This window comes from Pseudarthrobacter sp. LT1 (assembly GCF_035621795.1).
GTDB lineage: Bacteria > Actinomycetota > Actinomycetes > Actinomycetales > Micrococcaceae > Arthrobacter.
Genome location: NZ_CP141830.1, coordinates 1411796 through 1642481 on the forward strand (window position 1 = coordinate 1411796; position 230686 = coordinate 1642481).

A 230686-nucleotide genomic window follows, 5' to 3' on the forward strand; every position below is an offset into this window, starting at 1 on the left:
GGAAGACCCTGCCGCAGTAGGCTTGGTGGGTGGACCCAAACCCCAGCCCCCTTCCCGAGCCCGCCCCTTCGACGGCGGGACGGATCGTCCTTGCCGCCACTCCCATCGGGAACACCGGCGATGCCTCCGCCCGGCTGGTGGAACTGCTGGGCACCGCGGACATCGTGGCGGCAGAAGACACCCGTCGGCTCCACCGCCTGGTCCAAAGCCTGGGTGTTGCCGTTGCGGGCCGCGTTATCAGCTACCACGAGCACAATGAGGCCACCCGGACGGCTGAGCTCCTGGACCAGGTCCGTGCAGGCAGCACGCTTCTGATGGTCACAGACGCCGGGATGCCTGCGGTGTCAGACCCCGGTTTCCGGCTGGTGGAGGGGGCCATCGCCGCGGGACTTCCGGTTACCGCTGTCCCCGGGCCGTCCGCGGTCCTCACGGCACTGGCACTGTCCGGCCTGCCCACCGACCGGTTCTGCTTTGAAGGATTCCTGCCCCGCAAGGCCGGTGAGAGGGCCTCGCGCCTCGCGGACCTTGCGGGGGAGCGGCGCACCATGGTGTTCTTCGAGGCACCGCACCGGCTTGAAGCCATGCTGCGGGCCCTGCGGGAGAGGTTCGGCCCGGACCGGCCCATCGCAGTGTGCCGCGAACTGACCAAGACGTATGAGGAAGTCATCCGCGGCACCGTGGGCGAACTCCTCCAGTGGGCTGAGGACAACGAGGTTCGCGGCGAGATTGCCGTAGTGCTTGGCGGCGCGCCCGAACAGACGGCCGGGACGCCCGAGGACCACGTTGCGGCCGTCAACGAACTGGTGGCCCAGGGCATCCGGCTGAAGGAGGCCGTAGCCGCCGTCGCCGAAGATGTCCGGGTCAGCAAGCGGGAGCTCTATTCAGCGGTCCTCGCCGCCCGCTAAGGCCCGTTAAGGCCCCGGCCGGTCCACTCCCGGGCCAGTGCTGCTGCTCTGTGCAGCTGCACAGCACGGCGGCGATTCCGCAGTGCGCAACGGCGTAGACCATGGGGTTGGCCCGCAGTAGTCTGGCTGTTAATCAGCCCCATGATCCCGGTCACTCCGGCCGCGGCGACGGGCTGCCACAACCCTACCGACGAGGGAGTCATCGTGACTGTCACTGCACAGCCGGCCGTTACCGCCGAGCGCGAAACCCGGCTTTTGGCCTCCGTTCCCACTGGGCTGCTCATCAACGGTGAGTGGCGCGACGCCGCGTCCGGCAAGACGTTCGACGTCGAGGATCCCGCCACCGGGAAGGTGCTGCTGAGCATTGCCGACGCCGGTCCCGAAGATGGTGCGGCGGCCCTGGACGCTGCCGCGGCGGCCCAGGAGTCCTGGGCGAAGGTACCGCCCCGCGAACGCGGGGAAATCCTCCGCCGGGCCTTCGACCTGGTGACGGAACGGGCCGAAGACTTCGCCCTCCTGATGACCCTGGAAATGGGCAAGCCACTGGCCGAAGCCCGCGGCGAAGTGACGTACGGGGCCGAGTTCCTGCGCTGGTTCTCGGAGGAAGCAGTACGTGCCTTTGGGCGCTACTCGGTGTCGCCGGACGGCAAATCCCGCCTCCTGGTGGCCAAGAAGCCCGTAGGCCCCTGCCTGCTGATCACCCCGTGGAACTTCCCGCTGGCCATGGCCACCCGCAAGATCGCGCCCGCCGTCGCTGCCGGCTGCACCATGGTGCTGAAGTCCGCAAACCTCACGCCGCTGACGTCCCAGCTGTTCGCCGCCGTCATGCAGGAGGCCGGCCTGCCCGCCGGTGTCCTCAACGTCATCCCCACCTCCACGGCTGGGGCCACCACGGGACCGCTGATCAAGGATTCCCGCCTCCGCAAGCTGTCCTTCACCGGCTCCACCGAGGTTGGCCGCCGCCTGTTGGCCGATGCCTCCGAAAACGTTCTGCGCACCTCCATGGAGCTGGGCGGCAATGCCCCGTTCCTGGTCTTCGAGGACGCCGACCTGGATGCTGCCGTCACCGGCGCCATGGCCGCAAAGCTCCGCAACATGGGCGAGGCCTGCACCGCTGCCAACCGGTTCATCGTCCATGAGTCGGTGGCGGCCGAATTCGCCGAGAAGTTCGCCGCGAAGATGAAGGAAATGACTACCGCCCGGGGCACCGAACCCGAATCCAAGGTGGGCCCGCTGATCGACGGCAAGAGCCGGGACAAGGTGCACGAGCTGGTCTCCGACGCCCTCGCCTCCGGTGCCAAGGCAGTCCTGGGCGGCGCTCCCGTGGAGGGCCCGGGCTACTTCTACCAGCCCACCATCCTCTCCGGCGTTTCCGAGGGGACCCGGATCCTGTCCGAGGAAATCTTCGGCCCGGTGGCCCCGATTATCACCTTCAGCAGCGAGGACGAGGCCGTCCGGCTGGCCAACAACACGGAATACGGGCTGGTGGCGTACGTCTTCACCAAGGACATCAACCGCGGTATCCGGATGGGCGAGCGGCTGGAAACCGGCATGCTCGGCCTGAACGCCGGGGTCATCTCCAACGCTGCAGCACCTTTCGGTGGCGTGAAGCAGTCGGGCCTGGGCCGCGAAGGCGGCCTGGAAGGCATCGAGGAGTACCTCTACACGCAGTACATCGGCATCGCCGACCCCTACGCCGGCTAGGCCCGGCAGTCCGCAAAACCACACGTGCCGGCCGGGACTTTCCCGGCCGGCACCTGTGTGTTCAGCCCCCGCCTGCCTTGCTGCCGCCGTCGTCCGGCGCTGATTTGAAGCGTGTCCGGGCGTGCGGCACCCGGCGGATGGCACGGCCGGCTGCGCTGAACGGCATCCTGAGCAGGCGGCCCAGCCGCAGGGTGACCGACGGCGGGAGCCACGAAGCAGCCCAACGCCTTGGCAGCGGGGCATTGGCGCGGAGTGACGCCTCCACGGCGGAAATCCCGGCTGCAAGGTCCTGGACTGCTGAGTCGGCGGAACTACCGGCGCCCGGACGTCCATACCTGTGGTGCTCAAAGGCTGAGGTGAGGGAGGCCACCGCTTCGTGGGCGTCCTGGTCCATACCGCCGGGCTCGCCCAGCAGTGTGCTGCGGAACCGGGCCGCGTAGGCCCGCGGTGTCTCGCTGTTTCCGGCGGGCAGCCCGTAGTCCGTGCCGAGGTCCCGGAGCTCGCTCCACGCCAGCGGGACGGCCAGGTCCGGGCGCTTCGTGTGTAGCCGCCGGGACCGGGCGGCGGCGCGGACCAGGTGCGGGGCGGCGGCCAGCAGTACCAGGCCCACCGCTCCGGCCGTTCCAAGGAGCCAGGGCATCAGGGGCACGCCATCGCCGGAGTTGCTTCCGCCTGCGCCCGGGAGGGCCTGTGCCGTTGCGCTGGGGGAAGGTGCGGGTACCGGGACGGTGTCGGGAATGAGTCCGTCGTTGTTGCCCAGCGATTCCGCCACTGATGGTGCTGAGGTCTCTGTGGCGTAGTCAGGGACCACCCCCCGCGAAGGGGTCGGTTCGAAGGGCACCCAGCCCAGGCCCTGGAAATACAGTTCCGGCCAGGCGTGGGCGTCGCGGGCATCGGCCTCGTACTCCGGGAGGGGCCCCTGGCCGGCCACCGTTATGGTGGCCCCAGTCAGCCTGCTGGGGGCGTAACCCACAGCGATCCTGCTCGGAATGCCTTCCAGCCTGGCCATCACTGCCATCGCTGAGGCGTAATGGATGCAGTAGCCGCTCTTCTGCTGCAGGAAGTCTGCCAGGACGGAGAGCCCGTTGCCGTCGTAGCCGCCCTGCACCGGTGACTGCAGCGAGTAGGTGAACTCGGACGAGCGCAGGTACTTCTGGATGGCCATGGCTTTCTGGTACGGCGTCCCGGCGGCTCCGGCCACAGTCTGTGCAGTGGTTTTGACGATGTCCGGCACATTGCCCGGAATCCTGGTGAAGACGTCGGGGATGCCGCGTGCCGGAGCCGAGGAGTGGGCCAGCAGGGCTGCGGAGAGCTTGGGCACGGCAGAAATCACCAGGTATTCCTGCCGCCGGGTGGTGGTGTCCGTGCCCTTGATGCTCAGCGTGGCCGGGTCCCAGGTCCACTGGCCGCCCAGGCCCCGGACGGTTTCAGGGGCATAGGGGACCGGCAGGTAGGGGCTGGTGAAGGAACCGGCGTCGACGGCGGTTACCAGGCGCACCTGTTCGTCGGTGAGGACTTGATAGCCGGGGTCGATCCGGCCGTCAAGAGGGACCCGGGATGCGTTGCGGTCGTCGGGGCCCCAGGAATCGCCGTCGAAATTGTCCACGGTCACCGAGCGCAGGTAGAGGGGCGTGGGTGAATTGGTGGCGTACGTGATCCTGCCGCTTCCGTCAGGGGTGCGCAGGCTGTTGCCCAGGGTGATCATCGGGTTGAGGCCGGTGGAGGCGCCCCACGGATTCAGCCTGGACCCCTGGGGGAAGGTGCCGCGGTCGAAGCCTGGAATGGCCAGTGGCAGCACCAGGGTGGCGGCCAGGGCCACGGCCCCGGTCAGCGCGGCGCGGCGCATCAGTCCGGGACTGCGTGCCGATCCGCCCTGCAGCCTGCCGTCCGGGGCAAACCACTGGCTGAAGGCAAGGATCAGCAGGTATCCCGCCGCGGTGGCAAGGAAACTCCCGACGCCCACGCTTTGGGGTTTGATCATGGCCGGGACCACCAGCAGGGCCAGCAGGCCGGTGCCGGAAGCTGCCGGCATCCCCAGGGGCACCGCCAGGGCATCGACCAGAATGACCGCCAGGCCGAGCACGGCACAGACCACCATGACAATTCCGGCGTTGGGCGCCACAGGCGCTGTCTCTGCGAGCACCGTTTCGCTGGCGCGCTGGATCAGCCGGTCCAGCTCAGGCAGTGTGGCACCGGTGGGGACCACCCAAAGGAAGCTGGAGCTGCGGAAGAAAGTCATGGTCAGGACGCCGCCCAGCACCACGAACCCTCCGGCGGTGACCAGCAGCGGCTGGGCGCGGATGGAACGGAGCACGGCAAGCGTGAAGGCCACCGCCAGCACGGTGGTCATGGCGGGCCAGTACCAGTTCCAACCGCGAAGGACACCGTTCAGGGACAGGGCCGCCCCGCAGACCGCCAAAGAGATTGCCGCCGCCATGGCCCAGGGGTAGGCACCCGCACCCATGCGCCCCGCAGGAATCCGCCGATTGTCCCGGGCCTGGTGTCCGTAGCCGGTCGTCCGGGCCGGTGCGATCGTCATTTCGCCACCCCCGCTCCCCGGCGGACCTCCGATGCGGGCGCCACGGGCAGGGCGGGGTCCTGGGCGAACTGGCCCCAGGCAGCAGCAAGCCGGGTCTTCGGCGCCGCGGCTACGGCCCGCCAGCCGCCCTGCCGCAGCACGTCGAGGACATCCTGGAACTCCGCGGGCCGTTCCACCGCAAGGAGTGCGAACGCATCGGTCCCGTACGCTGCAGCCGGTGCCAGGGCTGCTGCTTCCTCCTTGGTAATCCGGCCCAACACTGCGATCAGTGGCCCCCGCATGCGGTGCGCGGACAGCTTGTCCATCAAGCGGTCATCAAATGCCGGCGGCCCCTGGTCGCTGCCCGCATGCGTCCGCGCCCCGGCAGCAGCCCGCCGCTCTGTGTTCCTGCCGGGCAGGTCCGGGTGCGCTCCGTCCCGCCGCGGGTGGAGCGTGCCGGAGAGATGGATGGCAGCCAGGCTCTCGGCGATCGACTGCAGGCCGGATGCGCCGCTGTACTCTTCCGCCGCAGGCTCCGGAGAGGAGGGCGAGTGCAGGAATGCCGGGTCGCCCCCGGAATCCAGCAGCCGAAGGCTGTAATTGCGCTCAGCCAGGTGGGCACTGACGGACATGGCGGCAACAACGGACCACTCGAAGGTGTCGCTGGTGGCGGGCGCATGCCCATCGTGGCCGGGAAGCCCCGGCATGGATGTGCCAAGGCCGCCGGCAAACGCGCCGGAACGGTGGTCAAGGATGAGGGTCGCTTCCGGCGTGGTGACCGATTCCTCCTGCCGGACCATCAGGGCCCCGTGCCTGGCCGTGGCCGCCCAATGGACCCTCCGCATGGGGTCCCCGTGGCGGTACTCGCGGGTCATGACATCGTCGTCGCTGGGGTTCGCGCGCACGCGGGTGGCGGTGACGCCGTCGTTGCCCCGCGCTCCGCCCAGCCCGGTGGCAGGCAGTGCGACGGCGGCCGGCGTCACGGTGAGGACGTCGCCGTCGTCAATGGGCCGCCGGTGCAGCGAGAGGCCGAAGGGGTCCGTGAACTCTGCCGTTACCGGCCCAATCCTGAACTGCCCGCGATACCTGGAGGTGAGGTGGTATTCGTAACGGCTCGTGCCGCCGGTGGCGGAACGGGACGGGAACCGGAACGCAGGTGCCTGGCCAAACTGTGCCGGCAGCCGCTCCTCCATGACCACCCGCCCGCTGCCGGGGCCGGTCCTGGCCACCGCAAGATTCACAATGGCCGGTGCCGACGTTTCCACCGGGGAAGGGTTGAATTCCCGGTAGACCCGGAAGCGGGGTTTCACCAGGCGGACGCCGGCGAGGGAGACGAGCGGGAGCACCAGCAGCAGCAGTGCCAGCGTTAAAAGGTCACGGCGCCCCATGACCTGGGCTGCCGCCAACGTGAAGGCGCCGGCCGCCAGCATGCCCCATCCGCGCCTGGTGAACAGGTGCTTCGGGAGCGTATGCAGGAAGGCCATGGTTTGCCCCTACCGGTTCCTGCCGCCGGCGGCCGCCGCGGCCCGGTTGGGCTGCCCCGGGGCCGCCTGGGGCACGGGCAGCCGGGACAGGATGCCGCGCAGGACGCTGTGCGGGGTCTCGCCTGCGCCGGCAGCCTTCCGGTCAAGGATGATCCGGTGCGCCAGGACGGCTTCGGCCACATCACCGACGTCGTCCGGAAGCACAAAATCGCGGCCGTCCAAGGCAGCGGTGGCCTTGGCGGCGCGCAGCAGCTGCAGCATGGACCGGGGGCTCGCGCCCAGCCGCAGCAGCGGGCTTTCCCTCGTGGCCCGCCCTATCGAGACCGTGTATTCCTTCACTGGATCCGAGACGTAGACCTGCTGGACGGAGGCGATCATGGCGGCGACATCGGAAACGGTGACCACGGGGGAGACGGTGGCCAGCGGCGAGACCGCCTGGTGCGTCTCAAGCATCTCGATCTCTGCGTCTTTATCCGGGTAGCCCATGGAAATCCGGGCCATGAAGCGGTCCCGCTGCGCCTCCGGCAGCGGATATGTCCCTTCCATTTCGATGGGGTTCTGGGTGGCTACCACCATGAACGGCTCATCGAGTTTGTAGGACGTGCCGTCCACCGTGACCTGGTGCTCCTCCATGCATTCCAGGAGGGCCGACTGGGTCTTGGCGGACGCGCGGTTGATTTCGTCACCGATGACGATGTTGGCGAACACTGCGCCGGGCCGGAATTCGAAGAGCCTGGAAGCCTGGTTGTAGATGGACACCCCGGTCACGTCGGAGGGGAGGAGATCGGGGGTGAACTGGATGCGGTTGACGGTGCAGTCAATGGTCCGCGCCAGGGTTTTTGCCAGCAGGGTCTTTCCGACGCCGGGCACGTCCTCCACCAACAGGTGGCCCTGGGCGAGGAGGACGGTGAGCGCCAGCTTGGCGGCATCGGACTTGCCGTCGATGACGGTATTGACAGTGGTCAGGATGCGTTGTGCTGCTGCGTGGAAGGCACCGGAATCCATGGCTGCCTGCCGGTGGCCGTTCAGGTGGCTGACGGAATCGGCGACGCCGGCCAGGTTGAGGTTCGGTGCGCCTGCGTTGTTGGCAGTGCGTCGGTGGGGTTCCATCGGCAACCTTTCAGCCCGGCTTTCACCTGGACGTGACAGCAAGCCTGCCTTCGCCCCTCGGTGGGCGTGCGCGTGTCTTCGTTCCAGACTACTAACACAACTGCCGTGCCCGACAGAGAGTTCCGGCAAATATGGGGAGCCTTCGGCCGTTAGGCTGGTTGGATGTGCAATTCGTCGATTCCCGCCGCCTACCGCGTGCGCGCCGCAGACGCGGAACCGGAGGCCGACGCCGGGCGCCGGAAGGATTTCCCGCCTGCGCCGGAGCCCCTGCCGGTACCGGTCATGGACAACCACACCCACCTGGACTTCCCGGAAGGAAAGGGACCAGTGGGGATCAAGGCTGCACTGGATGCGGCAGAGGCCGTGGGTGTGCAGGGTGCCGTGCAGGTGGGCTGCGACCTGGAGTCCTCGCGGTTCACGGTGGAGGCGGTGGACCAGGACGAACGGCTCCTGGGAGCCGTGGCACTGCATCCCAACGATGCTCCGCACTACGCCTCCCGGGGCGGACTGGAAGCGGCGCTTGCCGAGATCGAACAGCTGGCCGCGCATCCCCGCATCCGGGCCATCGGCGAAACCGGGCTGGACTTCTACCGCACGGAAGGTGAGGGGCTGCGGCACCAGGAGTACTCCTTCAGGCGCCACATCGACATCGCCAAGCGCCTCGGCCTCACCCTGCAGATCCATGACCGGGACGCGCACAGCGACGTGGTCCGTGTGCTCCGGGAGGAAGGTGCACCGGAAAGGGTGGTGTTCCACTGCTTCTCCGGTGACGAGGACCTGGCACGGACGTGTAACGAACAGGGCTGGTGGATGTCTTTTGCCGGCACCCTGACCTTCAGGAATGCCGCCAACCTCCGTGCCGCGCTCGCGGTCGCGGACCGGGAGCTCATCATGGTGGAAACGGATGCTCCCTTCCTGACGCCGCACCCGCACAGGGGGCGTCCGAACGCGAGCTATATGGTCCCTTACACCGTGCGCGCCATGGCAGAATTGACAGGCTCCGACCTCGCCGCCCTGTGCACCTCCATCAGCGAAAATACGGTGCGGGCATACGGATCCTGGGCCTGATTCCACTCTTCTGTGGCACTCTCATTTGCATACCTGGTATGCAAAAATGTTGGCTGCTTTATAACGCTACGGTTACAGTGGAAAACTATTAGCCGGGGTCGGGGAAGGCCAACGGGTAATTTCACTCCATGTGCAGCCGGGCCGGCCTGTCCAATATCCGGCCTGCCGCTGCGCGGAGTGTGGCGGCGCACTGGTGCCCGGACTCTCCTTTTCGAGGTTGCTCCGGGCATTTTATTGCGCATTCCCCGTGCCCGGATGGACCGAGAGTTACGGGCAATCGTGATCAAGTTCTTCACATCGGACGGCAAGTTCAGCTTTATAAAGGTTGGCGCCCAGCTGCTGGTGCTTTGCGGCCTGGTCGCAGGCCTCGTAGCCTTCGTGGGCAATAACAAAACAATTACGCTCAACGTGGACGGCAAAGCGTCGTCTGTGCAGTCCTTTGGTGGAACAGTGGCACAGGTGGTCAAGAGCGCCAACCTGGACCTGAAGCCCAGCGACCGCGTTTCCCCCGCCCTTGACGCCTCCGTCCAGAACGGCACCGTCATCAACATCAACCAGGCCAAAGAAGTCAAGGTCAGCCTTGACGGTGCCGAGAAAACGGTCAACACCACGGCGCAGGACGTCGAGGACCTGGTGACTGAACTCGGCGTGGCCAGTGCCTCGACCGTTTCGGCGCCCAAGGATGCCACCCTTTCGCTCGCCGGTTCCTACGTCTCCATCTCCACGCCCAAGACCGTCAGCATCGTGGCCGACGGCAAGGTGAACACCGCCACCACCACCGCCCCCACGGTCGGCAAGGTCCTTGAAGACTCCGGCGTGACCCTCGGCGCCAATGACCGCACCTCCCAGCCGGCCAACGCCAACGTGGTGAACAACATGGTCATCAAGGTTTCCCGGGTTGACACCGGACAGACCGCCGTCACCAGCGAGGACGTTCCCTTCGAAACCGTCACCGCCGAAAGCGCGGACATGCTCAAGGGTGAGAAGGAAGTGACACAGGCCGGGGCCGCCGGAAAGATCGAGCGCACCTTCAAGCTGGTGCTCGTTGACGGCCGGGAGGCTTCCCGCACCCTGGTTTCGGAGAACGTAGCGGTCCAGCCCGTCACCGAGAAGGTCACCGTGGGCACCAAGGCCAAGCCTGCACCCCAGGCCGCCGCGGCCCCCGCTGCCCCCGCAGGCGCCAACACCGGCGCAGCAGCACCGGCCATGATGAATGAAGCCATGTGGGACAAGATTGCCCAGTGTGAGTCCACCGGAAACTGGAGCATCAACAGCGGCAACGGCTACTACGGCGGCCTCCAGTTCGACATCCAGACCTGGATTGGCGCCGGCGGCGGCGCCTACGCGCCCAACGCCAGCCTGGCCACCAAGGCGCAGCAGATCGACATCGCCAACCGCGTCTACGCACAGCGTGGCCTGTCACCGTGGGGCTGCGGCTGGGCCGCCAGCCGCTGATCAGCCAGCATCAACGCGCAGGAAACAGCTGTGGCCGGCCCCGGGTACTCCGGGGCCGGCCACAGCCGTTAACCGGGGAGGGCCAAAGTGCCGCGCGGGATAGGATACCTAGGTGACTGAACCGATCCCCGCCGTTCCCGCACCGTTGTTCGGTGCCTCCGACATACGCCGGATGGCAGAGGAAATTGGGGTCAGGCCCACCAAGACCCTGGGCCAAAACTTTGTCATTGACGGCAATACCATCCGCCGGATTGTGGCCGCAGCAGGCGTGGGGCCGGATGAAACAGTGCTCGAGGTCGGTCCGGGGCTGGGCTCCCTGACGCTGGGGCTGCTCGACGCGGCAGCGGCGGTCGTCGCCGTCGAAATCGACCCTGTCCTTGCCGCAAAGCTCCCCGAAACCGTGAAGGAATGGCGCCCGGCCGCCGCCAACGCGTTCCACCTGGTGCACGCCGATGCCATGAAGGTCACCGAACTGCCGGTGCAACCCACGGCGCTCGTAGCCAACCTGCCCTACAACGTGGCAGTTCCCGTGGTGCTGCACCTCCTGCAGCATTTCCCCAGCCTGCAGCACGGCCTGGTGATGGTGCAGGACGAGGTGGCAGACCGTTTGGCAGCCGGACCCGGGTCCAAGACCTACGGTGTTCCGTCCGTCAAGGCCGCCTGGTACAGCCAGATGCGCAAGGCCGGCGTGATCGGCATGAACGTCTTTTGGCCGGCCCCCAAAATCCATTCCGGGCTTGTGGCCTTCACCCGGCGCGAACCCCCCGCCACCACCGCCACCCGCGAACAAGTGTTTGCCGTAGTGGACGCGGCGTTTGCGCAGCGGCGCAAGACGCTCCGGGCTGCCCTGGCAGGCTGGGCCGGGGGAGCACCGGAAGCTGAGCGCTGCCTGCTGGCAGCCGGCGTCGACCCCACCGCACGCGGCGAGGTCATCGACATCGCCGCATTCGCCAGGATCGCCGAAGCCAGGGAAAACCGCCCGTGAACGCGGGACTTGAGAGGGCAGGCGGGGGGCGTTTCGCGGCCAGGACGGTGCGCGTCAAGGCACCCGGAAAAGTCAACGTGTCCCTGGCCGTTGGGCCGCTGCGGCCTGACGGCTACCACTCGGTGGCCAGCGTCTACCTCGCGGTGTCCCTCTATGAGGAAGTGGCAGCCACCAGCACCGCCGCCCCGGGAATCACCATCAGCCTCAGCCCCGAAAGCACCCTGGACCTCGACGCCGTCGACATCCCCCTGGACAGCAGCAACCTGGCCTACAAGGCGGCCGCCATCATGGCCGACGTCTCCGAACACGCCACCGGCGTGCACCTGGAGATCACCAAGCGGGTCCCGGTGGCCGGCGGCATGGGCGGCGGATCCGCCGACGCCGCTGCCACGCTCCTGGCCTGCGACGCCCTCTGGAACAGCGGGCTGTCCCGTGAGGAACTGGCACACCTTGCAGCGGAACTGGGTGCCGACGTCCCCTTCTCGCTCCTAGGTGGAACCGCCGTCGGGCTTGGCCTGGGCGACGAACTCTCTCCGGCCCTGGCCAAGGCGCAGACCCACTGGGTCCTGGTGGTGGCCGACTACGGCCTCTCCACTCCCGAGGTGTACCGGACCCTGGACCGGCTGCGCGACGCCGAGGGAATCGACGCGGGGGAACCCACCGGTGTTGACCCGAAGATCCTGGCGGCGCTGCGGGGTGGCGACGCGGAATCCCTGAGCCGTGTGCTGGTCAACGACCTGCAAAGGGCGTCCATTGAACTCTCGCCTGCGCTGCGCGATACGCTGGGAATCGGCGAGTCCCACGGCGCCATGGCAGGCATGGTCTCCGGATCCGGCCCCACCGTGGCTTTGCTGGCCGAGGATTCCGTGGCAGCTGCTGCCCTCGCAGAGGACCTGCAGCGCTACGGCCTGACAGCACTCGCGGTCCACGGCCCGGTCCCGGGCGCGCGCATCATCTCCGACACCCTCCTTTAATACTTCCAGTCCGGCAGCAGAAAGCAGTTCCCTTTGGCACACCTTCTTGGCGGCGAAAACCTCACGGTTTCCTACGCAACCCGCACCGTCCTGGACGGCGTCACCCTGGGACTGGAGGAGGGGGACCGGATCGGCATGGTGGGCCGCAACGGTGACGGCAAGTCCACGCTGATGCGCCTGCTGGCCCTGCGCTCCACCCCGGACTCCGGCCGTGTCACCAAGCGTGGCGACGTCAACGTGGGGTACCTGGACCAAAGCGACGTGCTCGACGGCGACCTGACGGTGGGTGCCGCGATCGTGGGTGACCAGGCGGACTACGAATGGGCCCGCAACCCCCGCATCCGGGAGATCATGGGCGGCCTGGTGTCCGACGTCGACTGGCACGCCAATGTCCACGCCCTCTCCGGCGGCCAGAAGCGGCGGGTGGCCCTGGCGAAGCTGCTCATCGAGGACCACGACGTCATCATGCTGGACGAACCCACCAACCATCTCGACGTCGAGGGCGTTGCCTGGCTGGCCCGGCACCTGAAGACGCGCTGGCGGCCAAACCAGGGCGCCTTCCTGGTGGTGACCCACGACCGCTGGTTCCTCGACGAAGTCTGCACCAAGACCTGGGAGGTCCACGACGGGATCGTGGACCCCTTCGAAGGTGGCTACGCAGCCTACGTCCTGGCCCGTGCGGAACGGGACCGGATGGCATCAGTGGTGGAGGGTAAGCGCCAGCAACTGGTCAAGAAAGAACTCGCCTGGCTGCGCCGGGGTGCCCCTGCCCGGACCGCCAAGCCGAAGTTCCGGATCGAGGCAGCCAACGCGCTCATCGCCGACGTACCGGCTCCGCGTGACTCCATGGCGCTGAGTAAGATGGCCACCGCCCGCCAGGGCAAGGACGTCCTTGACCTTGAGAATGTGTCCCTGAACTTCCAAGGCGGCGACGACGGCAGGAAGCTCTTCGACAACATCACCCTGCGCCTGGCCCCGGGGGAGCGCCTGGGCCTGGTGGGCGTCAACGGCGCCGGCAAGACCACCCTCCTCAAGCTGCTCAACGGCGAGATCACACCCGACGCCGGCCGGCTGAAGCGGGGAAAGACCGTGGTCACCGCGGTCCTCACCCAGGAAGTCAAGGAGCTCGACGACGTCGCTGACCTGCGCGTGATCGAGGTCATTGAGCGGGAAAAGCGTTCCTTCAACGTGGGCGGCAAGGAATTCACGGCTGGCCAGCTGGTGGAGCAGCTCGGGTTCACCAACCAGAAGCAGTGGACGCCGGTGAAGGACCTCTCCGGCGGTGAGCGGCGCCGCCTGCAGCTCCTCCGGCTGCTGGTGGGCGAACCCAACGTGTTGATGCTCGATGAGCCCACCAACGACCTCGACACCGATACCCTTGCCGCCGTCGAGGACGTCCTGGACGGCTGGCCGGGCACCCTGGTGGTGGTCAGCCACGACCGCTACCTGCTCGAACGGGTGACCGACCACCAGATGGCATTGCTCGGCGACGGCAAGCTGCGTGGCCTGCCCGGGGGCGTGGACCAGTACCTTGAGCTGCGCGAGTCAGCCTTGGCCGGCTCAACCGTGACCGGCGGCGGAAACCCGGTGACCAGCGCCGGGCAGGCGCAGGCTGCCGGGGGGACCGGCGCAGGCCCTTCCGAGGCCGAGAAGCGCGAGGCGCGCAAGACCCTCAACAGGATCGAGCGGCAGCTCAAGAAGCTGGATCAAGAGGAGAAGAAGCTTCACGACGACATGGTGAAGACCACCGAGGCCGGCAACTTTGACAAGCTCGCCGACCAAAACAAGCAGCTCAAGGAGCTCACGGACGAAAAGGACGCTCTCGAAATGGAGTGGCTGGAGTCCTCAGAACTCCTCGGCGACTGAACTCACCCTAGGTGCCGGAGCCAGCCCTTCGCCGCGGACGGAATCACGGCGAGGCTTACGGCTCGGACTGCAGCTCAGGGTCCTTCTTGAGGCCGGTCAGGCCGTTCCAGGCGAGGTTGACCAGGTGCGCGGCAACGGTCTGCTTGTCGGGCTGGCGGCTGTCCTGCCACCATTGCCCCGTCATCGCCACCATGCCCACGAGCATCTGGGCGTACATGGCGCCGTCTTCGCCGCTGAGGCCCCGGCGGGAGAATTCGTCGGAGAGGATGTGTTCGACGCGGGCGGTGACGTGGGACAGCAGGGTGGAGAAGGCGCCCTCGGGCTGTGAGGGCGGCGCGTCGCGCATCAGGATGCGGAAGCCCTCTGTGCGTTCCTCGATGTAGGTAAGCAGGGCCAGGGCGGCGCGTTCCACGAGGACGCGGGGCTTGGCTTCCTCGGTGAGGGCGGCGTTGACCGCGTCCAGCAGGATGTGGAATTCGCAGTCCACCACTTCCGTGTACAGGCCTTCCTTGGAACCGAAGTGTTCATAGATGACCGGTTTGGACACTCCCGCGCAGGCTGCAATCTCCTCGATGGTGGTCCCGTCCAGCCCGCGGACGGCGAAAAGGCCGCGGCCGACGTCGATCAGCTGGCTCCGGCGCTGCAGGCCAGTCATCCGCATCCGCGGAAGGTTGTTGCTCACCTTCCCATCATGCCCCACCACCGGCGGCGCTATTCAGCGGGGCGGGCGGGAGCGGAACGCCCCGTGTCGCGCGGGGCCCTGAACCCGTGGCAAAATAGGGACTTGTGCCCCGGGCCTTGAGTCCTCCGGCACGGTCCGCTCTGGTGTAACGGCAGCACCCCGGCCTTTGGAGCCGTGGAGTATAGGTTCGAATCCTATGGGCGGAACTGCTGCGCGGGGCGCGATCATGAGGATGGCACCCGGTGCCCGGCGGCCTGGGCCGCCGGACGCCGCCAAGCGCCAGCACAACCAAGCAAGGAGAGCCCGTACGTGATCCCCGAGAATGCCGGCCCGGCCGCTGTAATCGTTCTGGCAGCAGGCGCCGGTACCCGGATGAAGTCGCGTACCCCCAAGATCCTGCATGAAATCGGCGGCCTCTCCATGGTGGGCCACGCCCTCCGGGCGGCCCGCAGCATAGCCCCCCAAAGGCTTGCGATTGTGGTGCGCCACGAACGCGACCTGGTGGCCGGCCACGTATCGGCCCTCGACCCCCACGCCGTCATTGTGGACCAGGACGACGTGCCCGGCACCGGCCGTGCCGTGGAAGCCGCCCTGCATGCCCTGCACGCGGATGAGGACCTGGCTGGAACCGTGGTGGTCACCTACGGTGACGTGCCCCTGCTGTCCGGCGACCTGCTGAAGGAACTCGTTGCCACCCACGAACGCGAAGGCAACGCCGTGACGGTCCTCACGGCGGTCCTGGATGATGCCGCCGGCTATGGCCGTATCCTGCGCGGCGAGGACGGTTCCGTCACCGGCATCCGCGAACACAAGGACGCCTCCGAGGCCGAAAAACTGATCCGGGAAGTGAACTCCGGGATCTACGCCTTCGACGCCGCCGTGCTCCGCGAGGCGCTGGCCAAGGTGACCACCGACAATGCCCAGGGCGAGAAATACCTCACCGACGTGCTGGGACTCGCACGCGAGGCAGGCGGCCGCGTTGCCGCCGTCGTCACTGCTGACCGCTGGCAGGTGGAAGGCGCCAACGACCGCGTCCAGCTCGCAGCACTCGGCGCCGAGCTGAACCGCCGGACGGTGGAAGCCTGGATGCGTGCCGGCGTCACTGTCGTGGACCCCTCCACCACCTGGATCGATTCCTCCGTCACGCTGGACGAGGACGTCCGGCTCCTGCCGAACACCCAGCTGCACGGCACCACCACGGTGGCCAGGGACGCCGTCGTGGGCCCCGACACTACCCTGACCGACGTCGAAGTCGGCGAGGGCGCCACGGTGGTCCGCACCCATGGCTCCGGCTCGGTGATCGGCCCGCGCGCCGCCGTCGGCCCCTTCACCTACCTTCGCCCCGGCACCGTCCTGGGCGAAAAGGGAAAGATCGGCGCCTTTTACGAAACCAAGAACGTCACCATCGGCCGTGGCTCCAAGCTGTCCCACCTGGGGTATGCCGGGGACGCCGAAATCGGCGAGGACACCAACATCGGCTGTGGCAACATCACGGCGAATTACGACGGCGAGAAGAAGCACCGCACGGTGATCGGCTCGGGCGTCCGGACAGGCTCCAACACGGTCTTTGTTGCCCCGGTCACCGTGGGGGACGGCGCCTACAGCGGCGCCGGCGCGGTGATCCGCAAAGACGTACCGGCCGGTGCCCTTGCGTTGAGCATCGCTGCACAGCGCAACACCGAAGGCTGGGTTCCGGCGCACCGCCCCGGAACCCGCTCCGCCGAACTGGCCCAGGCGGCCACCAATGACTCCTCAAGTACCCCGGCATCTACAGAAGAGGGCAAGTAACAATGAGCGAAATTACGGCGCACGGCGAGAAGAAGCTGGTGCTTGCCTCCGGGCGGGCCCATCCGGAGCTGGCCCGGGAAATCGCCAAGGAGCTCGGCACCGAACTCCTCCCGCTGGATGCCTACGACTTCGCGAACGGCGAGATCTACGTCCGTGCCGGTGAAAGTGTCCGCGGCACTGACGCCTTCGTGATCCAGGCGCACCCCGCACCGCTGAACAACCACCTCATGGAACAGCTGATCATGATCGATTCGCTGAAGCGGGCTTCCGCCAAGCGGATCACCGTGGTGTCGCCGTTCTACCCGTATGCCCGCCAGGACAAGAAGGGCCGCGGCCGCGAGCCCATCTCCGCCCGGCTGGTGGCGGATCTCTACAAGACCGCCGGCGCAGACCGCATCATGAGCGTGGACCTGCACACCTCCCAGATCCAGGGCTTCTTCGACGGCCCGGTTGACCACCTGATGGCCATTCCGCTGCTGGCCGACTACATCCGGACCCGGGTGGGCTCGGACAACATCACCGTCGTATCGCCGGACACCGGCCGCGTCCGCGTCGCCGAACAGTGGGCCGAACGCCTGGGCGGCGCACCCCTTGCCTTCGTCCACAAGAGCCGCGACCTCACTGTCCCCAACCAGGCGGTCTCCAAGACCGTGGTGGGCCAGATCGAGGGGCGCACCTGCGTCCTGATCGACGACATGATCGACACCGGCGGAACCATCTCTGGCGCCGTCACCGTCCTGAAGAACGCCGGCGCCAAGGATGTCATCATCGCGGCCACCCACGCCGTCTTCTCCGACCCCGCCGCCCGCCGCCTCTCGGAGTCCGGCGCGCGCGAAGTGGTGGTCACCAACACGCTCCCGCTGGGTTCGTCACAGCGCTTCCCGCAGTTGACGGTCCTTTCGATCGCACCACTGATCGCCAGGGCCATCCGCGAGGTGTTCGACGACGGTTCGGTCACCAGCCTCTTCGACGGCAAGGCCTAAGACAGTACTAAAACGAAACCCCGCCGGCAGGAGCCGGCGGGGTCTGGGCCCACGCCGGCAGGGTTCCCTGGGCGAGCTCGCGAGCTCAGGGGGCAGGTGGGGATTTAAGGAAATGGTCCCCGCACTGGTAGGCTTTTAGGCGATACCTTGGCGAGGGAGGGCATAGCCTCCGTTATCGACTGGGTCTGCGTCCCTCCTGCGAGGGACTGCCTTCTTGAAGGGCCGCCTTCCGGCCGCCCGGCGTTGAAGGTCACACCAGACCTCCGCCCTTGCTGAACCCCGTTTAGTCTTCAAGGAGATTTACATGTCTGAGCAGAAGCTCGCAGCAGAACTGCGCACCGAATTCGGCAAGGGCTACGCCCGCCGCGCCCGGATGGCCAACCTGATCCCCGCCGTCATCTACGGCCACGGCGCAGACCCCATCCACGTGACCCTGCCGGCAAAGGCCACCACCCTGGCGGTCCGCACCCCCAACGCACTGCTGTCCCTGGACATCAACGGCGAAGGCCACCTGGCCCTGGTCAAGGACGTCCAGCGTGATCCCGTAAAGCAGATCATCGAGCACATCGACCTCCTGACCGTCCGCCAGGGCGAAAAGGTCACGGTTGACGTTCCGGTCCACGTTGAAGGCGAAACCGCCCCCGGCACCGTCCACAACCTTGAACTGACGGTCGTCTCCCTCGAGGCCGAGGCAACCCACCTGCCCACCGCCATCGAGGTCAGCATCGAAGGCCGCGCCGCCGGCGAGCACATCCACGCTTCCGACCTGGTCCTGCCCAAGGGCACCGTCCTCCTGACCGACGCCGAGGCACTCGTGGTGAACATCTCCGAGGCCGTCGAAATCGTCGAGGAAGGCGAAGAAACCGAAGCTGCCGCTGAAGGCGCAGCAGAGGAAGCTCCCGCAGCTGAAGAAGAAGCAGCCGAGTAACCACTCCGCCGTTTCCCGCCGTGGCCGGACCTCCAGGGGTCCGGCCACTGCCATGTCCGCAGGCCGGCGTCCTTCCGGGCGCTGCCATCCTGTCCACACCGTCGCCCTAGGATTGATCCCATGACAGACACCTGGCTGATCGTCGGCCTCGGCAACCCCGGCGCGCAGTACCAAGGCAACAGGCACAACGTGGGCCAGATGGTACTCGATGAAATCGCGGACCGCATCGGGGCCGGCTTCAAGACCCATAAGGCCCGGGCCCAGGTCCTTGAAGGCCGGCTGGGCATTGGTGGGCCCCGGGTGGTCCTGGCGAAGCCGATGAGCTACATGAACGTTTCCGGTGGCCCGGTCTCCGCCCTTGCCAACTTCTATGGCATTGCCCCGGACCATGTGGTCGCGGTGCATGACGAGATCGATATCCCGTTCAACACGGTCAAACTCAAGCTCGGGGGCGGGGAAGGCGGCCACAACGGGTTGCGGGACATCTCCAAGGCGCTCGGCACCAAGGACTACTTGCGGGTCCGTGTCGGGGTGGGCCGTCCGCCCGGCAGGATGGACACCGCCGACTACGTACTGCGCGACTTTGGCACCGCGGAGCTCAAGGAACTGCCCTTCCTGCTGGACGACGCAGCCGATGCCGTAGAGTCCCTGCTCCGTGAGGGGCTCACCGCCGCCCAGCAGAAATTCCACCCTGCCAAAGCGGCCTCACAACAGACAGAAACGTAAAAGTTCCCTCCGGCCCTGTTTCCGTGTCTGTGCCACAGGGTACTCTTCTTCCTATGCGGGGGAGCAATGGGGCTACATCCCGCTATTGCAGGATGTAGGGGAAAAGTTCATGTCGATCGAGCCACTCAGCTGGGGACGTGGGTCAACGCCGCAAGGTGACGGGCTGCCCACGCCGACTTCCGGGGCCCCGGAGGGCCAGCAATGGTCCATGCCTGCACGAAGCGCCAATCTCGACGCTGTCCGCACCGCCCTGACCAGCGAAAACTCTCTGGGTGTTGTGATCACCGGCGGCAGGGGAGTAGGTAAGTCCTCCTTGGCCCGCGCAGCAGTGGCGGACCTCGGTCCTGACGTTTGGTCTTTGCAGCTCCGGAGCGGCCCTTCAGGCTCCACCACTCCGTACGGCTGCCTGTCGTTCCTGCTGGCCCGGCTGCCGCAGGCCTACATGGGGTCGCCCACCGCCATCCTGCGCGGCATCACCTCGCTTATCCGCAGCGACGCCGCCGGGCGGCCCTGCGTCATTACGCTGGACACTTCCACCAGCATCGACGACATGAGCGCCGGCGTGCTGCTCAACGTCCTGCTGACCGGTACGGCGAAAATTGTTGCCGTTGCCCCCAACTCCAGTGACTTGCCGGCGGATTTCCACTGGCTGCTCACAGACCGGAAGCTGACCGAAGTACGGCTCAGCAACCTCAACGAGCTGCAAACCAGGCAGGTCCTGCTGTCTCTGCTGGGCCACCGCGTCGCTTCCTCCCTGGTCAGCACCTACCACCAGATGGTGGGTGGAAATCCCTTGCTCCTCAAAGCCCTGGTCACCGAACAGCAGCTCTCCGGAAACCTTGTCCTGTCTGACTCCGTTTGGACGCTGCGGGACAAGGTGGTCCTCGACGGCGCTGCCAGCCTCGATGACATCGTCCGCTCCCGGTGGTCGCGGGAAACACCGGAAACCCGGGAAGTCATCGAGATGCTCTCCTGTGCCCGGCGGGTGGAGCTCTCCAGCCTTACCGCCATTTACGGCGCGGACGTGGTCGCGGACATGGAAGACGGCGGACTGCTGGAGATCGATGACTCCGAGCACCGCTGGGTGTCGCTGCGGGAGAAATACATCGGGGACGTCGTCAGGACCTGGCTGAGCATTTCCCGCCGGCGGGAGCTTCGCAACGTGTTGCTGGGCGGCCGGGAGCCGGATCCGGCAGCCATGACGGTGGAAGAACTGATGTCCTTTGCCGCCTGGACCCACGAGTGCGAGGCCGAGCTGGCGCCGGCGCTCGCGTTGGCGGCGGCCCAGGCTGCCGTCCAGCTCTTCGATCCCCGTTTTGCTTTGACCTATGCGGAGATGGTGCAGAGGACCGACGCCGGATGGGCGTCCGCGCAGCGGCAAAAGGCCGCGGCGTATCTGCAGTTGGACCTGCCGGTCCAGGCCCTCTCCGCCCTGGAGGATATTTCCCAGCCAGAACTTGAGGCCCTGGACTTTGAGGAATATGCCCAGGTGGTTGCCGCCAAAGCGCGGGTCATGCGCTCCCTTCCGGAGCAGGCGGCCAAGATCCCGGAACTGCTGGCCTCCGCCCGGGAACGGCTGGGCCGGACGGCCCAGGGGTTGTCCTGGCCTGAACCGGCCGCGGTGGCAGTGAACCGTATCTCCCTGAGCGAATTCGAATACCGGGCCCATACCGGTGAGCACGCTGCCATGATCCCCGCGCTCGAACGCGCGGCCGATCCTGCCGTCAACCCTGACACGGAGTTCCGGCTCCAGTCCGCGATCACCCTGATGAGCGCTCTCGCGCTGACCGGTCGCGAGATGGACGCCCTAGGCCTCATGCGCCAGCTCGGCGGCCAGCTCACCGACGCCTCGCACATCGTCGGCCTCCGTGAGCGCTACACCAGGGAGGCTTACTTCGTCCTGCTGGTGGCGGGCCAGTGGCGGCGCTGCATCGATCTCCTCACCCCCTTCAGCACAGGCCAGCCCCACCGGCTGCCGTACCGCAGCGCCGCCACCGAACTCGCGGCCGGGGTGGCCTTTGCTTTTTCCGGCCGCGGCGAGGCCGCCCTGGAGCCCTTGATCTCCGCTGCAGCCCAGCTGGAGCTGCAACCGGTCCAGGCGGCGCTGCGGACCGCGTACGCGGCCACGGCCCTGGCTTATGCGCAGACCGGCAATGCGGCGTTCGCCCGCAAGTACCTCACCAAACTGCAACGCACTTCCGGCAAGGCAGGATTCGCCACGGAAAGCATCATCGAATTCTGTGCGCTGGTCGCCGGGCGCTGGCTGGGAGACTCGGAAGCGGTGGCCGGGCTCAAGCAGGGGGCCCGCCGTAACCTGGAGGCGGGCAGGCACACTATCGCCGGCATCTACCTGCTGGCAGCAACCGTGAACGGCAGCGACACCGACTTCCGTCTTCTGGAGGACATCGCCGGTCACCGGCAGGGCCCGCTGGCGGAAGTGTCACGGCTGATCGCCGTCGGAAGCAGGACAAAGGACGCCAAGGCCCTGCTCGCCGGCGGCGAACTCGCCGCCACGCTCGAACTCGATGCCGTGGAAGCGCGGTGCATGGCACTTGCGGTGGATTTCGCCCGCCAGGAGGGGGACGCCCTCTCTGCGCGAACGGCGCAGGCACGGTTGGACATCCTGGCCGCCACAGTGTCCAACCTGCCCATCGTGCCCAGCAGTGGGAGCCCGCTGCTGACCAGCCGGGAACGGCAAATTGCCCGAATGGCCGGCCGCGGCGCGTCAAACCGCGACATCGCCATGGAAATGGGTGTGTCAGTCCGCACCGTTGAAGGCCACCTGTACCAGGTCTTCACTAAGCTGGGCGTGACTTCAAGGGGTGATCTGACTGGACTCGTCTAATGGCCACAAGCCGCCGGCTGCGCACCGGCTCCTGACCGGCCGCCGGGAGCCGGTGGACCGGATCTGCAACATGGTGCGGAACGGCACCCACCAGGCCGTCTTCATCATGGCCGGCGCGGGCATTGGAAAGTCGGCAGTGACTGACGCCGTGACGGAGCGCCTCGCCGGGAGCATGAGCATCCTGCGCATCCACGCCAGCTCGGCCTTGGCAGGGGTGCCGTTCGGGGTCCTCACTCCCTATACGGGGGAGCTCACGGCGGAGGAGTCCGTGTCACCCGTGGCGGTGCTCCGTTCCATGTGGTCATACTTCGAGAAGCTGAAGGGCGGCAACGGAGCTCCCGTCCTGCTTGCCGTGGACGATGCCCACCACCTGGATGACGCATCGGCAGGCGTGCTGGCCGAGGTGATCTCGGCCGGCTGGGCCACCGTGGTGGCGGCCGCCCGTCCCCGGCCCGGCCTGCCGCAGCCGCTGGACCAGCTCTGGTACGACGGTCTTGCCGAGCGCGTGGACCTCCGTCCCCTCAACCGCGAACAGATAGAAGAGGTCCTGGCCCACGCCCTTGACGGCACAGTCCCCGGAGCGACTGTGGACGCCATTTGGAACGCGTCGGGAGGCAATCCCCGGATACTTGATGCCCTGCTCCATGACTCTGCTGAATCCGGTGTCCTCGCCAAACGCAATGGAATCTGGATGCTGCTGGGCTCCCTGCCCGCGGACGGGCCACGCCTCGCAGCGGTGGTGGCCAAGGACCACCTCCGGCGCGGGCCCGAGGAACAGGAAGCCCTGAAGCTCATCGCCCTGGCAGGGCCGGTGGGCCGGAAAGTCATCGAAGACATCAGCGGGGCTGCGGTGGTCCGTTCACTGCTGGACCAGCAAATGATTGTTGAAACGCCCGGCATCCCGGCCGAGCTTGCCATCTGGAACGGGCTCTTTGCCGGCGCCATCAGGAGTACCGTTTCCGTTTCCCGCAGCCTCCAGCTGCTGGAGAAGGTCAAGGCCCACCAGGACACCACCCTGCTGCAGGGGGAGGGCCGGCTGCGGTCCGTGGAATGGGCCCTGGAGTGCGGACTCCGGGTCAGTGACGACGAGCTGTTGGCGGCAGCCAAAGAGGCCCTGCTGAGATTCCGCAACCACAGTGCGCGTACCATCGCCGCCCGCATCCACCATCCTCCGCTGGTTCCACTGGCCCAGGCCATCCAGGCGCGGGCGCTGTACAACGAAGGCTCCTATTCGGAGGCCGCGGCCCTCCTGGACGCCTGCTGGCTCCCGCTGGCGGAGGACACTGAGGGTCCGGCGGTCCTGCTGCTCCGGGTTTCGGCACACCAGGCTCTCGGCCACCCCCTTGGCGTGGTGGCGGAGGACGTCGAAAAGCACGCAGCACCTTCCGGCGGCGAAAAGAGCTGGCAGGAAGAACTCCTGCACCTGCTGCAGCTGGCTGCCGAGGTCAACATCCAGGCGCTGAACGACCACGTGGATGTGATGCGGAAGCGCCGCGCGGGCACCGGCGGCGAACCCCTCCGTGCCATGGCCGAGGGGCTGCTGGCCCATGCCCTGGCTTCGGCTGGACGCCCCGTCCAAGGCCTGGAGGCTGCCCTGCTGGCAGCCTCGGAGCTTCCCCCGCTGGAGGGCAGCCTTTTTTTCTTCCCGGAGTTCGTGCTGGGACGGCTGGTCTCCGACTACCTGGCCATGGGTGAATGGGAGTCGGCTGAGCGGGAACTCAACCACTACGCCGCCGGAAATGCGCCCGGGGCCGCCACCTTCAACGGAAGCCTTGAGCTGCTCCAGGGCTACTCATTGCTGCGGCAGGGGAGGATGGAGCGCGCCTACCAGGTGCTGCTGCCCGCCGTCGAGGCGCTGAGGCTCAACGACCCGCTGCAGCTGTACCGGTTCGGCACCGCACTGGGCTTCTACGCCGCTGCCAGGCTGGGGGACTCGGAACAGGCAAAGCGCCTGGAACAGGATCACAAAGATGCCGGCGCCGGCTGGCCCGCGCATGATCTCCTTGCCGAAGCCTACGTGTCCGCGGCTGCTGAATACCTTGTCCGGGACGGCAAGGGCCTGGCCGCTTTGCAGACGCTGATGACCACCACGGAGGCGTCCGCCCGGACCGGAAACCTCCTTGAAGTCTTCGCGATGTGCTGGGACCTCGGTGACCCCTCGGTTGTCCCCATGGTGCAGACGGCCGCCCCCGGGGTGGAAGGCCGCTGGGCGGAAGCTCTGCTGACCCTGGCCGCCGCCTGGGAAAACGCCGACGGCGATACCCTCATGGCAACGGCTGCCTCGCTGGAGGAGGCAGGCTTTGTCAACCTGGCCCGGGAAGCGTATGCCCGGGCCAGCACGGTGCTGGAACAGGCCGGCGAACGCCGCCGGTCCCGGCAGGCTGTTGCCCAGCGTGAGAAGTGCGACCACGAACTCGGGGAACGGTTCCGGGAAGGCCGCTTCATTGCAGCTGCGCCGGCCGTCCGCCTCACCCGGCGGGAACAGGACATCGTGGAGCTGGCAGTGCAGGGGCTGACGGACCGGGAGATTGCGCAGCGGCTGATGGTCTCCGTACGGACGGTGGAGGGCCACCTGTACCGTACCTACGTCAAGCTCGGGGTCCGAAGCCGCGATGAGCTGGAGTCCGCCCTCCCCAAGTAGGTCCCCGGCCGGGCCGCGCCCCCGCTGTTTTCCGCACATTTGTCCGTTCCCAGGGCCTGCGGGCCCTCGTGCAGGTACCCGGTGCCCACGGGACGCCGGTACCCGGTGCCCACGGGACGCCGGTACCCGGTGCCCACGGGACGCCGGTACCCGCTGCCCGCGGGACGCCGGCCGCGTAGGAGCACCGCGCCCCGGTAGTTCTCCCCCGGGGATTCGAGTACTTCCTACTCGTGTACGGGAGGCCGCCACGGGCTTTACTTAAGGAGGCAAAGCAAAGCGGCCGGCTGGAAGCCGCGGAGCAGGCCGAACAGGACATTGAGGCCCTCTCAACTTCCGGTCCCCTCGGGGCCCGGGCATAGACGGGGCCGGCGACGTCAGAGTCTTCTGAGACCGAGACTCTCCCCCCAGCCGTCGCCGGCCCTCTGCTCCCTCGGCTGAAGCCCGGGGCAGCGGTGGCGGCTGCCCCTCCCGGGCGGCCGCCACAGCCGTGTGTGGGACAATTGGGTGTCAGACATTGGCAGCCCAAGGAGTTCGTTTTGGCCGTAGTATCAACGCCAGCCACACTGGAACATGCCGTCCCTGTCATGGACAACGCCGAGGTGCTGCGCATCCGCAATGACTTCCCGGTCCTCAACCAGCTGGTCAACGGGCAACCGCTGGTCTACCTCGACTCCGGGGCCACGTCGCAAAATCCCTTGAGCGTCATCGAGGCGGAGCAGGAGTTCTACGAGCAGCGCAACGCTGCCGTGCACCGCGGGGCCCACCATCTTGCCGTGGAGGCCACGGAAGTCTTCGAAGATGCCAGGCAGACCATTGCCGACTTCATCGGTGCGGACTATGCCGAAACCATCTGGACGTCCAACGCCACAGAAGGACTGAACCTCCTGTCCTATGCGCTGTCCAATGCCGGGCTGTGGGCTGCCCAGGGGCGTGGCGACCAAGCCCTCAGGGGACTGGCCCTGAAGCCCGGCGACGAAATCGTGGTGACGGAAATGGAGCACCACGCCAACCTGATTCCGTGGCAGGAGCTGGCATTCCGTACGGGGGCCACACTCCGCTACATCCCCATCGGGGATGACGGCAGCCTCCGCATGGAGCAGGCGGAAAGCATCATCGGCCCGCGCACCAAAGTCCTGGCCTTCACCCACGCCTCCAACGTCCTGGGAATCATCAACCCCGTGCAGGAGCTGACGGCCCTTGGACATGCCGCGGGCGCCCTGGTCGTCCTGGATGCCTGCCAATCCGCGCCGCACCTACCCTTGGATGTCAAGGAGCTGGACGTGGATTTCGCGGTCTTCTCCGGCCACAAGATGCTTGCCCCCACCGGGATCGGAGTGCTGTACGGGCGCCAGGAGCTCCTGGATATCCTGCCGCCGTTCCTGACGGGCGGATCGATGATCACCACTGTCACCATGGAACGGGCCGAGTACCTTCCGGCGCCCCAGCGTTTCGAAGCCGGGACGCAGCGCATCTCCCAGGCGGTGGCCCTGGCCGCCGCCGCCAACTACCTGACCGAGACGGGGCTGGACCGCATCCACCGGTGGGAGGCAGAGCTGGGCCAGCGCATGGTGGCGGGACTGGAGGGCATTCCCGGCATCAGGGTCCTGGGTCCGGCCGCCGGCCGGGAACGGATCGGCCTTGCCGCGTTCGACGTCGAAGGTGTCCACGCCCACGACGTCGGGCAGTTCCTGGACTCACGGGGAATTGCCGTCCGCGTGGGGCACCACTGCGCCCAGCCGCTGCACCGAAGGCTTGGCCTGACCGCCACCACCCGGGCCAGCGCCTACCTCTACAACACCACTGACGACGTGGACCGCTTCCTCGAAGCCGTCGCGGGCGTCCGGGCCTACTTCCGCGCCTAGCGGAGAAGACGAAAGGTACACCATGAGCCTTGACCAGCTGTACCAGCAGATCATCCTGGATCATTCCAAGGCCCGCCACGGCAGCGGGCTCGCCGCCACGGAAGCGCCTGAAGGCACGTCCACGGGGCAGTCGCACCAGCTCAACCCGGTGTGCGGAGACGAAGTGACCCTCCGGCTTGCCGTCCAGGAGGGAAAGGTGGCCCAGATTGCCTGGGACGGGGCCGGGTGCTCCATCTCCATGGCCTCCGCGTCGGTCCTCACCGATCTCGCTGAAGGCATGACGGTGGCCGAACTGCATGAAGTCATCGACAGCTTCCGGGAGGTGCTGCGCTCCCGGGGCAAGGTCCACGCCGATCCTGAACTGCTGGGGGATGCCGCTGCGTTCGAGGGAGTTGCCCGCTACGCCGCCCGGGTCAAGTGCGCCATGATTTCCTGGGTGGCGGCCGAGGATGCGCTCAACCAGGCAGCCTGAGCCGGACAGCAAACAGCCCGGGCCTTCCTCCAGCAGGAGGAAGGCCCGGGCTGTTTCGTGCGGAAAACGCCTGGCTTGGCCGGGAAGCTCAGCCGAGCAGGCCGAGGACGCCGATCACGGCCGTGGCCAGTCCGAGCACCATGGAGATGCTCACCAGCACTACATGCACGGTCAGGAACCTGGTTGCCTTGCCGGCGGCATCACGGGCCCGCGGATCCTTCATCACCCGGCGCAGGAACTGCGGCCAGACCACCAGGGACCAGACGCCGGCGATGATCAGGACCAGCGCGGCGAAGACGGGAAGCTGCATGGGCTAGTGGCTTTCCAGCCAGGCCTGCGCCTGGGCAGCCTGCAGGTTCAGTGCCTTGGCCACCATGGGCTCAGCGGCGTCGGCGATCTTTCCGCCCAGGAACGGGACGGAGGACTTCACGGCGCCTTCCAGCTCAACGCGCGTTCCGCCGCCGTCAGCCACCAGCCGCTGCACGGCCGTGACATCCACCGGGGCGCCGGCGATCTTCAGCGAGATGTTGCTCTGGCGGGAGCCGTCTGCCGAGGGTGCTTCCCAATTCTCCACCTGGGTCACCTTGAGGTTCTCACCCACGAATTTCCGGGCGATTTCCGGCAGCCGCGTGGTGGGGAGGGTGCGTACGGACGTGGTGTTGAAGGCCCCTGCAATGTCGCCGTCCACGCTGAAGGATTCCAGGGTGCCGCCCACCAGCTGGCTGACGTGGCGCTGGAAATCTTCGTTCACCAGCACAGCGGCAACGCTGTCAACGGAGTGCGGAAGGGTGGTGGTTGCGCTCAGCGCCATGGGTCCTCCTGGGACGTCGGGAAAGGATTTACGCCTCCAACATCCTACGGGGTCAGCTGGGCGCGGTCCGCATCGGCCAGTTTCTGCGCGGCCGTAGTGATGTTCCGTGCCATGGCCGGGAAGATCAGGCTGTGGAAGGGAAGGACGGCGAGCCAGTAGAGCCGTCCGCTCAGGCCCTTGGGAAAGAAAATGGCGCGCTGCCGGTAGCGGCTGCCACCGCCGTCGGGCTCCACGGACAGCTCCAGCCATGCCCGCCCCGGCGCACGCATCTCCGCCCGCAGCCGCAGCAGGCTGCCGTGTTCGATCTTCTCCACCCGCCACCAGTCCACAACTTCCCCCGTCACCAGCGTGTGCGGGTGCCGGCGGCCGCGGAGCAGGCCTGCGCCGCCGGTGAGTTTGTCCAGCCAGCCACGGACCTGCCAGGCCAGGGGCAGCGAGTACCAGCCGTTGCGTCCGCCGATGCCTTCAATAATGGTCCAGACATGGGCGGGATCCACGTCGCCGTGGAACGTCCGCTCGTCGATGTACACCTTGTGCCCGGCCCAGTCGGGGTCGCTGGGCAACGGGTCGGAGTCGGCGCCCGCATTGGCCCACGTGGTTTCCACCTGGCCGTCCCGCTCCTTGCCCAGTGCCAGGGCCACCGCTGTCCGGTAAGGGGTCAGGCCGCCGTCGGGCTGGGGAATGTACTGGTCGACGTCGTGCTCGTTGGACACCGCGTCATGCTGCAGGGACTGGACCAGGGGTACGGCCATGGAGAGCGGTATGGGGGTGGTGAGGGCCACCCACATGCCCGCGAGCTTGGGTGCCGGCACCGGCAGCGCCAGCACCACGCGGTAAGGCAGTCCCGCCTCCGCGGCATACTCCTTCATCATCCCCGCGTAGGTCAGCACCTGCCGGCAGCCGATGTCGAAGGTCCGGTTGATGGCGCCCTCCAGGGACGCGGCGGACACCAGGTAGTACAGGACATCGCGCACAGCGATGGCCTCGATCCTGTTGCGCACCCAGCTTGGCGCCGGCATCAGCGGCAGCGTCTCGGAGAGGTGGCGGATCATTTCGAAGGACGCGGAGCCGGAACCGATCACCACGCCCGCCTGGAAGACGACGGCGTCCACCGGGCTGTCCAGGAACACCTTGCCCACCGCCTCCCGGGACCGCATGTGGGTGGACAGCTCGACGTCTTGGGGATGCAGACCGCCTAGGTACACGATCCGCTGCACTCCCGCGGCGGCGGCAGCGTCCGCGGCGGTCCTGGCCATGGCCTTTTCCTTCGCTTCGAACCCGGCGCCTGCCGCCATGGAATGGACCAGGTAGTAGAAGACGTCGACGCCGGACAGGGCGTCGCGGAGGGCGTCGCCGTCATCGAGGCTGCTTTGCACGACGTCCACTTTGTCCCGCCACGGGACACCGGCGATCTTCTCGGGAGAGCGGACCAGCACTTTCACGGTGTGGCCTGCCTCGATCAGCCTGGGCACCAGCCGGCCGCCGATGTAGCCGGTGGCACCGGTAACAAGGACGGTCTTCGGTGTTGGCTGGGCACTCATTGCAGTCATGCTGGCTCCTGTTCGTCCCAAGCAATTCGCAGCGGCGGCCCATGAGGACGGCTGCCCCGGCGAAAAGGCTGCGGAAATGGATCGGCTTTGCCAGCCTAGATCCATTCCCCCGGAGATAGGTGCCGTGCTGCCATGTCGTTCCTGCGCGGTAGGCTGGGAGTACCCGGGATTCGCAGAGAATTTCGGGTTTTCGCGTTGCCTGCTTGTTTTCGATGAACACCACAGGAGCTTCTGCCATGAGTCTTCCCGGCCAGTCCGCCGCCGGCACATCCAGCACGGGCAAGTCCGCCGCGCTCCCGACGCTGGACGGACTCCGCCGCGCCCTTGAACCGGACCAGACATTCGCCCGGGTCGGTGCCGAGGCCGCCCGTGGCTTTGCCGTCCGCGGCCAGGATTACCAGATCAGTGCCCCCGCGGGCCTGCGCCCCGTGCTGCTGGCGGAGATGGCGGACGGCCTCGCCGCGGCCGCAGCAGAACAGTCCGCGGAGCCGGGCGTCGTGCTTGCCGTCACCGCCACCGGCCGTGAGGCGGAGGACCTGTCCGCAGCCCTGCGCGCCTACCTGCCCGCCCATTCGGTTGCAGAGTTCCCCAGCTGGGAGACCCTCCCGCACGAGCGGCTTTCGCCCCGTTCGGACACCGTGGGCCGCCGGCTGTCCGTGCTGCGCCGGCTGGCACATCCGGAAAGTTCGACGACGGCCCGGCTGCGCGTCGTCGTCGCGCCCGTCCGCGCCGTGGTCCAGCCCGTGGTGGCCGGCCTTGGCGACCTGGTGCCCGTCACCCTCAAGGTTGGCCAGGACGTTCCGTTCAGCAGCGTGGTGAAGAGCCTCGCCGACGCCGCCTACGCCAGGGTGGACATGGTGACGCACCGCGGCGAGTTCGCTGTCCGCGGCGGCATCATCGACGTCTTCCCGCCCACGGAGGACCATCCCATCCGCGTTGAGTTTTTCGGGGACGAGGTGGACCAGATGCGCTGGTTCGCGGTGGCCGACCAGCGCTCGCTGTCCGCCCCGGGCATCCACCACCCCACCGAACTTCACGCCCCGCCATGCCGGGAAATCCTGATCACCCCCTCCGTGATGTCCCGCGCGGCCACGCTGAAATCCCAGCTTCCGGCCGCCGCCGACATGCTGGAGAAGATCGCCGGCGGCATCGCGGTTGAAGGCATGGAGTCGCTGGCGCCTGTCCTGGTGGACGCGATGGTTCCGTTCGTGGACCAGCTGCCGGCCGATTCCATCGCCGTGGTGATCGAACCGGAGAAGGTGCGCACCCGCGCCCACGACCTCGCTGCCACCAACGAGGAGTTCCTTGAGGCGGCGTGGTCCACCGCGTCCGACGGCGGCTCGGCACCTTTGGACCTCAGCTCACAGGCGTCGGCCGCGCTGCATTCGGCGAGCTTCCGGTCGCTGGCCGAAACCCGCGGCTCAGCGCTGGCGCACGGCGTGTCCTGGTGGTCCATCACCTCGCTGGCCCAGGATGCGGAGCTGCTGCCGGAGATCGACGTGCTGAACCTGCACGCCCGGGAACCCCGTGGCTACCAGGGCGACGTTGCCGAGATGATGGACTTCATCGGCTCGCACGTCCGCGACCAGTGGCGGATCGTGGTGGCCACCGAGGGCCCGGGGCCTGCGCAGCGCCTGGCGGAACTCTTCCACGAGAACGACATCCCCTGCGCCCGGGTGGACAGCCTGGACCACGAGCCCCAGGCGGGCATCATCGAGGTAACCACTGCCGCCGTCGGCCGTGGGTTTGTCCTGGACGGGCTCAAGATCGGCCTGCTCACCGAGGCCGACCTGCTGGGCCGAACCTCTGCCGGGTCCACCAAGGACATGCGGCGGATGCCCTCCAAGCGGCGCAACGCCGTCGACCCCCTGCAGCTGGTGGCGGGGGACCATGTGGTCCACGAACAGCACGGCATCGGCCGGTTCGTGGAACTTATCCAGCGCAAGGTGGCCGGCGGCGGCGACGGTGTGCGGGAATACCTGGTGCTGGAATACGCACCCGCCAAGCGCGGCGCCCCCGGCGACCGCCTGTTTGTCCCCACAGACCAGCTGGACCAGGTGACCCGGTATGTCGGTGGCGATGCTCCGGTGCTGAGCAAGATGGGCGGCGCGGACTGGGCCAGCACCAAGTCCAAGGCCCGCAAGGCAGTCAAGGAGATCGCCGGTGAACTGATCCGGCTGTACTCGGCCCGCATGGCCTCCCGCGGCCACGCCTTCGGCCCCGACACCCCCTGGCAGCGCGAGCTCGAGGAAGCCTTCCCCTACGTGGAGACGCCGGACCAGTTGACCACCATCAACGAGGTCAAGGCGGACATGGAGCGGGAAATCCCCATGGACCGGCTGGTGTCCGGCGACGTGGGCTACGGCAAGACCGAAATTGCGGTGCGCGCTGCGTTCAAGGCCGTGCAGGACGGCAAGCAGGTGGCGGTGCTGGTGCCCACCACCCTGCTGGCCCAGCAGCACTACGAGACCTTCACCGAGCGGTTCTCCGGTTTTCCCCTGCGCGTCAAGCCGCTGTCCCGGTTCCAGTCCGCCAAGGAGTCCAAGGAAACCGCCGAGGGCGTCAAGAGCGGCGCCGTGGACGTGGTGATCGGCACCCACCGGCTGCTGTCCAAGGACTTCGAGTTCAAGGACCTCGGCCTGGTGATCGTGGATGAGGAACAGCGGTTCGGCGTTGAGCACAAGGAAGCGCTGAAGAAGATGCGCACCAACGTGGACGTCCTGGCCATGAGCGCCACCCCGATTCCCCGCACCCTGGAGATGTCCCTCACCGGCATCCGGGAAACCTCCACACTCGCCACCCCGCCGGAGGAGCGGCACCCGGTGCTGACCTACGTTGGCCCGTACACGGACAAGCAGACCTCCGCCGCCATCCGCCGCGAGCTGATGCGCGAAGGGCAGGTCTTCCTGGTCCACAACCGGGTGTCCACCATCGAACGGACCGCGGCGAAGATCCGCGAACTGGTCCCGGAAGCCCGGGTTGAGGTGGCGCACGGCAAGATGTCCGAAAGCCGCCTGGAACAGATCATCGTGGACTTCTGGGAACGGCGCTTCGATGTCCTGGTGTGCACCACCATCATCGAGACCGGCCTGGACATCTCCAACGCCAACACGCTGATCGTGGACGGGGCGGACAAGTACGGTCTGTCGCAGCTGCACCAGCTCCGCGGCCGTGTGGGCCGTGGCCGCGAACGTGCCTACGCGTACTTCCTGTACCCCTCCGAGAAACCCCTGGGTGAGGTGGCGCTGGAACGGCTCAAAGCCGTTGCCGCCCACAACGAGCTCGGTGCCGGGATGCAGCTGGCCATGAAGGACCTGGAGATCCGCGGTGCCGGCAACCTGCTGGGCGGGGAACAGTCCGGCCACATCCAGGGGGTGGGTTTCGACCTGTACATCCGCCTGGTGGGCGAGGCCGTGGCGGACTTCCGTGGCGAAGCCGAAGAGAAGGCCGCGGAGATGAAGATCGAGCTGCCGGTCAACGCGCACCTGCCGCACGACTACGTTCCCGGCGAACGGCTGCGCCTGGAGGCCTACCGCAAGCTCGCCGCAGCCCTCACCAACGAGGCCATCGACGAGGTCCAGGCCGAGCTGGTGGACCGCTACGGCGAGCTGCCGCTGCCCGCGCAGAACCTGGTGGAAGTGGCACGGTTCCGTGTCGCCGCCCGCGAGGCCGGCCTCTCCGACGTGGCGCTGCAGGGCAACTTCATCAAGTTCTCCCCGGCATCGCTCCCCGAGTCCAAGACCATGCGGCTGAACCGGATGTACCCGGGATCGCAGTCCAAGCCGGCCATGGACGCCATCCTCATTCCCAAGCCCAAGACGGCACGGATCGGCGGCCGGGACCTCCAGGACGCCGAGATCCTGGAGTGGGCCAACGGCGTCATCCGGAATATCTTCTCCGACGCCCCGCTGGCGGTGAGTTAGCACTTGATGGGAGGACACCACGCCGCGTCGGGAGCCGCGGCGTGGGTAGCTGTTGCGTCCACCGGCCCGTACACCCTGGGCTGGTACCCGCTGGATCCCACCGGCATCCTGATCGGCGGCATGGCCACCGCGGGCACCGCACTGGTATGCGACTGGGACCACCGGTCCAGCACGGTGGCCCATTCGCTGCCGCCGCTGTCCAACGTGATTGCGCGCGGCATTGAGAATGCCAGCGGCGGGCACCGGCAGGGCACGCACTCCATCCTCGGGGCGGCGTTCTTCGTCTTCCTGGCCGGCCTGGCATCGCAGATCCACATGGACACAGGATGGGGGCGCCTGTCCGTCGGCGCCGGGCTGTTGTGCATGTTCCTGATCAACATCGCGGCGAAGGCACTGAAACTCTTTCCCAAGAGCGGCTTCATCTCCAACTGGATCTTCGCGCTGGTCATGGCCGGCCTGGTCACGGCCTACGCGCCGGAACAGTGGACCTGGCTGCCCACGTCGATGCTGATCGGGGTGGTGGTGCACATCGTCGGAGACCTCATCACCACCGGGGGAGTGCCGCTGCTGTGGCCGCTCGTGGTCCGGCCGCCGAAAATGCTCCGCCGGCTGCCCTTGCTGCGGAACATCTGGCGTGCCAACGGCGCCCTGTCCGTGCCGCTGCTGGGCCGCGCGGGTTCCAAGCGGGAATGGCTGGTGCTGATCCCGGTGAGCGCCTACGCCATGGTGGGGATGACCATGGCCGGCTGGGCCATTGCCCAGCACCACTGGGGCCGCGTGGCGGCAGCCGCAGGCGCCTGGATCAGGCTCTGGTTCTAGCCGGCGGCACCATTATCACCAGACGAAGAAGGGACCCCGGACAATGTCCGGGGTCCCTTCTTGTGCTGCTGATCAGGCCTTTAGTGCTCGCCGGCCGAGTCCGAACGGCCAAAGATGGTCTGCGGAAGCCAGAATGCCAGGGCGAAGAGGCCCAGGCAGACGGCCATGGGCCACGGGTTGCCCAGGGTGAGGAAGGACAGTGAGTAGATGGCGCCCAGGAACAGGGCGAAGCAGATCACGAACAGGACCACGCTGGTGGCGAGGTTGTTTTCGTTCTGCGGGGTCCGGACCGATTCCTGGCTGGACGCCGAGTCCCTGCTGGACGCGTTGATCTGGCTGGACATGTGTTCCTCCTCGGCCCCGCGGGGCTTGATCTGTGGCGGCTTCCGGCCAGGGTCAGTAAGCGGCTGAACCCTGTTCACCCTTGACGATGGCAATTCCGGAGCTGGCACCAATTCGTGTTGCACCTGCTGCAATCATAGCCTGCGCATCGGCAAGGGACCGTACGCCCCCGGAGGCCTTGACCCCCACCTCCGGGCCCACGGTCCTGCGCATCAGGGCCACGTCCTCGACGGTGGCGCCCCCGCCGTTGAACCCCGTGGAGGTCTTCACGAAGTCGGCTCCGGCCTCCACGGCAGCCTGGCACGCCAGCACCTTCTGCTCATCCGTCAGGAGGGCTGTTTCGATGATGACTTTCAGGATGGCACCGCCGGCGTGCACGGTCTCAGCCACGGCGGCGATGTCCTCCGTCAGGGCGCCCTTGTCACCGGCCCTGGCGGCAGCAATGTTGATCACCATGTCCACCTCTTCGGCGCCGTCCAGGACTGCGCCGCGGGCTTCGAACGATTTCACGTCCGTGGGAGTGGCCCCCAGGGGGAAGCCCACCACGGAGCAGGTGAGGACGCCCGAGCCCCTGAGGGCGGTGGTGACGGTCTTGACCCAGATGGGATTGACGCAGACCGACTTGAACCGGTACTCGGCCGCCTCGGCGCAGACCTTCAGTACGTCAGCTTCCGAGGCCTCGGGCTTGAGCAGCGTGTGGTCAATGTAGGAGGCGATGTCCGCGCGGCCGGCCGGGTGGGCGGTGCCTGCGTGAACGGTGGCTTCGTTGCTCATGATGGTCCTCTCGGAGTGCCTTGTGGGCCCGGCGTTGACTCGGTTTCGGGAACCATCTTGTCACAGCGGGCCGCACCGCAGCATGCCCCACCCGGAGCGCCGGGAGCGCCAGGAGAGCCCGGCGCCCCCGCAGCGGGGCACGGCCGCTCAGGCCGCCTGCAGGGCCGGCGCTTCCGCTGCCGCCGTCAGCAGCTGGGTGGCGCAGGCGCCTGCCGCCGAAGCCGCTGCCACCAGCAGTCCCAGCCGCACGCCGTCGAACGCTGCCGCGTCCCCGATCGCCCAGATCCCCGGAACAGACGTGCGGTAGTCCCGGCTGATCACGATGCCACCCCCGGCTGCAGTCTGCAGGCCTGCGCTGGCGGCCAGCCCGTCGCGGGAGACCCGTTCCTCGGCCAGGACAACAAGGTCACCGGTCATGCTGCTGCCATCCTCGAAGACCACGGCGGACGCGGGCGCCCGGGAGGCGGATGCACCGGACACGACAGCAGGGATGACGGCGGCAGGGCGGGCGGTGGTGCGGATGGGCCGGACACCCTTGGCCCGCAGAACCGCTTCGGCCTGTCCCGCCGCGGCTCCGGTGCCCACCAGGATCCCCACCGGGCGCCGCCCCAGCTCCCGTGCCACCTTCTGTACGGAGTTCGCGATGCGCGGTGCGTCGTCGATGGTGGCATAGCTCAGGCATTGCGCGGCCCCGTCCACCGGGTTCGCCACGGGGGCGGAGCCGGTGGCGATGACCAGTTGGTCGTAGGCGAACTCCATGCCGTCAGCCGTGGCCACGGTGCGGTTGACCGCGTCGATGTGGCTGGCAGGCTGGCCAAAGCGTACGGAAACCTGGGGCAGCAGGGCCAGCTCCAGCAGCTCGGCGGGAGTGTCATCGCGGTTGCTCAGCACGGTGATGGTGCCGCTGAACCGGGCGCGGTCCAGCTGCGCCACCAGGGCCTGGGCAGCGGGGCCGGCACCGGCAATGACAATGCGGGTTGCGGTGGAGGTGGACGGTGAGGGTGCCGGAGCGGACATGTGCTGGCCCTTTCGCTGGCGGCCGGTAAGCGGCCGGAACTTCGTGATGGAACACAGCGTAGGCGCGCGTCTTTTCCGGGGTGTTTCCCTTCAGTTGCTGTTTAGCGGACTCGTGTTCGCCAGTATTTACCCGCCGGTAACAGAACCCGTGACGCACCTCTCATTCGTCCGTCCGCCGACACAAAAGCCGCCGCGCCGGGCGCTGGGCGCCCGGCCGCAGCCACCTAGACGCGGATCCGGTACCCCCGCTTGACCACGGTTTCGATCAGCTTGCCGTCCGGCAGCGAGGACCGCAGGCGGCTCACGGTCATGTCCAGCGCGTGGACGGAGCCGCGCAGTTCCAGCAGGTCGGACAGCGATTCGCGGGACAGGACCGCGCCGCCGGCGCCCAGCAGGGCGCGCAGGAGCAGCAGGGGAGCCGGTGCCAGTTCCACCTGCCGGCCGTCGATGCGCAGGCTGCGGCCACGTAGCTCGAGGCTCCCGGAGCGGGTCTCCAGCCGCCGGACGTGGTTCAGTGCCAGGTGCTCGCATACCAGCCGGATGAGTGCGCCCATGCGGAACCGCTCGGGGATGAGCGGCGTGATCCCGGCGTCCAGGAGGGGCTGCGCCGTGACAGGACCCACCACGGCCGTGGTGACGTTCAGTTTCAGGCTCTCCACCAGCTGCTTGTAGAGCCCCATCTCATGGGCCGTGCTCCACATGGCGTCCACGGCGGGGGCGCTGGTGAAGGTCAGGACGTCCAGGTTGCCTGTGCAGGCGGCGTCGATCAGCCGCGGAAGCCTGTCCTCGCCGTCGGGCTTGACCCAGCGGTAGGGCGTGACTGTCAGGACCGTGGCACCGGACATCCGCAGGCGCTCGATCTGGCGGACGTCGGTGTAGCCGTGCAGCTGCATGGCGACAGTCTTGCCCCGGACGCCCTCGGTGAGCAGCATGTCCACCAGGGTGGAGGTGGTTTCGTCGCTGCTGATGCCGACGTCGGCAAGGCCGGCCGCGCGCACCGCACCGCGGGCTTTCGGTCCCCGGACGAACATGCGGCAGCTGCCCAGCGTCTCCAGCAGCTCGTCGCCGATCCCGAAGGAATCCGCTGCCTCGCACCAGCGGCGCATGCCATAGGCGGTGGTGGCAATGCAGAGGTCGGGTTTGGCCGCGATGATGGCCCGGGTGTCCTCGATGAGGCGCATGTCCTCCTGGACGGGGGCGATCTTCAGTGCGGGGGCGTGCAGCACTTCAGCGCCGCGCCGTTCCAGGGCCTCGATCAGGTCGCGGGACCGCCGGTCCGAGGTGACGCCGATGCGGAATCCCTCCAGCGGCGACTCCGCGGCGTCGGTGGATTCTTCAGCCTGCGGTGATTCGGCCGGTGCAAGTGCAGTCATGGGGGTCAATCCTTTCATGATCCCAGCAGCGAGGCCGCCAGCCTGTCCAGGTCGGCGGCGGCACCGGCGTGCTGCTGGTTGGCTTCAGCCACCCGCACCACCTCACCGATGACCAGCACGGCCGGGTTGCTGCAGCCGGCCGCGGCAGAGGTGATGGTTCCCAGATCGGCGATGGTGGTGCGCTGGCCCGGCCGGTATCCGCGTTCCACCACTGCCATGGGCATGTCCGGGCGCATCCCGGCGCGGCGAAGGCCGGCGGCGAGCTGGTGGAGGGTGCCGATGCCCATGAGCACCACGATGGTGCCGCCCAGGCCGGCCAAGTGGTGGTGCTCCTTTTCGGTGAGCGGTGCATGCCCGGAGACGACGGTGAACATGTGGCTGACTTCCCGGTGGGTGACCGGGATGCCTGCAGCGGCGGGCACCGAGATGGCGCTGGTCACGCCGGACACCACCTGGACCGGGACGCCGGCGGCCACGCAGGCGGCTACTTCCTCGCCTCCGCGGCCGAACACGTAGGGGTCCCCGCCCTTGAGGCGGACCACATTGTTCCCGGCCAGTGCGCTTTCCACCATCAGCTTTTCGATATCCGACTGGCTGACCTTGTGGTGCCCCGGCTTCTTTCCCACATCCACCAGTTCCGCGGACGTCAGCAGCGGCAGTTCCTGGTACGGAGCGAGGCGGTCATAAAACACCACGTCCGCATCGCGCAGCGCCTTGACGGCGGCCACGGTGAGCAGGTCGCTGGTGCCCGGGCCGCCCCCTACCAGGGTGACGTGCCCGGCGGCACCGGCGGCAGGTTCGGCAGCGACGGGGATGCCTGCGTCCCGGCAGCGGTCCAGGAGGCCGGCCCAGCCGGGCTGCCCGTCCTCGACGGCGGCAACCAGGAACAGTCCTTTGGGCAGCGGGGCGCCCTGGGCGTTGTACGGGCTGGTGAGGCGGTGGACGACGGCGCCCGCGGCTTTGTACCGCCGCACCGCCTGCCGCGCGGCAGCAGGGGTGCCGGTCACCAGGACGTCCCTGCCGGTGAGGTCGATACTGAGCTGCATGGTTATGCCTCGTTTCCAGGGGTGGTCGTGGTGGTGCGGACCGGGATGGAGGCCCCGATCAGGACTTTCCCCTTCTCCTCCGCAGTGGCGGGCCGCATCTGGCCGCGCTCGTCCGGAACGAAGGTGATGGAGTCGTCTTTTTGGTCGGGTGCGTTGACGAACGAGCGGAACCGGCGCAGGCGCTCGGGGTCCTTCAGGGTGTCAGCCCACTCGTCGACGTAGGTGTCCACGTGCTTGGCCATGGCAGCCTCGAGGTCTGCGGCGATGCCCAGCGTGTCCTTGACCACCACGTCCTCCACGTGTTTGATGCCGCCGTCGAGCTCTTCCTGCCACCGGGCCGTGCGCTGCAGGCGGTCGGCCGTGCGGATGTAGTACATGAAGTAGCGGTCGATGTACTTGATCAGGGTCTCGTCGTCCAGGTCCTTGGCCAGGAGCTGGGCGTGCGCCGGCGTGGCTCCGCCGTTGCCGCCCACATAGAGGTTCCAGCCGTCGGCGGTGGCGATCACGCCCACGTCCTTGCCGCGGGCCTCGGCGCATTCGCGGGCGCAGCCGGAGACGCCCATCTTGAGCTTGTGCGGGCTCCGCAGGCCGCGGTAGCGCAGCTCCAGCTGGATGGCCATGGCTACGGAGTCCTGGACACCGAACCGGCACCAGGTGGAACCGACGCAGGACTTCACCGTCCGCAGGCTCTTGCCGTAGGCCTGGCCGGACTCGAAGCCGGCGTCCACCAGTTCCTTCCAGATCTCCGGGAGCTGTTCCAGCCGGGCGCCGAACATGTCGATCCGCTGGCCGCCGGTGATCTTGGTGTACAGGCCGTACTTTTCGGCGACGGCGGCGATCACTCCGAGCTTCTTCGGGGTGATTTCGCCACCGGCGATGCGGGGGACCACCGAGTAGGTGCCGTCCTTCTGCATGTTGGCCAGGGCGCGGTCGTTGGTGTCCTGCAGGGTTCCGCGGCCGGCGTCCAGCACGTAGGCGCTGTTCTGGCTGGCCAGGATGTTGGCGATGGTGGGCTTGCAGATGTCGCAGCCGGCGCCGGTGCCGTACTTGGCCATGATCTCCTCGAAGGAGGTCAGTCCCAGGACACGGATGGCGTCGAAGAGTTCCTGCCTGGACAGTTCAATGTGCTCGCACAGGGCCTTGGAGACCTCGACGCCGGACTTGGTCAGCTCAGTTTCCAGCAGCTTCTTCAGCATCGGCACGCAGGAACCGCACTGGGTGCCGGCCCGGGTGCAGCCCTTCAGCTCGCCCAGCTCCTGGACGGGAGCGTTGCCCTCGCAGGCGCCGCAGCCGTTGATGGTGTCCCGGATGGTTCCCGCGGTGACGTTGTTGCAGGAGCACAGGGTGGCGTCGTCGGGCAGTTCGGTTTCCGGAGCATCGCCGCCGCCGGCCGCGCTGAGGAATGCGCCGGGCTCCGCGGGAAGTTCGCGGCCCAGGAGCGGGCGCAGGCTCATGTACGGAGAGGCGTCGCCCACGAAGATGCCGCCGAGGAGGGTCTTCGCGTCGTCGGTGGTCACGATCTTCTGGTACACGCCGCGGGCGGGGTCGGCGTAGACGATTTCCAGGGCGTGTTCGGTCCGGGCGAAGGCGTCACCGAAACTGGCTACATCCACCCCGGACAGCTTGAGCTTGGTGGCGGTGTCGAAGCCCGGGAAGGTGGCGTCGCCGCCGTGAAGCCGGTCGGCCACGATCTCGGCCATGGTGTTGGCGGGGGCCACCAGGCCCAGGCACATGCCGCCGAAGTTGGCCACTTCGCCGATGGCCCAGATGCCCGGTACTTCAGTGGCGCAGTAATCGTTGATGACCACCCCGCCGCGGGGGCCCAGGCTGAAGAGCTGGTCTTCGCCCTCGGCTGCGCGGAAGAGTTCGTCGCGGGGTTTGACGCCGACGGCGACAATCACCAGGTCTGCCGGGATGACGCGTTCGTCAGCCATGAGCACTCCGGTGACCTGGCCGTCGTCGTCCGCCAAAATTTCGGAAGGGAACACCCCGCCGTGGACCTCGAAGCCCTTGGCTTCGATGAGCCGGCCCAGGGCCTGGCCCGCGCCCTCGTCCAGCTGGGTGTTCATCAGCCAGGGAGCCCCGTTGATGACGACGGGGGTGGCACCGAGCTGCTCGGTGCCGGCGGCCGACTCAAGGCCCAGGAGTCCGCCGCCGATGGTCACCGCGTTGATTTTGCGGCCGAGCTTCGCGGTGAGTTCGGCAATGGCCTTGTTGATGGCCCACACGTCCTCGAGCGTCCGGTACACGTGGGCGTGCTCAGCACCGGGGATGGGCAGGCGTACAGCGTCCGACCCCGTGGCCACCACCAGCTGGTCGTACTCGTAGCTGTGGCCGGCGGCGGTTTCCACGCTCTTTGTTTCCGGATTGATCTTCACCACGCGCTCGCCGGTCTTCAGGACCAGCGACCCGTGGTCCCACATGGAGGCGGTGCCCAGGGTGAGATCCACGCCGGCATCGGTGAGGGCCTTGGAAAGTGCGACCCGGTCGTAGGGGAGGTGGGCTTCCTCGGTGAGGACCGTGACATGCCAGCCGTCGAGGCCGCGGGCATGCATGGCGTCCGCAAAACGGTGGGCCGCTGGGCCGCCGCCGGCGACGACGATGCGGCGCGGAGTCTCTGTGCTTGAAGTCTGTTCGGTCACTGTGGGCCTTTCGCATGGGCCGCAGACGGTGCTCTGCAGCTTGTGCATCCAGCCTAGGAAGGGGCAGTTTCGCCTCAGTTTCCCAATTGTTTCGTCAACTTAACTTCTGCATCACGAACGCATTTCCGCCCGCGTTAGGTCTCTTTTACGCGCCGGACACATTCACCGCACCCCTTTGAAACACCCGGACCCTAGCGTGGGACACGGCCGCAAAAGCTGCCAATGCAAGGGACAACAGGCACAGGGAAAGGAGCCGGACATGACGGCAACACTTGAACTTGGGGCGCTCGCCGCCGAATCAGACACCGCCGGGTTCGGGACCGGCTGGCACCGTGTCTGCATGGTGGACGACCTCGAACCGGCATGGGGCGAGGCCGCCCTGGTGGCAGGCCGCCAGGTGGCACTGTTCCGCACCGGCCCCAGCGAAGTCTTCGCCGTGGCGCACGAGGACCCCGCCACCGGAGCCCACGTCATGGCCCGCGGCATCCTCGGTTCCAAGGGCACCCGCCCCACGATCGCCTCGCCGCTGCACAAGGAGGTCTACGATCTGGAGACCGGTGAATGCTTCACCACTCCGGGCCTGCGGCTGGCAGCGTTCAGCACCCGTGTCAGGGACGGCTTCGTCGAGGTGGAGCTCTAGGATTTTCCGCAGGGAAAGGGCGCGCCGAAGCGGCGCGCCCTTTCCGTGGTTAAAGACCCAGCGCCTCGCTCACGTCGTGGAGGACTTCATCCAGCGAGGCGCGCGCAGCCTGGCGTGCCGCCGGCAGTTCCGCGGCGGAGCCCACCTGGTGGATGACTTCCAGGTAGCACTTGAGTTTGGGCTCGGTGCCGCTGGGCCGGATGATCACGCGGGTCAGGTTCCGGGTGATGTAAAGCAGGCCTTCCGTCGGCGGCAGCTGCGCGCTGCCTTCGGCCAGGTCCGTGAATACCTCCACCGCTGACTGCCCGAACGACTCCGGCGGCGAAACCCGGAGGCGGTTCATCATGGCGTCCAGCAGTCCCAGGTCCGCAACCCTGATGCTCAGCTGGTCGCTGGCATGCAGGCCGTGCTGGAGGTACAGCTCGTCCAGCGTGTCGAAGACCGTCTTGCCTGCGGCTTTGGCAGTGGCCGCGAGTTCGGCGATCAGGACCGCGGCGGAAATGCCGTCCTTGTCCTTCACCTGATCCGGGGCGACGCAGTATCCCAGCGCCTCCTCGTACCCGTAGACCAGCCCCGGGACCCGGGAAATCCACTTGAATCCGGTCAGCGTTTCCTCATGGTCGAGTCCGGCGGCCGCCGCGATGCGCGCCAGCAGGCGGGAGGACACAATCGAATTGGCGAACACACGCCGGCCGTCACCCTCCGCGACGGAGTCGCCGTCCGCGAGCCGGGCCACCATGTGGGCGCCCAGCAGGGACCCCACTTCGTCCCCGCGGAGCATGCGCCACGCGCCGGTGTCGGGGTCCTTGGCCGCCACGGCAGCCCTGTCGGCGTCGGGGTCATTGGCGATGACCAGGTCGGCGTCCAGCCGCGCCGCTGCTTCCAGGGCAAGGTCCAGTGCGCCGGGTTCCTCCGGGTTGGGGAAACTGACGGTGGGGAAATCGGGGTCCGGATCGGCCTGCTCGGCCACCACGGTGACATCCGTGAAACCTGCCGCCTTGAGTACTTCCAGCGCCGTCCCGCCGCCGACGCCGTGCAGCGGGGTCAGGACAATCCGGAGATCGCGGGCCGGAAAGCGCTCCGGCATGGCGAGTGCCGCCGTCGCCCGCTGGTACTCGGCGGCGATGGAGCCGTCCAGGACGGTCCATCCGTCCCTTGCCAGCGCTATGGACTCCAGCGGCCCCACGGCGCTGATGCGCGCGGCGATTTCGGCATCGTACGGCGCCACGATCTGGGCGCCGTCGCCCTCTGCCGTTACCGCGTGCCGCCCCAGGTACACCTTGTACCCGTTGTCCTGCGGCGGGTTGTGGCTGGCGGTGACCATGACGCCGCCGTCGCACTCCAGGGCGCGGACAGCGTAGGCCAGCAGGGGAGTGGGGAGGGCTGCCGGCAGCAGGAAGGTCTCGATGCCGGCCGCGGTGAAGATCGCCGCCGTTTCTGCCGCGAAAATATCCGAGTTGTAGCGGGCGTCATAGCCGACGACGGCGCGCGGCCTGGTGCCGGCCGCCGCCTTCGCCACGGCCTCCACCAGGAACGCCGCGAGTCCTGCTGCAGCCCGGCGGACCACCACCCGGTTCATCCGGTTTGGGCCGGGGCCCAGCGCGGCCCGCAGTCCCGCGGTGCCGAACTGCAGTGTGCCGCGGAAGCTGTCTTCCAGTTCCTGCCGGGCCGCGGGATCGCCATCCTCCACAAGGCGGACCAGCCCAAGGAGCGAGGCCTCCGTTGCGGAATCCGGGTCTTGGACAGCCCATTCGCGGGCTTCGGCGAGCAGGCGAAGTTCGGCATCGGAAGACGTCATGGGCATAACGCTATCGTCATTGCCCGCCCACGTTGCGCACCCCGGGCGCCTGGCCCGCTAGAGCCGGGCGATGATGTCAGCCAGCAGCCTGGAAATGCGCGGGCCCGCTGCCTGGCCGGACTCGATCACTTCCTGGTGGCTGAGCGGCTGGGGGCTGATGCCTGCTGCAAGGTTGGTGACCAGCGAAATACCGAACACCTCCATGCCGGCATGACGGCCTGCGATGGCCTCGAGCGCCGTCGACATGCCGATCAGGTCCGCACCGATCCGCTTGGCATACTGCACCTCTGCCGGCGTCTCATAGTGCGGGCCGGGGAACTGTGCGTACACGCCCTCGTCCAGGGTGGGGTCCACTTCCCGGGCCAGCCCGCGGATCCGCGGCGAATACAGGTCCGTCAGGTCCACGAACGTCGCGCCTTCCAGCGGGGAAGCGGCGGTGAGGTTGATGTGGTCCCGGATCAGTACCGGGGTGCCGGGGGCCCAGTCCTCATTGAGGCCGCCGCAGCCGTTGGTGAGGACAAGGGTGCTGCATCCGGCAGCCGCAGCGGTCCGGATGCCGTGCACCACGGCGCGGACGCCCTTGCCCTCGTAGTAGTGGGTCCGGGCGCCCAGGACCAGGGCGCGCTTGCCGGACGTGGTCAGCACGGAGCGGATGGTGCCAACGTGGCCCTCCACGGCGGGGGCGTGGAAGCCGGGAACCTCCTCGGCGGACAGGGTGGCGGTGGTCTCGCCGATCAGGTCTGCGGCCTCGCCCCACCCGGAGCCGAGAACCAGGGCGGTGTCATGGCGGTCCACTCCAGTTTCTTCCGCAATGTAGTCCGCGGCGGCGCGGGCGGCGGCGAACGGGTCCGTGTTCAGGAAGTCTGTTGTACTCACCAGTACAAGTTATCCTGCCGCCCATGTTGCCCCGGTCACGGCAGGCCCGGAAAGCACCCTGGTTTCTTGGTGGTCGGGCCGTAAATGGGAGAGAATGGATGACTGTGACTACGCATCCAGATTTCAGTTCCCCGCGGATCGCAATCCTGGGAGGTGGTCCCGGCGGATACGAAGCTGCCATGGTGGCCGCCTCACTGGGGGCGACCGTCACCGTCATCGAACGTGCCGGGCTCGGTGGATCCGCGGTGCTGACCGACGTAGTCCCCTCCAAGACCCTCATTGCCACGGCCGACCTCATGACCCGCGTCGCAGAGGCCGGCGAGCTGGGAGTGAAGTTCGACGTCGACGGCGGCGACTTCGTCCCGGTCATGCGCGCCGACCTCAAGCACATCAACGACCGCCTCCTTAACCTGGCCCGCAACCAGTCCCGGGACATCCGAGACGGCCTGGAGAAACAGGGCGTGCGCATCATCGAAGGCTCCGGCCGGCTCCTGGACAGCCACCGGATCGAGGTCCTGACCGTCGACGGCACCGAAACCGTCGAAGCCGACACCATCCTGCTGGCGGTGGGCGCGCACCCCCGCGAGCTGGAAACGGCCCGCCCGGACGGCGAACGGATCCTGAACTGGACGCAGATCTACAACCTCGACGAGCTGCCCGAGGAGCTCATTGTGGTGGGGTCCGGCGTCACCGGCGCCGAATTCGCGTCCGCCTACAACGGCCTGGGTTCCAAGGTCACCCTGGTCTCCAGCCGTGACCGCGTGCTGCCGGGGTCAGACGTTGACGCCGCAGTGGTCCTGGAGGAAGTCTTTGAACGCCGCGGTGTGCGGGTCCTGTCCCGCTCCCGTGCCCAGACCGTGGAACGCACGGACGACGGCGTGGTGGTCACCCTCTCCGACGGCACCAAGGTGACGGGCAGCCACTGCCTCCTGTGCCTTGGCTCCATCCCCAACACGGCGGGGATTGGCCTTGAGGAGGCAGGCGTGGCCGTGAGCGAAAGCGGCCACATCAAGGTCGACGGCGTCTCCCGGACCACGGCTCCTAACATTTACGCCGCCGGTGACTGCACCGGCGTCCTGCCGCTGGCCTCGGTGGCCGCCATGCAGGGCCGGATCGCGGTGGCGCACTTCATGGGCGACGGCGTCACCCCGCTCAAGCTCCACCAGGTGGCCTCCAACATCTTCACCTCACCGGAAATCGCGAATGTGGGTGTCTCAGAGGCCGAGATCGAGTCCGGCAAGTACCAGGCCGACGTCATCAAGCTCTCCCTGAAAAGCAACGCCCGCGCCAAGATGCGCAACGCCAAGGATGGGTTCGTGAAGATCTTCGCCCGGAAGGGCTCCGGCACGGTGATCGGCGGCGTGGTGGTCGGGCCCAACGCCTCCGAGCTGATCTTCCCCATTTCCATCGCGGTCAAGCAGAAGCTGCACGTGGACGACGTCGCCAGCACCTTCACCGTGTACCCGTCGCTCACCGGATCCATCTCCGAGGCAGCCCGCCGCCTGCACGTCCACATGTAAGGGCCGAAGGGCCCGCATTCGGTGGGCGTTCCGTTGCTACACTCTGCCCATGATTGGGCTTCCCCTTGCGGGAAACGCGCTGGTGCATGCCGGCATGGTGGGGCTGGGCATCGGTGCAGCCCTCTTGTTCTACGCCTATGAGAAGCGCCGCCGTGGCCTCACCGACCCCCGCTTGTGGCCCATCGCCGGTTTCGCCGTGGCGTTTGGGGGCATCGGCTCCCGCGTGCTCACCTGGGACGTGTCCCGGCAGGTGTCCCTGGCGGACTGGTGGGGCAACGGTGACCGGAGCATCCTCGCCGGCTTGGTGGGGGCGTGGTTCGGCGTCCACTTTGGCAAACGGCTGACAGGTTACAGGGAGTCCACGGGAGACCTGCTGGCGCCTGCGGTGGCCCTGGCCTTGGTTATCGGCCGGGTGGGCTGCCTCCTCACCGAGCTCCCGGGCACCCCCACCGGCGGATCCTGGGGCATCATCCTCACCCCTGCCCAGGCTGCGCTGGCCGGTGCCCCGGCGGGAGTGGCCCTCCATCCGTCCTTCGCCTACGAGATCGCCTTCCACCTGGCCGCCTTCGCCCTGATGTGGCGTTACCGGGACGCCATGCCCCATCCCGGTGACCTCTTCATCTGTTTCGTCAGCGCCTACGCCGTCTTCAGGTTCTTCGTCGAGTTCGTCCGGGGAAACGAGGTCCTCTGGCTTGGTTTGAGCCGCCCCCAACTGTTCCTGCTGGCGGTCCTGCCTTTACTGGCCTGGCGCGTCCGGCGGGTGTTCAGGAAGCCCGTCCGCCCTGCACTGGAAGGGACCGTGGCATGAGCGGAGAAACCCCCGATGGGCCACTGCAGCCTCCTCCACGGCGGCAAGAGAACGCCCAGGACAACGAACCACGGGGCGGGTCCCTGGGGCTGGGGGCCGTGTTTGGCGCCGTGGCGCTGTACGCGGTCTACGTCCTGGGAACCATAGCCCAGGGGCCCTATGCCTGGTCCGCAAGCTTCCTGGCCGTGCCGGCGCCCTTCATTCCCATCGTCCTGTACCTGGCCGTGGCGATCGTGCTGGCCGCACGGCGCCGGACGTCGTTCTGGGGCGCAGGGCTGCTGATCGGCCTGGGCGCTTTTGTCTTGCTCGGCGGCGGTCTCTGCATCAGCTTCCTTGTCCAGGTCCGGGCTTGATATGGACGATGACCAGGAGGCTCCGCCCCCTCCGAAGGAGCCCCACCGCCCGGGGCAGCAGGGGGAACCGCGGCGCGGCTACTTGGGCCCGGGCCTCACATTTGGCGCTTTGGCGTTGTACATCCTCTACCTTTGGGCGACAATCGGCGTCGGTGCGCCGAATTCCTGGGCGACCAGCATCCTGGCCGGACCCGCTGCCTTTGTCCCCATCGCCGTCTACCTGGGACTGGGCATTGCCCTTGCCGTGCGCCCCGATACCGCGCGGACCGGGGCGGGGATGCTGATTGGGCTGGGCATCTTCCTGTTGCTCGGCGGGGGACTGTGCGTGGGTGCCCTCGCACAGACCAGAGTCTGAGAAGGAGCACTGATCAATGAGGTCTCGAGAGTTGCCAGGGCCCGGCCAGCCGCTGCGGGGTGACCGGATCCACCGCTACGTCACGGCGTTCTGCCCCCGTTGCCATGAAACCAACCCTCCACTCAGCGAGGTCCGGCGGCTGTCCGGGGCGCTGCTGATCCACGGCGGGCGGGTGTGGCTTGAACGAGGTTGCCCGGACCACGGTTTGGTCCGCACGCTCTACGACGAGTCCCCGGAGATCCTTCGCTACCTGGAGAAATGGCAGGCGCCCACCAAGCAGCACGTTCCTGACCGGGCAGGCAATTTCCGTCCCATCCCCGAGGCGTATGCCTACGGGCTTCCCGCCATGCAGACCCAGCACACCTGCATCCTGCTCCAGGACATCATCGAGCACTGCAACCTGAAGTGCCCCACCTGTTTCACCGCCTCCGGACCGCAACTGCAGGGCGTGGCTCCGCTTGAGGAGGTGCTGGCCAATATTGATACCCGCCTGGCACGCGAGAACAACCGCCTCGATGTGCTGATGTTGTCCGGCGGTGAACCAACGCTGTACCCGTACCTGGCGGAGCTGCTGGACGAACTCGTGGCCCGGCCGATCGTGCGGATCATGGTGAACAGCAACGGCATGCTGATGGCCACTGACGACGAACTGCTTGCCCTGTTGGCGCGGCACCGTGACCGCGTGGAGGTGTACCTCCAATACGATGGCTCTTCCAGGGAGGCATCAATCCACCACCGGGGCGGCGACCTGACCCGCTACAAGGATGCGGCCATCTCCCGCCTGTCCGCGGCCGGGATATTCACAACCCTGACCATGACGGCATCCCTGGGCGTCAACGACAGTGAGATCGGTGACGTGGTGATGCGCGCCCTGGAGACCCCGTACGTGGGCGGCGTGGCGCTGCAGCCCGTGTTTGGATCCGGGCGCGGGCACGGCATCGACCCCCTGGACCGGCTCACGCATACCGGCGTCCTGGACAGGCTCGAGTCACAAACCGGTGGTGTGGTCTCCTGGCACGACCTCACGGCACTGCCGTGCTCCCATCCGCACTGCGCATCGGTGGGCTACATGCTCAAGGACGACGCCGGCACCTGGCGTTCACTGGCGGCGCTCGTAGGCCACGACCAATTGCTGTCGTGGCTCGAACTCAATCCTGACAGCATCGCCAACCGGATTGCTGACAGCGCCATCCCGCTGGAACTGCGGAACCTGATGAAGACCTCTCTGCTGGACCTGCTGAGTGAGCAGTCGTCCCTGTCGCACCCACGGACCATGGATCTTTGGAAGAACATCTGCACGCAGTGCGATCTTGGCATCGGAACGCTGACCACTTTGGCGGCAGGCAAGCTTCCGGGCCAGCAGCAGCGCCTGCGCCGGCTCCTGGCCGAGCGGGTCACCCGGATCATGGTCAAGCCCTTCATGGACATGTCCACCATGATCGAGGAACGGCTCACCCAATGCTGCGTCCACGTCGGAACCAAGGGCGACGACGGGGAGCACCAGTGCGCGCCCTTCTGCGCTGTTCAGGCATGGCCTTCCCTTGCCCGGCAGCGGATGAGCACGGTGACCGGCGCACGGCTGCTTCCGGTGCGCCAGGTTTAGGGAGGATTCATGGACCCGGCCTCTGATGCCCGGCGCATTGCTGGAGGACCCAAGCCGTCCCAACTGGTGCGCCGACACGCCGCAGCGCACTCCACCCCGCAGGGTCCGGGCACCCCCGCACCCACCGGCCAGGCACCGTATGATCCGCTCCGGTTGTGCATTTTTGCCACAGTTGCGCTGCTGGGGTGGCTGGCGGGACCTGCCGCACTGGCGGTCTTCGCCGGCCTTGGGTTTGCGGGGTACTGGAAGGCAAGGCGGCGGGGCCTGGCACGGTCCAAATGCTTCCTGCGCGACACGCGGCTCGTGCTCACTTATTTGGGTGCCCTCCTCACCGCGGGCGCTTACGGAGTCTACGTATTGGCGGGGCAAATATTCGGGCTGTGACAGGTAACCGGAGGGCTGCCCGCCCTAAGACGGGAACGGGCCTAGAACGGGTACGGGGCGATGTCCGGTCGCATGGTGAGCCACTGGATCTCGGTGAACGATTCCATGTTGGCGTGGTGGCCGCCGATCCGCGAGCCGTTGCCTGAGTTCTTCGTTCCGCCAAACGGGGAGTTCGCCTCATCGGAGACCGTCTGTTCGTTGATGTGGACCTTCCCGGAGTCCAGCCGGTCGGCGATGGTCATGGCCAGTCCGACGTCGCCCAGGATCCCGATGGACAGGCCGTACTCATTGTCGTTGGCCAGCGCCACAGCCTCATCCACGGTGGAGAACTTCATCACCGGGGCCACGGGGCCGAAGATTTCGTCCTTCCAGGCAGGACTGTCAGTGTCCAGGTCTACCAGCACGGCGGGCTTGTAGAACCGGCCATCGTGGGTTCCCCCGGCGGCGAGCCGGGCGCCCGCCTGGACCGCGTCCTGGACGATCCCGTCCACCCGCTGCAGCTGGCGCTCATCAATGACCGGCCCCAGCGCCACGGTGCCGCTCTTCGGATCTCCCACGGGCAGGTGGGCCGCCTTCTCCGACAGGGCGGCAACGTAGTCGTCGTAGATGTCCTCATGCACGATGTGGCGTCCGGCAGCCATGCAGATCTGGCCCTGGTGCATGAACGAGCCGAACGCCGCCGCGGAGGCCGCCTTGGCCAGGTCGGCGCCGGGGAGCACGATGAGCGCATTGTTGCCGCCGAGTTCAAGGTGGGCACGCTTGAGCAGGCGGCCGGCCGTTTCACCGATCTTCCGGCCGGCCGCCGTCGATCCCGTGAAAGCGATCACGCGGACCTCGGGGGCTTCGACGACGGCGGCTCCGATGTCGGCGCCGCCGGGCAGCAGGGAGAGCAGGCCCGGCGGAAGCCCGGCCTCCTCGAAGATGCGCATCACGGTCACGCCGCCGCAGACCGCGGTCCGCGGGTCCGGCTTGAGCAGCACGGCGTTACCCAATGCCAGGGCAGGGGCCACGGCGCGGATGGAGAGGATCAGCGGGAAGTTGAACGGCGCGATGACAGAGACAACACCCACCGGACGGCGCCGGGCAAAGGACCAGCGGTTTTCATTGGACGTCAGCACGTCACCGGCAGGGAGCGAGGGCAGCGCCGACGCGTCGTAGCATTCGTTGGCTGCGATATGCGTCTCCAGCCCTGCCTTGGGCGGAATGCCGCCTGATTCGCGCACAATCCAGTCCTGGACCTCGGCAGCGTGCTCCTCCCAGAGCTGTCCGGCGCGGCGCAGTACCGCTGCCCGGTCCTCGGGGTTGCGGGCAGCCCATTCCTTTTGCGCCTTCGCGGCGGCGGTTGCGGCTTCGCGGACGTCCGCCACGGAAGCCACGCCACAGCTCCCCAGCTGCCCACCGGTAGCCGGTTCCATGCTGGGGGCGGTCCCACCGCCGCCCGCCCGCCAGCCGTTGAGGTAGATTTTGCCTTCCCAGAGGGCGGAGTCGAGCAGGGACATGGGGTAGTCCTTTCGTTGTTCCGAACGGCAGGCGTCCGGCCCGGAAGATGGGCGCGCGGGTCAGTCCCGTCCATCACATGCTGCGCGGACGCCGCCGTCAAGGCCCCTCACCGGATCAGGGGCCAAAGCCCCGCAGTCGCTATGCCGCTGCCGCCTGGAAGTGCTGTTCGATCAGGCCCTTGATGTCCTCATGGCAGCCACCGCACCCAGTGCCGGCGCGGGTGGCCCTGGAAACCTCGGCCACCGTGGAGCAGCCGTCAGAGGCCGCCGCCGTGATCGTCGCCCCGCTGACCCCCGCACACCGGCAGACGGTGCCGGCGGGGTCGGCAGCCCCGGCCCCGGGCAGCTGGTCCGGTCCATCCAGTCGCAGCAGCAGTGACCGGTCCGCGGGCAGCTCAGCGCCCCGTTCAAAAAGCCCCACGAGTTCGGCCGCGGTCCGGGGCATGCCCACCGCCACCAGGCCTTCCAGCACACCGCCCCGGGTGGTCATCTTGACGTACCGGCCGTGCTCCGGATCGGCCCACTGCGACACCTGCAGGCGAGGCCTTCCGTTGACCGCACCGGCCGTGAGGGCTTCCTCGTCCCACGGCTCGGCAGCGTTGTCCCCGGCCACGGCCATGTTCATGCCCCGGGCCTTCAGGACCACGACGCCGGGCTGTTCCGGCGGCAGCGCAGGCAGCACTTCTGCGTCCGCTTCCGCCCCTTCGGCCAACAGGGTGAGGTAGCCGGCCAGCCATTCGGCCTGCCGCCAGCCCGGACCCACCAGCCCGGACGGTCCGGAGGCGTTCCGGCACGTGGCGCAGCCCGGATCCGGGCAACGGACTTCGGCGCAGTCGCCCATGGCAAAGATGTGCGGCTCGTGGTGCGCCCGCAGCCTGTGGTCCACCAGGATGCCGGCGCCGGTGGAGAGGCCGCAGCCTTCGGCCAGCTCGGTCCGGGGACGTACGCCGCAGGAGATGACCAGGAGGTCGCCGTCGATCGCCGATCCGTCATCCAGCAGCAAAGCCGAGAACCCGCCGTCGGGCGCGTTGTGCTCAACGCCGGTGGACCGGGCGTTGCCGGCCACCCGGACGCCACAGCGGCGCAGCCCTGCGGCCAGGACCGCCCCGCCGCCGCGGTCGATGCTGCGGCCCAGCGGGTGCGGGCCGTTGTGGACCACGGTGACCGTGGCACCTTCCTCAGCGGCGGCCAATGCGGTTTCCAGGCCCAGGACGCCTCCGCCCAGGACCACCACGCGCTTGCCGCCGGCCACCGCCTGCCGCAACACCCGGGCGTCGCGGAGGTCCCGCAGTGCCGTGACGCCGGTGGGCAGCACGGGGGAGGACGGGTCAGGATTGATGCCGGTAAGGTTGGGGATCACCGGCCTGGATCCGGTGGCAAACACCAGCCGGTCGTAGTGCACGGACGCGCCGTCCGAGAGAACCACCTGCTGCCGCGCCCGGTCCACGCGCCTGGCCCGGACGCCCAGCCGGACATCCACTCCCTCTGCAACCAGTTCGGCGCTGTCGGCGAGGGCAAGTGCGTCAGCGGTGGTCCGGCCGACGCCGAGATCGGCAACCAGGACGCGGTTGTAGGCAGCCTCGGCTTCCTCGCCCAGCACCGTGAGCCGGACGTGTCCGTTGCGCACGGCGGGCAGGAGCTCGTCCACCAGCCGGGCGGCCACTGGACCGAATCCCACAATGACAATCTGCTCGCTCATGAGGCCTCCGTCGTTTGAAGCATGCGGGCGGATTCGGGTGCGGCCACGGGCCGGACCCAAACGGTGTTGAACTTGAACTCGGGCATCCCGGATACCGGATCGGTTGCGGCTTCCGTCAGCCGGTTGGCGCTTTCGGCCCCGGGAAAGTGGAAGGGCAGGAACACCGTCTCCGGGCGGATCGCGGTGCTGTGCTCGGCCCGGCACACCACCTCGCCGCGCCCGTTGGACACCGATACCAGCGTTCCGGCGGCGATGCCCATGGCTTCGGCTGCCGCCGGGTGGATCTGCACCCTGGCCTCGGGCTGGGCGGCGGCGAGCTCGGCGACCCGGCGGGTCTGGGCCCCGGACTGGTAGTGCTCCAGGAGGCGGCCGGTGATGAGGGTCATGGCTGTGCCGGCGGGGGCTGTTGCGTGCCCGGCGGCTTCAGCTGCGGGAGTACGGCGGCGGCGCGGTACCACCGGGACCATGGCCGCCTTGCCGTCGGGGTGGGCGAAGCCGTCCCGGAACAGCCGCGGCGTCCCGGTGCTGCCGGCCGGGTACGGCCAGTAGGCGGCCTCGCCGCGGTCCAGCATGGCGTAATCGATGCCGGAGTAATCGGCCAGGCCGCCCGCGGACGCCAGGCGGAGTTCCTCGAAGACGGTCTCCGCATCGTCGCTGTAGGTGGAAGGGGCATCCAGCCGCTCCGCCAGGCGGGCCATGATCCAGAGCTCGCTGCGGGCGCCGGCGGGAGGGGAGATGGCGCGTCGGCGGCGCAGGACGCGGCCTTCCAGGTTGGTCAGGGTGCCTTCCTCCTCGGCCCACTGGAGCACGGGAAGGATCAGGTCCGCTTCCGCGGCGGTCTCTGACAGGAAGAAGTCGCAGACCACCAGGAAGTCCAGGCTCCGCAGCCCCTCGATCACGGCGTTGGCGTCAGGTGCCGCCACCGCAATGTTGGAGGCATGCACGAAAAGGCACCGGACGCCGTCGGGCTTTCCCAGCGATTTCAGCAGCTGGACGGCGGGCAGGCCGGGGCCGGGGATCAGGTCCTCGGGGACGCCCCAGACCGCGGCGACGTGCGCGCGGGCGGCGGGGTCGGTGATCTTGCGGTAGCCGGGCAGCTGGTCGGCTTTCTGGCCGTGCTCGCGGCCGCCCTGGCCGTTGCCTTGGCCAGTGAGGGTGCCGTAGCCGCTGCGGGCGGAGCCGGGCAGGCCCAGCAGGAGGCTGAGGTTGATGGCCGCGGTGGCGGTGTCCGTGCCGTCCACGTGCTGTTCCACGCCCCGGCCGGTGAGGATGTAGCTGCCGCCCTTGCGGGCGCCGGCGGCGAGCAGGCGTGCGGTTTCACGGATCAGCTCCGCGGGGACGCCGGTCAGGGACTGGACGCGTTCGGGCCAGAAGGAGTTCACGCTGCGGACGACGGCGCTGTAGCCCGAGGTGCGTTCCCGGAGGTAGGCGGTGTCCACCAGGTCCTCGTGGATGACCACGTGCGAAAGGCCCAGCAGCAGGGTGAGGTCGGTGCCGGGATGGGGCTGGAGGTGGAGGCCGGCGCCGTCGGCCGTGAAGGCCGCGGTGGCGGAGCGGCGGGGATCCACCACAACCAGCCCACCGGCGTCGCGGGCTCCCTGCAGGTGCTGGACGAACGGCGGCATGGTCTCGGCAACGTTGGAGCCGAGCATCAGGATGGTGCTGGCGGTGTCCAGGGCCTCGAGCGGGAAAGGCAGCCCGCGGTCCACGCCGAAGGCGCGCATTCCCGCTGCGGCCGCGGAGGACATGCAGAACCTGCCGTTGTAGTCGATCCGGGAGGTGCCCAGCGCCAGCCGGGCGAACTTGCCCAGCTGGTAGGCCTTTTCATTGGTGAGCCCGCCGCCGCCGAAAACGCCGACGGCGTCCGCACCGTACCGGGCGCGGGCGTCCTTCACTGCCGCAGCGGCGAGGTCCAGGGCCTGGTCCCAGCCGATGGGCCGGTGGATGCCGTCAGCACCTTTGAGGAGAGGCTCGGTGATCCTGCCCGCGTGGTTCAGGAGCGTGGCCGAGGTCCAGCCCTTGCGGCACAGGCCGCCGCGGTTGGTGGGGAAGTCCCGGCCGGCCACGTCCAGGACGGGGGACGCCTTGGAACCGGCAGGTGCAGGAGCGGGGCCTGGCCCCGGCTGCGAAGCCGGGGCCAGGTCCGCCGGGGACGTGAGCGTCATGGCGCACTGCAGGGCGCAGTAAGGGCAGTGCGTGTCGGCGCTTTTGGTCATGTTAGACGTGTCCCATCGCGTTCCGGCCGGCGTTGCGGATGTAGCAGGTCCAGCAGACCACCAGCATCAGGACGTAGGCACCGACGAATCCGTAGAAGGCCGGGGTGTAGGAGCCGCTGGCGGTGCTGGAGGCATTGAGCACCTGGGGAATGACGAAGCCGCCGTAAGCGCCGATCGCGGAAATCAGGCCGAGGGCCGAGGAGGCGAGCCGCTGGGTGGCCACCGGGTTTGCACCGTTGCGGGCAGCCCGGCTGGAGGTGGCGAAGATGACCGGAATCATCCGGTACGTGGCCCCGTTTCCGAAGCCGCTGGCAGTGAACAGCATCAGGAAGAGAACCAGGAAGAGCAGGAAGTTCTTCAACGGCAGGGTCCAGATCATGGTCAGGGTGATCACGGCCATCGCGGCGAAGGCCGATACGGTCATCCGGGCCCCGCCCATGCGGTCCGCCATGCGGCCGCCGTAGGGACGGGCCAGCGAACCCACCAGGGGGCCGAGGAAGGCCAGGGACAGGGCCACGGTTCCCACTCCAATGGAGGAGAACGCGGGGAAGTAGTCCTTGATCAGCTTGGGGAACACGCCGGCGAAGCCGATGAAGGAGCCGAAGGTGCCGATGTACAGCAGCGCCATGATCCACAGGTGCGGTTCCTTCAGTGCAGCGACCGAACCGGCCACGTCACCCCTGGCGCTGGTGAGGTTGTTCATGTACTTGAAGGCACCGAACGCGGCCAGCAGGATGAAGGGGACCCACATCCAGCCGGCCATGGGAAGGTTGACGGTGCCCGCGGCAAGCAGGGTGATAACGATGGGAACGGCAAGCTGTGCGACGGCGGCGCCCAGGTTTCCGCCCGCGGCGTTCAGTCCCAGCGCCCAGCCTTTTTCCCTGGCCGGGTAGAAGAACGTGATGTTGGCCATTGAGCTGGCGAAGTTGCCGCCGCCGAACCCGGCGAGGGCGGCCACCAGGAGCATCACACCGAACGGTGTGTCCGGGTTGGAGACGCAGAGGGCCAGTCCGGTGGAGGGGATCAGGAGCAGCAGGGCGGAGACGATGGTCCAGTTGCGGCCGCCGAAGCGGGGGACCATGAAGGTGTAGGGGATGCGGAGGGTGGCGCCCACCAGGCTTGGCATGGAGATGAGCCAGAAGATTTCCGAAGTGGAGAAGGTGAAGCCTGCGGCGGGAAGCTGGACCACCACGATGGACCACAGCTGCCAGACGACGAAGCCGAGGAACTCGGCGAAGATGGACCAGTTCAGGTTGCGGCGGGCGATGGCCCGGCCTGCGGCCTCCCACTGTTCCTTGTTCTCGGCATCCCAGTTGGCGATCCAGCGGCCGGGGCGGAATTCAAGGGCAGGGGCGTCGGTAGTGCGGGTAGGGCCGGGCTGTGCGCTGGTGGATACGGCATCAACGGTGCGGTCAACAGTCACGGGTTACCTCCTTCAGGGGATGTTGTTCCTCCAAGGTAGGGACGGCGCGTTTCGCGGACAGTCGATGTTTGTTAACGCGCTGTGACTTTTGCCTATCCGGGCCCGCCACGCGGCGTGAGGCGGTGTTGGCGGCCGGAATATGAGATGCACAACACATGTCCGCATCGTGGACCTTTCGTCCATTGACTGGACGCGGCGAAGTAAGATCGAACTCTAACTATTCGCGCCGGAAGGCAGCACTGCCCTGCACCCGGCCGGTCTCACGAAAGCGTTTACCCATGTCATCCACCGATACCACCAAGGTGCCTGGTTCGCACCAGCCGGTGAACTCCCGCGGCCGCGTCATCGTGGCCAGCCTGATCGGCACCACAGTGGAGTTCTACGACTTCTACGTCTATGCCACGGCCGCCGTGCTCGTGTTCCCGAAGCTCTTCTTCCCGGGAGCGAACGAAACCACCCAGCTGCTGAGCTCCTTCGCCGTCTTCGGCGTGGCCTTCATTGCCCGCCCCCTCGGCTCGATCGTCTTCGGGCACTTCGGCGACAAGTTCGGCCGCAAGGGAACCCTGGTGGCGTCGCTGCTGACCATGGGCATCGCAACCTTCCTCATCGGCTGCCTCCCCACGGCGCTGGTTCCGGGCTGGGAGTTCTGGGCGCCGGCCATGCTGGTGGTCATGCGCTTCGCCCAGGGCCTGGCCCTCGGCGGCGAATGGAGCGGCGCGGCCCTGCTGGCCACGGAGAACGCCCCCGCCAACAAGCGCGCCATTTACGGCACCTTCCCGCAGCTCGGTGCCCCCATCGGCTTCATCATTGCCAACGTCATCTTCCTGGTGGCCAGCTACACCCTGACCCCGGAAGCCTTCCAGGCCTGGGGCTGGCGCGTCCCGTTCCTGCTCAGCGCCGTCATGGTGATCCTGGGCCTCTACGTCCGGCTCAAGCTGATCGAAACCCCGGCCTTCACCAAGGTGGTGGAATCCAACGAGGTAGCCAAGCTTCCGCTGGGCCGGGTCTTCAAGTCCAGCTGGCGCCAGCTGATCCTGGGCACCTTCATCATGCTGGCCACGTACGTGCTGTTCTACCTGATGACCACGTTCACGCTGACCTACGGCACCAAGCCCACCCTGGAGGGCGCCAAGGCCGCAGCCGAAAAGGCCGGCAAGCCCATGTCCGAGGCCGCTGCCGCCGCGTTCGTTCCGGGCCTTGGCTACAGCCGCAACGATTTCCTCTGGATGCTGATTGCCGGCGTCGTCTTCTTCGGCATCTTCACCCTGGTCTCCGGACCGCTGGCCGAGAAGTACGGCCGCCGCAAGATGCTCATGGCCGTCACCGCCGGCATCTTCGTCTTCGGCCTGCTGTTCGTCCCGCTGTTCAGCGGCGGCTTCGTGGGCACCATGGGCCTGCTGATCCTCGGGTTCTCCCTCATGGGCCTCACCTTCGGCCCCATGGGTGCGCTGCTGCCGGAACTGTTCCCCACGAACGTCCGCTACACCGGCTCGGCCATCAGCTACAACTTCTCCAGCATCCTGGGTGCCGCGGTGGCCCCGTTCATCGCCGTCGCCCTGTGGGAAGCTGCCAAGGGCAGCCCGCTGCTGGTAGGCATCTACCTGACATCCATGGCTGTGCTGACCCTGATCGCGCTGTTCCTCACCCGTGAGACCCGCGACCTGGACTACGAGAACAACGTCGCCTGACGCTTCGTTTGCCCCAATGCCCGGTGCTGCCTTTCGGCACGCCGGGCATTGCCGTTTTCAGCGGGCGTAGCGGGCCACGAAGTTCTTCAGCACCGCCATGGGCTCGGTGACGGTGAACCGCCGTGCTGCCGCCATGAGCTCCTCGGCGGATTCCGGTGGAAAGTACCCGGCGTCCCGGTAGATATCGATCCGCGTCACCAGCCCGTCGGCGTCCAGTTCGGGGTGGAACTGGGTGGCATACAGGTTGGTCCTGATGCGGAACATGTGCACCGGGCAGGTTGCTGCCCGTGCCAGGAGGACTGCGTGCGGGGGAAGCGAGCTGACGGCCTCCTTGTGCCCGGTCAGCGCCGTGAAGCGTTGGGGCATGCCCTGCAGGATGGGGTCCTGCAGGCCTTCGCGGGTCAGCTCCACTTCCACCGCCCCGAGGGGCTCGCCATAGGTCCGGTCGATCACGGCGCCCTGGTGGCTCCCGAGGGTTCCGACCCCGTAACAGGCCCCAAGGAACGGGAAGTCGCGGGCCACCAGCTGGTCCAGCAGTGCGGCCAGCTCCTGCTCTACCCGGTGCTGGACCGTGCTCTTGTGCTCCGCGGGGTCGCTGGACGTGAACGGGCTGCCGCCCACGATGACGCCGGAGTATTTGGAGAGGTCCATCGGGGGCAGGGGAGCGGCTTCGAGCCGGATCCGGTGCAGCTCCCGCTCCTCCAGCCCGCCGTACCTCAGGTACGCGGCATACTCGTCCTCAGCGGCGGCGTCTTCCGCGCGGGAGGCGAGGAGCAGGAAAGGCAGCATGTGCTAAGTCTGCATCCTGCCGGCGCCGCCTGCCAGCATTCCCGCCGCGGGCACCCTGCCGGCAGCGGGCCCCACCAGGCACCCGCAGGCCGGCGGGGCAGCCGGCTCAGGCCGGGGGCTGCGTGAGTGAGCGGCGGGACTGCGGCCGGGCGGCGGGGTCAGCGTGGCGGTGCACCAGCTTCCAGTAGCCCTCCTCGCGGCGGAAGATGCTGGTCACGCGGAGCGCGAACTCCTCCGTGGTGGCGGCGGTGTCCAGCCGTGCCCGGAAGTGTTCGGTCTCCACCAGGTAAGCGGTGTCGCGGGCCGTGTAGGAGGTGACGGTGTCGAAGCCCAGCATCTCGCCGTCGCGGAACTGCCGCGCGGCCTGGTCCAGCCGCGCCTCCACCTGGGCCCAGCCGCGGGCTATGCCGCCGAACGGGTTGGCCAGGGTGACGTCGTCCAGCCGGGAGTACAGGTCCTTGATCGGCGCCGGATTTCCCCGGGTGATCTCGGGGACCGCCTGGTGGTAGCGGTCCACTTCTTCCTGGAAACTTGGTGCGAGCATGGCTGCGTGTGCCGCTTTCTAGTCTTCGATGGTGGCGATGATGGCGCCCGCGGACACCGTTTCCCCGGCAGTTGCGGTCAGTCCCGTGATGGTGCCGGACCGGTGCGCGGTGAGGGGCTGCTCCATCTTCATGGCCTCGAGGACCACCACAAGGTCGCCTTCAGTGACCACATCGCCGTGCGTCACGGCCACCTTCACGATGGTGCCCTGCATGGGGGAGGTCAGTGCGTTGCCGGTGGCTGCGGCCGGGCCGGCGGAGCGGGAGCGTTTCTTGGACTTGCCCGGCTTGCCGGCGGCGGCCGAGGCCGTTCCCGGGGTGCCCAGGGACGCGGGGAGGACTACCTCGAGGCGCTTGCCGCCCACCTCCACCACGACGCGCTGGCGCTCCTCGGCGGCGCCCTCGCCGTCAGCGGGGGTGTCCGGGGTCCAGGCCGGCAGGTTGTTGGTGAACTCGGTTTCGATCCAGCGCGTGTGGACCGTGAAGGGCCCCTCAGCGGGTGCGAAGGCGGGGTCCGTGACGACCGCGAGGTCGAACGGGATGACGGTGGGGATGCCCTCCACCACCATTTCTTCCAGGGCGCGGCGGGCGCGCTGCAGCGCCTGCGGGCGGCTGGCACCGGTGATGATGAGCTTGGACAGCATGGAATCGAAGTTCCCGCTGATGACGTCGCCCTGTTCCACGCCGGAATCGACGCGGACGCCGGGACCGGTGGGGTTTTTCAGGACGCGGAGCGTACCGGGGGCGGGCAGGAAGTTGCGGCCCGGGTCCTCGCCGGTGATGCGGAATTCGATGGAGTGTCCGCGCACCTCGGGATCGCCGTAGCCCAGTTCCTCGCCGCGGGCCAGGCGGAACTGCTCGCGGACCAGGTCGATGCCGGTGACTTCCTCGGAGACGCAGTGCTCCACCTGCAGGCGGGTGTTGACCTCGAGGAAGGAAATGGTCCCGTCCTGGCCCACCAGGAATTCGCAGGTGCCGGCGCCCAGGTAGCCGGCCTCCTTCAGGATCGCCTTGGAGGATTCGTAGAGGCGGCGGTTCTGGTCTTCGGTAAGGAAGGGTGCCGGAGCTTCCTCGACGAGTTTCTGGTTGCGCCGCTGGAGCGAGCAGTCGCGGGTGGACACCACCACCACGTTGCCGTGGGCGTCGGCCAGGCACTGGGTTTCCACGTGCCGGGGAGCGTCCAGGAAGCGCTCGATGAAGCATTCACCGCGGCCGAAGGCGGCGGTTGCCTCGCGGACCGCGGATTCGTAGAGTTCGGGGATTTCCTCGCGGGTGCGGGCTACCTTGATGCCGCGGCCGCCGCCGCCGAAGGCCGCCTTGATGGCTACCGGCAGGCCGTGCCGGTCCACGAACTCCAGGACTTCCTCAGCGGATTCGACGGGGTCTGCGGTGCCGGGAACCAGGGGAGCGCCCACCTTTTCGGCGATGTGCCGGGCGCGGACCTTGTCGCCCAGGGCGGAGATGGCCTCGGGGGAGGGGCCGATCCAGGTGATCCCCGCGGCAATCACCTTGGCGGCGAACTCGGCGTTCTCAGCCAGGAAGCCGTAGCCGGGGTGGATGGCGTCGGCGCCGGACTGGCGGGCGGCGTCAATGATCTTGTCCATGACCAGATACGACTCGGCAGCGGTGGTCCCGCCCAGGGCGTAGGCCTCGTCAGCGAGCCGGACGTGCAGCGCATCCCGGTCCGGGTCAGCGTAGACAGCCACGGAGGCGATGCCTTCGTCCCGGGCCGCCCGGATGATCCGCACGGCGATTTCGCCGCGGTTGGCGATCAGCACCTTTGTGAGGCTGGGCTGCGTGGTTCCTGCGGACTGCTCCAAATTTGCTGACAAGGCGTCTCCTTCTTTCCTTCAGGGAGCCTAGCGCGGTTTTGGAGGTTCCGCCGATATTACTTGCGGAATCCGCGTGTAAACCGGCCTGCCTTTGTAGGGAAGCTACAAGTGGTGCCCAAAAGGAGCTGCTTTACCGCGGCGGCCAGAGGTCCGTGATGCGAACGTTGGCAGCAGCGAGCAGGCCGCGCAGCGTGGAGACGGAAAGGCCGACGACGGCGTGCGGGTCGCCGTCGACCTTCCGGATGAAGGCCCCGCCCAGGCCGTCGATGGTGAAGGATCCGGCGCAGTGCAGCGGCTCGCCGGTGGCGATGTAGGCGTCGATCTCCTCGGGGGCCATGTCCAGGAAGGAAACCTCGGCTGAGGCGACCGCCCCGAGCGTGGCGCCCGAACCGCGGCCGGCGCCGTCGTCGTCGTCCGTGTCCCTGCAGTCCACCAGCCAGTGCCCGGTGTGCAGAACTCCCGCGCTGCCGCTCATGCGGAGCATCCGTTCGCGCGCGACGTCGGCGGTGTAGGGCTTGCCGTGCGCTTCGCCGTCGAACTCGAAAACGGAGTCGCAGCCCAGCACCAGCGCACCCTCCGCCTCCGGCAGCGCGGCGACGGCTTCGGCCTTGGCGCGGGCCAGCAGCAGCGCGGTGTCGTGCGGGTCCGTGACGCCGTACTGCGCCTGGACGGCCGCTTCGTCGACGTCGGAGACCAGCACGGTGTGCCGGATGCCGGCCTCCGCCAGGAGCTTGGTGCGGGCGGGGGACTGGGAGGCGAGGATCAGATGGAGCACGGTTTCAGCCTAGTGGACCAGCTCGCCCGGAGCCGGTGCGGCCTGGCCGCGGTTGAGCTTGGCGCCCTCCACGTCCACGTCCGGCAGGATCCGGTCCAGCCAGCGCGGCAGCCACCAGGACTTGGCGCCCAGCAGGTACATGACGGCCGGGACGATGGTCATGCGCACCACGAAGGCGTCGAACAGGACGCCGAAGGCCATCGCGAAGCCCAGCGGCCGGACCATGGTGAGGTGGCTGAAGATGAAGCCGGAGAACACGCTGACCATGATGATCGCGGCGGCGGTGACCACGGCGGCTGCGTGCCGGAAGCCCACCCGCACCGCTTCCTTGGCGGATGACCCGTGCATGTAGGCCTCGCGCATGCCGGAGGCGATGAACACCTGGTAGTCCATGGCCAGGCCGAACAGCACACCGATCAGGATGATGGGCAGGAAGCTCAGCACGGCGCCGGGGTTGGCCACGTCGAAGACGTTCCCCAGCCAGCCCCATTGGTAGACAGCCACCACGGCGCCGAAGGCGGCCGACAGGGACAGCAGGAAGCCGCCCGTGGCCAGCAGCGGGACCACGATGGAGCGGAACACCAGCAGGAGCAGGACCAGGGAGAGTCCGACGACGATCGCCAGGTAGGGCGGCAGGGCGTCACCGAGCTTGGTGGAGACATCCACGTTGCCGGCGGTTTGGCCGGTCAGGCCCATGGCAACGTCGTAGTCGGCCTTGATCTCGCCGTTCAGGCCCCGGAGTTCGGAGACCACCTTGACCGTGCTGGCGCTGGCCGGGCCTTCCTTGGGGATGACCTGGAAGACGGCGGTCCGGCGGTCCTCGCTGAGCGCCACCGGTACGGCGGCGACCACGTTGTCCACGGCCCGGAGCTTGTCCGCGATGTCGAACTGCAGCTTCTGCGCCTGGGCCGCGTCCAGGTTCGCCGGGAACTCGCCCACGGCCACGATCGGTCCGGTGACGCCTTCGCCGAAGCTGCGGGCGGTCAGGTCGTAGGCCTGGTAGGCCTCGGACTCCACGGGTTCGGACCCGCCGTCGGGCAGGGCCAGCTGGAGCTGGGTGGCGGGCAGGGCCAGGGTCCCCAGCAGGAGGATGCCGGCGGTCAGTGCCACCCAGGGGTGCTTGGTGACCAGGCCGCCCCACCCGTGGGTGCTTCGTTCGCGGTCGACGGCGATATCTGCGGCTTCGTGGCCCGGCTCGGCGTTGTGCGCCTCGGACTTGGCCCAGGCCCGCCTGGAGATGATGCGGCGGCCAATCAGGGACAGCATGGCGGGGGTCAGGGTGATGGCAACGAGCACCGCCACGGCCACGGTTCCCGCGGCGGCCAGGCCCATGACGGTGAGGAACGGCAGCCCCGGGACCACCAGGGCGGCAAGGGCGATGATCACGGTCAGGCCGGCGAAGACCACGGCGTTGCCGGACGTGCCGTTGGCCCGGGCGACGGACTCCTCAGGGTCCATGCCGGCCAGGAGCTGTGTCCGGTGCCGGTTGACGATGAACAGCGAATAGTCGATGCCGACGGCGAGGCCCAGCATGAGGGCCAGCATGGGGGAGATGGAGCTCATGTCGAACAGGCCTGAGAGTGCGAACGTGATGCCCACGCCCACGCCGACGCCGATGACGGCCATCAGCAGCGGCAGGCCCGCGGCGATCAGGGTGCCCAGCATGAGGATCAGGACCAGCGCCGCGACGGCGATGCCGACGATCTCCGCCGTCCCGAACAGGGCCGAGATGTCCTCGGTGATTTCCTTGCTGGCAAAGGCCTGGACGCCGGCGGAGGACGTCTGATGGGCGATCTCCTGTACCTGCTTGCGGACCGCCGGTGCCAGGCCGTTGATGGAGGTGTTGAACTGCACCTGGGCCACGGCCGCCTTGTTGTCCTCCGAGACGAAGCGGATGGCGGACGCGGCCTGGGCCTGGCGCTTGCCAAGTTCCAGCTTCGCCTTGTTGGCCTCCAGTTCCTGGGCGCCGGCGTCGAGCTTGGCCTGGCCGGCAGCCAGCGCTGCTTTTTGCTGGCCCAGCCGGGCCTCGACCACGGCTGCCGGTGCGCCGGCGGCCGTGAGCTGTTGCTCGGCCGCCGCGAGCTGTGCCTTCCCGGCCTCCAGCTGCGTCCGGGAGGCGTCAAGCTGCGCCTGGCCGGCCGCCAGCTGCTGTTCGCCGTCGGTTATGGCTTTGCCGGCCTGGTCCACCTGGGCCTGGGTGGCGAACGGGTCCACCGTGCCGCGGACCTCGGGAATGGTCTGGAGTTTCTTCAGCGCATCCGTGACGGCCGCACGGCTCTCAGCCGTAAACCCGCCCCCGGGGGCTTCGAAGACAATCGTGGCGCTTCCGCCCGAGGCTGCCGGCAAATCCTGCTTGAGCTTGTCCGCGATCCGCTGGGTCTCGGTGCCCGGGATCTGGAAGTTGTTGGACAGCGTGCCATGGAAGGCCGCGGCGGAACCGCCAACGGCCACCAGCACGGCAAGCCAGAGGGAGATGACAAGCCAGCGCCGGCGGTAGGAGAACTTGCCGAGGCGGTAGAGGAGGAGTGCCATGCGGGAGGACCGATCTGATCAGGAGGAACGGGTGGCGGATGGGAAAGCAGTGGTGGTGAAGCCGGCGCCCAGCAGGGCCATGGCATCAATAAGCAGTTGGCGGAGTTCCGCCAGGGAGGCGGGTGACAGGTCCGGACCGCGCCGGCTGAACCAGACTTCCATGGCGGCTTTTCCGCAGGAGATGATGGAGCCGGCCAGGGCATGGACATACAGTTCGTCCCGCTCACCGGGGGTGCCGGCGAGGCGTTCGCGGGCCACGGTGAAGACCTGGGCCCGGCAGTGGTCCCACGCCTCCAGTTCCGTGTGTGACATCAGCGGGCTCTGCTGGGTCAGCGTGAACAATTCGGCCAGGGGCGCGATGGCCTTGGGATCGGCGAGGGCCACCAGTGCGGCCTGGGCCGACTCAAGCATGGGTTCGTCGGACGGGCGCAGGCGCAGTTGCTGGATGGCGTTGTCCAGGAATCCGTGGACGATGGACGCCAGGGCGGCGTCAGTGCTGCTGAAGTAGTTGAAGAAAGTGCGCCGCGAAATTCCGGCGGCATCGGCGATGTCCTCCACCGTGAAGTTGCCGGGGCCCTTGGAACGCAGGAGTCCCAGGGCGGCATCGGTGATGGCCTGGCGGGTGGCGGCCTTGTTCAGCTCGCGCCGGGAAGGGGCGGCGGACCCGGCGTCCTGGGTTGCGTCGGGCGGGGAAAAGGGGCTTGGCACGCCCTTACACTACGTGCAAGTTTGCACTGCATGCAAGTTGTCCTGCGCGGAGGCTCGGGTGCGTGGTGCCTCCGGATTCACAGGAGAACGAAAGGTTCCCAACAGCCTCTGCTGAACCCGGTCGCAGATGCTTGGAATGTCCCGCCACGAGGCGTATCACCAGAAGCCGTCAGGCGACGGCGAATCAGGAGACAAGAAATGACACGCACGAAGAAGATGACCCTGGGCCTGTCAGCCGCGGCGCTGGCGCTCGGCGCAGGAATCGGCGTGGCCGGCATGGCCTCTGCCACCACCACAACTCCCACTCCCGCGCCGAGTGCAAGTTCCAGTGCCTCCACTGACGGCAGTACCGGCACCGGCCACGACGGCATGGGCAGGCACGGCGGCCGCGGCATGGAGCAGGCGTCCGCGCTGGCAGCGAAACTTGGTGTGGACGAAGCCAAGGTGACTGACGCGCTGAAGGCTTTCCGCGACGCCAACAAGCCCGCCACTCCGCCCGCCGACGGCCAGAAGCCGGACCCCGCCGCGCGCGAGGCCGCGCTCGCCAAGTCCCTGGCTGAGTCGCTGGGCATGGATGAGGCGAAAGTGACGGCCGCCCTCCAGGAGATCCGCAGCGAGGAGCAGTCCGAGCACGCCGCCGCGCTCAAGACCCGCCTGGACAAGGCCGTGGCGAATGGAAAGCTGACGCAGGCGGAAGCCGACGCGGTGACCAAAGCGGTCCAGAACGGGGTGATTGGCGGCGGCGGCCGCTGACTGCTGGCGGCCGGTGACTGGCCGGAGGCACCGCCCTTTGAACAAGAAAGGCGTCCCCGGGAGGTTCTCCCGGGGACGCCTTTCATTGCTGGTGCGCGTTACGCCTTTGCATCCTGCAGTTCGCGGGGTGCGGTGTCGGCGCTGGTGCCGTCCGTGGCGGATCCACCGGCGGCGGCGTCTTTGCCTGTTTCTTCTTCAACAAAGGGCGTGCCGTTGCGGGGTGCGTTGTACAGCGACTCGTCCAGGATGCCCTGGCGCTTGGCCACGATGGTGGGGACCAGCGCCTGGCCTGCGACGTTGACCGCGGTGCGGCCCATGTCCAGGATGGGGTCGATGGCAAGGAGGAGTCCGACGCCGGCCAGCGGCAGTCCCAGCGTGGAGAGCGTCAGCGTGAGCATCACCACGGCGCCGGTGGTGCCGGCCGTGGCGGCGGAGCCAAGAACGGAGACCAGGGCGATCAGCAGGTACTGGCTGAAGTCCAGGTGGATTCCGAAGAACTGGGCCACGAAGATCGCCGAGATGGCGGGGTAGATGGCTGCGCAGCCGTCCATCTTGGTGGTGGCGCCCAGCGGCACGGCGAACGAGGCGTAGGCGCGGGGCACGCCCAGGCTGCGCTCGGTCACGCGCTGGGTCAGCGGCAGGGTTCCCACGGAGGAACGGGACACAAAGGCCAGCTGCACGGCAGGCCATACGCCGGAGAAGTACTGCTTGATGGACAGTCCGTGGCTGCGGATCAGGATGGGGTAGACCACGAACAGCACCAGGACCAGGCCCGCGTAGATGGCCACGGTGAACTTGCCCAGTGAGCCGATGGTGTCCCAGCCGTAGACGGCGACGGCGTTGCCGATGAGGCCGATGGTGCCCAGCGGCGCGATGCGGATGATCCACCACAGCACCTTCTGGATCACGGCAAGGGCTGATGCGTTGAGGGTGAGGAACGGCTCTGCGGCCTTGCCCACCTTGAGTGCGGCGACGCCCACGGCGATGGCGATGACCAGGATCTGCAGGACGTTGAAGCTGACCGACGTGGTGACGGCGCCGGAATCGGCGACGGTGGAGCTGGCGCCCAGGCCGAGGAAGTTTTTGGGGAAGAGGCCCACGAGGAAGGCCCACCAGTCACCGGACTTGCCGGTGTACTTGGCGTCTCCGGAGATGCCGGTGTTGGCGCCGGGCTGCAGCAGCACGCCCAGGCCCATGCCGATCAGCACGGCGATCAGCGACGTGATGGCAAACCACAGGAGCGTGTTCCACGCCAGCCGGGCGGCGTTGGATACCTGCCGCAGGTTGGAGATGGAACTGACCACGGCGGTGAAGATCAGCGGAACAACGGCGGTCTGCAGCAGCGACACATAGCTTGAGCCGATGGTCTGCAGAGTGGCGCCGAGGGCGTTGGGGTTGGTCTTGGTGCTGCCGGTGTACTTTGCCAGCAGGCCGAGGCCAAGACCCACAATGAGGGCGGCGATGATCTGGAAGCCGAAGGAACCCGCCCACTTGGGGAGCTGGAATCCGGTCTTCCCTGCGGGGGAGGGGGTGCTTGTCTGAGTGCTCACCAGAACAAGCTAGACCTCCGCTAATATCACGTCGAACCAATATTGAGAAATATTACGCACCCCGGATCGGGGCCTCAGTGGGAAATCCCCGAAGAATCAAGGCGAGCGGCGGCATTTGTTACTTATTCCCGGCAGGGGTGTGCTTAACGTCTCGTGGTTCGTGGTGCTTCCTGACCGTCAGGTAGAGGCGGTGGGCGGTGATCACGATCGCCAGCCAGGCAGCACCCAGTGCCCAGGCGGCCAGCACATCGGTGAGCCAGTGATGGCCCAGGAAGACCCTGCTCAGGCCGATCGCAACGGCGAAGAGGGCTGCCGCTGCGGCGGTGATGATGCGGGCGCGGTTCGAGTGGAGCCGCAGGATAATGAGGTACGCCACGATGCCTGCAATCACCACCGCGTTCAGTGAGTGCCCACTGGGAAACGATGCCGAGTGTTCGTAGGGCGGTACGGCGTCGCTGAGGTCCGGCCGCGTTCGTCCCACCAGGCGCTTGCCGGCGATGGTCATCAGCAGTGAACCCAGGCCCGCGGTGACGATCAGGATGACGGGGGTCCAGGAGCGGCGCCGCAACGCGAGCGCCGCCATGATGGCGATGGCGAGGACCGGCATGCCGATGGTCCCGCCAACATCGGTGAATGCTGTGACAGCCACATCCAGGGCGGGGGTGCGGAGGTCCTTGCTGGCCGCCAATATCGGGTGGTCAAGTCCCGCCACCCCGTCGGCGGCCACTACCGCTTCATAGACCTCGCTGAACGCGGCGGTCAAGGCGGCGGAAATGACCGCCCCCACCAGCAGCGTCAGGATCAGTGCGCCGTGCGGGCCCAGTACCTGGCTGAGGCGGTGGACCACTCCCACCAGGCGCCGGCCTGCCCGGGTGTCCCATCTGGTGAGGTCCTTGCCACCCACGGACGTGTCCTGGCGAAGTTCGCCATGCACCCCCGTCTCAGCCGGCGTCCCTTGGAGGTTCGTCAACATCGTCTCCCTGCTCATTCGGCAATGCGCCACGGCAATTTAGTAAGCAAGCTTATTGATTGCCGTGGGCGCTGTCCACCAATTGCCGTGGGCATGGTCCACCCGCCAGGGATCCGGCCGGAGGGTGGACTGTCAGCTCAGCAGCGCCCGCCGCAGGGTATCGAGTCCAACAGAGCCGATGTTGAGGGCCCTGGTGTGGAACTCCTTCAGGTCGAACCCGGGCCGTGATTCGAGCTCCGCACGGATCTGTTCCCAGAGCCGCTGGCCAACTTTGTAGGAGGGGGCCTGGCCCGGCCAGCCAAGGTAGCGGGTGAACTCGAAGTTGAGCTGGCCTTCGCTGATGGGGAGGTTTTCCTTGAGGAATCCGTAGCCCTTGTCCGCGGTCCAGGTGCCGGTTCCCCAGCGTTCGGGCATCTCGAGTTCGAGGTGCACGCCGATATCGAAGACCACGCGGGCTGCCCGCATGCGCTGCATGTCCAGCATTCCCATATGGTCGCCGGGATCGTTCAGGTAGCCCAGCTCCTGCATGAGCTTCTCGGCGTAGAGGGCCCAGCCCTCGCCGTGGCCGGAGGTCCAGCAGACGTTCCGGCGCCACTTGTTGAGCAGTTCGCGCCGGTAGGTGGCGGTGGCCACCTGGAGGTGGTGGCCCGGGACACCCTCGTGGTACACGGTGGTGGTTTCGGCCCAGGTGGTGAAGGTGTCCTCGCCTGCGGGAACGGACCACCACATGCGGCCGGGCCGGCTGAAGTCGTCGGACGGGCCGGTGTAATAGATGCCGCCCTCGTCGGTGGGGGCAATCCGGCACTCAAGTGTCTTCATCACCTCGGGGATGTCGAAGTGCACGCCGGCGAGTTCGGCCACGGCCTTGTCGGAGAGGTCCTGCATCCATTCCCGGAGCGCCTCCGTGCCCTTCAGTTGCCGTGCGGGGTCGTTGTTGAGGATTTCCTTGGCTTCGGCAATGGTGGCGCCGGCCTTGATGGCGGCTGCGACCTGTTCCTGCTCCGCGATGAGGCGGTCGAGTTCCTGGACGCCCCACGCGTACGTTTCCTCCAGGTCCACCTCTGCGCCCAGGAAGGATCGGGAGGCCAGTGCGTAGCGGGCCCTGCCCACGGCATCCTTTTCGGGAGCGGCGGGGAGCAGTTCGGTGCGCAGGAATTCCGCCAGGCCGGTGTAGGCCCGGCGGGCAGCGTCAGCACCGGCGTCGAGCTTCTCCTGCAGGGCCGTGGGCAGCGGCCCCGCAGCCGTGGCGGCACCCGCGGCCAGCTTTGCGAAGAAGCCGTCCCCGGCGGCGTACTTGCTCACCTGTTCGATGACGATGCGCACCTGGCGGGCAGCGGCGACCTTGCCCGCATCCCTGGCCATGAGCAGGGACTCGGTGTAGCCGCTGATGGCAGCCGGCACGTTGTGTGCGCGCCCGGCGATGTGCTCCCAGTCCTGTTCGGTTTCGGTGGGCATGAGGTCAAAGATGGCGCGGATGTCCTGGGCCGGGGAGGCAATGTTGTTCAGGTCCGCATACTCCCACCCGGAGGCATGGATCAGCAGCTGCAGGCCCAACCGCTCCTGCATGGCGTCCAAGGTGACGGCGTCCACGTCGTCCTCCGGCTCCAGGCCTTCCAGCGCAACGAGGGCATCCCGTGCCGCCTCGGCGAACCCGGCGATGCCGGCAGGGGAGAAGTCCTGGTATTCCGTCTCATGTCCCGCCAGGCCAAGGGTGGTGGCAAAGGTCGGATTGAGCCTGATCAGGGTGTCGGTGTAGTTGTCCGCGACATCGTCGATCCGGGTATGCGGGCGCGTGGCGGGTGCAGTGTCGGTAGTCACATCCCGAGCCTACCCGGTGGCGAGGCTCAGCCCTGGCTGCGTCTCCATGCTCCCGGTCCGGGCGTGGGGGCGAGCCGCAGCTGCTGCCTCCGCACCCAGTGCCGCACGCTGGCGGTCCTGGCCGGTGCCGGGCTTTCCCCGCTGAGGGAAAGGACGACGGCGGCCAGCGCGGCCAGCTCCTCGGCGCTCGGCTGCCCTTTGACCACAGAGAGCAGGGGTTCGGCCTGGGGTTCCGGGGCTTCGGGAGACGCCGTCACAGCGGGATGTTCCCGTGCTTCTTGGCGGGGAGGCTGGCCCTCTTGTCCCGCAGGGCGCGCAGTCCCTTGATGATCTGGATGCGGGTGTCTGAAGGGGCGATGACGGCGTCCACGTAGCCCAGCTCAGCGGCCTGGTAGGGGTTGAGGAGTTCTTCCTCGTACTGCTGGATCACTTGGGCACGGCGCGCCTCGACGTCGCCGCCGTCCTCGGCCACGGCTGCGAGGTCGCGGCGGTAGAGGATGTTCACCGCACCCTGCGCGCCCATCACGCCGATCTGCGCCGTGGGCCAGGCCAGGTTAAGGTCGGCACCGAGTTTCTTGGAACCCATGACAATGTAGGCGCCGCCGTAGGCCTTGCGGGTGATGACGGTGAGCTTGGGGACGGTGGCCTCGGCGTAGGCATAGAGAAGTTTCGCGCCGCGGCGGATGATGCCCTGGAACTCCTGGTCCTTGCCGGGCAGGAAGCCGGGGACATCCACGAGGGTGATGATGGGGATGTTGAAGGCGTCGCAGTGGCGCACGAAGCGGGCCGCCTTTTCCGATGCGGCGATGTCCAGGGTGCCGGCGAACTGGAGGGGCTGGTTGGCCACGATGCCTACCGTGTGGCCCTCCACCCGGCCGTAGCCGATCATCACGTTGGGCGCATACAGGGCCTGCATCTCCAGGAAGTGCCCGTCGTCCACAATCTGCTCCACCACTGTGCGCATGTCGTAGGGCTGGTTGGCTGAATCCGGAACCAGCGTGTCCAGGGCGAGGTCGTCGTCGTCGGTCTCCAACTCCTGCTGGTGCCCCAGGACGGGTGCCTCTGCCAGGTTGTTCGACGGGAGGAAGTCCAGCAGTTCGCGCACGAACTCAATGGCATCGGTCTCGTCCGAGGCCAGGTAGGTGGAGGTGCCGGTGGTGGCGTTGTGCTGCCGGGCGCCGCCAAGGGTTTCCATGTCCACGTCCTCGCCGGTGACGGTCTTGATGACGTCGGGGCCGGTGATGAACATGTGCGAGGTCTTGTCCACCATCACCACGTAGTCGGTGAGGGCGGGGGAGTAGGCGGCGCCGCCGGCGGACGGGCCCATGATGAGCGAGATCTGCGGCACCACGCCGCTGGCATGGACGTTGTTCCGGAAGATGTCCGCGAACATGGCCAGCGAGGCCACGCCTTCCTGGATGCGGGCGCCGCCGCCGTCCAGGATGCCCACGACCGGGCAGCCGTTGCGGAGCGCGAACTCCTGGACCTTGACGATCTTTTCGCCGTTGACCTGGCTCAGCGATCCGCCATAGACGGTGAAGTCCTGGCTGTAGACCGCCACCAGGCGTCCGTCCACGGTGCCGTAGCCGGACACCAGGCCATCGCCCAGCGGTTTCTTCTTTTCCATGCCAAAGGCGGTGGAGCGGTGCACGGCCAGGGCGTCAAACTCAACAAACGAGTCCTCGTCCAGCAGCAGGGCGATGCGCTCGCGGGCGGTGTTCTTGCCGCGGGCGTGCTGCTTTTCGATGGCTTCGGGGCCGGAAGGCTGTTCGGCGCGCGCCTGGCGGTCGCGGAAATCGGCAATCTTTCCCGCTGTCGTTGTCAGATCGTGGCTCATCAAGTGTCTCCGGCTCTGTAGCAGGTCAGTTCTGTCGGCTGGCGGCCCGTGTTGTCCGGCGCTTTAAGTAGCATCCACACAAAAGACCAACCCTGCTGGCAAGTCTAGTGACGGTTTGGGCGCCGACGGCTGTAGGGAACCTACAATTTTCTGCGGCTCGAGCAACCCGATCGCAATGTTACTCGCCGGTAACATAATTGGGCTACAGTGTTCCCATGACTTCAAGCGACGATGCTTTGCATGCCTCCGAAAGCCCGTACCGGGCCGCCGGCTCCCTGGCGGGCCGGACCATCCTGCTGTCCGGCGGCAGCCGCGGGATCGGCCTGGCCATCGCCCTGAGGGCGGCCCGGGACGGCGCCAATATCGTCCTCCTTGCCAAGACGGGGGAGCCGCACCCCAAGCTGGCGGGCACCGTGTATACGGCTGCCAAGGAGCTGGAGGCGGCCGGAGGCCAGGCGTTGCCCCTGGTGGGCGACGTGCGCAGGGACGAAGACGTGGCCGGCGCCGTGGCCGCAGCCATGGACCGGTTCGGCGGCATCGACATCGTCATCAACAACGCCTCCGCCATTGACCTCTCCACCACGGACGCCGTGGACATGAAGAAGTACGACCTCATGCAGGACATCAACGTCCGCGGCACCTTCCTGCTGTCCAAGCTGGCGCTCCCGGCGCTCCGTGCCTCCGAACAGGGACACATCCTGACGCTCTCGCCGCCGCTGAACCTCCACCCCTCCTGGGCTGGAAAGCACCTTGCCTACACCATGGCCAAATACGGGATGAGCCTGACCACCCTGGGCCTGGCCGAGGAACTGAAGGCTGACGGGATCAGGGTCAACTCACTGTGGCCGTGCACCCTGATCGACACGGCGGCCATCCGCAACATGCCCCACGGCGACACCATGGTGCTTGCCGCCCGCGGCCCGCAGATCATGGCCGACGCCGCCCACGCCGTCCTGACCGGAAGCAACCTCGCCGCGGGCGCGCCGCCGTCGGGCAACTTCTACACGGATGAGCAGGTCCTCGCCGCCGCGGGTGTGACCGACTTCCGCCCCTACAGCCTGGGGGCACCGGAAGACCGGCTGGTTCCCGACATCTTCCTTTAGCAGGCCCCCTGCGGTGCCCGGACGGCCTGTTCCGCGAGGGCAGGTGGCTGGGTAGGACCCGGCCCGGCTCGGTAGGATCTAGCTATGGATGACGCACATGCACCGGGTTCCCCCCTGAACCGAGGGGACCTGGCCGACCAGCGTTTCCTCGCCGCCACGGGGATCCCCCGGATCGACGTCGTGGACTCCACCGGCTCCACCAACGCCGACCTCCTGCGCGGTGTCACGGTGGACCCTGGGGCATGGCCGGACCTCTCCGTCCTGACGGCGGAGTACCAGACAGCCGCACGGGGACGCCTGGACAGGCGGTGGGAGGCGCCCCCGCTGAGCTCGGTGTCTGTCTCCGTGGTGCTGCGTCCCGTCAACGCGGAGGGCAGGCCCCTCCCCACCCAGAGCTACTCCTGGCTGTCCCTCATCGCAGCCCTGGCGCTGCGTGAAACGCTGCTGGAAACGGCCGGCCTCCCGGCTGAGCTCAAATGGCCCAACGATGTCCTGGTGCGCGGCAGGAAAATCGCCGGCATCCTGGCCCAGCTGGGCCCCATGGTGGACGGCAGCGTGCCCCCCGTCATCCTGGGGACCGGGCTGAACGTCACGCTGCGCGAAAGCGAACTTCCGGTTCCCACTGCCACGTCCGTGGTCATCGAAGGTGCCCGCACCACCGACCGCACCGCGCTGCTGAAAAGCTACCTGTCCCACTTCGCGGTCCTGTACCGCAGTTTCTGCAACGCCGACGGCGACCCGACGGCAGGCATGGCGGGGGGCCCTTCGCTGCACAAAAGGGTTGAGGCCGTCATGGTCACCCTGGGAAAGCAGGTGCGCGCACAGCTGCCCGGCGACCACGAAATCATTGGGCATGCATCCCGGCTGGATGACTATGGCTCCCTGTTGGTGGTGGACCGGGACTCGCACGAGCACGTGGTCACTGCCGGTGACGTGGTGCACCTGCGGCCCTGGACATCCCCGGACGCGCCAAACCAGGGTGGGTATGCGTAAAACCCTCGTGCCAGGGGAGCAGGTCATCGTCACTACCCGCCCGCAGCCGAGGAAGCTCGCCGGAGCCGCGGTGGCCTTTGTCCTGGCGCCTGCACTTGCCGCCTTCGCCAGCGCCTGGGTCATCCGCGGCGGCGCAGCCCGTGTGGCGCCGGCCCTCGGCCGCCAGTGGACGCCATGGCTCGTGACCGCCTGCGTCCTCGCCGCCGCAGCCGTCTGGCTGGGCTATTGCCTGCCCCGCCTGCTGCGTTGGCAAGGCACCCGCTACACCCTGACCAGCCAGCGGATGGTGGCCCGGTACGGCCTGCTGAACCGGCGGGACCAGCAGGTGAACCTGGTGTCGGTGCGCAACCTGACAGTCCATGAATCGCTGCTGCAGCGACTGGTGCGCTCAGGGAATATATCCTTGGAAACCGGGCACCAGGGCATGGTGACCTTTCGCGACGTGCCCGAGGTCGCCCGGTTCCGCGACTTTATCCTCGACGCCATCGGGGAACTGCCGGACGACAGCGGGTCCCAGCCGGGTGGCGCGACGTATTACCCCGCCGGTGCTTTTCCGGAGGACATGAGAGAAGGTGGACGGGATGACCGATGAGGCCCAGCAGGAACGCGTCGAGCGCATCCCGACCGGAACCGCCGCCGTCGAGCCTGCTTCCGACGACTACCACGCCGGCGCGTCATTGGCAGGCCCGGATTCCCCCGCGGAAATGCCCGCCGTCGACCGGCACCCGCCCACAGGTGCCATGTCCGCCGAGCGCCTGGCCATGAAGGCGCTCGAAGCCCGGCTGCTGGGTGGTGAACGCAAGCTCCGCCGTCGTGAAGTTGCTGCCGGCGCTGGGCTGTCCCTCCTCTCTGCCCGCAAACTTTGGCGTGCCCTTGGATTCCCGAATTTCGGCGACGAGGACGTCGCGTTCACCGAACGTGACCAGGCAGCCCTGTCCACGGTGGTGGACCTGGTCCGCGCCGGCAAGCTCACGGAGGAAGCCGCCATTTCGGTGACCCGCTCCATCGGCCAAATGACCGACCGCATGGTGGTCTGGCAGATCGAAGCGCTGGTGGAGGACATGGTCCACGAGCAGGGCGTCACGGATGCCGTGGCCCGCAAGCGCCTGGTCAACGAACTGCCCGCGCTGGTGGACGCGCTGGAGGAAGTGCTGGTCTATTCCTGGCGCCGCCAGCTCAACGCCGGGGTTCAGCGGCTCGCGGTCCGGGCCGAAGCCGGTCTGCAGGCCAGCGAGGAAGGCCGTGAAGGCGACGAGGATGACGCTCCGTTGCCCCTGGCCCGCGCCGTGGGTTTCGCTGACCTGGTCTCCTACACCAGCCTGTCCCGCCGGATGAACGAGAAGACGCTCGCCCGCCTGGTCCAGCGCTTCGAGAACAAGTGCGCAGAGATCATCTCCGTCGGCGGCGGCCGGCTGGTCAAGACGGTGGGTGATGAAGTCCTGTACATCGCCGAAACCCCGGCAGCCGGTGCCGAGATCTCCCTGGCGCTCGCCGAGGCCTTCACCGAGGATGAGATCCTCCCCGAAGCCCGGGTGGCCATGGTGTGGGGCAGGATCCTGTCCCGCCTGGGCGACATCTACGGTCCCACTGTCAATCTCGCAGCGCGCCTGACCACCCTTGCGGATCCGGGCACGGTGCTGGTGGACTCCATGACCGCCTCCGCCCTGGAGCACGACGAGCGGTTCGTCCTGATTCCCCAGGAGCCGGAAAACGTGCGCGGCTTTGGTGAGATCAATCCCGTCCGCCTCACGCGCGGCCGGGGCAAGGGCCTGGTCCTCGACTAGTAAGCAGGCTTCGGCTGCCGCGCAAGCCCGCTGAAGTAATTTGTCCATTTGTTGGCGTATAGCGGTATCGTTGTGGTGCCCGGGGTCCCATGCCGCCGGCTGCAGGCAAAGAGCCTAGATCTACCGGGGGATTTTCACTCATGAAACGTCGCGGCCAAACGCGCGCCCAAAGCCCTGTTTCCGGCACGCCCCGGTGGCGCCGCCTGGCCCGCTCCCGGTGGTTCTCCGGTACTGCGTTTGGTGCTGTGGTTGCTGTGGTGGTGACGGGTGCTGTGTTGTATCCGGGGTTTAAGACCACTGAGGTGGAGTTGAATGACGGTGGTGTGTGGGTGGTGTCGAAGTCCAGGAATGCTGTGGGGCGGTTGAATTATCCGTCGCGGGTGTTGGATGGTGCGGTGACGCCGGCGTCGACGACGTTTGATGTGTTGCAGCATGCCGGTGAGGTGTTTGTTGATGATGAGACTGGTTCGACGTTGAACCAGGTGTCGCCGGCGAATATGCGTTTGGGTGGGGATAAGCAGTTGCCGGGGGCGGCTGATGTGAGTTTTGGGGCGCGGACGATTTCGGTGACGGATGCTGCGTCGGGGAAGGTGTGGGCGGTGTCGCCGTCCACGGTGAATGGTTTTGATAAGGAAGCGTCCGAGCCGGTGATGGTTGGTTCGGCGGGCCTTGTGTCGGTGGTGGGGTCTGATGACCGGATTTATTCGGCGGATCCGAAGACCGGTGTGGTGACGGTGACGGGGGTGGACGCTGATGGTGGTGTTACGTCGTCGGAGTCCAGTACCTGGGATGGTCTTAAGGGTGCCGGGGATTTGCAGATGACGGTGGTGGGGGACCAGCCGGTGGTGTTGGATGCTGCTGCGGGGAGCCTGTTTTTGCCCGGTGGTAAGCGGCTGGCGTTGGAGGATGCGCGGGATGCGAAGTTGCAGCAGCCTGGGCCGGGCAGTGATGTTGTGGCGGTGGCGACGCGGAAGGCGTTGTTGAAGCAGCCGTTGGGTGGGGGTACGGCCGGGACGGTGACGTTTGATGGTGAGGGGGTTCCGGCTGCTCCGGTGCAGTTGGGCGGGTGTGTGCATGCGGCGTGGTCGGGTGCGAACAAGTATGTTCGGGACTGTGTCAATGATGCTGATGATAAGAATGTTGCGGTGCCGAGGGCGAGTGCGTCGCCGTCGTATGTTTTCCGGGTGAACCGGGACCTGGTGGTCCTGAATGATGTGAACTCGGGGAATGTGTGGTTGGTGAACCAGAACATGCAGCTGGTGAACAACTGGGACGACGTCATCCCACCCAAGGAAACCTCCGACGACGCAGACAAGGACTCCGCCGACGAAGTCCAGCAGACCGTTCTTCCGGATCGCACCAAGCCCAACAGCGCCCCCGTGGCCAAACCTGACCAGTTCGGCATCCGCGCCGGAAAGACAACCATCCTGCCGGTCCTGGACAACGACTCCGACCCCGACGGCGACGTCCTCACCGTCCGTACCCCGGAAGGCGTGAAAACCGGCGCCGTCTCGCCCATCTACGGATCCACCGGCCTGCAGGTGGCCGTGCCCGCAGACAAAACCGGCAGCGAAACCTTCAAGTACACCGTGGACGACGGCCGCGGCCTGTCAGCGACGGCAGACATCACCCTCAACATCATCCCGCCCGGCACCAACACTCCGCCGCGGCAAAAGCCCAACCGGAACACCACGCTGGTGGTCCAGTCAGGCAAAGCGGTCACCCAGAACATCCTTCCGGACTGGATCGATCCCGACGGCGATGACCTGTTCGCCGTCTCAGTGTCCAGCACCGACCCGCTGGACCAGGCCCGGATCCGCCCCGACGGCCAGCTGACCTTTCAGGACTCCGGCACCGCCCCGGGCCGGAAGGTCCTCACCGTCACAGTCTCGGACGGTCAGTCCACCGCCGAAGGCAAGGTCACCGTGGACGTCAGGAGCCCCGGAGCCCTGCCACCCATCGCCAACGCCGACCATGTGGTGGCCGTGGCCGGCACCGATACCGTCATCACCCCGCTCAAGAACGATTCAGACCCGCAGGGCGGGGCGCTGCGGCTGGCGCAGGCCACGCCGGATGCCGAGTCCACAGCCACCCTGAACCCGGACCAGCAGACGTTCACGTTCAATTCCCGGACCCTTGGCGCCCACTACGTCAGCTATCTGGTGACCAACGGCCCGGCCAGCGCCCAACAGCTGGTGCGCGTGGACGTGGTGCCGGGCACCGACCAGGGTGCGCCCGTCGCCGTCCGCGACACCGCGCTGCTTCCCACCGGCGGGGATGTCCTGGTTGACGTCCTGGGCAACGACTCGGATCCCTCCGGCGGCGTGCTGGTGGTGCAGTCCGTAACCGCCGACGCCGGCCTGCCGGTAAGCGTGGCAGTGCTGGACCACTCGGTGGTGAGGATCACCGACATCCGCGCCGAAGGCCAGCTCACGGTCCGGTACACCGTCTCCAACGGCCGCTCGTCCGCCACCGGCGAGATCGCCGTGCTGATGGTTCCCGCTCCGGCCAAGCTCCAGGCGCCCCAGGCCAAGCCGGACGAGGCCACGGTCAGGGCCAACGACGTCGTGACCATCCCCGTCCTGGCCAATGACACCGACCCCAACGGCTCCAAGCTCACCCTGCTGCCGGAACTCGCCCAGCAGCCTGACGCCGCCGACGGCCGCATGTTCGTGGCGGCCGACCAGCTGCGGTTCGTGGCCGGACCCGAAGCGAAGACCGTGTACGCCATTTACAAGGTCCAAAATGAATCCGGGCAGGTGGACTCGCAACAGGTGACCATCCGCATCCGTGCCCGGGACGATGACCGCAACACGCGTCCCGAGCCCCGCAACCTGACCGCCCGCGTGGTGGCCGGGATGACCGTCAAGGTGCCCGTGCCCCTGGACGGCATCGACGCCGACGGCGACTCCGTCCAGCTCATCGGCATCGACAAGGCACCGGCCATGGGAACCGCCGTGGTACGCGATGGCTACCTCGAGTTCACGGCCGCCGGTGACGCCGCCGGCACTGACAGCTTCACCTACCGGGTCCGGGACAGGATCGGTGCCGAGAACACCGGAACCGTCATTGTGGGCATTGCCCCGCCGGAGGCCAACAACCAGAAACCCATCGCAGTGGACGACGCCGTGGATGTCCGGCCCGGCCGCAAGGTGGCCGTGGAGGCGCTGGCGAACGATTCGGACCCCGACGGCGATCCGCTCAGCCTGGTTTCCGACGGGTTCGAGGCCAAGCCGGACCTGCAGGTGGAGGCTGCGGACGGCGCCAAGGTGCTGTTCACTGCGCCGGGCACCGCCGGCAACGAAAGCATCAGCTACCGCATCCAGGACGACAAGAAGGCTTCCGCCAGCGCCGTGATCCGGGTGCGGATCAGCCCGGATGCCGAACTCAAGCGCCCCGTGGCCAAGGACGACCGGGTGACGGTGGCCGAAACCCTCGGCAAGACCGCTGTGGACGTCCCCGTCCTGAAAAACGACTCCGATGCCGACGGCGTGGCCTCCGAGCTGAAGATCAGCCTTCCCGACGGCAACCCGAACGCCCGGACCGGCGACTCGGGCAATGTGGTGGTGACCCTGACCCCTGAAGACCAGCTGATTCCCTACACTGTCACGGACGTCGACGGCCTCACCTCCACGGCCCTGATGTGGATCCCCGGCCAGGGCGCGCAGTACCCCACCCTCGCCAAGACCGACCCGGTTGAGGTCATGTCCGGCAAGGACGTCACCCTGGACCTGTCCGAATACGTCCGCGTCCGCAACGGCCGCACCGCCAGGATCACCGTGGCTGATTCCGTGCGCGTCCAGGGCGGATCACCGGAGGGCGTCATCCAGTCCGACGGCAAGGCCCTGCGCTACACCGCGAAACCGGACTACGTGGGCCCGGGCTCCATCACCTTCGAGGTGACGGACGGCTCCGGACCCGACGACGGCGACGGCCTGAAATCCACGCTGGTCATCATGACCAAGGTGATCCCGGACCCCAACGCCAACCACCCGCCCACGTTCAGTGGCACCTCCGTGGACGTCCCCAAGGCCGAACAGGCAACGGTGGACCTCGCCGGGCTGGCCAAGGACGTGGACGAACGGGACAAGGACAACCTCCGCTTCGAACTGGACGGGACCCTTCCCGCCGGATTCAGCGCAAAGGTCGACGGCGCCACCCTCGCCATCACTGCGGACGGTTCCCTTGGCATCGGCGTCACCGGAAACATCCAGGTGAAGGTCACCGACGGCAGGTCCCCCGCCGTGGGTGCCACCATCACCGCACGCCACGTTGCCTCCAACCGGCCCCTGCCGGTGGCCAACGATGATGCGGTGGACAAGGCCAACGCCGGGAAGACGGAACAGGTCAACGTCCTGGCCAACGACTTCAACCCCTTCCCGGACACGCCCCTGCGGATCGTTGGCGCCACGGTGGAGACGGGATCCGCAGCCGGTCAGCCGTCCGTGTCGGGAGACAGCATCACCGTTACCCCGGCCGAGGGGTACAAGGGCGTCATGGTGGTCCGCTACACCGTGGCTGACAAGACAGGCGACCTGTCCCGCCAGGTGGACGGGCGCCTGCGGCTCACCGTCCGGGGCAAACCCGACGCGCCTTCCGCCCCCAGCGCCACCGACGTCCGCAGCCGCACCGCCGTGCTCAAGTGGGCCCCGCCGTCGGACAATGGAGCGCCCATTACCGGGTACACCGTCCGCTCGAACAACGGCTTCGAACAGAAGTGCCCCACCACCACCTGCACGCTGAGCGGGCTCACCAACAACGTGAAGTACGTTTTCACGGTGCTCGCCACCAACGAGGTGGGGGACTCGCAGGCTTCGCCGCAGTCCAACGAAATCCGGCCTGACGAAAAGCCGTCACCGCCTGAAGCTCCCACGGTGAAGGCCGGGGACAAGACGATGGCGGTCAGCTGGCCCGCGGCGAAGACCGAGGGCTCACCGGTGAAGCACTACAACCTGGAGATTTCGCCGCCGCCGGCCAGCGGAGTGGCCGTCAAGAACGAGGTCGCCGGGCTGAACTACACCTGGACCGGCCTCACCAACGGCGTGAAGTACAAGGTGCGTGCGCAGGCCGTCAACGAGCTTGGCGCCTCCGACTGGGGGACGTATTCCGCGGAGGACAATCCCGCCGGTGTCCCGGCGGCACCTGCAGCACCTTCGTCCGCCGTCGCATCATCCGTCGGGACCCAGAACCAGCTTCGGGTCACGTGGGCCGAACCCAACACCAACGGCGATCCGATCAGCACCTATTACGTCACCATGAGCGGCGGCAACGCTCCCGCCCAGACGCAGACCGTCCCCGGCAACGTCCGCACCGCAAACTTCACCGCCAACAACTCCGAGGCCGCCTACACGTTCACGGTGCAGGCTGAGAACAAGGCCGGCAAGGGAGCGGTCAGCCCGCCCTCCGCGCCCCGCCGCGCCACAGGCAAGCTGGCGACGGTCTCCGGCGTCACGGCCACGCCGGCGAACACCGGCGGAGCAGGACGCGCCGTGACGGTGGACTTCCGCAAACTGACCGCGGCGGAACGCAATGGTTCTGCCGAAAACGAGGTCAGCTACAGCTACAACGCCAGCAACGGCGCCCGCGGCCCCATCACGCCCGGCCAGACCATCGGCGGCTTCACCAACGGCAGCGCCGTGAGCATCACCGTCATCGCCAACTCCACGGTGGCCCCGAGCTCTGACGGCAGCACCCCTGCCACCACCACACCGTACGGATCCCCGGGCACCCCCTCGGCGTCCGGCCAAAACGGCGGCGTGAACCAAAAGTCCGCCACCCTGAACTGGTCCTCCCCGTCCACCAGCACCAATGACGTGGCGCAAACCAGGATCAGCATCAACAACGGCGGCTGGGAAAACGTTGCCCCCTCCGGCAGCAGGACGGTCAACACGGCAAACTTCGGTGACACCGTCACCATTGCAGTCCAGACCTTCAACTCCGTAGGCACCGGCAGCGCGGTGGTCACGGCCAGCGCCACTGCCGGCAAGCAGGGACTGTGGGAAACCCGGATCAAGACCTCCGACCCCAACTTCGTCAGGACTTGTACCTTCACCCTCGGCGGCTCGAACTACCGGCCAAGTCCCTACTTCGACTGTGACGGCGTCAACGCGGACAGCCCACCCTGGTTCTACAAGGCAGACCAGGACCGCATCATGGTGGCGTGCTACATCGACCAGAGCGACAACTGGTCCGGCAACGGCATCGTTCGCTGGTGGCGGGTCGAATCCGGTTCGGCGCGCAACGTTGGCCGGTACGTCATCGCCGGCCACACCACGCTTGCGGATCCCGCCGCCCTGGGAGCCCCACATTGCTGACAGGCAGTGCCCGGGCGGGCGGGCAGTTGTCCCCATCGCGGGGGTTGCGGCGGTTCTGTAGGCTTGCCGCGGGGAAAGAAAGCCTGCTGCCTGTCCTGCGACCGGGCCGCCATCTGGCTACACAATCTGAGGGAAAAGTAACGCTGTGACAACTCTGCTGGGGAAGCTTGGGCTGAAAAAGCGACATAGGAAGCTCGTCACTGGTACTGCGTTTGGTGCTGTGGTTGCTGTGGTGGTGACGGGTGCTGTGTTGTATCCGGGGTTTAAGACCACTGAGGTGGAGTTGAATGACGGTGGTGTGTGGGTGGTGTCGAAGTCCAGGAATGCTGTGGGGCGGTTGAATTATCCGTCGCGGGTGTTGGATGGTGCGGTGACGCCGGCGTCGACGACGTTTGATGTGTTGCAGCATGCCGGTGAGGTGTTTGTTGATGATGAGACTGGTTCGACGTTGAACCAGGTGTCGCCGGCGAATATGCGTTTGGGTGGGGATAAGCAGTTGCCGGGGGCGGCTGATGTGAGTTTTGGGGCGCGGACGATTTCGGTGACGGATGCTGCGTCGGGGAAGGTGTGGGCGGTGTCGCCGTCCACGGTGAATGGTTTTGATAAGGAAGCGTCCGAGCCGGTGATGGTTGGTTCGGCGGGCCTTGTGTCGGTGGTGGGGTCTGATGACCGGATTTATTCGGCGGATCCGAAGACCGGTGTGGTGACGGTGACGGGGGTGGACGCTGATGGTGGTGTTACGTCGTCGGAGTCCAGTACCTGGGATGGTCTTAAGGGTGCCGGGGATTTGCAGATGACGGTGGTGGGGGACCAGCCGGTGGTGTTGGATGCTGCTGCGGGGAGCCTGTTTTTGCCTGGTGGTAAGCGGCTGGCGTTGGAGGATGCGCGGGATGCGAAGTTGCAGCAGCCTGGGCCGGGCAGTGATGTTGTGGCGGTGGCGACGCGGAAGGCGTTGTTGAAGCAGCCGTTGGGTGGGGGTACGGCCGGGACGGTGGCGTTTGATGGTGAGGGGGTTCCGGCTGCTCCGGTGCAGTTGGGCGGGTGTGTGCATGCGGCGTGGTCGGGTGCGAACAAGTATGTCCGGGACTGTGTCAATGATGCTGATGATAAGAATGTTGCGGTGCCGAGGGCGAGTGCGTCGCCGTCGTATGTTTTCCGGGTGAACCGGGACCTGGTGGTCCTGAATGATGTGAACTCGGGGAACGTGTGGTTGGTGAACCAGAACATGCAGCTGGTGAACAACTGGGACGACGTCATCCCACCCAAGAACCAGTCCGACGATCAGGACCAGGAGTCGGCGGACAACAACACCATCAACATCCTGCCGGACCGCACCAAGCCCAACCGTCCGCCGGAAACCAAGCCCGACGCCGTCGGAGTCCGCCCGGGCCGCACCACCATCCTCAGCGTCCTGGACAACGACTCCGACCCCGACGGCGACGTCCTCACCGCAGCGGTGGGGGACGCCGGACCCAAATCGGGGACGCTGGAAAGCATCTACGGCGGCACCGCCTTCCAGATCACCGTTCCCGCAGACGCCAAGCCGGGCACCGAGACCTTCAACTACAGTGCCTCGGACGGCCGCGGCCTGTCCGCCACGGGCCAGGTCACGCTCAACGTGGTGGGACCCGATGAAAACAAGCCGCCCAAGTTCAAGCGCGGGGAAGACACCACCATGCTGGTGGAGCAGGGCAAGACCGTCAGCCAGAACATTCTCACCGACTGGATCGATCCCGACGGCGACGACCTGGTCCTGCTGGACGCCAAGGCCGACAACGACCAGGACCAGGTCAAGGTCCGGCGCGACGGCCTGCTCACCTTCCAGGACTCCGGCGCCTCCGCCGGCAAGAAGAACGTCCAGGTCACCATCTGGGACGGCCGTGCCACCGTCACGGGCAAGGTGGTGGTCAACGTGCAGCCGCCCGGCGCCCTGGCACCCGTGGTCAACGCAGACCACGTCACCGCCGTGGTGGGCCAGGACCTGGTCATTTCCCCGTTGAAGAACGACGTCGACCCCAACGGAGGTGCCCTCCGCCTGGCCCAGGTGGAAGCCAACGGCCCTGCCGAACTTGGCCCCGTCACTGACGGCGGCACCTTCACCTTCCGCAGCAGCACGCCCGGCCCCGTCTACCTGACCTACATCGCCAGCAACGGCCCCCAAAGCAGCCAGGGCCTCATCCGGGTGGACGTGGAATCCGGCAACGACGGCGGCGACCCCGTGGCAGTCCATGACGTTGCCCTGATGCCCACCGGCGGCAGCGTGCTGCTGGACCCCCTGGCCAATGACTCCGACCCCTCCGGGGGTGTCCTGGTGCTGCAGTCCGTGAAGCTCCCGGACAACGCGACGGTGTCCGTCAGCGTGATCAACCACAGCGTCCTGCGCATCACGGACATCCTGGGGACCAAGGACCCCATCCTGTTCGAATACACCATGTCCAACGGAAAGAAGTCTGCCACCGGCTCAGTCTCCGTGGTGCCGGTCCCGGCACCGGCCGTGGTGGAAGCACCCCAGCCCAAGCCGGACGAGGTGAATGTCCGCGTCAACGACGTGGTCACCATCCCCGTCCTGGACAACGACACCCACCCGCAGGGGCAGGAACTGACCGTGGACCCCGTGCTGCCGCAGGCGGTTGATCCTGCCAACGGCAAGAGCTTCGTCTCCGAGAACACGCTCCGGTTCATTGCGGGCAGCCAGCCCAAGACCGTGCGCGCCATCTACAACGCGGTGGATCCGCAGGGCCAGAAGAGCGCCGCCGCCGTGACCATCCACATTCTTCCGCTCGAAGGCGCGGAGAACTCCCGGCCCCAGCCGCGGAACCTCACCGCCCGCGTGGTGGCTGCCGGTACCGTCCGCATTCCGGTTCCCCTGGACGGCATCGATCCCGACGGCGACTCCGTGCAGTTGACCGGCATCGACAGCACCCCTGCCATGGGAACCGCCACCGTGGGCAGCAATTTCATCGACTTCACTGCTGCCGGGGACGGCGCCGGTACCGACACGTTCCGCTACAAGGTGGTGGACCGCCAGGGCGCCGTGAACACGGGAACCGTCACGGTGGGTATTGCACCCCGGGGTGACATGAACCAGAAGCCCACCCCCGTGGATGATGAGGTCCGGGTGCGCCCGGGCCGCCAGATCGCCGTCGATGCCCTCGCCAACGACACCGATCCAGACGGCGACCGCATCCGCATCCTGACCGACGGCATCGAGGCCGACCCGGCCCTGCAGGCCACCGTCAGCAAGAACAGTGGCCGCATCATCCTCCTGGCCCCCAACGAGGCCGGAACCGTCAACGTTCGGTACACCATCGCCGACGACCGGGACGCCACCGCCCAGGCCACCATCCGCCTGGTGGTCGACAACGACGTGCCTCTGAAGGCGCCGATCGCCCGTGATGACAGGGTGACGTCCGCCCAGGCCATGGGGAAGACCGCTGTTGACGTTCCGGTCCTCAAGAACGACGAGGATCCCGACGGCGTGGGCGAAAACCTGAAGATCAGCACGGACGCCACCACGGCGCGGCCCGGCGGCAACGGCAACGTCCTGGTGGACCTGACCGAGCAGCCGCAGCTCATCCCGTACACCGTTGAAGACGTTGACGCCCAGAAGTCCACAGCCATCATCTGGGTGCCGGGCCTGGGCCAGCAGGTTCCCACCCTGGCCAAGGACGAAGTCATCGAGGTGGTTGCCGGCCAGTCCGTCGACGTCGACCTGAAGGAATGGGTCAAGGTACGGGAAGGACGGTCACCCCGGTTGACCCAGGCGGACCGGATCAAGCTCATCGGTGCCGACGGCGGCGATCCGGTGACGCGCGACGGCGCCGGGCTGAAGTACACGGCGGGTGCGGATTATGTGGGCCCCGGTTCACTGACCTTCGAGGTGACCGACGGCACCGGACCGGACGATCCTGCCGGACTCAAGTCCACCCTCAGCATCCGCACCAAGGTCCTCCCGGACCCGAACAAGAACAACCCGCCGGAACTGCTGGGCGCCAACGTGGATGTTCCCAAGGGTGACTCGGCCACCACGGACCTCGGCAAGCTCACCTCCGATCCGGACCAGGACGACGTCGAGAAGATGAAGTACGAAGTGGTGGGCGACTCACCCGGCGGCTTCAACGCACGCATCGAAGGCAAGACGCTGAAGGTGTCGGCGGCCGATTCCACGGCAACCGGAACCCGCGCCGCCGTGCAGGTCAAGGCAACCGACCCCCGCGGGCTCCAGGCCACCGCCACCTACCAGCTTGCCGTGACCGCCTCCAACCGGCCCAAACCGGTGGCGAACGACGACGTGCAGGACAACGCCGCCGCCGGCAAACCGGTGACCATCAATGTGCTGGCCAATGACGCCAACCCGTTCCCGGAAACACCGCTGAAGATCATTGCCGCGAACACCGAAACGGGCAGCGGCAATGTGGGCGTCAGTGGTGACTCTGTGACCGTCACACCGGCGCCCGGGTTCACCGGAACCATGGTGGTGGCGTACACGGTGGAAGACAAGACGCAGGACAGCTCCAGGCATGCCACAGCGCGTGTCCGGCTGACCGTCAAGGACAAGCCTGCTGCGCCCACCACGCCGCAGGCGCAGAGCGTGGGCGACCAGACCGCGCTGCTCACCTGGTCCGCGCCGGCCGACCGTGGCTCCGCCATCACCAAGTACACCGTCTATGGTGAGGGCGGGTTCCGGCAGGAGTGCCCGGCCAACACCTGCACCCTGAACGGCCTGACCAACAACACCACGTACCACTTCCAAGTGACGGCCACCAACGAGTTCGGCGATTCCGACCGCTCGCCGGCGTCCGCCGATGTCCGCCCGGACGTCAAACCGGATACGCCGCTGGCGCCGTCGCTGAAGTTCGGCGACAAGCAGCTGACGGTGAACTGGACTGCCCCGGCCAGCAAGGGCTCCCCGGTGAAGTCCTACGACCTGGAAATTTCACCGGCTCCGGCCGGGCAGAACGCCCAGATCCAGGGGCTGACATCGGTCAGCTACGTCTGGAAGGGCCTCCAGAACGGCGTCTCCTACAAGGTCCGGGTCCTGGCCCGCAACGATGCCAAGGACCCCTCCGAGTGGAGCCCGTATTCGGCGGCCGAGGTGCCGGCCGGCGTCCCCGCCACTCCAGCGGCGCCGAGCGTGGCACAGGCGACGCCGGTAGGTTCGCAGAGCCAGCTGAGGGTGGTTTGGACCGCGCCCAACAACAACGGTGACGCGGTCTCGGCCTACACCCTGACCACGCTCCGGGGCGGTGCCGCGGTCTCCAGCCAGCAGGTGTCCGGCACCTCGCAGAACGTCACCGTGGACAACTCGGAAACGAACTACACCTTTACGGTCTCGGCAACCAACAAGGCCGGAACGAGCGCCACGAGCGCGCAGTCCGCCGCGATCCGGGCAGCAGGCAAACCTGGCACTGTCAACGCTGGAACCGTAAAAGAGAACGGGACCAGCGGCCAGCTCGACGTTACGTTCACGCCCCTGACGGATGCGCAGCGCAACGGCTCCACGGCGTCCGAGATTGCCTACTCATACAATGCCGACGGAAAGACAGGTGCCATCAAAGCCGGGGGAGGAACCATCGGTGGCATGACCAACGGGCGGGACATCACCGTGACCATCATTGCCACGTCCACCAAGAACAATATGTCCGGTGACGCCAAGGCCATCGGCACCGGGAACCCCTACGGTCCTGCCAATGCCCCCAGCATCAACGGCGGCACCTCGGCGAAGGGCGATGGCCAGGTGCACTGGACCTGGAACGACCCCGCGACGAACGGCAGGCCCCTTAGCTACTACGAAGTGAGCATGGATGGTGGCGGCTGGCAGAACGTCGGCAAGGCGAACAAGTTCGATACCGGAGCCGGCGGGTGGAGCACGAGCCACAAACTGCGGGTCCGCGCCTACACCGCCACCAACGGGGCAATCGGCGGACCGGTCACGTCTACCTCCGGTCCGGATAACACCCCACCCCCGCCCACGGACTGGTACGTCACGGCAAGCCCGGTGCGCAGCTGCACGGAGCCCCGCCAGGGGACGGACAGCTTCATCGACGGCAACCCGTCCCAGTGCACAGGTGGCGGCAAGTGGCTCGATGCCGGTGCCCCATCCACGGCGGACCGCTACCAGGTCTGGTACAAGACCTCCAACAACCCGAGCGGCATCTGGTACCACCTGAATTCGGGGATGGCGTCCGGCAACTGGCTCCGCTGCGACACCTCGAACGTGGGCTGCACCCCGCCCAAGGGCATGCCAAACCGCTAGCAACCGCATCACCCCCTGCAGGCCCGGACCTCCCGGGCCCACAAGGAATTCCGATCCATCAGAAGGAAGCACATCTCATGACCATGACCATTGAGCAGGCCGAGTGGTTTGCTGACACGTTCGAAAAGCTGGTTGCCAACGTGGGCCAGGCGGTGCTGGGCAAGGAACACGTCATCCGGCTGACCTTCACCGCCATGCTGGCCGAAGGCCACGTCCTTTTCGAGGACGCCCCGGGTACGGGCAAAACCTCCCTTGCCCGCGCCCTGGCTGCCACCGTGCAGGGCTCCAACAACCGCATCCAGTTCACCCCGGACCTGCTGCCCTCCGACGTCACCGGTGTGACCATCTACGACCAGAAGACGCAGAAGTTCGAGTTCCACAAGGGCCCGATCTTCAACAACATCGTCCTGGCCGACGAAATCAACCGTGCCTCGCCCAAGACCCAGTCAGCGCTGCTGGAGGTCATGGAGGAATCCCGCGTGACCGTGGACGGCGTCACGTATTCGGCAGGGCGGCCCTTTATGGTGATGGCCACCCAGAACCCGATCGAGCAGGCCGGTACCTACCGCCTTCCCGAGGCGCAGCTTGACCGCTTCCTGATCAAGACCTCCATCGGTTACCCGGACCACGCGTCCACGGTCCGGCTCCTGGGCGGCAGCAACCTGAAGGACCGCTCCAAGGAACTCTCCGCCGTCATCACCACCCAGGCCGTGGCGGACATGGCCGATCTCGCCGCAACGGCGCACGTGGACACTGCCGTGCTGGAGTACATCTCCAGGCTGTGCGAGGAAACCCGCAACGCCCCGGAAACGCGCCTTGGGGTGTCAGTGCGTGGTGCCCTGGCCATGGTGCGGGCCGCCAAGGTCTGGGCCGCCGCGCAGGGCCGGAACTTCGTCCTGCCGGACGACATCAAGGAACTGGCATCCGTGGTGTGGACCCACCGGTTCGTGATGGACCCCGAAGCAGAGTTCTCCGGCGCCACCGCCGAGGCCGTGCTGACCCGGATCCTGGCCGACGTCGCCGCCCCGCAGCAGCGCACCAACGCTTGATCCGCCCGGCTGCGGCCGAACGCCGCAGCCACCGTCATTCCATTCCAGCGCAACAACGAAGGCACACCCCTATGTCCGACGGCACGTCCAGCGGTACCCCGTTGACCCGGCTCGCGGAGCGTCTCCAGCACCTCTTCCAACGGAACGGCCGCCCCACCCGGCTGCACCCCGCAGCGGTGTGGTCCGAGGCCAGCAGCACCGCACTCCAGGCCCTGGCGCCCGCATGGCGGTCCGTCCGGGACACCTGGCTGAAGTACGCGTGGCCGGTGCTTTCCGTGGTCAGCATCCTGGGCTGGTCCGTCCTCGCCGCCGCGATCCTGCTCTGGACCACAGGACAGGCATTTGGCTGGCAGGAAGCCACGGCGGCGGCCATTGCCGCCTTCGCCATGTTCGTCATCGCAGTGGCCTTCATCCTGGGCCGGTCCTCGTACGGGGTGGTCCTGGACCTGGCCCGCACCCGGGTGGCGGTGGGGGACAGCGCCGTCGGCAGCATTGCCGTCTCCAACACCTCCGCGCGTCCCCTCCTGCCGGCCGCGCTGGAACTGCCGGTGGGCAGCACCACTGCCGTATTCCACCTGCCCCGGATGAAGCCCGGCCAGGTGCACGAAGACCTGTTCACCATCCCCACCGCCCGGCGCGCCGTCATCGTGGTGGGACCCGTCCGCTCCGTGCGGGCGGACCCGCTGCACCTGCTGCGCCGCCAGGTCCTCTGGACTGAGCCGGAGGACCTCTTCGTCCACCCGCGCACCGTCGCCCTGGCCGGCTCCGCCGCCGGCTTCATCCGCGACCTCGAGGGCATGCCCACCACGGACCTCTCCAGCGCCGACGTCTCCTTCCACGCCCTGCGCGACTATGTGCCGGGCGATGACCGCAGGCACATCCACTGGAAGACCACGGCCCGCACCAACAAGCTGATGGTGCGCCAGTTCGAGGAAACGCGCCGCGCCCACCTGGCCATTTCGCTGTCCATCAACACCGAGGAATACGCTTCCGAAACCGAGTTCGAGATGGCCATCTCGGTGGCTGCCTCCATCGGCCGGCAGGCCATCCGCGAACAGCGCGAACTGGATGTCCTGACCCAGAAGGGGCCCCTGCGCTGCGAAACCGGCCGCAACATGCTCGATGACATGACCCGGATCGTGGGCACCCCCATGCGCCGCACCGCCGTCGACCTCGCCCGGACCCTGGCGGACACCGTCCCCAACGCCTCCGTCGTCTTCTTCGTGGTGGGCAGCAACGTAACGGCAAGCCAGCTTCGCTCCGCCGCAGCCTCCGTGCCGCCCGGCGTCCGCAGCCTGGCAGTAAGGGTGGAAACCGGCGCGGCCCCCACCCGGGCCAACATCGCAGACCTTACTGTCCTGACGCTCGGCGACCTGGGCGACCTTGCCATCGTGCTGAGAAAGGCGGCCGCATGAGCACCGCACCGGGCCGATCCCGACAAACCCCTGCCCCGCAGGACCATAGCCGCCGCAAAGTGGCCAACCAGGAGTCGGCGTTCGCGGACGGCCAGCCGCTGTGGCACTTCCTGCTCGACGCCGGAGCCCTGGTGGTCCTGCTGGGCTTGGGACTGCTCGGCTTCGGCCTGAGCTTCGGCGGGGACCCGTACTACCTGCTGTCGGGTTTCGGCGGCATCATCCTGGGCCTGGCCATCGGCGCGGTCAACGCCCACCTGCGCCTGGGCCTGCTCATCACCACCGCACTGGCCCTTGCCGCGTACCTCCTCTTTGGCACCTGGCTGGCGGTCCCTGATGCTGCCATCGCCGGCTTCGTCCCCACCCTGGATTCGCTGCGGACCCTGCTCCTCGGCGTCGTCTTCGCCTGGAAGGACATGCTCACGGTGGGTGTGCCCGTGGGAACTGCCGGCGGCGTGCTGATTGTCCCCTTCCTGAGTTCCCTGATCACGGCGCTCGTGGCTGCGCTGCTGACGTGGCGCACCAAAAGCCCCTACCTGCCCCTCCTGCCCGTGCTGGTCCTGTTCGTCACCGGCATCGCCTTCAGCACCAACGCGGCGTTCCTGACCCTGGAACGTGGCATCGGCCTGACAGTGCTGGGCATCGCGTGGGCAACGTTCCGCCGGGACGCGCTCCGGCGGAACAACACCCGGCGGGTGTCCGTGAACAACCCGCAGACGGACACGGCCGCCGCACGGCGTGCCCGGATCCGCCGGCTGGGCATGGCTACGGGAGTCATTGCCGTCAGCGTGGGGGTCACCGCAGTGGCCGCACCGCTGGTCAGCGCAGGAGAGGACCGGAAGGTCCTCCGCAACGTGGTGGTACCCCCGTTCGACCCCAAGGACTACATCACGCCCCTGGCAAGCTTCCGGACGTATGTGAAGGACAAAAAGGACGACACCCTGTTCGTGGTCAAGGGCCTTCCGAAGGACGGCCGGGTCCGGCTCGGCGCCCTGGATGCCTTCAACGGGACCAACTACAACATGGACCCCAATGGCTCCGGAAACTTCAGTAAGGTGGGCGATGCGAAATCCATCAACACCCTCGCCGACTCATCCGGTGTGGTGCCCACCAACGACTACTCGATCAGCATCAACATCGAGGACTACCAGGGCTACTTTGTCCCCGGCGGACGAAAGACCACGGGCATCAGCTTTGACCAGTCCGGCTCTGCCGCCGCTTCGGGCCTCTACTTCAACCCCGGCTCCGACACCGCGGTGACCACCGGCGGGCTTTCCCGCGGCGACTCCTACAGTGTCCAGGTCTCAGATCCCGTCAAGCTCGAGCACGGGCAGCTGACGCAGTACGATTTCGCAAAGATTTCCCTCCCGGACGCGCTGGAGGTGCCGCCGGTGGTGGGGTCCCAGGCCAACGACTTGTCCGCTGATGCGCCGACGGCCATCGACCGGGTGCGCCAGATCGAAGCCCACTTCCAAAAAACCGGGGCGTTCAGCAACGGCCTGGTCAGTGAAGGCCAGTTGCCCAGCGTCTCCGGCCACGGCGCAGCCCGCATCCGCAGCCTGCTGACGGCCAAGCAGATGCTTGGTGACGATGAGCAGTACGCGGTGGCCATGTCCCTGATGCTCCGCCACCTGGGCATCCCGTCCCGCGTGGTGATGGGTTTCTACCCTGAGCCGACCAGCCCGGAGAACGGTGCAGGCGAGGTGAAGATCACCGGCAAGGACGTCCATGCCTGGGTTGAGGTCGCCTTTGAACGGGTCGGCTGGGTCAGCTTCGATCCCACCCCGCCCAAGGACAACATACCCATCCCGCCTGACCCCGAGAACAAGTCCAAGCCCAAGCCGCAGGTGCTGCAGCCGCCGCCCCCGCCGCAGGAGCCGGCAGACCTGCCGCCGGACTCATCACCGGACGCGCTGGATGCCGACCAGAAGAAGAACAACCCGTGGCTGTTCTGGGGTGCCCTCCTGGGTGCCCTGGGCGTCGTCGCGATCCCGCTGGTGATCCTGGCCCTGCCGCTGCTGCTGATCGCCCTGTTGAAGACACGACGGCGGAAGTCGCGTTTCCGCGACGGGCACCCCGCCCAGCGTGTGGGCGGAGGATGGAACGAGGTGGTGAGCCTGGCGACAGACCTGGGCGCCGCCGTCGACACCCGCTCGACGCGGCGGGAGAGTGCCGCCGTCCTGGCCGAAGCATTCCCCGCCACCCAGGGAACCACCACCATGCTGGCGCGCCGGGCGGACGCCTCGATCTTCGGAGCGGGGGAGCCCACGGAGGAGGACGTCCGCGAGTACTGGACCATCGTGGACGGGTCCCTCAAGGAGATGACCTCCTCCATCGGATTCTGGCGGCGCCAGCAGGCGCGGTTCTCGCCGCGGTCGCTTCTTGCCGACGCCAGGACCGCGATGAACTCCGGCAAAGGCCTCAAATTGCGCGGCGGCCGCATGGAGCTGCCGGCGGTGGGCGGGATCCTTGCCGCACGCCGCCGCCGGATTGCAGGCGGGAACCCTGCCGCGGACCGGGCGGAAACGCCCAACGCACCTTCAGCGCCCCGGCCGGAGGCCCCGCCCCGGGGCACCAACGAGCCAGACCAGCAAGGACCCAACCAGCAGTGATGCCCGACGCCGAACGCTGCCCGCGCTGCCAACAGCAGATCCGCGCCGGAGCCACCTTCTGCACCGCCTGCGGCGCGCCGCTGCCCAACCGGGCGGCGCGCCGCACCCGCACCCCGGACGCGCTGGAGCACCAGGACAGGAGTGACGCCCGGGAAGCGCGCCCCACGCATGCGCCCGGGATTCCCGGTACTATCCCGGTAGTAGAAAGGCCCCCGGCAGGTCAGCCAGCGGGCACAGCACATACGGGCAACGCGCGCAGGGGCACCCTGCACACGGGCACCGGGCCGGGCAGGACCGGCGGTTCCACAAGGGTGGAAGCCGCTCCAGGGGGAGGAACGGGAATGGCAGTGAACCTTCAGCTTGTTCCGGCTGCGGCGGGCAAGCGGCTTGGCGCTGCCGTCATCGACTGGCTGCCGGGCGTGGCAGTGCTGGTGGTGACGTTCGCCATCGGATTTGCCGGGATCACCCGCACCAGGAGCGGCGGGTTCATCGTGTACGACACCTCTTCCCTGGTGCTGTTCGGCGGAATCGGCCTGGGCCTCACCCTGGCCTACCTGTTCGTGGTGCTCGGTCTGGAAGCCCGCAGCGGCAAAACGCCCGGCAACCTGGCCATGGGCATCCGCAGCGCGGACCAGGACGGCTACGCACCCGGCGCGGGCGCTGTCTTCCTGCGCGGCCTCATCACCGGGGCAGGCATCCTCCTGGCCCTGCTGGCGGCAGTGCTGGTAGTGGTCTTCAAATGGTTTGACGCCGCCCTGTTCATCCTCGGCCCGCTGCTCCTGGTGGGTGCTGCCTGGGCCGTGCTGGTGGTGGTTTCCAACCGTTGGGACAAGAACGGCGGCCTCCGGGGCTGGAATGACACCGCGGCCAAGACCCTGGTGTTCGACGTCAAGGCAGGCAGGGACCCCATCACCACCGGCGGCATCCAGGGGCCTTACAGCTTCGCGCCCCTGGACCTCCCGCCCGTGCAGCAGGTGCTGTCCCCGGTGGCCGGGGTCAAAGCACCGCAATCCCCGGCATCCCAAACCAATGGCTCCCAGCCGCCTGCTCCGGCACTGCAAACTCCACCACCCGCTGTCCCGGCCCCGTACAACCCAGCCCCTTACAACCCGACGCCGGCGGTTCCGGGGCCGCAGGTCAACGGACCCCAGGCGTCCGCACCCCAAGCACCTGCGCCGTCGGCCACTATGCCGTCCCAGACCGTGCCTTACACCTCGCCGGCGTCCTTCGCGCCGCCCGCAGCCGGTTCCCAGGGCGTCCCCCCGGGGCACCGGGTGCCTTCGCAGCACGTGGACGACGACGTCGAACGCACCCAGGTGCGTCCCGGCGCCGGCGGCCCCGCCCAGGTGGCAGTCCTCCGCATCCGCCTGGACGATGGCCGGGACTTCCAGCTGGACCGCAGCGTCCTGGTGGGGCGCAACCCGGTGGGGCAAACGGGCGAACAGCACGCCCAGCTGCTGGCCGTGGACGACCCCGGGCGATCCATCTCCAAGACGCACCTGCACCTGCTCACTGACGGTGCGGGCATCTGGGTGACGGACCGGCAGTCAACCAACGGAAGCGCCGTCACCACCCCGGACGGCCTGCGCACCCCCCTGGTGCCGGGCGTCCCCACGTTTGTTACCCCGGGATCCAGCGTGCACTTTGGAGACCGTACCTTTTACCTAGGACAGGCATGAACCAGCACCCCGCCAGTGTTTCCTCCACCATCCAGCCGGGGCCGGGCCTCAGCCTTACCTACGGCTACGGGACGGACAGGGGACTCCGCCGGGAGCTGAACGAGGATTCCTACATCGCCGCCGACCCCGTCTTCGCCGTGGCTGACGGCATGGGCGGACACGAGGCCGGCGAAATCGCCAGCGGCCTGTGCGTGCGCGCCCTGGCAGAAATGCCCCAGGTCACCACGGGGGAGCGGAACATTACCGCGTCCCTCCTCCAGGAGTACCTGGTCCGTGCCGACGCCTCCATCCGCGAAGCCACAGGCGCCCGCGCCGGCACCACCCTGGCGGGCGCCGTGGTGGTGGAGCAAATGGGCGTGCCGTACTGGCTGGTCCTGAACATTGGCGATTCCCGCACCTACCGGCTCAGCCAGGGCCGGTTCGAGCAGATCAGCGTGGACCATTCCGAGGTCCAGGAACTCGTGGACGCCGGCGAGATCACCGCGCAGGAAGCCACCGTCCATCCCCGCCGGCACGTGGTCACCCGGGCCCTTGGCACAGGGGACGAGACGGAGGCGGACTACTGGCTCCTCCCCGTGGAGGAAGGCGACCGGGTGCTGGTCTGTTCGGACGGCCTCACCGGGGAATTGCCGGACGAGGAGATCCTCCGGATCCTCAGCACCGTGGCTGAGCCGCAGGACGCAGTGGACGCCCTGATCCAGGCTGCCCTGCGCAGCGGCGGCCGGGACAACGTGACGGCCATCGTGGTGGACGCCAGGAACGTAGCGAACGACGACGGCACTGGCACCACGGCACCCCGCCACACCCCGGCGGACGGGGATGAAGTGACGCTGCCGCGGCCGGCTGCGACCGAAGCCGTCACGCAGCCCCTGCCGGCGCCTGTCGAAGCCAGCACCGACCAGGACGGAGAGCCGGGACGATGACCGGCGCCAGCTACATTCCCGGCACCTGGCTGGGCATCGTCCGGTCCGGGACCGCAGTCCTCCTGGGCCCGGAGACACCCGCCGGACTCGCAGGGGCAATCTGGGAGCTCCTGGCTTCGCAGCCCGAGCCGCACGAGGTCCTGGCAGCCGTCACCAGCAGTTCCGGTGGCTCCCTGACCCGCATCCCGTCCTTCGGCATCCTGGACTTCAACGGGTCCTTGCGGGTCTTCCTGCGCGGTGACCTCGACCTCACCGTGGAGCAGCCCGGCGGGCCGGTGGAGCTCGACGGCCGCGACGTGACCACCTGGAATGAGCGCAGGTTCGTCGTGCCCGGGACATGCCGGCTGGGTGTCGCCGGCGGTGCGACGGCGGGGCAGGCCGCGGGGCGCCCCGGCCAGCCGCTCAACGAACTGCCGCTGGGTGAACAGCCGCTGCATGAACTGCCGCTGGGGGAGGGTGTGGTGCTGCTCCAGACGCTGACCCTGTGCGCGCCGGCCGGCGGCCCTGCCGCCGTCGGTGGTCCTGCCGCAGTGGACCGGGAAGAATCCCCGGTGACACCGGCCAGCGTTGATGGCCCGTTCGCCGTCAGTTCTTCCGGCGAGGTGGACGGCCCAGCCGGCTTCGGTCCGCCGTTGGCCCCCGAACCTGCCCCTGGAACGGCGGCGGATGACGGGGAAGCGGCCGACGAGTCCCAGGGCCGGCCTGACGCTTTCACTCCAGCTGAATCTGGCGTGGACGTACGCGAATCTGCGGACTTGCCGGATCCGGTACCCGCCGCGCACCACCTCGACCCGGAAGCCACTATTGCCCCCGGCGCGATCATGGACGCCGATGGAGAGCTTTTTGAGGAAACCGGTGCCGGGGATTCGCCCGGCGACGGGGCGCCAGGCATTGAATCGTGGGGCGCTGAGTCACCAGGCACAGAGTCCCCAGCCACCGCAGGACCCGGCTCCGCCGCAGCAGGCGCGGAGCCAACCACCGCGGCAGCAAGCCACGGTGATGCAGGTCCCGCCGTGGAGCTGACCACGTCCTACGACCACCTGTGGGACCGGACCGTGATGCGAAACATCGAAGACGCAGCCGTGCGGGAGGACCCCGACGCCGACTCCGGACATGTAGTGCCGCAGCAACAGCCGGCGCTGCCCGCAGCTGAACCACTCCCTGCCCTGGGCACGGGGGAGGATGCGGCGCCGGGCAGCTCGTCGGCCGAATCCGGAGCAGGCCTTGCCGGAGCAGCAGATTCCGGCCCATCAGATGCCCGTTCAGACGCTCCCGCTGGACCCGGTGCCGGCTCGAACGGCGCGGCTGCCACTCCGTCCCGTCCCGCTTCCTCCGGAGTCCTCATCGATTCCGTCCCCTGGCGCACCGCAGGGACGGCACCCGCAGCGACGGAACCCGGCATCGGCAGCGACGCTCCCGCCCGGGAGCCCGCCCCCTTCCAAGGACCTCCGGCTGCCTATGAGCCCGGTCCGGCTGCATTTGGGCCGGCCCCGGTCCATGAGCTGCCTGCCGATGGGCAGCCAGTCCATACCCCGCCGCCCCACAACCCACAGGTCCACCAGCCGGATCCAGGCCAGGAACCCGGCGGCTTCGATCCCGACCATGATGGTCAGACGGTCATGAAGAGCAGCGTCGCCGGGTCGGCAGCCGGCCCTGCCGCGGACGCACCTGCCGCCCGGCAGGATGCGGGCGGCGGCCCGCTGGTACTCGCCCGCGTCTGCGCACAGGGCCACGCCAATCCGCCCACCCGCGCCCAGTGCAGTGTCTGCGGGGCCGCCCTGTTGCCCGATGCGGTGCAGGTAGCGCGTCCCAGGCTGGGACGGATGCGGCTGTCCACCGGAGACCTGCTGGACCTCGACCAGTCCATGGTGATCGGCCGCCAGCCGTCGGTGTCCCGGGTCCAGGGCGGAGTGATGCCGCGCCTGGTGCAGGTGGCAAGCCCGGGCGGTGACATCTCGCGGTCCCACGTGGAGGTGCGGCTTGAGGGCTGGCACGTGATGCTCTGCGACCTCAAGGCGACCAACGGCACCGTCCTGGTGCGCGAAGGCCAACCGCCGCGCCGCCTCGCCCAGAACGAGATGGCCATCCTGCTCGATGGCGATATCGCTGAACTGGGCGACAACATCTCATTGCGTTTTGAGGAGATTCCTTGAGTTCCAAACGGCCTGTTGCGCCGCCGCCCCGCATTCCGGGGTTCACCTATATCAGCCTGCTCGGCTCGGGCGGCTTTTCCGACGTCTACCTCTACGAACAGGACAGGCCGCGCCGGAAGGTCGCCGTCAAGGTGCTGCTCTCGGACCTGAAGACCGAGGGCGCCCGGCGCCGCTTCGAGTCCGAGGCCAACCTCATGGCCCAGCTGTCCTCGCACCCGTACATCGTCACCATTTTCGAAGCGGAAGTAACGGACGACGGGCATTCCTACCTGGCCATGGAGTACTGCTCCCGGCCCAGCCTGGACGTGCGGTACCGGCGGCAGCGCTTCAGCGTTGATGAAGTCCTGGCCGTCGGCATCCAGGTGGCCTCCGCCGTCGAAACCGCGCACCGTGCCGGAATCGCCCACCGCGACATCAAGCCCGCCAACATCCTGGTGACGGACTACAACCGTCCCGCGCTGACCGACTTCGGGATCTCCGGCACCCTTGCCGGGGACTCTGACGACGACTCGGGCATGTCCATTCCCTGGTCGCCGCCGGAGCAGTTCCGCGACGGCAGTGTTGACGGCGTCATGGTGGACGTGTGGGCCCTCGGCGCCACTCTGTACACCCTGCTGGCCGGCCGCTCGCCCTTCGTCCTGCCCGGGGCGGACAACTCGCAGCGAGAACTGATCAACCGGATCAGCAACTCGCCGCTGCCCCGGCTGGGCCGTCCGGATGTGCCGGAATCGCTGGAACTGGCCCTGGCCACAGCCATGGCCAAGTCGCCGCGGTCACGGTATTCCTCCGCGCACGCCTTCGCGCTGGCCCTCCAGCGGATCCAGGCTGAGCTCAACCTCTCCGTGACGCCCTTCGAAGTCCTCGAGGAACCCCAGCAGGAGGAGGGCCACCCGGACGACGGCACGGAGGAAACCCGCGTCCGGAGCATCGCCGCGATCGACCCGGAGCGGACCGGCAGCGCCCCCACCTTCCCGGCCCGCACCCGCCCCGGCTCAGCCGGCGACGGGACCGACGCCACGGCACGGCGGGGTGGCGCCGTCCCGCCGTCGTCCTTCACCCCCGCCGGCCCAACCCCATGGCGGCCGGCCCCGGCCGTGCCCTCCATCCCGGCGGCCCCCGCCGGAGCGTCTGGCCCCGGAGGAGGTGCGGCCGACGGCGGCGGCCAGGGGGAGTGGGCACAGTCCACCGTCCTGCGCGGCAGCACAGGCGCGGCGAACTATGGTGCCCCGGTAAGGGACGACGCCGGGCCGGACACCTACACCGCCGACGCCACCGTGCACCGGCCCGTGAACGTGGACCAGCCGCAGGCGGCGCCGGCGGCAGACCATGGCAAGCGCAACCTCTGGCTCGCGCTGGCCGGCGGAACCCTCCTGGCCCTGGCGGCGGTGGTGGGCATCGTGGTGGCCAACACTGCAACCGGGACGCCCAAAGCAGTGGAAACCCAGCAGGTCAGCAAGCCGCCGGCCGACGCCGTGGACAGCGGCACTGTCCCCAGTGTCGAAGGCCTCGCGGCATCACGAAAGCCCGAAGATCCAAACACCATCATCTTCTCCTGGACCAACCCGCAGCCCAGGGAGGGCGACTCCTACAAGTACCGCACCAAATCGGCCAAGGCGGACGGGCCCTACGAAACCACGAAAGTACCGAAGACCTTTGTTTCCGGGTTCGGCCCCACTCCCATTTGCCTGGAAGTGATCCTGGTGCGGGCCGACGGCAGCGCCTCGCCGGAAGGCCAGGACTCCATCGCCTGCCTGCAGGACTAGCCAGCTGATGACGCAAACACATTGCCCACTGAGGAGGCACAGATCATGGGGGATCTAGCAATAGATTTCTGTGGCGAATGGTACGAGCCATCGGATGAGGACATCTTCAATATCGGCCGCGAAGGCGACCTTGAAGTGGACGACAACCCGTACCTGCACCGGCAGTTCCTGCAGGTGGCCCGCTACGACGGCATTTGGTGGCTCAGCAACGTGGGCAGCATGCTGTCCGCCACCGTGGCTGACGCGTCCGGCGGCATGCAGGCATGGCTGTCGCCCGGCGCCCGGATTCCGCTGGTGTTCAGCCACACCAACGTCATCTTCACGGCCGGGCCCACCACCTACGAGTTCGCCGTGCACCTCAAGACGCCATCCTTCCGGCAGGAAGCCCGGGAAGGTGCCAGCAGCGGCGACACCACCATCGGCCCCGTGGTCTTCACCGACGCCCAGAAGGCGCTGATCGTGGCCCTCGCCGAGCCGGTGCTCCGGCGCGAAGGCACCGGGTTCAGCACCATCCCGTCCTCCGCGGCCGCCGCCAAAACCCTGGGCTGGGCGCTGACCCGTTTCAACCGCAAACTCGACAACGTCTGCGACAAGCTGGACCGCGTGGGCGTGGTGGGACTGCGCGGAGGCGGCGGGAAACTGGCCACCAACCGCCGCGCCCGCCTGGTGGAGCACGCCGTCACCACCCACCTGGTGACACCCGATGACCTGTACCTGCTCGAAAAGATGAGGGGCGTGGACGAAGGATGAGGATCCGGCTGACACTCCGCCGCGAACCCGCCGACGCCAAGGACCTGGCCGTCACGGTGGACGGCCTGGCCACCGTGGCCGACATCGCCACCGTGCTTTGGGCGGCCGACCCTGACCGGAAGGGCACCCCTGCCCCGGACAACCTGTCCCTGCGCATCGACGAGGCCTTCGTGGGTGCCGGGATCAGCGGCAACGTCCTGGCCCGCGAAGACAACCTGCTCGAATCGGGCCTGCGCCCCGGCTCCGTGGTGTCGCTGGCCCGGGTCAGCGGGCAGTTCCACGAACCAGGAGCCAGCCGTGGGCCCGCTGCGGCCACGCTGCGCGTGTTGTCCGGGCCCGACGTCGGCCGCGAATTTTCGCTGCCCATCGGCACCAGCTACATCGGCCGGGACCGGGACGTGGACATCCGCCTGACGGATCCGCTCACGTCCAAGCGGCATGCCCGGATCACGGTGGGCGAAAGCCTCGAGATCGTGGACACCAACTCCGCCAACGGCCTCCTGATGGACGGGCTGCCGGTCACGCGCGCCACCCTGAACTCGTCCGACACGGTGACCCTGGGGGACACCACCGTCACCGTGGTGCCGCTGGGACACAACCACGCGGCAGCGCCGACGTCGCCCCTTGTGGACTTCAACCGCTCCCCGCGCGTGGTGCCCCGCTTCGAAGTACCCAAGCGCGTCCTTCCTGCCGGGCCCAAGCGGCCCGAGGACCAGCCGTTCCCGTACATCATGCTGGTGGCGCCCCTGATGATGGGCGCGGTCATCTTCGCGGTCACGCAGAACGTGCTGTCCATGGTGTTCATGCTGATGATGCCCCTGTTCATCGTGGGCCACTACGTGGACACCCGGATGCGGACGCGCAAGCAGCAGAAGGAACAGCTCAAGCAGTTCCGGGCGTCCATGGCCGCCTTCCGGCAGGACCTCACCGAACTGCAGCAGGTGGAACGGGCGGTCCGGCTCCAGGAAGCGCCGTCCGTCAGCGACACTGTGGATGCCATCTACAAGCTCGGGCCACTGCTGTGGACGCACCGGCCCGAGCACTCCTCGTTCCTTGGCCTGCGCTTTGGACTGGGGACCGCGCCGTCGCGCATCCCGCTGGAGGAACCCTCCAACAACGACACCGAGGTCCAGTACGCCCGCGAAATCCAGGACTGCATCAAGCAGTTCAGCGGGATCGAAGGCGTCCCCGTCGTCTCCCAGCTGCGCACTTCCGGCGCCCTGGGCATCGCCGGTGCCCGCGGCCTGGTGGACGACGTTGCCCGCGGCATGGTGCTGCAGCTCGTGGGCCTGCATTCCCCGGCCGAGGTGGTCGTGACCGCCATCACGTCCGCCCAGTCCCGCGAACGCTGGAACTGGCTGCAGTGGCTGCCGCACGTGGGCTCGGGGCACAGCCCGCTGGGCGGGGACCACCTGGCCGCCGGCTCGGCCGGCGGCTCCTCACTGCTGGCCCGGCTTGAGGACCTGGTGGATGCCCGGGAAGCGGCGGCCAAACGGACCGCCCCGGACCTGCGACCCGGCATCGACCCCGTCAAGCATGAACTCGAAGAGCCTGTCCTTCCGTCGGTGCTGGTCATCGTGGAAGACGACGCTCCCGTGGACCGCGGCCGGCTCACCCGGCTGGCGGAACGCGGGCCCGACTCCGGCGTCCACGTCCTGTGGGTGGCCACCGACATCCAGGCCCTCCCGGCCGCTTGCCGCGACTTCATGGTGGTGGATGGCGACCACGGCACCACCACCGGGCAGGTGCGCGTGGGCCGCCACACGTATCCCGTCAGCTGCGAGAGCGTGGACGCGGAGCTCGCCGCCCAGCTCGCCCGGATGCTGGCCCCCGTGGTTGACGTGGGCAAGCCCGTCAACGACGACTCCGACCTGCCGCGCGCAGTGTCCTATGCGACCCTGATCGGCAAGGACTTCCTGGACAACCCCCAGGCCGTGGCCGAGCGCTGGACGGAAAACAACTCCGTGCACGCCACCGCGGTGGCGAACCGCAAGGACAACGGCACGCTCCGGGCCCTGGTGGGGTCCAAGGGCATCGAGCCGCTGTACCTGGACCTGAAGAACGAGGGGCCGCACGCCCTGGTGGGCGGCACCACCGGCGCCGGCAAGTCCGAGTTCCTGCAGTCCTGGGTCATGGGCATGGCCGCGGCGTACAGCCCGGACCGCGTCAGCTTCCTGTTCGTGGATTACAAGGGCGGCGCCGCATTCGCGGACTGCATCAACCTGCCGCACACCGTGGGCCTTGTTACCGACCTTTCCCCGCACCTGGTGCGCCGCGCCCTGACGTCCCTGCGTGCGGAGCTGCATTACCGTGAGCAGCTGCTGAACCGGAAGAAGGCCAAGGACCTGCTGGCCCTGCAGCGCGAGGCAGACCCGGAAGCCCCGCCCTACCTGATCATCATCGTGGACGAGTTCGCCGCCCTGGCCAACGATGTTCCCGAGTTCGTCGACGGGGTGGTGGACGTGGCCGCCCGTGGCCGCTCCCTGGGCCTGCACCTGATCCTGGCCACCCAGCGGCCCGCCGGCGTCATCAAGGACAACCTCCGCGCCAACACCAACCTCCGGGTTGCGTTGCGCATGGCCGATGAGGACGACGCCACGGACATCCTGGGCGTCCCGGACGCCGCCTACTTCGACCCCGCCATTCCGGGCCGCGGCGCCGCCAAGACCGGGCCCGGCCGCATCCAGGGATTCCAGACCGGGTACGCCGGCGGCTGGACCACCGACAAACCACAACGGCCCCAGATCGACATCGTGGAAATGGCCTTCGGCTCCGGTCCCAGCTGGGAAGCTCCCGCCCCTGACAAGCCCGTTGCCCAGGAACCGGCCGGCCCCAACGACATCGCCCGGATGACCTCCACCATCGTGCACGCCGCGGACACCCTGGCCATCCAGCCGCCGCGCAAGCCATGGCTGGATGAACTGGCCAAGACCTACGACTTCTCCAAGCTGCCCAACCCCCGCACCGACGAACAGCTGCTCCTGGGCGTGGCCGACGATCCCGTGCACCAGGACCAGCCCACCGTGTTCTACGAACCGGACCGGGACGGCAACATGGCCATCTACGGAACGGGCGGTTCCGGCAAGTCCGCAGCCCTGCGCGGCATTGCCATTGCCGCCGCGGTCACCCCGCGCGGTGGCCCGGTCCACGTGTACGGCATCGATTGCGGTTCCTCCGGGCTGCGGATGCTGGAGGAGCTTCCGCACGTGGGCGAGATCATCAACGGCGACGACGTGGAACGGGTTGGGCGGCTCCTGCGCCTCCTGCGGGACATCGCCGAGCTGCGCTCCGCACAGTTCGCAGAGGTGCGGGCGTCCACCATCGTGGAGTACCGGAAGCTGGCCAACCGGCCGGACGAGAAGCGGATCTTCGTGCTGGTGGACGGCATGTCCGCGTTCCGGGAGGCATATGAGCACAGCAAGCTTTCCGGACTCTGGGACATCTTCCTGCAACTGGCCACCGACGGCCGCACCCTGGGCATCCACCTGGTGGTGACAGGGGACCGGCCCAACGCCGTCCCCGCGTCGCTGCTCGCCTCCATTCAGCGCCGGCTGGTGCTGCGGCTCTCCAATGAAGACGACTACATCTCGATGGACGTCCCCAGGGATGTCCTTACTGCCACGTCGCCCCCGGGACGCGGGCTGCTGGACGGACTTGAAGTGCAGCTCGCCGTCCTGGGCGGCAACTCCAACCTGGCCCTGCAGGCCCGGGAAGTCCATAAGCTCAGCGAAGCCATGCTGCGCCAGGGCCTCGACACCGCGCCGGGCATCGAACGGCTGCCCGAACAGGTGGACCTGGATGTCCTCCCCGCCGGCAGCCCGGACCTGCCGGTGATCGGTGTAGACGACGAGTCCCTGCAGCCGGCGGAGGTCATGGCGCGCGGCCCGCTGCTGCTGGCAGGCCCGCCGGGTGCCGGACGGACCGTGGCACTGGTGACCCTGGCCTACGCACTGCGCCGGTCCAACCCCGCCGTGGAGCTGATCTACCTCGGGTCGCGCCGGTCCGCCGTCGCCTCCCTCCCCATCTGGAACCGCTCGGTCGTGGGACCGGACGACCTCGCCGAGGTGGTGGAGGACCTGGTGGAGCACTCCACCGGGAATCCGGGAGCGGTGGCCTTCTTCATCGAGGGCCTGACGGAATTCACCGACACCATCGCCGAATCCGGCATGGCGCAGCTGGTGACCGCGTCGCTGAAGGCGGACCAGTGGGTGGTGGGCGAGTCCGAGTCCTCCACCTGGTCCAGCGCCTGGCAGCTTGCCCAGCCGTTCAAATCCGGGCGCCGGGGCCTGCTCCTCAACCCGGGGGACATCGAAGGCGACAGCCTGCTCAACACCTCACTGGGCCGGGTGAGCCCGGACTTCATCCCGGGCCGCGGGTACGTGGTGGGACGCGGCAAAGCGCGGAAAATCCAGGTGGCGCTTCCACCGGAAAACCGGGACTGAGCAGGCCCGAAAAGGGCGGGGCCGCTGCTGCGGCGGATTTGCGGCCCCGCCCGGCGCTGTAGAAGACTACCGAGGACACCAGAAAGCCGTGGTGGGGGGCTGCGCGCATCGAAAGGTAGCAATGACCCCGTCGACCCCGGTCCGCCACGCTGTTTCGACGACGGCTTCCGCGGCTGTCCTGGCCCTGGCCTTTGGCTTCTTCCCAACAGGCCCGGCACTTGCTGCCACAGCCGAGCCCACGCCCGCCCCGGTGTCGGACACCCAGGCGCCAGCCGACTGCGGACTGATCTGCATGCCCATCCTTGCCAGCAGCCCCGACTCCGGCCAGACCGGGCGCCCCCGCAAATCCAAGGATCCGGTGCCGCCGCCAGCCCAGCCGGCACCCCCGGCGGAGCCGGCTGCACCGACTGTCCAGCCCCAGCCGGCGCAGGGTGACGTCCCGCCCCCTGACCCGGTTCAGTTGCCGGCAACGGTGGCGCCGGTCCCCGACGATTCCGCCCCCGAAACCCCATCAGCGACTGCCGGTTACCGGCCGCCCACCGGCCCCTCCAGTGGACAGGACTGGAACAGTCCCGTTACCCGGAGCGCCGCCCCCACCAAGTTGGCCGCCGTTGCTCCCGCCGGTGGCGGGGGCCCGGACGGGCCGGCACTCGGGCCTATCGCCATCGGAACACTGCTGGTGGGCGCCTCCGCCGGAGCTTTCGCCTGGTGGAACCGCAACCGCAACCGGCTCCGGTCGCACTGAGCCTGGGTGCCTGCCGCGCCGCCCTGCCCAGTGGCTGTCGGAGGCGTAAGGCAAGATAGGTCTGTGAGCACAGGACCAGGACCCGCAGAACAGACCGCCACCCGGACCACGGCACCGCACGAGCCCGAAGCGATCCCCACCGAAGCCATCCGCGAGGAATACGACAACCTCGCGGACCTGGTCCGGAAGTACCGGTTCGCGTACTACCAGGAGGACGCGCCACTGGTATCGGACGCCGAGTTCGATGCCCTCTTCCGCCGCCTGGAGGAGATCGAGGCGCTGCACCCGGAACTGGTGGCCAACGATTCACCCACCCAGGAAGTGGGCGGCGAGGTGTCCGCCGCGTTTGCGCCGGTGGAACACCTGCAGCGGATGTACAGCCTCGAGGACGTCTTCTCCCTGGAGGAGCTCGAGGCATGGCTTAACCGGGCCGAGGCCGGCATCGAAAAGATCGGGGACGGCGGCGCAAAAGCTGCGTGGCTGACCGAACTGAAAATCGATGGCCTGGCTGTCAACCTCCTGTACCGCGACGGCAAGCTGGTGCGGGCTGCCACCCGCGGCGACGGCACCACGGGCGAGGACATTACCCACAACCTGCTCACCATCAAGGAAATCCCGCAGGAACTGCGCGGCAGCGGTTTCCCCGCCGAAATGGAAGTGCGCGGCGAGGTCTTCATCCCATCCAAGGCCTTCGCCGAGTTCAATGAGGCCCTGATTGAAGCCGGCAAGGCGCCGCTGGCCAATCCCCGCAACGCCGCGGCCGGGTCGCTGCGGCAGAAGGATCCGGCGGAGACGGCCAAGCGGCCCCTGAAAATGTTTGTCCACGGCATCGGCGCCCGGGAGGGCCTGGCCGCGGGCAGCCAGTCGGAGACCTACGGCCTGTTGAAGGAGTGGGGCCTGCCGGTGAGCCCGTACTTCGAGGTGCTGGAAGCCCGGGACGACGTCCTCGGGTTCATCAAGCGGTACGGGGACCAGCGCCACAAGCTGCTTCACGAAATCGACGGCATCGTCATCAAAGTCGATGATTTCGCTACCCAGCGGGCCCTGGGCAACACCACCCGTGTTCCCCGCTGGGCCGTTGCGTACAAGTACCCGCCGGAGGAAGTGCACACCAAACTGCTGGATATCCAGGTCAACGTGGGCCGCACGGGCCGCGTCACGCCCTACGGCGTCATGGAGCCGGTCAAGGTTGCGGGATCCACCGTGGAAATGGCCACCCTGCACAACCAGGACGTGGTCAAGGCCAAGGGCGTCAAGATCGGCGACATCGTCATCCTGCGGAAGGCGGGGGACGTCATCCCCGAAATCGTGGGCCCGGTCCTGTCCCTCCGGGACCAGCAGGACTCGCCGGTGCGCGACTTCGTGATGCCCACCGAGTGCCCTTCCTGCGGTACCCCGCTGGCACCTGCGAAGGAGGGGGACGTGGATGTCCGCTGCCCCAACGCGAGGTCCTGCCCGTCCCAGCTCCGGGAGCGGGTGTTCCACGTGGCCGGTCGAGGTGCCTTCGATATCGAGGCCCTGGGCTGGGAGGCGGCCATTGCACTGACCCAGCCTGCCGAACCGGACACCCCTCCGCTGACCTCCGAAGCCCGCTTGTTCGACCTCACCCCCGAGGACCTGGCCGGTGTCCGCATCCGGCGCGAAAAGAAGAGCAAAGGCGTCCCCACCGGCGAATACGAGCTGGTGCCGTACTTCTTCAGCAAGGGCACCGCCAAGTCGCCGTCCAAGGCCACCGCCACCACCCAAAAACTGTTCAAGGAACTTGAGAAGGCCAAGACCCAGCCGCTGTGGCGCGTCCTGGTGGCCCTGTCCATCCGCCACGTCGGGCCCCGCGCATCCCGGGCCCTGGCGCAGGCGTTCGGCAGCATGGACCGCATCCGCGCCGCGTCCGAGGAGGAACTTGCCCACGTGGACGGCGTCGGGCCCACTATCGCCGCCGCGCTGAAGGAATGGTTCGCCGAGGACTGGCACGTCGAGATCATCGACCGCTGGGCCGCTGCGGGGGTACGCATGGAGGACGAACGTGACGAGTCCATGCCGCGCACCCTTGAGGGACTGACCGTGGTGGTCACGGGCTCACTGCCCAACTTCAGCCGTGACGAGGCCAAGGAAGCCATCCTGCTCCGCGGCGGCAAGGCGGCCGGCTCCGTTTCCAAGAACACCAGTTACGTGGTGGCCGGCGAAAGCGCCGGCAGCAAGCTGGACAAGGCAGAGCAGCTGGGCATCCGCGTCCTGGACGAGGACGGGTTCCGGCAACTGCTCGACGGCGGCCCGGCAGCCGTGGGGGATGCCCCGGCCACCGAACCGGCCCAGGACGGCGCAGAGGAAGCGACCGTACCGGCCAGTGCCGGGGAGAACACCGCCGGGGAGAGCGCCGCCGGGGAGAGCGCCGTGCAGGACACCGTGGAGGAGAACGCATGACGTCCGCAACGGAACTGCTGGAGGTAGCCAAACAGGCCGCGGCGGCAGGCGCAAAAGTCCTGTCCGGCCGTGACGGCAACGCCCTGGACGCGAGCAACAAGGGAGCGGCCGGGGACTGGGTCACAGCCTTTGACCTGGCCGCGGAAAACGCCGTACGCCGCGTCATCACCGCTGCCCGCCCGGGCGACAGCATCACCGGCGAGGAACAGGGAACCACCCGGCCCGCCGACCCCACCGGTTACCGCTGGTCCATCGACCCCCTGGACGGCACCACCAACTTCATCCGCAACATCGTCTACTACGCCACCTCCGTGGCTGTTGCCGATGCCGACGGCGCTTGGCTGGCCGGCGTCGTCAATGCCCCTGCCCTGGGACGGGTGTACTACGCTGCCCGCGGCCAGGGTGCGTGGCTGGAGGAACGCGGCACTGTCACCAGGCTGGACGGACCGGTTCCGGGCCGGGCCGGGCAGATCCTGGCCACCGGGTTCAGCTACGAGCCCGATATCCGCGCCCAGCAGGCCGCTGCCTTCGGTACTTTGATGGACGGCTTTGCCGATGTCCGCCGGCTTGGTTCCGCTGCCCTGGACCTGTGCATGGTGGCGGACGGAACCCACGATGCCTACGGCGAGCGGGGGCTGAACGAGCATGACTTTTCAGCCGGCGCCCTGATCGCGGAGGAGGCCGGCTGCTGGGTGCGCAGGCCGCGCCTCACGAGCCCCCTCGACGGCGGCCCCACCGATGGTGAGCGCCTGGACGCCTGGACCTGTGCCGCCAGCCTGGAGCTGTCCGGAAAGTTTCCGCTCTGAGCGGGCAGGGGAGGCCATCATCGACAGAGCGGGGCCACCCGTTCTGATAGTTCTGTCACGGAAAGTGCCTTCCTGCCGCACGCCGGGCCGGCCCGCCACTAGCATTGACGGGTGCAGCCGCAGATAACCATCCGTCCCGCCGTCGAGGCCGACTTCGCCGCCATTGCCCGCATCACCGGAGATTCGTATCTTTCGGCAGGCTACTTCGACGATGCAGCGCACCCCTACATGGCCAAGATCATGGATGTGGCATCCCGCGCGGAGCAGGCCACCATCTGGGTGGCGGAGCGGGACGGCGCTGTGGTCGGTTCGGTCACCCTGGCGCTGGCTGGGGAGCCGTACGCGGATATCGCCATGCAGGATGAGCTGGAATTCCGGATGCTGGTGGTGGACCCTGCCGTCCAGCGCAGCGGCGCCGGCAAAGCCATGGTCGAGGCCATCATCGGCCATGCCAGGACGCTTCCCGGCATCCGTGCGGTGGCCCTCACCACCGGCCAAACCTGGGAAAGCGCCCACGGGCTGTACCGCAAGACCGGCTTCCAGCGGGTACCTGAACGGGACTGGCTGGTCCCCGGAACCGACATAAAACTGTTGGTTTACCGGCGCGACCTGTAGCAGCCCTACAGTGGTGGCGACCCATTCCAGCTTTGAAAGGCCCACCCATGCGCAAAACCTTCGGCAGCGGATCCGTCTGGGAACAGACCCTCGGCTATTCCCGCGCCGTCCAGGTGGACAACACCCTCTACATCTCTGCCACTGCGGCCAGCGGTGACGACGGAATCGTGGGGGATGACTTCTACACCCAGACCCAGTACATCCTGCAGAAACTCGGCAAGGTCCTGGCCGACGCCGGCTTCGGCTACGGGGACGTGGTGCAGTCCAAGCTTTACCTGACGGACATCAGCAAATGGGAAGACGCCGGCCGGGCCCACGGCGAAGTGTTCGGCGAGATCCGCCCCACCCTCTCCCTGGTCCACGTGCTCCCGTTCCTGGACCCGAAGATGCTCGTCGAGATCGAACTGGTCGCGCAGAAGAGCGAGTAGTTTTTCCGGCCCTACCGTGCCGGCAGGCCGTAGCGGTGCTCGGGCCTGCCGGTGGTGCCGTAGCGGAGCTGGATGTCCACCGCACCGTCGTCCGCCAGCGAGGACAGGTACCGCTGGGCGGTGGCGCGGGAAACGCCAACCCGGGCGGCCACCTCGGCGGCAGAATACTGCTCGCCGGGGGCCAGTGATTCCAGCACCGCGGCCTCCGTGGCGGAGCGGGGTTTCGACGACGGCGTGACGTCGCCCGGAATCAGCGCACGTTTGGCGCGCTCCACGGCGTCCTGGTCCAGTGCCCCCGGCTGGCCCAGGAGGCGCCGGTACCGGGCATAGGAACGCAGCTGCTGGGACAATGACTCCGCCGTGAAGGGCTTGAGCAGGTATCCCAGCGCGCCGCGGCGGAACGCCACCCGGACCGACGCGGGATCGGATGCGGCGCTGAGGATGATCGTGTCCACATCCAGCTGCTGCAGCAGGTCCAGGCCGGAGGCGTCCGGAAGGTACACGTCCAGCAGCACCAGGTCCGGCCGCAGGCTGTGGATGGCCTGCAGTGCCAGCGAGGCCGTACCGACGGGCGCCAGCGCCAGGAACCCCGCCACCGAATCCACGTAGGTGGCATGCAGCTTGGCCACGTGGAAGTCGTCGTCCACGATCAGGACCCGAAAATCGTCAGCCATTCTTATCCTTTCCGGCTTCCCCCGTGGTCTTTGCGGCAGCGCTTCCTGCCGTCGTGTGCGGAAGGGTGGCCATGAACACAGCACCCGGCCCGCCCCTGGCCCCGCGGTCCAGCACCTTCACGTCGCCGCCCCGGCGCCGGGCCAGCTGGCGGGCCAGCGCCAGTCCGAAGCCCTGACCGCCGCCGGCGCGGACCGGGCCGGAAGCGGTGGTGAAACCTTCGGCAAACACGGCCTCCGTGTCTGTGCCTTCTGCCAGCCCGTCACCGGAGTCCGCCACCACGACGTGCAGCGTGCCGCCGTCGTCGCCTGGCTCATCCAGCACCTCCAGCTCAACCCAGCGGTCCGCGGACGAGCCGGCCACGGCGGCGTTGACGGCGTTGTCGAGCAGGTTGCCCAGCACCGTGGTCACGTCCTGGGCATCGGTCACCTGCCCGCGGACCAGGGTCTCCGGCCCGATGCGCAGCGAGACGCCCCGTTCGTCGGCCTCCACGCCCTTGGCGCCGACGAAGGCCTGCAGGTACGGGTCCTGCAGCAGCTCGGCCTGGTCCACCGGGAACTTCAGCGGGCCGGTGGCGGCGAGGCCGGCAAGGTAGTCGCGCGCTTCCTGGTGCTGGCCGATGCCCAGGAAACCGGCAAGGGTGTGCAGTTGGTTGGCGAACTCGTGCCGCTGGGCGCGCAGCGCGGTGGACATGGTGCCCACGGCGTCGAGTTGCCGCGTCAGCTCCTGCAGTTCCGTGCGGTCGCGCAGCATGACCACCCAGCCCAGGTCCTCCCGGCGGTGCAGCGCCTTGCGCGCATTCACCACCAGCACCCGGCCGCCGGCCACCAGTTCGAGGGCGTCCTGGTTTGATCCGCCGGCAACCACCGCAGGACCGGCAACCCCGGCGCCGGGGCGCGTGAGGGACTTCAGCTGTTCCGGGACGGGCGCGTCCTCCCAGCTGGACCCGGAAAGGTCCGGCAAACCCAGCAGCCGCTGCGCGGCGGCGTTGAAGACGCTGACCCGGCCGTCGGCACTGACGCCGATCACGCCGTCGTCCACGCCCTGCAGCACCGCGACCTGGTCGTGCACCAGCGTGCTGATTTCCTCCGGCTCCAGGCCCAGGGTGAGGCGCTGCAGGCGGCGGCGCAGCAGGAAGGAGCCCAGGACCCCGGCCAGGAGGGCGCCCGCGGCGGTCAATGCCACGGGGCCGATGTCGCGCGCCACGCTCTGGGCCACGGTTTCCATGGAGTAACCCACGCTCACCTCTCCCACCACCGTGCTGGTGCCGGGTGCGTACACCGGAACCTTTGCGCCGGCCGACGGGCCAAGCGTTCCGGTGTTCCGGGTGGTGATCTCCTGCCCGGACAATGCTTCCGACGGGTCGGTGCTCACCTTTTCTCCCAGCCGCTGCGGATCCGGGTGGGCGAGCCTGATGCCCGTTTCGTCGGTAATCACCACGAACAAGGCACCGGTCCGGGTCCGCGCTGCCTCCGCGGAAGCCTGCAGCGGCCCGCCCAGGAGTTCGGCCGGCGGGGGAGTGCCGGGTTGGTCGCTGATGGCCAGCACATCGGCGCGGACCTTAGGGTCGGACGCAACAGTCCGGGCCAGCGTCAGTGCCTGGTTCTCCGCATCGCTGCCCACCCGGTCGTAGGTCAGCCAGGCGTGGACGGCGGTGCTCAGCAGCACCACCAGCAGCACCACGGCCAGCTGGAGCAGCAGCGTCTGGGTGGAAAACCGCAGCGGCCGCCGGGGCATGGAACGCTGCATTCATCCTCCTTGACGGGTGGTGGCGGCCCATGGTTTCAGCGCAAAAGCGCGGTGAGCACAATGAGCAAAATGCTCCCAATAAGCAGTATGCCAATCAATTGAGCCAAAGGCACTGCCGTGACGTCCGCCACCCTACAGTCTGTAGCACGCGTCACACCGCTGTGCCGCTGTTCACAAGAAGGAGCCGGCTGTGCTGGTAATACTTGGATTCGCCATGATCGCGGTATTCATGGTGCTGATCATGACGAAGAAGTTGACGCCAGTGCTGGCGTTGATCATTGTCCCTACTGTTTTTGGCCTGTTCGCCGGTGCCGGCCTGAGCATCGGCGACATGGTGATGGACTCCATGAAGTCCATGACCTCCACCGCGGCCCTGCTGATGTTCGCCATCATCTACTTCGGCCTGATGATCGACGTCGGGCTCTTTGACCCGCTGGTGAAGTTCATCCTCCGCAAGCTGGGCAACGACCCCGCCAAGGTTGTCCTGGGCACCGCGATCCTGGCCGCCGCCGTGTCCCTGGACGGCGACGGGTCCACCACCTTCATCCTCACCACCGCCGCGATGCTGCCGGTCTACCTGCGCCTGAAGATGAGCCCCGTTGTCCTTACCTGCGTGGCCGGCCTGGCCAACGGCACCATGAACATCCTGCCGTGGGGCGGCCCGACGGCCCGCGCTGCCACCGCCCTGAAGATCGACGTCAACGACGTCTTCGTCCCCATGATCCCGTCCCTCGTGGCCGGCCTGGTGGTCGTCTTCGCCTTCTCCTGGCTGCTGGGCCTGCAGGAACGCAACCGCCTCCGCGCCACCGCCCCCGAGATCTGGGGCGTGCCGGACACTGCGGAAGAGTTCGACGGCGGCACCTCCGCAGGTGCCTCCGGAACCCCCGCTTCCGGCACCGGCCGCGGCCGCAAGGGCGGCAACCCCGGCGGAGCAGCCCCCGCCGGTGGTTCGGTTGCAGTCCTGGACCGCACTGAAACCCTGGTGGACGAGCACGACTCCGCCATGGCGGATACCGCGCTCGATCCCAACCGCAGCACCCTGCGCCCCAAGCTGTTCTGGTTCAACCTGGCCCTGACCGTCGCCGTCATGGTGGTGCTCGTCGCCAACGTCATCCCGCTGCCGTTCGTGTTCATGGTGGGCGCCGCGATCGCCCTGCTGGTCAACTTCCCCAAGGTCAAGGACCAGGGCGCCCAGCTGATTGCGCACGCACCGTCAATCGTGGCCGTGGTCAGCATGGTCATGGCGGCCGCCGTCCTCACCGGCGTCCTCAAGGGCACCGGCATGGTGGAAGCAATGTCGGCGTGGCTGGTCCAGATCATCCCCACCTCCATGGGCCCGTTCATGGCCGTCATCACCGGTGTGCTCAGCATCCCCATGACGTTCTTCATGAGCAATGACGCGTTCTACTTCGGCGTCCTGCCCGTCCTCAGCGAGACCGCGGCCCACTACGGTGTCGGCGCCGCTGACATGGCCCGGGCCTCCATCACCGGCCAGCCCTTCCACCTGCAGAGCCCGCTGGTTCCGGCCATCCTGCTGCTGGTCTCGCTGGCCAAGGTGGACCTGGGCGACCACCACAAAAAGGTCCTGTGGCGCACCGCCGTCATCTCCCTGGTAATGCTCGGAGTCGGCATGCTTACCGGAGCCATTGGAATCGGCTAGTCTGTAGCTGCCCGTGATCCTGTCCCCGAGGCAGGCCGGGTGTCGAAGGTGCCCGTCTGACGCCCGCTGGGGGATGTCAGACGGGCATCTGCGTTTCCGCACTAGACTGGATCGGAAAACAATCCGAACTTTGCAGGGGAGATCCATGGCTGCGATCAACCGTGACGACGTCGCGCATCTCGCGCGGCTCGCTCACATCGAGATGAGTGCCGAAGAGCTGGACAGGATGGCCGGCGAGCTCGCCGTCATCGTGGATTCGGTCAAGTCCGTCAGCGAGGCCGCGGGGGACGACGTCCCGGCCACCTCGCACCCCATTCCGCTCACCAACGTTTTCCGTGAGGACGTTGTGGGACACACGTTCACGGCGGAACAGGCACTCTCCGGCGCACCGGACTCCGATGACAACCGTTTCAAGGTCCCGGCCATCCTGGATGAGGCATAACCATGACTGAAAAGAACACCACCGCCGGCACCCTGATCCGGCTGTCCGCCGCGCAGCTCGCGGAGAAACTCCGCGCCGGCGAGGTCACCGCCGTCGAAATCACCCAGGCCCACCTGGACCGCATCGCCGGCGTCGACGGGCAGGTCAACGCCTTCCTGCACGTCAATGCCGAAGAAGCACTCGCCGTCGCCGCAGAGGTGGACGCCATCCGCGCCGCCGGCGGAGCGGAAGCCGAAGCACTGCACTACCTCGCCGGCGTTCCCATCGCCGTCAAGGACCTGATCGTCACCGTCGGCCAGCCCACCACCGCCGGTTCGAAGATCCTCGAAGGCTGGCACAGCCCGTACGACGCCACCGTGGTGGAGCGCCTGCGTGCCGCAAAGATGCCCATCCTGGGTAAGACAAACCTGGACGAGTTCGCCATGGGCTCCTCCACCGAGCACTCAGCCTATGGTCCCACCCGCAACCCCTGGGACCTGGACCGGATCCCCGGCGGCTCGGGTGGTGGCTCCGCTGCCGCCGTCGCCGCTTTCGAGGCGCCCCTGGCTCTGGGTACGGACACCGGCGGCTCCATCCGCCAGCCCGGCGCCGTCACCGGAACCGTTGGTGTGAAGCCCACCTACGGCAGCGTCTCCCGCTACGGCGCCATCGCCATGGCATCCTCCCTGGACCAGATCGGCCCAGTCACCCGCACCGTCCTGGACTCCGCCCTCCTGCACCAGGTCATCGGCGGCCACGATCCCCGCGACTCCACCTCCCTGCCCGAACCCCTGGCGGACCTCGTTGCCGCTGCGAAGACCGGCAACGTCGAGGGCCTGCGGATCGGCATCATCAAGGAGCTGCACGGCGAGGGCTACCAGGCCGGCGTCGAAAACCGCTTCAACGATGCGCTGGAGCTGCTCAAGGAAGCCGGCGCGGAGATCGTGGAGGTCTCCTGCCCCAACTTCCAGTACGCCCTGGGCGCCTACTACCTGATCATGCCGTCCGAGGCCTCTTCCAACCTGGCCAAGTTCGACGGCGTCCGGTACGGCCTGCGCGTCCTCCCCGAAGAGGGCCCCATGACCATCGAACGCGTGATGGGTGCCACCCGCGCCGCCGGCTTCGGCGACGAAGTCAAGCGCCGCATCATCCTGGGCACCTACGCCCTGTCCGCCGGGTACTACGACGCCTACTACGGCTCCGCCCAGAAGGTCCGCACCTTGGTGCAGCGGGACTTCGAGGCCGCTTTCGCGCAGGCTGACGTCCTGATCTCGCCCACCGCCCCCACCACGGCGTTCCCGCTTGGCGAAAAACTGGACGATCCGCTGGCCATGTACCTCAACGACGTCGCCACCATCCCCGCCAACCTTGCCGGCGTCCCCGGCCTGTCCCTGCCCGGCGGCCTGGCCGACGAGGACGGGCTGCCTGTCGGTATCCAGCTGCTGGCCCCGGCCCGCGAGGACGCCCGCTTGTACCGGGTGGGTGCAGTCCTTGAATCGCTGCTCGAAGCCAAGTGGGGCGGCCCGCTGCTGGCCCAGGCGCCTGACCTTGCCGTTGCCGGAACCCTCGAAACCCAGGAGGCAAAATAATGAGCACTGATGACATCCTGAGCTTCGACGAGGCCATGGAGAAGTACGATCCCGTCCTGGGGTTCGAGGTCCACGTGGAGCTGAACACCAAGACCAAGATGTTCTCCTCCGCCCCCAACGTCTTCGGCGACGAGCCCAACACCAACGTCAACGAGGTGGACCTGGGCATGCCCGGCGTCCTGCCCGTGGTGAACAAGACGGCCATCGAGTCCTCCATCAAGATCGGACTGGCGCTGAACTGCAAGATTGCCGAATCCTGCCGCTTCGCCCGGAAGCAGTACTTCTACCCGGACACCCCCAAGAACTTTCAGACGTCCCAGTACGACGAGCCCATCGCCTACGACGGCTACCTGGACGTTGAGCTTGAGGACGGCACCGTGTTCCGCGTGGAGATCGAGCGCGCGCACATGGAGGAGGACGCCGGGAAGCTGACCCACATGGGCGGCGCAACCGGCCGGATCCAGGGCGCCGATTTCTCGCTGGTGGACTACAACCGTGCCGGTGTTCCGCTGGTGGAAATCGTCACCAAGCCCATCGAGGGAGCCGGGTCCCGCGCACCGGAACTGGCCAAGGCCTACGTCGCGGCCGTCCGGGAGATCGTGAAGAACCTGGGTGTGTCCGATGCGAAGATGGAACGCGGCAACGTCCGCTGCGATGCGAACGTGTCGCTCCGCCCGCACGGCCGTGAGCGGTTCGGCATCCGTTCCGAGACCAAGAACGTGAACTCGCTGCGCGCCGTGGAGCACGCCGTCCGTTACGAGATCCAGCGCCACGCTGCTGTCCTGGACTCGGGTGAGCCGGTGATCCAGGAGACCCGCCACTGGCACGAGGACACCCGCACCACAACGTCCGGCCGCGCCAAGTCCGACGCCGACGACTACCGCTATTTCCCGGAACCGGACCTGGTTCCCGTGGTGGCCTCCCGCGAATGGGTGGAGGAACTGCGCGCCACCCTGCCCGAGCCGCCGGCCGAGCGCCGCAAGCGCCTCAAGGCTGACTGGGGCTACTCAGACCTCGAATTCCGCGACGTGGTCAACGCCGGCGTCCTGGACGAGATCGAGGAAACCATCGCCGCCGGCGCCACGGCTTCCGTGGCCCGCAAATGGTGGATGGGTGAGATCGTGGGCCGCGCCAAGGCAGCCGACGTGGACCCCGGCCAGCTGGGCGTTGAGGCTGCCACGGTGGTGGAGCTGAGCCGCATGGTTGAGGCGGGCAAGATCAACAACAAGATGGCCTCGCAGGTACTGGACGCCGTGCTCGCCGGTGAGGGCACCCCGGAGGAGATCGTGGAGAAGCGCGGCCTCGCCGTCGTATCCGACGACGGGCCCCTCCTGGAAGCCATCGACGCAGCACTGGCCGCGCAGCCCGACGTCGCGGACAAGATCCGTGGTGGCAAGGTACAGGCCATCGGTGCGATCGTGGGCGGGGTCATGAAGGCCACCCGTGGACAGGCCGACGCCGGCCGCGTGAAGGAACTGATCCTGGAGAAGCTGGGCGTCACCGTCTAAGGCTCCTCCTGCTGTTTTCTCCCGGCCGGGCCGGGGCTGGCATCAATGTGGAACCTCACATTGATGCCAACCCCGGCCCGGTTTCGCCTTAACTACCTGTTGGGTACTCAGGCGAAGGCCTGCGTAAGTACCCGTGGTTGGGCGGCCGTGGCGGACTTACACTTGAGCCCACAGGGCGCCGGTGCCCTGGCAGCGTGCGGGAGGAACAACCATGGTGGTCCGGGAACCTATGAGGATGCGCAAGACAATGCTCGCCGGGGCGGTGGCTCTGGCACTCAGCGGGACTGGGGCCGCCCTCGCCTGGTCGGCCACCGGAACGCCGGCACCTTCCCCATCAACCCCCGGCCAGCAGGGAGCGCCCCAGCAGGGAGCGCCGGGCAAGGACGCCGCGCCGGGACAACAGAACAAGCAGGACAGGAAAGCCCAGCGCGGGCAACTCCTGCACGGCGAAGCCGTAGCCAGGAAGCCCGACGGAACCTACCAGACGGTCCTGGAACAGAACGGGACCGTGGAGTCGGTCAGCGATTCGGCCATCACCGTCAAAAGCGCTGACGGCTTCTCCCAGACCTACACCGTCAATGGCGACACGAAGATCACCAGGATTCCGGCAGCGCCGGCCAGTTCAGGATCCACAGACGGTCCGGAATCAACACCCAGCCCGGAAGCAACACCCGGCCCGGAAGCAACACCCACCCCGGGGGCAACAGGCGACGACGGCAAGCGGCTCAAACCGACGGACGGAACCATCGCGGACATCGCCGCCGGGGACACCGTGCGCATTACCGGCGTCAAGGACGGGGACAAAGCCACTGCCGCGCGGATCGTGAAGGGCGCCGGTGACGGGCCCGGCCTGGGGCTGGGGCGTGGGTTGGGACGCGGGCTGGGACATACGCCGGGACACAGCCCGGGCCTTGGACACAAGATGGGCAAGGGCAACCACCAGGACGGCGAGGACTCCTGAGTTCCGGCCCGCCGGCCCCGGCTCAGCCCTGTTTCACCAGCCCCGCCATGATATCCTCCAGCGCCTCGCAGACCATCACTACGGAGCGGCGCTTAAGGTTCTCCGGCCGGGCCAGCAGGTCGATCCTGCGGCGGGTGCTGATTCCTTCCAGCGGACGCAGCACGATGTCCGGGTTCAGGACCGGCCCCGCCGTGTATCTGGGGAGCAGCCCCACCACGCCGCCGGCAGCCACGAGGGCCGCCACCGTGGAATAGTCGTTGATGCGGTGGACGATATTAGGCTCGCGGCTGGAGAGGGCAGCGACGGCGGACAGGACATCGGCGGGGGAGTAGCCGGGGTGGCTGGTCACCCAGGCCTCTGCGCCGACGTCGTCCGCCGTGACCGTCTCCTTTTGGGCCAGGGGATGGCCGGCGGGCAGCGCCACGTCCAGCGGCTCATGCGCCAGCGGGATCACCGCGACCCGCTCCGCCGGCCAGCGGGGACTGTGGTCCATGCGGTGCGCCAGCACCAGGTCGTACCGGGCGGTGAGGGCCGGGAAGTCCTGTTGCGCGACGTCCTCGTCGGACAGCTCGATCCGCGGGTGCTCCGGCCGGTCCAACATGCGGGCCAGCGGCGCGAACAGGGCCTGCCCCGCGCTGTGGAACCCGCTGACGGTCACCCTTCCGGCGGGCGAGCCGTGGTAAGTACCGAGCGCGCCGCGGGCATCGGCCATGGCGCTGACGACGGCGGCGCCCGCGTCAGCGAGAACCTGGCCGGCCTCCGTCAGCACCAGGTTCCGGCCCTCCTTGCGCGTCAGCGGCACCTCCACGGTGCGCTGCAGGTGCGCCAGTTGCTGCGACACTGCCGACGGGGTGACCATGAGCGTATCGGCCACGGCCTTCACACTGCCCAGGGCGCCCAGTTCCCGCAGGATTTCAAGCTGATGAACCTCCATACATCCACTCTAATCATTAGCAATAGCTACATCGTCGATTGAGAAAATCCCTGTTGTGCTAAAGCATCGGCAGGGCTTCAATGGGGACGTACCCCGCAGATTGAATGCCAAGCAGTAAGGATGCCAATGAAGGCCCTGTATAAAGCCGGCCCCCACGCCGGATTCGAGCTCGTCGAACGGCCCGAACCCGCAGCAGGCCCGGCTGACGTGAAGATCCGGGTCATGACCACCGGAATCTGCGGCACGGATCTGCACATCCAGTCCTGGGACGCCTGGGCGCAGGGGATCATCGAAGCCCCCCTGATTGCCGGCCACGAGTTCTACGGCGAAGTGGTCGAAGTGGGCGAGGACGTCCGGGAGGTCAAGGTCGGGGACAGGGTCTCCGGCGAAGGCCACGTGGTCTGCGGCATCTGCCGGAACTGCCGGGCCGGACGCCGCCAGATGTGCATCCACACGGTCAGCGTGGGAGTCCAGCGTGATGGCGCCTTTGCCGAATACGTCGTGATCCCCGAAACCAATGTCTGGGTCCACCACGATCCCTCCGTCACGCCCGAACTCGGTGCCATCTTCGACCCCTTCGGAAATGCCGTCCACACCGCACTCAGCTTCCCGCTGGTGGGCGAGGACGTGCTCATCACCGGCGCAGGCCCCATCGGCCTCATGGCCATCGCCGTGGCCCGCCACGCCGGAGCGCGGAAGATCGTCATCACGGACGTCTCCCGGCCGCGGCTGGACCTGGCACGGCAGCTCGGAGCCGACCTTGCCATCGACGTCTCCACCACCCGGGTGCGGGACGCCCAACGTGAGCTGGGCATGCGCGAAGGGTTCGACGTCGGAATGGAAATGTCCGGCCACCCCTCGGCCCTGCCTGAGATGATCGACAACATGAACCACGGCGGCCGGATCGCCATGCTGGGCCTGCCCAGCCAGGAGATCACCATCGACTGGGGCAAGGTGGTTACCCACATGCTCACGCTCAAGGGCATCTACGGCCGTGAAATGTACGAAACCTGGTACGCCATGAGCGCCATGCTCTCCTCCAACCCGGTGCTGCACGCCGGCATCTCCGCCGTGGTGACGGACACGCTGCCCGCCACGGAATGGGAAAAAGGCTTCGAGATCGCCCGCAGCGGCGTGGGCGGCAAAGTTGTCCTCGACTGGACCCGACTGTAAGGAACCCCATGTACACCTCCATAAAGGACCAGCTGCGCGAAGAACTGGACGGAATCCGCACCGCGGGACTGTACAAGACCGAACGCAGCATCAGCTCGCCGCAGTCCAGCCACATCACCGCCGGGCAGATCGGCGGCCCGGGAGCTGACGTGCTCAATTTCTGCGCCAACAACTACCTGGGCCTGGCCGACCACCCGGACATCATCAGCACCGCCAAAGCCGCCATGGATGAGCGCGGCTTCGGCATGGCCAGCGTCCGGTTCATCTGCGGCACCCAGGACCTGCACCTCGAACTGGAAGCCAAGGTCTCCGCGTTCCTCGGCACCGAGGACACCATCCTGTTCTCCAGCTGCTTCGACGCCAACGGCGGCGTGTTCGAGTCCCTGCTGGGCCCGGACGACGCCGTGATTTCCGACGCGCTCAACCACGCCTCCATCATCGACGGCATCCGCCTCTGCAAGGCGCGCCGCTACCGCTACGCCAACCAGGACATGGCCGAACTCGAGGCCCGCCTGCAGGAGGCACAGGACGCCCGCCGCACACTGATTGTCACCGACGGCGTGTTCTCCATGGACGGGTACCTGGCCCCGCTTAAGGCCATCTGCGACCTTGCCGACAAATACGGCGCCATGGTCATGGTGGACGACTCCCACGCGGTGGGCTTCATGGGCGCCACCGGGGCGGGCACTCCCGAGCACGCCGGCGTCTCCGACCGGGTGGACATCTACACCGGCACCTTCGGCAAGGCCCTGGGTGGAGCTTCCGGTGGCTACGTCTCCGGGCGCGGCGAGATTGTCGCGATGCTGCGCCAGAAGGCGCGGCCCTACCTGTTCTCCAATTCCCTGGCTCCCGCCATCGTTGCCGCCACCCTCAAGGCGCTGGACCTGGTGCAGAACTCGGCCGACCTTCGACGCCGCCTGTTCGAAAACGCCGGGCTGTTCCGCCGCCGCATGACCGAAGAGGGGTTCGACCTGCTTCCCGGCGAGCACGCGATCGTGCCGGTCATGTTCGGCGACGCCGTCATGGCGGCCAAAGTGGCGGACCGGATGCTGCAGCACGGCGTCTTCGTCACTGCCTTCAGTTTCCCCGTAGTTCCGCGTGGTGCCGCGAGGATCCGGGTGCAGCTCTCCGCTGCGCACTCAGCGGACGACGTCGAAGCGTGCGTAGGTGCCTTCGTCGCCAGCCGGGCTGAGGCAGCAGCCTGACGGGACTCCCCGACGGCGGGGTTTCAGTTCGCAGGAACTCTGTCAGGAAGGACGAATGGCAGCACATTACGATGTCCTGATTGTGGGCGGCGGCATCGCCGGCCTGTCCCTGGCGTCCGCCCTCGCCGGCCGCTGCAGCGTTGCGCTGGTGGAGGCGGAGCAGGAACTGGCGTACCACACGTCCTCCCGCTCCGCCCGCCAGCTGATCCCCAGCTACGGGCCTCCCGTGGTGCAGGAGCTTACCGTCCGGACCCTTGAGCTGCTCGCAGCCCGCGACGCGGAATCGCCCGAACCCGTCCTGACGCAGCGCAGTTTCATGCTGGTGGGCTCTGCGGAGGATGTCGCCGCGGAGGCCAGCGGGCACATGCAGCCCATTACCGTAGACCGTGCCCTTGAGCTGTGCCCGGCGCTGGTCCCGGGAACCTTTGAAGCAGCCGGACTGGATACCGGCTCCTTTGGCTGCAACGCGCCCCTGCTGCTGGAGGACCACCGCAAGCGGGCGCTCGCCGCCGGAGCCGACATCATCACCGGTGCCCGCGTGCATTCGGCACAACGGCTGGGTTCCGGGTGGCAGGTGGGAGCCGGTGCAGAGGGATTTGAGGCCTCCGTGCTGGTCAATGCGGCAGGCGCCTGGGCGGACGAACTGGCGGTGCTTAGCGGCGTCGAGAAGCTGGGACTCCAGCCGTACCGGCGCACTGCGGCGATTGCCGCCGTCGACCATCCCTTGCCTGCCGTTACCCCCATGGTGGCGGCAGCGGACAACACGTTCTATTTCCGGCCGGACGGGCAGGACGTGCTGATTTCACCCTCGGAGACTGTGCCCAGCGGGCCCGAAGATGCGCGCCCGCGCCCCGGCGATGTGGAACGCCTGGTGGAAAAGCTCAATGCGTTCACCAGCCTTGGGATCAGCGGCATTCGGCGGGCGTGGACAGGCCTGCGCACGGAAGCTGCGGACGGGGTTCCGGTGGCCGGGTTCGACGCCGAGGCTGCCGGGTTCTACTGGCTGGCCGGGCAGGGCGGCTATGGCTTCCAGACTTCGGCCGCCATGGCCGAGTTGGCAGCGGGTCAGATTCTTTCCGCGCTGCACTCTTCCGGCGGTGCCGCCCTTGCCGAAGGGGCTATGGATGGTCCGGAATCCCGGACAGCGCAGGCCCTGGCAGCCACACGCTGGTCCATCCGACGCTGAAGAATGATTCCATGAGCACCTTGATCACCAACATCGCCGAGCTGATGACCCAGGACCTGGAACACCGGGTGTTGAAGGATGCGGCGGTGGTGGTCGAGGGCGAACGGATCTCCTGGATCGGGGCGGCGGCGGATGCTCCCGCAACGGATGACGCAGTCGACGCCGGCGGCCGGGCCATGCTGCCGGGGTGGGTGGACTCGCACAGCCACCTGCTGTTCGCCGGGGACCGCACCGCAGAATTCGAGGCCCGGATGGCGGGGGAGGCCTACGCCGCCGGCGGCATCGCCGTCACGATGAACGCCACGCGCGCCACGTCCGATTTTGACCTCACCCGCCTGGCCATGGGACGGGTGGCCGAGGCCGTATCGCAGGGCACCACCTATCTGGAAACCAAGACCGGCTATGGCCTGGACGTTGAGCATGAGGCCCGGAGCGCGCGCATTGCCTCCACCATCGCGGACCAGGTGACCTACCTTGGCGCGCACCTGGTGCCTGCCGGGCAGGATCCGGAGGCTTATACGGACCTGGTCTGCGGGCCGATGCTCGCCGCGGTCCGCCCGTACGTCCAGTGGGCTGACGTCTTCTGCGAGGAGGGCGCGTTCAACGCCGAGCAGTCACGCCGGGTGCTGGTGGCCTGCCGTGACGCCGGGCTGGGGCTGCGCGTGCACGGCAACCAGCTCGGTGAAGGCCCCGGCGTGCAGCTCGCCGTGGAGCTGGGCGCGGCCAGCGTTGACCACGTCAACTACCTTGCCGCGCAGGACGTCAAGGCCCTGGCTGCCTCCTGGTCCGGCTGGGATCCCGCCGCAGGAACAGGCGGGCGTGGCACTGTGGCCACCTGCCTCCCTGCCTGCGACCTTTCCACCCGCCAGCCGTTGGCCCCCGCCCGTGAGCTCCTGGACGCGGGTGTGCAGGTGGCACTGGCTTCCAACTGCAACCCGGGAACGTCGTACACCAGTTCCATGGCCTTTTGCGTGACAACGGCCGTCCTCCAGATGCGGCTGAGCGTGCACGAGGCTGTCCGTGCCGCCACCTACGGCGGCGCCCTGGCGTTGCACAAGGAAGCCGGCCGGGATGCCGACGGTGAACGCGCCGTGGGGTCGATCGCCGTCGGGCACCGGGCCGACCTGCACCTGCTGAACGCGCCGTCCGCCACGCATCTCGCTTACCGGCCGGGGATGCCGCTGACGTACGCTGTGTGGCGGGCCGGAAGCCGGGAACGGTAATCAACGGAGCCGCTTTGATTGTTGTTGATTGTTTTCCTAAGGTTATAATCAGGAAACGTCATCAGGAGTGGTGGCTGATGCATCGAAAGGCCCGCTTGTATGACGCGCACCGACCGGCTGACGGCGATTCTCGACCTGCTGGCGAAGACCGGGCAGGTGGAAGTTGACGAGATCGTCAGCACCCTCAATGTTTCCCCTGCCACGGCCCGGCGCGACCTGGACAGCCTTGCCAAGCGACGCCTGCTGACGCGGACCCGTGGCGGTGCCACCACGGGCGCCCTCGCATACGACCTGCCCGGACGTTACAACCGCGATGACCATGCGGAAGCCAAGGAACAGATCGCGCAGTGCGCCTCGGCCTTGATCCGGCCGGGTGCGGTGATCGGTCTCTGCGGGGGCACCACCAGCACCGCCCTTGCGCAGATCCTGGCCACCCGCGAGGACCTGAACGCACCCTCCAACCAGCCGACGCTCACGGTGGTGACCAATGCCATCAACATCGCCGGCCAGCTTGCGGTCCGGCCCAATATCAAGGTGATGGTGACCGGCGGCATCCTGAACCCGCGTTCCTATGAACTCGTGGGGCCCTATACGGACATCATCATGCAGAAGGTGGTGCTGGACATCGCTTTCATCGGTGTCAACGGCATCGATCCGGAGGTGGGACCCACCAACACAGGGGAAGGCGAAGCCTCTGTCAATGCCTTGCTGGCTTCCCGCGCCAGGGTGTCCTACGTCCTGGCTGATTCCTCCAAAGTTGGCGTGCGGGCATTTGCCACGATGGACGGCTATGACTTCACCCGGCTGATTACCGATTCCGGCATCTCTCCGCGTGACAAGGCAGCATTCGAAGCCAACGGCACGGAAGTGATTGTCGCACCCGCCTAATCCCTTGGGCTGTGCGCGGTCAGGGTACCGTGCTGCCCAACACCTGCCGCTCCATCAGGCCGGATCCAGAAACTGAAGGCAAGATGGGAACATGCTGGTTCCCTCCCGCCGTCGACTGCGGCTCGAAGTCTGGATCGTCCTGGGCCTGTCCCTGGGCCAGTCGGCCGTCTACTCCGTGGTGCAGCTGCTCGACAAGATGACCCGCGCCCCGCTGGCCGAGGGCACCTCCACCCTGAACCGGTCGCAGAGCACCCGCGAGTACTTCGACCTCACCTATCAGCTGCTGGATATCATCTTTGCGCTGGTTCCGGTGCTGCTGGTTCTCTACTTCCTCACCGACCAGCGGCAGGCTGCACCGGGCGATGCCGGTAAGTCCGGTTCAGCATTCCGGAAGCTTGGGTTCAACTTTGCCCGGCCCGGCAGGGACCTGCTGCAGGGCCTGGGGCTCGCGGCGCTGATTGGAATACCGTCCCTGGGGCTTTATGCCGCCGGCCGGGCCCTCGGCATCACCACCGCCATCATTCCCAGTGCACTGGATGCGTATTGGTGGACTGTTCCGGTCCTGATCCTGTCGGCGATGCGCCACGCGGTGCTCGAGGAAGTCATTGTGGTGGGCTACCTCCTGGACCGCTTCGGCAAGTTCGGGTGGAGCACGCCGCTCGCCATCGCCGTCAGCTCGGTGCTGCGCGGCAGCTACCACCTCTACCAGGGCTTCGGTCCCTTCATTGGAAACGCGGTGATGGGGGTGGTCTTCGCCTGGTTGTACACCCGCACCAAGCGCGTCATGCCCCTGGTCATCGCCCATGCGCTGCTGGATATCGTGGCTTTTGTTGGCTTCAGCCTCTTCGGCAAGGCCGTGGGGCTGGGGTAGCTGCGCAGGCGGCCCGGCGGCCCGGTGATGTTCCCAGGCCGGTATGGGTGCTGTGGCCCTAAACATCACGCAGGGTCAAATTTCCAACAACAGCAACTGCCAGTCCGACTGGGGGTCAGCGGGCAGGTCGTAGAACCTTGCATGGAACTCATCCCACAGGGGATCAGCAGGGCAAAGCTCGTTCCAATCCAGCACGTTGTCACCCGGCGGGTCCTCGACAGGCGGATCTGGCCACACCGGCATCCCCGCGAGGAACTCTTGCCACAACGGATCTTCGGATAGGTCCGGCCCGCGCCATGGTGGCGCCGTGACAAGCTGAGCAGTGCCGGTAAGCCGAGCAGTGTCCTTAAGCCGAGCAGCGTCATCAAGTCCAGCCCTGGATCCGCGCGGAGTTGGCGCCTCAGTTTGTCCCACGACAGCATCCACCGGCAGAAATCCTGGTGGCCAGTGCGTTGGGTCGGCATCCTGGTGGTCGGCGTTGTAGTGGCGTCCGGTGGGTGAGGTCCAGCCGGGCGCATTGTTTTCGGTTGCGGGGTCGGGTGTCCATTGGCTGTTGTGTTTGAGCCGGTGGTGCTTGGGGCAGAGCTGTGCCAGGTTGCTGACGTTGGTGGTGCCGCCGTGTTCCCAGGCGGTGAGGTGGTCGGTGTCGTTGTCGGGGGTGCGGTTGGTGCAGCCGGGGAAGGTGCATATGGTGTCGCGCAGCCTGATCCAGCGTTTGATGGCCTCGGTGAGCCGGTAGTTTTTGCGGCCGATTTCCAGTGCTGCCCCGTCCCTTGGGTCGACCAGGACCCGGTAGACGGAGTCCGCCCCGTCCGCGACGAGATTGCGGGCCATGGACGCCGGGATCGGCCCGAAACCATCCAACACTGCGGGTTCATCGGTCTGGCCGAGGAGGGAGAGTACGGGCACGGTGACCAGGACGTCGGCCCGCGGGGTAGGGACCTTCCCGATCTCTGTGGGTTTCCCGGTTTGTGTGGTGTGCCCGGCGCCGAGGAGGAGGCTGGCGGCGATGTCGGGGCGGAGTTGGGTGAGGGTGCGGGGTTCGTCCGGGCCTTGGAATCCGCGGGCGGTGGCGGTGGTCCGGTTCCAGATGGCGCACGCGGTGTCCCCTGGGAGGTAGAGGGAGATCCAGGCCATGCCATCCCGGTCGGGGGTGTATTCCATCCGCCGGTCAGCCACGCCCTTTGCATGGCGCTTCTCGATGGAGTCGGGGTGGTGGCGTTCCCGCCAGCTACGGACCTTGGCCCGGAACCGGGAGGGTACGAGGTCTCCGGGGGCCGCGCCGCGGGCGGGGTTCGGCGCAGCCGGGTCGAAGAAGTGCGCCACCAGAGACGCCACGCCCTCGGAGGTGAGGCCTTCGCTTTCGTCGGCAATGATGCGGGCGTGCTGCCAGGACATCGCGCCCGCGGCCAGGGCTTGGAACACCAGTGGCGTGGAACAGATCCGCCGTGACTGCTCCACCAACGCGCCCGCGGCCGCAGAACTGATGGTCAGGACTCCCGCGATCTCCTCCACCACCGACATGTCAGCGTACATGCGGTCCTGGATCGAGGCGTCCGGCGGCGTCATCGCCTGCTGGAACTCAACGGCCTCAGCGGCGTCCCATGCCTTCACCGCAGCGAGCTGCGCCTCCAGCCGCGCCGTAAGCTCCAGGCGTTCCAGCCGGAGCTCGTACCGCCGCTGCAGCACGTCAACACCGGAACCAATGCCGGCGCCGGCAGCCAGGGAAGTATCCTCGAAATCCAGCGCATCGAGGGCAGCAACAGAGGCATGAATACCCTCCAACGCCACCGCAACACCACCGCTGATTCCCATAGCAACATCATCCGAGCAGGCACTGACATTCGAAGTGTTGGCCGTTTTAGTTGACGCCGCCCGGGACTCCCGACCCGGCAGCCACTTAGAACGAATTCGGCCGCCATTGGGTGGTGACGCCGTTGTCACCACCCAATGGCGGCCGAAGCTTGCCTGGGCGCAACCCAGGAACCTCCCGGACAGGGCCGGAAAGGAGGGAGGGAGGAGCGTCAGATAGTGACGGCCCCGTTGGCGGTCTCAAAGGTGACCGAGAGGATGCCCGGCGTCCCGTGCGGGGCGACCCATTCGACCGCAACGTCCTCGAGCGGCTTCTCCACCGGCTCACCCAGCCACTCGGTGACGCGCGAGGCGGAACCGGCGATGGTCAGGCAGCTCATCTTGAGGTTGCTCTCGTACGCATTGGACGGGTGGAGCGATGGATCGCCCTCCCACTTGAGCATGTACGGGACCTGGGGATCGGCGATGAGGCCCAGGATGCCAATCTGCTTCCAGACCAGCTCGCGGCCGTCCGGGAATTTGCGGTTGCCGTTCACGGCGGCGCGGCCCAGGCGTTCCTCGAAGGGGGCGAGGTCGTCCACTTCGACGCACCAGCCCATCCACCCGCCACCGGCAGCGGAACGGGCACGCACTGCCTGCCCGAAGGGTGCCTTGTCCGATGCCGGGTGGTCCAGTACCTCGACAACTTCGAGGTACTTGTGCCCGGCGAGCGGAATGATCATATTTCGGGTTCCGAAGCGGGGGTGTACGCCACCCTTCACTGCCTCAACGCCGAGGGCAGTTGCAATACGTTCGGTAGTGGCCGCGAGGCCATCGTGTTCACAGGCGTAAGAGACGTGATCCATGCGCATGCGAACATCTTGGCACTTTGTGATCCGGCTCTCAGCTAAGGGTGCCCTTACTAGCATTTGTCGTGCCTGGCGCCCCGGGTACCGGAGCCAACAGGGGCGCCGGAAGACCATGTTCGTCACAATGCTGTCCACAGCGGCTGTCCGGTTCCTAGACTGGGCCCAGGTCATGAGTGCCAGCGACAAGCCCCGGCTCGCTGGCCGGCAACCCTCCATCCGCGGTGGGGTGCCCCGGGTGAGGACCTGGCTCTCCGGCAACAGCCGGGAGCAAGCGCGGCCCGTACTGCCGGTGAGCATGCCGGGCCCATGTCAAAGGAGATTTGGATGTCCAACGGATGGTCCTTCGAAACCCGCCAGATCCATGCAGGCCAAACGGCGGACAGCGCCACGGGTGCCCGCGCCCTGCCCATCTACCAGACCACGTCATTCGTGTTCCCCAGCGCTGAAAGCGCTGCCAACCGTTTTGCCCTGGCTGAACTTGCGCCCATCTACACCCGCATTGGCAACCCAACCCAGGACGCCGTCGAGCAACGGATTGCCAGCCTCGAAGGAGGCCTGGCCGCGCTGCTGCTGAGCTCCGGGCAGGCCGCGGAAACCTTCGCTGTCCTGAACATCGCCGAGGCAGGCGACCACATCGTGGCCAGCCCCAGCCTTTACGGCGGAACCTACAACCTGTTCGCCCACACGCTGAAGAAGTTCGGCATCTCGGTGACCTTCGTAGCCGATCCGGACAACCTGGACCAGTGGCGCGATGCCGTCCAGCCCAACACCAAGCTCTTCTTCGGTGAAGTGGTCTCCAACCCGCGCCAGGACGTCCTGGACATCGAGGGCATCTCCCAGGTGGCCCACCAGGCGGGCGTGCCCCTGATCGTGGACAACACCCTTTCAACCCCCTACCTGATCCGCCCGCTGGAGTGGGGAGCAGACATTGTGATCCACTCGGCCACCAAATACCTTGGCGGCCACGGCTCCGCCATCGCCGGTGTCATCGTCGATTCCGGCAAGTTCGATTTCGGCAAGGATCCGGAACGGTTCCCCGGCTTCAACACCCCGGACCCGACGTACAACGGCCTGGTCTACGCACGCGACCTCGGTGAAGGCGGCGCGCTCGGCGCCAACCTCTCCTACATCCTCAAAGCCCGGGTGCAGTTGCTGCGCGACCTGGGCTCGGCCGTCTCGCCCTTCAACGCGTTCCTGATTTCCCAGGGCCTGGAGACGTTGAGCCTGCGGGTGGAGCGCCACGTTGCGAACGCCACGGAAGTGGCGCGCTGGCTGGAGGCAAGGGACGACGTCGAATCCGTCGCCTACGCGGGGCTTCCCTCCAGCCCCTGGTACGAGCGTGGCCGCAAGTACGGACCCAAGGGGACGGGCGCCGTCGTGGCCTTCAACCTGGCCGGCGGGGCAGAGGCGGGCAAGCGCTTCGTCGACGCCCTGGAGCTGCATTCCCACGTGGCCAACATCGGCGACGTCCGCTCCCTGGTCATCCACCCGGCGTCGACCACGCACAGCCAGCTTTCGCCGGAGCAGCAGGTTGTAGCCGGCGTTCACCCGGGCCTGGTCCGGCTTTCCGTCGGCCTGGAGCACATCGACGACATCCTCGCCGACCTGGAGGCAGGCTTCCGGGCCGCCAAGGGCGCCAACCAGTAGCCCCAAACACGAGGACGCAGCATGTGCCGGCCGGCAAGCCGGGAAGTCACAACCAGTCATACTCTTGGCCTGGAGTGGGGGGTGTTTCGTACACTCGAACCAGGTCATGAGTGCCAGTGACAGCCCCGGCTTGCTGGCCGGCAACCCTCCATCCGCGGTGGGGTGCCCCGGGTGAGGACCTGGCCTGCCGGTCAGACGACGGCAGGCAAGCGCGTAGAAGAGGTCTTGCCATGACGGTTACCGTCGCCCGAACCACCATTCCCGAACATGGAATTGTCCGTTACGCCTCCATCGGGGGACTGGAACTCGAGGCCGGGGGATACCTCCCGGATGTCACCCTGGCCTATGAAACCTGGGGGACGCTCAACGCGGACGCCAGCAACGCCATCCTGATCGAGCACGCGCTGACCGGCAGCACCCACGTGACCCGCGGCGACACCGACGAAGAAGGCTGGTGGGAACAGCTGGCCGGCCCCGGCGCTCCCGTGGACACGGACCGCTTCTTCGTGGTGTCCATCAACATTGTCGGTGGCTGCTACGGATCCACCGGCCCGTCATCCCTCGCGCCTGACGGAAAGCCCTGGGGCTCCAGGTTTCCCCTCGTCACGCTGCGCGACAGCACTGTTGCTGAAGCCAGGCTGGCGGACCAGCTGGGCATCAAGAGCTGGTTCGCCGTCCTTGGCGGGTCGATGGGTGGCGCCCGCGCCCTGGAATGGGCGGTGACGTACCCGGAGAGGGTGCAGCGCTGCGCCGTGATCTCCGTGGGAGCCGCCAGCACTGCCGAACAGATTGCTTTCGCGCAGGCCCAGACGCTGGCCATCCGGCAGGACCCCAACTTCAACGGCGGGGACTACTACGGCGGTCCGTGTCCGGAAGACGGGCTGGCACTTGCCCGGCGCATCGCCCACATCACCTACCGGTCGGCCGCGGAACTGGAAGGCCGCTTTGGCCGGGCATCCCAGGCTCCCGAATCGCCCCTGCAGGGGGAAATTCTCGCCTCCCGCGGCCGCTACCAGGTGGAAAGCTACCTGGACCACCAAGGGAACAAGCTGGTGAAGCGCTTCGATGCCAACAGCTATATCGCCCTGACCGAGGCGCTGATGAGCCACGATGTGTGCCGGGGGCGGGGAACTTTGGCCGAAGCCCTGGCCACCTCCACGGCACGGTTCTTCGTGGCCGCGGTGGACTCGGACAGGCTGTACTTCCCATCGCAGTCCCACGAACTGGCCCAGGCCCTGCCCGGCGACGTGGACGTCCATGTCATCCAGGCGCCGATCGGGCACGACGGGTTCCTCACCGAGATCGGGCAGTTGGGCGGCCGGCTGCGGAGCAGCTTCCTGGTCTAGGCGCCGCCTGGCGCACAGCCGGTAATGTGCATTCCTGCAGATGCCTTCTGCACTAATCGGCGTTGAGGTTGCACCGCAGGCAGACCATACTCATCGAATCCGGCTTTCGTGGTGTGCATCACACCCGTCTGCCATTGACTGGTCCCCGTGGTGTCGACGACGACGCCGAAGGAGTTCGAATGAGTACGGAAAGCTCCGCCGCAAGGCGTACAGAGGAAACCGACGTCAAGGCCTCAGGCCTTAAGAAAGTGGTGACGGCTTCCATGGCCGGCACCGTCGTGGAATGGTATGAATTCTTCCTCTACGCATCGGCCGCCACCCTGGTTTTCGGGAAGGCCTTCTTCCCCAACGCCGGGACGGAACTGGACGGCATCATCGCCGCCTTCCTCACCTACGCCGTCGGTTTCGTCGCACGCCCCATCGGCGGCATCGTCTTTGGCCACTTCGGCGATAAGTTCGGCCGCAAGCAGCTGCTGCAGCTGAGCATCATCCTGGTGGGCGTCTCCACCTTCCTGATGGGCTGCCTGCCCACCTTCGGACAGATCGGCTACTGGGCCCCCACGCTGCTGGTCTTCCTGCGGTTCGCCCAGGGCTTTGCCGTGGGCGGGGAGTGGGGCGGCGCCGTCCTCCTCGTCGCAGAGCACAGCCCCAGCAAGTCACGCGGTTTCTGGGCCAGCTGGCCGCAATCGGCAGTGCCGCTCGGCAACCTGCTGGCCACGGCCGTGCTGTTCGTCCTCTCCTCCACGCTGACGCAGGAGGCGTTCCTGGGCTGGGGCTGGCGCGTGGCGTTCTGGCTCTCCGCCGTGATCGTCCTGATCGGCTACTACATCCGCACCAAGGTCAACGACGCCCCCATCTTCCTGGAGGCCCGCAAAGAGGTGGAGGCGGGCCACAAGGGTTACGGCGTGGCCGAGGTGTTCCGGCGCTACCCGCGGGGGGTCTTCACCGCCATGGGCCTGCGCTTCGCGGAAAACATCCTGTACTACCTGGTGGTCACGTTCTCCATCACCTACCTTAAGACCGTGGTGCAGGCTGACACCACGCGGATCCTGCTGCTGCTGCTCCTTGCGCACGCCGTCCACTTCGCGGTGGTTCCCATGGTGGGCAAGCTGTCGGACCGCTTCGGCCGCAAGCCCGTCTACATGGCCGGCGCCATCATGGGTGCCACCTGGGGTTTCTTTGCCTTCCCCATGATGGACACCAAGAACGATGTCATCATCCTGGCGGCCATCATGATCGGCCTGGTGTTCCACGCCTTCATGTATGCCGGGCAGCCCGCCATCATGGCGGAAATGTTCCCCACCCGGATGCGGTACTCCGGTGTCTCCCTGGGGTACCAGGTGACGTCCATCGTGGCGGGCTCGCTGGCGCCGATCATCGCAGCCTCCCTGCTGGGAACGTACAAGTCCTCCGTCCCGGTGGCGGTGTACCTGCTCATCGCATGTGCCATCACCGCCGTCGCGGTCTTCTTCCTGAAGGAAACCCGGGGCATCTCGCTGCACGACGTTGACGCGGCCGACGCCAAGGGCACGGCAGACCTGCTCGCTGCCAGCAAGAAGTAGGCCCATGAAAGCCGCCGTCCTCTATTCCACCGTTCCCGCCCCGGCCGGCGCCGAGGGCAAACAGAGCTACGCCGAGTCCCGGCCCCTGCTGGTGCAGGAGCTGGATCAGCCGGAGCCGCGCGCCGGTGAGCTCGGAGTTTCCATCACCTACTCGAGCCTGTGCCATTCGGACCTTTCCGTGGTGGACGGGTCGCGCGTCCGGCCCCTTCCCATGGCCCTGGGACACGAGGCCGTGGGGCGGGTGGTGTCCGTTGGCGACGGCGTCTCCGACGTGTCCGTGGGCGACCATGTGGTTCTGGTCTTCGTGCCCAGCTGCGGCCAGTGCCGGGCCTGCCTTTCCGGCAGGCCCGCGCTCTGCCACAGGGCAGCTGAGGTGAATGGATCCGGAGACCTGCTCCATGGTCCGGCACTCTTGCGGACGCCCGCGGGGGAGCGGATCAACCACCACCTGGGCGTTTCCGCCTTCGCTGATTACGCTGTGGTAGCGCGGGAATCAGTGGTGGTGATTGACGACGACGTCCCGGACACCGTCGCGGCGATGTTTGGTTGCGCCGTGCTCACCGGAATGGGATCGGTGTTCAACACCGCCGGAGTCGGCCCAGGCCAGTCCGTGGCAGTCTTCGGCCTGGGAGCGGTGGGCCTTTCCGCCGTGATGGCAGCCCGCCTCGCCGGGGCCGCCAGTGTGATCGCCATCGATCCCAACCGGGGGAAGCACCAGCTGGCCCGCGACGCCGGGGCCACCGCGGTGGGGACGCCGGAGGACGCGGGGCGGTTGATTGAGGAAGCAGCCGGTGACGGCGTTGACGTCGCCATCGAGGCGGTGGGCTCGGCCGGTGTGATCGCGTCCTGCCTGGAGCGGGTCACCAGGGGTGGCGCCGTGGTCTCCGTGGGCCTGCCCCACCCGTCCGCGGAGTTGACGGTACCGGCCCTGCAGTTCGCCGGCGCCGGCAAGCGGCTGCTGGGCTCCTACATGGGTGACGCCGTTCCAGCGCGGGACATCCCCAGGTACCTCGGGTACTGGCGGGAGGGCAAACTGCCGGTTGAGCTGCTGCACACCGACACCCGGCCACTCAGCGAGATCAATGAGGGCCTTGATGCGCTCGCAGCGGGGGAGGTAGTGCGGCGGCTCTTCCAGGCCTGAACTGTCAGGCTTGAACCGTCGGTCCCGATTCTCCCCGTCGTCCCGGCTCCTCACGCGGCGAGCAGCAACGAGCGCTCCTTCACCTCGTCCTTCAGGGCCGCGATCACGGCCTGCACCCGCGCTGACCGGAGCGACTCCGGCCTTGCAACAGCCCAGATGGGCAGCTGGCGCTCAAAATCACCTGGCAGCACGGGGACGAAATCTTCACGGTCTCCCACCATGAAGTTCGGAAGCAGCCCAATTCCGGCGCCCTGGCGCACTGCCTCGACCTGGGCGAACACGCTCGTGGCCTGGAAGCTTGTCCTGGGCGTCGGAAGCTGCGATGACCAGCGGGGCCCAAGCTCCGCCACCTGGAGCGCAGACTCCACGTAAGAGACAAACGCGTGCTGCCCCACGTCGTCGAGCGTTTCCGGCAGCCCGTGCTGCGCCGCATAGGCGGGGCTGGCGTAGAGGCGCAGGTAGTAGTTGCTCAGGAAGATGGTCTGGGCTGTGCTGACGTCGGCCCGGCCCACTACGATCTCCAGGTCCACCCCTGACCGGTTCTGGCTGACTTTCCGGGTGGCACTCAGCATTTCAATATTCAGCTGCGGGTTCTGCTGCTGGAGCCGCACCAGCGACGGGGTGACGAACACGGCTCCCACTCCGTCGGTGGTGGCGACCCGGACCAGGCCGGCAAGGGCACTCTGGTCCTGGCTGATCAGGCCCGACAACGAGCCAAGCGTGCTTTCGATCGCCTCCGCCGCCTCCACCGCGGCCGCCCCAAGCTTCGTCAACTCCCAGCCGTGCGGGCTGCGCTCCAGGGTGCGCCCGCCCAACTGTTTGTCCAGGGCGAGGATCCGGCGGGAAATGGTGGTGTGGGTGGTTCCCAGGGTCTCGGCCACCGCATTGAACCGGCCCAGGCGCGCCACGGTCAGCAGGATGAGCAGGTCGTCGGGGCTGGGCAACCGTCTCGAATCCACGGGCGGCCTTCCTCTTGTGTGCATCAATGCACAGAGCGTCTGTAATTTTTCCCCTTGATTGCACTCTAGCAGGGTGTGATCGTAGACACAGACATGCCGGCAGTAACGCCGGACTGGAAGCAAAGGAGCTTACGCATGGCAGTTATCGGATGGATTGGCCTGGGCAACATGGGCGGCCACATGTCGGTGAACCTGGTGAAGGCCGGGCACGATGTGCGCGGCTTCGACCTCAACCCCGCGGCACTGGCAGCCGCCGAAGCAGGTGGCGTCAAGCGCGCAGCCAGCATCGCCGAAGCGGTGGACGGCGCTGACGCCGTGTTCACCATGCTGCCCAAGGGCGAACACGCCCGCGCCGTATACCTCGGGGAGGACGGCGTGCTGAAGCACGCGGATACCCGCACGCTGCTCATCGACTCCTCCACCATCGACATCGCCTCCGCGCAGGAACTGCACGACGCCGCTGCTGCCGCCGGCTTCCGCTTCGTGGACGCCCCGGTGTCCGGCGGAATGAGCGGCGCCGAGGCCGGAACCCTGACCTTCATGGTGGGCGGCGAAGAGGGTGCGGTCAAAGACGCCTCGGGCTACATCGGGCCCATGTCCGGAAACATCATTCCCACGGGTGGCCCCACCACGGGCCAGGCGGCCAAGATCTGCAACAACCTGATGCTTTTCATCAACCTCGCCTCCACCGCGGAGGGTGCGGTCCTGGCTGACCGGCTGGGCCTGGACAAGCAGGTTTTCTGGAACATCGCCTCGGTCTCGTCGGGGGATTCCTGGGCCCTGCGGACCTGGTATCCGGTGCCCGGGGTGGTTCCCACCGCGGCCTCCAACAACGACTTCGCACCCACGTTCACCACCGAACTCGCGAACAAGGACATCGGCCTGGCCATCAGCGCCGCCGAGGACACCGGCACGCCGCTGGAGATTGGCAAACACGTCCAGCAGCTCTTCCAGCGGCTCATCGACGCCGGTGACGCGGGCAAGGACTGCTCCATGATCATCAAGCTCGTGGACGGTTCCCTCCAGCCCGCCGACCGGATGCCGTCCAACTAACCACGCCGTCCAACGTAGACACGCCGTCCAACCAACCACGCCGCACGCACCGCAGGAAAAGAGACACCCTTGGAAACCATTCCGCACTACATCAACGGCGCCCGCGTCACCGATGCCGACCGCTTCGGTCCGGTCTTCAACCCCGCCACCGGCAAGCAGGAAAAGCAGGTAGCGCTCGCCTCAACGGCACGGACAGAAGAAGCCATCGCCGCAGCCCGCGCCGCGCTGCCGGCGTGGCGGGCCACCAGCCTGGCCAAGCGCACCACCATCTTCTTCAAGGTCCGCGAAATCCTCACCGAACGAAAGTCCGAGCTCGCCGCCATCCTCACCAGCGAGCACGGCAAGGTCCTCTCCGACGCCGAAGGCGAAATTGCCCGCGGCCTGGAGAACATCGACTTCGCCACGGGCCTGTCCCACATGCTCAAGGGTGAGCGCTCGGAGCAGGTCTCCAGCGGCATCGACGTGCACTCCGTCCGCCAGCCGGTGGGCGTGGTGGCGTGCATTACCCCGTTCAACTTCCCGGCCATGGTGCCGTTGTGGATGATCGGCAGCGCCCTGGCGTGCGGCAACACGGTGCTCCTGAAGCCCAGCGAGAAGGATCCATCGGCGGCCGTCTTCATCGCAGAGGCCTTCGCCGAGGCGGGCTTGCCGGCCGGGGTCCTGAACGTGGTCCAGGGGGACAAGGAAGCCGTCGACGTCCTGCTGGAGCACCCTGACGTGAAGGCAGTCAGCTTCGTCGGCTCCACCCCCGTGGCCCAGTCCATCTACAAGCGGGCAGCTGAGCACGGCAAGCGGGTGCAGGCCCTGGGCGGCGCGAAGAACCACATGGTGGTGCTTCCCGACGCCGACCTGGACATGGCTGCCGACGCGGCGGTTTCCGCCGCCTACGGTTCCGCCGGTGAACGCTGCATGGCAGTGAGCGTCCTGGTGGCCGTGGGCAACATTGCCGACGACCTGGTGAAGGCGATATCCAGCCGCATGGCGGACCTGAAGATCGGTGCGGGAACCGACCCCGCCTCACAGATGGGCCCCTTGATCACCGCGGAGCACCGGGACCGGGTGGCATCCTACGTTTCAGGTGCCGAAGGCGAAGGGGCCACCGTGGTGGTGGACGGCCGCTCCCAGCAGTTCGATTCCAACGGGTTCTTTATCGGCGTCAGCCTGGTGGACCACGTCAAGCCGGGCATGAAGGTGTACGACGACGAGATCTTCGGCCCGGTCCTGTCCGTGGTCCGCGTCGACACCTACAGCGACGCGGTGCAGCTGGTCAATGACAACCAGTTCGGCAACGGAACGGCCATCTTCACCCGCGACGGCGGGGCGGCGAGGCAGTTCGAGTTCGACGTCGAGGCAGGCATGGTGGGCGTCAACGTCCCCATCCCGGTCCCGGTAGGAACGTTCTCGTTCGGCGGCTGGAAGAACTCGCTGTTCGGCGACACCCACATGTACGGACCCGACAGCATCCGGTTCTACACCCGAGGCAAAGTAGTGACCACCCGCTGGCCGGACCCCTCAACCTCGGTGATCGACCTGGGCTTCCCGCAAGTGGACTAGGCACGACGACCAGGCACGTGGATTAAGCAATAACAGGCCGGGGACCGTCATTCGGTCCCCGGCCTGTTGTGTTGGGGCTGTTAAGTCCCAGGGCGGCTAGCCGTTCATGATGTCGCCGCGGCGTTTCATGTACTCCTCCATGGACAGCTCACCGTTGCTGTACTGCTGGTCCAGCTCCGCGAGTTTCCGCGCCCGGTATCCTTGCGGGCCTGACGGCGGCGGGGGAGTGGCGGGTCCGGAAGGCTGCTCCGGTGCCTGCTGCTGGTACGGCGGTTGGTACGGCTGCTGCTGGTAGGGCGGCTGCTGGGGCTGCTGGTGGAACAGCGGTTCCTGCGGAGCGCCGTAACGGGGGTCCGTCATGGGCGGCTGACCGTACTGGTTCGGGATGGGCGGCTCGCCCTGCTGGCCGGCCCGGCGGAAGCCGCCGGAGAAGTAGTCCTGCTGGGTGTACCCGTCGCGCGGCTGGTTGCTCTGCGGCCCGGCGGAACCGGGGAATTGGCCATAGCCAGGAAACTGGTTGGAACCCGGGAACTGGTTCGAGCCGGGAAATTGGTTCGGACCCGGAAACTGGCCGGGCAGGCCCTGGTTCCGGTCCCGCCGCGCCATGGAGCGCCGGTATGCCCGCATGGCCATGGGGACAACGAAGGACAGGATGATGATCCAGAAAAACAAGCTGCTCACGGTGGCGCGCCTCTCGTGTATTGTCCTTCCAGCCTAACCCCGGGAGGCCTTAGCGGCGGCTGGGCTCAGAAGTTCCCAGCGGACCCTCGCCGGAACCCAGCGGGACGCCCGGGCCAAAGATGGGACCCGGCGTCGGACGCTTGGCCATGACGCCGTCACCCGAGGACTGGCGCCGCAGCCGGCGCAGCACCCATGGGACAAAGTATTCGCGCGCCCACACGAAGTCCCCGCTCCGGGCCTCCCGCCACGTGCGCGGCGGCAGCGGCTTGGGCTGAAGCGGTTCCAGCGAATGCTGCACGTTCAGCGCGTCCAGCACCATGGCGGCAATGGTGTGGTGCCCCAAGGGGGAGAAGTGCAGGCGGTCCTGGTCCCACATTTGCGGGTCGCTCAGCTGCCGCAGCGACCACATGTCCGCGATGACCGCGTCATGGCGGGCTGCCACCGTCCGCAGGTTCTCGTTGTAAATGGCCACCTTGCTGCGGATCCTGCCCAGCACCGAGGAGCCTGTGTCCGGCCCGTTGAACAGCACCACCGTGGCGCCGCCCATGGACAGGATCTGGACCACGGAATCGAGTTTCTCGGCCAGCGCGTCAGGGTCGCCGCCGGGGCGGATGAGGTCGTTCCCGCCGGCGGACAGGGTGACCAGGTCCGGTTTCAGCTCCAGGGCCGGGGCCAGCTGCTGGTCCACGATCTGCTGCAGCAGCCTGCCGCGGACGGCAAGGTTGGCGTACGCGAAATCCGGCTGGGTGCGGCCCAGCTCTTCTGCAACGCGGTCGGCCCAGCCGCGGTGTCCGCCGGGGCTCGAGGGCTCGGGGTCGCCGATGCCCTCGGTGAAGGAATCGCCCATCGCCACATACCGGGTCCAGGGGTGGGATCCGGAGTGGGCGGGCGGGGTCTGGATGGCACTTGCGTCAGTCACGGTCCCTATCCTGCCTTTCACCTCTCTGGCTACGCCAACGTAGGTTGTTACCTACAAGTAACTGGTAAGAATGGAAACCATGACTGACGCCGAAGTATTTCCTGCCCCCGTTGTCCTGTGGTCCCATCCGGAAGACCAGCGCGCCGGCAAGCCGCTGCTGGTGCTGCTCCACGGCTACGGCGCCAACGAGCAGGACCTGCTCAGCCTGGCCGACCTGCTGCCCGGGGACTTCGCCGTCGCCTCGCTGCGGGCGCCCATCGCCATGGGCCCCGGCTTCACCTGGTTCCCGCTGACGGCCTCGATCGAATACTCCCTGGAACGGGTCAAGAAGGCTTCGGCCTACGCGCTGGAGTGGATCGACACCATCCGCGTGGGCCACCCGTCGGTGACCCTGCTCGGCTTCTCCATGGGCATGGCGATGGCCACCACGCTCCTCCGCCAGCGGCCCACGGACTTCGCCGCCGTCGTCGGACTGTCAGGTTTCGTGGTGGACGCCGCCGGCGACCCCACCTTCAAGGACGCGGAGCTGGACGGAACCGTGCCCATGTTCTGGGGCCGGGACCAGCAGGACCCCGTGATCACCCAGGACAAGGTCGAGTTCACCATGGGCTGGGTGCGCAAGCACGTCAAGCTCACCAAGGTGCTGTACACCGGCATGTGGCACGGCATCAACCAGCAGGAGATCGGGCACGTGGGCGAGTTCCTCACCCACGAAGTGCTGAACAAATAGAACGGACGACGGCGGCGCGCCAGTCCCAGCGGCTGGTTCAGTCTGCCCGGCTGCCGGTCAGGCCTCCGGCGCGACTACCCGGACGCTCTGGCCGTTGACCGTGACGGTGTCTCCGTTGTGCAGCTGGCGGCCGCGGCGGTCATCGATCCCGCCGTTGACCTTGACCAGCCCGTTCTTGATGAGCTCCGCCGCCTCCACCCCGTCCTCAACGAGGTTGGCGAGCTTCAGCAGCTGGCCGAGCCGGATCATGCTGTCGCGGATGGGGACGTCCTCAATGGGGTTGCTCATAGAGCAATAATGCCTGAACTAAGGTGGATTCAATGACCTCCCCTTCCCGCCTGCCGGCACTCGCAGGCCTGCCCCTGGCCGTGGGTTCCGGCCTGGCCATTCCCGTCCAGGGCCGCATCAACGGGGCGCTGGGCGCCCGCCTCAATGACGGAATCGCGGCGGCGGCCGTGAGCTTCAGCACAGGCCTGCTGGTCATGATCGTCATTTCCCTGGTCCTGCCGCGGGGACGGGCCGGCCTGGCCGCCATCATCCCGGCGGTCCGCAACCGCGCCTTTCCCCGCATCTATGTGGTGGCCGGTGCCATCGGTGCGTTGTTCGTCTTTGCCCAGTCCTTCACTGTGGGCATCCTCGGTGTGGCACTTTTCACCGTGGCCACCGTCACCGGACAGACTGTCAGCGGCCTGCTGGTGGACCGGCTGGGGATCGGGCCGGCTGGAAAGAAATCCGTCACCGGCATCCGCATCATTGGCTGCATCCTGACCATCGCCGCCGTCGCGTGGGCCGTGTCGCCCCGGTTCAGCAGCGGTGGCTCAGGGGACGGGGCCGCCGGGTTGCTGGTTCCTATCCTGCTGCCGGTAGCGGCGGGGTTCCTCATGAGCTTCCAGCAGGCCATGAACGGCACCGCCACCCTCCACTACGGCACTCCCATTGCCGCCACGCTGGTCAACTTCGTGGCCGGCTGCACGGTGCTTTGGGCCGCCTTGGCCGTGAAGCTCGCGGTTGCCGGCCCCGCCAACCCGCTGCCGGGGGAGTGGTGGTACTACCTTGGCGGTCCCATGGGCTGCGTGTTTATTGGGCTGGGCGCTCTCCTGGTCCGCAGCCTGGGCGTACTGGTCACCGGGCTGGGCATGATCGCGGGCCAACTGCTCGGTTCGCTGGCCCTGGACCTGGCGCTGCCCGCCCCGGGCACCGTCGTGGCCCCGGCCACTGTGCTGGGGACCCTGCTCACGCTCGGCGCCATCGTCCTGGCAACCCTGCCGTGGCCACGGGGCGCGCTGCGCAGGCAGCGGCCGGTACGCTAGGACACAAGCTTTTCCACGATCTTCCTTCATCCGCCCGAACCGCTGCCCTGCGCCCCACGTGCAAAGCAGTGCCGGGCCTGACAACCCGCGGACCGCACCCAGCGGCCCTGTAGAAATTGGAGTTACCCCATGGCAGCAAAATCCGTCCTCGACCAGGTCATTTCCCTCTCCAAGCGGAGGGGCTTCGTGTTCCAGGCCGGTGAGATCTACGGCGGTTCACGCTCTGCCTGGGATTACGGCCCCCTCGGTGCCGAGCTGAAGGAAAACATCAAGCGCCAGTGGTGGCAGTCCGTGGTCCGCGGCCGCGAGGACGTGGTGGGCCTGGACTCCTCCGTGATCCTGCCCCGCCAGGTATGGGAAGCCTCCGGCCACGTGGAAGTGTTCTCCGACCCCCTGGTGGAATGCCTCTCCTGCCACAAGCGCTACCGGGCCGACCACCTCGAGGAAGAATACGAGGAAAAGAAGGGCCGGCCTGCCGAGAATGGCCTGAAGGACATTGCCTGCGCCAACTGCGGCACCCGCGGCCAGTGGACCGAACCGCAGGAGTTCTCCGGCCTGCTCAAGACCTACCTGGGGCCGGTGGCCAGCGAGGAGGGCCTGCACTACCTGCGCCCCGAAACCGCGCAGGGCATCTTCGTGAACTTCAACAACGTGCTCACCACCTCACGGAAGAAGCCGCCGTTCGGCATCGGCCAGATCGGCAAGTCCTTCCGCAACGAGATCACGCCCGGAAACTTCATTTTCCGCACCCGCGAGTTCGAGCAGATGGAGATGGAGTTCTTCGTCGAGCCCGGCACCGATGAGGAATGGCACCAGTACTGGATGAAGGAGCGCATGGCCTGGTACACCGGCCTGGGCATCCGCGAGGAGAACCTGCGGTTCTACGAGCACCCCAAGGAAAAGCTGAGCCACTACTCCAAGGGCACCACGGACATCGAGTACCGCTTCGGTTTCCAGGGCTCGGAGTGGGGCGAGCTGGAAGGCATCGCCAACCGCACCGACTTCGACCTCTCCACCCACGCCAAGGCCTCCGGCACGGACCTGAGCTACTTCAACCAGGCCACCAACGAGCGCTACACCCCGTACGTCATCGAGCCCGCGGCCGGCCTGACCCGTTCCTTCATGGCGTTCCTGGTGGATGCCTACACCGAGGACGAGGCCCCCAACGCCAAGGGCGGCGTGGACGTGCGCACGGTGCTGAAGCTTGACCCGCGCCTGGCGCCGGTCAAGGCCGCCGTGCTGCCGCTAAGCCGCAACGAGGACCTGTCCCCGAAGGCCAAGGCCCTGGGCGCGCAGCTGCGGAAGAACTGGAACATCGACTTCGACGACGCCGGCGCAATCGGCCGCCGCTACCGCCGCCAGGACGAGATCGGAACCCCGTTCTGCATCACCGTTGACTTCGATACCCTCGAGGACCAGGCCGTCACCATCCGCGAGCGGGACACCATGAGCCAGGAACGCGTCTCCCTGGACAAGGTGGAAGGCTACCTGGCCGCACGGCTGGTCGGCGCCTGAGCATGGCCATCGAATACCGCGAATGGCGGGACGGCGACGACCTTGCCCTGCTGGAAATCTGGGGCGGTCCGGAGACCGCCCAGGCCCGCCAGTTCCGCGGCGCCCTCGCCGTGTCTTCCAACGGCGGGAACGGCACCCCGTGGCGCCGCTGCATTGTGGCCGAGGACGTTGTTGACGGCGTCGGCATCCCCGTCGCAGCCGGCGTCGTCTATGAAGCCTCCCTGCACCCGGAACGCCTGTGGACGTACGTTGAAGTGGCGCGGGACCACCGCCGCAACGGCATCGGTGCCACCCTCCTCGCCATGCTGCGGCGCGAGGCCGGCCACGCGCCGTCGGGCGTTTCCAAGCTCCGCGCCAAGGTGGAACCGGGAAGCCCCGGTGCTGCGTTCGCCGAAGCCGCCGGGCTGGCACCCATCCAGCGTTCCCGGCTGGTCATCGTGGAGCCGGGAGCCCTGCGGCTGCCCGTTTTCCCGGACAAGGACCACGGCGGCCGCCCCATCGACGGTGAGAACGCCGGTTCCGACATCGTCATGGACCTGGCCACCGGCTCGGTGGAACTGACTGACGTGGTGGGCCGCTACTACACCTCCATCCACGGCTGGGACTCCCCGGGGGTCCTCTCCGTGGGCCAGGTGCAGAAGCTGTTCCTGGACGAGCTCACCGGTGCGCACGGTGCCATCGTGCTCCGCGCCCAGCCGGAATCCGCGTTCGGCCAGGGGGTGTCGCCGAGCAAGAAGGGCCGCATCCGGGCGTTCGCGGTCAGCTACGCCGCTCCCGCCGGGCCTGACGACGCACCCCATACAGACGGCGCCGGGAGCGCAGGCCAGGAGACGCCCACGGACGTCTTCGTCGGCCACGAGCCCTCGCTTGCCGCGGACGACGCTGCCGAGGCGGTACGGGACATGCTCGCCCTGATTGCCTACCAGCACCCGGTCATGCTGGAACTGGACGATTCCATGACGGCCCTGCGCGCCGCCGTCGAGCCTCTCCTGGAGAGCGGCAAAGCCCGGCTGGCGGCCGCCGAGATCCTGGTGGTCTCCGACTAGGTCACTTCCGGCCCCAACGATGGCGCCACGTGCCGTTCCCGGACGGTACGTGGCGCCGTCGTTTAAGCCGGCTACTTGGTGCGGGGAGCACGACGGCGGCCCGCGGCTGCGTCGGCAGCGTCCAGCAGTTGCCGCTCGGCGTCTGTTGGTGCACCGCCGCCCAGCCGTGCCGGCATCCACCATGCCCCATGTTCCGGCCGAAGCGGAAAGTCGGCGATGCAGCGGTCGATTCCCGCCTGCAGCGTGCCGCGCAAAGCTTCCGTTGCCGCCTCAACGTCAACGCCGGCCGGAAATACCACCGGCGCGTCCACATGGACCCGGACCGGCGCCCGCCAGCTGCGGCGGAGGGAAAAGCCGTGCCCCCGGGTCAAGATGCGGTGGGCGCCCCAGATGGATACCGGAATGACCGGAACGCCCGCCTCCGCCGCCATCCGGACAGCCCCCGTGCGGCATTCGCGGACAGTGAAGCTCCTGCTGACCCCCGCCTCGGGGAACACAGCCAGGTATTCGCCTTCCCGCAGCCTGGCCACGGCAGCGGCGTAAGCGTCTGCGCGGCCCGTATATCCCACCACCACGTGGCCGCTGGCGCTGATGGCAGGGCCTGCCAGCCAATGGTCCGCCGCTCCCTGATGGACCAGGAACCGCAGCTGGGCCCGTGCGCGGCGCCACAGGAGGAGTTCGACCACCGCAAAATCCACGTAGCCGAAGTGCGTCACGGCGAAAACCGCCCCGTCCCCGCGGACGGCCGTCCGGGAGGGACCGCGGGCCGGTCCCTGTGCTGGCAGGTGCTCCAGCCCGGTGGCTTGAATGTCCAGTTGCAGGGCCCAGCGCAGGAACTGGCCCGTGCGGACGATCAGGCGGTAGAAGCGGTCGTTGGCCGGGGGACGCCAGGGCACAGGAACGGCCTACAGGGTGACGTGGACGGAGGACTCGGGAAGCAGTTCCGTGAAGGCGCGGGACGGCTGGACGCCGGCGCCCGTGCTCTCGGCAAAGGACTTAATGACGAACCCGGTGGCCAACGTCTGCCACACGCGGACCTTCCGCAGCATAAAGTGCCCCACGCCTTTGAGTGACACGTACTGCATACTCGCGGCGTCCGCGGAAGCCCGGCGGGCGAAGGCGAGCGACTGCGAGGGGCTGGTCATGTGGTCGGTGGTGCCGTGGATGATGAGGACTTTCCTGTCGGTGACCCTGTCCGCCGGGGTTTCCGGGCCCAGCCAGGGCGCCAGCGCCACCACGGCCTCCACCTGCGGGTGGTCTGCCGCGCACACGGCGGTCAGCCCGCCCATGGAGTGGCCCAGCAGGAAAACGGGAACGTCGGGGTGGCGTTCCGCGATCTGCTGCAGGGCCCACCGGGCGTCCTGCAGCGGTGACATGTCCGGGCCGTTCCAGCCGCGGACGCTGTTGCGCAGGGACCAGACAGCCAATCCGTGTTTCCGGCCGGCACGGTGCAGGTGCCTGGCGAAAGGGATCATCCTGGCCGGGCTCAGGTGCCGTGCCTCCACCGGTTCCCGGCTGTGGGCCTTGCCGCCGTGCAGGACCAGGACCACGCCTTTGGTGCTGCCGGATGCTTCCAGGACGCTCAGCACCGGCCGGTGGGCGGGAAGAAGGGGCGCCTGCCCGGCACGCACCGCGCCGCTGTCCGGTCTCCCGTTAGTACCGGTCCCGGCCCCATTAGTACCGGTTCCCCTGCTGCCGGCCCCCTGTGCACCACGGTTGTCCATGCCTGGTTCCTCCCCATCCCGATGGTCCATTTATAAACCCTAAGGCGCCGCACGTAGAGTTCAACCATGAGGTTGTACTGCTGATGGGCGCCGGTCACTCCCACTCTTCCTTGGATCATTCGGAGCCGACGCCCCAGGCGATGGCTGCCCGCAGCAAAGCGAACCGGATCCTGGCTGCGGTGCTCATTCCGTTGGCGCTGCTGACCCTGGCCGGGATGGCCGCGCTGTGGCCGTCCGGCAGCAAGGAGGGGCTCTCGCTCGCCAACCCGTACTCCACCGCCCCCGGGGTCACCTTCGATACCGGCACCATCCAGAACGTGGTCACCGGGAGCTGCATGGACACCAGCCAGCAGGGAACCGGGCAACAGGGGACAAACCAGCAGGGAAACGGGCAACAGGGAAACGGGCAACCTTACACCGGCCAGCAGCAAACAGGCCAACAGGGCCCGCAGCAGGCGCCCGGCAAGGGCTCGGACTGCACCTTCGCCTTCACCGAGCCGGACAAGGGCGGCAGCCCGGTGAAGGTGGTCATCAACCCTGACGTGGCCTCATCCCATGGGGTGAAGCCCGGCGACCAGATCCGGTACCTGAACCTGTCAAACGCCCAGGGTGCCACGGGATCGCAGGGGTCGCCGGCCTACATCTTCGTGGACTTCGTCCGGACCATGCCCATTGTTCTGCTCGCCGTCCTCTACGCCGTGGTGGTCATCGCCGTCGCCAGGTGGCGGGGGCTCCGGGCCCTGATAGGGCTGGTCGGCGCATATTTCGTGCTGGCAAACTTCCTGCTCCCGGGCCTGGTGGAAGGAAAACCGCCGCTGCTGCTGGCCTTGGTGGGATCCACCGTGATCATGATCGGGGTGCTGTACTTCGCCCACGGATTCTCCGCGCGCACCTCCACGGCACTCCTGGGCACCATCTTCGGGCTGGCCATCACGGCGCTGCTGGCGGCCTGGGCCACGGACGCCGCCAACCTGGCCGGCGTGGGCAGCCATGACGCCGCCACCCTGGTGAATACGTCCTCCAACATCTCCATCTCCGGCGTGATTCTCTGCGGGCTCATCATCTCCGGCCTGGGCGTCCTCAACGACGTCACCATCACCCAGTCCTCGGCCGTGTGGGAGCTCTACGAACTGGCACCCGCCAGCAGCGCCCGGAAGCTGTTCACCTCCGCCATGCGGATCGGCCGCGACCACATCGCCTCCACGGTGTATACCATCGCCTTCGCCTACGCGGGCGCCGCGCTGCCCATCCTGATCATCGTCATGCTTTACGACCGGCCCCTGATGGACACCCTCACCAGCGCCGAACTGTCCGAGGAAGTCATCCGGACGCTCGTGGGTTCCATCGGGCTGGTCCTGGCCATCCCGGTCACCACCCTCATCGCCGTGCTCGTGGTCAAGGCGACCGGCATCAACGCAGCAGGACCCAGTGCAGCTGGACCCAAAGCAGCAGGGGCCGGCGCGTCGGGTCCCAGTGCAGCAGGGGCCGGCGTGGCCGACGACGGCGGGCACAGCCACGCGGACGACGTCGCGGACACTGACGCGCTCGCCGCAGCCGCCCTTGAGGAACGCAGCCGGCGCACCGCCGTCAAACCCGGTGTCCTGCCCACGGAAGAGGCCGCCACCCGCCGGGGCCGGCGGGCGGACCGCGGCTGACCTGCATATAAACCGGCGGCGGGGCCTGCCTTCACGGCCTTCGCCGGGTTACTGGTAGTCGGCCAGCCAGAGGTCCGGACCGAAGACTTCGTACTGGATGTCCTTCGCCCGCACCCCTGCGCCCACCAGGGCGGTCCGCACCGCCTGCATGAAGGGCATGGGGCCGCAGAGGTAATACTCGGCGTCGGACGGCAACTGGACGTCCTTGATGTTCATGAATCCGGAATGCACGCTGCCGTCGGCGGAAGAGCCCCCGCCGTCCGGGTTGAGGAACCAGGCATGGAGGGAAGCATCGGAAAGTGCGGTGAGGTCGGCCGTGACCTGGTTCCGCAGTGCAAACGAGGCAGGGGAGTCGGCCGCGTGCAGGAACAGGACCTTCCGCTGGGAGCCGGACTTGACCAGGTGGGACAGCATGCCGGCCATGGGCGTGATTCCGATGCCCGCGCTCGCCAGCACCACGGGCCGGTCAGTGTATTCCAGCACCACATCGCCGAAGGGCGCTGAGAGGGTGACTTCGTCACCCACGTTGACGTGGTCGTGCAGGAGGCTGGACATCTCACCGTCCGGCGCGCCTTCAGTGCGCACGCGCTTGACCGCGAACCGCCGGTGCTGCCCGTCGTCGGCCTGGGTGAGGCTGTACTGGCGCGGCTGCAGGACACCGTCGGGCATCTGCATGCGGATGGTGACGTACTGTCCCGGCAGCGACGGCTTAACCTCCCTCTCGTCGGTCCGCTCCACCACGAAACTGACAACGTCGTCGGTTTCCTGGATCTTTTCGGCCACCCGCCAGGTGCGCCAGACAGTTTCCGGGCTCAGCCGGACTGCGTCATAGAGCCCGCGTTCCTTGTTGATGAGCATGTTGGCCATGAGCCAGTAGACCTCATCCCAGGCCGCGGCCACCTCGGGTGTCACCGCGTCGCCCAGGACGTCCACAATGGCCCACATCAGGTTGTCGTGCACCACCTGGTACTGCTCAGGACTCAGGCCCAGGGAGACGTGCTTGTGCGAAATCCGGGACAGCAGATGGTCCGGCAGGTGGGTGGGGTCGTTGACCAGGAAGCCGGCGAACGCGGCAACCGAACCGGCCAGCGCCTGCTGCTGCCGGCCATCAGCCTGGTTGCCGCGGTTGAACAGGCCGTTGAGCAGTTCGGGGTGTTCGCCGAACATGTGCTTGTAGAAACGGGAGGCGATCTCCTGGATATGTTCGCCGACGACGGGAAGGGTCGCCTGGATCACGGGGTAAGCGGTGTCGGAAAGCATGGGCAAGTCTCCTTCAAACGTCCTGGCTGGTTGTCCGTCCCCGCGCCACGCTAACAGCCGTCCGAAACCGGGGACAGGTACTTTGGCACTGGACTGGATCCCCGATTTGCCCGGCTTTGCAACAATGGACAAGTGACTGTTGCTGCAACTCCTCCCGCCCCCAAGCTGGAACTCCCGCCCCTGAAGCTGGGACCCATCACGGTGGACACCCCCGTGATCCTGGCTCCCATGGCCGGCATCACCAACTCCGCCTTCCGCAGGCTCTGCCGTGAGTATGGCGGCGGCATGTACGTGGCGGAGATGGTCACTTCCCGCGCGCTGGTGGAGCGGACACCCGAATCCCTCCGCATCATTTCGCACGACGACGACGAAAAGGTCCGCTCCGTCCAGCTGTACGGCGTGGACCCCGGCACGGTCGGCGCTGCCGTCCGGATGCTCGTGGAGGAAGACCGGGCTGACCACATTGACCTCAACTTTGGCTGCCCCGTCCCCAAGGTGACCCGGCGGGGCGGCGGCTCGGCCCTGCCCTGGAAGATCGATCTCTTCACCTCGATCGTGCAGACCGCCGTCAAGGAAGCCTCCAAGGGCAACATCCCGCTGACCATCAAGATGCGCAAGGGGATCGACGACGACCACCTCACGTACCTCGACGCCGGCCGGATCGCCCGCGACGCCGGTGTCGCCGCCGTCGCGCTCCACGGCCGGACCGCCGCGCAGTTTTATTCGGGCAAGGCCGACTGGTCCGCCATCGCCCGCCTCCGCGAAGCCCTGCCGGACATTCCGGTGCTGGGCAACGGCGACATCTGGTCGGCTGAGGACGCCGTCCGGATGGTCCGCGAAACCGGCGTGGACGGCGTGGTGGTGGGCCGCGGCTGCCAGGGGCGGCCCTGGCTGTTCGGCGACCTGCAGGCCGCGTTCGAAGGCAGCGACGTCCGGCACCGCCCCAACCTCCGCCAGGTGGCCGAAGGCGTGTACCGCCACGCTGAACTGATGGTGGAAACCTTCGGTGACGAGGGCAAGGCCCTGCGGGAGATCCGCAAGCACATCGCCTGGTACTTCAAGGGCTACGTGGTGGGCGGGGAACTGCGCACCCGGCTGGCCCTGGTGACGAGCCTGGAGGTGCTCCGGGACACGCTGGCCGAGCTGGACCTGGACTCGCCCTACCCCGGCGTGGACGCCGAGGGCCCCCGCGGCCGCGCCGGCTCGCCGAAAAGGCCCGCCCTGCCCAAGGACTGGCTGGACTCCCGGGCACTCAACGAGGACCAGTCCAAGGACATTGCGGCCGCAGAGCTGGACGTCTCCGGTGGCTGACGCATCCCTGGCCGGACACCCGCCTGCGGGCACCCCCACCGCAGCCCTGGCACTGCCGGGCTACGACACGCACGATTCCGCCCGCTGGGTGGAGGAGCCGCCCAAGAGCACGTACCGCTCCGACTTTGAGCGGGACCGCGCCCGGGTGCTGCACTCGTCGGCCCTCCGCCGGCTGGGCGCCAAGACCCAGGTGGTGGCACCGGACACCGACGACTTCGTCCGCACCCGCCTCACCCACAGCCTGGAAGTAGCACAGGTGGGCCGCGAACTGGGCCGCGCCCTGGGCTGCGATCCGGATGTAGTGGACACCGCCTGCCTCAGCCACGACCTCGGCCACCCGCCTTTCGGCCACAACGGCGAATCGGCCCTGAACGAGGTGGCCCACGCCATCGGCGGCTTCGAAGGCAACGCCCAGACCCTCCGGCTGCTCACCCGGCTCGAACCCAAGGTCCTCGCGGCCGACGGCAGGCCCGCGGGACTGAACCTCACCCGCGCCAGCCTTGACGCGGCGTCGAAATACCCCTGGTCAGCGCTGGAAGCACCGGTGATCCACGGGCAGCGGACCAGCAAGTTCGGCGCCTACGAGGACGATCTCCCCATCTTTAACTGGATCCGCGAAGGTGCCCCGGAACGCCGGACCTGCCTCGAAGCCCAGGTCATGGACTTGGCGGACGACATCTCCTATTCGGTGCACGACGTGGAAGACGCGATCGTCGCCGGCCACTTCCAGCTGCGCTGGATGGACAACCCGGACCACCGCGCACGCGTGGTGGGCTACGCCAAGCAGTGGTACCTGCCGCATAACGACCCCGCCGCCATTGACGCAGCCCTCGCCCGGCTGGAAGCCACCGACGTCTGGGTGCGCGAGGCCGACGGCAGCCGCAAATCCATGGCGGCGCTGAAGAACATGACCAGCCAGCTGATCGGCCGGTTCTGCCAGAGCGCCCTGGAAACCACCCGCGCCGTGTACGGGCCGGAAAACCTGACCCGCTACAGCGCCGAACTGATGGTTCCCGACGAAACCGTCATGGAGATCGCGGTGATGAAGGGCCTGGCCACCACCTTCGTGATGACCACAGAGCACCGGCAACCCATCTACGAGCGGCAGCGGGAAGTGCTCCATGCCCTGGTGACCGCCCTCAGCGCCACGGGTGACCGGCACCTGGAGCCGATGTTCGCAGCGGACTGGCGGGCGGCGGACGACGACGGCGCGCGCCTTCGCGTGGTCATCGACCAGGTGGCGTCACTCACCGATGGATCGGCCCTGGCCATGTACGAGCGCCTGGTGGGGAGCCTGCCCTCGCTCTGGTGACCCGCCGTTGGCTCCCGCCCGGACGTCCGCCCGATCAACAGCTTCCTTAAAGCATCTACACAGGAACGAAGCGCACCATGGGAGGAAAGACAGGCCGCTAGGAACGGGAGCTGGTCATGAGTACTCGCAGCAGGGGCAAGCGCCTCGCCACCGGGATCACCGCGGCCGTGGGTGTTGGCAGCTTCGCCGCTGCCGGGGTCGCGGCAGCTGCCGTGTACGCCGCAACGCCGTCTGTCATCGCCAGGACCACTCCAGCCACGGACACCAGCACGCAGGGAAGCACCCCCAAATCCGGTCCTGCCCGCTCCGATGACGACGACTACGGGACCCGCCAGGACAGCAGCCCCCGCCGCTCCAAGAGCTACGGCAATTACGGCAGCACCACGCCGGTCCAGCCAGGCAGCGGGGGTACCGTCCACGGCCGGTCCTCGGGGTCCTGACGTGGCACGTTCCGCTATGGCAGGTCCCGGTGCCCCGGCTACCAGGACCGCAGGGCGCACAGCACCCGCTGGGTGCACACTCCCGGAAGACACAGCACCCCCGCAAGGGCCAGCGTCCTCGGAAGGCACACCGTCCCCGAAAGTCACACCGTCCCCGCACGACGCAGCGCAAACCCGCTGGACTGTGTGGGGGCTTGAGGCCTCGGTCACGGTCACGGAACCGGCAATGCTTGGCGCGGCGTGGGACATTGTCCGGAATGCCGTGGCGGAGGTTGACCGCGCCTGCAGCCGCTTCCGGGAAGATTCGGAACTGATGAGGCTCCAGCCCCAGATGGCGCGGGGTGTCAGCATCAGCCCCATGTTCCGGCTGCTCCTTGAACGTGCCCTGGACGCTGCCCGGATGACCGGCGGCGACGTTGACCCCACTCTCGGCACCGATCTGGCCGCGTTGGGCCACGGCCCGGGAAGGCAGGGCAGTCCGGGGCTCACCAGCGTGCCGGTACCGCCGCAGCCTGTCTCATCCCAGCCGGTACCGCAGCACCCTCTACCGGCACCCCGGGCACCCGGCTGGTCCCGGCTCCAGCTTGGGGCCGGGACCCTCACCGTGCCGGCCGACCTCCGCCTGGACCTGGGGGCGTCGGCAAAGGCTGTCGCGGCCGATCTTGCCGCCGCAGGTGTCTACCGGGAGCTGGGCTGCGGAGTGCTCGTGGGCCTGGGCGGTGACCTGGCCAGCGCCGGGCCCGGACCGCACGAGGACGGCAGGCCCGGCCACTGGCAGATCATGGTGCAGGACCTTCCTGCCGATCCTGCCCAGTACATCTCCCTGGCCCCGGGGTTCGCCGTGGCCACGTCCAGTACGCAGAAACGCCGCTGGAAGCACCAGGGGACGCAGGTCCACCACATCCTTGATCCCCGCTTTGGCCTCCCCGCCGAGCCGGTCTGGCGTTCGGTGAGTGTCGCAGCGCCCACCTGCCTGGAAGCGAACGCTTTCAGTACCGCGGCCATTGTCCGCGGCTTCGCTGCCCTGGACTGGTTCCGGACCGAAGGCATTGCTGCCCGGCTGGTGGACAGCCGGGGCAGGGTCGCCACCACTGGCGGCTGGCCGGCGGAAACCTGCAACCCCGGTGGGAGCACCGGGGAAAGCATTACTCGCGGGGGTGGCGGCCATGGATGAGGCGATGTGGGCGTTCGGCCGGGTCAGCGGGTTTGTGTCCCTGGCACTCTTCACCGCGTCGGTGCTGCTGGGCATCCTCAACCGGTCCGGCCGGCCCCTGTTGGTGCTGCCCCGGTTCTCCATCAGCCTCCTGCACCGGAACATCGCACTGCTCGCCGCGGTGTTCCTCGGACTGCATGTGGGCTCCCTGCTCCTTGACTCCTTTGCCAAGCTGAACCCGGTGGACATCGTGGTGCCCTTCCTGGGCTCCTTCCAGCCGTTCTGGCAGGGGCTGGGCACCGTGGCGCTGGACCTTGTCCTGGCCGTGGTGGTGACGGGCCTGCTGCGGCACCGGATCGGGCAGCGCAGTTTCAAGGCCGTGCACTGGCTCAGCTATGGCGTCTGGCCGGTGGCGATGGCGCACGCGTTGGGCAACGGCACTGACGTCTCCAGCGGCTGGTTCCTCCTGCTGGCCGCGGCGTCCGCGGTGGCCGTTGCCGCGGCCCTGCTGTGGCGGCTGAGCCCCTCCTTCCTCGAAACCTCCCACGCCCGGCAAGGAAACCTCCCGTGAGCCACGCCAAGGACACCTACCCGATGACGCCCCTTCACGCCGTACAGGACAACAAGCGGCAGGAACCGCGGCTCCTGGCAGCAGGCCCTGACGCAGGCTGGGAACAGCACCTCGACACCTTCGGGCCCTGGGACCCGCACGCTGCGGGAGCCGGACTGCTGGAGGCGCTCGCCGAGGCTGGACTGACCGGCCGGGGCGGAGCCGCTTTCGAAACCTGGCGCAAAGCCACTGCCGCTGCCGGGTCCGGCCGGAAGGGTTTGTTTACGGCCCGGCCGGTGGTGATCGCCAACGGCGCCGAGGGCGAACCGCTCAGCTTCAAGGACCGCACCCTCCTTGCCCACGCGCCCCACCTGGTCATCGACGGGCTGGCCGCCATGGCCGCGGCCCTGGGCGGCGCAAGCATGTATGTCTACGCGCCGGCGGCCGGCCTGCCCCGCGTGCAGCAGGCCGTCGGCGAACGCCCCCGGGGCAACCGGATCCGGGTAGTGCAGGCACCCGAAACCTTCATCTCCGGCGAGTCGAGCGCCGTCGTCAATATGATCGGCAACGGCAGCGCTGTCCCCACCGACCAACGCCGGCGCCTCAGCGAATCCGGCCTTAACGGCCGGCCAACACTGGTGGTCAACGTCGAAACCCTCGCCCAGGTTGCCCTGATCGCCCGTTACGGGGCGCAGTGGTTCCGCCAGGCGGGCACCGCGACGGATCCGGGCACTCGGCTGGTGTCCGTTTCCGGGCCTGCCCCGGTACGGGATGTGGTGCTGGAGGTGCCCGGCGGTGCGCAGCTTTCGGCGGTCCTGCAGGAAGCGGGCATGGACCCTGCCGCCTTGTCCGCCGTCCTGGTGGGCGGCTACCACGGCCGGTGGGTGCGGCCCGCGGCGCACGCGCTTTCACCCGTGGGGCCGCCGGACCGGACCGCCCGGCCGGGCGCAGGAGTGATCCATGCCCTGGATCTGCGGACCTGCGGGATCCAGGCGACGGCCCGGATCGTCAGCTACCTTGCGGACCAGTCCGCCAGGCAGTGCGGGCCCTGCATGTTCGGACTTCCGGCCATGGCGTCCGTCCTCAACAGGATCGCCGGAGGGGAAACGAATCCACGCCTTGCCTCCGAACTGGACCGGCTGGGGAGGCTGGTCTCCGGGCGGGGCGCGTGCAGGCACCCGGAGGGGACCACCGGGCTGGTCAGCAGTGCCCTGGAGGTCTTCGCCGCAGACTTCCGCGCCCACCTCTCCGGATACTGCACAGGCCCGGGAGGCGCAGCAGCATGAAGACGCACCTGCATATCGACTGGACCAGCTGCGACGGCCGCGGCCTGTGCGCCGAACTGCTTCCCGGCGTGCTGGACCGGGACGATTGGGGGTACCCCGTGGCGCGCGGGAAGGCAGGCCGCGACAGGACCGACGTTCCGCTGCGCGACGCAGACCGGGAAGTCGCACAGGAGGCAGTCTTCCTCTGCCCCAAGCTGGCCCTCAGCCTGCTCGACGGGAGGACACCGGAACCGGGGACGCGGGTGCCCGGGCAGTGACGCCTGGCCGGTGACACTAAGATTGCTGTGTGGCTGGGCTGATTAAACGTGAAGATATTGACGAAGTACGCCAGCGCACGGACATCAAGGAAGTGGTTGACGGCTACGTCACGCTCAAGGGCGCCGGGCTGGGAACCTTCAAGGGCCTGTGCCCCTTCCATGACGAGCGCTCGCCGTCCTTCACTGTCCGTCCCCAGGTAGGCCGTTACCACTGCTTCGGTTGCGGCGAGGACGGCGATGTCATCGCCTTCGTCCAAAAGCAGGACCACAGCTCCTTCCAGGAAGCCGTGGAGAAGCTCGCGTCCAGGATCGGCTACGAGCTCCGCTACGAAGACGGTGGAACCGGCCCCAACCGCGAGGAAGTGGGCCGCCGGCAGCGGCTGCTGGACGCCCATAAGATTGCGGACGAATTCTTCCGTGCCCAGATGCTCACGCCCGGTGCCGCAACGGCCCGCAACTTCCTCTTTGGCCGTGGCTTCGACCGGGCCGCCGCGGAACATTTTGGCTGCGGCTACGCTCCCCAGGGGTGGGACGCCCTCCTGAAGCACTTGCGCGGCCGCGGCTTCACCGACGCCGAGCTCAAGCTCACCGGAATGTTCAGCGAAGGAAACCGGGGCATCTACGACCGTTTCCGCGGCCGCCTCATCTGGCCCATCAAGGACATGGCCGGTGACACCATCGGCTTCGGCGCACGCAAGCTGTATGAGGACGACCAGGGCCCCAAGTACCTCAACACCCCGGAGACCACCCTCTACAAGAAGTCCCAGGTCCTCTACGGCATCGACCTCGCCAAGAAGAGCATCGCCAAAGACAGGCAGCTGGTGGTGGTGGAGGGCTACACCGATGTCATGGCCTGCCACCTTGCAGGGATTACGACGGCGGTAGCCACCTGCGGCACCGCCTTCGGTACCGAGCACATCAAGATCGCCCGCCGGCTTTTGTCCGACGACGGCACCGGGGGAGAAGTGGTGTTCACCTTCGACGGCGACGCCGCCGGGCAGAAGGCAGCCCTGCGCGCCTTTGAAGAGGACCAGCGCTTCACCGCCCAGACGTACGTGGCCGTGGAACCCACAGGCGCGGACCCGTGCGATCTCCGCCTCAGCCGCGGGGACGAGGCGGTGCACGCCCTGATCCAGTCCCGGCGGCCGCTGTTCGAGTTCGCCATCCGCAGCACTCTCAAGCAGTTCAACCTGGACACCGTTGAAGGCCGCGTCCAGGGCCTCAAGGCATCCGTGCCCGTGGTGGCCGCCATCCGCGACGCCTCCACCCGGACGGGCTACTGCCAGGCCCTGACCGGCTGGCTGGGCATGCCGGACCCCAACGAAGTCCTGCGCCTGGTCACCGCAGCCGTCAAGCGCGGCGAGACCGGACGGCCCCCGGCTCCGGGCCAGCCGCAGCCAGGCGGCCCCTCCAGCCCGGCCCCTGCCCAGCCGGGCGGACCCGGCGTAGCTGCCGCGCCGTCGTCGGGCGTTGTCCCCTCCTTCCACCGCCCGGACCCGCGCGATCCTGTGGCTTCCATGGAGCGGCAGGCGCTGGAAGTGGCGCTGCAGCAACCCTCCCTGCTGGCCGGCGGGGTTTGGGACCGTTTTGCCGCTGCCCGGTTCGCTATCCCTGCCTTCCAGGCCGTCCACGATGCCATGCGCGCCACTGGTCCCGGCCTGACCGTCGATCCGGTGCGCTGGGTGGAGCACGTCATGCACGAGGTTCCGGAACCCCTCCGGCCGCTGGTATCCGAGCTCGCCGTCGTGCCGCTGCCGGCCCACACCGAGGAAGCGGTGCTGAAGTACTGCCGCGACATTCTGTCCCGCCTTTTCGAACTCCAGATCACCCGGGTCAAGGCGGACAAGATGGGCCAGCTGCAGCGCCTTGACGCGGCGGCGGACCCGGAGACCTACCAGCGGCTCAACCGCGAGCTGATGATGCTGGAAATGGAACGCCGGGCCCTGCGCGCGGAGTCGTAGGGGTGGCCTGCTCAGCGGATCTGGAGGTGGGCCAGCTCACGGCCGCCCGATTTCGTTTCCGTGCCAACTGTTTGCTAGGCTAATACCCGCTTCATTCCTCCTTAGCTCAATTGGCAGAGCATTCGACTGTTAATCGAAGGGTTGCTGGTTCAAGTCCAGCAGGAGGAGCTTCCATCCCCGTTCCGGCCTCCGGAACGGGGATTTTTGTTTCCTTGCAGGCCCGTCCGGGCCCGGAAAACCGCCGATTTCCCTTCGGCCGGAATCCTTTGCTAATGTCATACCTGCTTCATTCCTCCTTAGCTCAATTGGCAGAGCATTCGACTGTTAATCGAAGGGTTGCTGGTTCAAGTCCAGCAGGAGGAGCGCAACGAAAAATCCCCGTTCCTCCACATGGAGGAACGGGGATTTTTTCTTTCCGCGGGGTGGGAGTCTGTTCAGACGAAATCCATTTCCACCTGCAGGAACCTTTCCGCCTCGACGATGGCCGCCTGGAAGGCTTCCTGCTCCGTGGGGGACTTCCGGGGTTCGCGCGGGCTCCACTCGTGCGGCGCGGAGTGGATCCTCACAAAGCCTGAGTCGGGGGGAGCGTAGAAAATCCCGAAGCGCTGCACCGGCCATTCCGGCGAGGTTTCCGGCGCCACCAGCAGGGCTGCGTTGAAGGCCGGATTGAACCATTGGGCGATGGGCCGGCGGCGGTCTTCCGTGAACAACCCCGCCGCGTACAGCGCCGCGGACTGCTGCCCGGCCTGCGCACACAGCCGCTCCCACCACACTGGCAGGATCCGGGCGTCGCACCGTTGCCATGTGGCCGGAAGTGGCGGTTGGTTCTGCCAGTTGGGCACGGCATCATTTTATCGCGGGAGGGACCCTGGCGGCAGGGAATGCCGCACCGGCCTGCCACAACAAAATCGCTGCAGGCCGTTCAGCGGCGGCCGCGGGACCCCGGATTCACCCGGTACAGGATCGCCGCGCCTGCCAGCGTCCCCAGGATGATGCCCCAGGCAGGGTTTCCCAGGGCGCGGCCGGCGAAATAACCCACGACGGCGCCCAGCACCGCCCCGAGGAAAAGTCCCCGTCCATTCCGGTGCGGTGTGCGGCTCACAGGCTGCCTTTCGAGGGGGAGTGGGGACAGGGCCCAGCGGGCCGGAAGAACGGCTCGCATTGGAGGTAGGTCTCAGTGGATCGAGGGTACCGTGCGGGGCCGCACCACCAGCCACAGTGCTGTGATCGCCAGCAGGATGCAGGCCGCCTGCACTGCTCCCATGGGAGCGGCGCTGGTGATGCCGAGCCAGCCCACCACGGGGGAGATGAGCCCGGCCATGAGGAATGTGGCCGCGCCCAGCAGGGAGGCTGCCGTTCCCGCCTGGGCCGCGTGCCCGGCCAGGGCCAGCACCTGGACGCAGGGGAACATGAAGCCGGTGCCCATGATGTAGAACCACAGCGGGACCATCACGCCCCACAGCCCCAGGCCCGCCCGGTCGAAGACCACGATCAGCACCGCCATCAGGAACATCCAGGCCGTGGCGCCCGCCAGGATCCACTGCGGAGGCACAATCCTGATAAGCCGGGAACTGGTCTGCACGCCGGCCACGATGCCCAGGGAGTTAATGCCAAAGAGCAGCCCGTACTGCTGGGCGGAGAACCCGAACACATCCTGGAAAAGGAACGGCGAGGCCGACAGGTAGGTAAAGAGGCCGCCGAAATTGAAGCCCGCCACCATCAGCAGCCCCACGAAGATCCGGTCGGTAAACAGCGCCCGGTAGCGTTGCCGGGCGGTCATGCCGCTCCGGCCCCGCTTTTCCGGCGGAAGCGTCTCGCGGACCAGGAGCAGGGCGGCCACGATGACCAAAGTCCCGTAGGCAGCCAGGAACACGAAGATGCCGGGCCACGGCATTACCAGGAGCAGCTGCGAACCAATCACGGGGGCAAGGATGGGCGCAAGCCCGTTGACCAGTGACATCCGGGAGAACATCCGCACCATGGCGTAGCCGGAAAACAGGTCCCGCACCATGGCCATGGCCACTACGCCGCCGCCGGCGGCGCCCACGCCCATCAGGACGCGGAAGATCCCCAGCGTGGTGATGTCCGTGGACAAGGCCGCGCCCAGGGATGCTGCGATGTGCAGGGCAGTCGCCAGGATCAGCGGAGTCCGGCGGCCGAACTTGTCGCTGAACGGACCCACCACCAGCTGCCCGAACGCGAAACCGACCGTGGTGCCGGCCAGGGTGAGCTGGACCTGCGCCTCGGTCACCCCCAAGCTTGCCTCCAGCGCCGGAAAGGCGGGCAGGTAAAGGTCGATGGTGAACGGACCGAGGGCCGTCAAGGCACCCAGAAGGAGGATGTACAGAAGCTTCCGGCGGCGGGTCAGCAGGTCGCCCGGATTGGGGGGATTGGTCACGGAGAACAATCCTAGGCCCGGCCACGGCGGTTTTTGCAGCGTTGTAGGCCGCGCCGTCCGGCAAGCCCCCAAGTTCGCCCTGAACCTGAATGGTAGTTTTGGTGGCGTGGACTGTGCGGCTGCACATTTCCGCACTAACGGATGCAGTATCGACTCATGAACCAGTAAGGCGGAACCGATGAGCGGACGTCACAGCGGGCGTACCAGCCCGGGATTGCGTATCACTGCGCTGCCCGGGACGGCAAGACTCCTTTTCCGGTTGGCCCCCCGCCAGCTCAACGACGAGATCGCCTTCGCCAAGATCGAACTCAAGCGCAAGGGCGTCCAGGTGGGTGTGGCCGCGGCCTTCTTCGCCGTGGCGCTTCTGTTCCTGGCGCTCCTGGTGGTCGGCCTGATCGTCGCTGCCATCATGGGGCTGGCCACCATCATGCCCGCGTGGCTGGCAGCCCTCCTGGTTTCCGCCGCTTTCCTGCTGATAGCCCTCGTCGGGGGCCTGGTGGGCCTCGCCCGGTTCAAGAAGGCCATGCCGCTGATGCCGGAGGAAACCATCCGTGGCATCAGGCACGATATCGGGGTCGCCCGCGAAGGTTCCGCCTTCAACCCGGCCATCCTGGATCCTGAGAGCCCCGAAGCCAAGGCTGCGAAGGCCGCCAAGGCCGAGGCAGCCGCCAAGGCGAAAGCCGAGAAGGAAGCCAAGGCCGCCCGGCACGACCAGGAGTTCCCGCACGCATCCGAACCCGAGCTGGTGCGCCGCCTGAGCCAGCGCCGCCACCACCTCACCGAGGTCCGGGACGAGCTCGGCACGGAACTGGACGTCAAGACCCAGGCACGCTATGTGCTGGCCGCCGCCCAGGTCAAGGCGCGCGAAGGCCAGGTACTGGCCCAGCGCGGCCTGGACGAGGCGGGGCAGCGGTTTGCGGCCCTGTCCGCCTCCGCTGACCTGCCCAGGCGCTGGAAGCCGCTGACGGCTCTTGTCGCCGCCGGTACGGTCCTGGTGGTCCTCCTGCGCAGGCTCCTGCGCGCCAACTAGGCCCCTGTTCCGCACGCAACATTCCGGCGGACGCTGTTTCCGCCTGTGAAGGCACAACCGAATGACAGCGCCGCGGCGCAGCAGGAAGGAGAGGGGGACGGGTGAAGTTCATAGGTGCAGGCGCCCGCCCCGGCCGTCCCCAGGTGGACCATGACCGCGTGGTCACTATTCCCAATCTGCTCACCGTGGTGCGGTTCATGGGTGTTCCGCTCTTCATCTGGCTGGTCCTGGCCCAAAAGGAGTACGGGGCAGGCGTGATCGTCCTGGCTGTCATGGCAGGGACGGACTGGATTGACGGCTACATCGCCCGCCGCTTCGACCAAGCCTCCAAGCTGGGCAGGGTCCTTGACCCCATCGCCGACCGCCTTGCCCTGCTGGCGGTGGCCTTCACCCTGGTGATTGCCGGCGTCGTGCATTGGCTGTACCTGGCCGCGCTGGTGGTGCCCGATGCCGTCCTGCTGGTACTGACTCTCTCCCTCTTCCGCGGCCACCCGGACCTCCCGGTCAGCGTGGTGGGCAAGGTGCGGACCGGGCTGCTGCTTTTGGGCACGCCGCTGCTGGTCCTTTCGCGGATGGACACCGGGTTTTCCGGCCAGCTCTTCGCCGCCGCCTGGGTGGTGCTGGGCCTGGGCCTGGTGGGTCACTGGATTGCCGCGTACAACTATTTCCGGGCCATGCTGCGCAAGGGCCGGGCATTGAAACAGCACGACGGCGGGAACGGCTGATGGTGTGGTTTGCCGTCGGCCTGGCGGTGCTTGGCGCCTTCTGCCTTGCGTTGGGCGCGCAGCGCCAGGGCAGCGCCGTCAAAGCCGATACCGGCGGCCTGGCCCTGAGCTCCAATGGCTTCCTGCGCCTCCTGCGCAATCCCCGGTGGATGCTTGGACTCCTGCTGCTGTGCACCGGCATGGCGATGAATGCCGTCGCCCTGGTCTCCGCACCGCTCACGGTCATCCAGCCCATCGGTGCCATTGCCCTGGTGATCACCACGGTGGTCAATGCCCGGGACCAGGACCTGACCATCAACCGCGCCACGGCGGTGTCGATTGCCGCGTGTGTCACCGGATCCGCGCTCTTCGTCCTCCTGGCGGTCAACGTCACCCAGGAGAACCACCATGTCAGCCCGGAGGATGAGCTCACCATCGTCCTGCTGCTGGCCCTGGCGGTGGGACTGTTCGGCACGCTGGCGGTGACGTTCAAGCACCGGATGAACGCGTTCATCTACATCCTCGGCGCCGGCATTCTGTTCGGCTTTGTGGCAGTCCTCACCCGGATCATCGGCAAGCACCTCCTGGATCCGAATGGCCTGTTCCTGCTGAATGTCCAGTGGTATTCGGTGGTGGCCATTGTCGCGGCCGGCGGCCTGGGGTCCTGGTTCGTGCAGAGTGCCTACTCCACCGGTCCGCCGGACCTGGTGATCGCCGGACTCACGGTGGTCGACCCCATGGTGGGCATCGCCATCGGCATCATCATCCTGGGCGAACTGCGCCCCGACGTCCATGCCGTCATGGCCATTGCGATGGGAACGGCTGCCGCCCTTGCTATCGTTGGGGTTATCGCCCTTTCCCGGCACCACCCGGAGGTCACCAAGCGCAAGAAGGACGCGCGGAAGGCCGCCGGCAGGCCGTCCCACTAGTCCCTTCCCGTCCGTAACCAGCAATCCCACGAAGCCCGGCGCCTTGCGCCAGCGGCCAACCGTGCTGTCAGTTCCAGGCTGTCCGCACCGTGACCATCAGGAGTACTCCCCATGACCACGCCCGCCGACCAGCGCCCCCTGACCATCCTCATCGCCGCAGACACCTACCCCCCGGACGTCAACGGTGCGGCCCAGTTTGGCTACCGGCTGGCCAAGGGAATGACTGCCCGGGGCCACAACGTCCATGTCCTGGCGTCCCGTGACAGCAAGGGAAAGAGCTTCACCGAGTTCCGCGAGGAAGCAACCGTGCACCGGCTCCGCTCGCACAAGGCATTCACGCATGAGACCTTCCGCCTCTGCTTCCCCTGGGAAATCAAGAAGGAAATCAGCCTCCTCTTCGACCGGGTCAAGCCCGACGTCGTGCACATCCAGAGCCACTACATGATCGGCGAGCACGTGCTCTATGAGGCCGTGAAACGCGGCGTCCGCATCATTGCCACCAACCACTTCATGCCCGAGAACCTTAACCCCTTCCTGCCGTTTCCGCAGTGGTTCAAGGACATTATTGGGCGGGTCTCCTGGAAGGACATGGGCAAGGTCATGAGCCAGGCGGACGTGGTGACAACGCCCACGCCGCTTGCCGCCCGGGCCATGCACGAGCACGCGTTCCTCCGCAAAGTCCTGCCCCTGTCCAACGGCATCGACTCCGCCGCCTACGAACTGCAGCCCGGTGAACACATCGAGCCGCACGCCCACCCCACCGTCCTGTTCGCCGGCCGCCTCGCCGAGGAAAAGCACGTGGACGTGCTGATCGAGGCCATCGGCAAAACGCCGCCGGAGCTGAACGTACACCTCGAGATCGTGGGCGGCGGCGAAGTGCGCTCCGCCCTGGAGGACCTGGTGAGGCGGCTCGGCCTCACCGGCCGGGTCAAGTTCCTGGGCCTTGCCAGCGACGAGGAACTTCGGACCGCCTACATCCGTGCCGACCTTTTCTGCATGCCCGGAACGGCGGAACTGCAGTCCCTGGTGACACTGGAAGCGATGTCCGCCTCCACCCCCGTGGTCCTGGCGGACGCCATGGCGCTGCCGCACCTGGTCCGCGACGGCGGGAACGGGTACCTCTTCACCCCCAACGACAGTGACGACCTCGCCAAGAAGATCACGCAGGTGCTGGAACTGCCCAAGGACGAACAGCAGGCCATGGGCCGCGCCAGCCGGCAGATGGTGGAGCCCCACAGCATCCAGGGGACGCTGCAGACCTTCGAGGACCTGTACCGCGGCGCCTCCTACGATGACAAAGTGGTCTGAACCCTTTCCCGGGTTTGCTAGAGTGTTTTTGCCCTGCCGGAGCATGGCGTCTGAACACCTGCTCCCGGGGCTTGGGGGGCTATAGCTCAGCTGGTTAGAGCGCGGGACTCATAATCCTAAGGTCCTCGGTTCAAGTCCGAGTAGCCCTACCTCGACCGCGGCCGACGAGTTTCGTTGGCCGCGGTTTTCTTGGTTAAGCCCGCACCCTGCGGTATGTTACTGACCAGTAACATACCGTGCTCCGCTCCGCGGCATGGTCAGCGCTGATCATCAAAGAAGGTAACCATGGCCACCTCCGCAGCCGATTTCCCAGAGCTTCCCTACGCCGACGGCGACTTCTTCGCCTTCGAGCAGCTTCTCTCCGGCAAGGAGCAGGACCGGCTGGCCGAAGTCCGCGACTTCCTGGCGCGTGAGGTCAAGCCAATTGCCGTGGACTGCTGGAACCGCGGAGAGTTCCCCATGGACCTGGTGCCCAAGCTTGCCGGGCTGGACCTGGTCAGCCCGGTGCGGCGGCAGGGGTATTCCAACCTCTTCGCCGGCATGCTGCACGCCGAAGCCACCCGAGCGGACGCCTCCATCGCCACCTTCCTGGGCGTGCACGACGGGCTGTTCACCGGCTCCATTGAGTTGCTGGCATCCCAAGAGCAGCAGGATGAATGGCTTCCCGATATCTACGCGCTGAAGAAGATCGGGGCCTTCGGCCTGACCGAGCCGCTGGGCGGCAGCGACGTGGCCGGCGGAACTCGCACCACGGCGCGCAGGGACGGGGACAACTGGATCCTCAACGGCGCGAAGCGCTGGATCGGCAATGCCACATTCTCCGACTGGGTGGTGGTGTACGCACGCGACGTGGCGGACAACCAGGTCAAGGGCTTCATGGTGGACACCACGGTGGCCGGATACAGCGCAACAAAGATCGAGAACAAGATCTCCCTGCGGACAGTCCAGAACGCCGACATCGTCCTGACGGACGTCGTGGTACCGGACCACTTCAAGCTCGCCAACGCCAACAGCTTCCGCGACGTCAACAAGGTGCTCAAAGTCACCCGCCTGTCAGTTGCCTGGCAGGCCGTGGGCCTCCAGATGGCCGCCTTCGATGTTGCCCGCCGCTATGCCGTGGAGCGCCAGCAATTCGGCCGCCCCCTGGCCTCCTTCCAGCTCATCCAGGACCAGCTGGTCCGGATCCTGGGCAACACGGTCAGCTCCATGGGCATGATGGTCCGGCTCTCCCAGCTGGAGGACGCCGGGGAGGCGAAGGACGAACAATCTGCACTCGCCAAGGCCTTCGCCACCGACCGCATGAGGAGGAGTGTGGCGCTGGGCCGCAGCATCCTGGGCGGCAACGGCATCGTGACCGACTACGGGATGGCCAAAATCTTCGCCGACGCGGAGGCCATCTACTCCTACGAGGGCACGGCAGAAATCAACACCCTGGTGACAGGGCGGGCCATCACCGGTATCTCGGCCATCGTCTAGGCGGGACGCCCACACGGGCAGTTGTCTGACTAATTGATGTTCCGGGGCCATGCCTGCGTTCTCCGTGGCTATGGGCCACCGGACAGCGGCAGCAGGATGGACGGGCGGAGGTCCAGGACAAACTGCAGGGGATTGACGTAGTCCTCTCCTTCCCGCACGCCCCAGTGCAGGCACTGCGCCGCCGGGCAGTGCCCCGGCAGCACGGTGCCGATGACCTCACCCCGGGCTACGGTGGCGCCCACGGCCAACGTGCTTTCCACTGGCTCGAAACTGCTGCGCAGGCCGCCGCCATGGTCGATGGTGATGACGGGACGGTCCACCACCACGCCCGCGAAACTCACCATTCCGGCCGCGGGTGAAAGGACCTGCGTGCCTGCAGTGAATTCAAGGTCGACGCCCCGGTGTCCGCTCAGCCATGGCTTGGGCGGTGGATCGAAAGGGCGCAGCACCCGCGGCCGCGGTGCCAGGGGCCACTGCCAGGAAGGGGCGGCACCCGCCCGGGCGGCCGTCGTCGGACTTGCCTGCTGGCCGGCGGCCGCATGGCTGAAGCCGGCGGCGCTGTTCGGAATGGCTGCGCTGTTCTGAAAGGCTGCGCTGTTGGGGATGACTGCTCTGTTGGGAATTGCTGCGCTGTAGGAGAGGGCTGCGCTGTTCGGAAGGCCGGCGCCCGGGGTGGCAATCGACGCCGGCAGCAGCAGGAAGGCGGCCAGCAGGACTGATGTCTTCATGCGACCAGCCTGCCCGCCTGCATCGCGCGCCGGCAGGGCCGGTTCCGGCTATGTGGACAACGGCCCGGGCAGGCACGACCTGTCCGGCGGGTGGGGGTGCCTGTAGTACACTTGATGGAGCAGTTTGCTGCGCCCTCAACGCGTTACGTCCCAGTGGTCCACCCCCGCGGTGCATCCCCCTGTCCGGATCGCGTCGGCACATCTCATTCAGGAGTGTGGGGGAGCGGCGGCTGACTACGCGCATCCAGCCCTCCGGCAGCCAACGCCCCGGCGTCGTCCATGGAGGATCGCTCTTCCTGCGGTCAGGCTTTCGTCCTGATGGGAAGGGCGGGGGATGCCAGGAGCACGGCCCGTCCGGGCCACGCTGATCAACCGTCAACTATTGGCAGGGTAAGAAGCCTCCGGGTTTTCTCATGAATGACCTGCCGGAAAATAAGGAGCGCCGGAATGCCCGTCGTAACCATGCGCCAGCTGCTTGACAGCGGCGTCCACTTTGGACACCAGACCCGCCGTTGGAACCCGAAGATGAAGCGCTTCATCTTCACCGAGCGCAACGGCATCTACATCATCGACCTGCAGCAGTCGCTGTCCTACATCGACCGCGCCTACGAGTTCGTCAAGGCCACTGTTGCCCACGGCGGCACCGTGCTCTTCGTCGGCACCAAGAAGCAGGCCCAGGAAGCAATTGCCGAGCAGGCAACCCGCGTGGGCCAGCCCTACGTCAACCAGCGTTGGCTCGGCGGTATGCTGACCAACTTCCAGACGGTTGCCAAGCGTATCCAGCGCATGAAGGAACTCGAAGAGATCGACTTCGACGACGTCGCCGGTTCCGCTTACACCAAGAAGGAACTCCTGCTCCTCAAGCGTGAGCTCACCAAGCTGGAGTCCAACCTGGGCGGTATCCGCAACCTGACCAAGGCTCCGTCCCTGCTGTGGGTTGTTGACACCAAGAAGGAACACCTCGCCGTTGACGAGGCCAAGAAGCTGAACATCCCGGTTGTGGCCATCCTGGACACCAACTGCGACCCGGACGAAGTCGACTTCCCGATCCCGGGCAACGACGACGCCATCCGCTCCGTGAACCTCCTGACCCGCGTTGTTGCCGACGCTGTTGCCGAGGGCCTGATCGCCCGCAACAACCGCGGCACGGGCGCCACCGAAGCTCCGGAAGAGCCGCTGGCCGAGTGGGAGCGCGAGCTCCTCGAAGGCAGCAAGGCAGAAGCTGCTGCCGCTCCGGCTGAGAACGCTGAAGCTCCGGCCGCCGAGGAAGCTCCGGCAGCTGCCGAGGCTCCCGCCGAAGACGCCAAGTAACACACGTAAAATCCGGATTCTCCGCGCTGTCCGCAGCCGGAGCTGCTGACAGGATGGCGGCCCACCCCCGTGGGCTGCCGTCCTGTCGGTCCGTACACCACCACACATTTCTAGACAGAGGGGTTCACATGGCGAACTACACTGCCGCGGACATCAAGGCCCTGCGCGAGCGCACCGGCGCCGGCATGATGGACGTCAAGAAGGCTCTTGACGAAGCCAACGGTGACGCCGAGAAGGCCATCGAGATCATCCGCATCAAGGGCCTCAAGGGCGCTACCAAGCGCGAAGGCCGCTCCACCGCTGAAGGCCTCGTGGCCGCCAAGGTCAGCAACGGGGTCGGCGTCATGATCGAGGTCAACTGCGAGACCGACTTCGTCGCCAAGGCTGACAAGTTCATCCAGCTGGCCGACAAGGTCCTGGCCGTGGCCGTCGAGTCCGGCGCTGCCGACCTCGAGACCCTGCTGGCCACCGACGTTGACGGCAAGCCGCTCTCCGAGGTTGTCGTCGAAGAAGGCGCCATCCTGGGCGAGAAGGTTGTTGTCCGCCGCATCTCCCGCGTTGAGGGTGCAACGGTTGACGCTTACCTGCACAAGACCTCCAAGGACCTCCCGGCCCAGGTCGGCGTTCTGTTCGCTGTCGACGGTGAAGGCGAAGCCGCCACCGCCGCTGCCCACGACGTTGCCGTGCACATCGCCGCCATGGCCCCGAACTACCTCACCCGTGAGGACGTTCCGGCCGAGCTCGTCGAGTCCGAGCGCCGCATCGCCGAAGAGACCGCCAAGGCCGAGGGCAAGCCGGAAGCTGCCCTCACCAAGATTGTGGAAGGCCGCGTGACGGGCTTCTACAAGGGCGAGGTCCTGGTTGACCAGGCATTCGCAAAGGACGCCAAGAAGTCCGTGGCACAGGTCCTCGAAGAGGCCGGTGTCAAGGGAACTGCTTTCACGCGTTTCCGCGTCGGCTCCTAGCCGAAACTGCAAGGGGGTGGCCACTTCGGTGGCCGCCCCTTTTGCATGCGCCCAAACGGCTGGCAGTCCAGTCCGTTTGGACCGCTGCCAGTTCCGGGCACCGGATCCGGCAGGATACCCTTTTTTCAGAGTCACCAACGGGAAGGCATCATGGAAGCCGTCAACACTGTCACGCATTCGGAGAAGAGCCGGCGGCGGGTCCTCCTGAAGCTCTCCGGCGAGGTCTTCGGCGGTGGGAAGCTCGGTGTCGATCCCGAGACCGTCCGCAACGTCGCCAAGCAGATCGCAGCAGCCGTCCCCGAAGTGGAGGTGGCCATAGTGGTGGGCGGCGGAAACTTCTTCCGCGGCGCCGAACTGTCCCAGAGCGGCATGGACCGCTCCCGCGCCGACTACATGGGCATGCTGGGAACCGTCATGAACTGCCTGGCGCTGCAGGATTTCCTGGAGCAGGCGGGCGTGGAAACCCGCGTCCAGAGCGCCATCACCATGGGCCAGGTGGCCGAGGCCTACATTCCGCGCCGCGCCATCCGCCACATGGAAAAGGGCCGCGTGGTCATTTTTGGCGCCGGCGCAGGTCTGCCCTACTTCTCCACCGACACCGTGGCCGCCCAGCGCGCCCTGGAAGTCCACGCTGACGTGGTCCTCATGGCCAAGAGCGGGGTGGACGCTGTGTACACCGCGGACCCCAAGAAGGACCCCACCGCGGAGCGGCTGGAGACCCTCAGCTACGACGATGCCCTGCGACGCGACATCCGCGTCATGGACCAGACGGCCATGACCATGTGCAAGGACAACGACCTCTCCATGGTGGTTTTCGGCATGGAGGGTGAAGGCAACGTCACCCGCGCCATCCTTGGCGAAAAGCTGGGCACGCTGGTCACCGCCTAGCTGCCGCTAGGATGATTTCAGGACAGTTCAGTCCCCGCCCGTTCGGGCGGGGACGGAACCAGCAACAAAGAACCACGTGAGTGCATGGATCGGGCGCCCCGGACTGCACCAGAACCGTCAGGAGAGACCGTGATCGAAGAAACCTTGCTCGAAGCCGAAGAAAAGATGGACAAGGCGGTAGAGGTAGCCAAGGAAGACTTCGCCGCCGTCCGCACGGGCCGCGCCAACCCGGGCCTCTACAACAAGGTCCTGGTGGACTACTACGGCTCGCCCACGCCGCTGCAGCAGCTGGCCTCCTTCGCCATCCCGGACGCCCGCACCATCCTGATCACCCCGTTCGACAAGACCGCCATGCGGGACATCGAACGCGCCCTGAGCGATTCCGAGGTCGGAGCCAACCCGTCCAACGACGGCAACGTCATCAGGATCACTATTCCTGAACTGACCAAGGAACGCCGCAAGGAATACGTGAAGATCGTCAAGACCAAGGGCGAGGACGCCAAGGTCTCCATCCGCAATATCCGCCGCAAGGCCAAGGAAACCCTGGACCGCCTGGTGAAGGACGGCGAGGCGGGCGAAGACGAAGGCAACCGCGCCGAAAAGGAACTGGACAGCCTTACCAAGGCCCACGTGGACGGCATCGACGAACTGCTCAAGCGCAAGGAAGCAGAGCTGCTCGAAGTCTGATGGGCCAGGCAGATCAGGCCCCCGCACCACGGGCGCGCACACGGGGGAAGCAGCCCAGGAGCAACCCGACGCCAAAGGCCGGGCGGAACCTGCCCGCCGCCGTCGTGGTGGGCCTGGCCATGCTTATCGCGGTACTCGGCGGGCTGCTGTTCCTCCCGCTGGCGTTCGTAGCCATCGTCACGGCCTTCGCCGTCTTTGGCGTGTGGGAGATCTACCGGGCGCTGGAAGCCAACGGCACCAGGATGCCAATCGTGCCCGTCATGACCGGCACGCTGGCCATGCCTTTCGCCGCCTACTTTGGCGGCATCGAGAGCCAGCTGTTTGCGCTGCTGCTCAGTGCCGTGGCCGTACTGCTGTGGCGCTCGATCGAAAGTGCCGCCGGCTCAGCCAACAGCATCTTCGCCGGTGTCTTCACCCTGGGGTGGGTTCCCTTCTTCATCAGCTTCGCCGCGCTGCCGCTGCACGCCGCAGGCACCACCCCGCTGGGGCTTTGGCCGGACGGGATGGCCCCCATCGGGGCGTGGGAGATTGCCGTCATGCTCCTGCTGGTGGTCTCCAACGACACCTTCGGCTACCTGGTGGGTGCGTCGTTGGGAAAGCACCCGATGGCACCGAAGATCAGCCCCAAGAAGTCCTGGGAGGGCTTCGCGGGGTCGGTGGCAGGCGCCATGCTGATCGGCATCCTGGCGGCCCTCTTCGTGCTGGACAAACCGTGGTGGGTGGGCGCCGTGCTCGCCGTCGGTACAGTGGCAGCGTCCACCGCCGGCGACCTCGCCGAGTCCATGGTCAAGCGTGAGCTGGGCGTCAAGGACATGAGCAGCATCCTGCCCGGGCACGGGGGAGTGATGGACCGGCTGGACTCCATCGTCTTCGCCTCCCCGGTGGCGTTCATCCTGTACGGCCTGGTGGCCGGCGCCTGACCCCTCCAGCCCGGTGCGCCCGGGCATCCGACACAAACATGGTCCCGGGCGGCCGCACCAATCGCGGCCCCTTAAACTGGTGCGGAAGCACTACCGCTGAAGAGCATTGAAGGAAACGAAGTGGCATTGGACATTCATCGGCAGATCCCTGCGTCCTTTGAGCGCGTGGAGCGCAGCGAGTACGGGTACAACGCCAGGCAGGTTGACCAGTTCCTGCAGCGGGCACGGATCTCCCTGGAAACACCCCAGGCCGCCACCGACCCCGTCAACAGTGCCGACGTCAGGGCCGTGTCCTTCGACCCCGTCAAAGGCGGCTACTCTGCCACGGTCGTGGACGCCGCCCTCGACCGGCTTGAGGACGCCTTCGCCCGCCGGGAGCGGGACGAACTGATTGCGGCCCACGGGGAGGAAGCCTGGCTGCGCGAGATCGGGAGCCTCTCCGGCATCCTCCGGGGCCGCCTGCACCGGCCTGACGGAGACCGCTTCCGGCGGCCCACCAAGAAGAAGGCCCGCAGCTACAACACGGACGACGTCGACCGGCTGTGCCGCGAGCTCGTCGCCTACCTCGAACAGGACAAACCGTTGAGCGTGGACAGCGTGCGCCGCGCCGTTTTCCGTCCCGCAGTGGGCCGCGACGGCTACGAGGAATCACAGGTGGACGCCTTCCTGGACCGCGTTGTCGAGCTGATGGCGGCCATCGACTGACGCGTCTTGGTCCCCGGGACTTTTAGTCCCCGGCCGGAGGGGTGGGGGAAAGCGGCGTAAAGCGGCGCCACACATCCCGGTAGCCCCGGTATCCGCGGACGGCGGACACCGCCAGGAACGCCACGCCACAGAGGGCCCCCACGATGAGCCCGCCCGCTGTCCCTGCCCCGGCGAGGGTTATCTGCAGGCCGGCAACAATGGCAATCAAGGCAGCGTTCGCCGTCGTCATGAAGATCATGCTGCTGCCCGCCACATGGCTGAACGAACTGCGGTTGCCGAAGAAATAGTAGGTCTGCACCGAACCGGCCTCATCGTCGTGGTGCGCGGCCATCAGGTACGGCGCCACGCCCGGGTCAAGGTCCACATACGCGGCCCGCAGCCTGTTCATGGCCGTGACGTACATCAGGTCCTCGTGGGCCACGTTCATCACCCGGAGCTGGGTCAGCAGCCCGATCGCCGCATCGATGAACAGGACAACCACTGCCAGCAGGACGAAGGCATCCGAAAAGCCCGTTGCCTGGCCCACCAGTGCCACGCTCACAATGCTGGCCGAGGTGAACGTCAGGAACATGCTGATGCGGGTCAGCACCTCGCCCTGGGCCGTGCTGCGTGATGCCAGCAGGCCCCAGTGCTCCGTGGCGAGCAGCTGGGCCCGCACGGAGGCAGGGACCCCGCCGTGCTGGTGGGAGGTGCCGCCGTCCTCGATGGACATGGCGTTATTGTCCTCCCGATCACCGTTCGGTTGCCAGCGGCCGTTCCGGGGTGTGCAGGCGGGTCATGATCCGCGGCATGGTGCCCGGGATCCGGTGGGAAGTGGCCCGTGACACGATGACCATCACGGCGAACGCGGCAGGCACGCTCCAGGCCGCCGGCTGCGCGAGCCAGGGCGGCGTCAGGCCCGAACCCGATACTGCGCCCGCAATCATCGCCCCACCGCACAGCACCCCGCCGGTCACCATGCCCGCGATGGCCCCGGCGTCAGTCAGGCCGCGCCACCAGATGCCCAGCAGCAGGACGGGGCAGACCGTGGACGCGGTGAACGCGAAAACCAGGCCCACGCTGCCGGCAAGTGCCAGGGAACCGGTCATGAACGCAAAGCCGAGAGGAACCAGGGCAGAGACGACGGCGGCGAGCCGGAACCCGCGGACGCTTCCGCCCAGGACATCCTGGCTGATCACGCCCGCCAGGGAGACCACCAGGCCGGAGGTGGTGGACAGGAACGCCGCGAACGCCCCGGCCACCACCAGCGCGGAGAGCAGATCGCCCGGCACCCCGCCCACGAGTTCGCCGGGCAGCCGCAGGACCATGGCGTCCGGCTGCCCGGAGCGGGCCAGATCGGGGGCAAACATCCGGGCCACCAGCCCGTACGCCGTGGGGAAGAGGTAGAACACGGAGAGCAGGCCCAGGACGATCAGCGTGGTCCGCCGGGCCGAGTGCCCGTCCGGGTTGGTGTAGAAACGCACCAGCACGTGCGGCAGTCCCAAGGTGCCGAACAGCAGCGCCACCAGCAGCGACACGTTCTGGTACAGCCCGGCCGGTGCCACGCCCGTGGGGTTGACCGCGGGCAGGGACTGGGGCTCCGCCCCCTTGCCGGCCAGTACGAAGACGATGAACAGGATGGGCACGGCCAGGGCCGTCAGCTTAAGCCAGTACTGGAAGGCCTGGACAAACGTGATGGACCGCATCCCGCCTGCCACCACCGTGAGGCACACCACCACCACGACGGCAACGGAACCCACCCAGGACGGCAAGCCCGTGGCTATGTGGATGGTCAGCGCTGCCCCGTGCAGCTGCGGCACGATGTACAGCCACCCCACCATCACCACCACCAGGCTGGTGACGCGCCGGACCGTCCGGGAAGCGAGCCTCGACTCGGTGAAGTCCGGAATCGTGTAGGCGCCGGACCGGCGCAGCGGGGCGGCAACGAAGAGCAGCAGCATCAGGTAGCCGGCGGTGTACCCCACCGGGAACCAGAGTGCATCCGTCCCGGACAGCAGGATGAGGCCTGCCACACCCAGGAAACTGGCTGCGGACAGGTATTCCCCGCCGATCGCCGACGCGTTCCACCAGGGCCGCACGGTCCGGGATGCAACGTAGAAGTCGCCGGTGGTGCGTGAGATCCGCAGCCCATAGAACCCGATGATGGCCGTGGCGAGGGAAACCACCGCGACCGCTGTGATGGCGACGCCGGCGTTCACCTGCGCATCACTGTTCACCTGCCAGGTCCCGGTACCGCGCCTCATTGCGTGCCGCCGTCCTGACGTACAGCCATGCGCTCAAGCCGATCACCGGGTAGATTCCCGCGCCCAGCAGCAGCCAGCCGAACGGGATGCCGGCGATCCGGGTATCGGCCAGGCCGGGAACCACCACCAGGGTCAGCGGGAACGCGGCCAGGATCAGCAGGAAGCCGCCCGCCACCACCAGGGCCAGCCGCAGCTGGGACCTGATCAGCGACCGGACAAACACCTGTCCCACCTCGGAGTCCTGCGCCGCTTCCCGCGACTCAAGCGCGCGGGGCGTGCCGCGCACCGCCGTGCGCGCAGACGCTCGCGGAGCTGTAACCCGGACCCGGGTCATGCGTGCGGCCTGATCCTGGTTGCCTCCAGCTTCTCCCGCACGATGGGCAGGTGCCGGCGGCTGATGGGCAGGCCGGCACCGGCCACCGTCACGCGCGGCCCGTCGGCCGCCAGCTTCATCGAGGACACATGCTTCAGCGCCACCAGGTAGGAGCGGTGCGTGCGAATGAATCCGGCGTCCGCCCACTGCTGTTCAAGATCTGCCAGCGGCACCCGGATGAGGTAGCTGGCGTCGGCGGTGTGCAGCCGCGCATAGTCGCCCTGGGCCTGCACATACGTGACGTCGTCGCGCCGGATCATCCTGGTGGTCCCGCCCTGGTCCACCGTGATCATCTCCGGTGCCGCCCCGCCGTCGCGCAGTTCGCTGATCCGCCCAACGGAACGTGCCAGGCGCTCGGCGCGCACCGGCTTGAGCAGGTAATCCACGGCGGCGAGTTCGAACGCAGCCAGGGCGTGGTCCTCATCGGCGGTGACAAAAACAACGGCCGGCGGATTGCTGCTGCGGGCGATGGCACCGGCGATGTCCAGGCCTGACACCGCAGGCATATGGATGTCCAGGAATACGGCGTCGATGCCGCCGGCGGACAGGGCCGTAAGGGCTTCAGCGCCGGACGTGGCACGCAGCACCTTCCCGATGCGCTCGTCCCTGCCCAGCAGGAAGGCCAGCTCCTCAACGGCGGGCAGCTCATCATCAACGACGAGGACGTTAATCATTCTCCTAGGGTACTTCCAGCGGCACGGCGCTCCTCACGCATCGTGCCCCGGCTGGGACTTCGGCACCCGCATGGTGATCAGCGTTCCCTCGCCGGGCGCCGTTTCTACCACCAGGCCGTGATCGTTGCCGTACACCTGGCGGAGGCGTGCATCCACATTCCGCAGCCCCACATGGTCCCCGTCGGTATGGCCTGCCAGCACGGACCTGAGATGCTCCGGATCCATCCCCACGCCGTCGTCCTCGATGGTGACCTCAGCGAAGGCCCCGGCGTCCTCCGCCGTGATGCTGATGTGCCCGGGACCCGCCTTGGCCTCGAGCCCGTGGCGGACGGCATTCTCCACCAGCGGCTGCAGGCTGAGGAAGGGGATGACGGTGCCCAGCACCTCCGGGGCGATCCGCAGGCTGACCTGGACGCGCTCGCCGAACCGGGCGCGCTCCAGGAGCAGGTAGCGGTCAATGCAGCGGAGTTCCTCGGCAAGGGTGGTGAAGTCTCCGTGCCGGCGGAACGAGTAGCGGGTGAAGTCCGCGAACTCCACCACCAGCTCCCTGGCCCGCTCCGGATCTGTGTTGATGAAGGATGCGATGGCGTTGAGCGAGTTGTAGATGAAATGCGGGCTGATCTGGGCGCGCAGCGCCCGGACTTCCGCTTCCATCAGCAGCGTGCGGGAGGCGTCCAGTTCGGCAAGTTCCACCTGGACCGCGACCCAGTCGGCCACTTCCCCCGTTGCCCTGACCAGGCCTGCCCCCGCGGAAGGGGCGAAGGCTGCCACCGCGCCCACCACCCGGGTGCCCGCCCGCACCGGGGCGATGACTCCGGCAAGGTGGCTGCCGGTTCCGTCCGCACCGGGGGAGAGAACTGCTGTCCGGCCGGATGCCAGGACATCCGCTGCGAGTTCCATCAGGCGTGGCCTGATGTCCTCGGCACCGCCGTCCCAGGCCAGGACACCGTTGGTATCCGTGATGGCCAGGGCATCGCAGGCCAGCAGGGCCCGCAGCTGGCGGCTGGCTTTCGCGGCGCCGGCCGGGTTCAGTCCGCGGCGCAGGTGCTGCCCGGCCTGGGAGGCAGCGTGGAGCGTGTGGTACGTGGCGCGTTCTGCGTCAGTGCCCAGCTCACGGAAGGAGCGGAGCACCTTCAGGCCCACGCCGACGACGACGGCAATGGCCATGGCGATCACCGCGACGGCAGCGGCGGTTAGGAGGGGGGAGTCCGGCATGGTGCCCAGCGTAGCGGCGGGTGCCGCTTGCCGCAGCATCGCAACCGTTGAGCGACAGTGGGCGGTGAAGTGCTGGAACACGGCGGCGCGCGGGCGGCAAAGTGATTGGTGTCACATCTGCGGTGCCCCTGCGTGGTGCTGCCGGCCAGGCTCCCTGTCCAGCAGTTCGGGGCCCTCCGCCCGGTGTGTTCCGGCAACTCAATGAGGAGGAACGATGGGTAATGATGCCCATACTCCGGACGCAGCGGCGTCCGTGGACTTTGAACAAGTCCAGTCGACCGGGCAGTTCCAGGAATTGCGCAAGCGTCACCGCAGCTTTGTCTTCCCCATGGCAGTGGCCTTCCTGCTGTGGTATTTCGCCTATGTCCTGCTCGCCGACTACGCGGTGGAATTCATGTCCACCAAGGTCTGGGGCAACATCAACGTCGGCCTGATCCTGGGCCTGCTCCAGTTCGTCTCGACCTTCGCCATCACCGGCTGGTACGTGCACTACTCCAACAAGCGGCTGGACCCCATCGCCACGGAGATCAGGCACGAGATTGAGGGGCATGAATTCGATAAGCACGGAAACCGAGTGGGCGGAGCCAACAAATGATCGCAATTCCCGCCGCGGTGGATGTCGCCGCCCTCAAGGACACCACCCTTCTGAACATGGGCATCTTCGGCCTGTTCGTGGCCGTGACCATGGTGATCGTGTTCCGCGCCAGCCGCAACAACAAGACCGCCGCCGACTACTACGCCGCCGGACGGTCGTTCACGGGCTCGCAGAACGGCACCGCCATCGCCGGTGACTACCTGTCCGCCGCGTCCTTCCTGGGCATTACCGGGGCCATCGCCATCAACGGCTACGACGGATTCATGTACTCCATCGGCTTCCTCGTCGCCTGGCTCGTGGCGCTGCTGCTGGTGGCTGAACTGCTGCGAAACACCGGCAAGTTCACCATGGCGGACGTGCTGTCCTTCCGACTGAAGCAGCGCCCGGTCCGGATCGCCGCCGCCATCTCCACCCTCGCGGTCTGCTTCTTCTACCTGCTGGCCCAAATGGCCGGCGCGGGAAGCCTGATCTCCCTCCTGCTGGGCATCAGTGACTGGACCGGACAGGCCCTGGTGATCATCGTCGTCGGCGCCCTCATGATCATGTACGTCCTGATCGGCGGCATGAAGGGCACCACCTGGGTCCAGATCATCAAGGCCATGCTGCTGATCGCAGGCGCCGCCGTGATGACCCTCTGGGTCCTGGCCATCTACGGCTTCAACCTCTCGGCCCTGCTGGGCGGCGCCGTGGAGACTGCCAACAACCCGGCTGTCCTCAACCCGGGCCTGCAGTACGGCAAGACGGAAACCTCCAAGCTGGACTTCATGTCCCTGGGCCTGGCCCTGGTCCTGGGCACGGCCGCCCTGCCGCACGTGCTGATGCGCTTCTACACCGTGCCCACGGCCAAGGAAGCACGCAAGTCCGTGGTCTGGTCCATCTGGCTGATCGGCCTGTTCTACCTGTTCACCCTGGTGCTGGGCTACGGTGCAGCTGCCCTGGTGGGAGCGGACACCATCAAGTCCGCCCCGGGCGGCGTCAATGCTGCCGCCCCGCTGCTGGCCTTCCACCTGGGCGGGCCACTGCTGCTGGGCTTCATCTCCGCGGTGGCGTTCGCCACCATCCTGGCGGTGGTGGCCGGCCTGACCATCACGGCCGCAGCATCGTTCGCGCATGACATCTACGCCAACGTCATCGCCAAGGGCCAGGCCGACGCCGCCACTGAAGTCCGGGTGGCCCGGCGCACCGTGGTGGTCATCGGCATCCTGGCCATCCTGGGCGGGATCTTCGCCAACGGCCAGAACGTGGCCTTCCTGGTGGCGCTGGCCTTCGCCGTCGCCGCTTCGGCGAACCTGCCCACCATCATCTACTCCCTGTTCTGGCGGAAGTTCACCACCCAGGGCGCGGTGTGGAGCATGTACGGGGGCCTGGCTTCGGCCATCCTGCTCATCGTGTTCTCCCCGGTGGTTTCGGGATTGAAGACCTCGATGATCCCGGGTGCCAACTTCGCCCTCTTCCCGCTTAGCAACCCAGGCATCGTGTCCATCCCGCTGGCCTTCTTCCTTGGGTGGCTGGGCACCACCCTGGACAAGCGGCGGGAGGATCCTGCCAAGCAGGCCGAGATGGAGGTCCGCTCCCTGACCGGCATCGGTGCCGAAAAGGCTGTGGACCACTAAACCGGGACACGTCGGAACAGGGACGCGCCGGAACAGGGGGGGCCTGAAACAGGGACCACACCAACCAGCGCCGAACCTGTTCCGGCACAACGTGAAGAGCCTCCTGCCGCGGACTGCGGCACGGAGGCTCTTTCGTCGGGGACGCACCCGGTGTGTTTTCCTGCGGGCGGTCAGCGCTGGTGGTGCCCGCCCGGTGCCAGGTTCCCGTGTTCACCATGCGGCACGGCGTACTGGCCGGCCGTCGAGGCGGCGAGGCCCGGCGTCGTGATTCCTGCCACCAGCACGGCGCCGGCGAACGCTGCCAGCAACAGCCTCCCCGGGCGCATGCGCACCCCTGCCGCCTCCTGCGCACTGTCCTGCTGTGCGCTGTCCTGCTGTCCACTGTGCCGCTGGAGCCACCCGAGCGAGGCGATGATCATCAGCGTCAGCAGGAGCGCCGAAAGCTGCGTCAGGCTGAGCCCGGAGGTGGGGAAAGCGATGGCGGCCAGGTGGGCCGCGGCTGCGCCTGCCAGGGCGTACCGCGCCCACCGGTTGCCGGCCAGCCGGTCCTTGGCCAGGAAGGCCACGGCTCCGGCCAGCAGCGCGGCGCCCCATAGGCCGGCCACCACGCCCGCAAGGAGGCCTGCCGGTCCAGGGGAGCCTGCCGCGAGGAGGCTGGAGGAGATGGCCAGGTTGACTGAGCCCGCACCGAAGCCGGCGAACCCGGTGACCAGACGGACCGAAGAGTCCGCCTGGGGTGCAGTGGACTGCACCGTCAGCGGGTGGGCGGCTGGTGGTGCCGTGGGCCGGAGCGAAACCATGCCGGACTTTGGCATGCTAGGCGCGGGCAGCGGCCGGGGACTTGTCCAGGGACAGGCCCACGCCGAGGAGGAGCACGGCGCTGGCGAGGTGGAGGACGTTGTCGGCACCGTTCAGGGCGATGATGTTCAGCGGCGAATTCAGCAGGAACAGCCCCACAATGCCCACCAGGAGGTAGACGGCGCCGACGGAGGAGTTCACGGTGCGTGCGCTGTCAGTCCCGCGGAGGCCGGCGAAGAGCAGTGCGGCGCCGATGGCCAGGTGGATGACGTTGTGCAGCGGGTTGACCTCGAAGATGATGAGGTTCGCGCCCTCTGTGGCGACGAAACCGACGCCTGACGTTACGGCGAAGCCCAGGAGGCCCACCAGCAGGTAGACGGCTCCGAAAATGGTGGCGACGAGGCGGTTGGGTGAGTTGCGCATGGTCCGAATCCTTCCTTCAGGGCGGGTGGATTGTCCCGCCGGATGTGGGCCCCCGGGTGGGGCCCTCGGAAGCGATTCGGATCATTTCCGGGGCCGGATGGGTGAAAAGATCAGTACCCTTTCCATTTTTCCGTCCGGCTGGTCCTTCCTAGGCCGCGGGGCGCAGCTTGATGTTGGTCATCAGCAGCTTGTCGGTGCCTTGGAAGCGGTAGGCGAGGTCAACCTTCTTTCCGGTGCAGCTTATTTGGCCCACCACCTCGGCGGACTTCACGCCGTTATCGGTGGCAACTTTGAGGTTGTTGTAGGCCGGCTGGCAGGAACCGTCCATTTCCAGGCTCTTCACGCCGGAGATGAAGGCCTCCTTGGAAAGCTGCTTCTTGAGGTCCGGGTCAAGGTACTCGTCGTAGGCGCCGGAAGAATCGCCGGCAATCACCTTTTTGGTGAAATCATCCGCAAGGCCCCGTGCCTGGTTGGTGGCGCTTCCCACCACGTTCACCAGGATCACGATGCCGAGGATCACCAGGAGCAGCACCCCGCCAATGCTGCCAAGGATGATCCACAGCTTCCGCCGGCTCCGCTGGCGTGGTGGCTCGCCGGGAAGGCCGAACGGCGCGGGCTGCTCCGGCAGCCGGCCAAACTGCTGTGGCGTGAAGCCCGCCTGGCCCTGCCGGTACGGATCCTGGGGACTGCTCAAAGGTGGGCCTTTCGTGGAACAGGCGCTCTGGCGCCCGGCGGACTGCGCCGGACCTTCCCGGCCCGGCACATGACTGGAACCAGCCTATAACCCGGCCCGCCGCCGTCGTGCCTGGAGTGCGGCACCGGACGTTCCGCTGCTGCTAGCTGCCTTCGGAGCCACGGTCCAGCAGGGGCTGCACCCGGAAGGGGATCAACTCGCCCATGGCCAGTGCCGTGTCTGCCCGCTCCACGCCGTCGCACGCCAGGATCTTGCCGTTGATGCGGAAGAGATCCTCGGCGTCCCTGGCTACCACGCGCAGCAGCAGGTCTGCCGACCCCGTCAGCCCGTAGCCCTCCAGGACCTCCGGGATGGCGGCGATTTCCTCAGCGAGCCGCCCGAGTTTCTGCTGCTGGACGTGGACGGAGATGAACGCCATCAGCGGATACCCCAGTGCCACCGGGTTGAGGCGCCGCTCGAAGGAGAGGAAGACGTGCTTCTTTTCCAGTTGGGCCATGCGCGCCTGGACGGTATTGCGGGACAGGCCAAGTTTCTGGGCGAGGGCCACCACGGTACGGCGCGGATCCTGCGCCAACGCCGACAGCAGGCGGGTGTCAGTGCCATCCAAAGCTCGCATAATGCGCAACGCTAGCACGGTGCCGGGGCGCGGGACAGGGCACTTTGCTCAGAAACAGCGACGGTGGTTGTACCCCCTGGCTATTGTGAGTAGGGTCACAGTATCTGGGGCAATGACGCCCGGAAGGCCGGTGGCGGCAGGGGGCCAAAAGCCCGCAAACCACGGGTCAACGACGTTCGAAGGTTGCGGCAATCGTGTCTACAGACCAAACGGGCCATGACGGCGCTAAGACCCCCCAAAGCGCAGGGAGTCCCGGAGAATCCGGGCCGGAATTCCTCCAGCTGATCACCCCGGCCGGTGAACGGATCAGCCACCCCGAGTTCGATTTCTGGGTCAGGGACATCACCGATGACCAGTTGTGCTCCCTCTTCGAGGACATGACCGTCATCCGGCGGATTGATGTTGAGGCCACCGCCCTGCAGAGGCAGGGTGAGCTGGCCCTCTGGCCCCCGCTCCTGGGCCAGGAGGCGGCCCAGATCGGATCCGGACGGTCACTGCGGGCGGACGACTTTGTGTTCTCCAGCTACCGCGAGAACGGCGTGGCGTACTGCCGCGGCGTGGACCTGACGGACCTCCTGCGGGTCTGGCGGGGAAACGCCTCCGGTGGCTGGGACCCGCACAGCATCAACATGGCCACGCCGCAGATCATCATTGGCGCCCAGACCCTGCACGCCACGGGCTACGCCATGGGCATCCAGAATGACGGTGCCGATGCCGTGGCCGTCACCTACTTTGGCGACGGTGCCACCAGTGAGGGCGACGTGAACGAGGCCATGGTGTTCGCGGCCAGCTTCCAGGTCCCGGTGGTGTTTTTCTGCACCAACAACCACTGGGCCATCTCCGAGCCCGTGCGCCTGCAGTCCCACATCCAGCTCGCGGACCGCGCCACCGGTTTCGGAATCCCCAGCATGCGGGTGGACGGCAACGATGTCCTGGCCGTCATGGCCGCCACCAGGCTGGCCCTTGACCGCGCACGGCGCGGCGGCGGCCCCACCTTCATCGAAGCTGTCAGCTACCGCATGGGGCCGCACACCACCGCCGACGACCCTACCCGGTACCGGGACGCCAATGAGCTGGAGGACTGGGCCGCCAAGGACCCCATCAGCCGGCTGGCCGGCCTCCTGGAGCGCAAGGGGCTGCTGACCGAGGAGCTGCAGCAGCACGTCAAGGACAAAGCCGACACCGTGGCAGCGCAGATGCGCCGCGGCTGCACCACCATGCCGGACCCCAGCCCCATGGACATTTTCAAGAACGTCTACAGCACCCCCAACTCCTGGCTGGAACGCCAGCAGGACCATTACGCACGGTATTTGGCCTCCTTCGGTGATCCCGCAGGTGCCGTTTCAGAGGAAGGTGCACGCTGATGACCCAGTTGACCTTTGCCCGCGCCATCAACGCCGGTCTCCGGAAGTCGCTGGAAAACGACTCCAAAGTGGTTCTCCTCGGCGAGGACATCGGCGCCCTGGGCGGCGTGTTCCGCGTGACGGACGGCCTGCAAAAGGACTTCGGCACCCACCGCGTGGTGGACACCCCGCTGGCGGAGTCCGCCATCGTGGGAACCGCCGTCGGCCTGGCCTACCGCGGCTACCGGCCCGTCGTGGAAATCCAGTTCGACGGGTTCATTTATCCGGCCTTCGACCAGATCGTCAGCCAGGTGGCCAAGCTGCACTACCGCACCCGCGGGGCCGTCAAGATGCCCATCACCATCAGGGTCCCGTTCGGCGGCGGCATCGGCTCACCGGAGCACCATTCCGAATCCCCGGAAGCCTACTTCACCCATACCTCGGGGCTGCGGGTGGTCACCGTTGCCAACCCGCAGGACGCCTATACGGTCATCCAGCAGGCCATCGCCTGTAACGATCCCGTCCTGTACTTCGAGCCCAAGCGCCGCTACCACGACAAAGGCGAGGTGGACGAAAACGCAGATCCTGCCTCGGCCCTGCCCATGGACAAGGCCCGGGTGCTGACCGACGGCAGTGACGTGACCCTGGTGGCCTACGGGCCACTGGTCAAGACCGCCCTGGACGCAGCCTCCGCCGCCGCGGACGAGGGCATCTCCATCGAAGTCATCGACCTGCGCTCGCTGGCCCCCGTGGACTATGAACCGGTGGTGGCCTCGGTGCGCAAGACCGGGCGCCTGGTGGTCACGCACGAGGCTGCCCAGTCCGGCGGGCTGGGAGCGGAAGTGGCGGCCAGCATCACCGAACGGTGCTTCTACCACCTCGAGGCCGCTCCGGTCCGGGTGACGGGGTTCGACATTCCCTACCCCTATTCCAAATTGGAGATGCACCACCTCCCGGGCCTGGACCGCATCCTGGACGGCGTGGACCGTGCCCTGGGCCGCCCCAATTCCCTGAGTGGACTGGAAGGATGAGCGCCACCATGATCAAGGAATTCCGGCTCCCGGACCTGGGGGAGGGACTTACGGAGTCTGAAATCCTCAGCTGGAAAGTGGACGTCGGCGACACCGTCAGCCTGAACCAAGTCATCGCCGAGGTGGAGACCGCCAAGGCCGTGGTGGAGCTCCCGTCGCCCTTCGCCGGGGTCATCAAAGAACTTCATGAACAGCCCGGTTCCGTGGTGGAGGTGGGCAAGCCGATTGTCTCCTTCGAGGTGGCGGACGACGCCGGGCCCTCACCTTCGGCGCCGTCCGGCGCCGCGGGCGCGGGGTACGGGGAGGCTGCGGTGGACACCCCCAAAAGGGAACCGAACCTCGTGGGGTACGGCGCCGTCGTCGAAGGTTCCGGGCGCCCCACGCGCCGGGCGCGGAACTTTGCCCCGGTGGTTGAGGCGGGGGGAACCATGGCCCCGGAGGCCGGCCTGGTCGAGCCTGCAGCTGTCCAACCAGCACCTGTGGAGGGCAAGGCCGCCGAACGTCCCCGGTCCACGCCCCCGGTCCGCAAGCTGGCCAAGGACCTTGGCCTGGACCTCGCCCAGGTTCCCGGGACCGGTCCCGGTGGCCTGATCACGCGGGAGGACGTGCAGGAGTTTTCCGGGCACGCCGCGGAACCTGCCATGCAGGCGCAGGGGGCCGCGTCCCCAGGTGGAGCCAGGCCGGGGGAGCGGGAGACCCGGACCGCCATCAAGGGGGTGCGCAAGCACACCGCTGCCGCGATGGTGCAGAGCGCCTTCACCGCGCCGCATGCCACCGAATTCCTGACCGTGGATGTCACGCCGAGCCTGGAGCTGCTGGCCAAACTCAAGACCAGCAGGGAATTCGCGGGTATCAAGCTCACCCCGTTGACGCTCGCCGCCAAAGCCCTCCTGGTCGCCCTGCGCCGCAACCCGGCACTGAACTCCCGCTGGGACGAAGAAAACCAGGAGATCGTCACCTTCAATTACGTGAACCTGGGCATCGCGGCCGCGACGCCGCGCGGACTCACGGTTCCGAACATCAAGGACGCCGAGGCCCTTCCGCTCCCGCAGCTGGCCCAGGCGCTCACGGCGCTCGCCGAAACCGCGCGGGCGGGCAAGACCACGCCGGCGGACCTTTCCGGTGGCACCATCTCCATCACCAACATCGGCGTCTTCGGCATCGACGCAGGCACCCCCATCCTCAATCCGGGGGAGGCCGCGATCCTTGGCCTTGGGGCGGTCCGCACCATGCCATGGGAATACCGGGGCGAGGTGGCGCTGCGCCAGGTGCTCACGCTGAGCCTGTCCTTCGACCACCGCCTGGTGGACGGGGAGCAAGGCTCCCGGTTCCTGGCGGACGTGGGGGCCATCCTGGCCGAGCCCGGGATGGTGCTCACCATGGTGTAGCGGCTCCTGGCCTGCACATCACCGGGCCCCAAGCCGCATAAGGCGGTGCTGCCAGGGGCCGGTTGTGCGGGCCGGGGCCGTTCGTGTGGTGCCCGGTGCCGGGCGGGTCAGGCCGGGGGCACGGTCAGGGCCGCGAGCGCCATCCGTTCCAGCAAGGGACGGGCGACGCCGGCCGCCATGCGCCTGCCATGGCTGCGGACCGAGTGCGGTGTGGAGTTGATGAGGCCGAATGTGGCGTGGGCGCGCATCCGCAGCTCAGCTTGGTCGGTCGCGGGATGGACCTTGGCCAGGACGTCCACCCATACCTCTACGTAGCTGCGCTGGAGGGTCCGTACGGCCAACTGGTCCTGCTCGGACAGGTTGGAGAAGTCCCGGTCCTGCACCCGGATCACGTCAGGCTTGCCGAGGGCGAAGTCCACCTGGAACTCCACCAGCTGGCGGAGCGCGGCCTGGGGGTCGGCAGTGCGCTCCACAACCTGGCGCCCGCCGTCGAGCAGTTCCTGGCTCACCGTGACAAGCAGGTCCGCCAGGACTGCCTGCTTGCCGGAAAAGTGGCGGTACACCGCAGGTCCGCTGACGCCTGCCGCCGCGCCGAGGTCCTCCAGCGAAACCCGGTTGAAGCCGTTGGCCGCGAACAGCGTGGCAGCGGCGGACAATAAGGCCTGCCGCCGGCTCTCCTTGGCCCTGCCGCGCTGGGTGGTTGGCGTGGGGGGTGTGGCGGCCTGGGCCGTGGGTGCCTGCGCTGTGGGTGCTTGGGCGGCAGGGGCCGGCTGCGCTGTATTGCTGGACACTTTTCCTCCTTGGGCCAGCCCAGAGTCTAGCAACGCGGCGATGTGTTGGACATCACAGTTAATCGAGACTAGCCTGAATTTCAGTTATTAGTCACTAACCGAGTTGGCCTGGCGGCCGCCCGGACCCACACAAGGACGGAACGTCGATGGAGACCCTGGCCACCCGGCTCGACCCAGCAAGCGAGTCCTTCCGCGCCAACCGGGACGAGCAGCTCTCGCTTGCCGGGGAGCTGCGGAAGAAGCTGGCGGATGCCGCACTGGGCGGGCCCCAAAAGTCGCGGGACCGCCATGTGGCCCGGGGCAAGCTGCTGCCGCGGGACCGGATCGACCAACTGCTGGATGACGGCAGCCCCTTCCTGGAAATTGCGCCCCTTGCGGCCAACGGGATGTACGGTGACGACGCACCCGGCGCAGGAGTCATCGCCGGAATCGGCCTGGTGCACGGCCGCCAGGTCCTGGTTATCTCCAACGACGCAACGGTCAAGGGCGGAACCTATTACCCCATGACGGTGAAGAAGCACCTCCGCGCCCAGGAGGTCGCGCTGGAAAACCGGCTGCCCTGCATCTACCTGGTCGACTCGGGCGGCGCCTTCCTGCCCAAGCAGGACGAGGTGTTCCCGGACAAGGAGCACTTCGGCCGGATCTTCTACAACCAGGCACGGCTCTCGGCAGCCAAGATTCCGCAGCTCGCCGCCGTCATGGGCTCCTGCACGGCCGGCGGAGCCTACGTCCCCGCCATGAGTGACGAGACCGTCATTGTCCGGAACCAGGGCACCATCTTCCTGGGCGGCCCGCCGCTGGTAAAGGCAGCCATCGGGGAAATCGTCACCGCGGAGGAACTGGGCGGCGGCGAGGTGCACTCGCGGGTTTCCGGAGTGACGGACCACCTGGCCGAAAACGACGAACATGCCCTCCAGATCATCAGGGACATCGTGGCCACCCTGCCGCCTCCTGCCGCGCCGGCCTGGCAGGTGGAACCCGTCGTCGAACCGGCCGTGGACCCGGAAGGCCTCTACGGCGCCGTGCCCACGGACGTCAACGCACCCTACGACGTCCATGAGGTCATTGCGCGCCTGGTGGATGGCAGTAAATTCCACGAGTTCAAAAAGGACTACGGCACCACCTTGGTCACGGGATTCGCCCGGATCGATGGACACCCCGTAGGCATCGTGGCCAACAACGGCGTGCTGTTCAGCGAGTCATCGCTCAAGGGCGCGCATTTCATTGAGCTGTGCGACCAGCGCGGCATTCCGCTGCTGTTCCTGCAGAACATCTCCGGCTTCATGGTGGGCAGGGACGCCGAGCAGGGCGGCATTGCCAAAAACGGGGCCAAGATGGTGACCGCCGTTGCCACTGCCCGCGTCCCCAAGCTGACAGTGGTCATCGGCGGCTCCTTTGGCGCCGGCAACTACTCCATGTGCGGCCGTGCATACTCGCCGCGGTTCCTGTGGATGTGGCCTGCTGCCCGGATCTCGGTCATGGGCGGAAACCAGGCGGCCGGCGTGCTGGCCACCGTGAAGCGGGACCAGTACGAAGCGGCGGGGGAGGAATGGGCGGCCGAGGACGAGGAAGCCTTCAAAGCGCCCATCCGCCGGCAGTACGAGGACCAGGGCAGTCCCTACTACTCCACCGCCCGGCTGTGGGACGACGGTGTCATCGACCCCGCCGATACGCGCACCGTCCTGGGCCTGGCGCTTGATGTCGTCTCCCGCACCCCCTTGCCGGAGACCTCCTTCGGCCTCTTCCGGATGTGAGCCAGCAATGACCATGCAGACCAATACCGCCATGCACCAAGGCCCTACCGGCGCCCAGGCCGGAGAAGCCGGCACCGGGCCCCTCTTCAGCGCCGTCCTGGTGGCCAACCGTGGTGAAATTGCGTGCCGCGTCATCCGCACGCTGCGGCTCCTGGGAATCCGGTCGGTCGCGGTCTACAGCGATGCCGACGCCGGCGCCCGCCACGTGCGCGAGGCTGACACTGCCGTGCGCATTGGCCCTGCCGCGGCAACCGAAAGCTACCTCAGCATCGACGCCATCCTGGCGGCGTGCCGGCAGTCAGGCGCTGACGCGGTCCACCCCGGTTACGGCTTCCTGAGCGAAAATGCGGACTTCGCCCGTGCCCTCGAAAAAGCCGGCATTGCCTTCATCGGTCCCGGCGTGGAAGCCCTGAACGTCATGGGCGACAAGATCCGCGCCAAGAACCATGTGGCAGGGTATGGCGTGCCAGTGGTCCCCGGCATTGCCAGGCCCGGCATGACGGACAGCGAACTGGTGGACGCTGCTGCCGCCGTCGGCTATCCCCTCCTGATCAAGCCCTCTGCCGGCGGGGGCGGCAAAGGCATGCACGTCGTCGAAAAGCCGGCGGACCTGCCCGCCGCCCTGGCCACCGCACGGCGTGTTGCCGCAGCCGCCTTCGGGGAGGACACCCTGTTCCTGGAGCGACTGGTGACCACACCGCGGCATATCGAGGTGCAGGTGCTGGCGGACGGCCACGGCAACGTCATCCACCTCGGCGAACGCGAATGTTCCCTGCAGCGGCGGCACCAGAAAGTCATCGAGGAAGCCCCTTCGCCCCTGCTGGAAAGCCTCCCCAACGGTCCCGAGGTCCGCGCGCGGATCGGCGAGGCCGCCTGCAACGCCGCCCGCAGCGTGAACTACACCGGGGCCGGAACCGTGGAGTTCCTGGTCTCGGACAACGCGCCGGATGAGTTCTTCTTCATGGAGATGAACACCCGGCTGCAGGTGGAGCACCCGGTCACGGAGATGGTCACCGGAATCGACCTGGTGGAATGGCAGGTGCGGATCGCCGCCGGTGAGCCGCTGACCGTCCGGCAGGCTGACGTCAGCCTTTCCGGCCATGCGGTGGAGGCACGGGTCTACGCCGAGGTGCCGGAGAAGAACTTCCTCCCGTCCACCGGGACGGTGCTCCAGCTGGACGAACTGCCGCACGCAACGGACAACCGCGTGCGGGTGGATTCATCCCTGGTGGAGGGCTTGGAGCTCTCCGCTAATTACGACCCCATGATCTCGAAGGTGATCGCCTGGGGCAGGGACCGCGGTGAGGCCTTGGAATCCCTCGACGCGGCGCTGGCCGGCTACACGGCGCTGGGCATTGAGACCAACGTCGAGTACCTGCGGCTCCTGGTCAACGATTCCGATGTCCGCGCCGGGCGCCTGGACACCGGGCTGATCGAACGGAAGCAGCAGGCGCTGGAATTCCGGCGCGTCGGCGCCCCCGAACTGGTGGCCGCCGCCCTGTATGCCCTCTCCCGGGAGGCGCAGGACCACCCCGCTCCGGCCGGCGGACCGTGGCAGGCCCGCAGCGGGTGGCGCCTGGGTGCGCCCGCGCCGCGCCGGATCAGCCTGGGAACGCCCGACGGGGGTGTGGCAACAGTGCAGGTCAGCGGAAGTCCCACCGGAACCGACACTGCCGTGGTTGCTGTTGACGGCGGCGCCCGGCAGGCCGCGGCGCTGCGCCTGGCGGAGGACGGCGGCGGAGTCCTTACCCTTGGCGGGGCTGCACGGGAGTACCAGGTGGCCGTATCGCCCGGGCAGCCGCTCCAGCTCTTCCTCGGCAACGGCGGCTGGTCCTGCCGGCTGGAACTCCTGACCCGTGAAGCGCGGCTGGAACGGGTACTGGCAGCCGTACAGCGCCAGGAAGGTGCAGCCGACCCCGAGGTGCGCTCGCCGATGCCGGGAACGGTTGTGGCCGTCCCGGTCAGCGACGGAGACCCGGTCCAGGCCGGGGAGGTCCTGGTATCGGTGGAGGCCATGAAGATGGAGCACCACCTGGTGGCCCCCCTGGCAGGAACGGTCCACCTGACCGCCCGCACCGGTGACCTTGTGAAGGCGGATCAGATCCTGGCCACCATCCACCCGCATCCCACCGGTGCGGAAGGTGCTTCCACGGACACCGACACAGATACAGACACAGACACACAGCAAGGCGAAGGAGCCTGACCATGACCGGTTTTGAACTTACCGAGGAATACCAGGACCTCAGCGACACGGTTCGCGACTTCGCGGACAACGTGGTGGCCCCGGTCTCCGCCAAGCACGACGAAGAGCACAGCTTCCCCTATGAAGTGGTGAAGCAGATGGCGGAGATGGGCCTGTTCGGGCTGCCGTTCCCTGAGGAGTACGGCGGCATGGGTGGGGACTACTTTGCCCTGGCGCTCGCACTGGAGCAGCTGGGCCGGGTGGACCAGTCCGTCGCCATCACGCTCGAAGCGGGCGTCTCCCTGGGAGCCATGCCGGTGTACCGGTTCGGCACGGACGCGCAGAGGCAGGAATGGCTGCCCATGCTGGCTTCGGGCCAGGCGCTCGCCGGATTCGGACTCACCGAACCCGAGGCCGGCTCCGACGCCGGCGGCACCAAGACCCACGCCCGGCGCGAGGACGGCCAGTGGGTCATCAACGGCAACAAGGAGTTCATCACCAACTCCGGAACCGACATCACCCGGCTGGTCACCGTCACGGCGGTCACCGGGCAGCAGGAACGCTCCGACGGCAGCATCAAGAAGGACATTTCCACCATCCTGGTACCCACCGACACGCCCGGCTTCAAGGCGGAAAAGCCCTACAACAAGGTGGGCTGGAACGCCTCGGACACCCACCCCCTCACCTTGAAGGACGTCCGGGTGCCGGAGGAGAACCTGCTGGGGACCGAGGGGCGCGGTTACGCCAACTTCCTGTCCATCCTGGACGAGGGCCGGATCGCCATCGCCGCACTGGCTACCGGTGCCGCGCAGGGCTGCGTTGACCTGTCCGTCAAATACGCCCGCGAGCGCCGGGCGTTCGGCCACGAAATCGGCAAGTACCAGGCCATTTCCTTCAAGATCGCCCGGATGGAAGCGCGGGCGCACACGGCGCGCCTGGCCTACTACGACGCGGCCGCCCGGATGCTGGCCGGCAAGCCGTTCAAGACCCAGGCGGCCATCGCTAAGATGGTCGCAGGCGAGGCGGCCATGGACAATGCGCGGGATGCCACCCAGGTATTCGGCGGCTATGGCTTCATCAACGAGTTCACCGTGGCACGCCACTACCGCGACTCCAAGATCCTTGAAGTGGGGGAGGGCACCACGGAGGTCCAGCTGATGCTGATCGCCCGCGAACTGGGACTCTAGCCGGCCCGAAAGGATCAATGATGATTGACAAGGTTGTTGCCAGTGCAGACCAAGCCGTTGCGGACATTCCCGACGGCGCGTCGCTGGCAGTGGGCGGATTCGGGCTCTGCGGAATTCCGGTGGCCCTGATCGACGCCCTCCACCGGGCCGGCACCTCGGGGCTGGAAACCGTCAGCAACAACTGCGGCGTGGACGACTGGGGGCTCGGCATCCTGCTCCGTGACGGCCGCATCCGCCGCACCATCAGCTCCTACGTTGGCGAGAACAAGGAGTTCGCCCGCCAGTACCTGGCCGGCGAGCTCGAGGTGGTGCTCACCCCGCAGGGCACGCTGGCTGAAAAACTGCGGGCCGGCGGGGCCGGGATCCCGGCGTTCTACACCAAGGCGGGGGTTGGCACGCAGGTGTCCGACGGCGGCCTGCCGCAGAAGTACGACGCCAACGGCGGGATCGCGGTTGCCTCCGCTCCGAAGGAAGTGCGCTCCTTCGGGGGAGTGGACTACGTCCTGGAAGAGTCACTTACCCCTGACTTCGGGCTGGTGCACGCGTGGAAGGGCGACCGGCACGGCAACCTGGTCTTCCACGCCACCGCCATGAACTTCAACCCGCTGTGCGCCATGGCAGGGCGCATCACCATCGCCGAGGTGGAGGAACTCGTGGAGCCCGGCGAACTGGACCCGGAGCACATCCACACGCCCGGGATCTTCGTCCAGCGGGTGGTCCTGGCGCAGGACGGGGAGAAGCGGATCGAAAAGCGGACGGTGGCACTCAACCAGGCAGGAGCATGACCATGGATCCCAACAGCCCCGAAGCGCCCCGGCCCGAAGCCGTACGCGCGGAATACCGGCGGGCCGGTTCCCAGCAGCATGCCGGGCCCGGTGATTCCACACCGGCGGCGGAGACCAAAGGCTGGACGCGCAACGAACTTGCCGCACGCGTGGCCAAGGAACTCCGCAACGGCCAGTACGTGAACCTGGGCATCGGCATGCCCACCCTGATCCCCAACTACATCCCGGCGGGCGTGGAAGTGGTGCTGCACTCCGAGAACGGGATCCTCGGCGTCGGACCCTACCCAACAGAGGACGCCATCGATCCCGACCTGATCAACGCCGGCAAGGAGACCGTGACCGTGAACAGGGGAGCGGCGTTTTTCGACTCGGCCACGTCCTTTGGCATGATCCGCGGCGGCCACGTTGACGTGGCCGTGCTCGGCGCCATGGAGGTGGCCGCCAACGGGGACCTGGCCAACTGGATGGTCCCGGGAAAGATGGTCAAGGGCATGGGCGGGGCCATGGACCTGGTGTTCGGGGCCAAGCGTGTGATCGTGATGATGGAGCACGTCGACCGCAACGGCAACCCCAAGATCGTCCGGGAATGCTCGCTCCCGCTGACCGGAAAGGGCTGCGTGGACCGGATCATCACGGACCTGGCCGTCATCGATGTGGTCCGGGACGGCAGCGGATCACGGCTGGTCCTGAGCGAACTGGCCCCCAACGTCTCCGTCGAAGATGTGGTGGCCGCCACCGGCGCGGACCTGTTCGAGGAAGACAGGGAACTCACCGTATGACCGGCAGCAACCCAACAGACGGTAACGCCATAGACGGCAACCACGCGGTCGACGGCGGCCGGCGGGTCATCGAGCAGCGCGGGCTGTACTTCGACGAACTCGAGGACGGCCTGGTGTATGCGCACCGTCCGGGCAGGACGGTGACGGAGACGGACAACGTCCTCTTCAGCACCCTGACCATGAACACCCAGGCGCTGCACCTGGACGCCGCCTGGAGCGCCGGCCAGCCCTTTGGGCAACGGCTGATGAACTCCATGTTCACCCTGGCCACCATGGTGGGCCAGTCCGTCACCCAGCTGACCCAGGGGACCATCATCGCCCAGCTGGGCCTGACCGACGTGTCCTTCCCTCACCCGCTGTACCACGGGGACACGCTGTACACGGAGACGGTCATCACCGGCAGGAGGCTTTCGGCCTCACGCCCGGGCCAGGGCATCGTTACCATGGAGCACACCGGCCGCAACCAGGACGGCGCCGTGGTGGCACGCGCCACCCGCAGCTGCCTGATGTGGACCCGGGAGGCGCATCAGAGCGCGCAGAGCAGCCAAAACGTCGGAGAATAGCCTTATGACCTTTGTGATGGGCCCCGCCCTGCTCTTCTGCCCCGCCGACCGTCCCGAGCGCTACCAAAAGGCCGCCGCCCGCGCGGACGCCGTCATCCTGGACCTCGAAGACGCGGTGGCGCCGGCGGACAAGCAGCGGGCCCGCGGTGCCATTCTGGCCCAACTGGGCACCACCGGCGTGGAGCCCGAGCTTGAGCCCAGCTGCACCATTGTCAGGGTCAATCCGGTCGGCACGGAGGACTTCGAAAAGGACCTGCACTGCCTGGCCCACACGCCCTACCGCACCGTGATGCTGGCCAAGGCAGAATCGGCCGAACAGCTCAAGGCGCTGGAGGGCTACCAAGTGATTGCGCTGTGCGAAACAGCGGTGGGCGTCCTCAATGCCCCGGCCATCGCCGCGGCGCCGAACGTGGTGGGCCTGATGTGGGGTGCCGAGGACCTGCTGGCCAGCCTGGGCGGTACGTCCAGCCGGAAGGACGACGGCGGCTACCGGGCAGTGGCCCTGCACGCCCGCTCGTCAGTGCTCCTGGCAGCGCGGGCCCACGGCAAGGAAGCAGTGGACGCCGTGTACACCAACATCCCGGACCTCGACGGGCTCGCCGCCGAGGCGGCCGACGCCGTGGCCTCCGGCTTCAGCTCCAAGGCCTGCATCCATCCCAGCCAGGCCGCCGTGGTCCGGAAGGCCTATGCGCCCTCGGACGATGAGGTGGCCGCAGCCACTGCCCTGCTGGACGCTGCCGCGTCGGCGGGCTCCGGGGTCTTCAAGTACCAGGGCAAAATGATCGACGGCCCCATCCTCAAGCACGCCCAGGAGATCGTCCGCCGCGCCGCCGTGGAGGCATAACTACCGTTGCCGTCCCTCCGGCCGCCGCAGGGACGTGGCCGGGATCGGCTCATACAGCAGCGTCCGCACCCAGCGGTTCCCTGTTTCCCGGAACTCCTTCCGGCTGGCGAAGCGGTAATGGAAGCTGCGCACGCGCACCCAGCGTGGCGCGGCGCCGTCGAACGGGTCCTTTCGCAGCAGCCGCAGCATGTGCCGGTCCGCCGCCAGCAGCTTGCCCAGGAACGCATAGAACCATTCCTCGTGCACGGTCCGCAGCGGCAGGAACCACATCAGCCAGTCCAGCCGCAGGTGGTACGGGGCCCACTGCCGCGGAATGCGGCGCACATCACCGGGCTTGCCCTTGAAGCCGTACTCGCGCCAGTCCGAGCTGTCATCGGGGTCCTCATCCAGCGTGCCCTCCACCACGATCTCGATGCGCTGTTTGGTCACCGTGCCGAACGCACCGTAGGCATTGACCAGCTGCCACCGGTTGAAGCTGGCATTCATCAGCTGCCGGCGGGAGAAAAGGTTCCGCAGCGGCCAGTAGCTCAGCGCCAGCAACAGGAGGGAGGCCGCCAGGGTGATGGCCAGCCACCAAAGCGGGGTTTCCGGCCGGGTGCCCGTGGCGGCATTCCAGTCCGCGGGGATGGCGGGGATCACGGCGTGCGCCACGGGGTCGCTGACCGCCGCGAACGCCAGCACAAGGGCCATCCAGTTCAGCCAGGCGAAGTTGCCGCTGGCCACCAGCCACAGCTGGGTCACCACGACCACTCCCGCCGCGACGCTTGCCACCGGCTGGGGTGCGAACAGCAGGAACGGCACCACCAGCTGGGCGATGTGGTTGCCCACCACCTCGATCCGGTGCAGCGGCTTGGGCAGCAGGTGGGCCTGCCGGCTCAACGGCCCTGGCATGGGCTGTGTTTCGTGGTGGTAGTACAGGGCGGTCAGGTCGCGCCACTCCCTGCCGCCGCGGATCTTGATCATCCCAGCGCCGAATTCCAGCCGGAACACCAACCACACAATCAGGATCAGGATGGTCCGGGGCGGCTCCGTCTGGTTGGAGCCCAGGAAGCCAACGGTGAAGCCCGCCTCCAGGAGCAGCATTTCCCAGCCGAACCCGTAGAAGGTCTGGCCCACGTTCACGATGGACATGTACAGCAGCCACAGGGCCAGGAACGCAATCAGCGGCACCCAAGGCGGTCCCAGCTGCGGGATTCCGGCCACCAGCAGCGCCGACACCACCAGCCCTGCGGCGCAGACTCCGCGCAGCAGCCCGTCCGAGTACCGCCAGCGGAACAGCGTGGGCCGCCGAAAACGGGAGAACGTGGAAAGGAACGCGGGCACCGGGAGGAGGCCGCGCTCGCCGAGCAGGGCGGGGAACTGGTTCATCGTGGACAGGAACGCAACAAAATACAGCGCCGCCACACCCCGTTGCAGCACCTGCCGGGCGAACCCGTATTCCGGCGCGTCAAACCACCACAGCCAGTCCACGGATTCCACGTTACGCCCGGTCACGCGGGGGTCAAGGTGCACCATCAGGCGGGGCGCAGCACGGCCGGGGGCGTCAAAGGGGCCCGGACGGGTGCGGGATACTTAACCCATGCAGCCACGCAGAATCGTCCTCCTCGGATCCACCGGTTCCATCGGCACCCAGGCGATTGACGTCGTCGACGGCGCCCCGCACCTGTTCGAGGTGGTGGCGCTCAGTGCCGGGGGCGGCAACCTGGAGCTCCTGGCCCGGCAGGCGGTCCACACCGGCGCCGCTGCGGTGGGGATTGCCGGCGGGGATCCTGCCCGGCTGGCGTCGCTGATCAGCGACGCCGCCGCTGCAGCCGGCCGCCCGGGGTACCGGCCGGAGATCGTGGCCGGCCCGGACGCGTCCGCCCGCATTGCCGCGATTGAGGCGGACGTGGTGCTTAACGGCATCACCGGATCCATCGGCTTGGCACCCACGCTCGCGGCCCTCAAGTCCGGGGCCACCCTTGCCCTTGCCAACAAAGAGTCCCTGATCGTGGGCGGCAGCCTGGTCAAGGCCGCAGCCCGCGAAGGCCAGATCGTCCCCGTCGATTCGGAGCACTCCGCCATCGCCCAGTGCCTGCGCTCCGGCGCTGCCGGTGAGGTGGACAAGCTCATCCTCACAGCTTCAGGGGGACCGTTCCGGGGCAGTAGCCGCCAGGAGCTCCACTCCGTCACCCCCAGGGAGGCCCTGGCCCATCCCACCTGGGACATGGGCGTCATGGTCACCACCAACTCGGCCACCCTGGTGAACAAGGGCCTGGAAGTCATCGAGGCGCACCTGCTGTTCGACATTCCCCTGGACCGGATCGACGTCGTCGTGCACCCCCAGTCCGTGGTCCATTCCATGGTCCAGTTCGTCGACGGCTCCACCATCGCCCAGGCTTCCCCGCCGGACATGCGCCTGCCAATTGCCCTGGGGCTCGGCTGGCCGGCCCGCGTGCCCAACGCCGCCGTCCCGTGCGACTGGACCCAGGCCGCCACCTGGACCTTCGAACCTCTGGACACAGACGCCTTCCCCGCCGTCGGACTGGCCAAGGACGCCGCGAAGCAGGGGAGCACCTACCCTGCTGTCTTCAATGCGGCCAACGAGGAAGCGGTCACGGCGTTCCATGCCGGCCGGATCCGGTTCACCGACATCGTCGACACTGTGGACAGTGTGCTCAGCGAACACTCAGGTTCCTCCGGGCTGACGGTTGAATCCGTGCTGGATGCTGAAAGCTGGGCACGCGCCCGGGCCCACGAACGTTTAGCAGTCAGCAGTCTCTAGGAAGCAGCAGCACCTCCATGACCCCTGTCCTACTTTTCATCCTCGGCGTCGTCTTCGTCGCCCTTGGCATCGCCGTGTCCATTGCGCTCCACGAAGTGGGCCACCTGGTTCCCGCCAAGCTCTTCAAGGTCCGCGTCACCAAGTACATGATCGGGTTCGGCCCCACACTGTGGTCGCGCCGGAAGGGCGAAACCGAGTACGGCGTGAAGGCCGTGCCGCTGGGCGGCTACGTCTCCATGATCGGCATGTATCCGCCGAACAAGGAGGACGGCTCGGTCCGGCCTTCGAGCACCGGCATGTTCCAGACGCTGGCCACCGAGGCCCGTTCCATGGCCCACGAGGAAGTGGGGCCCGGCGACGAAAACCGGGTCTTCTACCGCCTGCCGGTCTGGAAGAAAGTCATCGTGATGCTGGGCGGCCCGGCCATGAACATGATCCTTGGCGTGCTGCTCACCGCCGTGCTGCTGATGGGCTTCGGTGTTGCGACGGCCACCACCACCATTTCCGACGTGTCCAAGTGCCAGGTGGCCGCAGGGCAGACCGTCGACCCCGATTCTGCCGACTGCCAGCTGACGCCCGCCGCCGCGGCCGGCCTGAAGCCCAATGACACCATCACCTCCTTCGACGGCAAACCCGTCACCAGGTGGGACCAGTTGACGGAATGGATCCGCGCTTCCGCCGGCAAGGAAGTGGCCATTACGGTGCAGCGGGACGGCAACCCGGTATCCACCACCGTGACCCCCGTCCTGTCGGCCCGACCGGTCGTGGGAACCGACGGCCGCCAGGCCACCGACGCCGCCGGCAACCTCCAGTACCAGAACGTCGGATTCCTTGGCATCGGCGCGCAGACGGCGCTGGTGCCCCAGCCGGCGTCGTCCGTCCTGCCCATGGCGGGGGAGAACATCCGCCAGGTGGCCGGTGTTGTCTTCAACCTGCCGGCCCGCGTGGTGGGCGTGGCCAAGGCTGCGTTCAGCGAAGAGCCGCGCGACCCCAACGGGCCCATCAGCGTGGTTGGCGTGGGCAGGGTTGCGGGCGAGGTGGCTGCCATGGAGGCCGTGCCGATGCAGTCCCGGGTGGCAACCCTGGTTGGCTTGCTGGCCGGCCTGAACTTCGCACTTGCGGTGTTCAACCTGGTCCCGCTCCTCCCGCTGGACGGCGGCCACGTTGCGGGCGCCCTGTATGAGGGCGTCCGGCGCCGGGTGGCAAAGCTCCGCGGGCGGCCGGATCCCGGGGCCTTCGACATCGCCAAACTGCTTCCCGTCACGTACGTGGTCGCCGCACTGTTGATGGGCATGAGCGCGTTGTTGATCTACGCGGATATCGTCAAGCCGGTCAACCTGTTCGGATAGTCACCCCACATCGGTTGACTTTCAAAAATAAACCAAATCTGATTGATTGATTGGTCTCAACCGCCTATGGTTGAGAGATGTTCGTCATGACCATCGATCAGCGCGGAAGCACCGGTGACCAGGACCGTGTACCGGCCCTGCTCGACGAGCTTGCCGGCCTTGAGCTGCCCGGCGGGGAACAGCCGGTCTTCGAGCGTTCCGTAGGGGATGAAGTCCAGGGGGTGGTACGGGACGCCTCCGCCGTGGTGGAGATAGCCCTGCACGCGCTCCGCGGCGGCCACTGGTACGTCGGGATTGGTGTTGGGACCGTAGTCCTGCCGCCCCATGCCAGCCCCCGGGAAGGAACTGGAACGGCCTTTGTTGCCGCGCGGAAGGCTGTTGAGCTTGCCAAGGGCGCAGGTTCCCAGGTGCCGTTGTCGGTGGTGCCCGGCATCATGGCAGGGGAAGCGGCCAAGGGGGTCGCTGCAGGGGAGGGGGTGCAGGCCTGTGCCAATGCGGAGGCGGTGCTCAGGCTGCTGGGCCGGCTTGTCCAGGACCGCACGGAAGCCCAGTGGCGGGTGGTGGACGCCCTGCGCCGCCTGGGTGGACGGGGCCAGGGCCAGGGCCGGCACGGAAGCCAGAAGCACGTGGCGCTTGAACTCGGAATTTCGGAGCAGTCGGTGAGCCGTACCGTGCTTCGCTCCGGGTGGCAGGAAGAATGGGCGGCCAGGCCCGCCGCGTCCATGCTTCTTGGTTTTGCCGACTCCCGGGTTGGCCAGGCCGAAAAGGATGTCCCTGCGCAGCAGCCTATGACCGTGCAGCAGCATGTGCCTGCGCGGCAAAAGCCGGCGGACCGGCTTGACGTTGAAGCGGACCGGATTGAAGGAGACACGTGACCGCACTGTGGGTGGCAGTGGCCTTGGTGGTGGCGGGCTTTGCCGGCTGGCCGGTCACTGCGCTGGTGTTCAAGCTCGCCCGGACCATCGACGACAAGGCAGATGCCGCCAAGGCCGCGGAGGAAGCCCGGTCGGCGGAAGAGGACCCGTCGGCCGACGTCACCGTCGATGACCCTTCCCCCGCATCCCCGGGGCCGCGCGGAGGCACAATAACGGCGGCGGCCGCAGACCCGCTTCCTGGCGCAGGCCCGGCTCATGACGCAGCCGGCGGCGCAGGCAACCAGGCAGTGGACAGCGAGCTGACCGCCCCTCCCGGCCGGCCGGCGTCGAACGCCGCCGCAGCGGGACCGCCCGCACCCAGCCAGCGCATCCTGCGCGGCGGGGCCATCATCGGCGTGCTGGAGCGGCTGGGTGTGTGCCTGGCAATCCTCACAGGCCAGCCCGTGGCCATCGCCTACATCGTTGCCATCAAGGGCCTGGGCAGGTTCGCCGAGCTGAAGGAGACGCCGGTTGCCGCTGAGCGTTTCATCATCGGGACCCTTACTTCCATGCTCTGGGCCGCCGGCACCGCTGCCGCGGTCAAAGTCCTCTTCCTGCACTGACCGCAGCCTCGTGCGCGCCGCCCACCCCGCCCGGCACATCCTCCGGCATTGGGGATTGGGACGGTACCAGGGTGGCCATGGCGATAGGGTAGCGGTATGACAGTTTTTGCCGTTGAGTACGTTTATGCCGCCAACTCCACCGAAACCCGCAATGAGGTCCGCCCCGCGCACCGGGAATGGACAGGCGGCCTGGCACAGGACAGCGTCATCGTGGCCAGCGGCCCCTACGGCGACGGCGCAGGTGCCCTGCTGATCTTCAAGGCGTCAGATGAAGGCGCCCTCAACTCGATCCTCAAGCAGGACCCTTTCGCTGAAGCCGGTGTGATCGCCGGAACCCGCATCACGGAATGGTCTCCGGTGACCGGCATGCTGGCCGGGATTGCCGCGTAGCCGCTTTTTTACCCTTTCAACTCAAGGAGTCCACGTGACCTCGGTCAGCCTGGGAATGCCGTCAGCACCACCGCCCGTCCTTGCCCCCCGCCGCAAGACGCGCCAGATCAAAGTCGGCTCGGTAGGCGTAGGATCTGATTTCCCCATCAGCGTGCAGTCCATGACCACCACGCCCACCACGGATATCAACGCCACCCTGCAGCAAATCGCCGAGCTCACCGCGTCCGGCTGCGACATCGTCCGCGTGGCCTGCCCGTCCGCCGACGATGCCGAGGCACTGCCCATCATCGCCCGGAAGTCGCAGATCCCGGTCATCGCGGACATCCACTTCCAGCCCAAGTACGTCTTCGCAGCCATCGAGGCAGGCTGTGCGGCAGTGCGCGTGAACCCCGGAAACATCCGCAAGTTCGATGACCAGGTCAAGGAGATCGCCGCCGCCGCCAAGGACCACGGCACCTCCATCCGCATCGGGGTCAACGCGGGCTCCCTGGAGCCGGGCATCCTCAAGAAGTACGGCAAGGCCACCCCCGAAGCGCTGGTTGAATCAGCGGTCTGGGAAGCCTCGCTCTTCGAAGAACACGGCTTCCACGACTTCAAGATCTCCGTGAAGCACAACGACCCCGTGATCATGGTGGCCGCCTACGAGATGCTCGCGGAAAAAGGCGACTGGCCCCTGCACCTGGGCGTCACCGAAGCCGGCCCCGCCTTCCAGGGCACCATCAAGTCCGCCACGGCCTTCGGGGCGCTCCTCTCCCGCGGCATCGGCGACACCATCCGCGTGTCCCTCTCCGCGCCGCCGGTGGAGGAGATCAAGGTGGGCAACCAGATCCTCCAGTCGCTGAACCTGCGCCCGCGCAAGCTTGAAATCGTGTCCTGCCCTTCCTGCGGCCGTGCCCAGGTTGACGTGTACACTCTGGCAGAACAGGTCACGGCCGGGCTGGAAGGGATGGAGATCCCGCTGCGCGTGGCAGTCATGGGATGCGTCGTCAACGGCCCCGGTGAGGCCCGCGAGGCTGACCTTGGTGTTGCCTCCGGCAACGGCAAGGGCCAGATCTTCGTGAAGGGCGAGGTCATCAAGACTGTTCCCGAGAGCGCAATTGTTGAGACACTGATCGAAGAGGCTATGCGTATCGCGGAAGAGATGGGGGAGGCCGATGGCGAAGATGCTGTCAAAGGTAGCCCCGTGGTTAGCGTCTCGTAAGGACGCGGCAGACCCCGCGGGGCTTTCTGTCCGTACCCTCGACGGCCAGGACACCCCCGCGCTGAAATCGCTCGCCGGGCAGGACCCGGTGACCAACGTGTTCATCCTGGCGCACCTTCGTGCCACGGGGACGGCCGCGCCCACCAGCGGCGGTGCCGGGGTCATCGGCGTTTTCGACGACGGCATCCTTGCAGGCGCGTGCTGGGCCGGAGCCAACCTGGTTCCGGTCCAGCTCGATCCCGCCCTGGCCCCCCTGGTGGCCGAGGCCGCCAACAGCTCCGGGCGCCGGTATGCGTCTGCCTTCGGTCCGGCAGACGCGGTGCTGGCGCTTTATGCCGAACTGGCGGAGCTCGGCCACCGTGCCCACGAGGTCCGGGCCGACCAGCCACTGATGGTCATCGAGGGGCCGCCCCTGGTGCAGCCCGATCCCGGCCTGACCCTGGGGAACCTGGCCGACTTCGACCGCATCCTTCCGGCCTGCGCCGCCATGTTCGAGGAGGAGGTGGGCTACTCGCCCTACCTTGGCGGCAGGGAGTTTTACAGCCGCCGCGTCGAGGGCCTCATCAGGCAGGGTCATTCCATGGTCCACCTCAATGACGCAGGGGAGGTGGTGTTCAAAGCCGAGCTGGGGGCGGTGACGGACGATGTCACCCAGGTCCAGGGGGTCTGGATGAACCCGGTCTTCCGCGGCCAGGGGTTAAGTGCCGGCTACATGTCGGCAGTCGTGGAAAAGGCCCAGCAGATAGCACCGGTGACCAGCCTCTACGTCAACGGATTCAACACCAGGGCAAGATCCACCTATGAACGCGTCGGCTTCCGCCAGGTGGGCACCTTCGCTACAGTTCTCTTCTAGCCGGCGGTCGCCGGTTCCAAGCAGAATATTGGGGGAAAAGTGAAGACATCGGTGCTGGGAACTTTCGGGGCTTCAGTCCTCTTGGCCGCAGCAGTTTCTGCGTGTGGGGGACCCGGGCCGCAGGCCGCAGAGTCCTCTCCCGCACCGTCCGCGGGCTCCGGCACCACGGCCGCCGCCCCCACCCCCACGGCGACTCCAACGCCAAGCCCGACGGCGAAGGCATATACGGCTGAAGAACTGGCCACCATTGTGGGCCAGGTGCGGGACGCGGCCGACCGGAGGCTCTCCGTCCTGCCCAGTGCCGATATCAACACCACGCTGGAGCAGACGAAGGCGATGCTCGCTTCCATCGACGTCAAGCCGGAGGAGTGCAAGGCGCTGGCTGCGGCAAGCGCCGTGCCTTCGGTCGACGGAGCGGCCATGGCCGTGGGCATGAGCAACGATGCGTCCACAGGCGCTGTCACCGCCCTGTCACTGGTTGCCGGCCTGGACCAAAGTTTCCTCAGCAAGGTTGCCGACCCATCGGAGCAGCTGGCGAAGTGCTCCTCAATGACCATGACTGCCTCCGGCATGGACATCTCGGTCACCATCACGCCGGTGGACGCCGGCACGCAGCCCGGTGCGGTCGCCTACCGCACGGACAGTGCCCTGCCGGACGGCCGCACCCAGTCCACCATTACGGCGCAACTGGTCCACCAGGGCGTGGTGCTCACCTCGCTTGCGTCCGGCGGCGCAAGCGAGGCCGACGCCGTCCGGCGGGCAGGTGCGCTCCTTGACTCCGCGGCCGCCCTGGTGAAGTAACAATCGGCAACGGAAGCAGCAACCGGCGGCAAACGGATTCCCAAAAATAAAAACACTTGTCAAACGTGTGCACGATCACATAAGTTCGATCTAGCTGCGCTGGAAGTGGGGTGGGCGGTCTCACCAGTCCTCACCAGTACTCAGGCGATAACGGCGTTGAGCCACGCCCGGATGCGATGACCAGCCCTATTGGGGGGCCAGGGGCTTTGTATTCCCGGGCGTGGCTCTACTGTGTCCGGGGGTGGTCCCAGGCGCTCCCGCCACCGCCAGTCGGTCCCGTAGGTTGAGTGCCGGTAGATTAGTACCCAGACGAATTTGTCCGGCCCTGCTGACCCAGCACTTCCCCAGAAACGGATACCACCCGTGGTCCTACGACTGTCCCAGCTTTTCCTGCGCACGCTGCGCGAAGACCCCGTCGACGCCGAGGTCGCCAGCCACAAGCTCCTGGTCCGCGCCGGCTACATCCGCCGTGCCGCCCCCGGCATCTACACCTGGCTGCCGCTGGGGCTGAGCGTCCTGCGCAAGGTCGAGGAAATCATCCGCGAGGAAATGACGGCCATCGGCGCCCAGGAAGTCCACTTCCCGGCCCTGCTGCCCCGGGAACCATATGAGGCCACCAACCGCTGGACCGAATACGGCGAGGGCCTGTTCCGGCTGCAGGACCGCAAGGGCGCCGACTACCTGCTGGCCCCCACGCACGAGGAAATGTTCACCCTCCTGGTCAAGGACCTGTACTCGTCCTACAAGGACCTGCCGCTGAGCCTTTACCAGATCCAGAACAAGTACCGCGACGAAGCACGCCCCCGGGCAGGGCTCCTCCGCGGCCGTGAGTTCATCATGAAGGATTCCTACTCCTTCGACGTGGACGACGCCGGACTGGATGCCAGCTACGCAGCGCACCGCGCCGCCTACCTGAAGATCTTCGACCGCCTCGGACTCGAAGTTGTGCCTGTAGCGGCCACTGCCGGCGCCATGGGCGGATCCAAGAGCGAGGAATTCCTATTCCCCACCGAGATCGGCGAGGACACCTTCGTCCGCTCCGCAGGCGGCTACGCGGCCAACGTGGAGGCTGTCACCACGGTGGTCCCCGAGCCGATCGACTTCACCAATGCCCCGGCCGCGCAAGTCCTGGACACCCCGGACACGCCCACCATCGAGACCCTGGTTGCCGCGTCCAACCAGATTGCCCCGCGGGCAGAGGCCGACGGCGGCGCCTGGACTGCCGCTGACACGCTCAAGAACGTGGTCCTCGCCGTCACGCTGCCCACCGGTGAGCGGCAGCTGGTGGTCATCGGTGTTCCCGGCGACCGCGCGGTGGACCTCAAGCGCGTCGAAGCAAACATCGGCGCCTTCCTGCCCATTGCGGGCGAGATCGGACTCGAGCAGGCCGGCGAGGAGGACCTGAAGAAGCAGCCGCTGATCGTCAAGGGCTACCTGGGCCCGGGCCTTTCCCTGGACCACGCCCTCCTCGGCGCCGAGAGCGCCACAAAGCTCCTCTACCTGGTGGACCCGCGCGTGGTCAGCGGCACCGCCTGGATCACCGGTGCCAACGAGGCCGGCAAGCACGTCTTCGGTTTGGTCGCGGGCCGCGACTTTACCTGGGACGGCGTGATTGAGTGCACCGAAGTCCGCGCCGGCGATCCTTCGCCGGACGGCTCCGGCCCCCTGGAGACCGCCCGCGGCATCGAAATGGGCCACATCTTCCAGCTGGGCCGCAAGTACGCCGAAGCCCTGGACCTCAAGGTGCTGGACCAGAACGGCAAGCAGGTAGTGGTCACCATGGGTTCCTACGGCGTCGGCGTCACCCGTGCCGTGGCCGCGCTGGCTGAGGCCAACCATGACGACCGTGGGCTGGTCTGGCCCCGCACCGTGGCACCCGCCGACGTGCATGTGGTGGCCGTGGGCCGCGGCGAGGAGATCTTCCAGGCAGCGGAGAAACTCTCGGCGGATCTCGAAGCAGCAGGCCTGTCGGTCATCTACGACGACCGTCCCAAAGTCTCGCCCGGAGTGAAGTTCGGCGACGCGGAGCTGGTGGGCGTTCCCACCATCCTCGCCGTGGGCCGCGGGCTGGTGGACGGCGTGGTGGAGATCAAGGACCGCCGCAGCGGTGAAGCCGAGAACATCGAGGTGGACAAGGCCGTCGACTACGTGGTCAACGCCGTCCGCAACCAGTGATCTCCGGCTTCGAGTCGATCCAGCTCACCACCATCATCCTGATCGTGGTGGCTGGATTCGCAGCCGGCTGGGTTGACGCGGTGGTGGGCGGCGGAGGCCTTATCCAGCTTCCCGCACTGCTGCTGGTTCCCGGCATTGCGCCCGTCCAGGCGCTGGCCACCAACAAGATGGGCTCCATCTTCGGGACCGCCACCAGCGCCGCCACCTACTACCGGAGAGTGGGGCCGGACCTTCGGACGGCGGTCCCCATGGCCGTCATAGCCCTCGCGGGCAGCTTCGGCGGAGCGAGCCTGGCGGCCACCCTGCCGGCCGGGGTCTTCAAGCCCATCATCGTGGTGGCGCTGGTCGCCGTCGCGCTTTTCACCGCCCTCAAGCCCAGCGTCGGCGAGCTGACGGCACTGCGGCACGAAGGCCACCGGCACTATGTGGTCGCCTGCCTCATCGGTGCGGTGATTGGGTTCTATGACGGTCTCATCGGCCCCGGGACGGGGTCTTTCCTGGTCATCGCCCTGGTGTCCGCCATGGGGTATGCATTCCTGGAAGCGAGCGCCAAGGCCAAGATCGTGAACATGGCCACCAACGCCGGGGCGCTGCTGTTCTTCCTGCCGCACGGCTCCATCCTGTGGGGCATCGGGCTGCTGCTCGGAGCAGCCAACATGGCCGGAGGCTACCTGGGCGCCCGGACCGCGGTGCAGCAGGGCAGCAAGTTTGTCCGGGTGGTCTTCCTGGTGGTTGTCGGGGCCTTGATCGTCAAGCTCGGTTACGACGTCTGGCAGGAAAACTTCGCCTGATCCCGTCCCGGAAACTGGTCCTCGTGACGCGGGCCTGCCCGGCGTAGCATGCAGGTATGGTACACGGCGACGACGGGTATGCCGCGGCGTTGGCGGCCGCAGCAGGGCATTCGCAGGCCTGGCTGGCCAGCCTCCGGAACCGCCCTGTAGGACCCCGCCTGCATGCCTCTGATCTTGCCGGCGTGTTTGGCGGGCCGCTGCCCGCAGCGGGCATGCCCGCTGCTGAGGTGATCGATTTCCTGGCCACGCAGGCCGAGCCCGGGCTGATGGCCATGCCCTCCGGCCGGTTCTTCGGCTGGGTCATCGGCGGCACGCTGCCCGCTGCCCTGGCCTCCGACTGGCTGGTCAGTGCCTGGGACCAGAACGCCGGTCTCCGCTACGCGACTCCGGCGACGGCAGCCATCGAGGAAGCCGCCGGTCAGTGGGTGCTGGAGCTGCTGGGGCTGCCGCAGGGGGCCGACGTCGGCTTCGTCACCGGCGCCACCATGGCGAACTTCACCGGAATGGCCGCTGCCCGGTGGCGGTTGCTCGCGGACGCCGGCTGGGACCTGGACCGGGACGGCCTCTCCGGTGCACCCCGGATCCGCTGCTTCGTGGGACGGGAACGGCACGACACCGTGGACCTTGGCCTGCGCTACCTGGGCCTTGGTAAGCCAAGGGAGGTCGACGCCGACGGCCAGGGCCGCCTTGTCCCTGCAGCGCTCGATGTGGCCCTTGCTGATGGCGCCGGACCCGCTTTGGTGTGCCTCCAGGCCGGCAACCTGCACTCGGGTGCCTTTGACCCCTTTGCCGAGGCCATCGCCGTCGCACGCAAACACGGCGCGTGGGTCCACGTCGATGGTGCCTTCGGCCTGTGGGCTGCCGCTGTGCCGGAACTGCGGCATCTCACCCGGGGGTTTGAAGAGGCGGATTCGTGGGGCACGGACGCCCACAAGACCCTGAACGTGCCCTACGACTGCGGAATCGCCATCGTCCGGGACCCGTCGGCGCTGCGGGCTGCGATGGGCCTGCATGCCAGCTACCTGGTGCATGACGCCGAAGGCCCGGGCGACCCTTTCGAAAAGGTCCCCGAGCTGTCCCGGCGCGCACGGGGAGTTCCGGTCTGGGCGGCCCTGAAAAGCCTTGGCCGCGACGGGGTGGCCGCCCAGGTGGGCGGCCTGACCGCGGCAGCAACGGCCATCGCGGAGGGGGTGGCCGCCCTGGACGGGGTGGAGGTACTCAATGACGTCGGCTACACCCAGGTGTGCCTGGCATTCGGGGATGACGAGACCACCCGCGCAGTCACCGCCCGCATCATCGAGGAGGGAAAGGTGTGGATGTCCGGTTCGCACTGGCGGGACCGTGACATCCTCCGGGTTTCGGTGAGCAACTGGCACACGGCGGGGGAGGATGTGGCCACGGCAGTGGACGCTGTAAGGTCAGCCCTGGCCGCGGTGCGGAACTCCTGACCATCCAGCGCCGGTGCGCGCCTTCCGGCAGCAGGGCGGACCCTATCCGCCCTGTCCAGGTTCCGGCAGCGAATGGGGATGCGGCAGGTCCTCCAAAGTGTTTCCGGCGAGGGTGCTGGCTACCCAAAGCGACCGCGCCAGGTCGCCCCGGTGCCCCTTCCCGGCGTACCACAGCGCGTTTTCCACCTCCCTGGCGATGCCCCATTCCCGCGCCGCGGCAGGGTCCAGGCCGGCGGCGGTGCTGAAGTCGTGGCAGCGGCTGAGGAGCGCTGGACCGGGCCGGGCGGCGGGCAGGTCTCCCAGGCGGTTCCAGAGCAGCGGTGCAACCGCGAACTCCGGCTCACCGATCATGGGCTGGGGGTCGATCGCCGCATAGCCGGCCGGGGTTGCCCCCGCTGTTCCCGGCCGGGCCAGGATGTTCAGGAAATGCAGGTCCGTGTGGACCAGGAGATCCCGGGCGGACCGGCGTCCCACCGCGCCGCGGGTCTGGCACACCTCCAGCGCCGCTTCCAACAGCCACCGGGGAAACGGCCGTCCCAGCTGTTCCCAGTCCGCGGGCAGGTCATCGCTCCATTGTTCGGCCCGGGCAGCTATGTGGGTGAACTCCTGCCATTCCGGGCGGTGGTCCGGGACGAGTCCCAGCTGGCGCACCAATCCGCCCCACACCTGCGCTGCCTCCTCCAGCGGCAGGTCCGCCAGCGACCGGCCGGCGTCGAGGCGTTCCAGGAGCATGGCACAGGATCCACTGTCCGAGGCCATCAGCAGAACGGCGCCGCGGCCGCCCCAGAGCGCCAGCGCATGCCGCTCCACCGTCGCCTCATCATGGGGAAAAGCGATTTTGAGGGCTGCCGGCGAGCCGTCATCCTGCCGTACCGGGACGACCAGGCCACCGTGGCCGCTCCAGGGAAAGCAGCCCGGGGCCAGGTCAACCTCCAGGTGCCACTGCTCCAGGCGGTCCGCCAGCAGGCCCGGAAGACTGTCCAGCCAGGCCCGTCCCGCACTGCTGCGGGCATAGCGGGAAGCGAGGTCCGGGGGAACGGGAACGGGAGATGGCAAGCGGTCCGGTGACAAGGCGCCGGGCACCACGGGATCAGACAACACCGGAGGCCCCGAGCAGGTTGCCGATCACGAACGTTGCCGCGAGTGCCAGGGCCCCGCCCACCACCACGCGGACAGCGGCCCTGGTTTTCGAGCTGCCGCCAATCCAGGCACCGAGTGCACCTGTCAGCGCCAGGGCCACCAGCACCGATACGAACGTCAGCGGGACCCGGATCCCCGGCGGTGGCAGCAGGATGGCCAGCATGGGCAGGATGGCGCCAATGGTGAAGGCAATGGCTGAGGCGAAAGCCGCGTGCCAGGGGCTGACGATGTCCGCTTCGTCGATGTTGAGCTCGGCGGACAGGTGCGCTGCCAGGACATCGTGGGCCGTAAGCTCGCCGGCGACCTTGGCCGCAGTTTCCGGGGTGAGGCCCTTGGCCTGGTAGATGGCGGTCAGCTCGGCCAGTTCCGCTTCCGGATCTTCCGCCAGCTCGCGGCGCTCCTTCTCGATCAGGGCCCGCTGGCTGTCGCTTTGGCTGCTGACGGAAACATATTCGCCCAGCGCCATGGACACCGCACCGCCCACCACCCCGGCTACGCCCGCCGTGAGGATGGGGCCCAGCTCGGCGGTGGCCCCGGCCACGCCCACGACGATGGCGGCAACGGAGACGATGCCGTCGTTGGCGCCCAGGACACCGGCGCGTAGCCAGTTCAGCCGGTGCGCCGTGTCGTCGCCGTGCGGTTCCGTCTCCAGGTGGCGGTTCAGATCCGGGCCGGCTGCATTGGTCCCCGGGGCATCGGCCGGTTCGTCCGCGTTCATCCCTTCAGCAAACCACCCCCGCCAGCCCAATGCCACCCTCCACAAGGCCTTCCTTCGAGAGCGGATCCAGGGTGGGAAAGGCGGCCCCTTCGCCACGGGGTTCAGGATGCAGCGGGCGACGGCGCCAGTCCGGTCCCGGTGGGACGGCCGGCCCCGGCGGGAAGGGCAGGCAGTTGCCCGATGTCCAGGGTCAGGCCCGGCACAGGCCCGGGGTCTGCTCCCCAGCGCAAGGCACGGCTTGCGGCGGAGCGAAGGGCTGCCAGGGCCCATATCCGGTCCTGGCCCTGCGAGACGGCCACAGCGTCGCCATACGAGGACAGCGTTGCCGCTTCAAGTTTGCCCAACCCGGCCGCCGGGGCAGCCAGGAAGCCCGGATCGAGGACGTATCCGGGCTGTTGCGGCACGGGGCCGCCGCAGGCCGCCCGGAGACGTTCCGCCGCGGCCGAAGCCAGCTCCTTGTGCGCGCCCAGGAATTCCGACGCCGGACCGGCCTCCGCGGGAGCGAGGCGGGGGAGCGCCGCCTGGTAGCCGTAGACGGCCTGCTGCTCGGCGGAAACGGCAGCGGCCAGGGCCTGGCGCGTGCCTGGGGGAGTGGCGGGCGCCGCGCTGTCCTTCGCGGACGGGGCTGAGGCGGACGGGCCTGAAGCGGCCGGGGACGATGTGGCCGGGACCGAAGGCGAGGGGCACGGAGAAGCGGCTGCTGGTGTCCCCGGCTCCTCGGCGTCCGGTCCTGGGGTTCCCTGCGGCGCGGGGACCCCGGTGGCAGCGGCAAGACGCCCGGCCGCGATGAGCTGCGCGGTGCCGGCGCCCGCGAGGAGCCGTGCCATCCCCCCGTCGGCCGTTTCAGCGTCCCTGAGCCGGGTGGCCCCGCTGGTGGCCAGGGCCTGGACCAGCTCCGCGGCGTTTCGAGGACCGGCGGTGGAAGCTGCTGACGGGCTTGCCTGCGGCGAGGCCTGGGGGGACCCGGCCGCGGGCCCGGTGGCGGAACCGGTCATGGAGGCCGCGCCCGGGGACCTCAACGCCCTGGCCTGGATGGTCAGCAAGGTCACAACAGGGTCCACAGCGGTGGAATCCGCGGCGCCGGCGGAAGCGAGCTCCATTCCGGCGGCCCGCAGATCGAGGGCCGCACTGAGCGCTGCCGCCCGGGCCCGCTCGGAAAACGGAGGCTCGGCAGGGGCGGGTTTTTCCGCGGGAATCAGGGCGAAACCGAGGCTCAGGACAACCAGGGCAGCAAGGGCAAAGACGGCAAATCGGATCGGGCGCATGCGGGGGTCGGTGTCCTGGCGGCGGGCTTTCACAACAGACAATGGTGTCACGCTGAGGGGGCACCCCGGTGCACCACTGGACCGGTAAAATAGCTACGCTAGTAAACACCACATCATCTATAGGGAGGGCGGCCGGCATCGTGAGCAATGCAGAAGCCACGGCTTCACCAGACCATACCGGTACGGGAAGCGGATCCGCGCCGGCCCACAATCCTGAAGCTGCCAGGCTCAGGGCCCTCCTGGAACCCGCAGTCCAGGCCAACCGACTGTACCTTGAGGATGTTGCCATCATCCCCGGCTCCCACCGGGTGGTCCACGTTGTGGTGGACCTGCCGCAGGAGGAGACCGGCGGGGTCAGCCTTGACGTCATTGCCGACATCTCCCGGGTGCTCTCTGACGTGCTGGACAACGACCCAAACGACGACGGCCGGCCCTACGACCTCGAGGTGTCCTCACCCGGCGTCGGACGTCCCCTGACCGAACCCCGGCACTGGCACCGCGCCCGCGGCCGGATGGTCAAGGTCAACGTCGTCCAGGGCGAAAACGTCACCGGCCGCATCCACGCCGTGGACGGCCGGGGAGTGACGCTTATCCCCGAGGTGCTCGTCAAGAAAGGCATGAAGCCACGGCAGGGTGACCCAGTAAAACTTCCTTTCGACAGGATCCGTAACGGAAAAGTCGAGATCGAATTCAGCCACCTCCCGGAGGACGGTCTGGAACCTGAACACAATGGACCTTCTGAGGAGGCCTGATGGATATTGACATGAGCGCACTGAGACTTTTGGAGCGTGAGCGTGAAATCCCGCTGGACCTCCTGATCCCCACCATCGAGCAGGCGCTCCTGGTGGCCTACCACAAGTCACCCGGCGCCTTCGAAAAAGCACGCGCCGAACTGGACCGCAAGAGCGGCCACGTCACCATTTGGGCTGTCGAAATTGACGACGACGGGGCTCCCATCGGCGAATTCGAGCACACCCCGGAGGGGTTCGGCCGCATCGCCGCCAGCACCGCACGGCAGATCATCCTGCAGCGCCTCCGCGACGTTGAGGACGACAACGTCCTGGGCGAATTCAAGGGCCGCGAAGGCGAGCTGGTGTCCGGCACCATCCAGCAGGGCAACAACCCGCACATGATCCAGGTCAACCTGGGTTCGATCGAGGCTCTCCTGCCGCCGCCCGAGCAGGTTCCCGGTGAAAAGTACATCCACGGCAACCGGCTGCGCGCCCTGGTCATCGATGTACACCGCGGCACCAAGGGCCCGTCCGTCACGCTGTCACGGTCCCACCCGGGCCTGGTCCGGAAGCTCTTCGAACTCGAAGTACCCGAGATCGCCGACCACTCCGTGGAAATCGTGGCGCTGGCCCGCGAAGCCGGGCACCGCACCAAGATCGCCGTCAAGGCGAACACCCCGGGAATCAACGCCAAGGGTGCCTGCATCGGTGAAATGGGCTCCCGCGTCCGCGCCGTCATGACCGAGCTGAACGACGAAAAGATCGACATCGTCGACTTCAGCGAGAACCCGGCCACGTTCATCGCCAGCGCCCTTTCGCCGTCGCGCGTGAATTCGGTCACGATCACGGATGAAGCCACGCGCTCCGCCCGGGTGGTGGTCCCCGACTACCAGCTGTCCCTGGCCATCGGCAAGGAAGGCCAGAACGCCCGCCTGGCGGCCAAGCTGACCGGGTGGCGCATCGACATCGTCTCCGACGCCGCGGGCAACCGCGATAAATGACGTCCGGGCAGGGTGGCTGATGCACCGCATTAGCCACCCGGTTTCGGGCAGAACGGCCCGGAGGGGCTAGAATAGATAAGACCGCGCCTAACGGCCGGTAGCCGTGTGCCTTGGGCGTGCTCGTTTCCGTGACTGCGGAAACGGTAAAACCTGCGGCCAGCAGAAGGAACGTCAGGACGATGACCGTGGCAGAAATGCTTTCCACCGGGAATCAGCCCCAACGTACCTGCATCGGCTGCCGGAAGAAGGGTCCGCGGTCGCAGTTGCTCCGGCTCGTCGCCGAAGGCAGCGGGTCAACCGCTGTCCTGGTGGATGAACGACGCCGGATGGCTGGCCGGGGTGCATGGCTGCACCCCAGCGCATCGTGCCTGGCTCTGGCGATCAAGCGGCGAGCATTCGGACGTGCCCTCGAGGGCGCAACCGGGACCGCCGCCGTCGAACACCGGATCACGTCAGGCCCGAACGTTGACGCCGCCCCGGTGGCTGCAACACCAACCGTCCAACCTGAAAGCGGGTCAGAAATCTGATGGAAACCCGATGAGTTCCCAGCGATGAGTGCGTAACGATGACAACTTTGTTGCGCTCTGCAATGGGCCCCTTCGCATCAACAGCGGCTGGGGTCCGCAGTAAGAAGTAGACGGTTCGTGCCTGGCTCGGTGCGGACCGAGACAGGAGAAATGTGGCCAAGGTCCGCGTACATGAGCTCGCCAAAGAGCTCGGTATAACTTCCAAAGATGCAGTGACAAAACTGCAGGAACTGGGCGAATTCGTTCGCTCCGCCTCGTCAACCATCGAGGCCCCCGTTGTGCGTAAACTGCGCAACGCCTTCCCCGACGCTGCCGCAAAGTCGGCAGCACCGGCCGCAGCGCCCGCCGCTGCCCCCAAGGCACCCGCTCCCGCAGCAGGTACCCGTCCTTCAGCCCCGGCTCCCGGCCCGGCTGCGCCCAAGGCTCCGGCCCCCAAGGCTGAGGCCCCGGCTCCGGCCGCCCCCGCCGAGCCCGCTGCCAAGGAAGCTGCACCGGCAGCGCCGGCTCCCGCCGCGCCTGCCGCTCCCGCGGCACCGTCTGCGGGTGCTCCTTCCACGGGTGCCAAGCCCGGTGCACGCCCGGCTCCCAAGGCCGAGACCCCGGCTCCCTCCGCCCGTCCGGGTGGATCAACACCGGGCGCCTCCGGTCCCCGTCCCGGCGGACCCCGTCCGGGCAACAACCCCTTCGCCACTTCCCAGGGCATGCCCCGGGGCCGCGGCGGAGACAGTGAGCGCGCCCCGCGCCCCGGCAACAACCCGTTCGCCACCTCGCAGGGCATGCCCCGTCCCGGCGGCAGCCGCACCGACGGCGACCGTCCCGGTGGGCCGCGCCCCGCAGCAGGTGCAGGCGGACCGCGTCCCGGTGGGCCGCGTCCCGCAGCCGGTGCCGGTGGGCCCCGCCCCGCCGCAGGTGCAGGCGGACCCCGTCCGGGTGCACCGCGTCCCGGTGGTCCCCGTCCCACGCCCGGCATGATGCCCAACCGCACTGAGCGTCCCGCACCCGCGGGTGCAGGCCGTCCCGGCGGCGGCCGCGGTCCCGGACGCCCCGGTGGCGCTCCCGGCACCGGTGGTCCCGGTGGTGGCGGCGGTGCTCCCGCCGGCGGCGGTTTCGGCAAGGGCGGCCGCGGTCGCGGCGGCACCCAGGGTGCATTCGGCAAGGGCGGCGCAGGCCGTGGCAAGCAGCGCAAGTCCAAGCGCGCAAAGCGCCAGGAACTTGAGCAGATGAGTGCCCCGTCGCTGGGTGGCGTGAGCGTACCCCGCGGCGACGGCAACACCGTCATCCGGCTTCGCCGTGGCTCGTCCATCACGGACTTCGCCGACAAGATCGAGGCAAACCCCGCCGCACTGGTCACCGTGCTGTTCCACCTCGGTGAAATGGCCACGGCCACCCAGTCGCTGGACGAAGAGACCTTCGCCCTGCTTGGCGAGGAACTGGGCTACAAGCTCCAGGTTGTCTCGCCGGAGGACGAGGAGCGCGAGCTGCTCTCCGGCTTCGACATCGACTTCGACGCTGAGCTCGAAGCCGAAGGCGACGACGACCTTGAGGCACGTCCTCCAGTAGTCACCGTCATGGGCCACGTCGACCACGGTAAGACCCGGCTGCTCGATGCCATCCGCAAGTCCGACGTCATGGCCGGCGAACACGGCGGCATTACCCAGCACATCGGTGCCTACCAGGTCACTCACAACCATGAGGGTAATGACCGCAAGATCACCTTCATCGATACCCCGGGCCACGAGGCGTTCACCGCCATGCGTGCCCGTGGTGCCAAGGTCACCGACATCGCCATCCTGGTGGTCGCAGCCGATGACGGCGTCATGCCCCAGACCGTTGAGGCCCTCAACCACGCCCAGGCGGCCAACGTGCCGATCGTCGTGGCCGTGAACAAGATCGACAAGGAAGGCGCCAACCCGGACAAGGTCCGCGGCCAGCTGACCGAGTACGGCCTGGTTCCCGAGGAATACGGTGGCGACACCATGTTCGTGGAGGTCTCTGCCCGCCAGAACCTCAACATCGACGAGCTGCTCGAGGCTGTCCTGCTCACCGCGGACGCTGCCCTGGACATGCGCGCCAACCCGAACAAGGACGCCCGCGGCATCGCGATCGAAGCCAACCTGGACAAGGGCCGCGGTGCTGTTGCCACCGTCCTGGTCCAGTCCGGCACCCTGCGCGTCGGCGACACCATCGTGGCAGGCACGGCCCACGGCCGCGTCCGTGCGATGTTCGACGACGACGGCAGCGCCCTGACCGAGGCCGGCCCGTCCCGCCCCGTCCAGGTGCTGGGTCTGTCCAACGTGCCGCGCGCCGGCGACACCTTCTTCGTGACCGCTGACGAGCGCACCGCCCGCCAGATCGCCGAGAAGCGTGAAGCAGCCGACCGCAACGCCGCCCTGGCCAAGCGCCGCAAGCGCATCAGCCTGGAAGACTTCGACCAGGCCGTCGCCGAAGGCAAGATCGACACCCTCAACCTCATCCTCAAGGGTGACGTGTCCGGTGCCGTGGAAGCCCTCGAAGACGCGCTGCTCAAGATCGACGTCGGCGAAGGCGTGCAGCTGCGCGTCATCCACCGCGGTGTGGGTGCCATCACCCAGAACGACGTCAACCTGGCAACGGTCGACTCCGCCGTCATCATCGGCTTCAACGTCAAGCCCGCCGAGCGGGTTGCCGAACTGGCAGACCGCGAAGGCGTGGACATGCGCTTCTACTCCGTCATCTACGCAGCAATCGATGACATCGAGATGGCGCTCAAGGGCATGCTCAAGCCGGAATACGAAGAAGTCCAGCTCGGCACCGCCGAGGTCCGCGAAGTCTTCCGCTCCTCCAAGTTCGGAAACATCGCCGGCTCGATCGTCCGCTCGGGCATCATCCGCCGCAACGCCAAGGCACGCGTCAGCCGCGACGGCAAGATCATCGGTGACAACCTCACCGTTGAGTCGCTCAAGCGCTTCAAGGACGACGCCACCGAGGTCCGCACGGACTTCGAATGTGGTATCGGTCTGGGGTCGTACAACGACGTCACCGAAGGCGACATCATCGAGACCTTCGAGATGCGCGAGAAGCCGCGCGTCTAAGCTGGTCCGCCTTCGGGCAGTCAGCAGTGCCAGGTGCGGGGCCGTTGGATTTTTCCGGCGGCCCCGCCCCTTCGCTGGGCGGCAAAGGATCTTGCGATCCTTTGCCGCCCAGCTCCGGCAGGCCCGATGCCACTCCCAGGCCGCCGGAAAAATCCAACGGAGGTCCGTCGTCCACTCGCCTCAGCGCGTGGCAACCGCCTCAAGTGCGTGGCAGATAACTGAAACGTGCCCTGGCAGCCTTCGCCGCCGTCGTACGTCCCAAATTTTTCTTCTTATAGGAGTTGTTCATGGCTGATCCGGCACGTGCTGCCAAGTTGGCGCAGCGGATTAAGGTTGTTGTTGCTGAGGCTCTGGGCCGGAAGGTCAAGGATCCTCGGCTGGAGGGCATTACTGTTACTGATGCCCGCGTGACCAATGATCTGCAGCACGCCACTGTTTACTACACCGTCTTTGGTGACCAGGCCGTCCAGGCTGATGCCGCCAAGGGGCTTGAGAAGGCCAAGGGTGTGCTCCGCCAGGAGGTGGGCCGGAACATCACCGTACGCCTGACCCCCACCCTTGAGTTCGTGGCCGACCAGATTCCGGTCAACGCCTCCAACCTGGAGGAACTGCTGCGGGAGGCCCGCAAGCGTGACGCCGAGGTTGCCGCCCTTGCCGCCAACGCCCGGCACGCAGGCGACGCCGACCCGTACAAGACCGATGCGTCCGGTGACGTGGAAATCGACGAGGACGACTTCGACGAAGAGGACCTGGACCTCACCGACGACGAGGACCTTGACGAGGACGGCCACAAGTAAAGACGCACACCAGGGCCCGGGAACGCATCCCGGGCCCTGATGCATTTAATCCCCGCCGTGCCCTGCCGGCGGGGGAGGCTGCCGCTACCGGAGGTCGGCCTTGATGACCTTGCCCGCAGGCGGCTGCGACGGGTCACCCAGGGCGTCGATGGTGGCGTAGAGCGTATGGCCGCTGATGTCGACATCTGCCGGCATGTTCACCGCCAGGAATTGGGAGCGGTCCCCGTCACAGGTGAACTTCAGGATCTCGCCGCCGAACAGCGATGCCACATAGACATCACCGTTGCCTGCAACGGCCAGGCCTGTGGGGCTGAGGATGTCCTCTGCCCAGAGGTCGGTGTCGCCGTTCCACGGATTGATCCTGAAGATGGCACCGCGGGCCCCGAGTTCAGGTCCTTCCGGGCCGCCCGGCAGGGACGTCACATACAGCATCCCGTCAGGTCCGATCCCCACATCCGTGGGAACCGGTTCGAAGGCATACTCATGGCCCACCACGCACGCGGGCACCTCCACCGTGTTTCCCATCATGTCCGTGGGAATCCGCAGACCCGCCGGAACCACGGCCGGGCGCGGCGGCAGCACGGCGACGGTGTCGATATCACCGGTTTTCAGGTTCACCTTGAGCACGGCGTTCATGCCTGCATCCGCAACGTAGGCAGTGTTGTCGCGGACCGCGAGCGCATACGGATGGGAATCCACGATGCCCTTGTAGCTGGGAGGCGGGAACTCCGGCCACGCCGCGAGGCACTGGGCGCTGACGTCGTCGCCGAATCCGTAGTGCTGGTCACCGTCGGGGTTATGGCTCCGCTCGTAATCGGCAAAATCGGCGATGGTCTCAACATCACCCCGGGCATCGATGGACTTCAGGTACCCGTGCAGCCCTGCGGGGTCACCCTGGCCGGCGCCCACGCTTTCAAGGAAGTACGTCGTGCTGCCGCGGGTGTCGGCCCCGGCCACCTCCCAACCTTGGGGTGTGTCCGTGGAAAGGTCTTCCGTGGACCCGTCACGGTCGATCCGGGTGAGCTTCCCGGCGAAATCCTGGGACACCAGGACCGATTTCCCGGGTCCGGCAGTGACATGCAGCGGCGAGACGAAGCCTCCTGCAAGCACATCGTAATCCGGCGTTTTGGCGGAAGCGGCGGCGGGGCCTGCGGACGCGATGGCAGCGGCCGAGGCCGCCATACAGGCTAAGAGTGCGAGTCTTTTGTTCATTGGGTACTCCGGGGTGCGGGCCCTTGCGGGCTGGATATGGAGCCTCCGCGGAGGCAAAATGGATCCCCCGGGCGCAAGCGTAGGCCCCTACCGGCTGGTAGCGGTTGGGGGCAGCTCCCCTTTTTGGCCCCCTTTCCATCCCCCTGCGGGGCGCCCGTGGCTAGGATCGTGCTATGACCTCCGCGGACCACGGCAACAGCCCCTCTACTGACCCTGAGTTGAGCCAATACCTTGGGCAGGCCGTGGACCTCGCCACGCGGAACGTCGGCGAGGGCGGCGGTCCCTTCGGAGCGGTGGTGGTAACCCCCGACGGGCGCGTCCACGCAGGGGTCAACCGGGTGACCCGCGACAACGACCCCACCGCCCACGCCGAGGTGGTGGCCATCCGGGCCGCGGCGGCGGCCACGGTGAATTTCGACCTCACCGGCTCAGTTCTCTACGCAAGCTGCGAGCCGTGCCCCATGTGCCTGGCGTCCGCCCTCTGGGCCAGGATCGGCCACGTCTACTTCGCCGCCGACCGGCACGGGGCAGCCGCCGCCGGCTTTGACGACGCACTTTTCTACGACTACTTCAACGGTGCCGCGCCGGAGCTGATGCCGGTGACCAGGGGTGACATCCCGACGTCGGACGTCCCCTTCCAGACGTGGCGCGCCTTTGACAGCAGGAAGGAATACTAGCCATGGAACCCACACTCCTCAGCTGCCCCAGCTGCGGGAAGACCAACAGGGTGCCCGCACAGGCTGCCGGCCACCCCCGCTGCGGCAACTGCAAGGCAGACCTGCCGTGGATCGTGTCCGCGGGTGATGGTGACTTCGCTGCCGTGGCGGAGCAGTCCTCAGTTCCCGTGCTGGTGGATTTTTGGGCGGCGTGGTGCGGACCCTGCCGCATGGTCAGCCCCGTCCTGGACAAGCTGGCCCGGGAACGGCCGGGGAAGATCAAGCTGGTGAAAGTGGACGTGGACAAGTCGCCCGGCCTGTCGCGGAGGTTCGACGTGCAGGCCATCCCCACCCTGATGGTGCTCGTGGACGGCAAGGTCGCCGCCCGCCAGGCAGGCGCCGCGCCGGCGGAGGCGCTGCGGTCCTGGCTGGACAAATCACTGGGCGGCGCCCGCAGCTGATACTGCCTGGGCCGGGTTTTACCGGCCGGCGGCAGGAAGCCGGGACAGTCCTTCCAACAGATCCTGCTTCCGGCCGCACAGCGCGATCCGGACCCACCCCTCGCCGATGGACCCAAAGGCAGTCCCGGGAGCCAGCGCTACCCCGGAGTCGGCCAGGAACCGCCGGACCCAGGACCGCACATCGCCGCCGGTTACGTGGGACATGTCCGCCCACAGGTAGAACGCACCCTGTGCCGGCAGGTAGCGGATGCCCTTCGCCGCCAGGACCGCGGACGCCGCATCCCGGTTGTCCCGGTAGTGCTGGTGCGCGTGGCGCACGTAATCCTGCGGCCCGGTGAGGGCTGCGAGCGCCGCGTACTGCGGGGCGGACGCCACGCAGGAGACGATCGATTCCATGACGTTGTCCATCTTCTGTTCAAGCCCCGGCGGGCAGACGAGCGCGCCGATCCGCAGCCCCGTCAGGCCGTAGGTCTTGGACAGCGTCAACGAGGTGAATACCCGCGCATCCTCCGCCGTGCCGCCGTCGAACCTTGCCGGGCTGACGTGCGGGACATCGTAGGTGAATGCCTCGTAGCACTCGTCCGAGATGACCCAGATGTCGTGCCTGCGGGCCAGCTCCACCAGCTCACGGACCAGGTCCTCACTGAGCACGGCGCCCAGCGGGTTGGACGGGGAATTGAGCACCAGGACCCGGGTGCGGCTGGTGATGAGGGCTTCCACGTCGGCGACCCGGGGCTGGAAGCCGTGGTCCGGGTGCAGGGGATAGCCGACGGGAACGGCGTTCAGCAGCCGGCTGGTCATGGCGAAGGTGGGGTAGCCCGGGTTCGGGATCAGGATCTCGTCGCCGGGGGAGAGCAGCAGGCTCATGGCGAAGTGCAGGCCCTGCTGGGCGCCCGACACCACGTACACCCGCCCCGCACCGACGTCCACGCCCTGTTCCTCCCGGAACCTGGCGGCGAACGCTTCGCGCAGGGCCGGGATCCCGGCATTGGGCGTGTAGTTGGTTTCATCGCGGTCCAGGCAGGCGATGCCGGCGTCCAGGACGTGGCGGGGGAGGGGGAAGCCCGGCTCCCCGATGCTGAGCACCACGGCGCCGGGAGTGCGCCAGGCGGCCTCGGTAATCTCACGGATCTGGTTGACGGGCACGTCGCGGATATGGGCGGCAAGCTCAGGCATGCCAGCCATCCTAGCCGTCCCCTGCCCTGCCTCCGCCCCGACCGGTGACGCGGCCGCCGTGCTGGGCCGCCGCCGTCGTACGCTCCCTGCCGGTACCCTGCACATGCGCCCCAACCCGCGCCCATATACTGGGAGGCGTGCTTTCTGGACTGGTGATAGTGGACAAGCCGCAGGGATGGACCAGCCATGATGTGGTTGGCCGGATGCGGCGCCTCGCAGGGACCCGGAAAGTGGGGCACGCAGGAACCCTTGACCCCATGGCCACCGGTGTTCTGGTGCTTGGCATCAACAAAGCCACCCGCCTGCTGACCTACATTGTGGGCACCTCGAAGACCTATACCGCCACCATCCGCCTGGGCCAGTCCACGGTGACCGACGACGCGGAGGGCGAGGTCACGGCCACCACCAGCGCGGACGGCGTCACCGACCAGCAGATTCACGACGGCGTTGCGGCCCTCACGGGGGACATCCAGCAGGTGCCCAGCAGCGTCAGCGCAATCAAGGTCAACGGCGAACGCGCCTACGCCCGCGTGCGGTCCGGCGAGGACGTCAAGCTCGCCGCACGCCCCGTGACCATCCACCGGTTCGACGTGCATGGCATCCGCAGGGACGCGGCAGCAGGTGTGGTGGACCTGGATGTGACGGTGGAATGCTCCTCCGGAACCTATATCCGCGCCCTCGCCCGGGACCTGGGCGACGCCCTCGGCGTCGGCGGCCACCTGACAGCGCTCCGCCGGACCCAGGTGGGCCCCTACTCACTGGACCAGGCGCGCACCCTCGAACAGCTCGCCGATGAGCTCAATGTCCTGGACATGTCCCTCGCCGCCAGGGCGCTGATGCCCAACCGCGAACTCACCGCCGAAGAAACCGCCGAGATCTCCTTCGGCCGGCGGATCGCGGCCGGTGCTGCAGCCGGTACGCCCGGTGCCGCCACGGCGGAGCGCCCTGCCGCGGCCTTCGCTCCGGACGGCAGCCTGGTGGCCCTTCTTGCCGACGCGGGCAGCTACGCCAAACCGGTCCTCGTCTTCGCCCCCGGCACCGGGCCTGGCGCCGGGACTGGACCTGGTGACGGGGCGGCAGCAACCTCCGCGGCGGAGGCATAGGCGTGGACGCATACTTTTGGATCATCCTGGTCGTCGGCCTGGTGTCCACCGTGGTGTGCCTGGGCGCGGGCATCCTGAAGAAGGCACCCAACGACATCACCATCCTGTCCGTCGTGGCCGTCGAAGTGGCCCTGGTGGTCTATCTGGTGGGGTCGATCGTCCGCGTGATCGCCGGTGAACCGATCGCCGGGGAGGCCTGGGAGTTCTGGGGCTACATGGCCACCGCCATGCTCCTGCCGCCCGCCGCCATCTACTGGTCCATCCTGGAGCGCACGCGGTGGAGCAACTTTGTCCTGGCCGCCGTCGGCGTCACGGCGCTGGTGATGGCCGCCCGAATGAACCAGATCTGGTACTGAAGTGGAAGAAGCAGCAGAAATGAAAGACCAGCAGGCCCAGGCGGCCACCGGAAAAACACCCGTCCGCAACACCCGCAACACTGGACCGGGCCGCCTCCTGATCGCGGTGTATGGGGTGTTCGCCATCTCGGCCACTGCCCGCGCCGGCTACCAGATCCTCACCAAGTTCTCCGAGGCACCGCTGGCCTACCTGCTCTCCGCCTTTGCCGCCCTGGTGTACATCCTGGCCACGGTGTCACTGGCAAAGGCCGGAACCACATGGTTCAAGGTTTCGGTTGCGGCGGTGCTGGTGGAACTGGCCGGCGTCCTGGTGGTGGGGACCCTGAGCATCCTGGACTCCGTGCAGTTCCCGCACGAGACCGTCTGGTCGCTGTTTGGCCGCGGCTACGGTTTCATCCCGCTGCTGCTGCCCATCCTGGGACTGGTGTGGCTGTACCGGCGCCGGCCCTCACAGGCGAAGACTGCGCAGTGACGGGCAAAGCTGCGCAGTGAATCCGGGTAACCTTGAAGAGTTCCGCGGCCGTAAGGGTCCCGGAACGTTGATGCTTTCAGGCAGCTTAAGGCGAGGGTGATGGTTTACATCTGGAACGAACCGTCCGATGTCCCGGCGGACTTCGGCCCATCTGTTGTCACTTTCGGCAACTTCGACGGCGTTCACCGCGGCCACCAGCAGGTGCTGTCCCAGCTGATTCGGTCGGCCCGCCTCTCCCAAGCGAAGGCAGTGGCCGTCACGTTCGACCCCCACCCCGCAGTGATCCACCGGCCGGAGGCCGCGCCGGAGCTCATCATGGGCCTGGATGACAAGCTGGACGCGCTGGGTGAGCTGGGCCTGGACGCCATCCTGGTGGTCAAGTACTCCCTGGACCTCGCCAGCCTCACGGCCGAAGAGTTCGTGGAGCAGTACCTGGTGGACTGCCTGCACGCCAGCCACGTGGTCATCGGCCACGACGCCCGGTTCGGCCGCGGCAACTCCGGCGACCTGGACACCATGAAGGCGCTCGGGGAAAAATTCGGTTTCGATGTCCAGGTGATCAGCGAATTCGGCGCCGAAGGCTACCCGCTGCATGACGACGACGGCACGGACCGCCGCTGTTCCTCCACCTGGGTGCGCGAAGCGCTGCAGGCCGGAGACGTCACCACCGCCGCGTCGGTCCTGGGCCGGCCGCACCGGATGCGCGGCGAGGTGGTCCACGGCGCAGCCCGCGGCAGGGCACTGGGGTTCCCCACCGCGAACCTTGCCTCCAACGCCACAGGGCTGATTCCCGCCGACGGCATTTACGCCGGGTGGCTGGTGGACCAGGCCGGCAAGCGCTGGCCCGCGGCCATCTCGGTGGGGTCCAACCCCACATTCGACGGCGTCAGCCGCCAGGTGGAGGCACACGTGATCGACCGGCCCAAGGAAGCCGTGGAGGACTTCGATCTGTACGGCCAGACAGTGATCGTGGAATTCGTGGAGCGGCTTCGCGGCATGGTGGCCTACCGTGGCCCTGAGGCCCTGGTGGAACAAATGCGGCTGGACGTGGCCCAGGCCCACCAGCTCCTGGGCGGCCGCTGACAGCACGGCCAGGGTGACAACAACGAAAGGCAGGACGTGTCCGTCGAGAAGAACACCCGCAAGCTGGATAAGGGGATTGTCCGCGACTTCAGCTCACGGATGAGCTACGCCTCCTACCTGCAGCTTCCCACCCTGCTCAGTGCCCAGCAGCCGGTCAGCCAGCCCGAGCACCACGATGAGCTGCTGTTCATCATCCAGCACCAGACCACGGAGCTGTGGCTGAAACTGGTCCTGCATGAACTGCGCAGCGCCGCCGCCTGGCTCCGCGAAGACGACCTCGGTTCGGCGCTCAAGGGCATCGCCCGGGTCAAGCACATCCAGAAGACCCTTACCGAGCAGTGGTCCGTGCTGGCCACCCTCACACCCACCGAGTATTCGCAGTTCCGGGGCTTCCTGGGCAACTCGTCAGGGTTCCAGTCCGCACAGTACCGGGCCGTCGAATTCGTCCTGGGGAACAAGAACCGCAAGATGCTCCCGGTCTTCGAATCCGATCCTGAGGCCCACGCCATGCTGGAGGAACTGCTCGCTGCCCCCAGCATCTACGACGAGTTCCTGGCCTACCTCTCCCGGCAGGGGTTCGACGTTCCGCCTGCAGTCCTGGACCGGGACGTGACCCGCGCCCACGAGTTCGCCCCGGAGCTGGTACCGCTCTTCAAGCACATCTACGAGAATGCCGCTGACAACTGGGCGGCCTACGAGGCCTGCGAGGAACTGGTGGACCTGGAGGACAACTTCCAGCTCTGGCGGTTCCGGCACCTGCGCACCGTCCAGCGGACCATCGGCATGAAGACCGGCACCGGCGGGTCCAGCGGGGTGACCTTCCTGCAGAAGGCCCTGGAACTGACTTTCTTCCCGGAACTATTCGCGGTCAGGACGGAGATCGGACAATGAGCATCCACCAGGAAAACATCGCCGGCGTGACAGCGGAAACGCTCCGGCAGCGCGCCGAAGAGCTGGACCGACGGGACGTCCTGGCGCATTACCGGGACCACTTCATCGGCACCGACACGCCCCTGTCCTACCTCGACGGCAACTCGCTGGGCCGGCCCCTGAAGCGGACGGCGGACGACGTCGCTGCCTTCATCCGCGACGAGTGGGGTGGCCGCCTGATCCGCGGCTGGGACGAACAGTGGCTCGCCATGCCGGAGGCCATCGGGGACCAGCTGGGCCGTGCCGTCCTGGGGGCAGCGCCGGGACAGACCATCATCGCCGACTCCACCACCGTGGTCCTGTACAAGCTGATCCGGGCCGCCCTTGCGGCAGTGCAGGACCCGGACCGCAACGAACTGGTGCTGGACACCGAGAACTTTCCCACCGACCGCTACCTGGTGGAGGGCATCGCCCTCGAGGAAGGCCTGACCCTCCGCTGGATCGAACCGGACCCCGCAGCCGGGGTGACCCTTGAGCAGGTGCGCCAGGCCACCGGGCCGCGCACCGCCGTCGTCCTCCTCAGCCAGATTGCCTACCGCTCAGGCCACCTTGCGGACCTGCCGGGCATCACGGCGGCAGTGCACGACGCCGGGGCCCTGGTGGTGTGGGACCTTTGCCATTCGGCGGGGTCGGTGGAGATCGACCTGGACGGAGCGGACGTGGACTTCGCCGCCGGCTGCACCTACAAGTACCTTAACGGGGGCCCCGGATCGCCGGCGTTCGCCTACGTCAACGCCCGCCACCTGCCCTCGCTGAACCAGCCGATCTGGGGCTGGATGGGCCGCAAAGACGCTTTCGAGATGGCCGCCGGCTACCAGCCGGCCGCCGGCATCCGCGGGTTCCTCAGCGGCACTCCCGCGATCTTCGGCATGATTGCCATGCAGGGAACCCTGGACCTCATCGAAGAAGCCGGCATGGCGGCCATCCGGTCGAAGTCCGAAGACCTTACCGCCTTCGCCGTGGAGGTCTTCGACGCGTGGCTGGCACCCCTGGGAGCCGAACTGGCTACGCCCCGGAATCCGGGGGAGCGGGGCGGGCACATCACGGTGGACCACGCTGAGTTCACCAAGGCTACCGTTGAGGCCCTGTGGGACGGCGACGTCATCCCCGACTTCCGCTCGCCGCACGGCATCCGGGTGGGCTTGTCACCCCTGAGCACCAGCTTTGCCGAAGTGCTTCACGGCATGGGCGCCATCCGGGACAGGCTGCAGGGGTGACCACGGTGGTGATCCCGCCGCACGTGTTTCGACAAGGTTAGGCCCGGGCCGGTAAACTGGACGATGGATCCGGCTGCAGTCCGTGGCGGCTGGTTCCTGTTGGTGGCGGCCCCTTCCGGATTACCGGGGCGGACGAACACGGCAGACCCGGCAGTGAGTTACTGACCTGGGCCCTCACGGCACATTCCCAAGGAGTTATTGTGGCACTTGACGCCGCTGTAAAGCAGTCCATCATCAAGGAATACGCAACCGCCGAAGGCGACACCGGTTCACCGGAGGTCCAGGTTGCGGTCCTGACCCAGCGGATCAAGGATCTGACTGAGCACATGAAGGAGCACAAGCACGACTACCACACCCAGCGCGGTCTGCTGGCCATGGTTGGTCGCCGCAAGCGCATGCTGAGCTACCTCAAGAAGACTGACATCGCCCGCTACCGTTCGCTCATCGAGCGCCTCGGCCTGCGCCGCTAGTCTGGCTTTGGGGCGGCCCTTTCCATCCGGAACGGGCCGCCTTCTTCAAATGAAAAACTAAACAGGAGGATCAACCGCATCACGCATTCGCGGTCCTCGGTAGTGATCCCCGGGAACGGCTTCGTTGACTGAAGCCGGCGGCCCGTGGGTCTCGATCGATGACCGGGTGCAGGGCCAGTAGACAGATGCTGGCCGGGTTGATGCGGCTGGACTTCCGTAAGAAAGAAACGGAGGTGACTCTCTTGGAGGGTCCCGAAATCCAGTTCTCGGAAGCAGTCATTGACAATGGCCGTTTCGGCAAGCGCGTAATCCGCTTCGAAACCGGCCGGCTTGCCAAGCAGGCAGCCGGCGCGGCCATGGTGTACATCGACGATGACACCGCGCTGCTGTCCGCCACCACCGCCGGCAAGCACCCGCGTGAAGGCTTCGACTTCTTCCCGCTGACGGTCGACGTCGAAGAGCGCATGTACGCTGCCGGCCGCATCCCGGGTTCGTTCTTCCGCCGCGAAGGCCGCCCGTCCACCGAGGCCATCCTGGCCTGCCGCCTGATGGACCGTCCGCTGCGCCCCGCCTTCATCAAGGGCCTGCGCAACGAGGTCCAGATCGTGGTCACCGTCCTGGCGATCAACCCGGACGAGCTCTACGACGTGGTGGCCATCAACGCTTCCTCCATGTCCACGCAGCTGTCGGGCCTGCCGTTCTCCGGCCCCATCGGCGGCGTCCGCGTTGCCCTGGTGAACGACGAAAACGGATCCCAGTGGGTTGCTTTCCCCAAGCACTCCCAGCTCGAGAACTCCGTGTTCAACATGGTGGTTGCCGGCCGCGTAGCCGGTGACGACGTCGCCATCATGATGGTGGAGGCCGAAGCTACGGACAACTCCTGGAACCTCATCAAGGAACAGGGCGCCACCGCCCCCACCGAAGAGGTTGTGGCCGAGGGCCTGGAGGCTGCCAAGCCGTTCATCAAGGCCCTGTGCGACGCCCAGGCCGACCTCGCCGCCCGCGCTGCCAAGCCCACGGTCGAGTTCCCGGTCTTCCTTGACTACGAGGACGACGCTTACGCCGCCGTCGAGTCCGCTGCCGCCGACAAGCTCGCCGCCGTCTTCCAGATCGCCGACAAGCAGGAACGCGACAACGCTTCCGACGCACTCAAGGACGAGGTCCTCGCCGGCCTCGCCGGCCAGTTCGAAGGCCGCGAGAAGGAACTGTCCGCAGCATTCCGCTCGGTCACCAAGCACGTTGTGCGCCAGCGCATCCTCAAGGACCAGGTCCGCATCGACGGCCGTGGCCTGACGGACATCCGCCAGCTCACCGCCGAGGTCGAGGTCCTGCCCCGCGTCCACGGCTCCGCCATCTTCGAACGCGGCGAGACCCAGATCATGGGTGTCACCACGCTGAACATGCTCAAGATGGAACAGCAGATCGACTCGCTGTCGCCGGTGACGCGCAAGCGCTACATGCACAACTACAACTTCCCGCCGTACTCCACCGGTGAAACCGGCCGCGTGGGCTCGCCCAAGCGCCGCGAAATCGGCCACGGCGCCCTGGCCGAACGTGCACTCGTGCCCGTCCTGCCGTCCCGCGAGGAATTCCCCTACGCCATCCGCCAGGTGTCCGAAGCCCTCGGCTCCAACGGTTCGACGTCGATGGGTTCCGTCTGCGCCTCCACCCTGTCCCTGATGAACGCCGGTGTGCCCCTGAAGGCCGCCGTCGCCGGCATCGCCATGGGCCTGGTCTCCGACCAGGTGGACGGCCAGACCCGCTACGCAGCCCTGACCGACATCCTCGGCGCCGAAGACGCCTTCGGTGACATGGACTTCAAGGTTGCCGGTACCTCCGAGTTCGTCACGGCCATCCAGCTGGACACCAAGCTCGACGGCATCCCCGCATCCGTTCTGGCAGCGGCCCTCAAGCAGGCGCGCGAAGCACGCCTGCACATCCTCGAGGTCATCAACTCGGCCATCGACACCCCGGACGAGCTCTCCGAGTTCGCACCGCGCGTCATCGCCGTGAAGATCCCCGTGGACAAGATCGGCGAGGTCATCGGCCCCAAGGGCAAGATGATCAACCAGATCCAGGAAGACACCGGCGCCGACATCTCCATCGAGGACGACGGCACCGTCTACATTGGCGCCACCAACGGTCCGTCTGCCGATGCAGCACGTTCCGCCATCAACGCCATCGCGAACCCGCAGGTCCCGGAAATCGGCGAGCGCTACCTGGGTACGGTCGTCAAGACCACCACCTTCGGTGCCTTCGTATCGCTGACCCCGGGCAAGGACGGCCTCCTGCACATCTCCGAGCTCCGCAAGCTGGCCAACGGCAAGCGCGTGGACAACGTGGAGGACGTGGTTTCCGTCGGCCAGAAGATCCAGGTGGAAATCACCAAGATCGACGACCGCGGAAAGCTCTCGCTCGCCCCGGTGGTCGCCGAGGAAGAGGCTCCGGCCGACGCCGAGCGCGCCCACGCCACGGAGCCTGCCGAAGGCGCTGACGTCTAACAGCCCGGGCTTCCCGGCACAAGCATGAAGCGGCGGGACCGGTGGATGATCCACCGGTCCCGCCGCTGTTACGATGGCAGCCAGATCCGGCTGCCCGTCCTGAAAGGCATCAATGACTGTTGTACCCCTGCCGCTTGAGCAGAACCACGCCGGCGACACCCTGGTCCACGGCTCCGACGGCGGGTCCGAGGTCCGGCGTTCCGTGCTGCCGGGGGGAGTGCGGGTACTGACGGAAGCGATGCCGGGCCAACGGTCAGCCACCATCGGGTTCTGGGTGGGCGTAGGCTCCCGCGACGAAGCTCCCGGCCAGCACGGATCCACCCACTTCCTTGAACACCTGCTGTTCAAGGGCACCAGGCGCCGCACGGCCCTTGAGATCGCCTCCGCCTTTGATGAGGTGGGCGGCGAGTCGAACGCCGCCACCGCCAAGGAAAGCACCTGCTACTTTGCCCGGGTCCTGGACTCAGACCTGCCGATGGCCATCGACGTCATAGCGGACATGATCACCGGCGCCGTACTGGACCCTGCCGAAATGGAGCAGGAACGGGACGTCATCCTCGAGGAAATCGCCATGGACAGCGATGACCCCACCGATGTTGCCCACGAGCACTTCGTGGCCAAGGTCCTGGGCAGCCACCCGCTTGGCCGCCCCATCGGCGGCACCCCCGCAGCCATCAAGGCCGTTGCCAGGGACTCCGTATGGGAGCACTACCGCAGGTACTACAAGCCGGAGGAACTGGTCATCACCGCCGCGGGCGGGCTGGACCACGACGTCGTCTGCGGACTTGTGGTGGACGCCCTCCAGACCGCGGGCTGGTCACTGGAACCGGACTCCGCACCGGTGCAGCGGCGCTCCACCGAACGCGCCCTGATCACCGGAACCGCAGGTCTGCACGTGGTCAAGCGCGCGGTGGAGCAGGCGAACATCATCATGGGATGCCCCACTATCGTTGCCACCGACGAACGCCGCTACGTCATGAGCGTCCTGAATGCGGTGCTGGGAGGCGGCATGTCCTCCAGGCTGTTCCAGGAAGTCCGCGAGAAGCGCGGCCTGGTGTACTCCACCTACTCCTTTGCCTCGTCCTACGCCGACGCCGGCTATTTCGGCATGTACGCGGGCTGCACGCCGTCCAAGGTACGGCAAGTGCTGGACCTGCTGGCGATCGAGCTGGACAAGCTCGCCGAACACGGAATCTCCGAGGACGAGCTCCGCAAGGCCGTGGGACAGCTTGGCGGCGGAATCGTCCTGGCCCTGGAAGACACCGGTTCGCGGATGTCCCGGCTGGGCAGGGCCGAACTGGTGTCCGGCGAATACCAGGACATTGATGAGACGCTTCGCCTCATCAAGGCCGTCACCGTTGAACAGGTCCAGGAACTGGCTGCCGAACTCGCCGCAGCGCCGCGGACCGTCACGGTGGTCGGCCCGTTCGAGGAGAACGAGACGTTCGGGCTGTAGCCAACCGGCTGCATACGGCACGGAGGCTGGCGGCGCCACGCAGAAGAGTCCATCCTGAGTGCAGGGGGTTCATGTCTGCAGGCGGGGCGATGGGCGGTGCACGAAATGGAGCAAGGGCATCCTGCCCTGTCCGGCCTTCTGGGCCGCTGGCGGGGCCAAACCCAGGTCGCTGCAGGCCCATGGGGGCCCGAACGCAGCGTCGACGCCGAGGTGACCTACAGCCAGGTAGCCGGGGGACTGGGCGTCGTGCAGAGCTACCGCCACGTCGAACCGGACGGCAGCCATTTTGAAGGCCACGGCATCTTCACCGTCGATCCGGTCCATAACGACGTGCTCTGGTACTACGTGGACAGTACCGGCGTGCCGCCCGGCACTGCCGCGCGCTGCACCTGGCGCGACGGCGTCCTCCGCGTTGATCGCCCCAGCGACGCAGGCTGGACACACCACTCCCTTCTGCTCCGTGACGGTGTCCTGACCCACGTCACCGAGTTGCGTTCAAGTGCCAGGGACGACGACGGCGGCGTGGCAGGTGCGGACGCCGCAGCGGACGGGCGAAGCCCGGCCTACAGGCCGTTCATGCGCTCGGTCTTCCACCGGGCCTGAAGTTCTTCGACCGGATTGAACTGCTCGCCAGAGTGTCGAGGGCCCACACTGTGACGGCTGAGCGCTCGAGGTCCACTATGGCCAGGGCTGCATCATGTTCCAACAGTCCTTCAATGGGTCTGGCGGCAGCACGAAAGGGCGCGAGTAAAACTCTTCCCATAGGGGGTCGTCGAGGGGGATCGCTTCTGGCTCAAGAAACTTTTCCTGCGGGTCTGTGTCCAGCAATGCACTTTCCACATCGGGAAACGCGTTCAAGAGTCCCGCGGCGAGTGGCCAGTGGGTTGGTTCTGCATCCCGGTGTTCTGGGTTGTAATGGCGTCCGGTGGGTGAGGTCCAGCCGGGTGGTTCATTCTTGTTGGCCGGGCCGGGTGTCCACCTGCTGTTGTGTTTGAGCCGGTGGTGCCTTGGGCACAGCTGGGCCAAATTACTTGCTCCGGTAACGCCGCCGTGTTCCCAGGCTGTGAGGTGGTCGGTGTCATTGTCAGGGGTGCGGTTGGTGCAGCCGGGGAACGTGCACTTGGCGTCGCGCAGCCGGATCCAGCGTTTGATAATTTCGGTGAGCCGGTAGTTCTTCCTTCCGATTTCCAATGGTGCCCCGTCGCGTGGGTCGACCAGGACCCGGTAGAACGAGTCAGCCCCGTCTGCGACCAGCCTCCGTGCCATGGACGCCGGAATCGGCCCAAAACTATCCAGAATGGCGGGTTCATCGGTCTGGCCGAGCAGGGAGAATACGGGCACCATCACCAGGACATCGGCCCGCGGGGTGGGGACCTTCCCGACCTCCGTGGATTTCCCGGTCTGTGTGGTGTTCTTAGTGCCGAGGAGCAGGGATGCTGCGATGTCGGGGCGGAGCTGGGTGACGGTGCGCTCTTCGCCGGGGCCCTGGAGGCCGCGGGCGGTCGCGGTGGTCCGGTTCCAGATGGCGCAGGCGGTATCGCCAGGGAGGTAGAGGGAGATCCAGGCCATGCCG

General features: G+C 67.5%; 192 protein-coding genes, 4 tRNA genes, 1 pseudogene and 2 riboswitches (1 of these 199 only partly in view). Of the genes and pseudogenes, 132 read left to right on the forward strand and 65 right to left on the reverse strand.

Annotated features, from left to right (window positions below; genetic code table 11):
- Positions 1–29: 29 nt before the first annotated feature.
- Both rsmI and VIK36_RS06745 read left to right on the forward strand, forming a co-directional pair.
- Complete coding sequence (rsmI, locus tag VIK36_RS06740) at positions 30–905, forward strand: 16S rRNA (cytidine(1402)-2'-O)-methyltransferase (RefSeq protein ID WP_324644580.1); 876 nt, start codon at positions 30–32, stop codon at positions 903–905.
- A gap of 204 nt (positions 906–1109) precedes the next feature.
- Positions 1110–2609, forward strand: coding sequence for an NAD-dependent succinate-semialdehyde dehydrogenase (locus VIK36_RS06745; protein ID WP_224025469.1), 1500 nt, complete (start codon positions 1110–1112; stop codon positions 2607–2609).
- A 61-nt stretch (positions 2610–2670) separates the two neighbouring features.
- Here VIK36_RS06745 and VIK36_RS06750 read toward each other — a convergent pair whose 3' ends face one another.
- The 3 genes from VIK36_RS06750 to VIK36_RS06760 are packed head-to-tail and all read right to left on the reverse strand — an operon-like array spanning position 2671 to position 7721.
- Complete coding sequence (locus VIK36_RS06750; protein ID WP_324644581.1) at positions 2671–5148, reverse strand: DUF3488 and transglutaminase-like domain-containing protein; 2478 nt, start codon at positions 5146–5148, stop codon at positions 2671–2673.
- Positions 5145–6611, reverse strand: coding sequence for a DUF58 domain-containing protein (locus tag VIK36_RS06755; protein WP_324644582.1), 1467 nt, complete (start codon positions 6609–6611; stop codon positions 5145–5147). Before VIK36_RS06755 ends, VIK36_RS06750 begins: the two co-directional genes overlap by 4 nt.
- A 9-nt stretch (positions 6612–6620) precedes the next feature.
- Entirely contained in the window at positions 6621–7721 is a 1101-nt protein-coding gene (locus VIK36_RS06760; protein ID WP_255174891.1) for an AAA family ATPase, read from the reverse strand.
- Between the two features lie 162 nt (positions 7722–7883).
- Here VIK36_RS06760 and VIK36_RS06765 point away from each other — a divergent pair, with 162 nt between their 5' ends.
- The 5 genes from VIK36_RS06765 (at position 7884) to VIK36_RS06785 (ending at position 14069) form a co-directional block, all read left to right on the forward strand.
- Positions 7884–8789, forward strand: a complete 906-nt coding sequence (locus VIK36_RS06765; RefSeq protein WP_324644583.1) for a TatD family hydrolase — start codon at positions 7884–7886, stop codon at positions 8787–8789.
- Positions 8790–9068: 279 nt separating this feature from the next.
- A complete protein-coding gene (locus VIK36_RS06770) occupies positions 9069–10244 on the forward strand; it encodes a transglycosylase family protein (protein ID WP_324644584.1) in 1176 nt (391 codons plus the stop codon).
- A gap of 112 nt (positions 10245–10356) precedes the next feature.
- Positions 10357–11229: a 16S rRNA (adenine(1518)-N(6)/adenine(1519)-N(6))-dimethyltransferase RsmA gene (gene rsmA / locus VIK36_RS06775; protein ID WP_159632499.1), complete on the forward strand. Its 873-nt coding sequence runs from the start codon at positions 10357–10359 to the stop codon at positions 11227–11229.
- Entirely contained in the window at positions 11226–12203 is a 978-nt protein-coding gene (locus VIK36_RS06780; protein WP_324644585.1) for a 4-(cytidine 5'-diphospho)-2-C-methyl-D-erythritol kinase, read from the forward strand. Before rsmA ends, VIK36_RS06780 begins: the two co-directional genes overlap by 4 nt.
- A gap of 33 nt (positions 12204–12236) precedes the next feature.
- Positions 12237–14069, forward strand: coding sequence for an ABC-F family ATP-binding cassette domain-containing protein (locus tag VIK36_RS06785; RefSeq protein WP_324644586.1), 1833 nt, complete (start codon positions 12237–12239; stop codon positions 14067–14069).
- A gap of 55 nt (positions 14070–14124) precedes the next feature.
- Here the strand turns inward: VIK36_RS06785 and VIK36_RS06790 are convergent, their stop codons facing one another.
- A complete protein-coding gene (locus VIK36_RS06790; RefSeq protein WP_159632496.1) occupies positions 14125–14751 on the reverse strand; it encodes a TetR/AcrR family transcriptional regulator in 627 nt (208 codons plus the stop codon).
- 134 nt (positions 14752–14885) lie between these two features.
- Here VIK36_RS06790 and VIK36_RS06795 point away from each other — a divergent pair.
- From VIK36_RS06795 to sufU, 9 genes are all read left to right on the forward strand, one after another.
- Positions 14886–14957, forward strand: a tRNA-Gln gene (locus VIK36_RS06795).
- Between the two features lie 103 nt (positions 14958–15060).
- Positions 15061–16539 carry a bifunctional UDP-N-acetylglucosamine diphosphorylase/glucosamine-1-phosphate N-acetyltransferase GlmU gene (glmU, locus tag VIK36_RS06800; protein ID WP_324644587.1) on the forward strand — a complete coding sequence of 493 codons (1479 nt, stop codon included), beginning with the start codon at positions 15061–15063 and terminating at the stop codon, positions 16537–16539.
- Positions 16540–16541: 2 nt separating this feature from the next.
- Positions 16542–17522, forward strand: a complete 981-nt coding sequence (locus VIK36_RS06805) for a ribose-phosphate diphosphokinase (protein WP_159632494.1) — start codon at positions 16542–16544, stop codon at positions 17520–17522.
- A gap of 304 nt (positions 17523–17826) precedes the next feature.
- Positions 17827–18450: a 50S ribosomal protein L25/general stress protein Ctc gene (locus tag VIK36_RS06810; protein WP_324644588.1), complete on the forward strand. Its 624-nt coding sequence runs from the start codon at positions 17827–17829 to the stop codon at positions 18448–18450.
- Between the two features lie 120 nt (positions 18451–18570).
- Positions 18571–19176, forward strand: a complete 606-nt coding sequence (pth, locus tag VIK36_RS06815; RefSeq protein ID WP_324644589.1) for an aminoacyl-tRNA hydrolase — start codon at positions 18571–18573, stop codon at positions 19174–19176.
- 208 nt (positions 19177–19384) lie between these two features.
- On the forward strand, positions 19385–22021 hold the full coding sequence (locus tag VIK36_RS06820) for a helix-turn-helix transcriptional regulator (RefSeq protein WP_324644590.1): 2637 nt from the start codon (positions 19385–19387) through the stop codon (positions 22019–22021).
- Positions 22022–22091: 70 nt separating this feature from the next.
- Positions 22092–24662: a helix-turn-helix transcriptional regulator gene (locus VIK36_RS06825; protein ID WP_324644591.1), complete on the forward strand. Its 2571-nt coding sequence runs from the start codon at positions 22092–22094 to the stop codon at positions 24660–24662.
- Between the two features lie 536 nt (positions 24663–25198).
- A complete protein-coding gene (locus VIK36_RS06830) occupies positions 25199–26524 on the forward strand; it encodes a SufS family cysteine desulfurase (protein WP_324644592.1) in 1326 nt (441 codons plus the stop codon).
- Between the two features lie 22 nt (positions 26525–26546).
- Entirely contained in the window at positions 26547–26996 is a 450-nt protein-coding gene (sufU, locus tag VIK36_RS06835; RefSeq protein WP_159632488.1) for a Fe-S cluster assembly sulfur transfer protein SufU, read from the forward strand.
- Between the two features lie 88 nt (positions 26997–27084).
- Here the strand turns inward: sufU and VIK36_RS06840 are convergent, their stop codons facing one another.
- Genes VIK36_RS06840 through VIK36_RS06850 form a run of 3 tightly spaced genes read right to left on the reverse strand, consistent with a single transcriptional unit; the run spans position 27085 to position 29357 of the window.
- Positions 27085–27306 carry an SCO4848 family membrane protein gene (locus tag VIK36_RS06840; RefSeq protein ID WP_159632487.1) on the reverse strand — a complete coding sequence of 74 codons (222 nt, stop codon included), beginning with the start codon at positions 27304–27306 and terminating at the stop codon, positions 27085–27087.
- 3 nt (positions 27307–27309) lie between these two features.
- The gene (locus VIK36_RS06845) at positions 27310–27807 is read right to left on the reverse strand and encodes a DUF2505 domain-containing protein (RefSeq protein WP_324644593.1); all 498 of its coding nucleotides are present in this window, start codon (positions 27805–27807) and stop codon (positions 27310–27312) included.
- 44 nt (positions 27808–27851) lie between these two features.
- Positions 27852–29357 carry an SDR family oxidoreductase gene (locus VIK36_RS06850; protein ID WP_255174905.1) on the reverse strand — a complete coding sequence of 502 codons (1506 nt, stop codon included), beginning with the start codon at positions 29355–29357 and terminating at the stop codon, positions 27852–27854.
- Positions 29358–29593: 236 nt separating this feature from the next.
- On the opposite strand from VIK36_RS06850, the gene mfd reads away from it, so the two are divergent.
- Positions 29594–33280 carry a transcription-repair coupling factor gene (gene mfd / locus VIK36_RS06855; protein WP_324644594.1) on the forward strand — a complete coding sequence of 1229 codons (3687 nt, stop codon included), beginning with the start codon at positions 29594–29596 and terminating at the stop codon, positions 33278–33280.
- Positions 33281–33286: 6 nt separating this feature from the next.
- On the forward strand, positions 33287–34099 hold the full coding sequence (locus VIK36_RS06860) for a metal-dependent hydrolase (RefSeq protein WP_324644595.1): 813 nt from the start codon (positions 33287–33289) through the stop codon (positions 34097–34099).
- Positions 34100–34179: 80 nt separating this feature from the next.
- Here VIK36_RS06860 and VIK36_RS06865 read toward each other — a convergent pair whose 3' ends face one another.
- The 6 genes from VIK36_RS06865 to nirB all read right to left on the reverse strand — a co-directional run bounded on the left by VIK36_RS06865 (position 34180) and on the right by nirB (position 41293).
- Entirely contained in the window at positions 34180–34443 is a 264-nt protein-coding gene (locus VIK36_RS06865; protein ID WP_255174908.1) for a hypothetical protein, read from the reverse strand.
- Between the two features lie 52 nt (positions 34444–34495).
- Positions 34496–35215, reverse strand: coding sequence for a deoxyribose-phosphate aldolase (deoC, locus tag VIK36_RS06870; protein ID WP_324644596.1), 720 nt, complete (start codon positions 35213–35215; stop codon positions 34496–34498).
- Between the two features lie 147 nt (positions 35216–35362).
- The gene (locus VIK36_RS06875) at positions 35363–36232 is read right to left on the reverse strand and encodes an FAD-dependent oxidoreductase (protein ID WP_255174910.1); all 870 of its coding nucleotides are present in this window, start codon (positions 36230–36232) and stop codon (positions 35363–35365) included.
- A gap of 224 nt (positions 36233–36456) precedes the next feature.
- Positions 36457–37605, reverse strand: a complete 1149-nt coding sequence (locus tag VIK36_RS06880) for a uroporphyrinogen-III synthase (RefSeq protein ID WP_324644597.1) — start codon at positions 37603–37605, stop codon at positions 36457–36459.
- A 14-nt stretch (positions 37606–37619) separates the two neighbouring features.
- Entirely contained in the window at positions 37620–38651 is a 1032-nt protein-coding gene (gene cobA / locus VIK36_RS06885; RefSeq protein WP_324644598.1) for a uroporphyrinogen-III C-methyltransferase, read from the reverse strand.
- A gap of 2 nt (positions 38652–38653) precedes the next feature.
- A complete protein-coding gene (gene nirB, locus VIK36_RS06890) occupies positions 38654–41293 on the reverse strand; it encodes a nitrite reductase large subunit NirB (RefSeq protein WP_324644599.1) in 2640 nt (879 codons plus the stop codon).
- A gap of 259 nt (positions 41294–41552) precedes the next feature.
- On the opposite strand from nirB, the gene nirD reads away from it, so the two are divergent.
- Positions 41553–41933 carry a nitrite reductase small subunit NirD gene (nirD, locus tag VIK36_RS06895; protein WP_159632477.1) on the forward strand — a complete coding sequence of 127 codons (381 nt, stop codon included), beginning with the start codon at positions 41553–41555 and terminating at the stop codon, positions 41931–41933.
- Between the two features lie 49 nt (positions 41934–41982).
- Here nirD and VIK36_RS06900 read toward each other — a convergent pair whose 3' ends face one another.
- Entirely contained in the window at positions 41983–43731 is a 1749-nt protein-coding gene (locus VIK36_RS06900; RefSeq protein ID WP_324644600.1) for a phospho-sugar mutase, read from the reverse strand.
- Positions 43732–43788: 57 nt separating this feature from the next.
- Positions 43789–44607, reverse strand: a complete 819-nt coding sequence (locus tag VIK36_RS06905; RefSeq protein ID WP_324644601.1) for a purine-nucleoside phosphorylase — start codon at positions 44605–44607, stop codon at positions 43789–43791.
- A gap of 104 nt (positions 44608–44711) precedes the next feature.
- Between VIK36_RS06905 and VIK36_RS06910 the strand changes: the two genes are divergently transcribed.
- The 6 genes from VIK36_RS06910 (at position 44712) to VIK36_RS06935 (ending at position 49630) form a co-directional block, all read left to right on the forward strand.
- A complete protein-coding gene (locus VIK36_RS06910) occupies positions 44712–46127 on the forward strand; it encodes an NAD(P)H-quinone dehydrogenase (protein WP_255174917.1) in 1416 nt (471 codons plus the stop codon).
- Positions 46128–46176: 49 nt separating this feature from the next.
- Entirely contained in the window at positions 46177–46935 is a 759-nt protein-coding gene (locus tag VIK36_RS06915; protein ID WP_324644602.1) for a prolipoprotein diacylglyceryl transferase, read from the forward strand.
- Positions 46932–47288: a hypothetical protein gene (locus tag VIK36_RS06920; protein ID WP_255174919.1), complete on the forward strand. Its 357-nt coding sequence runs from the start codon at positions 46932–46934 to the stop codon at positions 47286–47288. Before VIK36_RS06915 ends, VIK36_RS06920 begins: the two co-directional genes overlap by 4 nt.
- A gap of 109 nt (positions 47289–47397) precedes the next feature.
- Positions 47398–47643 carry a hypothetical protein gene (locus tag VIK36_RS06925; protein ID WP_255174920.1) on the forward strand — a complete coding sequence of 82 codons (246 nt, stop codon included), beginning with the start codon at positions 47398–47400 and terminating at the stop codon, positions 47641–47643.
- Positions 47644–47659: 16 nt separating this feature from the next.
- Positions 47660–49246 carry a radical SAM protein gene (locus VIK36_RS06930; RefSeq protein WP_324644603.1) on the forward strand — a complete coding sequence of 529 codons (1587 nt, stop codon included), beginning with the start codon at positions 47660–47662 and terminating at the stop codon, positions 49244–49246.
- A gap of 9 nt (positions 49247–49255) precedes the next feature.
- Positions 49256–49630 carry a hypothetical protein gene (locus tag VIK36_RS06935; protein WP_255174922.1) on the forward strand — a complete coding sequence of 125 codons (375 nt, stop codon included), beginning with the start codon at positions 49256–49258 and terminating at the stop codon, positions 49628–49630.
- Positions 49631–49671: 41 nt separating this feature from the next.
- Here VIK36_RS06935 and VIK36_RS06940 read toward each other — a convergent pair whose 3' ends face one another.
- From VIK36_RS06940 to VIK36_RS06955, 4 genes are all read right to left on the reverse strand, one after another.
- Positions 49672–51129 (reverse strand): benzaldehyde dehydrogenase, encoded by a 1458-nt coding sequence (locus tag VIK36_RS06940; RefSeq protein WP_324644604.1) that lies wholly within the window; start codon positions 51127–51129, stop codon positions 49672–49674.
- A 139-nt stretch (positions 51130–51268) separates the two neighbouring features.
- Positions 51269–52828 (reverse strand): FAD-dependent oxidoreductase, encoded by a 1560-nt coding sequence (locus tag VIK36_RS06945; RefSeq protein WP_324644605.1) that lies wholly within the window; start codon positions 52826–52828, stop codon positions 51269–51271.
- Complete coding sequence (locus tag VIK36_RS06950; protein ID WP_324644606.1) at positions 52825–55044, reverse strand: molybdopterin oxidoreductase family protein; 2220 nt, start codon at positions 55042–55044, stop codon at positions 52825–52827. The genes VIK36_RS06945 and VIK36_RS06950 overlap by 4 nt, the downstream gene beginning before the upstream one ends.
- A 1-nt stretch (position 55045) precedes the next feature.
- On the reverse strand, positions 55046–56467 hold the full coding sequence (locus tag VIK36_RS06955) for an MFS transporter (protein ID WP_324644607.1): 1422 nt from the start codon (positions 56465–56467) through the stop codon (positions 55046–55048).
- A 278-nt stretch (positions 56468–56745) separates the two neighbouring features.
- Here VIK36_RS06955 and VIK36_RS06960 point away from each other — a divergent pair, with 278 nt between their 5' ends.
- A complete protein-coding gene (locus VIK36_RS06960; RefSeq protein WP_324644608.1) occupies positions 56746–58155 on the forward strand; it encodes an MFS transporter in 1410 nt (469 codons plus the stop codon).
- A gap of 57 nt (positions 58156–58212) precedes the next feature.
- Here the strand turns inward: VIK36_RS06960 and VIK36_RS06965 are convergent, their stop codons facing one another.
- The 6 genes from VIK36_RS06965 to VIK36_RS06990 form a co-directional block, all read right to left on the reverse strand.
- The gene (locus VIK36_RS06965; protein WP_324644609.1) at positions 58213–58944 is read right to left on the reverse strand and encodes a glutamine amidotransferase; all 732 of its coding nucleotides are present in this window, start codon (positions 58942–58944) and stop codon (positions 58213–58215) included.
- Between the two features lie 106 nt (positions 58945–59050).
- The gene (locus tag VIK36_RS06970) at positions 59051–59488 is read right to left on the reverse strand and encodes a YybH family protein (RefSeq protein WP_255174928.1); all 438 of its coding nucleotides are present in this window, start codon (positions 59486–59488) and stop codon (positions 59051–59053) included.
- Between the two features lie 18 nt (positions 59489–59506).
- The gene (locus VIK36_RS06975) at positions 59507–61318 is read right to left on the reverse strand and encodes an acetyl/propionyl/methylcrotonyl-CoA carboxylase subunit alpha (protein WP_420716254.1); all 1812 of its coding nucleotides are present in this window, start codon (positions 61316–61318) and stop codon (positions 59507–59509) included.
- Between the two features lie 130 nt (positions 61319–61448).
- A complete protein-coding gene (locus VIK36_RS06980; RefSeq protein ID WP_255174929.1) occupies positions 61449–62093 on the reverse strand; it encodes a Maf family protein in 645 nt (214 codons plus the stop codon).
- Positions 62094–62102: 9 nt separating this feature from the next.
- On the reverse strand, positions 62103–64625 hold the full coding sequence (locus VIK36_RS06985; protein WP_324644610.1) for an MMPL family transporter: 2523 nt from the start codon (positions 64623–64625) through the stop codon (positions 62103–62105).
- A gap of 18 nt (positions 64626–64643) precedes the next feature.
- Positions 64644–65333, reverse strand: coding sequence for a TetR/AcrR family transcriptional regulator (locus VIK36_RS06990; protein WP_324644611.1), 690 nt, complete (start codon positions 65331–65333; stop codon positions 64644–64646).
- A gap of 198 nt (positions 65334–65531) precedes the next feature.
- Here VIK36_RS06990 and VIK36_RS06995 point away from each other — a divergent pair, with 198 nt between their 5' ends.
- Positions 65532–66086 (forward strand): hypothetical protein, encoded by a 555-nt coding sequence (locus VIK36_RS06995; protein ID WP_324644612.1) that lies wholly within the window; start codon positions 65532–65534, stop codon positions 66084–66086.
- Positions 66087–66184: 98 nt separating this feature from the next.
- On the opposite strand, the gene VIK36_RS07000 is transcribed toward VIK36_RS06995, so the two are convergent.
- From VIK36_RS07000 to VIK36_RS07020, 5 genes are all read right to left on the reverse strand, one after another.
- Positions 66185–67636: a dicarboxylate/amino acid:cation symporter gene (locus tag VIK36_RS07000; RefSeq protein ID WP_324644613.1), complete on the reverse strand. Its 1452-nt coding sequence runs from the start codon at positions 67634–67636 to the stop codon at positions 66185–66187.
- 118 nt (positions 67637–67754) lie between these two features.
- Positions 67755–68609: a phosphatase PAP2 family protein gene (locus VIK36_RS07005; protein ID WP_255174934.1), complete on the reverse strand. Its 855-nt coding sequence runs from the start codon at positions 68607–68609 to the stop codon at positions 67755–67757.
- A 129-nt stretch (positions 68610–68738) separates the two neighbouring features.
- Positions 68739–70424 (reverse strand): DUF885 domain-containing protein, encoded by a 1686-nt coding sequence (locus VIK36_RS07010; RefSeq protein WP_255174935.1) that lies wholly within the window; start codon positions 70422–70424, stop codon positions 68739–68741.
- Positions 70425–70450: 26 nt separating this feature from the next.
- Positions 70451–70681 (reverse strand): acyl-CoA carboxylase epsilon subunit, encoded by a 231-nt coding sequence (locus VIK36_RS07015; protein ID WP_255174936.1) that lies wholly within the window; start codon positions 70679–70681, stop codon positions 70451–70453.
- Positions 70678–72261 (reverse strand): acyl-CoA carboxylase subunit beta, encoded by a 1584-nt coding sequence (locus VIK36_RS07020; protein WP_255174937.1) that lies wholly within the window; start codon positions 72259–72261, stop codon positions 70678–70680. The genes VIK36_RS07015 and VIK36_RS07020 overlap by 4 nt, the downstream gene beginning before the upstream one ends.
- A 215-nt stretch (positions 72262–72476) precedes the next feature.
- Here VIK36_RS07020 and VIK36_RS07025 point away from each other — a divergent pair, with 215 nt between their 5' ends.
- The 4 genes from VIK36_RS07025 to VIK36_RS07040 all read left to right on the forward strand — a co-directional run bounded on the left by VIK36_RS07025 (position 72477) and on the right by VIK36_RS07040 (position 76141).
- Positions 72477–73364 carry an SDR family oxidoreductase gene (locus VIK36_RS07025; protein WP_255174938.1) on the forward strand — a complete coding sequence of 296 codons (888 nt, stop codon included), beginning with the start codon at positions 72477–72479 and terminating at the stop codon, positions 73362–73364.
- Positions 73365–73448: 84 nt separating this feature from the next.
- Positions 73449–74357 carry a biotin--[acetyl-CoA-carboxylase] ligase gene (locus VIK36_RS07030; protein WP_255174939.1) on the forward strand — a complete coding sequence of 303 codons (909 nt, stop codon included), beginning with the start codon at positions 73449–73451 and terminating at the stop codon, positions 74355–74357.
- Positions 74350–74949, forward strand: coding sequence for a PH domain-containing protein (locus tag VIK36_RS07035; RefSeq protein ID WP_324644614.1), 600 nt, complete (start codon positions 74350–74352; stop codon positions 74947–74949). The genes VIK36_RS07030 and VIK36_RS07035 overlap by 8 nt, the downstream gene beginning before the upstream one ends.
- 112 nt (positions 74950–75061) lie before the next feature.
- A complete protein-coding gene (locus VIK36_RS07040; RefSeq protein WP_236561043.1) occupies positions 75062–76141 on the forward strand; it encodes an adenylate/guanylate cyclase domain-containing protein in 1080 nt (359 codons plus the stop codon).
- Positions 76142–76508: 367 nt separating this feature from the next.
- Here the strand turns inward: VIK36_RS07040 and VIK36_RS07045 are convergent, their stop codons facing one another.
- Positions 76509–76754 (reverse strand): hypothetical protein, encoded by a 246-nt coding sequence (locus VIK36_RS07045; RefSeq protein ID WP_324644615.1) that lies wholly within the window; start codon positions 76752–76754, stop codon positions 76509–76511.
- 37 nt (positions 76755–76791) lie between these two features.
- Between VIK36_RS07045 and VIK36_RS07050 the strand changes: the two genes are divergently transcribed.
- Positions 76792–82455, forward strand: coding sequence for an Ig-like domain-containing protein (locus VIK36_RS07050; RefSeq protein ID WP_324645241.1), 5664 nt, complete (start codon positions 76792–76794; stop codon positions 82453–82455).
- A gap of 342 nt (positions 82456–82797) precedes the next feature.
- Here VIK36_RS07050 and VIK36_RS07055 read toward each other — a convergent pair whose 3' ends face one another.
- Entirely contained in the window at positions 82798–83043 is a 246-nt protein-coding gene (locus tag VIK36_RS07055; protein WP_324644615.1) for a hypothetical protein, read from the reverse strand.
- A 532-nt stretch (positions 83044–83575) separates the two neighbouring features.
- On the opposite strand from VIK36_RS07055, the gene VIK36_RS07060 reads away from it, so the two are divergent.
- The 16 genes and pseudogenes from VIK36_RS07060 (at position 83576) to VIK36_RS07135 (ending at position 110509) form a co-directional block, all read left to right on the forward strand.
- Positions 83576–88711, forward strand: a complete 5136-nt coding sequence (locus VIK36_RS07060) for an Ig-like domain-containing protein (protein WP_324644616.1) — start codon at positions 83576–83578, stop codon at positions 88709–88711.
- Positions 88712–88788: 77 nt separating this feature from the next.
- Entirely contained in the window at positions 88789–89760 is a 972-nt protein-coding gene (locus tag VIK36_RS07065; RefSeq protein ID WP_255174943.1) for an AAA family ATPase, read from the forward strand.
- 71 nt (positions 89761–89831) lie between these two features.
- Positions 89832–91175 carry a DUF58 domain-containing protein gene (locus tag VIK36_RS07070; RefSeq protein ID WP_324644617.1) on the forward strand — a complete coding sequence of 448 codons (1344 nt, stop codon included), beginning with the start codon at positions 89832–89834 and terminating at the stop codon, positions 91173–91175.
- Positions 91172–93784, forward strand: a complete 2613-nt coding sequence (locus VIK36_RS07075; RefSeq protein WP_324644618.1) for a transglutaminase-like domain-containing protein — start codon at positions 91172–91174, stop codon at positions 93782–93784. The genes VIK36_RS07070 and VIK36_RS07075 overlap by 4 nt, the downstream gene beginning before the upstream one ends.
- Positions 93784–93837: pseudogene (locus VIK36_RS07080) on the forward strand (hypothetical protein); the annotation flags it as partial. The gene VIK36_RS07075 and the pseudogene VIK36_RS07080, both read left to right, overlap by 1 nt.
- Before the next feature lie 288 nt (positions 93838–94125).
- Positions 94126–95463, forward strand: coding sequence for an RDD family protein (locus tag VIK36_RS07085; RefSeq protein WP_324645242.1), 1338 nt, complete (start codon positions 94126–94128; stop codon positions 95461–95463).
- A complete protein-coding gene (locus VIK36_RS07090; RefSeq protein WP_324644619.1) occupies positions 95460–96386 on the forward strand; it encodes a PP2C family protein-serine/threonine phosphatase in 927 nt (308 codons plus the stop codon). The genes VIK36_RS07085 and VIK36_RS07090 overlap by 4 nt, the downstream gene beginning before the upstream one ends.
- Positions 96383–98539 (forward strand): FHA domain-containing protein, encoded by a 2157-nt coding sequence (locus VIK36_RS07095; protein ID WP_324644620.1) that lies wholly within the window; start codon positions 96383–96385, stop codon positions 98537–98539. Before VIK36_RS07090 ends, VIK36_RS07095 begins: the two co-directional genes overlap by 4 nt.
- Complete coding sequence (locus tag VIK36_RS07100; RefSeq protein ID WP_324644621.1) at positions 98536–100302, forward strand: serine/threonine-protein kinase; 1767 nt, start codon at positions 98536–98538, stop codon at positions 100300–100302. The genes VIK36_RS07095 and VIK36_RS07100 overlap by 4 nt, the downstream gene beginning before the upstream one ends.
- A 45-nt stretch (positions 100303–100347) precedes the next feature.
- On the forward strand, positions 100348–101052 hold the full coding sequence (locus tag VIK36_RS07105; protein WP_224025519.1) for a hypothetical protein: 705 nt from the start codon (positions 100348–100350) through the stop codon (positions 101050–101052).
- The gene (locus VIK36_RS07110; RefSeq protein WP_324644622.1) at positions 101049–105494 is read left to right on the forward strand and encodes an FtsK/SpoIIIE domain-containing protein; all 4446 of its coding nucleotides are present in this window, start codon (positions 101049–101051) and stop codon (positions 105492–105494) included. Before VIK36_RS07105 ends, VIK36_RS07110 begins: the two co-directional genes overlap by 4 nt.
- Before the next feature lie 121 nt (positions 105495–105615).
- The gene (locus tag VIK36_RS07115) at positions 105616–106239 is read left to right on the forward strand and encodes a hypothetical protein (RefSeq protein WP_324644623.1); all 624 of its coding nucleotides are present in this window, start codon (positions 105616–105618) and stop codon (positions 106237–106239) included.
- Positions 106240–106371: 132 nt separating this feature from the next.
- Positions 106372–108660 (forward strand): NAD-dependent DNA ligase LigA, encoded by a 2289-nt coding sequence (ligA, locus tag VIK36_RS07120; RefSeq protein ID WP_324645243.1) that lies wholly within the window; start codon positions 106372–106374, stop codon positions 108658–108660.
- A complete protein-coding gene (locus VIK36_RS07125) occupies positions 108657–109466 on the forward strand; it encodes an inositol monophosphatase family protein (RefSeq protein ID WP_255174951.1) in 810 nt (269 codons plus the stop codon). Before ligA ends, VIK36_RS07125 begins: the two co-directional genes overlap by 4 nt.
- Before the next feature lie 111 nt (positions 109467–109577).
- Positions 109578–110081 (forward strand): GNAT family N-acetyltransferase, encoded by a 504-nt coding sequence (locus tag VIK36_RS07130; RefSeq protein WP_324644624.1) that lies wholly within the window; start codon positions 109578–109580, stop codon positions 110079–110081.
- Positions 110082–110128: 47 nt separating this feature from the next.
- The gene (locus tag VIK36_RS07135) at positions 110129–110509 is read left to right on the forward strand and encodes a RidA family protein (protein ID WP_324644625.1); all 381 of its coding nucleotides are present in this window, start codon (positions 110129–110131) and stop codon (positions 110507–110509) included.
- Between the two features lie 11 nt (positions 110510–110520).
- On the opposite strand, the gene VIK36_RS07140 is transcribed toward VIK36_RS07135, so the two are convergent.
- Positions 110521–111183 carry a response regulator gene (locus tag VIK36_RS07140; RefSeq protein ID WP_324644626.1) on the reverse strand — a complete coding sequence of 221 codons (663 nt, stop codon included), beginning with the start codon at positions 111181–111183 and terminating at the stop codon, positions 110521–110523.
- Positions 111176–112930 carry a sensor histidine kinase gene (locus VIK36_RS07145; RefSeq protein WP_324644627.1) on the reverse strand — a complete coding sequence of 585 codons (1755 nt, stop codon included), beginning with the start codon at positions 112928–112930 and terminating at the stop codon, positions 111176–111178. Before VIK36_RS07145 ends, VIK36_RS07140 begins: the two co-directional genes overlap by 8 nt.
- Before the next feature lie 190 nt (positions 112931–113120).
- Here VIK36_RS07145 and VIK36_RS07150 point away from each other — a divergent pair, with 190 nt between their 5' ends.
- The 5 genes from VIK36_RS07150 (at position 113121) to VIK36_RS07170 (ending at position 119069) form a co-directional block, all read left to right on the forward strand.
- The gene (locus VIK36_RS07150) at positions 113121–114590 is read left to right on the forward strand and encodes a CitMHS family transporter (protein ID WP_324644628.1); all 1470 of its coding nucleotides are present in this window, start codon (positions 113121–113123) and stop codon (positions 114588–114590) included.
- A gap of 145 nt (positions 114591–114735) precedes the next feature.
- Positions 114736–115032 carry an Asp-tRNA(Asn)/Glu-tRNA(Gln) amidotransferase subunit GatC gene (gene gatC, locus VIK36_RS07155; protein ID WP_043455998.1) on the forward strand — a complete coding sequence of 99 codons (297 nt, stop codon included), beginning with the start codon at positions 114736–114738 and terminating at the stop codon, positions 115030–115032.
- A 2-nt stretch (positions 115033–115034) separates the two neighbouring features.
- Positions 115035–116600 carry an Asp-tRNA(Asn)/Glu-tRNA(Gln) amidotransferase subunit GatA gene (gene gatA, locus VIK36_RS07160; RefSeq protein WP_324644629.1) on the forward strand — a complete coding sequence of 522 codons (1566 nt, stop codon included), beginning with the start codon at positions 115035–115037 and terminating at the stop codon, positions 116598–116600.
- Entirely contained in the window at positions 116600–118108 is a 1509-nt protein-coding gene (gatB, locus tag VIK36_RS07165) for an Asp-tRNA(Asn)/Glu-tRNA(Gln) amidotransferase subunit GatB (RefSeq protein ID WP_255174957.1), read from the forward strand. The genes gatA and gatB overlap by 1 nt, the downstream gene beginning before the upstream one ends.
- A 235-nt stretch (positions 118109–118343) precedes the next feature.
- Complete coding sequence (locus VIK36_RS07170) at positions 118344–119069, forward strand: hypothetical protein (RefSeq protein WP_324644630.1); 726 nt, start codon at positions 118344–118346, stop codon at positions 119067–119069.
- Positions 119070–119091: 22 nt separating this feature from the next.
- On the opposite strand, the gene VIK36_RS07175 is transcribed toward VIK36_RS07170, so the two are convergent.
- Positions 119092–120003, reverse strand: coding sequence for a LysR family transcriptional regulator (locus VIK36_RS07175; RefSeq protein WP_324644631.1), 912 nt, complete (start codon positions 120001–120003; stop codon positions 119092–119094).
- A 126-nt stretch (positions 120004–120129) separates the two neighbouring features.
- On the opposite strand from VIK36_RS07175, the gene tdh reads away from it, so the two are divergent.
- The 6 genes from tdh (at position 120130) to VIK36_RS07205 (ending at position 126549) form a co-directional block, all read left to right on the forward strand.
- A complete protein-coding gene (gene tdh / locus VIK36_RS07180; RefSeq protein WP_159632428.1) occupies positions 120130–121176 on the forward strand; it encodes an L-threonine 3-dehydrogenase in 1047 nt (348 codons plus the stop codon).
- 8 nt (positions 121177–121184) lie between these two features.
- Complete coding sequence (locus tag VIK36_RS07185; RefSeq protein WP_324644632.1) at positions 121185–122381, forward strand: glycine C-acetyltransferase; 1197 nt, start codon at positions 121185–121187, stop codon at positions 122379–122381.
- Positions 122382–122436: 55 nt separating this feature from the next.
- Complete coding sequence (locus VIK36_RS07190) at positions 122437–123567, forward strand: FAD-dependent oxidoreductase (RefSeq protein WP_324644633.1); 1131 nt, start codon at positions 122437–122439, stop codon at positions 123565–123567.
- Positions 123568–123578: 11 nt separating this feature from the next.
- Positions 123579–124790: an imidazolonepropionase gene (gene hutI, locus VIK36_RS07195; RefSeq protein ID WP_324644634.1), complete on the forward strand. Its 1212-nt coding sequence runs from the start codon at positions 123579–123581 to the stop codon at positions 124788–124790.
- Between the two features lie 99 nt (positions 124791–124889).
- Positions 124890–125678, forward strand: coding sequence for a DeoR/GlpR family DNA-binding transcription regulator (locus VIK36_RS07200; RefSeq protein ID WP_324644635.1), 789 nt, complete (start codon positions 124890–124892; stop codon positions 125676–125678).
- A gap of 91 nt (positions 125679–125769) precedes the next feature.
- Positions 125770–126549, forward strand: coding sequence for a type II CAAX endopeptidase family protein (locus VIK36_RS07205; RefSeq protein ID WP_324644636.1), 780 nt, complete (start codon positions 125770–125772; stop codon positions 126547–126549).
- A 75-nt stretch (positions 126550–126624) separates the two neighbouring features.
- Here VIK36_RS07205 and VIK36_RS07210 read toward each other — a convergent pair whose 3' ends face one another.
- Both VIK36_RS07210 and VIK36_RS07215 read right to left on the reverse strand, forming a co-directional pair.
- Positions 126625–128364, reverse strand: a complete 1740-nt coding sequence (locus VIK36_RS07210) for an HNH endonuclease signature motif containing protein (protein WP_324644637.1) — start codon at positions 128362–128364, stop codon at positions 126625–126627.
- A gap of 209 nt (positions 128365–128573) precedes the next feature.
- Positions 128574–129380, reverse strand: a complete 807-nt coding sequence (locus tag VIK36_RS07215; protein ID WP_324644638.1) for a VOC family protein — start codon at positions 129378–129380, stop codon at positions 128574–128576.
- Positions 129375–129489: riboswitch (SAM riboswitch) on the forward strand. (Overlaps the previous gene by 6 nt.)
- 44 nt (positions 129490–129533) lie before the next feature.
- On the opposite strand from VIK36_RS07215, the gene VIK36_RS07220 reads away from it, so the two are divergent.
- From VIK36_RS07220 to VIK36_RS07235, 4 genes are all read left to right on the forward strand, one after another.
- On the forward strand, positions 129534–130856 hold the full coding sequence (locus tag VIK36_RS07220) for a bifunctional o-acetylhomoserine/o-acetylserine sulfhydrylase (protein WP_255174962.1): 1323 nt from the start codon (positions 129534–129536) through the stop codon (positions 130854–130856).
- 102 nt (positions 130857–130958) lie between these two features.
- Positions 130959–131074, forward strand: a riboswitch (SAM riboswitch).
- A gap of 12 nt (positions 131075–131086) precedes the next feature.
- Positions 131087–132202, forward strand: coding sequence for a homoserine O-acetyltransferase MetX (gene metX, locus VIK36_RS07225; RefSeq protein ID WP_324644639.1), 1116 nt, complete (start codon positions 131087–131089; stop codon positions 132200–132202).
- Between the two features lie 179 nt (positions 132203–132381).
- The gene (locus VIK36_RS07230) at positions 132382–133764 is read left to right on the forward strand and encodes an MFS transporter (RefSeq protein WP_324644640.1); all 1383 of its coding nucleotides are present in this window, start codon (positions 132382–132384) and stop codon (positions 133762–133764) included.
- 4 nt (positions 133765–133768) lie between these two features.
- A complete protein-coding gene (locus VIK36_RS07235; RefSeq protein WP_255174965.1) occupies positions 133769–134905 on the forward strand; it encodes an alcohol dehydrogenase catalytic domain-containing protein in 1137 nt (378 codons plus the stop codon).
- A gap of 50 nt (positions 134906–134955) precedes the next feature.
- Here the strand turns inward: VIK36_RS07235 and VIK36_RS07240 are convergent, their stop codons facing one another.
- On the reverse strand, positions 134956–135888 hold the full coding sequence (locus tag VIK36_RS07240) for a LysR family transcriptional regulator (RefSeq protein ID WP_324644641.1): 933 nt from the start codon (positions 135886–135888) through the stop codon (positions 134956–134958).
- A gap of 111 nt (positions 135889–135999) precedes the next feature.
- Between VIK36_RS07240 and mmsB the strand changes: the two genes are divergently transcribed.
- Entirely contained in the window at positions 136000–136917 is a 918-nt protein-coding gene (gene mmsB / locus VIK36_RS07245) for a 3-hydroxyisobutyrate dehydrogenase (RefSeq protein WP_255174967.1), read from the forward strand.
- A gap of 69 nt (positions 136918–136986) precedes the next feature.
- A complete protein-coding gene (locus tag VIK36_RS07250) occupies positions 136987–138471 on the forward strand; it encodes a CoA-acylating methylmalonate-semialdehyde dehydrogenase (RefSeq protein ID WP_324644642.1) in 1485 nt (494 codons plus the stop codon).
- Between the two features lie 96 nt (positions 138472–138567).
- Here VIK36_RS07250 and VIK36_RS07255 read toward each other — a convergent pair whose 3' ends face one another.
- Together VIK36_RS07255 and VIK36_RS07260 are read right to left on the reverse strand one after the other, a co-directional pair.
- Positions 138568–139152 carry a hypothetical protein gene (locus VIK36_RS07255; protein ID WP_324644643.1) on the reverse strand — a complete coding sequence of 195 codons (585 nt, stop codon included), beginning with the start codon at positions 139150–139152 and terminating at the stop codon, positions 138568–138570.
- Between the two features lie 49 nt (positions 139153–139201).
- Positions 139202–140071, reverse strand: a complete 870-nt coding sequence (locus VIK36_RS07260; RefSeq protein WP_255174970.1) for an SGNH/GDSL hydrolase family protein — start codon at positions 140069–140071, stop codon at positions 139202–139204.
- A gap of 79 nt (positions 140072–140150) precedes the next feature.
- Here VIK36_RS07260 and VIK36_RS07265 point away from each other — a divergent pair, with 79 nt between their 5' ends.
- Complete coding sequence (locus VIK36_RS07265; RefSeq protein WP_255174971.1) at positions 140151–140801, forward strand: alpha/beta hydrolase; 651 nt, start codon at positions 140151–140153, stop codon at positions 140799–140801.
- A 57-nt stretch (positions 140802–140858) separates the two neighbouring features.
- Here the strand turns inward: VIK36_RS07265 and VIK36_RS07270 are convergent, their stop codons facing one another.
- Positions 140859–141089, reverse strand: coding sequence for an RNA-binding S4 domain-containing protein (locus tag VIK36_RS07270; protein ID WP_255174972.1), 231 nt, complete (start codon positions 141087–141089; stop codon positions 140859–140861).
- A gap of 32 nt (positions 141090–141121) precedes the next feature.
- On the opposite strand from VIK36_RS07270, the gene VIK36_RS07275 reads away from it, so the two are divergent.
- The 3 genes from VIK36_RS07275 to VIK36_RS07285 all read left to right on the forward strand — a co-directional run bounded on the left by VIK36_RS07275 (position 141122) and on the right by VIK36_RS07285 (position 144672).
- Positions 141122–142111: a DMT family transporter gene (locus tag VIK36_RS07275; protein ID WP_324644644.1), complete on the forward strand. Its 990-nt coding sequence runs from the start codon at positions 141122–141124 to the stop codon at positions 142109–142111.
- A gap of 129 nt (positions 142112–142240) precedes the next feature.
- Positions 142241–143626: a glycine--tRNA ligase gene (locus VIK36_RS07280; protein WP_255174973.1), complete on the forward strand. Its 1386-nt coding sequence runs from the start codon at positions 142241–142243 to the stop codon at positions 143624–143626.
- A gap of 2 nt (positions 143627–143628) precedes the next feature.
- A complete protein-coding gene (locus tag VIK36_RS07285; RefSeq protein ID WP_255174974.1) occupies positions 143629–144672 on the forward strand; it encodes a GNAT family N-acetyltransferase in 1044 nt (347 codons plus the stop codon).
- A 71-nt stretch (positions 144673–144743) separates the two neighbouring features.
- Here VIK36_RS07285 and VIK36_RS07290 read toward each other — a convergent pair whose 3' ends face one another.
- Positions 144744–145568: a lysophospholipid acyltransferase family protein gene (locus VIK36_RS07290; protein WP_324644645.1), complete on the reverse strand. Its 825-nt coding sequence runs from the start codon at positions 145566–145568 to the stop codon at positions 144744–144746.
- A 9-nt stretch (positions 145569–145577) separates the two neighbouring features.
- Entirely contained in the window at positions 145578–146426 is an 849-nt protein-coding gene (locus tag VIK36_RS07295) for an alpha/beta hydrolase (protein ID WP_324644646.1), read from the reverse strand.
- 110 nt (positions 146427–146536) lie between these two features.
- Here VIK36_RS07295 and VIK36_RS07300 point away from each other — a divergent pair, with 110 nt between their 5' ends.
- The gene (locus tag VIK36_RS07300; protein WP_324644647.1) at positions 146537–148051 is read left to right on the forward strand and encodes a YibE/F family protein; all 1515 of its coding nucleotides are present in this window, start codon (positions 146537–146539) and stop codon (positions 148049–148051) included.
- Between the two features lie 48 nt (positions 148052–148099).
- On the opposite strand, the gene VIK36_RS07305 is transcribed toward VIK36_RS07300, so the two are convergent.
- Positions 148100–149311, reverse strand: coding sequence for a globin domain-containing protein (locus tag VIK36_RS07305; RefSeq protein WP_255174978.1), 1212 nt, complete (start codon positions 149309–149311; stop codon positions 148100–148102).
- Positions 149312–149443: 132 nt separating this feature from the next.
- On the opposite strand from VIK36_RS07305, the gene dusB reads away from it, so the two are divergent.
- The 10 genes from dusB to VIK36_RS07355 all read left to right on the forward strand — a co-directional run bounded on the left by dusB (position 149444) and on the right by VIK36_RS07355 (position 157944).
- Entirely contained in the window at positions 149444–150622 is a 1179-nt protein-coding gene (gene dusB, locus VIK36_RS07310; protein WP_159632404.1) for a tRNA dihydrouridine synthase DusB, read from the forward strand.
- Entirely contained in the window at positions 150615–151934 is a 1320-nt protein-coding gene (locus tag VIK36_RS07315) for a deoxyguanosinetriphosphate triphosphohydrolase (RefSeq protein ID WP_420716255.1), read from the forward strand. Before dusB ends, VIK36_RS07315 begins: the two co-directional genes overlap by 8 nt.
- A 116-nt stretch (positions 151935–152050) precedes the next feature.
- Complete coding sequence (locus VIK36_RS07320; protein WP_324644648.1) at positions 152051–152374, forward strand: hypothetical protein; 324 nt, start codon at positions 152051–152053, stop codon at positions 152372–152374.
- A gap of 184 nt (positions 152375–152558) precedes the next feature.
- Positions 152559–153548, forward strand: a complete 990-nt coding sequence (locus tag VIK36_RS07325) for an FAD:protein FMN transferase (RefSeq protein WP_324644649.1) — start codon at positions 152559–152561, stop codon at positions 153546–153548.
- Positions 153541–154098 carry a ferric reductase-like transmembrane domain-containing protein gene (locus tag VIK36_RS07330; protein WP_255174982.1) on the forward strand — a complete coding sequence of 186 codons (558 nt, stop codon included), beginning with the start codon at positions 153541–153543 and terminating at the stop codon, positions 154096–154098. Before VIK36_RS07325 ends, VIK36_RS07330 begins: the two co-directional genes overlap by 8 nt.
- Positions 154095–155363, forward strand: a complete 1269-nt coding sequence (locus VIK36_RS07335; protein WP_324644650.1) for an NADH-ubiquinone oxidoreductase-F iron-sulfur binding region domain-containing protein — start codon at positions 154095–154097, stop codon at positions 155361–155363. Before VIK36_RS07330 ends, VIK36_RS07335 begins: the two co-directional genes overlap by 4 nt.
- Positions 155360–155620, forward strand: a complete 261-nt coding sequence (locus tag VIK36_RS07340; RefSeq protein ID WP_324644651.1) for a ferredoxin — start codon at positions 155360–155362, stop codon at positions 155618–155620. Before VIK36_RS07335 ends, VIK36_RS07340 begins: the two co-directional genes overlap by 4 nt.
- Positions 155621–155649: 29 nt before the next feature.
- Positions 155650–157581: a DNA primase gene (gene dnaG / locus VIK36_RS07345; RefSeq protein WP_255174985.1), complete on the forward strand. Its 1932-nt coding sequence runs from the start codon at positions 155650–155652 to the stop codon at positions 157579–157581.
- A 95-nt stretch (positions 157582–157676) separates the two neighbouring features.
- A tRNA-Asn gene (locus tag VIK36_RS07350) sits at positions 157677–157749 on the forward strand.
- A 122-nt stretch (positions 157750–157871) separates the two neighbouring features.
- A tRNA-Asn gene (locus tag VIK36_RS07355) sits at positions 157872–157944 on the forward strand.
- 71 nt (positions 157945–158015) lie between these two features.
- Here the strand turns inward: VIK36_RS07355 and VIK36_RS07360 are convergent.
- From VIK36_RS07360 to VIK36_RS07370, 3 genes are all read right to left on the reverse strand, one after another.
- Positions 158016–158423 (reverse strand): hypothetical protein, encoded by a 408-nt coding sequence (locus VIK36_RS07360; protein ID WP_324644652.1) that lies wholly within the window; start codon positions 158421–158423, stop codon positions 158016–158018.
- 80 nt (positions 158424–158503) lie between these two features.
- The gene (locus tag VIK36_RS07365) at positions 158504–158683 is read right to left on the reverse strand and encodes a glycine zipper 2TM domain-containing protein (protein ID WP_224025554.1); all 180 of its coding nucleotides are present in this window, start codon (positions 158681–158683) and stop codon (positions 158504–158506) included.
- Positions 158684–158755: 72 nt separating this feature from the next.
- Positions 158756–159979: a multidrug effflux MFS transporter gene (locus tag VIK36_RS07370; RefSeq protein WP_324644653.1), complete on the reverse strand. Its 1224-nt coding sequence runs from the start codon at positions 159977–159979 to the stop codon at positions 158756–158758.
- Between the two features lie 178 nt (positions 159980–160157).
- Between VIK36_RS07370 and VIK36_RS07375 the strand changes: the two genes are divergently transcribed.
- The 6 genes from VIK36_RS07375 (at position 160158) to VIK36_RS07400 (ending at position 165426) form a co-directional block, all read left to right on the forward strand.
- Positions 160158–161009 (forward strand): phage holin family protein, encoded by an 852-nt coding sequence (locus VIK36_RS07375; protein ID WP_324644654.1) that lies wholly within the window; start codon positions 160158–160160, stop codon positions 161007–161009.
- Between the two features lie 101 nt (positions 161010–161110).
- The gene (locus VIK36_RS07380; protein WP_255174989.1) at positions 161111–161734 is read left to right on the forward strand and encodes a CDP-alcohol phosphatidyltransferase family protein; all 624 of its coding nucleotides are present in this window, start codon (positions 161111–161113) and stop codon (positions 161732–161734) included.
- Entirely contained in the window at positions 161734–162642 is a 909-nt protein-coding gene (locus tag VIK36_RS07385) for a DMT family transporter (protein ID WP_255174990.1), read from the forward strand. Before VIK36_RS07380 ends, VIK36_RS07385 begins: the two co-directional genes overlap by 1 nt.
- A 111-nt stretch (positions 162643–162753) precedes the next feature.
- The gene (locus tag VIK36_RS07390; RefSeq protein WP_324644655.1) at positions 162754–163950 is read left to right on the forward strand and encodes a glycosyltransferase; all 1197 of its coding nucleotides are present in this window, start codon (positions 162754–162756) and stop codon (positions 163948–163950) included.
- 75 nt (positions 163951–164025) lie between these two features.
- Positions 164026–164099: transfer RNA gene (locus VIK36_RS07395), tRNA-Ile, on the forward strand.
- A 136-nt stretch (positions 164100–164235) separates the two neighbouring features.
- Complete coding sequence (locus VIK36_RS07400; protein ID WP_324644656.1) at positions 164236–165426, forward strand: acyl-CoA dehydrogenase family protein; 1191 nt, start codon at positions 164236–164238, stop codon at positions 165424–165426.
- A 68-nt stretch (positions 165427–165494) separates the two neighbouring features.
- On the opposite strand, the gene VIK36_RS07405 is transcribed toward VIK36_RS07400, so the two are convergent.
- Positions 165495–166154 carry a M23 family metallopeptidase gene (locus VIK36_RS07405; RefSeq protein WP_324644657.1) on the reverse strand — a complete coding sequence of 220 codons (660 nt, stop codon included), beginning with the start codon at positions 166152–166154 and terminating at the stop codon, positions 165495–165497.
- A gap of 447 nt (positions 166155–166601) precedes the next feature.
- Between VIK36_RS07405 and rpsB the strand changes: the two genes are divergently transcribed.
- From rpsB to VIK36_RS07435, 6 genes are all read left to right on the forward strand, one after another.
- Positions 166602–167465: a 30S ribosomal protein S2 gene (rpsB, locus tag VIK36_RS07410; RefSeq protein WP_110544706.1), complete on the forward strand. Its 864-nt coding sequence runs from the start codon at positions 166602–166604 to the stop codon at positions 167463–167465.
- Between the two features lie 128 nt (positions 167466–167593).
- Positions 167594–168430 carry a translation elongation factor Ts gene (gene tsf / locus VIK36_RS07415; RefSeq protein WP_141161028.1) on the forward strand — a complete coding sequence of 279 codons (837 nt, stop codon included), beginning with the start codon at positions 167594–167596 and terminating at the stop codon, positions 168428–168430.
- Positions 168431–168580: 150 nt separating this feature from the next.
- The gene (pyrH, locus tag VIK36_RS07420; protein ID WP_159632390.1) at positions 168581–169318 is read left to right on the forward strand and encodes a UMP kinase; all 738 of its coding nucleotides are present in this window, start codon (positions 168581–168583) and stop codon (positions 169316–169318) included.
- A gap of 129 nt (positions 169319–169447) precedes the next feature.
- On the forward strand, positions 169448–170005 hold the full coding sequence (gene frr / locus VIK36_RS07425) for a ribosome recycling factor (protein ID WP_255174994.1): 558 nt from the start codon (positions 169448–169450) through the stop codon (positions 170003–170005).
- Positions 170005–170925 (forward strand): phosphatidate cytidylyltransferase, encoded by a 921-nt coding sequence (locus VIK36_RS07430; protein ID WP_324644658.1) that lies wholly within the window; start codon positions 170005–170007, stop codon positions 170923–170925. Before frr ends, VIK36_RS07430 begins: the two co-directional genes overlap by 1 nt.
- A 120-nt stretch (positions 170926–171045) precedes the next feature.
- Positions 171046–171630 carry a DivIVA domain-containing protein gene (locus tag VIK36_RS07435; RefSeq protein WP_324644659.1) on the forward strand — a complete coding sequence of 195 codons (585 nt, stop codon included), beginning with the start codon at positions 171046–171048 and terminating at the stop codon, positions 171628–171630.
- 22 nt (positions 171631–171652) lie between these two features.
- Here the strand turns inward: VIK36_RS07435 and VIK36_RS07440 are convergent, their stop codons facing one another.
- The 5 genes from VIK36_RS07440 to VIK36_RS07460 are packed head-to-tail and all read right to left on the reverse strand — an operon-like array spanning position 171653 to position 176135.
- A complete protein-coding gene (locus tag VIK36_RS07440; protein ID WP_324644660.1) occupies positions 171653–172342 on the reverse strand; it encodes a hypothetical protein in 690 nt (229 codons plus the stop codon).
- Between the two features lie 19 nt (positions 172343–172361).
- Complete coding sequence (locus VIK36_RS07445; protein WP_324645245.1) at positions 172362–173828, reverse strand: cation acetate symporter; 1467 nt, start codon at positions 173826–173828, stop codon at positions 172362–172364.
- 7 nt (positions 173829–173835) lie between these two features.
- Positions 173836–174207, reverse strand: a complete 372-nt coding sequence (locus VIK36_RS07450) for a hypothetical protein (RefSeq protein WP_159632386.1) — start codon at positions 174205–174207, stop codon at positions 173836–173838.
- Positions 174204–174920 carry a LytR/AlgR family response regulator transcription factor gene (locus VIK36_RS07455; RefSeq protein WP_255174999.1) on the reverse strand — a complete coding sequence of 239 codons (717 nt, stop codon included), beginning with the start codon at positions 174918–174920 and terminating at the stop codon, positions 174204–174206. The genes VIK36_RS07450 and VIK36_RS07455 overlap by 4 nt, the downstream gene beginning before the upstream one ends.
- Before the next feature lie 33 nt (positions 174921–174953).
- Positions 174954–176135, reverse strand: a complete 1182-nt coding sequence (locus tag VIK36_RS07460) for a sensor histidine kinase (protein WP_324644661.1) — start codon at positions 176133–176135, stop codon at positions 174954–174956.
- Between the two features lie 214 nt (positions 176136–176349).
- Here VIK36_RS07460 and VIK36_RS07465 point away from each other — a divergent pair, with 214 nt between their 5' ends.
- Both VIK36_RS07465 and VIK36_RS07470 read left to right on the forward strand, forming a co-directional pair.
- Positions 176350–176730, forward strand: coding sequence for a DUF485 domain-containing protein (locus VIK36_RS07465; RefSeq protein WP_324644662.1), 381 nt, complete (start codon positions 176350–176352; stop codon positions 176728–176730).
- Positions 176727–178343 (forward strand): cation acetate symporter, encoded by a 1617-nt coding sequence (locus VIK36_RS07470; RefSeq protein ID WP_324644663.1) that lies wholly within the window; start codon positions 176727–176729, stop codon positions 178341–178343. Before VIK36_RS07465 ends, VIK36_RS07470 begins: the two co-directional genes overlap by 4 nt.
- Positions 178344–178513: 170 nt before the next feature.
- Here VIK36_RS07470 and VIK36_RS07475 read toward each other — a convergent pair whose 3' ends face one another.
- From VIK36_RS07475 to VIK36_RS07490, 4 genes are all read right to left on the reverse strand, one after another.
- The gene (locus tag VIK36_RS07475) at positions 178514–179143 is read right to left on the reverse strand and encodes a hypothetical protein (RefSeq protein ID WP_324644664.1); all 630 of its coding nucleotides are present in this window, start codon (positions 179141–179143) and stop codon (positions 178514–178516) included.
- Positions 179144–179159: 16 nt separating this feature from the next.
- Positions 179160–179564, reverse strand: coding sequence for a DUF4383 domain-containing protein (locus tag VIK36_RS07480; RefSeq protein ID WP_159632381.1), 405 nt, complete (start codon positions 179562–179564; stop codon positions 179160–179162).
- A 148-nt stretch (positions 179565–179712) separates the two neighbouring features.
- Positions 179713–180258, reverse strand: a complete 546-nt coding sequence (locus VIK36_RS07485) for a hypothetical protein (protein ID WP_324644665.1) — start codon at positions 180256–180258, stop codon at positions 179713–179715.
- Positions 180259–180400: 142 nt separating this feature from the next.
- On the reverse strand, positions 180401–180874 hold the full coding sequence (locus VIK36_RS07490; protein ID WP_255175005.1) for an Lrp/AsnC family transcriptional regulator: 474 nt from the start codon (positions 180872–180874) through the stop codon (positions 180401–180403).
- Positions 180875–181068: 194 nt separating this feature from the next.
- Between VIK36_RS07490 and pdhA the strand changes: the two genes are divergently transcribed.
- Genes pdhA through VIK36_RS07505 form a run of 3 tightly spaced genes read left to right on the forward strand, consistent with a single transcriptional unit; the run spans position 181069 to position 184636 of the window.
- Entirely contained in the window at positions 181069–182238 is a 1170-nt protein-coding gene (pdhA, locus tag VIK36_RS07495) for a pyruvate dehydrogenase (acetyl-transferring) E1 component subunit alpha (RefSeq protein WP_324644666.1), read from the forward strand.
- Positions 182238–183248, forward strand: a complete 1011-nt coding sequence (locus VIK36_RS07500) for an alpha-ketoacid dehydrogenase subunit beta (RefSeq protein WP_275180341.1) — start codon at positions 182238–182240, stop codon at positions 183246–183248. The genes pdhA and VIK36_RS07500 overlap by 1 nt, the downstream gene beginning before the upstream one ends.
- Positions 183245–184636, forward strand: a complete 1392-nt coding sequence (locus VIK36_RS07505) for a dihydrolipoamide acetyltransferase family protein (RefSeq protein ID WP_324644667.1) — start codon at positions 183245–183247, stop codon at positions 184634–184636. Before VIK36_RS07500 ends, VIK36_RS07505 begins: the two co-directional genes overlap by 4 nt.
- A gap of 107 nt (positions 184637–184743) precedes the next feature.
- Here VIK36_RS07505 and VIK36_RS07510 read toward each other — a convergent pair whose 3' ends face one another.
- Positions 184744–185427 carry a TetR/AcrR family transcriptional regulator gene (locus VIK36_RS07510; protein WP_324644668.1) on the reverse strand — a complete coding sequence of 228 codons (684 nt, stop codon included), beginning with the start codon at positions 185425–185427 and terminating at the stop codon, positions 184744–184746.
- A 146-nt stretch (positions 185428–185573) separates the two neighbouring features.
- On the opposite strand from VIK36_RS07510, the gene VIK36_RS07515 reads away from it, so the two are divergent.
- Genes VIK36_RS07515 through VIK36_RS07545 form a run of 7 tightly spaced genes read left to right on the forward strand, consistent with a single transcriptional unit; the run spans position 185574 to position 193521 of the window.
- The gene (locus VIK36_RS07515; RefSeq protein WP_324644669.1) at positions 185574–187181 is read left to right on the forward strand and encodes a carboxyl transferase domain-containing protein; all 1608 of its coding nucleotides are present in this window, start codon (positions 185574–185576) and stop codon (positions 187179–187181) included.
- 7 nt (positions 187182–187188) lie between these two features.
- Positions 187189–189384, forward strand: a complete 2196-nt coding sequence (locus tag VIK36_RS07520) for a biotin carboxylase N-terminal domain-containing protein (RefSeq protein ID WP_420716256.1) — start codon at positions 187189–187191, stop codon at positions 189382–189384.
- Positions 189385–189386: 2 nt separating this feature from the next.
- Entirely contained in the window at positions 189387–190550 is a 1164-nt protein-coding gene (locus VIK36_RS07525) for an acyl-CoA dehydrogenase family protein (RefSeq protein ID WP_255175011.1), read from the forward strand.
- 20 nt (positions 190551–190570) lie between these two features.
- Positions 190571–191335, forward strand: a complete 765-nt coding sequence (locus VIK36_RS07530) for a CoA transferase subunit A (RefSeq protein ID WP_224027299.1) — start codon at positions 190571–190573, stop codon at positions 191333–191335.
- On the forward strand, positions 191332–192114 hold the full coding sequence (locus VIK36_RS07535; protein WP_420716257.1) for a CoA transferase subunit B: 783 nt from the start codon (positions 191332–191334) through the stop codon (positions 192112–192114). The genes VIK36_RS07530 and VIK36_RS07535 overlap by 4 nt, the downstream gene beginning before the upstream one ends.
- Complete coding sequence (locus tag VIK36_RS07540; protein WP_324644671.1) at positions 192111–192677, forward strand: MaoC family dehydratase; 567 nt, start codon at positions 192111–192113, stop codon at positions 192675–192677. The genes VIK36_RS07535 and VIK36_RS07540 overlap by 4 nt, the downstream gene beginning before the upstream one ends.
- Before the next feature lie 4 nt (positions 192678–192681).
- Positions 192682–193521, forward strand: a complete 840-nt coding sequence (locus tag VIK36_RS07545; protein ID WP_255175014.1) for an HpcH/HpaI aldolase/citrate lyase family protein — start codon at positions 192682–192684, stop codon at positions 193519–193521.
- On the opposite strand, the gene VIK36_RS07550 is transcribed toward VIK36_RS07545, so the two are convergent.
- The gene (locus tag VIK36_RS07550) at positions 193522–194991 is read right to left on the reverse strand and encodes a lipase maturation factor family protein (RefSeq protein WP_324645247.1); all 1470 of its coding nucleotides are present in this window, start codon (positions 194989–194991) and stop codon (positions 193522–193524) included. It lies immediately after the preceding gene.
- Positions 194992–195100: 109 nt separating this feature from the next.
- On the opposite strand from VIK36_RS07550, the gene dxr reads away from it, so the two are divergent.
- The 11 genes from dxr to VIK36_RS07605 all read left to right on the forward strand — a co-directional run bounded on the left by dxr (position 195101) and on the right by VIK36_RS07605 (position 206770).
- Entirely contained in the window at positions 195101–196285 is a 1185-nt protein-coding gene (gene dxr / locus VIK36_RS07555; protein WP_324644672.1) for a 1-deoxy-D-xylulose-5-phosphate reductoisomerase, read from the forward strand.
- Positions 196286–196302: 17 nt separating this feature from the next.
- Positions 196303–197634, forward strand: coding sequence for a site-2 protease family protein (locus VIK36_RS07560; RefSeq protein ID WP_324644673.1), 1332 nt, complete (start codon positions 196303–196305; stop codon positions 197632–197634).
- Between the two features lie 86 nt (positions 197635–197720).
- Complete coding sequence (locus VIK36_RS07565) at positions 197721–198509, forward strand: MarR family transcriptional regulator (RefSeq protein ID WP_420716258.1); 789 nt, start codon at positions 197721–197723, stop codon at positions 198507–198509.
- Positions 198506–199111 (forward strand): hypothetical protein, encoded by a 606-nt coding sequence (locus VIK36_RS07570; protein WP_324644675.1) that lies wholly within the window; start codon positions 198506–198508, stop codon positions 199109–199111. The genes VIK36_RS07565 and VIK36_RS07570 overlap by 4 nt, the downstream gene beginning before the upstream one ends.
- Before the next feature lie 96 nt (positions 199112–199207).
- A complete protein-coding gene (locus tag VIK36_RS07575) occupies positions 199208–199501 on the forward strand; it encodes a YciI family protein (RefSeq protein ID WP_224025578.1) in 294 nt (97 codons plus the stop codon).
- A 34-nt stretch (positions 199502–199535) separates the two neighbouring features.
- On the forward strand, positions 199536–200702 hold the full coding sequence (ispG, locus tag VIK36_RS07580; protein WP_018771945.1) for a flavodoxin-dependent (E)-4-hydroxy-3-methylbut-2-enyl-diphosphate synthase: 1167 nt from the start codon (positions 199536–199538) through the stop codon (positions 200700–200702).
- Positions 200665–201555, forward strand: a complete 891-nt coding sequence (locus tag VIK36_RS07585) for a GNAT family N-acetyltransferase (RefSeq protein ID WP_324645248.1) — start codon at positions 200665–200667, stop codon at positions 201553–201555. Before ispG ends, VIK36_RS07585 begins: the two co-directional genes overlap by 38 nt.
- 39 nt (positions 201556–201594) lie before the next feature.
- Positions 201595–202356, forward strand: coding sequence for a hypothetical protein (locus tag VIK36_RS07590; RefSeq protein ID WP_324644676.1), 762 nt, complete (start codon positions 201595–201597; stop codon positions 202354–202356).
- 363 nt (positions 202357–202719) lie between these two features.
- Positions 202720–204531, forward strand: coding sequence for a proline--tRNA ligase (locus VIK36_RS07595; RefSeq protein WP_324644677.1), 1812 nt, complete (start codon positions 202720–202722; stop codon positions 204529–204531).
- On the forward strand, positions 204528–205322 hold the full coding sequence (locus VIK36_RS07600; RefSeq protein ID WP_324644678.1) for a sulfite exporter TauE/SafE family protein: 795 nt from the start codon (positions 204528–204530) through the stop codon (positions 205320–205322). The genes VIK36_RS07595 and VIK36_RS07600 overlap by 4 nt, the downstream gene beginning before the upstream one ends.
- Positions 205323–205378: 56 nt before the next feature.
- Complete coding sequence (locus VIK36_RS07605) at positions 205379–206770, forward strand: pyridoxal phosphate-dependent decarboxylase family protein (RefSeq protein ID WP_324644679.1); 1392 nt, start codon at positions 205379–205381, stop codon at positions 206768–206770.
- Between the two features lie 42 nt (positions 206771–206812).
- On the opposite strand, the gene VIK36_RS07610 is transcribed toward VIK36_RS07605, so the two are convergent.
- From VIK36_RS07610 to VIK36_RS07620, 3 genes are all read right to left on the reverse strand, one after another.
- Positions 206813–207868, reverse strand: coding sequence for an aminoglycoside phosphotransferase family protein (locus VIK36_RS07610; protein WP_255175556.1), 1056 nt, complete (start codon positions 207866–207868; stop codon positions 206813–206815).
- On the reverse strand, positions 207861–208628 hold the full coding sequence (locus tag VIK36_RS07615) for a VIT family protein (protein ID WP_324644680.1): 768 nt from the start codon (positions 208626–208628) through the stop codon (positions 207861–207863). The genes VIK36_RS07610 and VIK36_RS07615 overlap by 8 nt, the downstream gene beginning before the upstream one ends.
- Before the next feature lie 101 nt (positions 208629–208729).
- On the reverse strand, positions 208730–209926 hold the full coding sequence (locus tag VIK36_RS07620; protein WP_324645249.1) for a DUF4439 domain-containing protein: 1197 nt from the start codon (positions 209924–209926) through the stop codon (positions 208730–208732).
- A gap of 107 nt (positions 209927–210033) precedes the next feature.
- On the opposite strand from VIK36_RS07620, the gene rimP reads away from it, so the two are divergent.
- The 5 genes from rimP to rbfA all read left to right on the forward strand — a co-directional run bounded on the left by rimP (position 210034) and on the right by rbfA (position 216020).
- A complete protein-coding gene (rimP, locus tag VIK36_RS07625) occupies positions 210034–210645 on the forward strand; it encodes a ribosome maturation factor RimP (RefSeq protein ID WP_324644681.1) in 612 nt (203 codons plus the stop codon).
- Positions 210645–211625, forward strand: coding sequence for a transcription termination factor NusA (gene nusA, locus VIK36_RS07630; protein WP_159632360.1), 981 nt, complete (start codon positions 210645–210647; stop codon positions 211623–211625). The genes rimP and nusA overlap by 1 nt, the downstream gene beginning before the upstream one ends.
- A 179-nt stretch (positions 211626–211804) precedes the next feature.
- Positions 211805–212152: a YlxR family protein gene (locus VIK36_RS07635; protein ID WP_324644682.1), complete on the forward strand. Its 348-nt coding sequence runs from the start codon at positions 211805–211807 to the stop codon at positions 212150–212152.
- 152 nt (positions 212153–212304) lie between these two features.
- A complete protein-coding gene (infB, locus tag VIK36_RS07640; protein WP_324644683.1) occupies positions 212305–215223 on the forward strand; it encodes a translation initiation factor IF-2 in 2919 nt (972 codons plus the stop codon).
- A 287-nt stretch (positions 215224–215510) separates the two neighbouring features.
- Positions 215511–216020 carry a 30S ribosome-binding factor RbfA gene (gene rbfA, locus VIK36_RS07645; protein WP_255175025.1) on the forward strand — a complete coding sequence of 170 codons (510 nt, stop codon included), beginning with the start codon at positions 215511–215513 and terminating at the stop codon, positions 216018–216020.
- An 84-nt stretch (positions 216021–216104) separates the two neighbouring features.
- On the opposite strand, the gene VIK36_RS07650 is transcribed toward rbfA, so the two are convergent.
- Entirely contained in the window at positions 216105–217202 is a 1098-nt protein-coding gene (locus VIK36_RS07650) for a ScyD/ScyE family protein (protein WP_324644684.1), read from the reverse strand.
- A gap of 203 nt (positions 217203–217405) precedes the next feature.
- Between VIK36_RS07650 and VIK36_RS07655 the strand changes: the two genes are divergently transcribed.
- Positions 217406–217909, forward strand: coding sequence for a nucleoside deaminase (locus tag VIK36_RS07655; protein WP_324644685.1), 504 nt, complete (start codon positions 217406–217408; stop codon positions 217907–217909).
- A gap of 2 nt (positions 217910–217911) precedes the next feature.
- Positions 217912–218349, forward strand: a complete 438-nt coding sequence (trxA, locus tag VIK36_RS07660; protein ID WP_255175028.1) for a thioredoxin — start codon at positions 217912–217914, stop codon at positions 218347–218349.
- A gap of 18 nt (positions 218350–218367) precedes the next feature.
- Here trxA and VIK36_RS07665 read toward each other — a convergent pair whose 3' ends face one another.
- Positions 218368–219525, reverse strand: coding sequence for a pyridoxal phosphate-dependent aminotransferase (locus VIK36_RS07665; protein ID WP_255175029.1), 1158 nt, complete (start codon positions 219523–219525; stop codon positions 218368–218370).
- A gap of 137 nt (positions 219526–219662) precedes the next feature.
- Here VIK36_RS07665 and truB point away from each other — a divergent pair, with 137 nt between their 5' ends.
- The 10 genes from truB to VIK36_RS07715 all read left to right on the forward strand — a co-directional run bounded on the left by truB (position 219663) and on the right by VIK36_RS07715 (position 229716).
- The gene (truB, locus tag VIK36_RS07670) at positions 219663–220628 is read left to right on the forward strand and encodes a tRNA pseudouridine(55) synthase TruB (protein ID WP_255175030.1); all 966 of its coding nucleotides are present in this window, start codon (positions 219663–219665) and stop codon (positions 220626–220628) included.
- Between the two features lie 2 nt (positions 220629–220630).
- Complete coding sequence (locus VIK36_RS07675; RefSeq protein ID WP_255175031.1) at positions 220631–220984, forward strand: hypothetical protein; 354 nt, start codon at positions 220631–220633, stop codon at positions 220982–220984.
- 19 nt (positions 220985–221003) lie between these two features.
- Positions 221004–221456 (forward strand): hypothetical protein, encoded by a 453-nt coding sequence (locus VIK36_RS07680; protein WP_255175032.1) that lies wholly within the window; start codon positions 221004–221006, stop codon positions 221454–221456.
- Between the two features lie 99 nt (positions 221457–221555).
- A complete protein-coding gene (locus VIK36_RS07685; RefSeq protein WP_255175033.1) occupies positions 221556–222539 on the forward strand; it encodes a bifunctional riboflavin kinase/FAD synthetase in 984 nt (327 codons plus the stop codon).
- 36 nt (positions 222540–222575) lie between these two features.
- Complete coding sequence (gene kynA, locus VIK36_RS07690) at positions 222576–223430, forward strand: tryptophan 2,3-dioxygenase (protein WP_255175034.1); 855 nt, start codon at positions 222576–222578, stop codon at positions 223428–223430.
- On the forward strand, positions 223427–224686 hold the full coding sequence (locus VIK36_RS07695) for a kynureninase (protein WP_324644686.1): 1260 nt from the start codon (positions 223427–223429) through the stop codon (positions 224684–224686). The genes kynA and VIK36_RS07695 overlap by 4 nt, the downstream gene beginning before the upstream one ends.
- A 200-nt stretch (positions 224687–224886) precedes the next feature.
- Positions 224887–225156: a 30S ribosomal protein S15 gene (gene rpsO / locus VIK36_RS07700; protein ID WP_043452786.1), complete on the forward strand. Its 270-nt coding sequence runs from the start codon at positions 224887–224889 to the stop codon at positions 225154–225156.
- 242 nt (positions 225157–225398) lie between these two features.
- Positions 225399–227657 carry a polyribonucleotide nucleotidyltransferase gene (locus VIK36_RS07705; protein WP_324645250.1) on the forward strand — a complete coding sequence of 753 codons (2259 nt, stop codon included), beginning with the start codon at positions 225399–225401 and terminating at the stop codon, positions 227655–227657.
- Between the two features lie 112 nt (positions 227658–227769).
- Positions 227770–229113 (forward strand): pitrilysin family protein, encoded by a 1344-nt coding sequence (locus tag VIK36_RS07710; RefSeq protein WP_324644687.1) that lies wholly within the window; start codon positions 227770–227772, stop codon positions 229111–229113.
- A gap of 105 nt (positions 229114–229218) precedes the next feature.
- Positions 229219–229716 (forward strand): DUF1579 family protein, encoded by a 498-nt coding sequence (locus tag VIK36_RS07715; protein WP_324644688.1) that lies wholly within the window; start codon positions 229219–229221, stop codon positions 229714–229716.
- A gap of 75 nt (positions 229717–229791) precedes the next feature.
- On the opposite strand, the gene VIK36_RS07720 is transcribed toward VIK36_RS07715, so the two are convergent.
- Positions 229792–230686 carry the 3' portion of a DUF222 domain-containing protein gene (locus VIK36_RS07720; protein ID WP_324644689.1) on the reverse strand. 680 nt of this gene lie beyond the right edge of the window, so 895 of the gene's 1575 nt are visible here — the last part of the coding sequence; the start codon falls outside the window, past its right edge; its stop codon occupies positions 229792–229794.

Coding starts and splice junctions, on each gene's coding strand:
- VIK36_RS06865 (WP_255174908.1), bottom strand. CDS start 34,443: ATGTCCAGCCAGATCAACGCGTCCAGCAGGGACTCGGCGTCCAGCCAG.
- VIK36_RS07450 (WP_159632386.1), bottom strand. CDS start 174,207: ATGACCCGGGTCCGGGTTACAGCTCCGCGAGCGTCTGCGCGCACGGCG.
- VIK36_RS07220 (WP_255174962.1), top strand. CDS start 129,534: ATGTCCAACGGATGGTCCTTCGAAACCCGCCAGATCCATGCAGGCCAA.
- rpsB (WP_110544706.1), top strand. CDS start 166,602: ATGCCCGTCGTAACCATGCGCCAGCTGCTTGACAGCGGCGTCCACTTT.
- VIK36_RS07020 (WP_255174937.1), bottom strand. CDS start 72,261: ATGAGCCACGATCTGACAACGACAGCGGGAAAGATTGCCGATTTCCGC.
- VIK36_RS07170 (WP_324644630.1), top strand. CDS start 118,344: ATGCGCAAGACAATGCTCGCCGGGGCGGTGGCTCTGGCACTCAGCGGG.
- VIK36_RS07715 (WP_324644688.1), top strand. CDS start 229,219: ATGGAGCAAGGGCATCCTGCCCTGTCCGGCCTTCTGGGCCGCTGGCGG.
- VIK36_RS07030 (WP_255174939.1), top strand. CDS start 73,449: ATGGATGACGCACATGCACCGGGTTCCCCCCTGAACCGAGGGGACCTG.
- VIK36_RS07560 (WP_324644673.1), top strand. CDS start 196,303: ATGACCCCTGTCCTACTTTTCATCCTCGGCGTCGTCTTCGTCGCCCTT.
- VIK36_RS07385 (WP_255174990.1), top strand. CDS start 161,734: ATGGTGTGGTTTGCCGTCGGCCTGGCGGTGCTTGGCGCCTTCTGCCTT.
- VIK36_RS06810 (WP_324644588.1), top strand. CDS start 17,827: ATGTCTGAGCAGAAGCTCGCAGCAGAACTGCGCACCGAATTCGGCAAG.
- nusA (WP_159632360.1), top strand. CDS start 210,645: ATGGATATTGACATGAGCGCACTGAGACTTTTGGAGCGTGAGCGTGAA.
- VIK36_RS07075 (WP_324644618.1), top strand. CDS start 91,172: ATGAGCACCGCACCGGGCCGATCCCGACAAACCCCTGCCCCGCAGGAC.
- dxr (WP_324644672.1), top strand. CDS start 195,101: ATGCAGCCACGCAGAATCGTCCTCCTCGGATCCACCGGTTCCATCGGC.
- VIK36_RS06970 (WP_255174928.1), bottom strand. CDS start 59,488: ATGCTCGCACCAAGTTTCCAGGAAGAAGTGGACCGCTACCACCAGGCG.
- VIK36_RS07025 (WP_255174938.1), top strand. CDS start 72,477: ATGACTTCAAGCGACGATGCTTTGCATGCCTCCGAAAGCCCGTACCGG.
- VIK36_RS07265 (WP_255174971.1), top strand. CDS start 140,151: ATGACTGACGCCGAAGTATTTCCTGCCCCCGTTGTCCTGTGGTCCCAT.
- VIK36_RS07065 (WP_255174943.1), top strand. CDS start 88,789: ATGACCATGACCATTGAGCAGGCCGAGTGGTTTGCTGACACGTTCGAA.
- VIK36_RS07680 (WP_255175032.1), top strand. CDS start 221,004: ATGAAAGACCAGCAGGCCCAGGCGGCCACCGGAAAAACACCCGTCCGC.
- VIK36_RS07085 (WP_324645242.1), top strand. CDS start 94,126: ATGGCAGTGAACCTTCAGCTTGTTCCGGCTGCGGCGGGCAAGCGGCTT.
- VIK36_RS06825 (WP_324644591.1), top strand. CDS start 22,092: ATGGTGCGGAACGGCACCCACCAGGCCGTCTTCATCATGGCCGGCGCG.
- VIK36_RS07585 (WP_324645248.1), top strand. CDS start 200,665: ATGCTGTCAAAGGTAGCCCCGTGGTTAGCGTCTCGTAAGGACGCGGCA.
- VIK36_RS07400 (WP_324644656.1), top strand. CDS start 164,236: ATGGCCACCTCCGCAGCCGATTTCCCAGAGCTTCCCTACGCCGACGGC.
- rbfA (WP_255175025.1), top strand. CDS start 215,511: ATGGCTGATCCGGCACGTGCTGCCAAGTTGGCGCAGCGGATTAAGGTT.
- VIK36_RS07185 (WP_324644632.1), top strand. CDS start 121,185: ATGTACACCTCCATAAAGGACCAGCTGCGCGAAGAACTGGACGGAATC.
- VIK36_RS07340 (WP_324644651.1), top strand. CDS start 155,360: ATGAAGACGCACCTGCATATCGACTGGACCAGCTGCGACGGCCGCGGC.
- VIK36_RS06915 (WP_324644602.1), top strand. CDS start 46,177: ATGATTGGGCTTCCCCTTGCGGGAAACGCGCTGGTGCATGCCGGCATG.
- VIK36_RS07465 (WP_324644662.1), top strand. CDS start 176,350: ATGGGTAATGATGCCCATACTCCGGACGCAGCGGCGTCCGTGGACTTT.
- VIK36_RS07205 (WP_324644636.1), top strand. CDS start 125,770: ATGCTGGTTCCCTCCCGCCGTCGACTGCGGCTCGAAGTCTGGATCGTC.
- VIK36_RS06960 (WP_324644608.1), top strand. CDS start 56,746: ATGTCATCCACCGATACCACCAAGGTGCCTGGTTCGCACCAGCCGGTG.
- VIK36_RS06930 (WP_324644603.1), top strand. CDS start 47,660: ATGAGGTCTCGAGAGTTGCCAGGGCCCGGCCAGCCGCTGCGGGGTGAC.
- VIK36_RS07545 (WP_255175014.1), top strand. CDS start 192,682: ATGACCTTTGTGATGGGCCCCGCCCTGCTCTTCTGCCCCGCCGACCGT.
- VIK36_RS07105 (WP_224025519.1), top strand. CDS start 100,348: ATGGGGGATCTAGCAATAGATTTCTGTGGCGAATGGTACGAGCCATCG.
- VIK36_RS07535 (WP_420716257.1), top strand. CDS start 191,332: ATGACCATGGATCCCAACAGCCCCGAAGCGCCCCGGCCCGAAGCCGTA.
- VIK36_RS07390 (WP_324644655.1), top strand. CDS start 162,754: ATGACCACGCCCGCCGACCAGCGCCCCCTGACCATCCTCATCGCCGCA.
- VIK36_RS06760 (WP_255174891.1), bottom strand. CDS start 7,721: ATGGAACCCCACCGACGCACTGCCAACAACGCAGGCGCACCGAACCTC.
- VIK36_RS06850 (WP_255174905.1), bottom strand. CDS start 29,357: ATGACTGCAATGAGTGCCCAGCCAACACCGAAGACCGTCCTTGTTACC.
- VIK36_RS07280 (WP_255174973.1), top strand. CDS start 142,241: ATGGCAGCAAAATCCGTCCTCGACCAGGTCATTTCCCTCTCCAAGCGG.
- VIK36_RS07095 (WP_324644620.1), top strand. CDS start 96,383: ATGACCGGCGCCAGCTACATTCCCGGCACCTGGCTGGGCATCGTCCGG.
- VIK36_RS07230 (WP_324644640.1), top strand. CDS start 132,382: ATGAGTACGGAAAGCTCCGCCGCAAGGCGTACAGAGGAAACCGACGTC.
- VIK36_RS07515 (WP_324644669.1), top strand. CDS start 185,574: ATGGAGACCCTGGCCACCCGGCTCGACCCAGCAAGCGAGTCCTTCCGC.
- metX (WP_324644639.1), top strand. CDS start 131,087: ATGACGGTTACCGTCGCCCGAACCACCATTCCCGAACATGGAATTGTC.
- VIK36_RS07285 (WP_255174974.1), top strand. CDS start 143,629: ATGGCCATCGAATACCGCGAATGGCGGGACGGCGACGACCTTGCCCTG.
- VIK36_RS07575 (WP_224025578.1), top strand. CDS start 199,208: ATGACAGTTTTTGCCGTTGAGTACGTTTATGCCGCCAACTCCACCGAA.
- VIK36_RS06860 (WP_324644595.1), top strand. CDS start 33,287: ATGGGAGGACACCACGCCGCGTCGGGAGCCGCGGCGTGGGTAGCTGTT.
- VIK36_RS07695 (WP_324644686.1), top strand. CDS start 223,427: ATGAGCATCCACCAGGAAAACATCGCCGGCGTGACAGCGGAAACGCTC.
- VIK36_RS07305 (WP_255174978.1), bottom strand. CDS start 149,311: ATGCTTTCCGACACCGCTTACCCCGTGATCCAGGCGACCCTTCCCGTC.
- VIK36_RS07090 (WP_324644619.1), top strand. CDS start 95,460: ATGAACCAGCACCCCGCCAGTGTTTCCTCCACCATCCAGCCGGGGCCG.
- VIK36_RS06845 (WP_324644593.1), bottom strand. CDS start 27,807: ATGGCGCTGAGCGCAACCACCACCCTTCCGCACTCCGTTGACAGCGTT.
- sufU (WP_159632488.1), top strand. CDS start 26,547: ATGAGCCTTGACCAGCTGTACCAGCAGATCATCCTGGATCATTCCAAG.
- VIK36_RS07110 (WP_324644622.1), top strand. CDS start 101,049: ATGAGGATCCGGCTGACACTCCGCCGCGAACCCGCCGACGCCAAGGAC.
- VIK36_RS07565 (WP_420716258.1), top strand. CDS start 197,721: ATGACCATCGATCAGCGCGGAAGCACCGGTGACCAGGACCGTGTACCG.
- VIK36_RS07115 (WP_324644623.1), top strand. CDS start 105,616: ATGACCCCGTCGACCCCGGTCCGCCACGCTGTTTCGACGACGGCTTCC.
- VIK36_RS07490 (WP_255175005.1), bottom strand. CDS start 180,874: ATGCGAGCTTTGGATGGCACTGACACCCGCCTGCTGTCGGCGTTGGCG.
- VIK36_RS06985 (WP_324644610.1), bottom strand. CDS start 64,625: ATGGCACTCCTCCTCTACCGCCTCGGCAAGTTCTCCTACCGCCGGCGC.
- VIK36_RS07605 (WP_324644679.1), top strand. CDS start 205,379: ATGGTACACGGCGACGACGGGTATGCCGCGGCGTTGGCGGCCGCAGCA.
- VIK36_RS07050 (WP_324645241.1), top strand. CDS start 76,792: ATGGTTGGTTCGGCGGGCCTTGTGTCGGTGGTGGGGTCTGATGACCGG.
- VIK36_RS07635 (WP_324644682.1), top strand. CDS start 211,805: ATGACCGTGGCAGAAATGCTTTCCACCGGGAATCAGCCCCAACGTACC.
- VIK36_RS07005 (WP_255174934.1), bottom strand. CDS start 68,609: ATGTTGACGAACCTCCAAGGGACGCCGGCTGAGACGGGGGTGCATGGC.
- VIK36_RS07070 (WP_324644617.1), top strand. CDS start 89,832: ATGTCCGACGGCACGTCCAGCGGTACCCCGTTGACCCGGCTCGCGGAG.
- VIK36_RS06935 (WP_255174922.1), top strand. CDS start 49,256: ATGGACCCGGCCTCTGATGCCCGGCGCATTGCTGGAGGACCCAAGCCG.
- VIK36_RS07320 (WP_324644648.1), top strand. CDS start 152,051: ATGAGTACTCGCAGCAGGGGCAAGCGCCTCGCCACCGGGATCACCGCG.
- VIK36_RS07300 (WP_324644647.1), top strand. CDS start 146,537: ATGGCTGCCCGCAGCAAAGCGAACCGGATCCTGGCTGCGGTGCTCATT.
- cobA (WP_324644598.1), bottom strand. CDS start 38,651: ATGCAGCTCAGTATCGACCTCACCGGCAGGGACGTCCTGGTGACCGGC.
- VIK36_RS07235 (WP_255174965.1), top strand. CDS start 133,769: ATGAAAGCCGCCGTCCTCTATTCCACCGTTCCCGCCCCGGCCGGCGCC.
- VIK36_RS07035 (WP_324644614.1), top strand. CDS start 74,350: ATGCGTAAAACCCTCGTGCCAGGGGAGCAGGTCATCGTCACTACCCGC.
- hutI (WP_324644634.1), top strand. CDS start 123,579: ATGAGCACCTTGATCACCAACATCGCCGAGCTGATGACCCAGGACCTG.
- VIK36_RS07135 (WP_324644625.1), top strand. CDS start 110,129: ATGCGCAAAACCTTCGGCAGCGGATCCGTCTGGGAACAGACCCTCGGC.
- tdh (WP_159632428.1), top strand. CDS start 120,130: ATGAAGGCCCTGTATAAAGCCGGCCCCCACGCCGGATTCGAGCTCGTC.
- VIK36_RS06820 (WP_324644590.1), top strand. CDS start 19,385: ATGCCTGCACGAAGCGCCAATCTCGACGCTGTCCGCACCGCCCTGACC.
- VIK36_RS07275 (WP_324644644.1), top strand. CDS start 141,122: ATGACCTCCCCTTCCCGCCTGCCGGCACTCGCAGGCCTGCCCCTGGCC.
- VIK36_RS06805 (WP_159632494.1), top strand. CDS start 16,542: ATGAGCGAAATTACGGCGCACGGCGAGAAGAAGCTGGTGCTTGCCTCC.
- VIK36_RS07505 (WP_324644667.1), top strand. CDS start 183,245: ATGAGCGCCACCATGATCAAGGAATTCCGGCTCCCGGACCTGGGGGAG.
- VIK36_RS07540 (WP_324644671.1), top strand. CDS start 192,111: ATGACCGGCAGCAACCCAACAGACGGTAACGCCATAGACGGCAACCAC.
- VIK36_RS07460 (WP_324644661.1), bottom strand. CDS start 176,135: ATGCCGGACTCCCCCCTCCTAACCGCCGCTGCCGTCGCGGTGATCGCC.
- VIK36_RS07405 (WP_324644657.1), bottom strand. CDS start 166,154: ATGAAGACATCAGTCCTGCTGGCCGCCTTCCTGCTGCTGCCGGCGTCG.
- VIK36_RS07240 (WP_324644641.1), bottom strand. CDS start 135,888: ATGCACACAAGAGGAAGGCCGCCCGTGGATTCGAGACGGTTGCCCAGC.
- VIK36_RS07440 (WP_324644660.1), bottom strand. CDS start 172,342: ATGTCCATCGAGGACGGCGGCACCTCCCACCAGCACGGCGGGGTCCCT.
- VIK36_RS07040 (WP_236561043.1), top strand. CDS start 75,062: ATGCCCGCCGTCGACCGGCACCCGCCCACAGGTGCCATGTCCGCCGAG.
- trxA (WP_255175028.1), top strand. CDS start 217,912: ATGGAACCCACACTCCTCAGCTGCCCCAGCTGCGGGAAGACCAACAGG.
- VIK36_RS07475 (WP_324644664.1), bottom strand. CDS start 179,143: ATGGTTTCGCTCCGGCCCACGGCACCACCAGCCGCCCACCCGCTGACG.
- nirD (WP_159632477.1), top strand. CDS start 41,553: ATGACGGCAACACTTGAACTTGGGGCGCTCGCCGCCGAATCAGACACC.
- VIK36_RS07125 (WP_255174951.1), top strand. CDS start 108,657: ATGACGTCCGCAACGGAACTGCTGGAGGTAGCCAAACAGGCCGCGGCG.
- VIK36_RS07710 (WP_324644687.1), top strand. CDS start 227,770: ATGACTGTTGTACCCCTGCCGCTTGAGCAGAACCACGCCGGCGACACC.
- VIK36_RS07470 (WP_324644663.1), top strand. CDS start 176,727: ATGATCGCAATTCCCGCCGCGGTGGATGTCGCCGCCCTCAAGGACACC.
- gatC (WP_043455998.1), top strand. CDS start 114,736: ATGGCTGCGATCAACCGTGACGACGTCGCGCATCTCGCGCGGCTCGCT.
- VIK36_RS07215 (WP_324644638.1), bottom strand. CDS start 129,380: ATGACCTGGGCCCAGTCTAGGAACCGGACAGCCGCTGTGGACAGCATT.
- tsf (WP_141161028.1), top strand. CDS start 167,594: ATGGCGAACTACACTGCCGCGGACATCAAGGCCCTGCGCGAGCGCACC.
- VIK36_RS07430 (WP_324644658.1), top strand. CDS start 170,005: ATGGGCCAGGCAGATCAGGCCCCCGCACCACGGGCGCGCACACGGGGG.
- VIK36_RS07455 (WP_255174999.1), bottom strand. CDS start 174,920: ATGATTAACGTCCTCGTCGTTGATGATGAGCTGCCCGCCGTTGAGGAG.
- VIK36_RS06755 (WP_324644582.1), bottom strand. CDS start 6,611: ATGGCCTTCCTGCATACGCTCCCGAAGCACCTGTTCACCAGGCGCGGA.
- VIK36_RS06750 (WP_324644581.1), bottom strand. CDS start 5,148: ATGACGATCGCACCGGCCCGGACGACCGGCTACGGACACCAGGCCCGG.
- VIK36_RS07175 (WP_324644631.1), bottom strand. CDS start 120,003: ATGGAGGTTCATCAGCTTGAAATCCTGCGGGAACTGGGCGCCCTGGGC.
- VIK36_RS07330 (WP_255174982.1), top strand. CDS start 153,541: ATGGATGAGGCGATGTGGGCGTTCGGCCGGGTCAGCGGGTTTGTGTCC.
- VIK36_RS07480 (WP_159632381.1), bottom strand. CDS start 179,564: ATGCGCAACTCACCCAACCGCCTCGTCGCCACCATTTTCGGAGCCGTC.
- gatB (WP_255174957.1), top strand. CDS start 116,600: ATGAGCACTGATGACATCCTGAGCTTCGACGAGGCCATGGAGAAGTAC.
- mmsB (WP_255174967.1), top strand. CDS start 136,000: ATGGCAGTTATCGGATGGATTGGCCTGGGCAACATGGGCGGCCACATG.
- VIK36_RS06940 (WP_324644604.1), bottom strand. CDS start 51,129: ATGTCCCTGCTCGACTCCGCCCTCTGGGAAGGCAAAATCTACCTCAAC.
- deoC (WP_324644596.1), bottom strand. CDS start 35,215: ATGAGCAACGAAGCCACCGTTCACGCAGGCACCGCCCACCCGGCCGGC.
- pyrH (WP_159632390.1), top strand. CDS start 168,581: ATGGAAGCCGTCAACACTGTCACGCATTCGGAGAAGAGCCGGCGGCGG.
- VIK36_RS07530 (WP_224027299.1), top strand. CDS start 190,571: ATGATTGACAAGGTTGTTGCCAGTGCAGACCAAGCCGTTGCGGACATT.
- VIK36_RS06765 (WP_324644583.1), top strand. CDS start 7,884: ATGTGCAATTCGTCGATTCCCGCCGCCTACCGCGTGCGCGCCGCAGAC.
- VIK36_RS06965 (WP_324644609.1), bottom strand. CDS start 58,944: ATGCTGCCTTTCCTGCTCCTCGCCTCCCGCGCGGAAGACGCCGCCGCT.
- VIK36_RS07210 (WP_324644637.1), bottom strand. CDS start 128,364: ATGGGAATCAGCGGTGGTGTTGCGGTGGCGTTGGAGGGTATTCATGCC.
- pth (WP_324644589.1), top strand. CDS start 18,571: ATGACAGACACCTGGCTGATCGTCGGCCTCGGCAACCCCGGCGCGCAG.
- VIK36_RS06880 (WP_324644597.1), bottom strand. CDS start 37,605: ATGACTGCACTTGCACCGGCCGAATCACCGCAGGCTGAAGAATCCACC.
- VIK36_RS07200 (WP_324644635.1), top strand. CDS start 124,890: ATGACGCGCACCGACCGGCTGACGGCGATTCTCGACCTGCTGGCGAAG.
- VIK36_RS07615 (WP_324644680.1), bottom strand. CDS start 208,628: ATGAACGCGGACGAACCGGCCGATGCCCCGGGGACCAATGCAGCCGGC.
- VIK36_RS07665 (WP_255175029.1), bottom strand. CDS start 219,525: ATGCCTGAGCTTGCCGCCCATATCCGCGACGTGCCCGTCAACCAGATC.
- VIK36_RS07500 (WP_275180341.1), top strand. CDS start 182,238: ATGACCCAGTTGACCTTTGCCCGCGCCATCAACGCCGGTCTCCGGAAG.
- VIK36_RS06920 (WP_255174919.1), top strand. CDS start 46,932: ATGAGCGGAGAAACCCCCGATGGGCCACTGCAGCCTCCTCCACGGCGG.
- VIK36_RS07520 (WP_420716256.1), top strand. CDS start 187,189: ATGACCATGCAGACCAATACCGCCATGCACCAAGGCCCTACCGGCGCC.
- VIK36_RS06875 (WP_255174910.1), bottom strand. CDS start 36,232: ATGTCCGCTCCGGCACCCTCACCGTCCACCTCCACCGCAACCCGCATT.
- VIK36_RS07650 (WP_324644684.1), bottom strand. CDS start 217,202: ATGGCGGCCTCGGCCGCTGCCATCGCGTCCGCAGGCCCCGCCGCCGCT.
- gatA (WP_324644629.1), top strand. CDS start 115,035: ATGACTGAAAAGAACACCACCGCCGGCACCCTGATCCGGCTGTCCGCC.
- VIK36_RS07655 (WP_324644685.1), top strand. CDS start 217,406: ATGACCTCCGCGGACCACGGCAACAGCCCCTCTACTGACCCTGAGTTG.
- VIK36_RS07525 (WP_255175011.1), top strand. CDS start 189,387: ATGACCGGTTTTGAACTTACCGAGGAATACCAGGACCTCAGCGACACG.
- VIK36_RS07145 (WP_324644627.1), bottom strand. CDS start 112,930: ATGCAGCGTTCCATGCCCCGGCGGCCGCTGCGGTTTTCCACCCAGACG.
- VIK36_RS07295 (WP_324644646.1), bottom strand. CDS start 146,426: ATGGACCATCGGGATGGGGAGGAACCAGGCATGGACAACCGTGGTGCA.
- VIK36_RS07685 (WP_255175033.1), top strand. CDS start 221,556: ATGGTTTACATCTGGAACGAACCGTCCGATGTCCCGGCGGACTTCGGC.
- VIK36_RS06945 (WP_324644605.1), bottom strand. CDS start 52,828: ATGAGCGAGCAGATTGTCATTGTGGGATTCGGTCCAGTGGCCGCCCGG.
- VIK36_RS07140 (WP_324644626.1), bottom strand. CDS start 111,183: ATGGCTGACGATTTTCGGGTCCTGATCGTGGACGACGACTTCCACGTG.
- VIK36_RS07375 (WP_324644654.1), top strand. CDS start 160,158: ATGAGCGGACGTCACAGCGGGCGTACCAGCCCGGGATTGCGTATCACT.
- mfd (WP_324644594.1), top strand. CDS start 29,594: ATGAGTCTTCCCGGCCAGTCCGCCGCCGGCACATCCAGCACGGGCAAG.
- VIK36_RS06950 (WP_324644606.1), bottom strand. CDS start 55,044: ATGACCAAAAGCGCCGACACGCACTGCCCTTACTGCGCCCTGCAGTGC.
- VIK36_RS06840 (WP_159632487.1), bottom strand. CDS start 27,306: ATGCAGCTTCCCGTCTTCGCCGCGCTGGTCCTGATCATCGCCGGCGTC.
- VIK36_RS07190 (WP_324644633.1), top strand. CDS start 122,437: ATGGCAGCACATTACGATGTCCTGATTGTGGGCGGCGGCATCGCCGGC.
- VIK36_RS06995 (WP_324644612.1), top strand. CDS start 65,532: ATGACACGCACGAAGAAGATGACCCTGGGCCTGTCAGCCGCGGCGCTG.
- VIK36_RS06900 (WP_324644600.1), bottom strand. CDS start 43,731: ATGACGTCTTCCGATGCCGAACTTCGCCTGCTCGCCGAAGCCCGCGAA.
- VIK36_RS07270 (WP_255174972.1), bottom strand. CDS start 141,089: ATGAGCAACCCCATTGAGGACGTCCCCATCCGCGACAGCATGATCCGG.